178 protein-coding genes and 3 tRNA genes (1 of these 181 cut by a window edge) are annotated in these 230,686 nt (G+C 36.0%); 53 read left to right on the forward strand and 128 right to left on the reverse strand.

Features of this window, described 5'->3' with window-relative positions:
* Positions 1-73: 73 nt before the first annotated feature.
* The 11 genes from QMO11_RS06070 to QMO11_RS06120 form a co-directional block, all read right to left on the reverse strand.
* Positions 74-487: a hypothetical protein gene (locus QMO11_RS06070; protein WP_282036493.1), complete on the reverse strand. Its 414-nt coding sequence runs from the start codon at positions 485-487 to the stop codon at positions 74-76.
* Positions 488-726: 239 nt separating this feature from the next.
* Positions 727-1,131, reverse strand: coding sequence for a hypothetical protein (locus QMO11_RS06075; protein ID WP_282036494.1), 405 nt, complete (start codon positions 1,129-1,131; stop codon positions 727-729).
* Between the two features lie 560 nt (positions 1,132-1,691).
* Positions 1,692-4,889, reverse strand: a complete 3,198-nt coding sequence (locus QMO11_RS06080) for a glycoside hydrolase family 2 TIM barrel-domain containing protein (protein WP_282036495.1) — start codon at positions 4,887-4,889, stop codon at positions 1,692-1,694.
* 35 nt (positions 4,890-4,924) lie between these two features.
* Positions 4,925-6,895 (reverse strand): hypothetical protein, encoded by a 1,971-nt coding sequence (locus QMO11_RS06085; RefSeq protein WP_282036496.1) that lies wholly within the window; start codon positions 6,893-6,895, stop codon positions 4,925-4,927.
* A 60-nt stretch (positions 6,896-6,955) separates the two neighbouring features.
* Complete coding sequence (locus QMO11_RS06090) at positions 6,956-8,524, reverse strand: sialate O-acetylesterase (RefSeq protein ID WP_282036497.1); 1,569 nt, start codon at positions 8,522-8,524, stop codon at positions 6,956-6,958.
* A complete protein-coding gene (locus QMO11_RS06095; protein WP_282036498.1) occupies positions 8,517-10,106 on the reverse strand; it encodes a sulfatase family protein in 1,590 nt (529 codons plus the stop codon). The genes QMO11_RS06090 and QMO11_RS06095 overlap by 8 nt, the downstream gene beginning before the upstream one ends.
* 28 nt (positions 10,107-10,134) lie before the next feature.
* Positions 10,135-11,976 (reverse strand): sulfatase-like hydrolase/transferase, encoded by a 1,842-nt coding sequence (locus QMO11_RS06100; protein WP_282036499.1) that lies wholly within the window; start codon positions 11,974-11,976, stop codon positions 10,135-10,137.
* Entirely contained in the window at positions 11,976-13,922 is a 1,947-nt protein-coding gene (locus QMO11_RS06105; protein ID WP_282036500.1) for a hypothetical protein, read from the reverse strand. Before QMO11_RS06105 ends, QMO11_RS06100 begins: the two co-directional genes overlap by 1 nt.
* 96 nt (positions 13,923-14,018) lie before the next feature.
* The gene (locus QMO11_RS06110) at positions 14,019-16,532 is read right to left on the reverse strand and encodes a glycoside hydrolase family 2 TIM barrel-domain containing protein (RefSeq protein ID WP_282036501.1); all 2,514 of its coding nucleotides are present in this window, start codon (positions 16,530-16,532) and stop codon (positions 14,019-14,021) included.
* Between the two features lie 28 nt (positions 16,533-16,560).
* On the reverse strand, positions 16,561-18,258 hold the full coding sequence (locus QMO11_RS06115; protein ID WP_282036502.1) for a hypothetical protein: 1,698 nt from the start codon (positions 18,256-18,258) through the stop codon (positions 16,561-16,563).
* A gap of 106 nt (positions 18,259-18,364) precedes the next feature.
* Entirely contained in the window at positions 18,365-21,250 is a 2,886-nt protein-coding gene (locus QMO11_RS06120; protein ID WP_282036503.1) for a glycoside hydrolase family 2 protein, read from the reverse strand.
* Between the two features lie 225 nt (positions 21,251-21,475).
* Between QMO11_RS06120 and QMO11_RS06125 the strand changes: the two genes are divergently transcribed.
* Positions 21,476-22,657 (forward strand): hypothetical protein, encoded by a 1,182-nt coding sequence (locus QMO11_RS06125; protein WP_282036504.1) that lies wholly within the window; start codon positions 21,476-21,478, stop codon positions 22,655-22,657.
* A 9-nt stretch (positions 22,658-22,666) separates the two neighbouring features.
* Here the strand turns inward: QMO11_RS06125 and QMO11_RS06130 are convergent, their stop codons facing one another.
* From QMO11_RS06130 to QMO11_RS06155, 6 genes are all read right to left on the reverse strand, one after another.
* Positions 22,667-22,813, reverse strand: a complete 147-nt coding sequence (locus QMO11_RS06130) for a LuxR C-terminal-related transcriptional regulator (protein ID WP_282036684.1) — start codon at positions 22,811-22,813, stop codon at positions 22,667-22,669.
* A 260-nt stretch (positions 22,814-23,073) separates the two neighbouring features.
* A complete protein-coding gene (locus QMO11_RS06135) occupies positions 23,074-23,922 on the reverse strand; it encodes a hypothetical protein (RefSeq protein ID WP_282036505.1) in 849 nt (282 codons plus the stop codon).
* Between the two features lie 75 nt (positions 23,923-23,997).
* Positions 23,998-25,389, reverse strand: a complete 1,392-nt coding sequence (locus QMO11_RS06140; RefSeq protein WP_282036506.1) for a glycoside hydrolase family 30 protein — start codon at positions 25,387-25,389, stop codon at positions 23,998-24,000.
* Positions 25,390-25,508: 119 nt separating this feature from the next.
* Positions 25,509-27,326, reverse strand: a complete 1,818-nt coding sequence (locus QMO11_RS06145; RefSeq protein ID WP_282036507.1) for a sulfatase-like hydrolase/transferase — start codon at positions 27,324-27,326, stop codon at positions 25,509-25,511.
* A 757-nt stretch (positions 27,327-28,083) separates the two neighbouring features.
* Positions 28,084-29,895 carry a methyl-accepting chemotaxis protein gene (locus tag QMO11_RS06150; RefSeq protein WP_282036508.1) on the reverse strand — a complete coding sequence of 604 codons (1,812 nt, stop codon included), beginning with the start codon at positions 29,893-29,895 and terminating at the stop codon, positions 28,084-28,086.
* 178 nt (positions 29,896-30,073) lie between these two features.
* Complete coding sequence (locus tag QMO11_RS06155; RefSeq protein ID WP_282036509.1) at positions 30,074-32,275, reverse strand: bifunctional alpha,alpha-trehalose-phosphate synthase (UDP-forming)/trehalose-phosphatase; 2,202 nt, start codon at positions 32,273-32,275, stop codon at positions 30,074-30,076.
* Between the two features lie 84 nt (positions 32,276-32,359).
* On the opposite strand from QMO11_RS06155, the gene QMO11_RS06160 reads away from it, so the two are divergent.
* Positions 32,360-34,174, forward strand: a complete 1,815-nt coding sequence (locus QMO11_RS06160; RefSeq protein WP_282036510.1) for a glycoside hydrolase family 15 protein — start codon at positions 32,360-32,362, stop codon at positions 34,172-34,174.
* A 117-nt stretch (positions 34,175-34,291) separates the two neighbouring features.
* Here the strand turns inward: QMO11_RS06160 and QMO11_RS06165 are convergent, their stop codons facing one another.
* Positions 34,292-34,930 carry a hypothetical protein gene (locus tag QMO11_RS06165; RefSeq protein WP_068473558.1) on the reverse strand — a complete coding sequence of 213 codons (639 nt, stop codon included), beginning with the start codon at positions 34,928-34,930 and terminating at the stop codon, positions 34,292-34,294.
* A gap of 376 nt (positions 34,931-35,306) precedes the next feature.
* On the opposite strand from QMO11_RS06165, the gene QMO11_RS06170 reads away from it, so the two are divergent.
* Both QMO11_RS06170 and QMO11_RS06175 read left to right on the forward strand, forming a co-directional pair.
* Complete coding sequence (locus QMO11_RS06170; RefSeq protein WP_068473555.1) at positions 35,307-35,936, forward strand: DEAD/DEAH box helicase; 630 nt, start codon at positions 35,307-35,309, stop codon at positions 35,934-35,936.
* A gap of 149 nt (positions 35,937-36,085) precedes the next feature.
* Positions 36,086-36,730 carry a GIN domain-containing protein gene (locus QMO11_RS06175; protein WP_282036511.1) on the forward strand — a complete coding sequence of 215 codons (645 nt, stop codon included), beginning with the start codon at positions 36,086-36,088 and terminating at the stop codon, positions 36,728-36,730.
* Positions 36,731-36,766: 36 nt separating this feature from the next.
* Here the strand turns inward: QMO11_RS06175 and QMO11_RS06180 are convergent, their stop codons facing one another.
* Positions 36,767-38,236, reverse strand: a complete 1,470-nt coding sequence (locus tag QMO11_RS06180) for an FN3 associated domain-containing protein (RefSeq protein WP_282036512.1) — start codon at positions 38,234-38,236, stop codon at positions 36,767-36,769.
* 338 nt (positions 38,237-38,574) lie between these two features.
* Between QMO11_RS06180 and QMO11_RS06185 the strand changes: the two genes are divergently transcribed.
* Genes QMO11_RS06185 through QMO11_RS06195 form a run of 3 tightly spaced genes read left to right on the forward strand, consistent with a single transcriptional unit; the run spans position 38,575 to position 40,434 of the window.
* Positions 38,575-39,153 (forward strand): LemA family protein, encoded by a 579-nt coding sequence (locus QMO11_RS06185; RefSeq protein ID WP_075602877.1) that lies wholly within the window; start codon positions 38,575-38,577, stop codon positions 39,151-39,153.
* Position 39,154: 1 nt separating this feature from the next.
* Entirely contained in the window at positions 39,155-39,589 is a 435-nt protein-coding gene (locus tag QMO11_RS06190; RefSeq protein ID WP_282036513.1) for a TPM domain-containing protein, read from the forward strand.
* Positions 39,590-39,600: 11 nt separating this feature from the next.
* Complete coding sequence (locus tag QMO11_RS06195) at positions 39,601-40,434, forward strand: TPM domain-containing protein (RefSeq protein WP_282036514.1); 834 nt, start codon at positions 39,601-39,603, stop codon at positions 40,432-40,434.
* Positions 40,435-40,447: 13 nt separating this feature from the next.
* Here the strand turns inward: QMO11_RS06195 and QMO11_RS06200 are convergent, their stop codons facing one another.
* The 7 genes from QMO11_RS06200 to QMO11_RS06230 form a co-directional block, all read right to left on the reverse strand.
* On the reverse strand, positions 40,448-41,881 hold the full coding sequence (locus QMO11_RS06200) for a tetratricopeptide repeat protein (protein ID WP_282036515.1): 1,434 nt from the start codon (positions 41,879-41,881) through the stop codon (positions 40,448-40,450).
* A 64-nt stretch (positions 41,882-41,945) separates the two neighbouring features.
* Positions 41,946-42,710, reverse strand: coding sequence for a zinc ribbon domain-containing protein (locus QMO11_RS06205; protein WP_075602880.1), 765 nt, complete (start codon positions 42,708-42,710; stop codon positions 41,946-41,948).
* A 3-nt stretch (positions 42,711-42,713) separates the two neighbouring features.
* On the reverse strand, positions 42,714-43,808 hold the full coding sequence (locus QMO11_RS06210) for a Nif3-like dinuclear metal center hexameric protein (protein WP_282036516.1): 1,095 nt from the start codon (positions 43,806-43,808) through the stop codon (positions 42,714-42,716).
* A gap of 113 nt (positions 43,809-43,921) precedes the next feature.
* Positions 43,922-44,266: a MerR family transcriptional regulator gene (locus QMO11_RS06215; RefSeq protein ID WP_075602882.1), complete on the reverse strand. Its 345-nt coding sequence runs from the start codon at positions 44,264-44,266 to the stop codon at positions 43,922-43,924.
* A 324-nt stretch (positions 44,267-44,590) separates the two neighbouring features.
* Positions 44,591-45,337 (reverse strand): LytR/AlgR family response regulator transcription factor, encoded by a 747-nt coding sequence (locus QMO11_RS06220; protein WP_282036517.1) that lies wholly within the window; start codon positions 45,335-45,337, stop codon positions 44,591-44,593.
* A gap of 74 nt (positions 45,338-45,411) precedes the next feature.
* Positions 45,412-46,473 (reverse strand): sensor histidine kinase, encoded by a 1,062-nt coding sequence (locus QMO11_RS06225; protein ID WP_282036518.1) that lies wholly within the window; start codon positions 46,471-46,473, stop codon positions 45,412-45,414.
* A 54-nt stretch (positions 46,474-46,527) separates the two neighbouring features.
* A complete protein-coding gene (locus QMO11_RS06230; RefSeq protein ID WP_282036519.1) occupies positions 46,528-47,226 on the reverse strand; it encodes a LiaI-LiaF-like domain-containing protein in 699 nt (232 codons plus the stop codon).
* Positions 47,227-47,600: 374 nt separating this feature from the next.
* Between QMO11_RS06230 and QMO11_RS06235 the strand changes: the two genes are divergently transcribed.
* Positions 47,601-48,161: a hypothetical protein gene (locus QMO11_RS06235; protein ID WP_068473537.1), complete on the forward strand. Its 561-nt coding sequence runs from the start codon at positions 47,601-47,603 to the stop codon at positions 48,159-48,161.
* A 147-nt stretch (positions 48,162-48,308) separates the two neighbouring features.
* Here the strand turns inward: QMO11_RS06235 and QMO11_RS06240 are convergent, their stop codons facing one another.
* The gene (locus tag QMO11_RS06240) at positions 48,309-49,418 is read right to left on the reverse strand and encodes a T9SS type A sorting domain-containing protein (RefSeq protein WP_282036520.1); all 1,110 of its coding nucleotides are present in this window, start codon (positions 49,416-49,418) and stop codon (positions 48,309-48,311) included.
* Between the two features lie 238 nt (positions 49,419-49,656).
* Between QMO11_RS06240 and QMO11_RS06245 the strand changes: the two genes are divergently transcribed.
* A complete protein-coding gene (locus QMO11_RS06245) occupies positions 49,657-51,516 on the forward strand; it encodes a sulfatase-like hydrolase/transferase (protein WP_282036521.1) in 1,860 nt (619 codons plus the stop codon).
* 741 nt (positions 51,517-52,257) lie between these two features.
* On the opposite strand, the gene QMO11_RS06250 is transcribed toward QMO11_RS06245, so the two are convergent.
* The 4 genes from QMO11_RS06250 to QMO11_RS06265 all read right to left on the reverse strand — a co-directional run bounded on the left by QMO11_RS06250 (position 52,258) and on the right by QMO11_RS06265 (position 56,286).
* A complete protein-coding gene (locus QMO11_RS06250) occupies positions 52,258-52,878 on the reverse strand; it encodes a tetratricopeptide repeat protein (RefSeq protein ID WP_282036522.1) in 621 nt (206 codons plus the stop codon).
* A 56-nt stretch (positions 52,879-52,934) separates the two neighbouring features.
* Positions 52,935-54,140, reverse strand: a complete 1,206-nt coding sequence (locus QMO11_RS06255) for an HYR domain-containing protein (RefSeq protein ID WP_282036523.1) — start codon at positions 54,138-54,140, stop codon at positions 52,935-52,937.
* Between the two features lie 284 nt (positions 54,141-54,424).
* Entirely contained in the window at positions 54,425-55,372 is a 948-nt protein-coding gene (locus QMO11_RS06260) for a phosphoribosylaminoimidazolesuccinocarboxamide synthase (RefSeq protein WP_282036524.1), read from the reverse strand.
* A 41-nt stretch (positions 55,373-55,413) separates the two neighbouring features.
* Positions 55,414-56,286, reverse strand: a complete 873-nt coding sequence (locus QMO11_RS06265) for a hypothetical protein (RefSeq protein WP_282036525.1) — start codon at positions 56,284-56,286, stop codon at positions 55,414-55,416.
* A 479-nt stretch (positions 56,287-56,765) separates the two neighbouring features.
* Between QMO11_RS06265 and QMO11_RS06270 the strand changes: the two genes are divergently transcribed.
* The 4 genes from QMO11_RS06270 (at position 56,766) to QMO11_RS06285 (ending at position 58,543) form a co-directional block, all read left to right on the forward strand.
* Positions 56,766-56,838, forward strand: a tRNA-Trp gene (locus QMO11_RS06270).
* Between the two features lie 18 nt (positions 56,839-56,856).
* Positions 56,857-56,941 (forward strand) — tRNA-Ser (locus tag QMO11_RS06275).
* 55 nt (positions 56,942-56,996) lie between these two features.
* Positions 56,997-57,081 (forward strand) — tRNA-Ser (locus QMO11_RS06280).
* Positions 57,082-57,328: 247 nt separating this feature from the next.
* Positions 57,329-58,543 (forward strand): site-specific integrase, encoded by a 1,215-nt coding sequence (locus tag QMO11_RS06285; protein ID WP_068473145.1) that lies wholly within the window; start codon positions 57,329-57,331, stop codon positions 58,541-58,543.
* A 40-nt stretch (positions 58,544-58,583) separates the two neighbouring features.
* On the opposite strand, the gene QMO11_RS06290 is transcribed toward QMO11_RS06285, so the two are convergent.
* A complete protein-coding gene (locus tag QMO11_RS06290; RefSeq protein WP_068473142.1) occupies positions 58,584-59,819 on the reverse strand; it encodes a type II toxin-antitoxin system HipA family toxin in 1,236 nt (411 codons plus the stop codon).
* A gap of 7 nt (positions 59,820-59,826) precedes the next feature.
* The gene (locus QMO11_RS06295) at positions 59,827-60,105 is read right to left on the reverse strand and encodes a helix-turn-helix domain-containing protein (protein WP_068473139.1); all 279 of its coding nucleotides are present in this window, start codon (positions 60,103-60,105) and stop codon (positions 59,827-59,829) included.
* Between the two features lie 335 nt (positions 60,106-60,440).
* On the opposite strand from QMO11_RS06295, the gene QMO11_RS06300 reads away from it, so the two are divergent.
* On the forward strand, positions 60,441-60,647 hold the full coding sequence (locus QMO11_RS06300) for a hypothetical protein (RefSeq protein WP_068473137.1): 207 nt from the start codon (positions 60,441-60,443) through the stop codon (positions 60,645-60,647).
* A gap of 395 nt (positions 60,648-61,042) precedes the next feature.
* On the opposite strand, the gene QMO11_RS06305 is transcribed toward QMO11_RS06300, so the two are convergent.
* The 13 genes from QMO11_RS06305 to QMO11_RS06365 form a co-directional block, all read right to left on the reverse strand.
* Positions 61,043-64,480, reverse strand: a complete 3,438-nt coding sequence (locus QMO11_RS06305) for a DEAD/DEAH box helicase family protein (protein WP_068473133.1) — start codon at positions 64,478-64,480, stop codon at positions 61,043-61,045.
* Positions 64,481-65,203: 723 nt separating this feature from the next.
* Positions 65,204-65,758, reverse strand: a complete 555-nt coding sequence (locus QMO11_RS06310; protein ID WP_282036526.1) for an REP-associated tyrosine transposase — start codon at positions 65,756-65,758, stop codon at positions 65,204-65,206.
* A 915-nt stretch (positions 65,759-66,673) separates the two neighbouring features.
* Positions 66,674-67,321, reverse strand: a complete 648-nt coding sequence (locus QMO11_RS06315; protein ID WP_282036527.1) for a PQLLE family protein — start codon at positions 67,319-67,321, stop codon at positions 66,674-66,676.
* A 687-nt stretch (positions 67,322-68,008) separates the two neighbouring features.
* Positions 68,009-69,592 (reverse strand): DUF1186 domain-containing protein, encoded by a 1,584-nt coding sequence (locus QMO11_RS06320; protein ID WP_282036528.1) that lies wholly within the window; start codon positions 69,590-69,592, stop codon positions 68,009-68,011.
* A gap of 200 nt (positions 69,593-69,792) precedes the next feature.
* Complete coding sequence (locus QMO11_RS06325; protein ID WP_282036529.1) at positions 69,793-70,980, reverse strand: restriction endonuclease subunit S; 1,188 nt, start codon at positions 70,978-70,980, stop codon at positions 69,793-69,795.
* The gene (locus QMO11_RS06330) at positions 70,973-72,475 is read right to left on the reverse strand and encodes a type I restriction-modification system subunit M (RefSeq protein WP_282036530.1); all 1,503 of its coding nucleotides are present in this window, start codon (positions 72,473-72,475) and stop codon (positions 70,973-70,975) included. Before QMO11_RS06330 ends, QMO11_RS06325 begins: the two co-directional genes overlap by 8 nt.
* 225 nt (positions 72,476-72,700) lie before the next feature.
* Entirely contained in the window at positions 72,701-73,906 is a 1,206-nt protein-coding gene (locus tag QMO11_RS06335; protein ID WP_282036531.1) for a PDDEXK-like family protein, read from the reverse strand.
* 359 nt (positions 73,907-74,265) lie between these two features.
* Positions 74,266-74,580 carry a hypothetical protein gene (locus tag QMO11_RS06340; RefSeq protein WP_068473108.1) on the reverse strand — a complete coding sequence of 105 codons (315 nt, stop codon included), beginning with the start codon at positions 74,578-74,580 and terminating at the stop codon, positions 74,266-74,268.
* 38 nt (positions 74,581-74,618) lie between these two features.
* Positions 74,619-76,154 carry a DNA recombination protein RmuC gene (locus tag QMO11_RS06345; protein WP_068473106.1) on the reverse strand — a complete coding sequence of 512 codons (1,536 nt, stop codon included), beginning with the start codon at positions 76,152-76,154 and terminating at the stop codon, positions 74,619-74,621.
* A 66-nt stretch (positions 76,155-76,220) separates the two neighbouring features.
* Entirely contained in the window at positions 76,221-77,228 is a 1,008-nt protein-coding gene (locus tag QMO11_RS06350) for a helix-turn-helix transcriptional regulator (RefSeq protein WP_282036532.1), read from the reverse strand.
* A 127-nt stretch (positions 77,229-77,355) separates the two neighbouring features.
* Positions 77,356-78,327, reverse strand: a complete 972-nt coding sequence (locus QMO11_RS06355) for a DUF6371 domain-containing protein (protein WP_282036533.1) — start codon at positions 78,325-78,327, stop codon at positions 77,356-77,358.
* Between the two features lie 281 nt (positions 78,328-78,608).
* Complete coding sequence (locus tag QMO11_RS06360; RefSeq protein ID WP_068473096.1) at positions 78,609-79,964, reverse strand: DUF3987 domain-containing protein; 1,356 nt, start codon at positions 79,962-79,964, stop codon at positions 78,609-78,611.
* Between the two features lie 35 nt (positions 79,965-79,999).
* On the reverse strand, positions 80,000-80,281 hold the full coding sequence (locus QMO11_RS06365; RefSeq protein WP_068473093.1) for a helix-turn-helix domain-containing protein: 282 nt from the start codon (positions 80,279-80,281) through the stop codon (positions 80,000-80,002).
* Positions 80,282-80,622: 341 nt separating this feature from the next.
* On the opposite strand from QMO11_RS06365, the gene QMO11_RS06370 reads away from it, so the two are divergent.
* The 9 genes from QMO11_RS06370 (at position 80,623) to QMO11_RS06410 (ending at position 90,392) form a co-directional block, all read left to right on the forward strand.
* Positions 80,623-80,859, forward strand: a complete 237-nt coding sequence (locus QMO11_RS06370) for a DUF4248 domain-containing protein (protein WP_282036534.1) — start codon at positions 80,623-80,625, stop codon at positions 80,857-80,859.
* A gap of 1,507 nt (positions 80,860-82,366) precedes the next feature.
* On the forward strand, positions 82,367-82,924 hold the full coding sequence (locus QMO11_RS06375) for a helix-turn-helix domain-containing protein (protein ID WP_282036535.1): 558 nt from the start codon (positions 82,367-82,369) through the stop codon (positions 82,922-82,924).
* Between the two features lie 90 nt (positions 82,925-83,014).
* Positions 83,015-84,490 (forward strand): B12-binding domain-containing radical SAM protein, encoded by a 1,476-nt coding sequence (locus QMO11_RS06380; protein ID WP_075603142.1) that lies wholly within the window; start codon positions 83,015-83,017, stop codon positions 84,488-84,490.
* 107 nt (positions 84,491-84,597) lie between these two features.
* Entirely contained in the window at positions 84,598-84,942 is a 345-nt protein-coding gene (locus QMO11_RS06385; RefSeq protein ID WP_075603141.1) for a cupin domain-containing protein, read from the forward strand.
* A gap of 46 nt (positions 84,943-84,988) precedes the next feature.
* On the forward strand, positions 84,989-85,765 hold the full coding sequence (locus QMO11_RS06390; protein WP_075603140.1) for a sensor histidine kinase: 777 nt from the start codon (positions 84,989-84,991) through the stop codon (positions 85,763-85,765).
* A gap of 30 nt (positions 85,766-85,795) precedes the next feature.
* Positions 85,796-85,918, forward strand: coding sequence for a hypothetical protein (locus tag QMO11_RS06395; protein WP_262506914.1), 123 nt, complete (start codon positions 85,796-85,798; stop codon positions 85,916-85,918).
* An 83-nt stretch (positions 85,919-86,001) separates the two neighbouring features.
* Positions 86,002-88,284, forward strand: a complete 2,283-nt coding sequence (locus tag QMO11_RS06400) for a glycosyltransferase family 4 protein (protein ID WP_075603139.1) — start codon at positions 86,002-86,004, stop codon at positions 88,282-88,284.
* 12 nt (positions 88,285-88,296) lie between these two features.
* On the forward strand, positions 88,297-89,223 hold the full coding sequence (locus tag QMO11_RS06405; RefSeq protein ID WP_075603138.1) for a glycoside hydrolase family 130 protein: 927 nt from the start codon (positions 88,297-88,299) through the stop codon (positions 89,221-89,223).
* A 152-nt stretch (positions 89,224-89,375) separates the two neighbouring features.
* Entirely contained in the window at positions 89,376-90,392 is a 1,017-nt protein-coding gene (locus tag QMO11_RS06410; protein WP_075603137.1) for a glycosyltransferase family 4 protein, read from the forward strand.
* A gap of 29 nt (positions 90,393-90,421) precedes the next feature.
* Here the strand turns inward: QMO11_RS06410 and QMO11_RS06415 are convergent, their stop codons facing one another.
* The 4 genes from QMO11_RS06415 to QMO11_RS06430 form a co-directional block, all read right to left on the reverse strand.
* A complete protein-coding gene (locus QMO11_RS06415) occupies positions 90,422-91,408 on the reverse strand; it encodes a GTP pyrophosphokinase (RefSeq protein WP_282036536.1) in 987 nt (328 codons plus the stop codon).
* Positions 91,409-91,530: 122 nt separating this feature from the next.
* Positions 91,531-91,959: an Hsp20/alpha crystallin family protein gene (locus tag QMO11_RS06420; protein WP_075603135.1), complete on the reverse strand. Its 429-nt coding sequence runs from the start codon at positions 91,957-91,959 to the stop codon at positions 91,531-91,533.
* 433 nt (positions 91,960-92,392) lie between these two features.
* Complete coding sequence (locus QMO11_RS06425; RefSeq protein WP_282036537.1) at positions 92,393-93,610, reverse strand: cation:proton antiporter; 1,218 nt, start codon at positions 93,608-93,610, stop codon at positions 92,393-92,395.
* 450 nt (positions 93,611-94,060) lie between these two features.
* Positions 94,061-95,533 carry a glycoside hydrolase family 130 protein gene (locus QMO11_RS06430; protein WP_282036538.1) on the reverse strand — a complete coding sequence of 491 codons (1,473 nt, stop codon included), beginning with the start codon at positions 95,531-95,533 and terminating at the stop codon, positions 94,061-94,063.
* Positions 95,534-96,476: 943 nt separating this feature from the next.
* On the opposite strand from QMO11_RS06430, the gene QMO11_RS06435 reads away from it, so the two are divergent.
* A complete protein-coding gene (locus QMO11_RS06435) occupies positions 96,477-97,976 on the forward strand; it encodes a DUF1254 domain-containing protein (RefSeq protein WP_282036539.1) in 1,500 nt (499 codons plus the stop codon).
* 113 nt (positions 97,977-98,089) lie between these two features.
* Here QMO11_RS06435 and QMO11_RS06440 read toward each other — a convergent pair whose 3' ends face one another.
* From QMO11_RS06440 to QMO11_RS06470, 7 genes are all read right to left on the reverse strand, one after another.
* On the reverse strand, positions 98,090-98,668 hold the full coding sequence (locus tag QMO11_RS06440; protein ID WP_282036540.1) for a hypothetical protein: 579 nt from the start codon (positions 98,666-98,668) through the stop codon (positions 98,090-98,092).
* A 25-nt stretch (positions 98,669-98,693) separates the two neighbouring features.
* Positions 98,694-99,404 carry a hypothetical protein gene (locus QMO11_RS06445; protein WP_282036541.1) on the reverse strand — a complete coding sequence of 237 codons (711 nt, stop codon included), beginning with the start codon at positions 99,402-99,404 and terminating at the stop codon, positions 98,694-98,696.
* A 3-nt stretch (positions 99,405-99,407) separates the two neighbouring features.
* The gene (locus QMO11_RS06450) at positions 99,408-99,872 is read right to left on the reverse strand and encodes a hypothetical protein (RefSeq protein WP_282036542.1); all 465 of its coding nucleotides are present in this window, start codon (positions 99,870-99,872) and stop codon (positions 99,408-99,410) included.
* A 76-nt stretch (positions 99,873-99,948) separates the two neighbouring features.
* Positions 99,949-100,452: a hypothetical protein gene (locus QMO11_RS06455; RefSeq protein ID WP_282036543.1), complete on the reverse strand. Its 504-nt coding sequence runs from the start codon at positions 100,450-100,452 to the stop codon at positions 99,949-99,951.
* 461 nt (positions 100,453-100,913) lie between these two features.
* Complete coding sequence (locus tag QMO11_RS06460; RefSeq protein ID WP_282036544.1) at positions 100,914-103,595, reverse strand: AMP-binding protein; 2,682 nt, start codon at positions 103,593-103,595, stop codon at positions 100,914-100,916.
* A gap of 15 nt (positions 103,596-103,610) precedes the next feature.
* Entirely contained in the window at positions 103,611-104,849 is a 1,239-nt protein-coding gene (locus QMO11_RS06465; protein WP_282036545.1) for an MFS transporter, read from the reverse strand.
* A 98-nt stretch (positions 104,850-104,947) separates the two neighbouring features.
* On the reverse strand, positions 104,948-106,540 hold the full coding sequence (locus tag QMO11_RS06470) for a DUF2339 domain-containing protein (RefSeq protein WP_282036546.1): 1,593 nt from the start codon (positions 106,538-106,540) through the stop codon (positions 104,948-104,950).
* 179 nt (positions 106,541-106,719) lie between these two features.
* Here QMO11_RS06470 and QMO11_RS06475 point away from each other — a divergent pair, with 179 nt between their 5' ends.
* Complete coding sequence (locus tag QMO11_RS06475) at positions 106,720-108,228, forward strand: hypothetical protein (RefSeq protein ID WP_282036547.1); 1,509 nt, start codon at positions 106,720-106,722, stop codon at positions 108,226-108,228.
* A gap of 145 nt (positions 108,229-108,373) precedes the next feature.
* Positions 108,374-109,846, forward strand: a complete 1,473-nt coding sequence (locus tag QMO11_RS06480; protein WP_282036548.1) for an amidohydrolase family protein — start codon at positions 108,374-108,376, stop codon at positions 109,844-109,846.
* Between the two features lie 122 nt (positions 109,847-109,968).
* On the opposite strand, the gene QMO11_RS06485 is transcribed toward QMO11_RS06480, so the two are convergent.
* The 6 genes from QMO11_RS06485 to QMO11_RS06510 form a co-directional block, all read right to left on the reverse strand.
* Positions 109,969-110,739 (reverse strand): hypothetical protein, encoded by a 771-nt coding sequence (locus tag QMO11_RS06485; protein ID WP_282036549.1) that lies wholly within the window; start codon positions 110,737-110,739, stop codon positions 109,969-109,971.
* Between the two features lie 52 nt (positions 110,740-110,791).
* Complete coding sequence (locus tag QMO11_RS06490) at positions 110,792-111,736, reverse strand: alpha/beta hydrolase (protein WP_282036550.1); 945 nt, start codon at positions 111,734-111,736, stop codon at positions 110,792-110,794.
* Between the two features lie 343 nt (positions 111,737-112,079).
* Positions 112,080-112,730 (reverse strand): endonuclease III, encoded by a 651-nt coding sequence (gene nth / locus QMO11_RS06495; RefSeq protein ID WP_068473444.1) that lies wholly within the window; start codon positions 112,728-112,730, stop codon positions 112,080-112,082.
* An 83-nt stretch (positions 112,731-112,813) separates the two neighbouring features.
* Positions 112,814-115,144: a TonB-dependent receptor gene (locus QMO11_RS06500; protein ID WP_282036551.1), complete on the reverse strand. Its 2,331-nt coding sequence runs from the start codon at positions 115,142-115,144 to the stop codon at positions 112,814-112,816.
* 20 nt (positions 115,145-115,164) lie between these two features.
* Entirely contained in the window at positions 115,165-115,989 is an 825-nt protein-coding gene (gene zupT / locus QMO11_RS06505; protein ID WP_068473438.1) for a zinc transporter ZupT, read from the reverse strand.
* A gap of 14 nt (positions 115,990-116,003) precedes the next feature.
* Positions 116,004-116,663: a metal-dependent transcriptional regulator gene (locus tag QMO11_RS06510; protein ID WP_282036552.1), complete on the reverse strand. Its 660-nt coding sequence runs from the start codon at positions 116,661-116,663 to the stop codon at positions 116,004-116,006.
* A 135-nt stretch (positions 116,664-116,798) separates the two neighbouring features.
* Here QMO11_RS06510 and QMO11_RS06515 point away from each other — a divergent pair, with 135 nt between their 5' ends.
* The 4 genes from QMO11_RS06515 to QMO11_RS06530 all read left to right on the forward strand — a co-directional run bounded on the left by QMO11_RS06515 (position 116,799) and on the right by QMO11_RS06530 (position 120,702).
* On the forward strand, positions 116,799-117,791 hold the full coding sequence (locus QMO11_RS06515) for an N-acetylmuramoyl-L-alanine amidase family protein (RefSeq protein ID WP_282036553.1): 993 nt from the start codon (positions 116,799-116,801) through the stop codon (positions 117,789-117,791).
* A gap of 11 nt (positions 117,792-117,802) precedes the next feature.
* Positions 117,803-118,702: a nucleotidyltransferase family protein gene (locus tag QMO11_RS06520; RefSeq protein WP_282036554.1), complete on the forward strand. Its 900-nt coding sequence runs from the start codon at positions 117,803-117,805 to the stop codon at positions 118,700-118,702.
* Between the two features lie 70 nt (positions 118,703-118,772).
* Positions 118,773-119,300, forward strand: coding sequence for an NUDIX hydrolase (locus QMO11_RS06525; RefSeq protein WP_282036555.1), 528 nt, complete (start codon positions 118,773-118,775; stop codon positions 119,298-119,300).
* A gap of 109 nt (positions 119,301-119,409) precedes the next feature.
* Positions 119,410-120,702, forward strand: coding sequence for an aminotransferase class I/II-fold pyridoxal phosphate-dependent enzyme (locus tag QMO11_RS06530; protein ID WP_282036556.1), 1,293 nt, complete (start codon positions 119,410-119,412; stop codon positions 120,700-120,702).
* A 68-nt stretch (positions 120,703-120,770) separates the two neighbouring features.
* Here the strand turns inward: QMO11_RS06530 and QMO11_RS06535 are convergent, their stop codons facing one another.
* The gene (locus QMO11_RS06535; RefSeq protein WP_282036557.1) at positions 120,771-121,184 is read right to left on the reverse strand and encodes a threonyl-tRNA synthetase editing domain-containing protein; all 414 of its coding nucleotides are present in this window, start codon (positions 121,182-121,184) and stop codon (positions 120,771-120,773) included.
* Positions 121,185-121,518: 334 nt separating this feature from the next.
* Positions 121,519-122,619: a redox-regulated ATPase YchF gene (gene ychF / locus QMO11_RS06540; RefSeq protein ID WP_068473422.1), complete on the reverse strand. Its 1,101-nt coding sequence runs from the start codon at positions 122,617-122,619 to the stop codon at positions 121,519-121,521.
* A 305-nt stretch (positions 122,620-122,924) separates the two neighbouring features.
* On the opposite strand from ychF, the gene QMO11_RS06545 reads away from it, so the two are divergent.
* Positions 122,925-124,157, forward strand: coding sequence for a hypothetical protein (locus QMO11_RS06545; RefSeq protein ID WP_282036558.1), 1,233 nt, complete (start codon positions 122,925-122,927; stop codon positions 124,155-124,157).
* A 13-nt stretch (positions 124,158-124,170) separates the two neighbouring features.
* On the opposite strand, the gene QMO11_RS06550 is transcribed toward QMO11_RS06545, so the two are convergent.
* The 10 genes from QMO11_RS06550 to QMO11_RS06595 form a co-directional block, all read right to left on the reverse strand.
* Positions 124,171-124,557, reverse strand: coding sequence for a VOC family protein (locus QMO11_RS06550; RefSeq protein WP_282036559.1), 387 nt, complete (start codon positions 124,555-124,557; stop codon positions 124,171-124,173).
* 48 nt (positions 124,558-124,605) lie between these two features.
* Positions 124,606-125,577: a Gfo/Idh/MocA family protein gene (locus QMO11_RS06555; RefSeq protein ID WP_282036560.1), complete on the reverse strand. Its 972-nt coding sequence runs from the start codon at positions 125,575-125,577 to the stop codon at positions 124,606-124,608.
* A 6-nt stretch (positions 125,578-125,583) separates the two neighbouring features.
* Positions 125,584-126,162 (reverse strand): NAD(P)H-dependent oxidoreductase, encoded by a 579-nt coding sequence (locus QMO11_RS06560; RefSeq protein ID WP_282036561.1) that lies wholly within the window; start codon positions 126,160-126,162, stop codon positions 125,584-125,586.
* 231 nt (positions 126,163-126,393) lie between these two features.
* A complete protein-coding gene (locus tag QMO11_RS06565; RefSeq protein WP_282036562.1) occupies positions 126,394-127,014 on the reverse strand; it encodes a hypothetical protein in 621 nt (206 codons plus the stop codon).
* A gap of 68 nt (positions 127,015-127,082) precedes the next feature.
* A complete protein-coding gene (locus QMO11_RS06570) occupies positions 127,083-127,733 on the reverse strand; it encodes a hypothetical protein (RefSeq protein ID WP_282036563.1) in 651 nt (216 codons plus the stop codon).
* A 197-nt stretch (positions 127,734-127,930) separates the two neighbouring features.
* Entirely contained in the window at positions 127,931-128,329 is a 399-nt protein-coding gene (locus QMO11_RS06575; protein WP_282036564.1) for a DUF423 domain-containing protein, read from the reverse strand.
* A 285-nt stretch (positions 128,330-128,614) separates the two neighbouring features.
* Positions 128,615-129,196: a TlpA family protein disulfide reductase gene (locus QMO11_RS06580; protein ID WP_282036565.1), complete on the reverse strand. Its 582-nt coding sequence runs from the start codon at positions 129,194-129,196 to the stop codon at positions 128,615-128,617.
* Between the two features lie 10 nt (positions 129,197-129,206).
* Positions 129,207-130,301, reverse strand: a complete 1,095-nt coding sequence (locus tag QMO11_RS06585; protein WP_282036566.1) for an isochorismate synthase — start codon at positions 130,299-130,301, stop codon at positions 129,207-129,209.
* Positions 130,302-130,331: 30 nt separating this feature from the next.
* A complete protein-coding gene (locus QMO11_RS06590) occupies positions 130,332-131,381 on the reverse strand; it encodes a nucleoid-associated protein (RefSeq protein WP_068473400.1) in 1,050 nt (349 codons plus the stop codon).
* A gap of 244 nt (positions 131,382-131,625) precedes the next feature.
* Positions 131,626-134,598: a TolB family protein gene (locus QMO11_RS06595; RefSeq protein WP_282036567.1), complete on the reverse strand. Its 2,973-nt coding sequence runs from the start codon at positions 134,596-134,598 to the stop codon at positions 131,626-131,628.
* 186 nt (positions 134,599-134,784) lie between these two features.
* On the opposite strand from QMO11_RS06595, the gene QMO11_RS06600 reads away from it, so the two are divergent.
* Complete coding sequence (locus QMO11_RS06600; protein ID WP_282036568.1) at positions 134,785-136,476, forward strand: alpha-amylase family glycosyl hydrolase; 1,692 nt, start codon at positions 134,785-134,787, stop codon at positions 136,474-136,476.
* A 65-nt stretch (positions 136,477-136,541) separates the two neighbouring features.
* Here QMO11_RS06600 and QMO11_RS06605 read toward each other — a convergent pair whose 3' ends face one another.
* From QMO11_RS06605 to QMO11_RS06620, 4 genes are all read right to left on the reverse strand, one after another.
* Positions 136,542-137,591 carry a UDP-glucose--hexose-1-phosphate uridylyltransferase gene (locus QMO11_RS06605; RefSeq protein ID WP_068473392.1) on the reverse strand — a complete coding sequence of 350 codons (1,050 nt, stop codon included), beginning with the start codon at positions 137,589-137,591 and terminating at the stop codon, positions 136,542-136,544.
* Positions 137,592-137,839: 248 nt separating this feature from the next.
* Positions 137,840-138,844: a GntR family transcriptional regulator gene (locus QMO11_RS06610; protein WP_282036569.1), complete on the reverse strand. Its 1,005-nt coding sequence runs from the start codon at positions 138,842-138,844 to the stop codon at positions 137,840-137,842.
* Positions 138,845-139,041: 197 nt separating this feature from the next.
* Complete coding sequence (locus QMO11_RS06615; protein ID WP_282036570.1) at positions 139,042-141,324, reverse strand: hypothetical protein; 2,283 nt, start codon at positions 141,322-141,324, stop codon at positions 139,042-139,044.
* Complete coding sequence (locus QMO11_RS06620; protein ID WP_282036571.1) at positions 141,321-142,355, reverse strand: hypothetical protein; 1,035 nt, start codon at positions 142,353-142,355, stop codon at positions 141,321-141,323. Before QMO11_RS06620 ends, QMO11_RS06615 begins: the two co-directional genes overlap by 4 nt.
* Positions 142,356-144,047: 1,692 nt before the next feature.
* Between QMO11_RS06620 and QMO11_RS06625 the strand changes: the two genes are divergently transcribed.
* The gene (locus QMO11_RS06625) at positions 144,048-151,274 is read left to right on the forward strand and encodes a type I polyketide synthase (RefSeq protein ID WP_282036572.1); all 7,227 of its coding nucleotides are present in this window, start codon (positions 144,048-144,050) and stop codon (positions 151,272-151,274) included.
* 68 nt (positions 151,275-151,342) lie between these two features.
* Complete coding sequence (locus QMO11_RS06630) at positions 151,343-152,041, forward strand: 4'-phosphopantetheinyl transferase family protein (RefSeq protein ID WP_282036573.1); 699 nt, start codon at positions 151,343-151,345, stop codon at positions 152,039-152,041.
* Positions 152,042-152,425: 384 nt separating this feature from the next.
* Here the strand turns inward: QMO11_RS06630 and QMO11_RS06635 are convergent, their stop codons facing one another.
* The 7 genes from QMO11_RS06635 to QMO11_RS06665 all read right to left on the reverse strand — a co-directional run bounded on the left by QMO11_RS06635 (position 152,426) and on the right by QMO11_RS06665 (position 158,948).
* Positions 152,426-153,460: a T9SS type A sorting domain-containing protein gene (locus tag QMO11_RS06635; protein WP_282036574.1), complete on the reverse strand. Its 1,035-nt coding sequence runs from the start codon at positions 153,458-153,460 to the stop codon at positions 152,426-152,428.
* Between the two features lie 274 nt (positions 153,461-153,734).
* Positions 153,735-154,169, reverse strand: a complete 435-nt coding sequence (locus tag QMO11_RS06640) for an SH3 domain-containing protein (RefSeq protein WP_282036575.1) — start codon at positions 154,167-154,169, stop codon at positions 153,735-153,737.
* Positions 154,170-154,180: 11 nt separating this feature from the next.
* On the reverse strand, positions 154,181-154,648 hold the full coding sequence (locus tag QMO11_RS06645) for a hypothetical protein (protein ID WP_282036576.1): 468 nt from the start codon (positions 154,646-154,648) through the stop codon (positions 154,181-154,183).
* Positions 154,649-154,741: 93 nt separating this feature from the next.
* Positions 154,742-155,293: a hypothetical protein gene (locus tag QMO11_RS06650; RefSeq protein WP_282036577.1), complete on the reverse strand. Its 552-nt coding sequence runs from the start codon at positions 155,291-155,293 to the stop codon at positions 154,742-154,744.
* Positions 155,294-155,688: 395 nt separating this feature from the next.
* Positions 155,689-156,456 (reverse strand): hypothetical protein, encoded by a 768-nt coding sequence (locus tag QMO11_RS06655; RefSeq protein ID WP_282036578.1) that lies wholly within the window; start codon positions 156,454-156,456, stop codon positions 155,689-155,691.
* Between the two features lie 285 nt (positions 156,457-156,741).
* Complete coding sequence (locus tag QMO11_RS06660) at positions 156,742-157,542, reverse strand: hypothetical protein (protein ID WP_282036579.1); 801 nt, start codon at positions 157,540-157,542, stop codon at positions 156,742-156,744.
* A 218-nt stretch (positions 157,543-157,760) separates the two neighbouring features.
* Positions 157,761-158,948 (reverse strand): BamA/TamA family outer membrane protein, encoded by a 1,188-nt coding sequence (locus tag QMO11_RS06665; protein ID WP_282036580.1) that lies wholly within the window; start codon positions 158,946-158,948, stop codon positions 157,761-157,763.
* A 263-nt stretch (positions 158,949-159,211) separates the two neighbouring features.
* Between QMO11_RS06665 and QMO11_RS06670 the strand changes: the two genes are divergently transcribed.
* From QMO11_RS06670 to QMO11_RS06680, 3 genes are all read left to right on the forward strand, one after another.
* Positions 159,212-160,183, forward strand: a complete 972-nt coding sequence (locus tag QMO11_RS06670; RefSeq protein ID WP_282036581.1) for a helix-turn-helix transcriptional regulator — start codon at positions 159,212-159,214, stop codon at positions 160,181-160,183.
* Between the two features lie 438 nt (positions 160,184-160,621).
* On the forward strand, positions 160,622-161,884 hold the full coding sequence (locus QMO11_RS06675) for an Ig-like domain-containing protein (RefSeq protein ID WP_282036582.1): 1,263 nt from the start codon (positions 160,622-160,624) through the stop codon (positions 161,882-161,884).
* 101 nt (positions 161,885-161,985) lie between these two features.
* A complete protein-coding gene (locus QMO11_RS06680; protein WP_282036583.1) occupies positions 161,986-162,207 on the forward strand; it encodes a hypothetical protein in 222 nt (73 codons plus the stop codon).
* Here the strand turns inward: QMO11_RS06680 and QMO11_RS06685 are convergent.
* The gene (locus QMO11_RS06685; RefSeq protein ID WP_282036584.1) at positions 162,204-162,770 is read right to left on the reverse strand and encodes a porin family protein; all 567 of its coding nucleotides are present in this window, start codon (positions 162,768-162,770) and stop codon (positions 162,204-162,206) included. The two genes, QMO11_RS06680 and QMO11_RS06685, sit on opposite strands and share 4 nt — an antisense overlap.
* 153 nt (positions 162,771-162,923) lie before the next feature.
* Between QMO11_RS06685 and panB the strand changes: the two genes are divergently transcribed.
* Complete coding sequence (gene panB / locus QMO11_RS06690) at positions 162,924-163,742, forward strand: 3-methyl-2-oxobutanoate hydroxymethyltransferase (RefSeq protein WP_075603078.1); 819 nt, start codon at positions 162,924-162,926, stop codon at positions 163,740-163,742.
* A 69-nt stretch (positions 163,743-163,811) separates the two neighbouring features.
* Positions 163,812-164,504 (forward strand): RluA family pseudouridine synthase, encoded by a 693-nt coding sequence (locus QMO11_RS06695; RefSeq protein ID WP_282036585.1) that lies wholly within the window; start codon positions 163,812-163,814, stop codon positions 164,502-164,504.
* 150 nt (positions 164,505-164,654) lie between these two features.
* Here the strand turns inward: QMO11_RS06695 and QMO11_RS06700 are convergent, their stop codons facing one another.
* Entirely contained in the window at positions 164,655-165,689 is a 1,035-nt protein-coding gene (locus QMO11_RS06700) for a bestrophin family protein (protein ID WP_282036586.1), read from the reverse strand.
* Between the two features lie 150 nt (positions 165,690-165,839).
* On the opposite strand from QMO11_RS06700, the gene QMO11_RS06705 reads away from it, so the two are divergent.
* The 3 genes from QMO11_RS06705 to QMO11_RS06715 all read left to right on the forward strand — a co-directional run bounded on the left by QMO11_RS06705 (position 165,840) and on the right by QMO11_RS06715 (position 171,595).
* Complete coding sequence (locus tag QMO11_RS06705; RefSeq protein WP_282036587.1) at positions 165,840-166,847, forward strand: elongator complex protein 3; 1,008 nt, start codon at positions 165,840-165,842, stop codon at positions 166,845-166,847.
* Between the two features lie 30 nt (positions 166,848-166,877).
* Positions 166,878-167,588 carry a DUF6873 family GME fold protein gene (locus QMO11_RS06710; RefSeq protein ID WP_282036588.1) on the forward strand — a complete coding sequence of 237 codons (711 nt, stop codon included), beginning with the start codon at positions 166,878-166,880 and terminating at the stop codon, positions 167,586-167,588.
* A gap of 98 nt (positions 167,589-167,686) precedes the next feature.
* Complete coding sequence (locus QMO11_RS06715) at positions 167,687-171,595, forward strand: VPS10 domain-containing protein (protein WP_282036589.1); 3,909 nt, start codon at positions 167,687-167,689, stop codon at positions 171,593-171,595.
* A gap of 75 nt (positions 171,596-171,670) precedes the next feature.
* Here QMO11_RS06715 and QMO11_RS06720 read toward each other — a convergent pair whose 3' ends face one another.
* Both QMO11_RS06720 and QMO11_RS06725 read right to left on the reverse strand, forming a co-directional pair.
* Positions 171,671-172,165 carry a GNAT family N-acetyltransferase gene (locus tag QMO11_RS06720; protein ID WP_282036590.1) on the reverse strand — a complete coding sequence of 165 codons (495 nt, stop codon included), beginning with the start codon at positions 172,163-172,165 and terminating at the stop codon, positions 171,671-171,673.
* 35 nt (positions 172,166-172,200) lie between these two features.
* Positions 172,201-173,376, reverse strand: coding sequence for a helix-turn-helix domain-containing protein (locus tag QMO11_RS06725; protein WP_282036591.1), 1,176 nt, complete (start codon positions 173,374-173,376; stop codon positions 172,201-172,203).
* A gap of 196 nt (positions 173,377-173,572) precedes the next feature.
* On the opposite strand from QMO11_RS06725, the gene QMO11_RS06730 reads away from it, so the two are divergent.
* The 4 genes from QMO11_RS06730 to QMO11_RS06745 all read left to right on the forward strand — a co-directional run bounded on the left by QMO11_RS06730 (position 173,573) and on the right by QMO11_RS06745 (position 180,708).
* Entirely contained in the window at positions 173,573-176,029 is a 2,457-nt protein-coding gene (locus QMO11_RS06730; RefSeq protein WP_282036592.1) for a glycoside hydrolase family 2 TIM barrel-domain containing protein, read from the forward strand.
* Positions 176,030-176,162: 133 nt separating this feature from the next.
* Positions 176,163-177,983 carry a hypothetical protein gene (locus QMO11_RS06735; RefSeq protein ID WP_282036593.1) on the forward strand — a complete coding sequence of 607 codons (1,821 nt, stop codon included), beginning with the start codon at positions 176,163-176,165 and terminating at the stop codon, positions 177,981-177,983.
* A 256-nt stretch (positions 177,984-178,239) separates the two neighbouring features.
* Entirely contained in the window at positions 178,240-179,145 is a 906-nt protein-coding gene (locus tag QMO11_RS06740) for a family 16 glycosylhydrolase (RefSeq protein WP_282036594.1), read from the forward strand.
* A gap of 813 nt (positions 179,146-179,958) precedes the next feature.
* Entirely contained in the window at positions 179,959-180,708 is a 750-nt protein-coding gene (locus QMO11_RS06745; protein WP_282036595.1) for a DUF6261 family protein, read from the forward strand.
* Between the two features lie 157 nt (positions 180,709-180,865).
* Here the strand turns inward: QMO11_RS06745 and QMO11_RS06750 are convergent, their stop codons facing one another.
* The 3 genes from QMO11_RS06750 to QMO11_RS06760 all read right to left on the reverse strand — a co-directional run bounded on the left by QMO11_RS06750 (position 180,866) and on the right by QMO11_RS06760 (position 183,766).
* Positions 180,866-181,555, reverse strand: a complete 690-nt coding sequence (locus QMO11_RS06750; RefSeq protein ID WP_282036596.1) for a T9SS type A sorting domain-containing protein — start codon at positions 181,553-181,555, stop codon at positions 180,866-180,868.
* Between the two features lie 470 nt (positions 181,556-182,025).
* Positions 182,026-183,201 (reverse strand): carboxypeptidase-like regulatory domain-containing protein, encoded by a 1,176-nt coding sequence (locus QMO11_RS06755; RefSeq protein WP_282036597.1) that lies wholly within the window; start codon positions 183,199-183,201, stop codon positions 182,026-182,028.
* Positions 183,194-183,766, reverse strand: a complete 573-nt coding sequence (locus tag QMO11_RS06760) for an RNA polymerase sigma factor (RefSeq protein WP_075603064.1) — start codon at positions 183,764-183,766, stop codon at positions 183,194-183,196. The genes QMO11_RS06755 and QMO11_RS06760 overlap by 8 nt, the downstream gene beginning before the upstream one ends.
* Positions 183,767-183,912: 146 nt before the next feature.
* Here QMO11_RS06760 and QMO11_RS06765 point away from each other — a divergent pair, with 146 nt between their 5' ends.
* Positions 183,913-185,754, forward strand: a complete 1,842-nt coding sequence (locus QMO11_RS06765; protein ID WP_282036598.1) for a vWA domain-containing protein — start codon at positions 183,913-183,915, stop codon at positions 185,752-185,754.
* A 145-nt stretch (positions 185,755-185,899) separates the two neighbouring features.
* Complete coding sequence (rbr, locus tag QMO11_RS06770) at positions 185,900-186,475, forward strand: rubrerythrin (RefSeq protein ID WP_075603062.1); 576 nt, start codon at positions 185,900-185,902, stop codon at positions 186,473-186,475.
* Between the two features lie 77 nt (positions 186,476-186,552).
* Here the strand turns inward: rbr and cysN are convergent, their stop codons facing one another.
* The 7 genes from cysN to QMO11_RS06805 form a co-directional block, all read right to left on the reverse strand.
* Positions 186,553-187,824, reverse strand: coding sequence for a sulfate adenylyltransferase subunit CysN (cysN, locus tag QMO11_RS06775; protein WP_282036599.1), 1,272 nt, complete (start codon positions 187,822-187,824; stop codon positions 186,553-186,555).
* Positions 187,825-187,846: 22 nt separating this feature from the next.
* Entirely contained in the window at positions 187,847-188,752 is a 906-nt protein-coding gene (gene cysD, locus QMO11_RS06780) for a sulfate adenylyltransferase subunit CysD (protein ID WP_075603061.1), read from the reverse strand.
* A gap of 169 nt (positions 188,753-188,921) precedes the next feature.
* Entirely contained in the window at positions 188,922-190,580 is a 1,659-nt protein-coding gene (gene recN / locus QMO11_RS06785) for a DNA repair protein RecN (RefSeq protein ID WP_282036600.1), read from the reverse strand.
* 33 nt (positions 190,581-190,613) lie between these two features.
* On the reverse strand, positions 190,614-191,510 hold the full coding sequence (gene porD / locus QMO11_RS06790) for a type IX secretion system protein PorD (RefSeq protein ID WP_282036601.1): 897 nt from the start codon (positions 191,508-191,510) through the stop codon (positions 190,614-190,616).
* A 21-nt stretch (positions 191,511-191,531) separates the two neighbouring features.
* A complete protein-coding gene (gene coaBC / locus QMO11_RS06795; protein WP_282036602.1) occupies positions 191,532-192,743 on the reverse strand; it encodes a bifunctional phosphopantothenoylcysteine decarboxylase/phosphopantothenate--cysteine ligase CoaBC in 1,212 nt (403 codons plus the stop codon).
* A 154-nt stretch (positions 192,744-192,897) separates the two neighbouring features.
* On the reverse strand, positions 192,898-193,227 hold the full coding sequence (locus tag QMO11_RS06800; RefSeq protein WP_282036603.1) for a DNA-directed RNA polymerase subunit omega: 330 nt from the start codon (positions 193,225-193,227) through the stop codon (positions 192,898-192,900).
* Positions 193,228-193,244: 17 nt separating this feature from the next.
* Positions 193,245-194,054 carry an outer membrane protein assembly factor BamD gene (locus QMO11_RS06805; protein ID WP_075603057.1) on the reverse strand — a complete coding sequence of 270 codons (810 nt, stop codon included), beginning with the start codon at positions 194,052-194,054 and terminating at the stop codon, positions 193,245-193,247.
* A 354-nt stretch (positions 194,055-194,408) separates the two neighbouring features.
* On the opposite strand from QMO11_RS06805, the gene QMO11_RS06810 reads away from it, so the two are divergent.
* The 4 genes from QMO11_RS06810 (at position 194,409) to uvrB (ending at position 200,976) form a co-directional block, all read left to right on the forward strand.
* Positions 194,409-195,668 (forward strand): aminotransferase class I/II-fold pyridoxal phosphate-dependent enzyme, encoded by a 1,260-nt coding sequence (locus QMO11_RS06810; protein WP_075603056.1) that lies wholly within the window; start codon positions 194,409-194,411, stop codon positions 195,666-195,668.
* A 167-nt stretch (positions 195,669-195,835) separates the two neighbouring features.
* On the forward strand, positions 195,836-197,716 hold the full coding sequence (locus tag QMO11_RS06815) for an AMP-dependent synthetase/ligase (RefSeq protein WP_282036604.1): 1,881 nt from the start codon (positions 195,836-195,838) through the stop codon (positions 197,714-197,716).
* Between the two features lie 273 nt (positions 197,717-197,989).
* The gene (locus QMO11_RS06820) at positions 197,990-198,874 is read left to right on the forward strand and encodes a hypothetical protein (RefSeq protein WP_282036605.1); all 885 of its coding nucleotides are present in this window, start codon (positions 197,990-197,992) and stop codon (positions 198,872-198,874) included.
* 101 nt (positions 198,875-198,975) lie between these two features.
* Positions 198,976-200,976: an excinuclease ABC subunit UvrB gene (gene uvrB / locus QMO11_RS06825; protein ID WP_282036606.1), complete on the forward strand. Its 2,001-nt coding sequence runs from the start codon at positions 198,976-198,978 to the stop codon at positions 200,974-200,976.
* A 47-nt stretch (positions 200,977-201,023) separates the two neighbouring features.
* Here the strand turns inward: uvrB and QMO11_RS06830 are convergent, their stop codons facing one another.
* From QMO11_RS06830 to QMO11_RS06845, 4 genes are all read right to left on the reverse strand, one after another.
* On the reverse strand, positions 201,024-202,001 hold the full coding sequence (locus QMO11_RS06830; protein ID WP_282036607.1) for an ROK family protein: 978 nt from the start codon (positions 201,999-202,001) through the stop codon (positions 201,024-201,026).
* Positions 202,002-202,209: 208 nt separating this feature from the next.
* Entirely contained in the window at positions 202,210-203,625 is a 1,416-nt protein-coding gene (xylE, locus tag QMO11_RS06835; protein WP_282036608.1) for a D-xylose transporter XylE, read from the reverse strand.
* 89 nt (positions 203,626-203,714) lie between these two features.
* Positions 203,715-205,040, reverse strand: coding sequence for a xylose isomerase (xylA, locus tag QMO11_RS06840; RefSeq protein ID WP_075603050.1), 1,326 nt, complete (start codon positions 205,038-205,040; stop codon positions 203,715-203,717).
* Between the two features lie 33 nt (positions 205,041-205,073).
* On the reverse strand, positions 205,074-206,555 hold the full coding sequence (locus QMO11_RS06845) for a xylulokinase (RefSeq protein ID WP_282036609.1): 1,482 nt from the start codon (positions 206,553-206,555) through the stop codon (positions 205,074-205,076).
* Positions 206,556-206,739: 184 nt separating this feature from the next.
* On the opposite strand from QMO11_RS06845, the gene QMO11_RS06850 reads away from it, so the two are divergent.
* Entirely contained in the window at positions 206,740-207,192 is a 453-nt protein-coding gene (locus QMO11_RS06850) for a hypothetical protein (RefSeq protein ID WP_282036610.1), read from the forward strand.
* Positions 207,193-207,206: 14 nt separating this feature from the next.
* On the opposite strand, the gene QMO11_RS06855 is transcribed toward QMO11_RS06850, so the two are convergent.
* The 24 genes from QMO11_RS06855 to QMO11_RS06970 form a co-directional block, all read right to left on the reverse strand.
* Positions 207,207-208,451 (reverse strand): DEAD/DEAH box helicase, encoded by a 1,245-nt coding sequence (locus tag QMO11_RS06855; RefSeq protein ID WP_282036611.1) that lies wholly within the window; start codon positions 208,449-208,451, stop codon positions 207,207-207,209.
* A 217-nt stretch (positions 208,452-208,668) separates the two neighbouring features.
* Complete coding sequence (locus tag QMO11_RS06860; protein ID WP_282036612.1) at positions 208,669-209,553, reverse strand: hypothetical protein; 885 nt, start codon at positions 209,551-209,553, stop codon at positions 208,669-208,671.
* A 456-nt stretch (positions 209,554-210,009) separates the two neighbouring features.
* Positions 210,010-210,180: a DUF4469 domain-containing protein gene (locus tag QMO11_RS06865; protein WP_282036685.1), complete on the reverse strand. Its 171-nt coding sequence runs from the start codon at positions 210,178-210,180 to the stop codon at positions 210,010-210,012.
* Positions 210,181-210,812: 632 nt separating this feature from the next.
* Positions 210,813-211,082 carry a hypothetical protein gene (locus tag QMO11_RS06870; RefSeq protein ID WP_282036613.1) on the reverse strand — a complete coding sequence of 90 codons (270 nt, stop codon included), beginning with the start codon at positions 211,080-211,082 and terminating at the stop codon, positions 210,813-210,815.
* 140 nt (positions 211,083-211,222) lie between these two features.
* A complete protein-coding gene (locus QMO11_RS06875; RefSeq protein WP_282036614.1) occupies positions 211,223-211,912 on the reverse strand; it encodes a hypothetical protein in 690 nt (229 codons plus the stop codon).
* A complete protein-coding gene (locus QMO11_RS06880; RefSeq protein WP_282036615.1) occupies positions 211,912-212,034 on the reverse strand; it encodes a hypothetical protein in 123 nt (40 codons plus the stop codon). Before QMO11_RS06880 ends, QMO11_RS06875 begins: the two co-directional genes overlap by 1 nt.
* Before the next feature lie 14 nt (positions 212,035-212,048).
* On the reverse strand, positions 212,049-212,441 hold the full coding sequence (locus QMO11_RS06885) for a hypothetical protein (protein WP_282036616.1): 393 nt from the start codon (positions 212,439-212,441) through the stop codon (positions 212,049-212,051).
* Positions 212,442-212,468: 27 nt separating this feature from the next.
* Complete coding sequence (locus QMO11_RS06890) at positions 212,469-213,455, reverse strand: hypothetical protein (protein ID WP_282036617.1); 987 nt, start codon at positions 213,453-213,455, stop codon at positions 212,469-212,471.
* A gap of 7 nt (positions 213,456-213,462) precedes the next feature.
* Positions 213,463-214,185, reverse strand: a complete 723-nt coding sequence (locus tag QMO11_RS06895) for a hypothetical protein (protein ID WP_282036618.1) — start codon at positions 214,183-214,185, stop codon at positions 213,463-213,465.
* 31 nt (positions 214,186-214,216) lie between these two features.
* Positions 214,217-215,227, reverse strand: coding sequence for a DUF2931 family protein (locus QMO11_RS06900; protein WP_282036619.1), 1,011 nt, complete (start codon positions 215,225-215,227; stop codon positions 214,217-214,219).
* Between the two features lie 31 nt (positions 215,228-215,258).
* The gene (locus tag QMO11_RS06905; RefSeq protein ID WP_282036620.1) at positions 215,259-216,293 is read right to left on the reverse strand and encodes a DUF2931 family protein; all 1,035 of its coding nucleotides are present in this window, start codon (positions 216,291-216,293) and stop codon (positions 215,259-215,261) included.
* 5 nt (positions 216,294-216,298) lie between these two features.
* Positions 216,299-217,315 (reverse strand): DUF2931 family protein, encoded by a 1,017-nt coding sequence (locus QMO11_RS06910; protein ID WP_282036621.1) that lies wholly within the window; start codon positions 217,313-217,315, stop codon positions 216,299-216,301.
* A gap of 39 nt (positions 217,316-217,354) precedes the next feature.
* Positions 217,355-219,010 carry a T6SS phospholipase effector Tle1-like catalytic domain-containing protein gene (locus tag QMO11_RS06915; RefSeq protein WP_282036622.1) on the reverse strand — a complete coding sequence of 552 codons (1,656 nt, stop codon included), beginning with the start codon at positions 219,008-219,010 and terminating at the stop codon, positions 217,355-217,357.
* A gap of 10 nt (positions 219,011-219,020) precedes the next feature.
* Positions 219,021-219,758, reverse strand: a complete 738-nt coding sequence (locus tag QMO11_RS06920) for a PAAR domain-containing protein (protein ID WP_282036623.1) — start codon at positions 219,756-219,758, stop codon at positions 219,021-219,023.
* 41 nt (positions 219,759-219,799) lie between these two features.
* Positions 219,800-220,498 carry an IS1 family transposase gene (locus tag QMO11_RS06925; protein WP_282036624.1) on the reverse strand — a complete coding sequence of 233 codons (699 nt, stop codon included), beginning with the start codon at positions 220,496-220,498 and terminating at the stop codon, positions 219,800-219,802.
* A gap of 220 nt (positions 220,499-220,718) precedes the next feature.
* Positions 220,719-221,534: a hypothetical protein gene (locus tag QMO11_RS06930; protein ID WP_282036625.1), complete on the reverse strand. Its 816-nt coding sequence runs from the start codon at positions 221,532-221,534 to the stop codon at positions 220,719-220,721.
* Positions 221,535-221,704: 170 nt separating this feature from the next.
* Positions 221,705-222,352, reverse strand: coding sequence for a hypothetical protein (locus QMO11_RS06935; RefSeq protein WP_282036626.1), 648 nt, complete (start codon positions 222,350-222,352; stop codon positions 221,705-221,707).
* A 222-nt stretch (positions 222,353-222,574) separates the two neighbouring features.
* Positions 222,575-223,468, reverse strand: coding sequence for an RDD family protein (locus QMO11_RS06940; protein WP_282036627.1), 894 nt, complete (start codon positions 223,466-223,468; stop codon positions 222,575-222,577).
* Positions 223,468-224,514 (reverse strand): hypothetical protein, encoded by a 1,047-nt coding sequence (locus tag QMO11_RS06945; RefSeq protein ID WP_282036628.1) that lies wholly within the window; start codon positions 224,512-224,514, stop codon positions 223,468-223,470. The genes QMO11_RS06940 and QMO11_RS06945 overlap by 1 nt, the downstream gene beginning before the upstream one ends.
* Positions 224,515-224,537: 23 nt before the next feature.
* Positions 224,538-227,696, reverse strand: a complete 3,159-nt coding sequence (locus QMO11_RS06950) for a toxin VasX (RefSeq protein ID WP_282036629.1) — start codon at positions 227,694-227,696, stop codon at positions 224,538-224,540.
* A 2-nt stretch (positions 227,697-227,698) separates the two neighbouring features.
* Positions 227,699-228,409, reverse strand: coding sequence for a PAAR domain-containing protein (locus QMO11_RS06955; RefSeq protein ID WP_282036630.1), 711 nt, complete (start codon positions 228,407-228,409; stop codon positions 227,699-227,701).
* 81 nt (positions 228,410-228,490) lie between these two features.
* The gene (locus QMO11_RS06960; protein ID WP_282036631.1) at positions 228,491-228,721 is read right to left on the reverse strand and encodes a hypothetical protein; all 231 of its coding nucleotides are present in this window, start codon (positions 228,719-228,721) and stop codon (positions 228,491-228,493) included.
* Between the two features lie 215 nt (positions 228,722-228,936).
* A complete protein-coding gene (locus QMO11_RS06965) occupies positions 228,937-229,641 on the reverse strand; it encodes a DNA-binding domain-containing protein (protein WP_282036632.1) in 705 nt (234 codons plus the stop codon).
* A gap of 41 nt (positions 229,642-229,682) precedes the next feature.
* On the reverse strand, positions 229,683-230,686 hold the 3' portion of the coding sequence (locus tag QMO11_RS06970) for a type VI secretion system Vgr family protein (protein WP_282036633.1). 841 nt of this gene lie beyond the right edge of the window; the window shows 1,004 of its 1,845 coding nt (coding positions 842-1,845); its start codon lies beyond the right edge, outside the window — the gene reads right to left on this strand; its stop codon occupies positions 229,683-229,685.

Raw genomic sequence — 230,686 nt, forward strand, 5'->3', positions numbered from 1 at the left:
TTAGATACTTAAATATAACAAATGCTTTGTTTCTTTTCTCTTAAAATAGAACTTTTCTTACGTCGAATTCACGTTATTTATGGTAATTCGTAAGTAATTTATTTAATCTATCCACTACTGATTTGCATCCTTCTTTGTCATAAATGGATTCTACTCTTTGAAGTATTAATTCATATTCTTCCTTAGAATCTATAATTCCTTTACTCACTATTTTATCAATCTGATTTAGATAACCTTCATCACTAGTTTCGTTGAGTTCTTTTTTTAATATGGTTAGCAACTCCTCTTTTTCAGAAGGCATAAGCATTTCTCGTAACCAAACATCTAATTCTTTATCAAGCTTACGCAACGTTTTTTCATTCTTCTTTTGATACGAAGCTTCAAACACATCTTTGGTCTGTTCTAAAATAAAAGCTGCTCCTTGCTTTTTAATTAAATAATCATAAAAAATGTAATACCTCTTTTTAAAATATTCTATATCTTTCATCTTATTCTAAATTAGTGTCCACTATATGGCATCAATGGCCCAAAGTAAAAAATTGAAGCTCCCCCACTAGCGGGAGCTTTTAGCTCGTGACTAGAGTTTTTTTTAACCTTAACAACCAAAATTCCCAACCGCTCCTGTGTGAATCTTTCGTGTTCGATAAACTATAAGTTAAATAGTCCATAGGCCTAAAAACAGCGTTGCAAAGTGCTTTGCTCATAACAGAACGATATAAACAAATCCTATGTTAGTCTACCAACATACTCAATGGTAAAGCAATCTAAATCGTGTAAATATTCCTCAGTTTTAAAATCTGTCACTCTTTTAGGGAGAAGTAATGGAACTTCCTTAAACTTCTCTATAAGTAAAAGAATTATCTCTTTCTCAGAACAGCTTTTGATCATAGTCATATCAAAATCACTTTCAAACTGAAATGTATTGTCTTTCTTACTTAATCTATGACGCTTTGGTTTAAAAAAGAATTTTGATTCTTCCACAACACATATAAATCCAAAATAAATTTCCTCAACATCTTTTGAGTATTGATAACCTTTAAAGAATATTTTTAAACTATGTGACAACTCGTTAACTACTTCTTTCTCTTCTTCGATACCTTGAGAAGTATATTGTGCGATACCTATTTTCATATTTCTTGCTAAAAATTGAATTTCATAAGGTCTGTATCTAATATTTGATAATAAGCCTAAATATAGTATTTCTCCCTAATTTCTATTCGTATTTGATTAGCACTATCTAATTCATAGATGACCAAACTATTTATTACCACCATGATTAAAAAAATATCAACTATGATTCACAAACAGTCATGCGTGACTATCAGAGAGTCACGTTAGATATAAAAAGAATCAACCTTGATTAAAACTCTATTAGCGGTGACTTACAAACAGTCATACTTGACTATCAAGAAGTCATGATAGATTTAAAAAGAATCGAACATGATTAAAACTATATCAATGGTGACTATCAAACAGTCATGCGTGACTATCGGAGAGTCACGTTAGATATAAAAAGAGTCAGCTATAAACCACAAAGCCGCACTTATAAAATGCGGCTTTGTTTATTTATGTATTCCTAGTTAATCTATGAGCTAAAGGTTTACATCTCGCCTTGAGATTGCTTCCTGTTTAGCAATAACGCATTTATTTACTCCCTAATAGCTAACAACAATTACCTAACACCTACCTCACTAAAACTTAAAAGTAAAACTGAACTCGTAAGGTTTAACCGGCAATAAATATTGCTTAAACGGAGGTGGTCCGCAACTGGCATTACCAAGGCCCATCATATGTGCATCGATGCATAAAATGGTTTCCTTTCTGCTTTTCAAATATTCGGGTCGGATGGCGCTATCTAAATCACTGGCATCATAATGTAATGCAGAAAATATAAATGCTGAATCAGATTCGATAGTTACTATTGGCTTTTTACTGTTCTTAAATTTTAGTCCGAGCCAACGCGTATCTGAACGTGCCCCATTTTCTTGCGGCATCAAATAAGGCGTATACAAATCTGTTGCATTTGAATGATACAAACCAATGAAAGCAGATTCATTCCTATCGGGATAATTCTCGTGAGGGCCCCTTCCGTACCAACTTACATCTGCTAATCCTTTAGCCATGCCTAATTTTAAACCAATACGTGGTAAGCTTTTAATATCATCAAAACCTTTAGGCGTAACTTTATTGTTAAGCTTTACCGTTCCGTTAGCTCCCACTTTGTAGGTACACTCATGTAAAAAACTACCAGCAGCAGAACTAAATTCTTGAAGCACTTTAATGTTAATTACAGATGCATTTACAATTTCTGATTCAACAGAAATGGTTTTTACATTTAAATGATTTAGCTCAGCATCTTTCCAACTTGCAGTATAAAACTTTTTATCGTTTTCAATTGGCGAGCGATATACATTCAGCCTTGGCCCAGTAATACCGTTTGTTTGCGCTATTACTTCCTGTTTATTTACCAATAGAGAGCTTATGGTACCACTTGCCTTATCAAGCTTAAGCTTGAATTTATTATTGGATACAATAATAGTATTATCGGTATCGGATAAGTTCAGCTTGCCTTTTTCTGCTACACTGCTAGCTTGCCATTTTTGCAATACTATTTGTTCTTTAGCTACCTCAAAACCCGCATTGGCCCATAAAGTTGTTTGCTTTAATTTATAACTAAAGTTGATGACATACTCTGAAGATGCATCCATTTTTGGGAGCTCCAAAACAAGCTCTCGACTTTCGTTTGGTTTCAGGTTTAAACCTGTGATTTTGCCTTCTTTTACTTCTTTACCATTCTTTAGTAAGTGCCAAGTTCCGTTAAAATCACCTAGGTTTGTGAAGTTGTATTTATTGGTGATATGAAATACATTATTACGATTTTCATCTGGACTTATTGAAATGTATTGCTGTGCCTTTTTAACCTCTAACAACGATGGTTTTGGAGTTCTATCGGCAAAAATAACACCCTTAGCACAAGCGGCTCTTGGTCGCTCCATATCCGAAAAATCAGTATCTATTGAAACACTATCAATAGGATGATAATCTATTCGATGGCTTTCGCGCTTTTTGCCATTGGGCATTTCTTCATAATAAGTCTGGTTTACCCAATCCCAAATATAACCGCCTACAAAGGATGGATTTTCATCAACCACGCGCCAATAATCGGCAAAGTTACCCAACGAATTACCCTGTGCGTGTGCATATTCAATCATTATGTAAGGTTTATTGTACCTTGGGGTGGCCCAAAAGCTCAATAGTTTCCAATGCTTTTGCTCCGCATCATCTTCAATAAAGGGATACATCGAACTGTTTAAATCAAAATAATCTTTCACATCCCAACAGTCTGTTTCTCTTCCATCATATGAAATTAAACGACTTGGATCGAACCTACGAATGTAATCGCTCATAAGCGCAAAGTTTTGCCCCCATCCTGATTCATTACCCAACGACCAAAAAATGATGGATGGATGATTCTTAGCGCGCTCAACCATGGCTACACCTCTATCTAAACTCGTGGCCAACCATGCAATATCGCTTCCTGGCAATACGTTACCGCGTATAATAAAATCAGGAGATTCTAATGCTTCATCCATCACATAAAGTCCATATTTATCGCATAGGCCATACCATCGTGGATCGTTGGGGTGATGACTAGAGCGCACTGAATTGATGTTGTGCTGTTTCATTAACAAGATATCTTGAATCATGGATTCTTCTGTTAATGTTTTTCCGTATTCGGGATGTGACTCTCCTCTGTTTACCCCCTTAAATTTAATGGCTTTTCCGTTCACGTGCACTTGTAAGTCCTTCATCTCAATTTCTCTAAAACCAAAAGGAAATTGAGTTACCTCTACCGTTTCTCCCTCCGGATCAACTAGGGTCATCACGATAGTATGCAAGTTAGGGAACTCAGCCGACCAGAGCTTCGGGTTTTCAATGGTAGTTGAGGATTCTAATACGCTTTCGGTACCCGGGCTTCCCATACGCCAACCTACCTTAGGACTGCTATATCCGGGTTTAGAAATAATATTGCCCAATTCATCATACACATCAATATTTACTTTATATCCCTGTACAATTTCGTTGGTGTGGTTATAAACCTTGATCTTCGACTTTAACTCAGCATTTTTATAATTCTCATCTAAATCAGATGTAAAAAAGAAATCTCTGATTTGAACATTAGGACGACTTTGCAGATAAACCTGACGGAATATTCCGCTAAAAGTCCATGTGTCGCCCGACTCTAAATAACTACCCGTTGACCAACGGTATACTTGGACTGCTAATGTGTTCTGCCCCTCTTTTAAATAAGGCGTAATATTAAACACAGAACTAGTCATAGCATCCTCATCGTAACCCACTCTAACACCATTTACCCATACGTAAAATGCACTAGAAACACCCTCGAAATGAAGCATTGTTTGGCGTTCTTTCCAATCGGATGGCAGCTCAAAAGTAGTTCTGTAACTACCTACGTGGTTGTTGTAATTGGGTACATCGGGCACTTTTATCTTACCTTCTTTAACTAAAGAACCAATGGTACGATGCGAAGGAACTCCATATCCTTGTCGCTCCCAACAAGAAGGAACTGGAATAGTTTTCCAGTGTTCATCATCATAATTTAGTGCCTCAAATCCCTTTGGCTTATCATCAGGTGTTTCTGCCCAGTTAAATTTCCAATCACCCATTAAGCTTTTATAATAAGGCGATGCCTCATAATTCCCTTTTAGGGCCGAAGCTTTATCAGGGTAGCTAAAATGATTACATGCATGGGGCTCAGTACCCACGGTGTATACTTGTTTATCTTTCCAAAACTCCTGTGCATTTATAAAAAATGCAGGACTCATAAAAAAAGCAAACAACAGTAATTTCATTATCTTTTTGTTCATCCTTCTGCTTAATTATATAGTTAAAACAATAATTTTTAATGGTCGGTATCTTTAAAATCCTTTGGATAAAGCCTAATCTTCTTTGGCTCTTTGGCAGGAATTAAATGTTTGTAATCATCTTGAATACCGGCAGCCTTCATTATCGCTTTAGCCTCATCAGAAAAGTCTCTTCTTACAAAAGACTCCGTATTCTCAATTGGACAGTTGGTACCGTTGTTCTTGATATTATTATCCTTTACAAAGTTATCCGTTGCTATGATATCATGACACTTATCGGTCCAGGTATGTAGCCAGAAAATACCTTTTTTATGCGGAATACGATTATCTACTACATTCCGTTTTATGGTCCAATAGGCAGAACCATCATCAGGATAGATACATCGCTGTCCTCTATACAAATAATTCCCTTCGATAACACTCCCTGGCTGCTCACCCAAACTGTAAATGATACCGCCATCTTTTAGTGCTTGATGTGTGTCTCCGGCCTTGTTGAAACTCATGGAATTATTTTTTGCGACTGTTGATGCTGGCAAACCTGAATTACCCCACCACCAACCTATGGTAATGGCTCCGTATGGCATTCTGGCAATATCATTATGATCTACCTTTACATTGGCTACAAAAAAGGCTGTTATGCCTTCTAATTGACGGAAATCGAGACAAACATTACGAATGTAATTATTGGTAATGTTGATGTTCTCACAAATGGCTTCTTCCTCTGGAGCGTATAAATGACCATCGCCTATTTTATAATGTTGCGGATGACCGACATTAACAGTATTTCCCAATAAATCGTGAAAATAGTTTCCATTAACCTTACCGTTTTTTACATCATTCACCATATTAATGGCAATGGCAGAACTTAATCCTTCAAAGCGATTATTCTCAAACGAAATATTTTCGGCATTACTAATTTCAATACTTCCACGTGGGATACCGGTACAATTGTATTCTGTACGATGCCAATTACCATCTGAAATAAATTGAGTGGCCATAGCGGAACTTTGAACTCCAGCAAAAGCATGCGAACCTTCTATTTCCATTAAGTTCCAATGGTCGTATGAAAAAGTGATTCCCTCAAAATGGATGTTTTTTACTCGAGACTTTGTTGATGTGCCTTCTACACGAATTAAACCATCTGAAGTAGGAACAATTACCTCGGCCTTAGCCATATCTTCACCATTGCTATAATAGTAAAGTGTCTGTGTTTTTCGATTGAAATAAAACTCGCCAGGCGTATCTAATAATTCATAAGCATTACGTACCACAAAAGGCATTCTGTGATTTATTTTTGCATTCCAACCCATGGTTGTTGCAATGGCTCCATAGGGTTGTTGAAGTTTTAGAATAGTGGTATCTGCAATTTGCTCTGATTCTCTAATGCAGTAAATTTTCTCGGTCCAAACATTACATTGTACCAACTCAACATCTTCGGCATTCCTGTATGCTGCAACCTCTGCCGTTTTAAACTTAATTCCATCCAGAGCTGAACCTGCATCGAAAGCCCAGCTCTCTGTTCCTTCGACTTCAAAATTCCCCCATGGCCCTAGTCCTTTCACTGGGACTTCTGTACCGGCCATGCGCATTCTCTTACCGTTTACAAACAGAGTGCGCAACTTACTATCTCGGTTTAAGTTGGCCTTATAGATATTGCCCGCAACTTTTTCCCATCCTGTAACTTGAACCCCTCCGTTTATTGTAGGGACTTCTTTGTTATAGGCCCTGTATGTAATGGTATGTTGGTTTGTACCAGAATCTTTTTCTTTAAAAATAATTGGGCTTGTTAAGTTATAAGTTCCGCCATGCAGATAAACCACAATATCCTCTTTCATATTTTTATTGATTGAGGTTACTTTTCTCTTTGCCACCTCTAAAGAATTAAATGGAGATTCAAGCGTTCCTTTCCCGTTTTTTGTTGCCGTTGGCGAAACGTGGTATTCTTTCTGGGCACTAGTTATCATGGCTGATAAAAAGGCGATTAGTAATAAGTATAATCTATAATTCATTGCTCTTGTCTTTAATTTAGTTGGCAGTCCCTATTAAACTTTTCTAAACTTCTATTGTAGTTATTTTCCCCAGTAAGTCTTATTCCTGCCAACTGTTATTCCTGGCCAATCGTCAGTTCTAAATGGAGTTAAAGGCAACCCCTTTCTGTCATATAGGTTAACCACCGGGTTATCTGCCCATCCATATCTAACAGCAACAGGTTTTATTATTTTTCTTGAGTACACCTCAACCTGATTTTTGCTAATAATTTTAGCATGTGCCCGCTCAAATTTCTGATCTTCGCCAGCTATTGTAAATCCATATACAGTGTCAACATCGAAAGAATATAACTTGCTTGCCACATTGTTGAAGGTAATAATAGCTTTGTTTCCATCTACCTCCATTTTGGAATAACGTGGACTTTCAGTTATAAAATCATACCCGTAATCTTTAGTCAATGCATGGCAAACCAACCTATTGGCAGAAGTTTGCTTATCACGAGGGTGAATATCTCTGCTTTCACCAGTATCAAATACTACAGCTTCTCCTGTATTGGGTAAAGAAAGCGTCATAGTTTGGGCCTCACGTAATTCGGCCCAACTACTACAAGTAGGCTCCTTAAGTTCTTTATTAAAATCGGCAAGTTGAACCCAATAAAACGGGAAATCACCCTGTTCCCAATGCTTCCTTAAGGTATTTATCATTAAAGGAAACATTGATCGATACTGATAAGCTCTGCCAACATTACTTTCTCCCTGACACCAGATAGTACCTTTAATTCCATATCCAATAAGAGGATAAACCATGGCATTATAAATATTCCCTGGACGTTTTCTGCCAATCCTAATATCTTCCGGTTTCCATCTTTTTTTACCTGGCTTTCCATCCTTTAACCACTGGTCGTATTCCGCTAGCCTTAGTGCATGCTTTTCATCTGAATATTCACTAACATGTTGTTCCCAATCAATTACAAATTCATCGTATTCGCCGGTTTTTTTCATAACATCTGTCGGAATCCATGCCTCTATTGCAGATCCACCCCAGGCATTATTAATTAAACCGATTGGTACCCCAAGGGTATGATGTAATCGTCTTCCAAAAAAATAGCCAATAGCAGAGAAATCACGAACGGATTTAGGAGAGCATTCCACCCATTTTGATTCAAAATTATCCTGAGGTGTATCGGCTCCAATCCGAGGAACAGTCATTAACCGAATGTCAGGATAATTCGCAGAGGCTATCTCTATGTCGGAGTGATTGGATTGAGCAACACTCATACCCATGTTAGATTGACCAGAACATACCCATACTTCTCCAATCAAAACATTTTTAAACTCTAGTTTATTTTCTCCCTTTACGGATAATACATAAGGACCACCGGCCTTCATGGAATCCAGTTTCACTTTCCAATTGCCATCATTATCCGCAACCGTTTTATGCTTTTGCCTTTCAATGCTTACCTGAATTTTCTCTCCCGGATTTGCCTTACCCCAAATCAGATTTTCGTGATTTCGTTGCAATACCATGTGGTCGCTAAAAATATTTGGCAAACTTACCTTTGCATTTAAAACTGATGATGCAAAAACCAGCAATACAAAAATTGACATTACCTCCAGACTTAATATTTTGATAATTCTAAATCTAATCATTCCAATGCTTTTTTATAATTTCCTGAATCTCCGGATAGTCCTTGTCCGTTTCGTTAAGTTCTTCGCGTTGCTTTAACATCTCAACTTTTAACTCTGCAATAATTTCTGAATATGCAGTATCGTTATAGCGATTGTTTAGTTCCTGAGGGTCATTTGATAAATCATAGAATTCCCAAGTGTGCGGGGTTTCTCGCTCTTCGCCATCATATCGCTTTTTCCAGTAATGACCTTCGTGTTCTTCTTCGGGTAAGTAATGCTTACCATAAAAGAACATCAGCTTATAGTTTTTAGAACGTATACCAATATGCGCTGGAACGTAATGGTGTATGATATGCATCCAATAACGATAGTAAGTTGCCGTTCGCCATCCTAACTCATCCTTTCCCTGTAAAGTATTAATGAAACTTTTACCTTGCATATATTTAGGGGCGCTACCTCCGGCTAACTCAATAAGGGTTGGTGCAAAGTCGGTATTATTAACTAACAAATCGTTTACTTTACCAGGCTCAATCATTTTAGGATAATGCATAATAAAAGGCATACGCATTGATTCTTCGTACATCCAACGTTTATCTTGAAAATCGTGTTCGCCAAGCATCATACCTTGATCGCTAGTATAAACAATAACCGTATTATCGTACAAACCTTCTTGCTTTAAATAAGCAATCAATTTTCCAATATTATCATCCACACCTTTTACCAAACGTAAATAGGCTTTCAGGTAATGCTGATAAGCCTCATGAGCAGACTGCTGTTGATCATCTGTTTTTTGAAAGTAGTTGCTGTGGTAATTGATATCAAAATGCCTGTTAGAAGTGGATGATCCGATATAATTTCGTAATGAATCGTTTTTACCACGAGAACCTTCAGAACCCCAATTGGTCTGATAATACATACTGGCAGGTTCTGGAATTTCTGTATCCGCTAAGTAACTCTCGTAACGCGGTGCATAATGAAAAAATCCATGTGGTGCTTTAAAATGATGCATTACAAAAAAAGGTTTTGATTGATCCCTGTTTTTAATATGCTCAATAACCGAGCTGGTAATTACATCGCTTGAATGCCCTTCTGTTTCAACTTTATTGCTGGGCCACTCTCCTTTTCCTTTTTCGAGGAAAACAGGATTATTGTACTTGCCCTGACTTGGTAAAACTTTGTAGTAATCAAAGTTTATTGGTTCGTTTTTTAAGTGCCATTTACCAAATACAGCAGTACTATACCCTAGTTTCTTAAGTTCGATAGGAAGGTACTGTTTGTCTGTATCTAGCTTATGATCTAAATCTAAAACACCATTGGTTTGCGGATACTGACCTGTAATGATGGATGCCCTACTTGGGGTACAAATGGAATTATTGCAGAACACATTCTGAAAAAGCATTCCGTCCGATGCCATTTCATCCAAGTTAGGTGTCATGCCTAACTTGGATAACCTCCCACCGTAAGCTCCGATAGCATGAGCCGCATGATCATCAGACATGATGAAAATGATATTGGGCTGTTGTTTATGTTGCTTTGTGCATGAAGTTGTGAACACTAAAATAAGTGAAAGCAGCATCTGTAATTTTATCCTAATTTTATTCATCGTATTCTTTTTATAGCTCATCAAGACTTTACCTCACTGAAGGAATAATCCCTGCAGGAATATCCATTTTCTTGTTATCAGCACCTTTGGCAAAATCACTAACTTTCCAAATATTTTCTTTATTCCAGGCCACTTCAATACGACCGTCGCCCAGTACAATATCTCCAAGCTTTTTCCTAAACCAATCGGCCAGCTTAATATACTCCGGATCATTGGCCACATTATTTTGCTCCAGTGCATCGATACGTAAATCAAACAAAGCCATTTCTGCATCATCCCTAGCACATATTAATGGCCAGTTGGCATTTGCCAGCACATCTTTTTCCGTTGGTTTTCCAGGTTGCTTTCTGGCACGCATTGAAAAAGCAAAATCTTTACATCGGATATAAGCACGGTCTCCGGCTATTTGATTTTGCTCTCCTAAAACATATTCTCTAACTGGCTTTTTACCGTTTACTACCTCTGCCAAATCATAGCCATCTAAATAATTATACTGAGGGGTATTCACATCATCTCCGGCAGCAGAAATAAAAGTTGGCGCAAAATCCACATGCTCTATGTAATCTGTAATTACCATTTTGGGAGGAAACTTAATTTTATCAGAGGATGCAACAATTACCGCGGTGTGGTTAGAATGCTTGTAAGGTGCAAACTTTGCACTAATACCCTGTTCCCCCAAGTGCCAGCCATGATCGCCACATGCCATCAATATCAAATAATCCTGATTGTTTTTCTTACAATATTTTTTGAATGCTGCAATGGCATCTCCTATTAAGGCATCACCGTATGCGCAAAAAGCATAATAATCTCGGATCATTTGTTGCTTTTCGTCATCACTTAAGTCATCCACTTTCATCCTATTATAAAGCGTTTGAAGCTGCTTAGGTAATTTTTTTACCTCTTCTTTTGAGAATGAAGGAACCTTATAAACTTTATCCTTAAACTTATCGCGATAGGATTTTGGAGGGATTACTGGTGTGTGCGGAAAGTGGTATCCTAAATGAATAAATTGTGGTTTTGAAGTATCAGGCCCTTTATTTGCGTTACCATCCAAACTTGTATATTCCTTATCGGGATGATTTAAATAGTTTTTAAAAGACTCTGTAATATAAGCATCTAGTGTTTTATTAGCCGTTTGCGGACTAACACCACCAATAATTAATTCTTTATTGGCACTTGTATAGGCCTTTAAAAGGTCAAGTTCCTCCTCAATTTCAGCCTTTGTTTTATTATCCTCTTCTGTACACGATGTTCCTTTTCTACTCCTGTAATAGGTTTTCATAGTTTCATCGGCAAAATGCCATTCTTCCTTTGAACCAATTATTTTGCCTTTTTGCCAATCGCTGTAACCATAATAATCAGTTTTACCGGCTTTTTGAAGATCCGACTTATCAACAATGGTTTGATAAAAATCTGTTTCTCCCTTTCGTTTTCCTTCTCCTTGCCATTTGTAAATACGAACGCCAAGCTTACCAAATCTTGAGGTATGGTATCCTTTTGAAATCATAACCTGAGGTAGAGTGGGATTGATAAAATCAGGCCCATTGTGAGAATACTCAAATCCATAAATACCCGAATGGTGTGGATATTTACCTGTATGCATAGATGCCCTTGAAGGTGCACAACCCGGAGATTGACAATATGAGTTTGTAAACAAAACACCCTCTTTGGCCAAGGCATCCAAATTAGGTGAAGAAACGTAACCCAGTGGACTTTCATTATGCCCGAATACTGCTTTATTATGGCACGCCAATGCATCAGCGCGCTGATCGTCAGTAATAATCCAGAGGATATTGGGTTGCTGCTTATTGTTTTGAGCCAAAAGTACAGTTGCAAATAGCAACTGTATCGTTAGAATTAGATATCGCATTATTTGCCTCCTCTGTTTAAATCTTTACTGAAATCGAATTTTTGAAGCACTGCACTACTGATAAAACCACCAGTATTAGAAAACTTAACTTCTACTTTTTGACTTGATAAAGTATCGTCAAGAAGATGGTAAGGAACCGGAATTTCTAGTACGCCAAAGAAACGGGCTCTTGTGCTCTGATCATCGCCTCTCCAATCTGTTGGAACATTAATTTTAGTGCCATTAAAATATACTTCAGGATAAACAAAAGAAGCATTCTCACCTGGGTGCTCCCTACCCATACCGAGGCGAAGAACTAGTTCACCATTTGCTGCTTTTATTAGTTTATCTGATTTAAACTCAAATGAATTCTTTTTTCCTGCTTCTATCTTTTTCAGATATGAATCAGCATATACTTTTGTCTCGTGATTGGTTTCACTGATATTGATATTTTTCTTAAATGTGTACTCTAAAATCATCGTGGCACTTTGCGAAAGTGTTACCTCTTTAGTATTTATATCCAATTGTTTTTCATCCAATATCGGAAGTTCGTTCACCTCATAAAGATGTTTTAGTTTGATGCTTTGTACTTTATTCTTTTTGGTATCTACTAGGTTCAAATTGAGAGTTTGCGGGTTAGTTTCCATATTATTTAAAATCAAATACATCTTTTTACCATCCACATAGGCGTCGGTCTGAATATCTATATCAGCCGATTTTGTATCAATACGAGTGCCCTTTACATCGCTCCATAACTGATAGAATTTCACCAACTCTGTAAACTCGTATTCATCGCCTGTTTGTCCTTCCACATCTTTCTTTTGTCGGAATAAACGATAAGGGTATTTTGCTGTTGGAGAGTCATTTTTTGGTTTCCACCAATTACCTTGTAATAACATAAATGGCATGGTACACTCCATTACATCAGGCTTTGCCATCAACTGCATCATTATGGTTGAGAATGATCTTAGATTTTGCCAGTCGAACTCTTTGGTATACTTTTCAATGGTTTCTCTTTGCCAATAATACCCATATTCAGAAATTACAAAAGGCTTTACTTCTCCTAATTTTATCATGCTGTATGCTTCTATAATATCAAGCATAGCTTCCATGTTACTACCACATCTGTAATAGTTTTCTACACCCTCGCGCGCCATTCCATCGTAAATATGCAATGAGAAAAAATCCATGTCCTTTCCGGCAACATCAATAAAGCGTTTCCAATTGTTGTTCCAGTGCCCAAAAGTTGAATTACCAGCTGAATACTCAGGATATGCTGCTGTGTATCCTCCAACTAAAACATCCGGATTAAGCTCTTTTACTCTTTTTGCCACAGCCACATGGTATTCTGAAATGGCTTGTCGGGTTGTACCATAACTACCTGCCTTTACAAATGGCTCATTGATTACCTCTAAATATTTAGGTCGTGCTTCACCATCATCGCCAAAAGCTTCTTTAATAAAGTTTGCATAATATTCTGCTGCTGCTTCATTATTGGCAATAGTCCAAGGCTCGTAACCTTTGTACATTGGTATTGGTTTTCCCGTTGGATAATTGTTAAACTGTCCGCCAATCATCATAACTTTGGATCTTTCCTCAATACTTTTTTCAAGAGATTTTGAAGCATATTTCTTTTTGAGAATCTTCCCTAATTTCCCAATATCTTTTACATTTGGCCATCCCGGCTTATTTGGGTCTTCTCCCACTCTTCTAATATTACCCGGTAATGTTCCGTTTTCGCGACCCAAATAAACATCATAATTTGTTAAGAAAGTATCTCGCATGGTTTCGTTGGGCCATTCGCCATGATGCAAACCAGCATGCAAAGAGATGTACTTTTCTCGCTCAAATTTGGACTTACCACCAACAATATGTTTTACATTTAAATTCACATCTACTGCTACTTGTGCATTTGTAAATTCAGTAATAAATAAAATTGCAATAATTAGAGTTATAATACTTTTCATACAGTTATAATTATGTTTTTTAAGGCAATATATGTAACGCACCAAATGTGAAAACGTCTCTGTGTGTGCGTGTGTAACTTCAAGCTAGAAAGCTCATTAATTTGTATTATTTACAACATTTACAAAAGTGGTTTTTAAGCCATCTCCCTTAATTGTGATTTTTGCCTCATCAGCTAAACCTTCTGCTTTTACAATTAATAAGGCTCTACCTTTGTGTGTTACAATAGTATTTGATTGGTAAGACTGAACGCTACGGTAATAGCCATTATCAATACCTAAATTACTTATGCCTTTTGGCAATTGTATTTCGATTTCTTTATTGATGTACTTTACCTCTTTGCCATCTTCATCCACCAAATTTAGAGTTATATGCGCCACTTCGCCTTGCTTTAATTCGTTTTTATCGATAGTGGCTTTAACTGCATATGGCTTTTGAGCTGTGGCAATTTGCTGTTTTACTTTTTTTCCATCTTTTATACCTACTGCTGAAATAACACCTGCTTTATATGGTATGAACCATTTGTAAGTACGATCAGCGAAATCTTTCAGGTATTTAATACCCTGTGATTGACCATCGAGGAATACCTCAACTTGTGGGCAATTTGACATGATTTCTACCAATATTTCTTGCGTATCCTTATAATTCCAATGCTCGTTTCGTACATTCGAATACCAATATCTATTCTCCCATTTATCAGGGTTTTTATCGAGCACTGCACCAATTTGTTTCTCAAGATAGTTCATACTATCTTTTGTCTGGGTTAGTATATTTAAATAGGGCTCATCAGTCCATAAGCTTCTGTACATGTGGTAACCAGGTTTAGGAAAACCAGCCTGATCAATAATACCCACTGGACTCGATTTTGATGGCCATCTGCCATTTACTTCCCCCATGTGATCAAAACCAGTCCATAAAAACACACCTGATACAAAGTCTCTTTCCATCACAGCTTTCCACTCGTGCCATTGCGGAAGGTTCTCGGTTCCCATCACTACTTTATCAGGATAAAGCTCATGCGAATAATCGTACATCACACGTCGGTAGCTAAAACCAACCACATCCAAATAATCGGCATAGCCATTAATTAAACTTACCGATGGCAAAATACAATTGGCTGTAATTGGGCGAGTGGTATCAATTTCTTTAGTCCATGTGGAAAGGTTTTTAGCAAACTCAACCACCTTTCTTTCGTTTACTGAATGCTTTTCGTATTCTGCTTTGATTCTGTCAGGACTAAAAGGCGTTGGCGACCAAAAGTAACCACCGGTCCAATCAATATTATTAAAAAATCCACTCGCCGGTCTGTTACTTGGGAAGGTCCACTCTATTTCGTTACCTATACTCCATTGAAACACTGAAGGGTGATTACGATGTGCTAATACCGTGCATTTTAAATCCTCTTCGGCATACTCATCAAAGTAATCTCCATAACCACGCGATTTATAATCATCGTGCTGATCCCATCGGTTTTTGCGCTTATCTTTAGGGTAGCTCCACTCATCGAAAAACTCATCCTGCACCAAAAACCCCATTTCGTCGCACAAATCAAGTAACTCATCTGACGAAGGATTATGCGCCATACGTATGGCATTACAGCCCATACCTTTAAGCGTATTTAAGCGACGCTCCCAAACGGCTTTGGGTACTGCAGCACCAACTGCTCCACCATCGTGATGAATACAAACACCTTTAATTTTCATATTCACATCATTTAAGAAGAAACCCTTATCAACATCAAAACGAATGGAGCGAATACCAAAAGGGATTGTTTCTACGTGCTTAATTTTACCTTTCTCTTTTAAGATAATTTGTGCAGTGTACATATTGGGTTCATCGGTACTCCAGAGTTTTGGAGCAGATAGCTTTGTACTTAAGTTAAACTCGTTTATACCCTTATTGACAACTAAAGATTGCTTTGTCTCGTTTTTAACAACACTCTTTTTATCATCCAAAATATTAAGCTCAACCTCTAACTTTGTGCTGTTTTTTTGATGATTTACAACTTTATAAGCTATGTTCACAATAGCCTTTTGCTTTGAAACCTGCGGTGTACTAACAAAAGCTCCCCATATTGGAATATTAATATCGCTCTTCCTTATTAATTGCACATTTCGATAGATACCCGAACCTGTGTACCAACGCGAATCGGCAATACGAGTTCGATCTACTTTTACCAACAATACATTTTTCTTTTGCAGGTATGGCGTAAGGTCAAAATAGTGCGGCGAATAACCATAGATGTGCTTGCCTATTTTTTTTCCATTCAGCCAATATTCTGAATGATTATATACACCATCGAAATAGATATACGTTTTTTCGTTCTTCCCTTTTTTATAACTAAACTCCTTGCTATACCAACCTATTCCACCTGGTAAATAGCCTGTACAGCCTTCTGCATTTGCCGAGTCGAAGGGTAAAGCTACACTCCAATCGTGCGGAAGATCAAGTTTTTGCCAATTCTTATTATTAAGATCAACATCCTCAATTGTTTGAAATTCATCTAAGATAAAGCTCCAGTCATTATTAAAGTTTGATACCTCATTTTGAGCAATAGCACATTGCATAAATAAGGTACTTGCCAGTAAAATTTGTAATATACTGTTACGCATCATTCTTATTTTCATTATTATTCGTTAGTTATTTTACGCTTGCCACAAGCAATTCTAGTTTTTTAATAGAAGTATTAAAAGGCTCATTGCCCATACAATGATCTGCTGCATAATCGACATACAAAGTTGGGCAGCATGGGTTTTCCTTCTTCAGAGTCAACCATTCATCCCATTTATCCTTATAGGTTTTCAGAATCAGTTGGCCCTCTTCTTTATCAAAAGCTTTACCGCCTATTTCCATTTGTGCAAACATAATTTGCGTACGGAAAATCAATTCTATCAACTCATATTTGATACGTCCATAAGTGGTAGAAACTTTTATGAATTCTTGGTCTTCTTTATTTGGCAAAGAGATACTATTGGCTATTTCTTCCATTTTGTACCAGGTTTTAAGATTCTCTTTTTTCTCAGCCAATACTGCATCAGCAATACCTTTTTTCACATAAATGGACATGTCCATTGCAGAGAAAAAGTGATCACGAATCCACCATGGTTGCATATACTGCATATGTGTTGCCTGCCCCTTAAATACAGCATCCACAGACAATAGGCATAAGTCTCGAAGCTTAGTGATATTATCAGTTGACATTTTTAAATGAGAACTTGCATATTCCTTAAAAATCGCTTCTTCTGATTTTAAGGGCTTTTTGGTGAACTCGCGAATCATAAACTCATTTAAGTCCATCCAAAACTCATTGCCAAAGTATGGCCCAAACCAGCCATCTCCCCAAGTCCATGTCCAAATACCTTTTACTTGTTCATTATCATATAAATCACGTAGCCCTTTCTTCTCTTGCATTTCTGGCCAACCTTCAATTACTCCCTTACCTATGTAGTAAGGGTGTGCATTACGTCCGTACATACCTGCCTGATTGATAGAAACCTCAACAATTTGCTGATGCTTACCAATTCCGATGGTTTTATTAAAAGGAAGGTCGCGAAGGAAATCGCCATTTACATGTTTTATTGAAAAATATAAGTTTGGATGTGTTTCAACAGCATTGGTTATTTTTAAATAAACATCAGGTCTTAAATGAAATTTTTCCTTCACTTTTCCCCAATCCCAAGTTCTGTATATCAACTTTTTGTTACGCTTTACACAAACCTCTTCTCTTAACAAATTAAGAATCTTTATATGATCGTCAGGCCCGTAAACAGGTCTGTTACCTTCATGATAGGGAGTATCGTGCAAATACGTTTCTCCAAAACGAATAGTTAAGCCTCCCAACTCAGGAAACTTAGTAAATATTTCATCAATTTGAGCTTTTAAAATTTCCTGCGTTCGTGGTTGATGTATAGATAATCTGCCATCAAGTTTCATTTCATCACCATACTTTGCCATTACTGATTTAGGCACTACAAAAACATCCGTAAACGGATAAATTGGCATTTCTGCACGCTTGGCATTCTCAAGCATAATACGAACATCTGCAGCCTTTCGGTGAATCCACATTTTTTCGGGTGTATTATCTGGCACTAAGTTATCTTCATAAGCATCGTAAGTAACGGCACACTGAATTTCGAACTTCGGCACTTGACCATTATAGCCCAACTCCTTTATATAAGAAGGTTCGGTATACTTGGTATTAAAACGTGGTTCGCCTGGGTTATGATGAACCATATTGTAAAGAATTGGATAACGAGCGGCGACTTCTTCTTGTTTGTTTTCTTTTTTACATCCCGCTAAGGGTAGTACCAAAAGAGCTATAAATATGAATTGTTTCATTGTATTAAAATTTTAGTATTAAGACTCTAGTTCATCATATTGTCTGCATTTATGCTTAAAAGAAAAACACATAAACACAAAGGCACTGAGTTATTTTTGAGCAATTTTATAATCCTCTGCGACTCTGTGTCTCTGTATTTAATTTTCTATTATTAACTACTCTTCTCAACTCAAAACCATTTAACCAAGTGTAGCTCCCCGATTTATCGCTTTGAAATTCTAGGTTTATTTCTTCTCCTCTTTTCACTTCAAAAAACTGCGTGTAATGTATGGAAGCACGTTCGCCGGAATCTGAATTACTAAAATATCCAACCATATGCTGCTCTGGTGTTTTCCATCGTTCGTCAAGATGTTTACTATTATTGATATTGTATGGAAACTGGCCTTTATGTGAATGTGCATTATGATAGCTTACCATTTTGTACTCACCTGGCTCCAAACCTTTAATTGACAATACCAAAGAAGTATCTTTAACAAAAACGCCATCGGCTCCAACAAAGGCCAAATCGCCAAGCATAGAAGGTTGTCCTTTTGACCATTGAATTTCATTAACTGATGAAACCGAAAATTGAAGGCCCGACTTATCTGTAAACTTTAAATCATTTAAGCTTGATACATCCCAGGCTGTCCAATCAAATTGAGCCAGTTGCCCTTTATGTCCTAAATCGATTTGATAAATTGGAAAATCGTAAATAGGTTCTGCTTTTGCCAAAATTTGGTTGGACTCAAACGCCACTGTCTCCATAGACATATTTGAAGATTTGAGCTTTTTTGAAGTCGCCTTCACTGTTATTTCCCCTGTTTGAGATTTCCCACGGACATAGACTGTAGCAATTCCATTTAAAGGTTTCATCTGATCAATATAATCTTTCTCAGCATCTACCAACTCGCCATAGCCTTCTACCTCAAAATGAATAAGGTTCTCTGCATCTGTAACAATGGTTCCATTTCTATCGAGGATCAAAGCTCTTATCATCTTTATATCAGATCCGCTTGCTTTTAACTTTAATTCAGGATAATCTTCAATCAGTTTTAAAGCATATGGTTGCCCTGGCATTTTACGCTCGTGCTCTGCCACAAGCTTTCCTTTTTTGTATGCCAAAGCTTTTAAATCCTCTCCTTTCCATTGATGATAAAAAGTAAAAGATGGATGGTTATTATTTGACTTCTCATGCACATTATCCGGCACTTGAGAACCTATTAATTTACCGTTCTCATATAGCTCAACCCTATCGGCATTGCTGTAAACATGAATAATTCCTTCTGTAGAAACACGCTCATCGGCAATATGAACCATATGCTCAGCATTTAACTCCGATTGATACCAATAATAGACAGGACGCTTGTTACGATACATATCTAGCACAGCATAATCTGTGTGCTTATTGGGATGATCAACTTGCTTTTTAAAATGATAATAATCGGCGGCTAACCAAGTTATTGTCCCAATATTATTTTTTCGTTTTTTATATCTGGAAATATGAAACTGATTGGCAATTCCACTCGGATTACAGCCATGTTCCATAACAAGCGTAAAACCTTCCTCGGCCCAATCGGATCTGCGATAATCCATAGTGGCAAAAATATCTGTTGGTCCTGCATGTCGCATACCATTCCAAGGACTCGAAGCACTTGCAGTCAATCGCTCTGAATCTTCTTCTTTACAAGCTTTTGCCAACCGTGGCACATTGCCTCTGTGATTGATTCCTGCTCCCCAAATGGCAATAGAAGGATGATTTCGATGATTTCGAATCATGATACGGGTTTGCTCTTCTAGTTTATCCATCCACTCGCCCTGTTCCCAATTTATCCAGGTAGCAGGTTCTTCGTACAGAAGGATGCCCAGTTCGTCGCAGGCCTCAACAAAAGCATCATCTTGCGGATAATGAGAAAGGCGAATGGTATTAAAACCAGCCTCTTTTAAGCGAAGCGCCTCCTCGTAATGTACTGAGTTTGGAACAGCATCGCCTATATGCGCAAAACTTTGATGCCTGTTAGCTCCAATCATAAAAAACGGTTTGCCATTTAGCAACAAACCCTGTCCATCAACCAATTCAAGTTTTCTAAAACCAAATTTATTCTCTATAAAATCAACTAACTTACCATTAGCATAGATATAAGAAACTGCACGATACAGATAAGGATTATCGGGCGACCATGTATAGTAATCTTCATCTTCGAGAACTGACGATTGTTTAAATGTATAAGATGCACCAGCTTGAATGATATTTGAATCGATGACTGTTTTTAATACAAGTCCGCTGGCATTAACAATTTTGGTAATAATTTCGGCAGATTGCTTTGTATTATAATCATTAACTACAGTTGTGTTAATAGCAGCGATGCCATAACGGCGTTTTACCATTGGTGTGGTAATTCGAACACCAGCTGCTTTATCTTCCCAATTAAAGTTTACACGAAGTTTATTGGTAGTAACCAGATAGACATCGCGATAAATACCTCCCCATTTTAAAAAGTCCGTCTTATGCGGATCGGGCGGTACCAAAGCATTAAACCTATTATCCGCTTTAACTATAATTTCATTTGGCGAGTTTGGTTTTAAAAATTTAGTAATATCAAAATGAAAAGGCGTATATCCGCTGATGTCACTTTTTCCAACATATTGTTTATTTACCCAAAGTTCTGTTACAGAATGTACACCTTCAAACGTCAAAAACACCAGTTGATTCTCGTTAAACGAAATTTCCATTTCTTTTCTATACCAACTTATATCGCGCATACTTTCGGATTGTGGCCAGGTATCGTTAATTTCCTTTAGCCCTAATGAAACAGGATCAGGATTATGTGGCAAAGAAACTCGTTTCCATTCATTGGCATTTAATTTTTCAGGTGTTTCTGATTTATCCTTCATCCAATGCCAATCAACATTGATATTTTCTTTTGTCCTTGGTAAGTTTTCGTAGCCTATAACTTGTGCCGAAATAGCACTACATATAAGTACAATAATTAGAGTTGTAATTGCGAGCTTCATTGTGGTTTTTTTTCTGATCTAGAAACTGGTTTATGGTATTTTTTATCAGTACTCTCAAAATTAAATATCAGCTTGCTCAAAACCTTTCAATTTGGAGTAATTACGGTATATAAAATACGAAATAACGGTTACGTTACCGTAACTCATCAATCACAAACACCTCGTTTATTGAACATTACAAAAACACTTTAATATGACACAAAACATTTGTAAGTTTGTTGGCTTATGGAGCAAAATTTTGACACACATACAATAAAGGAACAGCTCAAGACCATCACCGAAAATCGTCTTTTTAATAAATCTCCAAGGCTTATTAATCTTATTACATTTCTGGTTGAAGAATCTTTAAAGGGAACTCACTTAAAAGAAGATATTATTGGTATTGAGGTATTCGATGCTGATTACTCATCATCAAAAAACGATGGACTTGTGCGTGTGTATATGCACAAGCTGCGTAAAAAATTAGACACTTATTATGCTGAGGATGGTAAGAATGCTCCTATCTTATTTGTTCTGGAAAAAGGAAGTTATAAGGTAAAGTTCACCAAGCCATCTGATGTGAGAATCAAAACTCCAAAAGATAACAGAACAAGTTCTGTAAAGAACCCCTATAGTTTAAAAAAGCTCCTATTATTCATCATACCATTAATTCTTATTACTGGAATTATCGCTCATTCACTCAATGGTAAAAATAAATTATACCTGTGGGATTCGTTTATGAGTAAGAATGCCTCTAACTTTTGCGTTTTAGCCGATCAGGTTGTTGTGCAACGAAAATGTGGCAACATTGGCGAATTACATACTATAGCAGGCGTAAATAGTACTGAAGATTTTGTGGCTCATATTGAAAAAAACAATATTGACAGCCTGCAGAAACCAGGCTATACCTTTTATACAAAAGCAATTCCTCACTCTATTTATAAATTAGCTAATTGGTTTTTTAAGCACGATTCTGAGTTTGCGACATTAGCAGAAAGCGAATTTAAATATGCGCAAAGTAAGAGGAATAACATTATTTATGTTGGCCAGCAAAAAACCATGAGTATCTCGAAAGAGATTTTTTTGCGAAACAGCAAGATTTTTGAAACTGAACGTGATTATTTTATTGCGACTAAGGATGGTAATAAAAAAGAGTATCGTCCCAAATACAAAAACGATATTCAATCAGAATATGCGATGGTTTCTTTTATGCCTCTAAATAATGGAAACAATGCCTTGTATTTTGTTTCGGATAACGATATAGGCACTATGGCTTTGGTGAATAACTTTACCAATGTAGATTACCTTAATAACTTCTACAAAAAGCTTCCATCGGAGGCTAGTTACTTCAATGCACTATTTAAAGTAGAAGGCATTGAAAGAACTGATGCTACATGCGAATTAGTAGAATTAGAAATTATTGAATAGTAACTCAACTTAGTTGATTGAGCCTAAATACTCTACTAAATTCACATCGCTTGTTAAATTCATCTTTTTTCGAATTCTGCTACGAGATGCACTCACGCCATCTGCGCCAATAACCACAATATCAGCCATTTCTTTGCTTGGTAATCCTAGCTTGATTCAAGCACACTTTTTTAAATCTGTTGTAGATAGACTTGGATATTTATCCTTAACAATCGTATAGAAGTCTTCATTAACCTTAGTGTCCTGTATGATTAAAAGATGCTCCGGGTATCGATCCTTCGCTTTTTGGGATGATGATGGACGTTGCTACTACACTGACGCTGCTGTAATTGATGAAACAAATAAAGAGTGACTTGGTAAAAATTGCCCAAAGAAGCAGTTGTTTTTTTTATTGTAAAAGGATTCATACTGTGGAATTAGTTTTCGTTAACTACGTAAGTGTTCCAAAATGCTTCAATAGTATTGGCTTTGTTCTCTAACTGAAATATCCACCAAAGCTCTACCATATCTGAAAAATCGACTCCTCCCCCTGTAATCACTTCGTTATCCCAAGAAGCATTCCATTCGTCACAAATCTGCGCTGCTTCAATCCATGCTGCTTTGGCAAAGGTGTTTGTAGAATTTTTTGCTTGCTTAAGCCAGGTAGTATTCGCATCCTTATAATTTGGCGTTCTATTGGTTTTATTACCATCCTCAATTTTATAGTAATTGGTATTTTCTTTTAACCACTCCAACTTAGTTTGGGTAGTCATTTTCTCATTCCAATTACTGTGCTGAACCAGTATCATTTTCGATTTGATGGTTGATAATGGTACTCCTTTCTTTAAAAGAGATTGGCAAACATCAAAGGTAAAGTCTGATTGACCTGCTTCGGCAATAAAAATGCTACCTCCTTGCTTTATTATCTTATGCACCTTGTTTGTTGCTCTTTTTACCGATGCTTTCCAATTTTGATGCGCATTAGTCCAATTGCTTTTGTGAGACCCAAACAATTGATTGTAAAAGCCAGGAACTGCTATTTCGATAAAATCGTGTTCCTGAAAACCATATGCCCCGGCAACCACATAGTAATTTACTCCAGCAAAATCGGCATGATGCAATTGACAAGCAAACGCTGCTGCTGCCATAACATCGTCTTCATCGGGCTTTAGGTCAAAATTTACAAGAAGTAAGTCTTTTGATTTATCGAAACTTGGCCTGGCAAACGTTTGCGATAGAGAGGAAGAAATAAATAAAAACGAAATAAGAAAGGTGACAATCTTCATGATATTTAAATAGATTAAAGAAAGCCTATGTAAGGCGAGCTTTGGCAAGCCATACATAGACCTTAATGAAATAAATTAGTTAAGAACCACTGCAGTAATCGATTTTGCCAAAGCCTTAACCTTTATCGTTTCTTTGCCTAAAGCTATCTCAAAACTTTTATCATTGGCATTGGTATTCTGAATTAAAACCTTAATTGTTCCATCAGGTGATACAACAGAAATAATAGGCTCTTTACCACGTTGAACAGCAGCAAACCTAACATCTCCTGGCTTGATAAACTTGCTAATGATATACATTGCGTTGTAATCAGGGTTGTAAGTAATCTCTCCGGTTTTACGATCAATATTGATTAATGAATTTTGAGGCCATTCCCATCCACTCTCAGTGGTTTCGTTCAATATCATATTCCAGTAGGTAAAACTAGTGCTACCCGCATTAATGTATCCTGCAACTTCTTCTAAACGATCTGCAGCTTGTTCTACCGTGTTTTTACCGTTGTAACAATGTCCTTCGGTATGAAAAATCTTTAAATCGGGTTTAATGGCACGCACATCACCTAAAAATCGGGTATCGGTATATTGAATACCAACTCCTTCTAAATTTTCATGCCCATCCGCTGTAATGAAGTCCATCAAATCCAATTTCTGCGCAGCACGCAGTGTACCTGCATATACACCTGCTTCAACCTTATTTTCTTTAAAAGCTGGTATCAAATAATCATTGGCAAAAGCTACCATTTGCTTAGCAGGAAATGTGCAACTTGGATATTTCGTATTGGCATCGTTTTCATTCTGAATACAGATACGATCTATTGGTACTCCTGCCTTTTGGTATTCCTGAACGTATTTTACAAAGTAATTGGCATAAGCCTTAAAAACCTTTGGGTCGTTTTTAATATTGTTATTTGGCTCTTTTAAACCAATCATATAACCACTCTCTTTCATCCATCCCGGAGGACTCCAAGGAGAACCAAAAACAGTTAAATCCGGATTCTCTTTTAAAGCACTTTTTATGTAAGGAAGCACATACTTTTTATCGCGATCAATAGAAAAGTGCTCCATACTATAATCATCTGCAACCATAGAATAGCTGTAGGCATCAATACCAAAATCACTAGCTCCAATGGCTGTTCTACAAAAAGTAAGACCTGCTCCTTCATCAGAAAACAATTGCTTCATTAATGCTTTTTGGTCTTTTTTTGAACTTGCCAACAAAGCCTCTCCGCCAATTTCGTTAAAGGCGCCACCAATACCTTCAATGGTTTGGAAGGTTATCTCTGGCTGAAGATAAATAAAGTTTTTCCAGCCAATCTTTTCTTCTACATTTTCTTGTTTTACTTCTACTAAAGGATTTGCTTCTCCTTTTTCGAGTTGCACAGCGTAAACTTTTACTACTGGTTGTTGCGCTATGGCAATACCACAAAAAAGTAATGCACTAACAATAATACTTTGTACTTTCATTTTCATGATGTCTTAAATATAAATCACTTTCTTAATCCATTCCCCCTTCAACAATCTGATTTGAAAAGGGAATGGCAAAGAATATTATTGGTTGTTAACTTAAATTCAACTAATCTATAAGCTAATTAAAGCTTTAGCTTATAATCGTGCGCCCCAGGAGCAAAGTTACTTTTGTAGACTTCGGTTCCAGTGCCCCACTTTTCCCAGTTTATTTCTACTCTATTATCTCCCAATACAATATTAATCAGCTTCTCTTTCATTGCCTTGGCAATAGCTTTATACTCTGCGTTAAAGGCCACATTATTGGTTTCGTTTGGATCTTTGCGCATATCATACAGTGCTGGATCTAAATCGCTGTAATTTGCATTTACAGCCCACTCTATGTTTTCGCCACGTTTTTTACTTGGGCGTGTTTTCATAGAGAAGACATAATCTTTAGTTCTGATAAAAGCACGAGGTCCGGTAACGGCATGACTTTCGCCAATTACATAATCTCTAACAGGAGCACTTCCATTAGCCACCTTGGCTAAATCTAAACCATCTAAATAGTTGTATTCCGCATTATTCAACTTGGCGCCTGCGGCAGATAATGCTGTTGGTGCAACATCAACAAACTCAGCAAACTCACGAACAACTTTTCCGGCCGGATATTTCTTTTTATCTGAAGATACCACTACAATTGGGTTATGGCTATCAATTCTCCATGGAGTAAACTTTGAAATAGCACCATGCTCGTTCAATTTCCAACCATGATCGCCATGTACATAAATAATCATCCACTCTTGCTTTTGCGCTTCGCTATACTCTATAAAAGTATTTACAGCATCGCCAATAAGTTTATCGCCATAGGCACAAAAGGCAAAATAATCCTGAATCATTATTTGTTTGTCTTTATCACTAAACTTATCGGTAAAATTCTTATCAACCTGAACTTTCATCTGTTTAGCCATAGTTTCGTACTCATCATTCGTTAATTCAGGAACCTTATAAGTATGCTTCTTGAATCGCTTACGGTAATCGGCCGGAGGAAGAACAGGTGTATGTGGAAAATCGTATCCAATATGGCAGAATACGGGCTTAGAAGTATTAATCCCATCGTAAGTTAATTCTCCTACACTAAATGGTTTATCTCCATTTGTAATGTAATCTTGAAATACAGAAGTATAATAACCATCGCGGGTTTTACCTGCTTCTCGAGGGCTCACCCCACCAACGATCATTCCATTTTCATAATAGGCTTTTTGCTTTCCCTTTTTAAAACGCAAAAGGTCGTATTTTTTCATGGTAGCCTCAGCTGTTCCCTTCTTTTGCAAACCCATACTTTCCATTTCTGAAGAAAGGTATTCTCTTTTCCCATCAGGAGTTATAAAGAACGAAACATTCTGCATAGGTGTTTTAAGCTTTTGCCCGTTAACTTCCCTAATCCAATCACTTCCCCATTCGCTTAAGCCCTGACGTGCTAAAGTTCTAAAATCAATATCGGTTTGATAGATTGGATACGGCTTAGATTTGCCATCTTTTAAGGTTTTAATTCGAACACCAAGTTTACCTACATGAAATGTTTGATAACCCAATTTTGCCATTTGCTCAGGTAGTGTTGGTTGTGTGTGTTCTGCAATATTGTTGTGATATTCAAACTCGTAAATACCCGATCTAAAAGGGTAACGCCCATAATGCATTGATGCCCTAGATGGTGCACAACCTTGCGCCTGACAATAGGTATTAATAAACGTTGTTCCCATTTGGGTTAGCTTATCTACCTGAGGAGACTCAACATAACCCAACTCACTCATTTCATTACCCGTAAGCATTTTGTTAAATGATCGGACTGCATCATAACGGTGATCATCCGTTAAAATATATAACACATTAGGTTGTTGCGCATAAGTCTTCCCGATAAAAAGGAAACCTAGAATAATTAATATGGTTTTCAATGATTTCATCTTATTATAGTTTAAATTTTATAATACTCTTTGAAGAAACCCACAGATAGTAGTCTTAGGCAAAATATCTCTCACCTAATCGATTCATGAGTTTTAATATTATACCAAACATACAGGTTTCGGTATTGTGTGAGGGGATAGTAATTTGAGAATTAACGGGGGCAGTTTATTTATTACCGAATGAAACTTAACTGGCTCTTTCCATTTAATCAACTATCGTGATTCCCTCCTAATATGGATTTTCAGAAGTGAATTAGAAACATTGAAAAACTCTATTTTTTTTTAATTTTCTATGTAACTGAACGTTTAAAAAGATATAATTCATTATGCATTTGTAAGTATTTTTTTATTCCCAATTTAGTACATCAATAAAGTAACCAAGAACTGTATATGTCGATTAAAAACCTAAACACCAACACTTAATAAAAACTACAACAATTTATAGTTAAGTTGTTTTATTGCGAAATATAGCTTCAGTAAAGTAATTGTTAAGCATTGGGAGTGCGAAATAATTGCTATTTCATGTTGCATAAGTTACTATGAAGCTGAATTAATACAACTGCACAAAAAACGATATAATCCGGTTTTATGAGGGATAAAACAAAGGCAATCCATACATAAACATGATGGAAATTATATTACTCTTTTTGGGGGAAAAATGGAAAGGTTTTTTAACCAGATTTATTGTATGAGGAATTATTCCAAACCTAATTTTGATCAAGGTTCAGAATTAATCATTACAAAATTAACTAAAGACCTATTCTTCTTCCTCAATCACTTCCTCATCAAGAGAGAAAAAGTGAATTAACTCCTGTAATATTTTGGCTTGTTTACTCAGGTTATCGGCACTTGCTGATACTTCTTCACTACTAGAGGCATTTGCTTGGGTTGAGTTATTCATTTGCTGTATGGAGTTATTAATCTGATTAACCCCTTCTCTTTGCTCTCTGGTTGCAGCAGCAATCTCTTTAGAGAGTTGGTTAGATTCCTCAATAAACGGAATGGCTTCGTTTAACTTCACGTTAGAGCTTAAGGATAACTCACCTCCCTCTTTCGCTAACTTTATAATTTCAACAGCAGCACTCTGACTTCTTTCAGCTAATTTACGCACTTCGGCTGCTACCACAGCAAAACCCTTGCCATGCTCACCCGCTCGTGCTGCCTCAACAGCCGCATTTAAGGCCAATATATTTGTACTCCTAGCAATCTCGTTAATGATGGCAATTTTCTTACTAATTTCAACATTTGCAGTTGCTGCACTGTCCGACTCTTTTGTGGTGGCCAGAACTTTAGAATGCACTTCTGTTGCCTTTAATTCACTACTATTTGCATTTGAATAGTTTTGCTCAATATTCGACATTATTTCTTCCATGGTAGAAGAAACCTCTTCAATTGCTGAAGCTTGAATATTAGCCCCTGAAGTTAAATCAACAGTTGTTTTTGATAATTGCGTGCTTGAGTTGGCCAATGATTCTGCATTATCGGTAATCTCAGTAACCACTTCTCTTAATTTCATTTTCATCTCTGATAAAGAAATCATCAAGTCATTTATTTCATCTTTACCTTCTAATTCTATTTCATGATATAACTGCCCATTTGCTAATCCTTTTGCAAAATCAAGACCTTTACGTAGTGGTTTTAATATATTTATTATTGTAGTTCTGCTTATAAGTACTCCAAAAATAAGAGATAGCACTAAAAACACGATTATGTTGCTGTTAACTGATCGCATTATTAAATACTCTTCATGTCCGGCTGCTTGCGCTATCTCCCAACTAATGGTACCTACCAACCAAGCTGCTCCATTCATTTTTTTCTGAGAATAACTTTGATTCTCATTTAGGGTAAGATATTTACTAAATAGATTCTGATATTTTAAGTATTCATCTATAACCTTATTTACTTCTTTTGCGTAGGCTTTATTATTTGTGGCAACTTTATTTAAACTTGTAAATGCTTTCTCATATCTACCTTTGACTCTATTAGCAAGTTTTTCGTTTATTGAGCCATCAACATCGATAGGTGAAGAGTAGAAACCTGAACAGATTACTTTTAATTGGCTGGTTAGCGTAGTTACATAATTTAATGTCTTCCTTTCCCTTATCTTTTCAGAGGATAAACCAATTTGATTACTAACAACATCCCCCTGATTAGTCCATTCTTTTATTAATTCTATTTTCTCAATTTCAATATTAGCATAGGATGTAAAACCATCTCTAAAATTAACTACTTGCAATAATAATGAATCAATATTTGCATCAGTAAAATAAGGATTGTGTTTAGCAGTTTCTAGTCTTTCAATGTTATAGTTTAACTGATTAGTTATATCCGTTATTCGAGATGTATCTTTATAATTACTAAAATACATTACTTGTAATCGAGCACTCAGCAATTCCTTCTCAATGTTCACAAGCTCATTCTTTGCATCAACCAGACCTCTTGATTTTTTCAATCCTGATATACCAATAAACCCAATAATTACTGACAAAAATACCATTAAAGAGAAACTGACTATCAATCGATTTCTAACAGAATATTCGCGTGTGATTAAAAACGTGTACTTCTTCATTAAGATGAAATTTAAATGAATATGAGGCTGATATGATGCAGTGCGTATTAACACTACCTATACTGCGAGTATTCATATTTAGTTACAATTTTTCACAATCAATTAACAAATAATTAACGAATAAAAAAAGGTCGCCCTAATAATAGAACGACCTTTGAATAATATATGATCTTACTTTTTACATCTTACTCAATAAAGCGCGAACAGCAGCTACTGACTCAACCTTATAAGAAGCCTTTGTATGCGTTAGGCCCACCTTAATAGTATAGGCTTCTTCAGGTAACTCGCGGAACATAAACTCATCAGTCCAATCATCGCCCAAAGCCATAATATAATCGTAAGGCTCATTATTAAGGAACTGCAATGCTGCGATACCTTTATTAATACCTCCACTTTTCACCTCAATAACCTTATTACCTTCCATTATCTCAAGATTATGATTTGAGAGGTGCGTATTTAATTCATCCTTCAGTTCGTTAGCTCTAAGCTCTCCTTGTTCAGGTTCTGACTTACGGAAATGCCACACAAGCGAGTAATTTTTCTCTTCAATAAAACTACCTGGTGTTCTATCTACAAAGTTCTCCATAGTAGGTCGTACATTTGGCATCCAATTGTTATTTACAGTACTCAGCATTTCCCAAGTACCATCTACAACCTTCATCCAAACGCCATGTTCACAAATCAAATTAACTCTATGCCCTGTAAACCATTTTTCAAGCGTATATCTATCTCTACCACTGATAATGGTAACTATATTCTTTTCGTTATCGGTTAAGTTTTTAATGATATTGTGCAACTCTTCATTCGGCATCGCATCTTGCGGGTTCTTTTTAAACGAAGTTAAGGTTCCATCGTAATCTAAGAAAATGGCACGCTTCTCCGCCTTATTATATTTATCCAGCATCGTTTTTTCAATGCTTGGTGTAATCATCTTGGCAAGAAAATCTGATTGCTTGGCTTCTGCTTTCTTTAATGATTTTATAAACTCACTGGCCCACTTAAATACATCGTAACGTTGTATACGCTCTTTCATAAATGCAGTACGCGACTTTTGCTCTTCAATTGGCATTGTTAATGCTTGATGGATACTATCAGCCATATTTTCATCATCAACTGGGTTAATGATTAAAGCCTCTCCCATTTCTTTTGCAACACCAGCCATTTCGCTCAAAATAAGAACTCCTGTATTATTTATACGAGAAGCTACATATTCTTTAGCAACCAAATTCATACCATCCCTAACGGGTGTAATTAGAGCCACATCACATGAACTATAAAGCTCTATGAGGTTATCGAATGGCATAGATCGATAGAAATACCAAATAGGTGTGTAGTTTATACTACCATAATCTCCGTTAATTTGTCCTACAAGTTCATCAACCTCTTTCTTTAGCAACTGGTAATGATCTACCTGATCGCGCGAAGGAACGGCAAGCATAATTAAGGTTACTTTTTGTCTGAACTCAGGATACTTCTCAAGGAAACGAGCAAAGGCCTTCAATCGGTTAGGTATACCTTTAGTATAATCTAATCTATCAATAGATAAGATAAGTTTTCGGTCAGGCGATGCTAAAAAATACTTATCAAGCTCTTGGTGTAGCTCTGATTTCTCACTTACACCTTTCATTGCAACGGCCTGCGCCGACTTCACAAATTTATCGTAATCAATTCCCATTGGGAATGAGTCGGCGATAATAATTCTATCATCAATATGAATTTGATTAAATGAAATTTCGTATCCAAATAATCGACGAACACAACTAAAGAAATGTCGTTCATAATCATAGGTATGAAAACCAATTAAATCGGCACCAAGCATACCCTGAATAATTTCCTTACGCCAAGGTAAAATTCGGAATACCTCAAACGAAGGAAATGGAATATGTAAAAAGAAACCAACGGTTACATTGGGTTTCTTTGATTTTATCATCTCTGGTACTAATAGTAACTGATAATCGTGCACCCATACGGCATCGCCATCCTCAACAGTCTCAAGAGCAGCATCAGCGAATTTTTGATTCACTTCTACATACTTATCCCAAGCTTCCTGGTTAAAATCGGCATATTGCGTAAAATAATGAAATAAAGGCCAAATAGTTCTGTTACTAAAACCCTCATAAAATAGCTCAATATCTTCAGCATTTAAATGTACCGAAGCACATTTCTCGCGTTTGAATAAAGCATCAATTTCGCTTTCCTTTTCTGCACTTAAGGAATCGCTGTCAACACCTGGCCATCCAATCCATGTTCCACCGTATTCTTTATAAATAGACTTCATACCTGTGGCTAAACCACCCACACTCGCTTCAAGTGTTGTTTTTTCGTCTTCTTCCTTTATACTAAATGGGAGTCTGTTTGATACAATGTGAATTTTTTGCATATGTTAACGCATTTATTTTTGTTTTTAAGAATATATCCCCTTTTTTTAGGGTGTGATACAAAACTAACCAATAAAATTGAAAATATGGAAAATCTTAATTACGGTATTATCGGAAATTGTAAGTCAGCGGCTCTGGTTTCCGAGAAAGGAAGTATTGATTGGTTATGTTTGCCTAAATTTGACGCCCCATCGGTATTTGGCAAATTGCTTGATACTAAGAAAGGTGGCGCTATTTCTATTGAAGCCAACAAGCTTATTAATATACAACAAGAGTATATTGAACGTACAAATTTATTAAGAACAACTTTTAATTGTGAAGATGGTGTTTTTGAGGTAATTGACTTTATGCCTCGCTATCTCAACGAAAAGGGCGACTATTATTCGCCACCTGATATTGTGCGCTATTTTAAACTTATTAGTGGTAAGCCAAGTTTTACGATTAACTACGATCCTAAACTAGAGTATGCGGCTCATAATACAGAACTTGAGGAGCACAAAAATTATATAAAAGCCTACACCACAGAAGGGCCTTATGACTCCTTGTATTTATATACTGATTTTGAGTTTTCTTCAATCCTTAATAAGAAAACAATTACGCTTGAGAAGAATAAGTTTTTCTTAGTCAGTTACAATCAAAAACTTTTAAACCAAGATATTCACAGAACCCATCTTAAACTGCAACGCACCAAAGTATATTGGTTAAACTGGTCGGAGCGCACCACTACCTTTAAGAGATTTAATGATGAAATAAACCGAAGTGCATTAACACTTAAGCTATTAAGTTACGAAAAGACTGGGGCTGTTTTAGCAGCACTTACTACTTCGTTACCCGAAACTATTGGTGAAGTGCGTAATTGGGATTATCGTTTCTGTTGGATTAGAGATGGTTCGATGGTGGTTAAAATATTAACTCAAATTGGCCATCATACTGTTGCTGAAAATTACCTGCGATTTATATTAGATGTGTTACCTGAAAAGGACGAACAAATGCAGATAATGTATGGAATCAGCGGCGAAAAACGTTTATCTGAATATGAACTTCCACACTTATCTGGCTATGCCGATTCAAAACCAGTACGTGTTGGTAATGCTGCTTATAAGCAAAAACAAAACGACATCTATGGTATTTTAATGGATGCCATTTACCAACACTTTTCAATGTTTTCAGCTTCGCTAGGATATAGTGAAGACCTATGGACTGTTGTAAGGAATGTTGTGAAAATGGTAGAAGCCAATTGGCATAAACCCGATAAGGGTATTTGGGAAATCCGCAACGAAGGCAAGCATTTTACATTTAGTAAAGTATTATGTTGGGTTGCTATTGATAGAGCCATGAAGATTGCTGGCTTGTTAAAGCAAGATACTTATAAGAAAAAGTGGAAGAAACTTGAAGATGAAATCCGAAGAGATATCGAAGAGAATGCATGGTGCGAGGAAAAACAATCGTACACGCAAGCTTATGGCGATGATGCCTTAGATGCCTCTGTTTTATTAATGGAAAGTTATGGCTTTTCAAAACCAACAGACGAAAGGTACAGAACTACTGTTTTAGGAATTCAGAAAGAATTGGAGCACGAAGGTTTAATGTATCGTTATATCAATCAAGACGACTTCGGATTACCAAAATCAAGTTTTACAATTTGTACTTTTTGGTTAGTAAATGCATTATATAAGATTGGTGAAAAGGAAGCTGCCCTGGAGCGATTTGAAAAACTATTGACTTATAATAACCATTTGGGGTTATTTAGTGAAGATTTAGATTTTGAAACGAAACAACAGTTGGGTAATTTCCCACAAGCCTATTCACACTTGGCATTAATTGAAACTGCCATAAACATCTCTGAAGGAGAAACAACAAAAGAAGAAAAAATTATGGATGCTTTAAGGCAACATGATTAAGATATTTCTCACAATTATAAAAAGCATCAAGTGAAATAAACTTCCACTTGATGCTTTTCTTTTAGTAGCAGGCTGTAACCATTACTTGAAGCAATGGTGAATTTCAGTCAAAAAACACTATTTCTTAAGTTCTTTTAAACCATTCATAATTAAGAACTCGTTACCTACTTTATATTTCTCAGCACCTTTTTTCCAATGTACCTCTAAATATTCAACTGGCGTTTCAAATAAATCTTGAGCTTGTTCTGGTGTTAACCATGCGCTCACTGTATAAAATGAAAAGTTATATTTTTCAAGTACCTCAAACTTTATATCATCAGTTAAACTTAACTCTATTTCTTCATCCTTTTTGTTATATAATTTTATAATAGTACCCGACTGAACTCGGCCATAATAACGGTTTGCATCAGGTAAAGTATATTCAAACTGGAAAAATACTTTTACTTTACCATTTTGCGCAATCACTTTACTGCTAGCTTTTACCTTACCTTTTATAGGGCCAAAATACTTCTCTAAACGAGGACTAACCTCATAGAGCAATTCCCCCATGTTTGATTCTTTATTTACATTGGCGTCCAGCTCATATACTCCGCCTGCACCCGCCTGCACTGTTTCTGAAAAACTTGTTGTGTCAGCTAAAATCCATGTACCATTTTCGTAGAGTAACACTTTCTTCCCATCCTCAGTAGTTGCATTTATTTGTGCAAATAATCCTAGTGGTAAAATGCATAATACTGCAATTATAAGTTTCTTCATCCTATCTTGTTTTTATTAAATAATCGATTGCCAATATAATAAGAAACTAACTAAAGCCCTATATATTGTTTCTGCAATTACAAACAGTAAAAACTTTGTTTAATTTAATTACTTTTGCACCACAATTATAGATTAATGAGTAACCAGTCTGAAAAAATATACTGCCCCTCGTGTAAGGCATCCTTTCAAAAAGATGACTTAAAAAGGGCCTGTAGTAATTGTTTTGCTTGTACAGGGTGTGAAATTTACATCTGCTATTATTGTGAAGAACGAATTGAAACAAAACTCCCGCGACCTTTTAAATCAGGTACGGCAAGAGCAAAAACTCAAAACTGACTTTATTTAATTAGTCAGGTTTGAACATAAAACAACATTAATGAAATTAAAGAAATTAATACCTGAATTAGCTTCGGAACTTATAAATCACGAGTACGATAAAGAACCTCGTGAGGTACAGACAGTATGTATCCCTAAAATTAAATCAGGAGCAGATATGTTTGTAATTGCTCCTGAAGGTAGCGGTAAAACAACTGCTATTATTATTTCTATTATTCAACAATTAAAAAAACCTTTTGAGGAGGCTCCAAGAGCCATAATTATGGTTGAATCAAAAGCCAAAGCATTTGCTGTAGAAGAACAGTTTGACTTGCTAAGCAAACAAACCAAATTACGTTCTTTTATTGTTTTTGATGAAGGAATAATGCAATACCAAAAAGATATGATCTACGAAGGTGTTGATGTTGTTATTGGAACTCCAAAACGTATTGGTGAGTTACTATCAGTACAAGGGATACCAATGACTAAAGTGAAGATTTTTGCGGTTGATGATGCTGAAATGCTAAGCCCGCACCTACACCATCCTGTTATTTATCGTATTGCAGATGGTATTGAAAAGTCGCAATTCTTATTTTTTGCAAATAAATGGACCGACAAATTTGAGAAGGTTGAGGAACGAATGATGAAAAATCCTTTGATTATGGAGTTTGACGAACATTCTCCTGAATAATATCAATCACAGTAAAAAATCCACGCCCAAAGGACGTGGATTTTTATGCTATAATAAAGATTATTCTTCTAATAGTTCTTATTCCATTACTTATGTCGTGCGAATACTTCGCCTAGCTTAACAAAGAAACCGAGGTAACTAATTAAAACTTGAAAGTCGGTGAATTCAATAAGCTAATTATCGAATGTCCGTACCTTATTGAGCTAACAAACACTGCTGATTCCTCTATAAAAATAGAAGGTCAGACACACCTAATTGAAGATTTTAAATATAAAATACAAGATAAGGTGCTTACATTAGATCATGATAAAGCGAACTACATACAACACAAAAACAGACCTACTATCTACATTCCTGCCTCGAAACTAAATTTTATAGAAGTAAATAGCATCGTAAGTATATTCTCACGTGATACAATTATAGTTAACGATTTAGACATAACTTTTAACGGAAGAGGGTCTCAATCGAATTCTGATATTTTAATAAATGCCAATAAATTAAAACTCAAGCTATATGGATCTGAACACATTGGTAACCATCAACTAAAGGGTCGTTTAAGTGAGTTGAGCATTGTTTGTGAGGGTGCAACAAATATATTAGCTAACGAGTTAGAGGCAGCAGTGGTTGGTATTATTCATCGATCCTATGGTGATTGCAATGTAAATGCGATGGAACGATTAAACGTTACTATCTACTCTACGGGGAATACTTACTATTATGGGAATCCCGAAATCAATAAAACAAGTGTTAAAACAAGTGCTTTAAAGGCTTCGGGAAAAGTATATTCGCTGTGATTTTTTTTATTTTATAAGCTACAACCTGCTAGCAAGTTACTGCTTGACAACCTTCTTAACAGAGTTACTACCATTGCTATAATTCACTTTCAAAAGGTAAACTCCAATGCTCAATGAGCTAGTATTCATAACAACTTTATCGCCTGTTACAATAACTTTATTTACAATTTGACCTACAGTATTCAATAACTCAACACTTGCAATAGTCCTATTACTTGAAACTGTTAGTTGAGAACTAAATGGGTTTGGATAAACTGAAACTCCATAATCAGAAGGTGATTCAACATTTGTTGATCTATCAAGCTTAAATAATTGAAGAGCTTGTTGTCCTGATGGATAACAAGAAAACCTAGGGCTACTTGGGTTATAACGTAAATATCTTTCAACATCTGCATTCTTAACAATAAACACTCCATCTTCTTCAGTAATAACCCACTCTTCTGAACTATTAGCAGCATCTACTAAATAAGCAGCATTACCATCCCCAGTATAAGAAACATATTTCATCTCTGTTTCATTATAAATTAGCCAATTTTGGCCTGCTTTAATTAAAGACCAAACAACACTTTGGTTTGGGCGTTCAATTGTGGTGGCTTCTACATCATTAGTTTCAATAAATCGATATATATATGCGCTTGCTGCTTCATTGAGCATGAAATTACCATTGTAACCAAGTAAATATTTCCCTTCTTCTAAATCATCAACTGATGATATCCTAGTGAAAGACCCATCCTTAGCAATGTATTTTGTGAATTCTTGAGTTACTACATTACTATTGTCATAACCACTTGCAACAGCAATAGCCTTTACAATTGTACTTTCATCAATAAATATAGGTGAAGCGTATTCCATAGAAGTTTCATCTGGCTCAGATCCGTCAATAGTATAATAGATACTTGCTCCTTCTGTTTTAGAGGTGAGTTCTAGATCAAATGATTCTGAAAAATATTCATCTAAGTGAGAGAACTCAGGTGCTATGGCTGCACTACTTACTGTTTCTTCAACCTCTAAATTATCATAATAAACCACTGCCCCAGAATAGGTCCTCAATTCAAAATTCAAACCATCAACAGTAGCTGGAGCTGTTAATTCAACTTCATACTGCGACCACTCAGCTTTAGACTCAAAAAAACCATTATTAGGCCCTCTTAATTCATCAACATTATCATCAACATTATTAGAACTAGATTTCCAATATGACCAAATGCGTGCGTCACTACCATCGCCTTTTTCTGTATCAACATAATACCACATTGATATTCTATATGTTTTTCCTGCTTCTATTGGAACATTTACAGCTATTTTTTTTGTTCCACCGGTATGTTTCGCACTGAAATTACCCGAGTGCACAATAACACTCTCTTGTTCGACATTTTGAATAGTTGAAAAATCTGAAGGTGTATTTACGTCCTCCCACGATTCAAAATTACCATTAGGCACTAAATTTTGGGCATAATTGAATGTACAGATAAGAAATACTGTAGTAAAAAGTAAAAGTTGTTTCATTTTTTTGATATAAAGTTAAATTATGGTAGTAAATATAATATGAGTTCTGCAACACAACTTTATCACACGGTAATATTTATGTTAATTATAAAATTAAAAATATATTACTATTATACAAATAGTTAATATTAAATTAATCTGAGAAAAACTTCAAAAAAATGGAAATAGCGTACGTTGTTATGTTAGAGTAAAACATTCTCATAAGCATAACTTATTGTCGTATCTGACAAATTGTCAATGGACTGATATTTGATACATCAAGGCTATAAATTGAATATTATATATTTTATCCATTACTTTGGATAAATAGGATCAACTAAAAAATAAGTATAGTAACTATGAAGAATTTAAAGAAGATGATTTGGGCATTATTAATGGTTCCATTTCTAACATCGTGCGGATACAACTCAATGGTAGAGTTAGGTGAAAATGTTGATGCTAAATGGTCACAGGTAGAAAATGTATATCAAAGAAGAGCGGATCTAATTCCTAATTTAGTAAATGTAGTAAAAGGATATGCAGCCCACGAAAAAGAAACCTTGCAAGGCGTTGTTGAGGCTCGATCAAAAGCAACAGGGATTAACGTAAATGCTGATGGCTTAACCGAAGATAAAATTGCACAATTTCAACAAGCACAACAAGGCTTAAGTAGCGCCCTATCACGTTTAATGGTTGTGGTTGAAAAATATCCTGACCTAAAGGCAAACGAGAATTTTAGAGATTTACAAGCTCAATTAGAAGGTACTGAAAATAGAATTGCTGTTGAGCGTCGTAATTTTAATGAGGCTACGCGTGCTTACAATACCTATATTAAGAAATTCCCTCGTGCCATTTATGCTAGCTGGTTTGACTTTGAAAAGAAACCTTATTTTAAGGCAGATGAAGGTAGTAATCAAGCACCAAAAGTAGAATTTTAAGATGGCAAAAGACTTTTTTAACAAGGACGAACGAAAGCTAATAGTTGATGCTATTAAAGAGGCTGAATTAAATACATCGGGCGAAATACGAGTGCATATAGATAGCAAATGTGAAGAAGATGTTATGGATAGGGCTGCCTATTGGTTTGAAAAACTACAAATGCACAAAACTGAACTCCGTAATGGTGTATTGTTTTATTTAGCTTATGAGGATCATAAATTCGCAATATTAGGTGATGCAGGAATAAACCAAAAGGTAGATGCTAATTTTTGGGAGAAAGATAAAGAAACTATGCTTAACTATTTTAAGCAAGGTGAATTTGCCAAGGGACTATCAGAGGGTATTAAGTTAAGCGGCGAACAACTAAAAGCACACTTTCCATACCAATCTGATGATGTAAACGAACTTTCAGATGAGATTTCGTTTGGAAAATAATTATTGAACTTATGAAGAATAATAAAAATAGTACTCCTATGGTTTTTAGGGCCAGTAATGTATTTTCTAAACTAGGTGTAGTTGCTGTTATGCTTTTATTAAGCATTTCTGTAATGGCACAGGATATACCAAGTAAGCCTAATCCTCCACGATTAGTGAATGACTTGGCAGGTATTTTAAACCAACAACAGGTATCGCAATTAGAAAATTACTTGGTACAATTTGCCAAAGAAACATCAACGCAAGTTGTTGTGGTTACTACCCCTGATTTGGGCGGAACCGACAAAGCTGATTTCACCTTTAAACTAGGAGATAAATGGGGAGTTGGTCAAGCTGGTAAAAACAATGGTATTGTAGTTATGGTGAAGCCTAAAACCAGAACTTCTAACGGAGAAGCTTTTATTGCTACAGGTTATGGCCTTGAAGGAGTGGTACCTGATGCGATTGCCAAGCAAATTGTTGAAAATGATATGATCCCTCGTTTTAAACAAAACGATTATTTTGGAGGTATCGCATCAGGGGTACAAGTAATTGCTGATATAACACGCGGCGAATATACTGCTGATGAATATACTGCAAAGCATGAGGGCAGTCCTTTTTCTGGCATTATCGGGATTGTGGTGATTTTTGTATTGGTTTCATTTATCAGTAGAGGATCAAAACACGATAAAAACAATATGGGTGGCCGAGGAAGTAGTCTACCATTTTGGCTTATGATGAGCATGATGGGTGGTTCTTCTCGAAGTCATGGAGGTAGCTTTGGCAATTTCTCATCAGGAAGCGGCGGTTTTGGCGGCTTTGGTGGTGGAAGTTTTGGCGGAGGTGGAGCTGGCGGAAGCTGGTAAAAACCAAGATAAGTTATAATTTACTCAGTGCCATATCTATTTTTGTAGATATGGCATTTTTGTATTCTCCATTATTTAGATCATTACCCAACTTATAATATTGAAGAGCATTCTTTCTATCATTCTTTCTATCATAAATTTGGGCTGAGTAAAACGCAGCATAAGGTCCAAAATAGCGTTTATCATCCGCAGATAAGCCAATTGCTTTTTCGTAATAGATTAATGCTTCATTCGTTCTACCTAAATATTCTAATGCCCGTGCGTACCTATAATAAAACTCTAATAAGTCACTTTTCTTAACACTCAACTTCCCTGAGTCGAAGTTTACAATAGCCTGCTTAAAGTAACCGGCATCAAATAACATCCTCCCTAGCAAAATACATTCATTAGGATATTGATGTAATTCCGCCTCATACTTGGCCTTTTTATCCTCAGATGTGGGATATTCTTCCAATTGCAATAAAGCCTTTTGGCAATGCCAATAAGCAGCTGTATCAGAATTAATAGCATAATACCAACTCAGCAAATTATATCCATCTGCTTTATAATCCTTGAAAGTGTTAGAGGCCAAATAGGCTGTCATCTCTTTTATACCTCTAGCATCATTATGCAACAATTTGTTTTTAGCATTTAAATAGCGTAACATCCAAAACTGAGAATCGGAATTTGAGACATAAGCATTAAACAAATCAGGTTGCCTAATTTTAAAGGCACATTGTAAAGTTATGGCCTGTAAGAATGGGGATGTTAGAGTTTTTCCATGTTCTTCAAAAAATTGAGTAATCTGATCATCCTCAACGTTAAATTTTAATAAGGAATATACATTAAAGAGTAAAGCCTCGCTGTGTAAACCATCTTCTGCTTTAACATCCTGCAAATATTCATTAAGTAACTTGAACCCCAATTCTTGGCTGCCTGACATTCCAAACCACGAAGCTACATTAGAGTGCATTTTTGGCAGATTACTAAACAGCAAATTATAAAGTGCATTTAGTTTTTTATTGGCTCGTAAACCAGGATGCCCCGACTCGCTTTTCTTGTAATACGAATAGGCATTAGAGAATGACGATAGAGCAGAAAATAAATTGTTATTCTGATATTGAATTAAACTTTTTTGAAAATACACCTCTGATATAAATGCCATTTTATTCGGATGGTCATCCGCCTCTTGCAATCCTTTTAAAGTTTGAGATACCTTTTTAGAATAATTGGCATTTGCAACCGCATCCTTATTTACTAAAATGGCAAAAAATGCAGAATAATGATTTAAAAAGAGCCGTTCGGCATTATTATCAATTTTACTGATGGTATATCTTGCTGAATCAAATTGTAGGTTTATGATTTGGTTTAGACCCAGGTTGAAATGCATTATCTTACCCTCCGCCAGGGCATAATTACAGCTCAATGCAATAAACATCAAATAAACAAATGCTATTTTCTTTACCATGCTCTAAAAATAAAAAAGCTGCTTTCAAAAAGAAAGCAGCTTTAATATATAATTCTAATTAGAACTATTCCATTGTGTTTGGACCCTCGATATCATCATCCACTAAGATTCTACCACAGTACTCACAAACAATTACTTTTTTACGAGATTTAATGTCTAACTGACGTTGAGGTGGAATTTTGTTAAAACAACCACCACATGCATCACGCTGAACAGTAACCACCGCTAAACCATTAATTGCATTTGATCTGATACGCTTAAAAGCGATTAGTAAACGCTCATCAATTGTTGATTCGATTTGAGCGATTTTATCAACCATCTTCTCCTCGTCAACTTGAGTTTCGCCAACAATTTCTGTAAGCTCTTTCTTTTTAGCAGCTAAATCTTCTTTACGATCTTCAAAAAGTTGTTTAGAAGCATCTAAAGCATCCTTTTTATTGTTTAACTCACCAGTAAACTCTTTAATACGCTTCTCTGATAACTCAATTTCAAGAGTTTGAAACTCAATTTCTTTAGATAAAGAATCAAACTCACGGTTGTTACGCACATTAGATTGTTGCGCTTCGTATTTTTTAATTAATACGCCTGATTCCTTAATTTCATTCTTTTTAGCAGAAATTGAGTCATTTAAGCTTTTAATGTCTGCATCAAAGTTTGAAATACGAGTCTCTAATCCTTCGAGTTCGTCTTCCAAATCCTGAACTTCAAGTGGTAACTCACCTCTAAGTGTTCTGATTTTATCCATCTCAGTGGCCACTTTCTGTAAGTCATATAATGCCTTTAACTTTTCCTCTACTGACATTTCAGCGTTTTTATTTGTTTTTGCCATTAGCTACAAATATTTTATTGGATTTGTATTTACGTTCGATAAACAGACCGCAAAATTAGGGATTTTTTTTGTAAGTAACTCATAAAAAAGTTCTTTAGTAAACTGTTCGCTCTCAAAATGTCCAATATCTGCTATTACTAGCTGATTTTCAGCATCAAAATATTGATGATATTTAAAGTCGCCACTAATAAACACATCAGCACCCAAAGCCTTGGCTTTATTGACAAGGAAGCTTCCCGCTCCACCACAAAGCGCTACTTTTTTAACTGGTTTATTAAGTAATGAGGTATATTTTATGCATCCTACATTAAATATTTTTTTTATTCTTTTTAAGAAATCTAATTCTGATTCGGCTTCTGGTAATTCACCAATCATACCTGAACCTACCTCATTCCATACATTTTCTAAAGGAAATAAATCGAAAGCAACCTCTTCGTATGGATGCGATTTTAAAAGCGCACTTACAACCTTGTTCTTTAAATAAGCAGGAACTACTGTTTCTATTCTTATCTCCTCTTCTTGGTGAAGTTCGCCAAGATTACCAACATGAGGATTGGCATCGGCATTAGCCTTAAACGTACCTGTTCCTTCTGTATTAAAGCTACATGAGTCGTAATTACCAATATTACCTGCTCCTGCACTAAAAATAGCCTCGCGCACCGCATCGGCATTAGCCTTTGGTGCATAAGTTACCAGTTTAAGCAGACTATTCTTTTTAGGATCGAGTATTTTACAATTTTGCAGACCAATTTTTTTGCTTATCATACCATTAACGCCTGTTTTAACGCTATCAGCATTGGTATGGCAGGCATAAATGGCGATATTATTTTTAATGGCTTTTATTACCGATCGCTCCACATAGTTATTGCCATTTAAGCGTTTTATTCCTCCCATTATAATGGGATGATGCGAGATAATTAGATCGCACTTTCTATCAATCGCTTCCTGAACTACTTCCTCTGTAATATCTAAACTGATTAATGCGGCAGATACAGCATCGTTGCTATTGCCAACAATTAAACCCGCATTATCATAACTCTCCTGAAATGAAGGAGGGGCAAATAGCTCCAACTCCTTTATTATATCTTTAACTTGCATATTTAGTAGTTTGTTTGTGTATAGTTATAAGTCTGTAATGAAGCTATCTTAAGCTAAACAACTCCATCCTTGACTAATAACTTTAAGTACTCGTTTAGATTTGGACTTCTTTATTATCTGTCTTCCAAATCTTCTCTTACCTCTAGTAGCATTGCTTTAATATCTTTAAGCTTAGAAACTACTTCGAAATTATTGATGGTGTCTTCGCGATTGTCTTCCATCTTCTTTTGTGCGCCCTTCAAAGTCATGCCCTTTTCCTTTACCAAGTGAAAGATTAAATGAAAATTTTGAACATCGGCAGGTGTAAAAAGGCGATTGCCCTTTTTGTTTTTATGAGGCTTTATGATATCGAAACTTTTTTCCCAAAAGCGGATTAAAGAAGTTTTTACTTCAAACATTTCGGCAACCTCGCCAATGGTGTAATATAATTTTTCTATTGTAGGTTCTTTATATGGCATAACGCGTGCTTTTTTACAAATATAATATCCAATTTCTTATATTTATCATCATTGATCGATTGTATTTCATTCAAAGGCATAAATAAATTGCAGGATGGCAGATAAAAATGATTTCAGGTTAGTTGGGAAGGGCTCAAAGCTTTTTTCTAAAATAGAAGTTATAAGCCTTTATCACATATTTGCACTTTTAGAGCTGCAAAGGCAAGGTATGATCTTACAAAGTTGAGGTACGGCATCAAAAAGCGACTCTTTGTCATAAAAAGGCAAGGTATGGTGGTGAAAAGTTTAGGTATGATGGTGAAAAGTGACTCTTTGTCAGATAAACTAAAAATTTAGCATCTCGCGCAAGCGTTTATAACCCGTACGACTAACTTTCAGTTTAACATCGGGCGAAATAATGGCCAAATAGGTATCCTTATCGTAGGGCTCTAATCCTTTAATGGCATTGGTATTTACAATATAACTGCGATGAATTCTGATGAAATTATTTGATGGTAAATGCGCCTCAAAGTAAGCCATGGTTTTCGATTTCAGAAAACGCTCCTCTTGGGTATGTATACTCACAAAATCAGTCTGTGCCTCTATATACAATACTTTATCAAGCGACAACACGCTTAGGTTGGTTCCTTTTTTTACCACAATACGATCGAGCAGGGCATCTTCTTTTATATCGGATGGCGATGGCAAATTAGTGGCTGCAATTCCTCCGTGTAACTGAGCCAGCACTTTATTTACTGCCTCATCGAAGCGCTGCACCGAAAAAGGCTTTAATAAATAATCAACCGCATTTAGCTCAAAGGCTTTGAGTGCATACTGATCGTATGCCGTAGTAAAAATAACCTGGGGAGCCTCATTGAGCACTTCGAGTAACTCTAGTCCCGTAACTTTAGGCATCTGAATATCTAAAAATATAAGATCGGGTTTGTGCTCTTTAATGGCTTTTAAGGCTTCAAAACCATTGGCACACTCACCAACAAACTTCAGCTGTGTCCACTTTTCTAAATAACTTTTTATAAGCGCACGTGCAGGTACCTCATCATCAATAATTAAAGTAGTGTATGTATGTTTCATGAGTATCAAGTATCAAGTATCAAGTATCAAGATATAGGAATTAATTAGTCCTTCTGGGTTTTAATAGCTTCTGTTTATAGTGTTTTGTTGATGTGCTGAGGAATTACAAGCGAAACCCTAAAGGTATTCTCTGTACGATGGGTTTCAAAGGACGCCTCATCGCCATACAAAACCCTTATTCGATTACTAATATTTCGCAAGCCTACCCCCTCGCCTTTTTGGGGTGTACCGTCGGGATCAAAATTATTTTGAATAACAATGTGCAATTTCCCATCTTCAACCTCACTGCTAATAGCAATAGTAACGGTTTCAATACTCTCGTAAACGCCATGTTTTATGGCATTTTCAACCAAGGGCTGAAGTAACAAAACGGGTATTTGCATTTTCGTGGTAGCATCGTTAATTGTAAATTCGCATTGCAAGCGATCGCCAAATCTGATTTTCTCAATATCGAGATAACGCTTCATATTATCTAACTCATCGCTGAATAGCAATAGGGTTTGTTCGTTCTTTTTAAGAGCATAACGCATAAAATCGGATAACTTATGAATCATATCTCGTGCTGCTTCGGCATCAGTAACGGTAAGCGCACTAATGCTGTTTAAGCCATTGAATAAGAAATGCGGATTAATTTGTGCCTTGAGTGCTTTTAGTTCTGCCTCGCGCAACTGACGCAACATAGCTTCGTGCTGATGGGCTTTTTCTTGCACATCGCCGTAGTATTTCATGGCCAGAAATACCAGAAAATAAGTGGCTATAAAAAGGCTTCCTACCACAATGCGTTGGATAATATTAGATTGCTGATAAACCATTGCATACATATCGGCAGAGACAACCCACTTCACTATTTGCAGAGCCAACATTAACCAAATAGCCAATAAAAATGCGGCGGCCAATATATGCTGAAATAAGATATTGATTAGTGATTTATTAGCATTTGTATAGTAAATAGGATACCAGATGCTTAAAGCAATAAAAGCCATTAACATATCAAAAACCAAGGCATCGGCCACAGCCACCTTTAGCGGAAGGTTGTAAAAACCATGCCCTACACCTACGTGGATGAGAATGATACCCAAGCATACTGCAATATATATGCTCAGGTTTTTTGAATATGAAAATATAGGATGATGCATGTGATTTGGGGTTTCTGTTATAACAATAATAGAGCGCTGTAATATATAACTATACTAGCTGGTAAATAACTCTCCACCTCCAAATATAGTAACTCCTTTTATGGTAAGCACTTTATCAGGATTAACCCCTTCTGCAGAACCTGAATAACGTTTATCGGAGAAAGCACCAAATATAGATACCACTTCGGTACGCACGGTCCAATCGCGAGGAACTGTAATTTTAGCTCCACCAAAAATAGCTACCAACTCAATATTTGCGCCTTCGGGGGCAATAGTGCTTTCGTTCAGCATTAATTCGCTACCACCAAATACACATACTATTTGTCCGCCTTTAAAGCTATCGGATTGGATGCGCTTATTATTACCGCCAAATACAGATACATCGTTTAGCAAATCTTGATTACTGACCTTTCCGGTGCTAAACATTCCCATTCCTGCACCATCGTTACCAAAGAAAAAGGCAATTCCGGCCACTATTAGTAATACTGGCCAAAACTGAAATACGTTAAAGGCCGGAAACATACGTGAGGTTATGAAAAAACCGCCTACTAGAAATAACATGATGGCTGGTTTTACTGCGCCTTTTGCAAAGTTGAATATTCCCACGAGAATTAAAATGGATGGCCATCCGAAAAAGGTATGACTAATGTGAGGTGGAACCATTCCGCTATTGCGCAATAATAAGGCAACTCCTGCAATTATTAATATTAAACCACCTGCTACTTTTTGTCTGTTTTGATCTTGCTTTTCCATATCGTAAAGTTTTAAATTTTTATTTGATAATGCTAAAGTAGTGCACTAAAAATGATTGCGGAACAGCAAATCTGTGAGTTGCGAAATTTTTGGGGTGAATTGCGAAAACGGACAAAAATACCGGCGAAGGACTGATTTATGCAGATTGGCTTAGGGATAGAAACGGCATCCTTTGTGAGCCCATTATGGCGAAACAAAGATATAGTGGATAGCCCGCCCCGCAGGGAAGCCCCTAAATAAGATGCTTAAAAAATACCTAAAATACGGTTTTGAGTAAACGATAGATTGTTTTCTGCAAATTTACTATTACGCAATGGTTTAGTTTTGTTGTATAACAATAAGGCGATAAAAAGTCTTTACTAAAATTACAGCTTATGCCAGTAGCAATAATAGCAGCGAGTATCGCAAGCTCTATATCGGTGCCAACTTCAGCCGATTTACTAGAGGTGAAAATGCAAGAAGGGGAAGTAATTAGAGTGTTACCTTCTGCGTTGAAAGCTAAAAAATCGTCGGACACTCAAATTGCCATTAAGGTGGATAAGGAAATTAAATATATTGAAGTAGATGCCATTGAAAGCATGACTGTGCACTCGATGGATACTTACGATGCCACGCATCATTTTTTAACTAAAACCGGGGTTGGTATGGATGTGTCGGATTTAGATAATGATGCTTTAAGGTATTACTCGACAAAACGATATAAAAAGGGACAAAACCAAAAGGCTTTATGTACTGCTGCAATTACCATTGGAGCGGTGGCGCAACCTTGGTTTTTCGCCATTGCCCCCTTGCCTTATGTGCAGCATAAAACAACTTTGCGTACCTACGATCAATCGCAATTGATGAGTAAGGCTGAATACAAAACCTATAATAATGAGGTAAAAGCTAGCAAGAAGAAGGATAAAGCCGAAAATAAAGCGAAGAAAAAAGGATAGACTCTGATTAATTGTTTTTAGATACCGTTATGATTTTAATACCTTCCGAAGATTGCTTCATCTCTTTGGGAGGTATTTTAACATGAACTCTACTATAGTCTATTTTAAATAATAACTGAGTTAAATACTAAGCTTCATTATCTCATTTTACTGCACTATGAACTTCTTGGTTAAAAGAATTTGATTACTCGTATCACTAATTCTTAATATATACATACCCCTTTGCAAATGGTCAGTGATAATTTTAGGGTCTTCTGTTTTTATAAGGAGTGAGCCATTCACCCCGTATATACTATTTATGGTAAGCTCGGGGTACGAAATGATAAGGTTTCTTTGAGTTCGTGTTGGATATCGAACCCGAACTTTTTTAGTAACAAAGGCATTATTAGTAGCAAAACCATTGCTTAGTGTATATAAACCCGAAGCTCCAAAGGGGCTTTCTTCTGCTGTTATATAATACCCATTAACATTATTATGGGTAACGCTCTCTATCTGCGGCGACATGCCACTTGGTACATTTAAACCAGACTTAGTTACATAAACACCCTCAAAACTACCATTGGTAATACCCGATATTTCTATCATAAATGGTGAAAGAAATACAAATATCAATTCATAACCAACCAATAAAACAGAATTTGAATGTTGATTGTACACACCTCCTGTAATTAATCCTCCAACTTCCATTTCTTTTATTCTACTAATAGAGTATGTGCCTGGCGACTTTGGTAACTCATAGATATTGGTTCTATAGCTTGTCCAATTTTTAGTGAAGATATAGAGTTTATCCTCTATGGTAACAATAGCCTCGGCATCAAACTCTGTTGTTCTATCTGTACTAGTAAAATCAAACTGATCAGCATACGAAAAATGAATTTCCTCAGTATCTACCGATTCCTTCGAAAGTAAATCCTCTATTCGAATTTTGTATACAAGTAAATCGGTTCTGCTACCAGCATTATTTCCCATATCTGCAATAAACACATGCGTATCATCGCTGCACATATCTTCCCAATCCATATGTTTTGCACCATTTATTGTGATGGTACGAACTACCTCACCTGTAATTTTGCTTATTTCATACAAATGAGGATTGTCTCCAGAATCATTATGCGTAAAAAGCCTATTGCTGATATGTATTAATCCTGAAGATTCAATAGTGGTATTACTTAAAGTACTCGCCAATTCAAATTCTTGAGAATAACTATTAAAGGCCATTAAAAGGGTAAGGGTGGCAGATAGTATTATCTTTATCATATTTAATGTGTGTAAAATTAAACATTTAGGTAAAGCTCTACTTAATTGATGCAATATAAAGCATGCAAGCCATAGAGTCAATAGAAAATCCGCACAATAAATGCTATTTGATAGTTAGCACCTTGAACACTGTAAACAATATAAATGGACAGATATTTATGCATATTGTATGGAGAAATAAACCGGATATTTGGCAAGAGGATAGATTTGTGCACAAGAAATAAAACTTTATAACAATATGAATTCTATAAAACTATTGCTAAGTATACTTACTCTCTGTTTTGTTGGCATGCTGAAAGCTGAAGAGCCTAAACCAAATATATTATTTATACTTGCAGATGATATGGGTTATTCCGATGTGGGCTTTAATGCCCAAATGCATCCTGGCAGACCTATAGATATAGCTTCGCCAAACCTTGATAAATTAGCCAATGCAGGCACAAAATTTACATCGGCCTATGCCATTCATCCGTTTTGCGGACCAAGTAGAGCAGGATTAATGACAGGTAGATACCCTCATGCTTTAGGATCTCAGTTTAACTTAGCATCTTACAGCAAAGAAGGTATCGACTTGAACGAGAAATTTATTAGTCAGGTATTACAAGAAGCAGGCTACACAACTGGTATAGTAGGCAAATGGCACCTTGGCGAAGAAACACCTTACCAACCAAACCAGCGTGGCTTTGATGAGTTTTATGGTTTTCTTGGTGGCGGACACGAGTATTTCACTAATAAATGGATTAGCGTAAATCAATACAATAATAAAGCAACGGCCGAAGCCAGTTGGGAATATCCTGATCCACTAAAGCACAATAATAATTGGGCACCAGAGCCTGTTAATGGTGAAATTGAAGGCTCAAATTACATTACCGATATTTTAACAACAAAAGCGGTTCATTTTATAAACGATGCAAAAAACAATGATTCGCCGTTCTATTTATTTATGTCGTATAACGCCCCACATAGTTTATTAGATGCCAAGGAAGAAGACATGGAAACACTCACTCGACCAAAGAATAATGGAGGCGAATATGCATTCAACTACGATGCCAATAACAATGGTACCATTGATGATGGTGAAGAACAAGACAGACTAACCTTAGCCGGAATGGTTTATGCCCTTGATAGAGGAGTTGGCAAATTGGTTGAAACTTTAGAAAACAATGGCCAGCTAGATAATACTATAATAGTATTTATGAGCGATAACGGTGGCATGAGCGGATATGGAAACCCCAAACGAGTGGCGTGGAATAATTACCCACTTAGAGGGCATAAAGGAGATATTGAAGAAGGTGGGCATAGAGTACCTATGTTTGTAAAATGGCCTAAATCGGTTTCTGATTTTCCCGATGTCTATCGTCACCCCGTCTCTGGTTTAGATTTATATCCAACCTTCGCCAGCGCAGCAGGTGTTGATATCAACTCAATTACCGATAATAGCAATCAAGCAAAAGTAATTGACGGAATCGACATCTATAGTAAAGTAATTCAGAATGAAGATGCCCGCCCCGATCAACCTTTATTTGCCATGGCTATAACATCGCCAAACAATAAAATACATGTTAGAAAAGGCAAATGGAAAGCTAAAACCTACGGCAATGGTACTTGGTTCCTGTACGATATTGAAAACGATTTACATGAAGATAGAAACCTTGCCGGAACCAATTCGGATGTACTCAATCAAATAAAGGACGAAGCTTATGCCTGGACTCGCACCCATACCGAGCCTCAGTTTTTTCACAACCAAAACACAAAAAACAAGTGGTATAGCAATGCCATGCCCAATTGGGAGCGCACCTTCCCCGAGTTGGCCACAAGTAATTCAAGCATTTGGAACGATGAAACCCTTAAATTCAGGGTATACCCTAACCCTAGCAATACCGATTTAAATATCACTTTTGCGTCGATCATTGCTCCCATCGTTAACGTTTCACTCTATAGCATGTCGGGCGAAGCAGTAATGCAGAAAAACATCAAACGGAGCAATAGCAACACCCTATCTGCCAGTTTAAGCAACGCAGTTGTTAGTGGTAATTATATTATTGCAATCGAATCGGGCACACAGCGCTTTGTGAAGCAAATTGCGGTTAAACGATAATATCTCAATTACAAAAAATACAATTTCAAAATAAGGGCAGTTTAACGGGCTATTCACTATAGTTCTTACTCTGCCCACTTTTTTTATATAGTCCTTGCGTGGGCTTCCTGCGGTCGCCTACGCAGTTCTTATAAAAATAAGCGTTCAAAGCAAGCCCTGCCGTTACTATCCCTACTGCACAAAAAAAGGTCAGCTCTTAAAACTGACCTATAATTAAATAGCTTAAACTATTAGTAGCAATTTTATCTGTACAGCAAAATCCTTCTGCTGTGCGATATTCCATCGCCAGTAAATCTTAATATATAAATACCATTACTCACATTGCTATCAACACTCATAATAAAACTGTTATTTGAAGGGTCAATACTTTGCTTGTCGTTCTACATTAATGTCCCATTTAAGCTAAACAAAGACACCTCTACATCACCCGAATAATCACTTTTACTAGTAATATTAAATGCAGTACTATCCTGATTAAGGTAAACCAACCAATCCGTATTAGCCGCAAATTGATCTTGCTTCTATAAAGCTTCTACTGTTTCATAAAATATCAATGTAGCTACGGCTATATCTCTATTTTATTCATTGTAGAATCTTTAAATATTTCAATTTCTTATCAATCATTCAATAATGCATTTGGTATAAGGAACTAAACGAGACTAGATGGCTTAAGTATGAGACAAAAAAAGAGGCTGTCGAAAAAGACAGCCTCTACTAATAAAAATCGTAATGTAAACGTAACTATATACGCTTCATCATATGTTCTATTTCTTTAATTTGTGTTGTTAGCACTTTTTGCTTATCCAATTGCTTAGCATCTTTTAAATAATATGCAGCCAATTTTTTATTACGTTTTGATAAATATATACTTGCTAAATTAAGCTTAGCCATCGCTTGGTCGTTCTTCATTCTTAATCCTACAGAAACGGCCTTTTTAAGACTCTTTTCTGCTTTGGATATTTGATGTTTCTGAGAATAAACCAATCCTGTTAGGAAGTAATGATAAGCCTCTTGACTCTTTACTAAATTTTCAGGATGCTTTACTTTACTCAAAAAAAGCTCAGCTTTATCAAAATTGTTTTTTCTTACAAATAAGAAAGCCATTAAATTCATCTCATTTTTAAAATGTAACAGAATAAAAATACCGGCAGTAAGTACCGCCATGACTCCCCATCCTATTATCCCTTTAATAAACATGGCTATTGCAGCAATCAGGAAAATTCCTCCGAAAATTAAACGTATATTCTTTTTAATCATTGTAATTTGTTTATTTCTTTTGCTGCAAAGCAAAGGATTTTTTGCAATAATGCCAATGTTATTGATAGTAGTTTTTGATTTTTTATCACATTTTTTTTGTGGCATAAGTATAAGCAACACCTACCCTATACTCCAAAACTCCTAATCAATAACACTTTTCACTATTCATCAGTTAATTCCCATGTACGAACCCAATCGTATTTAGTGGTTAAATCATCAAATGAACCTGTTTCAAAAATACTTCCTGCTTCATCAACCGGATTCCAATCGTAGGTTTCAATTGCCATGGTAATGTATCCATCAATATCAAAATCTGTAGTTGGGGTAATTGAATAAACATACTCACCATCTAAATAAAACAAGATTTCAGTAGGTGATTTCCACCAGCAACCATATACAAAGAATCTATCGTGATTTGATTCGTCAAGATTTTTCACACCTGATGCTCTTGTTTCTTGGTCTTCCTCTGTATCACATTCGCGATAATGACGAATGGCATTAGAATGGAATATTTTATCCCAATGCTGAGCCCATGTGTGAGTACCCTCATGAACACGACCTACACATTCTTGAATATCTAATTCTAACTTACGCTTTTCCTCGTTATTACAGTTTTGTTGCATGGCAATCCAAAAGGTAGAAGACATAATAGTTTTATTGGCCTTCATTCTGCACTCATAATATTTACCATGACCTGCTTGTGCTTTTGAACGTACAATAGCACCTCCATGAGTCCATGATTTACCTTCCACCACTTTAGGAACGTCATATTTTAAGGTTGTTACATTCATATTTCCGTCAGACACAGTTACGTTGGCTGACTCAAATAAAGCAGGAGAGCGACCATACCACCCAAATCCATCATTGGCAGGATCTCTGTGCCACTTGTCATCATCAAACTCTGCGCCATTAAATTCATCAGATAACTCCTCTACCTTTACCCATTTTTTACCTTCGGGTGCTTTCACTCCATTTTGAAAAGCATATGGTTGCTCATCTGATGGTTCACTAATAACCGTAGCATTAACTGTTACTGTAAAAGAACACGTTACTGTGTTTCCTTCTCCATCAGTTGCGCTAAAAGTATTTTTCGTAACTCCTATTGGAAATTCACTACCCGACGAAAGGCCAGTTATTTGAGTGGTAGCAATAGGTTCATTATTTAGCAAAGCTGTTGGTGCATCGTATGTAACAGTTATAGTCTCTGCTCCTTCAGCTGCTGAAACTTCAATTGGATCTGTGCATGAGATTGTTGGTTTTATTCCCTCACCAGGTTCTTGATCATTATCCGATTCATCGCTACACGCTATCAACATTCCAAAGAAAAAGAATCCAAGGATACTTAAAATTATTGCTCTATTCTTCATAAATATATTTTTACACAAACACTCAAGTCTTTTAAATGTAATAGTATCAAAAGCAGAATGCTCAATTTATTTTATGCGCACAATTTGCAAATAAGGACTCTGATACTTGGGCGGTGTTTTTTAGAAGATTGGTGGATAAGCCATGCACTCAAACAATGAGGGAGGTATTTCATTTTCTATTTAGGGGGGGGGAAATAGAAGGTATTCGGAAAGACGATATTTAAAACAAAAAAGCCAGCTTATTAAAAAATAAACTGGCTACTATAATTTGTTTGATAATTAGCTTACATAGAAGCTAAATAATCATTAACATTCTTTTCAATACGAGACATTACATCATCAGCATTTGCTTTTTCGAATTTATCGCCTGTAATTTGTTCAAATAACTCAATATAACGATCAGAAACACTTTCGATATATTCTGAAGTCATTTCTGGAATTGCTTGCCCATCTTTACCTTGAAAACCATTTTCAATTAACCATTGACGCACAAACTCTTTTGATAATTGCTTTTGTTGTTCGCCTTTATCAATACGCTCTTGGTATCCTTCTGTATAAAAGTAGCGTGAAGAATCTGGTGTATGAATTTCATCAATAAGATAAATTTTACCTTCTTTTTTACCGAATTCATATTTTGTATCAACTAAGATAAGACCTTTCTCAGCGGCCATTTCAGTACCACGCTGGAATAACTCCAAGGTATACTTTTCTAAAGCAACATAGTCCTCTTCACTTACTAAACCTTGTGCTAAAATCTCTTCACGTGAAATATCTTCATCATGTCCAACATCAGCTTTTGTTGTAGGAGTAAGAATTGGGGTATCAAACTTTTGGTTTTCAACCATTCCATCTGGTAAAGCTACGCCACATAATGATCTCTTACCTGATTTATACTCGCGCCAAGCATGACCTGTTAAATATCCTCTGATTACCATCTCAACTTTAAAAGGCTCACAGAAATGTCCAACTGTAACCATTGGATCTGGAGTTGCGATTTTCCAATTTGGTACAATATCAGAAGTAGCATCTAAAAACTTTTCAGCAATCTGATTTAATACTTGTCCCTTAAATGGTACTCCTTTAGGCAAAACAACATCAAATGCTGAAATTCTATCAGAAACAACCATTACTAAATACTCATCGTTTATATTATAAACGTCTCTTACTTTACCAACGTAATGTCCTTTTTGATTAGGAAACTGAAATTTGTTCTCAACAATAGCTTTACTCATCTTAGCTCAATTATTATTATTTCTATATTACAATTGTTATTCTATTTTAATAACTTATCCATTGCTTCTGCCTGCTTATCAAGCTCAAGGCGCAGGTAAGTGTTTTTTAGGTATTTAATATATTTCGTTTCGCTTGGATAAACCTTATGTAATTCCTCAAACAGATCTTTTGATACTCTATAATTAGCTGATATCTTTTTTAACTCTCTTTTCAGATAAACATAGGCTGTGTAATTCTTATCCTTGTTGTATTTATCCATTTCACTTTTGTACCACTTCTCAGCAAACTTATAATGATAAACGGCCTTCCACTCTTTTACATCATAAAACTTAGGATTCGTTTTTAAGGTCTTATTCGCTAAATTCATAGCTCCCTTATCATTATCAGATTCTTGCATTGCAGTAATAACAGCAAGCGTTTGTGACTCGCTTAATGTATCAATATCTGAATATGTAGCTAATATTTCTTTAGTATCATTCTGAGCTATTGCAACTTCAAACTTTTCAAGTTGTAAATATGCTTCCTCTCCATTTTCTGTTAAAAAATCTTGCTTATCACTAAGCACTTTAACAACATCAGTATAATTTTGTTCTTTCTTTAATGAATTAATATACCCCTTAACTGCTAACACGGATAAAGAATCCTTCATTGCATCCTGAAACAACCCACTTGCATCAGATGTGTTACCTAACTTTGAAGCACATTCAGCAGCTTTAAGGTATATCTCATTAGGAATATCCATTCCTTTACCCTTATAAAGCTGAATTAAAGAAGTGTAGTTATTATAGGCAGTCTCGTAGCTTTGACTACTATAATTACTTTCTGCTGTTTGATAAGTTGTATTAATTTGTTTTAAAGGATTACAGCTAGTAATTAAAATTAATGCTGTAAGAGATAATATTATTCTATTCATTTTTCGTTCGTATTCTTAAATATAAAAGTAACTGATTTATGAAAATACAATATCTGTAGATTAGCATCAGTTGTATAACTGTGCACAAAGATAAAAAAAAGCTAATTTAAAGCTAAAGTATCCACATTATATATGGTAGCTGTTTAAAAATACATGTATTTCTATAATTTTAACTTGAGACAATTTTGCCGGCTTCCTATAGAAATAAAGCATATTATTCAGTAAAAAAGATAGATACTTCTGATATTCAAACAACAACTCTGTAACAGCAATATTTCACTTGAAAACGCTAACGAATAGATGGCAAAATGCATTTCAAAAATAATTTAAAAAAAGTTTATCAGTTAACAATAACCTAATCAGTAAATTATAAAAACACTCAAAAAAAAGGTGCTTTTTTTTACCACATGGGTGTTGCTTATGTAAATATTAGTTCTACTTTTGCATCCGCAATCACGAAATGTTGTGATGATGGAAACACGGAATTAGCTCAGTTGGTAGAGCACTGGTCTCCAAAACCAGGTGTCAGGAGTTCGAGTCTCTTATTCCGTGCAGAGTTAAAATAATATTGGAGAGTTGGCAGAGTGGTCGAATGCGGTAGTCTTGAAAACTATTGTACTGCAAGGTACCGGGGGTTCGAATCCCTCACTCTCCGCAATATTAAAATCAAAACTTGAATAAACGTTTTCAGGTTTCATTACAACAACATTGGAGAGATGGCAGAGTGGTCGAATGCGGTAGTCTTGAAAACTATTGTACTGCAAGGTACCGGGGGTTCGAATCCCTCTCTCTCCGCTGAGTGCGAAAGCAATTTAAAGTAAAACCCTGTAAGTCAACACTTACAGGGTTTTTTTATGCGCAAAAGTGTGCAATAAAAAGCAGAAAAAGGCAGTTTTTGGGTGGACTTTTGGTGGACTTAGAAAGTCGAATTTTAGTCCACCAGAGATAGTTCAAAAAAACGCCGTATTGCGCTGTATTGCTTGGTTTTAGATCGCCGCACAATGAGCTTATAAAAATAATTTTAACAAAAAAAATTATCGTTATGAGTAGACTTGAAACAATCAAAATCAACTTCTTTATCAAGAAGACTAAATTACTTAAAAGTGGAGAGGCTCCGATCTTTGTTCGAATCATTATTAATAAAGAAAGAGCAGAATATGCCTTGAAGAAAAGCATTCTTCCTAAACAATGGAATGAAACAAAACAATTAGCCAAAGGAAATTCGATAAAATCCACAGAAATCAATCAACTTATAGAACTTCATATATCAAAAATCAAATCCTACTTTGATTTTATGACTATGGATAAACAATCTATCTCACCAAGGATTATAAAAGAAAAAATAGTTGGCAAAAAAGAAACACGAAGAACCATCTTAAAAGTATTTCGGGAACATAACAATAATGCCAAGAAGTTAATTGGTATTGACTTTGCCCCTGATACGGTTCAGCGTTACGAAACCTCTTATATGCATACTAAAGAATTCATTAAATGGCAGTATAAACGCGAAGACCTAGCACTGGAAGACCTAAATCATCAGTTTGTGCGTAATTATGAGCTATACTTAAAAACAGAGCGTAAATGTGCACATAACACTACCATTAAATATCTGAAGAATTTTAAGAAGATTGTGCGAATTGCTTTAGCCAATGGTTGGATAAATAAAGATCCTTTTGCAACCATTAAATTTAAGCTTAAACCTGTTGATGCAGTATATCTGACAAAAGAGGAACTTAATACTGTCATCAATAAAGATATTAGTATGGAAAGAATAAGGCAGGTACGCGATGTATTCGTGTTTTGTTGTTTCACAGGATTGGCCTTTTCTGATGTAAAAACATTGAAACGCGAACATATTACAAGCGACTCAAAGGGAGTTACGTGGATTCATAAAAAGAGAACAAAAACAAAGCAGATGAGTACCATATTTGTAATTGATGCTGCTAAAAAACTTATGAGAAAATATCAAAATGACCCTGATTTAATTGATAAAGATGCCGTACTTCCTGTATTAAGTAATCAAAAGATGAATGCTTATTTAAAAGAGATTGGTATTTTATGTAGTATTGATAAACCCATTTCAACACATACGGCACGGCATACTTTTGCCACTACTGTTGCTTTAGAGAATAATATGCCTCTCGAAGTTGTTTCAAAAACTCTTGGTCATTCAAGCACTAAAATGACGCAGCGTTATGCAAGAACGACAGAAGCTTTAATTCAAAAAAATATGGAGAAGATTAAAGATTTGTACTAATGGATGTGGATGAACTGAATTTCCCCTTTTTGGGGGAAATTCAGGCATTTTTATTTACATCGTTCATTACCTTTTCAATATTATTAATTAGGGTTTTAGAAACACCACATTCTTTAGCTATTGTATTCCATTGACAAATGGCTTCTTGGACTTCCTCCAACAGTTGATGTGGTTTTTTTATCCCAAAATGTTTAGCAAGCTCTAATAAATGTTTCTTTCCAGGATTCTTACTTTCTCCTGCAATCATAGTACTATGGAAACCGTACGCAGAATTTGAAAATGTTAAATCATAGACTGGTGCAAAATTCCAACGACCTTTGGCATCCATTAAAAATGAAAAATTCTTACTATGATCGTCTCTATTGTGTGCAAACACATTAAATGCAGCTAAACGCAGAACCTTTTCATAGGCTTCAACATGTTTTTCCATCTGAAATGCACAATCCATTAGATGTCCATAATCCATAGTACTCATCCTAAAGTTATCATGCATTAAACCACTAGCTGTGTGCATATGGATTCTTTTGCCTTTAATGCGATCAAAGCGCTTTGTACCGAAATAAGTTTGCCCTGAGCGACCTGTAAATAATTTACATTCGCTCATATTAAGCCCTGCTTTTAAAGCCATCTTTTGGTAGGCATACTCAACGTTGGCAATCTCTTTGTTATCTGAAGAAGATGGAAATTTTATAATCCAATCTTCAAAACCTTCAGCCAATTGATGGTGCCCATGCACTATTTCGTTGGTATCCTTATTATAACCAACAAATATTTTTGGGCGAGCACCTCCTGAGGAACCTCCGAGTGTAAATAATTCTTCTATAATATCTGAATCAATACCCTTTAAAATATAACCCATCTCCTGTGCTATTGTATCTAACTCTATTTTTGATAAAACATTAAGATCTTCATCAAACTTTGGTCTATAGCACAAGGCACCCATTCCTTTATCTCCAACATAAGACAAACGATCTAAGGGAGTCAAACTTTGTAAATCCACTTTCTTAGATGCAAGCGTTCTATCGAGTAATAACCTACCCCAACCATCGGGCAACGAATCACTAAAAACACCAAATAATCCTTCGAATGGTTCTGGACCTGCAGTTGCTATTTCGCTGCTCAAAGGCAACTTAATAGGTGAAATATTTATGCCTAATTTTAAAAAACTAGTATTATAACGAAAGTAGATAGTCCTATTGTTTAGTACTAATTCTCCAAGGTCATGAGAGAGGCCTTCAATATCTAATGAGACTAAAATATTTTTAACATTACCCATAGCAAATTCATGAATTAGTAGTGAAAAGTCCTTCGATTTTGCTCATATCCTCCTTTGCTTGGAAAACAGAATTAAAATCTTGCAATCTATTAAGAAGGTTTGCTAATTTAAGCAGTGATTCAAGTGATATCTGTCCAGTAGTTTCAAATCTTTTTAAACTACCTAAAGATACACCTGAGCGTTCTGCAAGCTCTGCTTGAGATATCTTTAATTGTTTTCGTAAGGCTTTGTGGCGTTTGGCCAATTCCTTAGAAATATCGTTTGGTGTTGGATTTATTGAGTACATACAGCTAATATCTTAACCAAATATAATCATTACATACATAAATAGCTAATATATTAACCACACTTACTTGAGACACTAATTTATTTAGCCAAAATATTTCAGACGGTGGTCATTGTATTATTTCAATTGTATCAGTTATTTGAACTATGGTGCTGAGAACCATAGTTCAAAAAAGTCTAATATAATCAGTTGGGGTGCTGAGCACCTCAAAAGAAAATTTGTTTAAATAGTATTACTTCAGGTTTCTCTAATTACTGTCTATGCACATCCACTGCACATATCTGTATTAATATTGTATTGTCAAAATAATATTAACATTTTTAAATTTTAAAAAGATGCCGAAGTACTATGTAAACAAAAATGCACAAAACAATGGTGATCACGAAGTACATAAAGAAGGTTGTAGCTATATGCCAGCTTTTGAAAATAGAACTTACTTAGGTGAATTCTATTCTTGTAGCGGAGCTGTCACTGCCGCAAAAAGTTATTATGCAAAAAGTAACGGATGTTATTATTGCAGTAGACCCTGCCATACCAGCTAAATAGTAATGACCCAAAGGGTATATTTTACTAACTAAGTTGAACTATGAAGAGCCGAGCCATAAAAACTCGGCTTTCTATTTTAACACGCAATATGCATTAGAAAACCTATTACACATTGATATTGCTTCAAAACAAATCACTTGGTTGCTTCATCTCAACTCACCAGAACAGTGCTATGCCTCGTCTCGATAAAGCTTTGTTTTATTACACTTTCAATGTTCATAACGATGTCCTAATGCATAATCCGGGTTTAAACGATTTCTTTTGTTCCTTGAATTTCTTCTGGGATATGAAAAATTGTATCTAAAAAAACAAATAAAAGGCGCATAATCTATTTGCAAAAACTGGTTAGTACATACCATACTTAACAGTTAATTACATTAACAACGGTAACTCACCCAACGCTTGCATTCTCATTAATAACATCTATGATAGATATAATTTTAACGGCATCCCCGTCGTCAAATAAGCCAAATAGGCCATCGTCGCTCATATCGGTAAAGGGTGCCTTAAACAGCATTCCCTTATCTATAGTGCCATTTTTATTTAGGTAGCTGATAATGGTTTGTACAAAGGTAATTTGATCGGCTCTTAGGTTGCCTGCTTGCAAAAACTCGGAGAATGCTTCCTCGGCTGCCTGTATATCAAGTCCAATAATACCACGGATAAAAGTACCCAATGGCTGCTCTCCAAAGGTTTTTATAAAGTCGTCCTTGGAGCCTCGTTCATCGCCATCGAACAGTATTTTTTCTAATTGCGATAATTCATCGGTAGTGATGGGTTTATTGCTCGACAATTTAGATATGGTCAGATGGTGTTTATTCTCACGTATAAAGCTTTCTACACGCTGCTTGTATATACTTGGCGAGTGTGTAGGTACGTAAGGTTCTGCAGCACTTAGTACAACATCCGAATCGGCTAGGTTGGTATAAAAAGTTTGCTGTTTATTACGCTCAATAAAAGATACAAGCTCTCTTATTTCTTCCCTAACTTCCTCAAGTCTTTTTTGCGATAGCTTTTGGTAAAAATCAGGATCTTTCATTTGCTCAATCAGTGATTTGGAGCGTAATACTTGCGGAACCGTATACATTTTACCCAACTGAGTGGCTATTTCAATTAGGTTTTCGTGATACTTCTTTTCTGAGCCCAACATAAGTAAATTGGCCAATTGCAATTTAAGCATCATTAAATCGAAACGCCGGGCGGTTTCGTTAATAGATTCAGGTATGGGTAAGCCCGATAGATGTTGCTCTATATGGTGCACATCATCGGCACTTAGGTTATTCCATCGTTTACGCTTTTCAAACTCTTCTACATATCGCAGATTCATTTGCACCTGAAAACGATCCTTATCTAATGTTTGAACCGATTTGTGTAAACCATCTAGTAGCGTATTGGATAAGTCTATATTATCGGCTTCGCCCGTTTCGGCTAACAGACGTGTTAATTGCAAACGAGCCTCAAAAATTTGTTGGGTAACGGGTTTAACTACCGAATTATCTACGCCTTTTTTATTCAACTCGAAGAATTCAAAATTCTGACACACATCGAAGATAAGAAAATGGTCTTTGTCTTGCTCAGGACCAAAAATACCCGGACACAAACGTGTGCCTCTACCTATCATTTGCCAAAACTTAGCATAGGAACGCACTACCTTAAAAAATACTAGGTTCAATACACGAGGCGCATCAACCCCTGTATCCATCATATCAACCGAAATGGCTATTTGTGGATTATTCTCTTTATGATGATCGCAAAAGTCCTCTATTAAACTTTGTGCATGACTAATACCATTGTGAATACTGGTGATAAACCCGGCCGGAAAATGCGGATAACGCTCGGTAAAGCAATCCTCAATAAACTTGGCGTGCTTTTGGTTTACTGCAAAAATAATGGTGCGCCCTATTTTATCGCCGCCTTCAATCTTAATACCATTCTGCATTAAGGCATCCAATACCTTGTTCACAGTGTCTTTATTAAAGAGCCATTTATTCATGGCATTGGCTTGTATCTCTTCAGGAAACAGACCTGTAGCCTTATCCTGAAAGGTTTCTTCGTATTGTTTCTTCTCTTCGTCCGACAGAGCATTGTATTTAATACCCTCGCGTAAAAAGTCGGTTGAAACATCAATGTTTTTATACGCTTTTAAGTAGGTAGGTACCGCCTGATCGAGCTCAAAGGCAAAGGTAGGATCATCGTTACTGCAACCAAACAACTCAAAGGTATTGTGGTCGATACTATCCTTAGGTGTAGCCGTTAAGCCCACCACCAAGGCATCGAAATAATCGAAAATAGCTTTGTAACGGTTGTATACCGAACGGTGTGCTTCATCAACAATAATCATATCGAAATGGCCTACACCATAAAAACGCTCGTTGTTTTCGCGAGCTCTATCGATGCAGTGCATCATACTTGGATAAGTACTAAATACCAAGCGCGTGGTGTCCGACTCTTTTTCTTTACTTAGGTCGATGGACGAGTATTCCTTTAGGTGCTCGCCAAAACTCTTTTTGGCTTGGGATACAAGCGCCGTTCTGTCGGCTAAAAACAGCACGCGTTTTACCCAATTGTGCTTAAAAAACACCTCTACAATAGCTGCGGCTGTTCGGGTTTTACCGCTACCGGTTGCCATTACCAATAATGCCTCGCGCTTATTGCCCATAATGCCTGTTTGGCCATCCACCACAAAGGATTCGGACAGGCGTTGTATGGCCTCAGTCTGATAAGGACGGCCTGCTATATCGAGGTTTACCTTGGCAGAGCGTATATCCTTACGTGTATTGCGCTGTTGTATGAGCCATTGCAACTCCTCTTTGGTATAGAAACCAAATATTTGACGTGGAGTGGCATAAAATGTATCGTTCCAGATTTTTATTTCGTAACCATTGGTGTAAAATATAATAGGTCGTTGCCCATACATCTGCTCCAAACAATTGGCATAAAGCGATGCCTGATGTTTCCCTGCTTCAATATCTTTTGAGGTACGCTTGGCTTCTATTACCGCCAGGGGTTTACCATTATCATCCCACAATACATAGTCGGCGTAACCATTGCCCTTGGGATTATCGTTGGTAATAGGCATGCCCACCACAGGAAATTCGGTATCGCGACCTGCTTTTAAATCGCTCCATCCTGCCTCAAGCAAGTTGGCATCGATAATATGCTGACGTGTTTCGGCCTCGTTGTATTCCGATGGTACTTTTATCTGACGTTCGGCCTTTTGCTTTTGTAGTTTCTGCTTGGCTAGCTCAGCCTCTTCCTTAAACTTTATATAGGCTGCATCACTCTCTTTGGCACGTTGTAGTATGGCTTCTTTCTCGGCCAACAACTTTTCTACTTGTGCTTGCAGTTGTTCTTGTGCCTTTTTATTTTCGGCTTGTAACTCTTTTAGCTTACGCTGATCGGCACCAATTTTAGGCACTAAGCCCTCGTTAAAAGAACCGGGCAAGTCTATTTTCTCAAGACTATAGGTGCCCGCAAACCATTTTAAAAAGCCATAGATGTATTTAATACTTTCGAGCGCTTCTTTACTGCTCACTCTGCGCCCATAATGTGCTGCACTATTCCCAATTTTACGTACCAAATGAATTCCATTTTGATGCACAAATGGAATAATAACTTTCACCTCTTCGTTGGTCATTAAATTTACCAACTCCTTATTGTAGGGATATTCTAATTGCTCATACTCATATATTTTATGGATAACTTCTTCGAGCACCAAACGGCAATAACTAGCTGTGGAAACAGGCTCGGTATTTACACGTTGCTCGGCCTTTTGCATGGTATTGAAAAGGGCATTATACGAAGTATGTAGAAATTGAAAGTTGCTCATTACGCTTGATTTTGAGAATGAGCGAATATAGTAAAAGATAATAATACCTCACAGGTTTTTAAACCTACAAACCTAAATACCTACACACCGGGCTACCGCACGAGTCCTCTCGTGTGGTTTTTCTTTTTTGTTTGCTCCTTCAGCTTGCTTCACTCCCCTAAGCCCTTAAAGGGGGATGATTTGCAGCTTTTAGTAATGATTTATTGCTTAATTATAATTTCACCACACGTGGGGACACGTGCGGCAGCTGAGGCTAGAAGCCTTGCCAAATACGACATAGCGAGACGCTATGCCGAACTTATACTTTGTTACTTTGGTGCTGACGCACGAGTCCTCTCGTGTGGTTTTTCTTTTTTTTGTTTGCTCCTTCAACTTGCTTCCACACCCCTAAGCCCTAAAGGGGGATGATTTGCAGCTTTTATTGCTTAATTATAATTTTACCACACGTGAGGACACGTGCGGTAACAGTGTAGCTTATATTTATCTGACATATTGTTGACTTAACAGGTTGCAAACCCTTACTTTTTTTTCAATGGATAACCCAGGCTGCCGCACGAGTCCCCTCGTGTGATTTTTCTTTTTTTATTTGCTCCTTCAGTTTGCTTCCACACCCCTAACTCCCTAAAGAGGGATGATTTACAGTTTTTAGTAATGATTTATTGCTCAATTATAATTTCACCACACGTGGGGACACGTGCGGTAGCTGAGTCCTCTCGTTTGGTTTTACTTTATTACCACCACATCTTCTAACATCCCCAGTTCTCCACTATAATCTCTTGCACTACTATACACATAATCTTCTGGTTGAAATACCAAGCCCTCTTCTACCGGATTATTATGGATATAGTTTATTTTCTCATCTATTACTTTATTGCTCCATAATTCTATTGGCTTATTATCATGACGCCAAAACTGATAATGCTTTACATTAGACGATTTTTCTCCTGCCTTTTTAAACTGCCCTAACAACAACTCTTTTCTGCTCTCTCGTACATTTTCCTGTATAGCCTTTACTAAAACCCTACTTGTAAAACGCTTAAAATCGCCCAATAGAATCTCTGGTTTTAAACCCTTTGTACTTTTAAATATTAAATGCATATGATTACTGATGATACACCAAGCATAAATTTCCATGCCTTTTTGTTTTTGGCAATAAACTAAGTTTTCTAGCAGAATATGTTTATACTCATTACGTGTAAATACATCTAACCACTCTACTACTGCAAAGCTTACAAAGTATACTCCTACTGGATTATGGAACTTATAATTACGACTCATTTATTTTTTGATTAACTATAATTTACCACACGTGGGGACACGTGCGGCAGCGAGGGACACGTGCGGTAGCGAGGTTATTTCTTTTCATACACCTGGGCTGCCGCACGAGTCCTCTCGTGTGGTTTTTCTGTTTTTGTTTGCTTCTTCAACTTGCTTCACTCCCCTAAACCCCTAAAGGGGGATGATTTGCAGCTTTTAGTAATGATTTATTGCTTAATTATAATTTTACCACACGTGGGGACTCGTGCGGTAGCAGTGGCTAATTATAAAAATATTTAAGCTAAAAGGTATTAACAAAACCTCCCCTGCTTTATCGTCCTTTACTGCAGGGAAGGTGTTTTATAGTGAAGTACTTACGATGGACTGATGATGCCCAACATTTCCCAGGCTGCCGCACGAGTCCTCTCGTGTGGTTTTTCTGTTTTTTGTTTGCTCCTTCAACTTGCTTCACTCCCCTAAGCCCCTAAAGGGGGATGATTTGCAGCTTTTAGTAATGATTTATTGCTCAATTATAATTTTACCACACGTGGGGACACGTGCGGTAGCAGTGGTAGTATTCATTATTGAACTTATTAAGGTTTGAATATTAAATGTAATAAACAACTATACCTCACTTCTAATATTACACCTTACTACTACTAATAATAAATAACCCCTGGGCTGCCGCACGAGTCCTCTCGTGTGGTTTTTCTTTTTTGTTTGCTTCTTCAACTTGCTTCACTCCCCTAAGCCCCTAAAGGGGGATGATTTGCAGCTTTTAGTAATGATTTATTGCTTAATTATAATTTTACCACACGTGGGGACTCGTGCGGTAGCAGTGGCTAATTATAAAAATATTTAAGCTAAAAGGTATTAACAAAACCTCCCCTGCTTTATCGTCCTTTACTGCAGGGAAGGTGTTTTATAGTGAAGTACTTACGATGGACTGATGATGCCCAACATTTCGAGGTACTGCGGATGATCGGCCAAGGCTATGCGGGCAATCTCAATATAATCAGAATACCACTCTTGCAGCTCATCGGCAGCGGCATCGCGCGTTTCGGTGGCATTTTGTGCCTCGCCCATTTCTTTTTTGCGTACTGCCAACTGCGCGTCTACTGCCAATACCAGCTGAAGACCTGCCTCTAGCTTCTCGTTACTTTGCCCATATGCGGCCATTTTTTCTAAGGCATCGGGGTTACTCAATAGGTTATTATAAAATACCTTGGTTTGCTGCAACCAAGCCGATTGTCGTTGCTTACGCTCTCCTCGTAACTCAAGCTGTGTGCTTAGGTTGGTATCATTTTTAAAGGCTATACGGGCAATTTTTAAATGCGGCACATACACTGTATTGGCCTTTTTAATACTCTGCTTTAAAACTGAAGTGGCTTCCTTTTGCTCTCCATCTTCTTTTATTTGCAGTCTGTTTAATTCCTCGGTGGTGTTTAACAATCCCTCGCCTACTGCCAGGCGCTCGGGTGTATAGCCAAACTGCAACAATAAAGCGGCTATGGGTTCTTGTTGTATACCGTTTGTAATGGCTACACTGGCTTTGCTGATTAATGTATCGATTTCTTTACTCATAATTATATATTTATTTTTGATTAGGACGATCTGTTTAAATAATGACCTGAAACCATTTCTGTTTGACCTGGAGCCATTTCTGAGTGACCCGAAATGATTCTGGCACGACCAAAAATCATTTCTGGATGACTTGCAGCCATTCCTGGGTGACCTGAAATGATTTTTGAATGACCTTGAATGATTCTGATATGGCCTTAAGGCATTAACCAATGCCTTTGAATGATTTACGGATAACCTTGAACGAAATTGCTATGGCTTGTTGACATTTATTAGCGCCTTGCTGCGCTCTTTTATAGGAGCCAAAGGTAAATGGGTACTAGCTGATAAATATAGAAGGTGCAGTGCGCGAATTGTACTATAGCTCCTTTGTTGTAGGTAAGTAGATACGTTAGTTGAGGCAATAATAAGTTTACTCATTTAAAAGGGTTATGTGCTGATTAATAAAACCTTAAATTTTGCCTATTAAAATATAATTATAAAATGATGTAGACTAGTAGTTGGTGCAATTTAAAACTATTTTAAATAAGTTGGGCGATGTTTTTTGGTATGTGAATTTATACCTCACAGGTTTTAAAAACCTGTGAGGTGTTGAAGATTTGTGAGGTATTGAAAAAAGAATAGTATGGTATGGAGACCTAACAAGCTTTTGAAACCTGTTAAGTTTGTTGTAAACCTGTTAGTTTGGTATTACTTATTGATACAACACTTTTTGTATTTTTTACCACTACCACAGCTACAAGGGTCGTTTCGGCCAATTTTTGTTTCGTTAGTTACGGGCTTTATCAAAGCCCCAAATGGATTAAAGTTGGCATCGCTTAGTGCCTCTGGTGTAAATTCAGCATCTGATTCCCTTTTTGCAAACCACTTACCAATTTCAGTGTAACGATCCTCTATATTTAGTAAGTCAAGCTCGCGTATGCTGTTGGGTTTGGCTTTCATAATATCGCTATAGCTACCGCATATACCTTGGGCCACCCAATTTTTATCAAATAGTGGCTTTAGCTGCTCGCTGGCTTCAGTACCTGCCATATCGCATACTGAGCAAGCTATATAGGCTATTAGTTCGCTATCAATAATATTATCCTCAATGCTACACTTATTGTACGCTTCTAATAGTTCTTTATAACAATCCACTATCTCTTGCTTGCGCTGTGGCTGATGCACCACAATTTGCTCAAACAATATAATAAGCACATTTTTGGCATAGGTATATTTATTGGGCTCAAGCATAAATGCTTTATACTCCTCAAGGTGGGTATTATTCATTCGGTAAATGGGCTCCCATACATTATCGTGTATCCAATCGCCAAAATATAAATCGTAATAATCCTGGTGTTGCGATAGCATTTTAAATACCACAGCTGTGCTTTCGGCAGCATTTAACTCGCCTAATAAATATAGGGCATGAAGCGGAAAATAAGTATTTGCTTCTACTTTATCCGCACTGTATAAGGCATCAAAATAATTAAAGCGTGCAATACTATCATTTAATACAAGCTCTAAATCAGCAATAAGTGTTTGGCGTGGTAATGTAAGTATCTCTTGTAAAATATCCTTTTCAATACGCATATCGTACTGATACAACATATCTATCTCTTTGTGCACAAAGGTTGGTGCTTTGGTTACTTTACTAGTTTCGGCTTCCGCTTTTACATGCACCTCAATGTTATGTTTGCCTTCTTCTGATAATCGATGCATACCAGCAAGCATTTTGTGCGTGGTTAGCATATTTAAAACCTGCTTGGTGTCTTCGTCATCAGGAGCCAAATCTTTTAAATAATTGTAACAGGCTTCAGCTTCTTCTGCTTGGTTAATTTTAAGATAGTAACGCGCCGCCAAGTGGTAGTATTTGGTAAGCTCATCTATATGAAAGGTATCGCGCTCGGGATATAATGCGGCCAATTCCATCTCGGAACCCAGCACCTCTGGTATCAAATTAAATTTACCTTCGTCGAGTAATTTATTGGCCAAGTTTAACTTACCAAATAAATAAGCGGGATGCTGTAGGGTTATTTGTAAGGTTAAATCGTATGACTTTTCCATTTGCCCAATACCTTTGTATAGCGCCGTTAGGTAGTTTTTAAAGTGCGGTACGTGGGGGTACTTATTAATGAGTTGTTGCATTTTAACCACATCGGCGGCTTTGCCATTTAGTGCCATATCGTAGGCTTTTTGGAGCTGAATACGCACTGGCTCGGTAATGCTGTAAAGTGTATCGAGAATGGTAGAATCGTTGGTGACTTTTATTAGCTTTTGTGATGATGAGCTCATATTGTATGGATTATTGTTTTTTATTTGATATGAATAGCAAATATAGCACAGATTTTAAATAGCATAGCACATACCTCACAGGTTTTTAAAACCTGTGAGGTGTTGAAATAAAGAATAGTATGGTATGGAGACCTAACAGGTTTTTGAAACCTGTTAGGTATTAAAATATTATAGCAATAAAGAGTTAAGGGTGTATAAAACTACCCCACCAACTCGCCTTTAAAGGCACGCTGTAATAGGCTGTTGAATAAATCTTCGCTTTTTTGTAAGGCTTGCTGCGCTTGCGCTTTTTGTGCCTCAATGGCTTGGATGCGATCCGCAAAAAGATTTTGTAGGGCAATTGGGGGTATATATATACTTAATTCCCTTACATTTTTCAAACTTATATTTGCTCTTGCCCCTTCAACTTTATTACCTATAAGTCTATCTTGTAACTGGGGTGTAATTATCTGATTTAATAAAAACACCGGGTTTACTTTTAAAGAATCAAGTTCAATCTTAGCTACCGCCTGATTTATATTAGCTGGAAGAATATGATTAGTAACTAAGGCTCCTCTGCCAATACTTGCACCTACAAGATTTACCAATAAATCATCTTTCTTTAATGATGAACGTTTAAGTTTCTCATGAAACTGGTATGCAACAAATTTGTCTTTATGACAATCTAAGTAACCTAACCTAACATTCTCACTTGTTACAAATCTAACACCTGAACTTATATATTCAAACCCTTGCCATTTCGGTGATGCACCTTTCGTTACTAATGTAGATATATCATCAATAGCAGTTTTCTCCCAACCCATTGGGTTAGTTACCGGATCCCCAAACATATCTAAAAATAAGCTTTGGGTAAGGGCATCGTATTTGGCAATGAGCTGCTTATTTAACTGGCGGAGATTATCGGCCTGGTCTAATATGGCGGCTATCTTTTTTTGCGTAGCGAGCGGCGGTAGGGGGATTTGGATTTTTTTAATTAATCCAGCCGAAATATTTGGTTGCGCACCACCTACACCTTTTCGAATTATTTCATCCTTGATAGATTTAAGATAATAGTATGTGTATACTTCATCACATTCAGAGGTTGGTAATAAAGCTGCGCAAGCTTGATTTGTTGCTGCTTCAAAATCTAGAATTGAACACGCTCCAATTGTTGCTCCATACATTGCTAACAAAACTGTTTTTACGGGAAAGAGTTTTGCACTTGAGTTTAATAAGGCTTCATCAGTAATATACTCTTGCGGTTTATTTGCAAATTTACCTTTAAGTTCTCCTGTTTTTACCCAAGGAACCTTACCTCCTTCAAAAAACTCTGGCTTCTTCCTACTTGGGGTACCACCAGAACTGATCTTAAAAATATCACCAATTAATTTGGACTCCCACTTACTCATTCAACAGTCCCTCCAAAACTTTAAGTGCCTCGGCTCTTTGTTGGTCTAGGTCTTTAATGTCGTTTATAAGGTCTTTTGGGGCATCGTATTGTACCTCTTCGTACACTATTTCTTTGTAGCGGTTAATGGATAAATCCCAGTCGTTGCTTTTAATCTCGTTAAAGGGCACTAAAAAGGCTTGTTGGGTGCGTGCTTTACTCAGCTCTTCGGTTTCGGCTTGGTTTAGTCCTGCACTTACTTTGTGGTATTGGGCAATAATATTGGGTATGTCGTTTTCTTTGCTCTCGGTACGCTTATCGTCGAGGGTGTAACCATCGGCTTTCATATCGTAAAACCATACCTTATCGGTACCACCACTATTGGTTTTGGTAAAAAACAAAACGGCGGTGCTTACCCCTGCATAGGGTTTAAATACACCACTAGGCATACTTATAACGGCATCGAGCTTGTGGTTTTCAATAATTTCTTGTCGTATTTGCTTGTGTGCTTTTGAGGAGCCAAAAAGTACGCCATCGGGTATAATAACGGCACAACGTCCGCCCGTTTTAAGCATGCGTAACATTAAAGCCAAAAACAGGAGTTCGGTTTTTTTGGTTTTTACGGTTTGTAGTAGGCTGCCCTCAACGGCATCGTAATCTAAACTTCCCTTAAATGGCGGATTGGCCAGTATTAGCGAGTAAGCCTCGCGTATGTCGGCATTGCTTTCGCTTAGCGAGTCTTTACCTATAAGCGTGGGTGTTTCTATGCCATGCAGTTGTAGGTTCATGGCGCCAATGCGCAACATGGTAGGGTCAAACTCAATGCCCGAGAACATATGGCTGTTAAAGTGCTCGCGGAAGTCGCGCTCGTGAAACCAGTCGGCATGGTTTTGCTGAAAATACTCGCCTGCTGCCACTAAAAAGCCGGCGCTACCACAACTGGGGTCGCATATGGTCTCTTCCTTGTGGGGTTGTGCCATATCTACCATCATTTTAATAATGTGGCGCGGCGTACGGAATTGTCCGTTGGTACCTGCTGTAGCTATTTTAGAGAGTAGGTATTCGTACAGGTCGCCCTTGGTATCGCGGTCGTCCATTTTAATTTTATCTACCATCTGCACCACCATATCGAGCAAACGTGGTGTAGGAATCATAAAGGTGGCGCCTTTCATGTACTCGGCAAACACACCTCCCGCCTCGCCCACTTGTTTCATGTGGTCGAATACGCTTAACTCGCCCTCTTGTGGCGTGGTAAATAGGGCAAACATACTTTCGGCATCTTTGTGCTTAAAGCTGTTCCATCGTATTTGGCTTTGTGCCTCGGTAAAAATGACATTGCGCAAGGGTATGCCGGCTATGTTGGCTTTTTTTTCGTCGAGGCGCTGCTTTTCGTCGAGCCTGCGTATAAATAATAAAAAGGTAAACTGCTCAATAACGGTAAGTGGGTTCGATACGCCTCCCGTCCAAAAGGCCTCCCATATTTTATCTACTTGCGATTTTAATTCTCCTGTAATCATATTTCTTTTTTAGTATCAAGTACAAAGTATCAAGATGATTCCCTTGATTGTTTTAATTAATAAAAGATCATTAGGTAATGAGACTATTAGACAATAGAATTTAATTGAATAATCTTTTATTATTGGCGCTTTTAAGCGGATGGCGAAGGTAGTTAATTTTGGGGTGATTTACTATGGCTGGGCTTAGCTTATTCGCAGCCCGTTAATCTAGCAAAAACAGCATATTTAAGATAGTAGTTTAGTTAATTCTTCTATTAAATCTTCATTTTCGTTGATGTATTTTTGTACAGTCTGTGCTATTTCTTTTGCTTTATTCATAAGGTATTTATCATCGGCTAATGTCGATAAATGATTGATATTTGCTATGTCGATATCAAGTGATACTCTGCCAAACCACCAGTCGTCTTGAGTTAAACTAAACTTTTTAAAGATATTAAACAGTAGTGCTTTTTTATTTTCTTCGATACAATCTAAATTGACTAAAAAACCTACACATAAACCTGTAATTTCCGACTTTGGATTAAATGATTCAATATAAATTGAAACATGCTTGGCTGGAGTGCTTACTACCAAATTAGCATTGGATTCGTGTATTGAGTTAAAGGTGATAGAAGTACTTGTTAATATGGTTGAAAGTTGGTCGTTTATTGCATTTCTAAAATTAGTTCTGATATCAACAAGTACATTTGCGTAATTATCGTATACACCTTGTGCACCTTTAAGGTTTAGTTTGATGATCTCTTTAATTTCTTGTGACATGGTACCGGACGTTAATTGATTGGTAAGTTTTTTAATGAGTATGTTGTATTGCTTAATGGATTCGCGCACTATGGGGCTGTCTGTAGCTTCTTTTTGGCAGCTGCTTAACCAACTTTTTATATCATCTTTGTAAGATAAAAGGTAGAAGTCGTTACCTACTTTTTTATTGCCACGGCTTTTTTCTCCAGGGGAATCACCATTGAGTGTTAGATAAAAAACTATACTGTGTCGTGTTTGGTAGTTGCAGTAACGCTCTATTTGTATATCCTGATCGGGGGCATAAATTTTATTTTCGATGATGATGTTTCGCCCTGCTGTATCTGTAATAATAATATCTAGTCTTCCACCTGTTTTTGTCTCTTTATCTATTCCGCCAATACTGAGTTCTGCCTTTACTTTTGCTCCTTGCGTAACAAAGTTTTTTAAAATGGGGTGCTCAGTATTTTCTTTTAATAAAGCGTGTATAAACAGCTTTAAAAAAACATCGCCAAAGGCATGGGTTCCTGCTGGATTTAATAGTTCGCATAGAAATGCAGAGTGCGTTTTATTTTCGGCACTTTCCAAGTTTAGTATGCTGAATATGTTAAAGTTTTCGCCTTTTAGCTGAGCTATTCTTTCACTCTCTTCAATTTTTGCTTTTACTTGATTTAATAGGGATTGTATTTCTAGCATTTTGTTTATTTAAGTTTGAATAATAGATCGTTAGGTTTTAGACAAAAGACTTATTAGCCGTGTAGTTCTTGCCTTATTTTTTCGTTTTGGGCAAATATTTCTATCTGATCGCCTTTTGTCATCTCATAGGTTATAAAAGTTTTGAAATGTACATTACCGCTTGTTGTGTGCCAACCCAGTGCTACACCATCTTTGGTTGAACCATACACTTCATTTTTATAGTTGTTGGTATCTTTTATATGTGTACGGTAGGCGTATTTGTACGCGTGATTGTATGTAAAGTATTGTTTTATGAGCTCGCACCCGGTTTTGTTTATATTACATCTTTGGTTGTACCTTTTAAAGAAGTGAGGTGTGTACTATAAGATATGAGGGCTGACACAGTTGTATGCAAATTGAAATGCATTTATCCTCTCGGTTGTTTGTACATAGCTTACAAATACAACTCTACTCTTTTTACCGAATTCTTTTTTAGAGCGAGCCTCAAATAGTATTAACCATTTGTTTTTTAATGGCGAAGTGTAGTTGAAACAGGAGAATGTAGGGTAAGACTTTGCTTTAAGCACTTTTCTTCTGAAATCGTTATCGAAGTATTCTGATTTTTTAATTGCATTCTTAAAATCAGCAACTATTTCCTTCTTTATTTCAGTTTCGTTCATTGTAGGTACAATCATAAGCTTAAGATAAATTGCAGTAATTTTATCATATGATTCTATTCTTTATTATCTGAGATAGCCAAAACTTCATTAGCTTCGTCACCATCCATGGTTTCAATAGATTTTAGTTTACGTTCAATTTGGTTGGAACGTGTGGTTTGCAATTTCTCTAGAGAACCCGATGCTGTATTTAATTGCTTTTGTACAATTGTTAATTGGTTAGAGAATTTACCGAACTCAGTTTTTACCGCACTTAATACCTTCCATACTTCGCTGCTTCGTTTTTGCACGGCCAAGGTTCTGAAACCCATTTGAAGGCTATTAAGCAATGCAGACAGCGTAGTTGGTCCTGTAATAGTAATGCGGTATTTATTCTGTAATGTTTCAAATAATCCAGGGTGACGCAACACCTCAGCGTATAAACTCTCCACAGGCAAAAACATGATTCCAAAATCGGTTGTATGCGGTGGATCGATATATTTGCCACTAATGTCTTTTGCAAAGGATTCGATTGTTTTAATGAGCACCTTTTGTGCTGCAGCTATCTCATTGGGTTCACCTACTTCGTAAGCATCCAATAATAGTTGGTAATTCTCAATGGGAAATTTAGAATCAATAGGCATCCACACTTCCTCATCAGTATCTTTACCTGGGAGTTTTATGGCGTATTCTACATTGGCCTGACTGCCTTTTTTAGTAGCTACATTTTGTGCATATTGATCAGGGGTCAGTATTTGCTCTAGAATATTACCCAGCTGATACTCACCAAGTACACCACGTGTTTTAACGTTAGAAAGTACCTTTTTTAAATCACCAACACCGGTGGCAATAGTTTGCATTTCACCCAGACCTTTGTGCACCAACTCAAGTCGCTCGCTCACCTGCTTAAAGGATTCACCTAATCTTTTTTCTAGTGTAGACTGCAATTTCTCATCAACAGTATTTCGCATTTCATTAAGCTGTTTTTCGTTGTCTTTACGAATATCAACCAATTGTTTTTCTACCGCTGATTTTACTTCTTTAATGCCATCTATGGCAAGTTTGTGAGAAGTATGTTGTTGTTTATTTTGGTCTTCAAAATTCTGACGTAGACTTTCTTTAAAAGTATTAAGTGTAGCCGTTAATTCTTCCTTCGAGGTTTTTAAACCACTGGCTATTTCGGTTCTATTTTCTTTTCCTTCCTGTACTAGTTTTTCACCAAACTCATTCAGCTTTAAACTGGTTTTATCGGTAAACTCAACCTGCTTAGTATTAATACTCTCGTGTGCTTGGTTGGTTGATTGCGCCAATTCTTTTTTGAACTTATCAAGGGATTCAGAAAAGGCTGACAGTTGTTCTTTTTGAAGATCTAGACTTTCCTTAATGCGATCAACAACAGCTGTTTGTAGATTCTGAAACAAGCTATTTATCTCTTGTCTGTTTTCTTGATTTACTTCACGCATCTCTCTTCGAGATTGAATGAATTCTTCTTTCATCTCTTTTTTAAAAGACTCGATATTTACTTCGGCATTTGATTTTTTATCCTTTCTAAATGCTAAAAACAAGGCCAGGCATAATACAATACTGCTGATGATTACTTGGATTATTTCCATAATTAAAATCGTTTTAAAATTTATATGCTGTAAAAGTATTCTACACCTGTGCATTGATTGTGCACACTAAAAATATCTTTCTTGCATCTGAGTAATTCGTGATATTATTTTCTCACGTAATACAGTGGGCTGGAGCACTTCAACCTTTTCTCCAAATGACATTATTAAGGATTCAAACTCATAATTTATTTGTAAAAAAAGCTCCATAGTTGGGTATTGGCTGTCGTTCATTCTAATTATCTGGGAACCGTGTATTGGTTTTGAACTTACATATGGTGCTAATTCGGGATGTATCTTTAAAAGTACCTTTTGGGTATTTTGATCTGGATTAATTGAGACCCCGATTACATCATCAAAATGCTCAGAAAAATCTATAGTTGTATTTTGAATATAGTTTAGTTTACTCTCTTGAATTTCTAGAATTCGGTCGAGGGCTACGGTAGTTAGATTATTGTATTCATTGTTTAATCCGAATAGAAACCACCGGTTGTTGTATTGCTTTAGATGGTAAGGATGTAAATCAAATCGTAGCTCTTGTTTATTTTTGTATGGTTTATAACTAATGATTAACACCTTTTTGTTAACAACAGCATTGTATATCTCTCCAATGTATTCACGCCCGGTGAGAAAAGGATTTTCTTCGAAACTTATAATATTATCTTCTGCTCCTAGTTTAAAGGTTTGTTCTAAACGTGCCTTTAATTCTTCCACCCAATCGAACTGTGGTAAACCTTTGAAACGCGATAAGGTTAAAAGAGATTCCTTTAATTGTTGGGCTTCTTGCTCGTTTAAAGGCTGGCTATTAATAGAGAAGTTTATATCTGAATATCGATAATAGGCTTTTCGCCCTTCCTTATAACTTTCAATGGGTGCCTCAAATCCTCTTGAGTCCTTCATGAATTTGATATCTTCAAATACTTGACGTCTTTTTACCCCAGAAGACTCTGGATCAAGATCTAAAAGCGAATTATTACAAACCGCTATAAGATCTTCCATAAAATATTTGCGTCCAGGATTACGGAAGCACTGATCGAGAGCAACATACCTTACTGTTGCATTTTTGTTGGTTGCCATTTATTATGCTATGATGGTTTTAAGCGAATAAATATAACAAATATGTTGGGCTGCCAAAGTGATACATCTCAATTTGCAACCTTTAAATTTTACATCAACAAAGTGTCAAAATATATCCTACAGGCATTTAACCTGCATTAATCACCAAACCAAATTTATCCATCAACCCTTTTAAATTTTTATTCTTAGCTACAAAAGCGTCTACGATAGCTTCTGGGCTTCTTTTGTACCGATCCTTTTTGATGGCGATAACTAGATCTGCTATATCATCACCTTCGTTTAAATTAGTATCTTCTAAAATGCTATTAACACTTACATCAAAACTTGCCTTATGAGCAATAGTGCTCCACTTTTTAAATGCTTTTCCTTTATCAGGAAATAAAGTGACCTGGTAAGCTTTGAGCGCATTTAGCTTTTGTAGGTTCAGCATTTCAATCGACCCTACTGCGATCCAATTGTATTGCGGATAATATAAGGCTCCGAAGATGGCATTCTTTTCACCCTCGGCTATGGCAACGGGAGTGGATTCATCAGCCAATAAATGAGCCCCAAAGAAAACCTGCTTCAAATTAAAATCTTTTTGCTTCACAATATGATGCACCCAATTTATATAACCCACACGCTTTAAAGTTGCTGCATTATACTGCATCACTTTACCTGTGCGCACTTGCCCTAATCGGTTCACTTGCCAAAAAATAGTTTTATTCCCTTTGGCTGTGCCCACATAATATTTTTGTAACACCTCTATAACCAAAGCTTGTGGAAAATATCGACTCAGACCAACGGCAAAATTGTTTTTATGATATTGACTTAACGAGGCAAATAACAGCTTTCTGTCGATACATGATGGTGGTTTACTAATTGGTTTTACTCTGGGCACAAATAGATCTGAATCATCTACCATATATCCGTTTTGCTCAAAGTACATTTTGGGTGTAAAATGGTAGGCACATTTCTCTACCCGGTTACATCGCCCCACATGATCAGATAAATATTTGTTCAGTTTATGATCCACATAACGGGTAAATACCCTTAGTCGACATCTTGGACAATCATGGCGAGTTGATCGACCTTTATACTTCTCCAATGAATAACGCATAAGTTGATAGATTAAAAAGGTAAGACGTTTTTGTGGAGTTTGTGGAGTTGTGTAGAATGCTTGTTTATCAAACACTTAACACTCCATACAACTCCACTCACTACACAGAAAAAAAATTACTTACTCCACTACTACACACATACTACACACATACTACACTCAAACTACACAGCTAAAGCACTGTGTATCAATAAAACTCCACAACTCCACAAACTCTACAGAGTTGTATGTATATTTTCCTTAAGTAAACTAGCAGATAAGATGTTTTTGTATTGGAGAGACTAATTAAGAATATCAGTTTCGTATAAGCCTTTTTGTATTTTGTGTGCCAACTTTGTATTGCTTAATAACTGATAAGCATATGATTCTTTAGCTATTCCTATTTGATCAGCTATCTGGATAAATTCTTTATTGGTGAATTCCTTTTTTCCAATCTTTTTAATGATACGAAGTACCTTTCCTTCTTTCGAATTATCCTCATAAACATTTAAAACCATATGATTCAACTTTAGGGCATTCGCATAAAAGTAATCCTTAAGCATTATGGCACTTTTCATGGAATCGCGACTTACTTTATCAATGGCTTTATTGGCGAAAAAACAATTCGATACTTCCAAAACCAAAGCAAATCGTAACATATAGCGATCTAACTTTGATAAGATACCCGAGATAGTAGAATCCTTATTGGAAGGTTTCACATGTTTATTTATTTCGGTAATAAAAAGTTCCTCTGCACCCTCTGAAAGCATTAACTCCTTGGTAGTTTCATTTTCGGATACAGTATCTAAGAAAGATTTCATTTGGGCATGAAATTGCTCAATTATATAATCATTTGGATTGGTTCTTTTGATGTATTTCTTTTCCATCTTTAAAGGAATAGCAAATAATATGCGTTCGAAAAAACCATCCTTAATATCCTTTGCCTTAAAGGAAGCAATAACATCATCCTGAATGCTTCCTATAATTGAAACGCATGGCATACTAATGGAAGAACTTTCTGCCTCTTTTCTATCCAAGGATATTGGAGCGCCATCCCAAATAGATAAAAACTGACTTTGCTTTGAGCCTCCGCTGTATCCAATTAAATTAAGAATGAAACTCTTAAATTCATCGGGCATCAAAATCAATCCATTGGGATTTTGTTTGTGCATATTTATCAGTGCCTCAAATGTTGGATCTGTGGAATATAGCTTTCTTTTTGTGGGCTTTTTATGCCCAGCATCCGGATCAAAATTAGCTATCGCTGATTCGTATTCCTTATCAAACTGTTTTTGCTGATTCTTCACAGCTTTAAAAGCTGTTTTTAAAGGAGCACTTTTATTTTGTCCTGATTTACCGACCAATACCACCCACATGGATGGATTCTCGCACCATTCAATATGCTTACGCAGATGAAAAGAATTGCCAATTATACCTGCCAGGGCTGTTAAAACACTTACCGAGGTGTAATCGATGTTATAATTTCCATTATCATACAATTCAAGTATGGTATCCTGAATAAACTTAGAAAATACTCCCAAAGGAAACTCTGATTCCCCTTCTTGTTTTAATCGGATGTTGGCCTGATCTATAGAGAGTTTACCGTAAGTAAGGTGTGCTTTCCCTAGCTCTGTGCTATCTTCTTTATTTAAATTCATAAAATTACTTTTTACATACTAATACAAGAAGAAATTTACGCATCAATACTTTCGAGATAGGTCTCTATATCGGAGGCTTTATAATAAATCTTACGCCCGGTTTTTTTATACGCTATCACTTTATTATCGCGCATATTTTGCAAAGTACGCCTACTTACATTTAACAGTTTACACACCTCCTCTGTTACATACCAACGATCCTTAAAGCCATCATTCTTCGACACACTAATACTTTCTATCTTATCATTCAAGTGATCAATTTTACCCATTAGCTTATTAAAAAGATGCTCATCTACTATTACTACTGTTTTGCTCATTTTCAACTATTTTTAATTTGTTTTTATGTTTTATGATAATTCAAACCTAAGCAACACAACGCAATAGGAATATTGAATTAAAACTTGTCAAATCGTAGAAGAATTTAAAGCATTTTAGCGTATCGTATTTTTGGTTATTTAGATGTGATTATTTGAGCGAAATTGAATAATATTGACTACATCAAAAAAAAGGCTTATTACCTTTTAGTACTATATATTACCATTTGTTACCATCTGATATTCAGAGATATTAATATATGTTAGCATTTGTTTGTATTGCTTTTTTATTACACTTTATTTCTTTATAATTGACATTAGAACCAAGAAATAAGAACCGAAATATGACATTTAAAAGAACAATTTTAAAGCAAGAATTAGCAGAAAAGTTATTTCCTCAAAGCTCAAATAATAATGCTGCCATGCAGCTACTCAGAAAAGAGATAAAACTATCTCCAAATTTGCAAAATAAGCTTAATATGATCAGCAGAAATAGACGTACTCACTATTATACTCACAAAGAATTGGAGGTAATACTAGAACATTTCTGTATTGAAGCAGAGGAATTTGAAAAACTATAAGCCCCTTGGTACAAAAAAAGCCTCAAAAGCCACGAAATTAAGCTCAAAAGCAATATCTGATACAATAATCAGACTGCTTTTGAGTGCTTTTTCATGCTTTTTAGCGTTTGTAGAGTATAATTAGATATTATACAGACTATATCATACTTGCTTTATAGTACTTTGTCTTTTTTGTAGATAATATTTAGAGTACTTAGTAAAAACTGCAGCTAATATTTATCGAACTTTGAGACTGCTTTTTGCTTAACTGAGCGTGCTTTTTGCAAATCCTCCTTGTATCAATAGTAAATTAGCTTATATAAGACATGCTCACCGATAACATTGTTAAGTGCCAAGAGTATATTCAGTCTTTATACAATAAATTTTAAGTAGTAAGTGGAGTAATTAAGTTCTGTGAAAAGAAATAAAAGTATTGCAGAATAATATCTAAAGCCTTTTGATCACCCAAGCTAAAGAATGATCTTTTTATGCCTTCAAAACCAAAAAGTTGAATTTGTCTTCATACCAAAAATAAACGTGCTCATTATTATACACATAAAGAACTGGAGGTTATATTAGAACTCTTTTGCATTAGTCAAGAGGAGTTTGAGCGGCTATAAATTCCTTTGCAATACCCTTTCGGGTATAATTCAGCACAATGCAAGGCTAATTATACCTGCAAGGGTATAGTTTATTGATTTCATCTGCTCCTCATATTAAGAATGCTGTCGTAATATATGAGCACGCCAGACAAATCCTGTTGAATATTTAGTATCTAGGGATGTGGTAAATTATAGTATACAACTATATTTCAAAGGAATACAATATAAATAACACTTATTCTAAGTCTTACTCTTTAAAGGATACCCAACACTTCTGTAATTACTTTTCATAAAAACATTTAATTAATAATTGTTTTTCATGGAAAGTAATTGTTTTTCATGTTAACTAACAGAATAAATTCCTTTATTAATTTACCGGACACAAAAGTTGACCTTCTTATTAAATTATTAAATCAAAGCAAAGGAAAATTATCAAATAAAAAGAGAGAAAATCATTTTGAAGAACTTACAAAAGAAGAAGTTTTTATTATTGAGAATAATTATAAAGAGATCTTTATAAGCTAAATTTTATTTCTTTTAAACATCAGGTTTAACTCTCCTAAAGTGAGTAGTTCTTCCATTTCAAAACATAACGAGAGTAATATTGCGAATATTTACTCTCGTTAAATCTTCTCAATTCCAAACGTCAAGTTTTCTATTCAAAAAACTTGACAAAAAGCCATTTTTAGGTTCCAATCCTTTTTACTAGGTTTGGAGAGAAGTCAGTACTTATAGTTTTTTTCTATGCAGAAAAGTGTGCAGAAAAAATGCAGAAAAAATACTAAACAAATTGCACGATGTTATTATACTTGGACTATATAAACATTTGTTTTTAGGTAAAGTATTGTCTTTTTAGTTGTACCTTTATATGAGTCATTTAAAATATACATCAAAGCTACAACAGGTTGAAGATTTACATTAAAAATATGGTTTGTATACGCTGCCAAATAGTAGTAAAATCGGTGCTTGAGAAATTAGCTCTGCCGTATGTTTATGTAAAAATTGGAGAGGCAAAAATTATTGGCAAATTATCTGCCAATAAAATTAAGGAACTAGATGTAGAATTAAGAAAATCTGGACTCCTTGTGATGGATGATAAAAGAAGCATTCTGATTGAAAGTATAAAAAATGCCATAATAGCATTGGTGCATTATACCGATGATCAGATAAAGGTTAACCTATCTGATTATTTAAGCGAAAAACTTAATCACAACTATACCTATATGGCTAATCTATTCTCAGAAGTAAACGGTATAACCATCGAAAAATTCTATCTCGCCCACAAAATTGAAAGGGTAAAAGAACTCATTGTTTATGATGAGCTTAATTTATCAGAAATAGCTTATAAAATGCATTATAGCAGTGTGGCTCACTTATCTAATCAATTTAAAAAAATTACTGGTCTCACCCCATCGAGCTTTAAAATTATGAAAAACAAAAGGCGCGACACACTTGAAGATGTGAATGATGTAAATATTTCATAGAATATTATAATACTATTTAAGTACTATGTTACGAACTTTTCTATCCAATTTTAACTACATCTAAATGTAGTTAAACAACAGATAGATTGTATGAATATATTATTAATTTACCCCCAATATCCAGATTCCTTCTGGAGCTTTAAGCATGCACTTAAGTTTATTTCAAAAAAAGCAGCAGTTCCACCGCTTGGCTTAATTACCGTTTCGGCATTACTCCCATCCACATGGCAAAAAAAGTTGATTGATATGAATGTAACTTCGTTAAAAGACGAAGACATTTTGTGGGCCGATTATGTTTTTATCAGTGCAATGTACATTCAAAAACAATCGGTTAATTACATAATAGAAAAATGTAAAAAACTAAATAAACCCATGGTAGCAGGGGGTCCTCTCTTTACCCAAGAATATAAAAACTATCCGCATATAGATTATTTTGTGCTGAATGAAGCCGAGATTACCTTACCTATTTTTATGGCCGATTTATCCATTGGGAACCTTAAACCAGTATACCAAACCGATAAACATGCAAACCTTAATTTAACACCAATACCAGATTATCATTTATTAGATATGAAAAAATACGCCTTTATGAATGTGCAAATTTCGAGAGGCTGTCCTTTTTCGTGCGATTTTTGCGAAATAACCTCTCTATTAGGGCATCAGGTTAGAATGAAAAGTCCAATTCAGTTCCTCAAAGAACTTGAAACGCTATATAAGCTTAACTGGCGTGGTTCTGTCTCTATTGTTGATGATAATTTTATTGGTAATAAAAAGGAAATAAAATTGGCGTATCTACCCAAGATAAAACAATGGATGCACAAGCGAAAGTATCCATTTGTTTTTAACATACAAAGCACCATAAACTTGGCCGATGATAAAGAAATGCTCGCTCTTATGGCGGCAAGTGGTTTTACATCTACCTTTATAGGTATAGAAACGCCTGATGAAGTATCGCTGCATCATTGTAATAAAACACAAAATAAAAATAGAGACTTAATACAATCCATACAGGCCATTCAAAAAGCCGGACTACAAGTTTCAGGAGGTTTTATTGTAGGATTCGACAGCGATACCCCTAGTATTTTTGAGCGACAAATAGACTTTATTCAAAAAAGCGGCATTGTTTCGGCAATGGTAGGTTTATTAAATGCCCCTAAAAACACACTATTGTATCATCGTTTATACGCAGAAAACAGATTAACAAATGAGTCAACTGGAAACAATACTGATTCTTCCATTAATTTTATCCCAAATATGGACTATGATGAATTAATATTAGGGTACAAAAAAATTATCCGTTCCATTTATGCATCTAAACCCTATTACAAAAGGGTAAGGCAATTATTTGCAACCTATAAGCATAATAATTACAATCAAAAAAGAATTAATTTTTCGCTATTAGGTGCGTTCTTTAAATCTGTTTATTTAATTGGTATTATCGACAAGGGAAGAATGGAGTATTGGAAACTACTGGCATGGACCTTGTTTAAAAAACCGACGCTACTTATAGATGCAATTACCTTTGCAGTGTATGGTTACCATTTTAGAATTGTTTATGGACTATAAATAAATGCCTCTATTAAAAAATGTGTGAATGATGTAAATAAAACATTCAATTGTATAATACATTGGCTTTTACAATAAGATACCTTTAATTACTTAAATAGGCATCTATGCAAACTCCAGAAATTGAAAAAGCGAAATCTCACATTTTAATTGAAATTATCGAATACATTTCAAATTCGGTGGTGAGCAAAACTATTATTCGTAAAACAACGGGGAATGTAAATGTAGTTGCTATTGATACAGGCGAAGCATTGGCCGAAAAAACTTCTCCCTTCGATACCTTTATTCAAATTATCGAAGGTACTGCAGAAATTATTATTGATAAAAAATCGAACATGCTTAATACGGGTGAGGGAATAATAATTCCGGCCCACACTTCTAATAACATAATAGCCAAGGGGCGATTTAAAATGATTTCTACTGTAATTAAAAGCGGTTACGAATCAATATGACAAAGTAGTAAGAATCTGATCAATTAATACAGCTAATAATAGACAGATGAAAAACCAGAACACCATAAAAACATCTGAAAAATCAATAATTTTTCAGCTTAAAAAACAGCATAAGCAAAAACAGAATGAACTAATAGCTCGAAATAAAAAGCTTTTGGCAATAATTGGGCATGACTTGAAAAATCAGATGAGCACAACTATCAGTTTTTTGAGTCTCTTAAAGGACGAAATACTTGATTTAGATACAATCAAAATTAAACAATACATCACTTTCTCATTACAGGCGGCCGATAATACAGCATCCATGCTCGACAATCTCCTTGAATGGGCTAACTCTAAAAATATAGGCAAATCATACCAACCCGAATATTTTGTTTTTAATGACATTTTAGTTGATGAAATGAAGAACATTAAATTATATGCCTCCCAAAAGCACATAGGTATAAACTCTAAGGTTTCTGAAGAAGTAGAAATTTATGCTGATAAAAACATGGTTAAAAGCATACTGCGTAACCTAATAAATAATGCCATCAAATTCTCTTTTGAATATGGGCATATTGAAATTATGTCGGCAAAGAATGATGATTTTTTAGAGGTTACCATAAAAGATTATGGAGTTGGGATTAATACTGAAATGATGAGCACCTTAACCAGCACTAAAAACAACGAATCGTCGCTGGGTACCAATGGAGAAGCAGGCACTGGCTTTGGACTAAAGCTATGCAAAGAGTTTATAGGACTGCACATGGGAAAAATATGGAACGCTGATAATATGAATCAGGGCAGTGAAATAAAATTCACGCTACCTGTATCGCCTCAATAGTAAACAATTAATAATGTTAATACATAGGTTATGTCAAAAGATAAAGAAAGTAAAAAAAACAACAAAAAGGCTCCTGCAAAAAACTTAAAAGAGAAACGTGCTGCCAAGGAAGCCAAACGAAAAGCAAAAGCAAATAAAACTGAAGTACAATAAGTATAAATAAGCATCAAACTTGGCCACACATACTCCAAAATAAACAACCATTGCATTTGTGTAATGGTACTAATTTTTACGTTATGAAAATTGCATTTATAGGCACCTATCCACCACGCGAATGTGGTATTGGTGCATTTACACACGACCTGTATAATTCAATTGTAAACAATAATAAAAAATCTGAATTTACAAACGAAGGATTTGTAGTGGCAATGAATGATTATACAAACACCTACAAATACCCCAAAGAGGTTAAACAAATTATTAGGCAAGAACGCCAAGAAGATTATTTACAAGCTGCAAAATTCATCAATCATAGTGGTGCCGACGCTTGTGTGCTAGAGCACGAATTTGGTATATTTGGCGGACAAAGTGGTGTTTACATTCTACCCCTACTGCACCGACTTGAGATTCCTCTAGTTGTAACACTACATACTATTTTAGAAACACCTAGTTATAACGAAAGGGCCATTTTAGCAGCCATATGTAAGATGGCACAAAAAATTGTGGTGATGAGTCATAAGGCCATCGATTTCTTAACCAGTATTTATGATGTTACTGCAGAGAAAATTGAATTTATAGATCATGGGGTGCCTGATATTAAATTCAACGCAAAGCAGTCTAAGAAGGAGTTAAAACTCGATAACAAAAGAATGCTGATGACTTTTGGTTTCGTTGGTCGCAATAAAGGTATAGAAACCGTAATTAAGGCTTTGCCAGCTATAATTAAAAAACATGCCAATGTTGTTTACATGGTATTAGGAAAAACTCACCCCAATATATTAAAATATTCTGGCGAAGAATATCGAATATATTTAATGCGCCTTATTAAAAGCCTTCATTTAGAAGAACATGTAGTATTTATAAATGAGTTTTTAGATGTAAATGATCTCTTTAAATACTTAGCAGCTGCCGATATTTATATAACACCTTATACAAACAAGGCTCAGATTACTAGCGGAACCCTTTCTTATGCAGTAGGTGTGGGATCTGCCGTAATTTCAACACCTTATTGGCATGCCGAAGAATTATTAGCCAATGGCAGAGGTAAACTATTTGATTTTAACGACGCTGAAGCTTTGGCTATCCAGGCAAATGATTTGTTTGATCATCCTTCAGAACTCAAGCTACTTAAAAGTAAAGCCTCAGAATATGGGAAAAGTATTACCTGGCCCTTAACGGGCATAAAATATATTAACCTTTTACAGCTAGCTATTAAAAATAATACTGGCAAAGTTGAAAAAAAAGATACCATATTAGATCTGCTTATTATGCCACCCTTTTCACTTGCTCACATTAATCGTTTAACGGATGATACGGGTATAATACAGCATGCAAAATTTGGTATCCCCAACCTAAAAGAAGGGTATTGTTTAGATGATAATGCTCGTGCTTTATTGATGGCATTAATGAGTTATCGCCAAATAAAAGATGAACAGGCTTTGGAATTGTGCCCAATCTACTTAAGCTATATCCATTATATGCAAAACAATGATGGAACTTTTAGGAACTTTTTAAGCTTCAATAGAAATTATTTAGACGAAGTAGGGTCTGAGGATTCTTTTGGACGCACTATTTGGGCTTTGGGTTATTTAATGGCTAATGCGCCCAATGATGCCTATTACCAAACGGGCAGAGAAATATTTTTTAATGCAGCTCCTCATTTCGACAAATTAACAGCAATCCGAAGCATTGCAAATACAATAATTGGGTTGTGCTATTACCTCGAAACAAACCCCGGAGATGATGCACTAATCGAAAGATTAAGAGCTATGACGCAGAAGCTAATGATGCACTACAAACAAAATAAATCGAAAAACTGGGATTGGTTTGAACCTTTGTTAACCTACGACAATGGTATTTTGCCTTTATCCCTTTTTCATGCTTCGAAATATTTAAATGATGATAGTGTATTGGAGGTAGCCATTAGTAGTATGGATTTTCTGACTTCGCATACGCTCACCGAAAGCTACTTATCGGTTATTGGTAACGAAAAATGGTATAAAAAAGATGAGCATCGTTCGGTATATGCCCAACAACCTGTGGATGCTATGGCCATGGTTTTAATGTATCATCAAGCTTACTTAGTTACCAAAAACAAAGAATACCTTAACAAGCTATACACTTCGTTTTTATGGTTCTTAGGGGAGAATGATCTTAGAATGAGTTTGTACGATTTTGAAACCAATGGTTGTTGCGATGGATTTGAAAGCTATGGCGTTAATCGTAACCAAGGTGCCGAAAGTTCCCTAGCTTATCTTATTTCTCATTTAACTGTTTTGCAAGCTTATGAAGAGTTTCATAAACATGACGAATCTATTTCTTATATCAAGAAAACATCATTTGAAACAACAGATGCTTAATAATATATAATCATGTTAGTTAAACGATATAACAACAATCCTATTCTTACTAAAGATGATGTTCCTTATCCAGTAGCAACAGTACATAATGCTGCTGTGGTAAAGCATCAGGGTTTGTATATTATGATATTTAGATCGCACAAGCCTAATGGAAGAAGCATTTTAGGTAAAGCCACAAGCACAGATGGGTATACTTTTAAGGTAGACAATGCTCCTTTTATGACACCTGCAACTCAAGGTGAATTTAAAGAATACGAAGCCTATGGAATTGAAGATCCGCGAATCGCGTTAATTGATGATGAATACTTAATAAGCTACAGCGCATATTCAAAACATGGTGTACGCATAGGCTTAGCCAAAACCAAAGATTTTGAAACAATTGAAAGGTTCTCGCTAATAACTGAGGCCGATTACCGAAATGTGGTACTTTTTCCTGAGAAAATTAATGGCCTTTATGCACGTCTCGATCGTCCTCATTCTGAAATATCACCATGGTCGATCTGGATATCCTATTCTCCAGATTTAAAATTCTGGGGAGAATCGAAACTAATTATGAAACCCTTGCAATATCATTGGGATGAAATGAAAATAGGTCCCGGGGCAACTCCCATAAAAACACCTAGAGGCTGGTTAAATATATATCATGGTGTTTTCCCTACCATGGATGGAAGTGTTTACCGCTTAGGGGTAGCATTACATGACATAAACGATCCGTCTCAGATTATAGCTGTTGGAGATGACTGGATTTTGCAGCCAGAAGAGCAGTACGAGTTGGTAGGTTATGTGCATAATGTAGTGTTCTGTTGCGGTGCAGTTGCTGAAGATGATGGAAGTGTGAAAATATATTGGGGAGGTGCCGATAGCGTAATGTGTGTAGGAACTGCGTACATTGAATCTTTAGTTGATCATTGCTTAACAAGCAGTAGACCTGCAATGTAAACGCTATAAACTTAAATAATACAGCTATCAGGCTGATATATTATCATTATTGGCCTACTACTAATTAATAAAGCAAGAGTCATATTTCTTACACAAGCGATTCTATGTAAAAAGTTGATTCAATTACTATTTAACCTTAAAATTATAATCAGATGAAAATAGCGATACTAGCACCAATAGCATGGCGTACACCACCTTTGAGATATGGACCGTGGGAACAAGTTGCTTCAAATATAGCAGAAGGTTTAATTGAAAAAGGTATGGATGTAAGCTTATTTGCAACGGGAAACTCCCAAACCAAAGGCAAATTGCTATCGGTATGCGAACATGCGTATGCCGAGGATTCTAGTGTAGATCCTAAAGTAGCAGAGTGTTTACACATTAGTAATTTAATGGAACAGGCCGACCAGTTTGATATTATTCATAATAATTTCGACTTTTTACCCTTGAGTTATTCTCGCCTTATTAAAACACCAATTGTTACCACTATCCATGGTTTTTCTTCGCCAAAAATAATTCCGGTGTACAAAAAATATAATAATTCGAGCCATTATATTTCAATAAGCGATTCTGATCGTAATCCTGATCTTAAATACACAGCCACTGTATATAATGGAATAAACATTAACGAATTTATTTTTAAAGGTGAGCCTGATGATTACTTGTTGTTTTTTGGAAGAATCCATCCTGATAAAGGTACTTACGAAGCTATTAAGATTGCAAAAAAAACCAAACGAAAACTTATTATAGCTGGTTTTATACAAGATCAAGAGTACTTTAACCAAAAGGTAAAACCGTATATTAATAATGAAGATATAGTGTACGTAGGGAATTCGGGTCCTACGCAACGCCTAGAATTATTAAGCCAAGCATGTGCCCTCTTACATCCCATAAGCTTTAACGAACCTTTTGGCCTAAGTGTGATAGAAGCCATGGCTTGTGGCACTCCCGTTATTGCCTTTAACAAAGGCTCTATGCCCGAGTTAATACTTCATGAGAAAACCGGATTTCTTGTTACTAATATTGATGAAGCAGTTGATGCCACAGCACAAATTCACGACATCAACAGAGGTGATTGTACTAAATGGGTAGCATCTATGTTTAGCCAACAAAAAATGATAGAAGGCTACTTAAAAGTATATAACCAAATATGCTATGGAGAAAATTGATGTGCTGATCCATTAGGACCATTCTGTCTCTATAATATTAAATGATGCACTATCTGTTTTTGATAAGCAGATAGTATATGATTAAATAGCTTAACGTTGCTCAAGTATAAGCAATACCTAATTTTATTATAAGGATTTAAGCCCCTCTTTTCTTTCTCTGCAATTAAACCTGTTTTAGCTAAATAATTAAGCAATGCCTCGTTGAGTTCGCTCTCAGTTATAAACCTATGCATACTAAGTATTTCCTGAACGAATCCATCTACTTTAAACTCAATAAAATTATACTCAGGAAAATATTTTAAAGCAACAAACAAAAAGCTAAATACATCCAAAGGTTTATTCTGTTCTACATGTGCACCTTTCTGAATACGCTCAGATATTCTATCTTCTTCCAAGGCTATCTCATCTTTTATATGAAGAAATTCATCGTCGGCTATTTCAAACAAGGCCGAAAGTCGGTTAATCCTTCTTTTAAGGCTATGCGGTATGCTCTTTTTGTATTTAATTTTATGATCTAAAACACTCCAAGCATCCTGAATAATTGTTCGTATTTGTAGTTCAAATTGCAACTTATAATACATGTTGCTTTCAGAAACTCTGCTCCCATTCTTCTTTAACTTTAAATCTAGATGAAGACTTTTGTAACCAAATTTATCCTCGGTTTTTTCTAACAGTAAAGTTTTATCAGTAATATCTACCTCGTGAAATGTTTTGTATAACTCTTTTCTTATTTTTTCTACATCTTCTAAATAATAACAGATTACTCTGATACCTATAAAATCAGATAAATAGTCGATTATTTTGTAAGTGGTATTCTCTGAAGTAATATTGGGTAAGTATTTTCTTTCAAATTTGGTAATGCTTTCTTGGAAATCCTTAACTCTTCCTGAAATGGACTCAACACCTTTAATGGAGCCTATTTGATCTATTAGAAATGTTAATGCTGACTGGTAGTATTCATTATTAGCTTCATATTGCTCCTTAAACTCAATAATTTTACCCTCTAAAACATTCATATTTTGGTGTTTTCAATTGCAATAAGAAATTCTAGTTCTCGAGCTTAGAAAAGAAATTTATTCCTAAAAAATCATTACTAAGCTATTCTTGCAGCAAAAAGTTCCTTATTCAGGAACTTTTTTTATGCTATTGCTATTCGTTTTGGCCCTTTATCTTTGGCTTCTTCTTTCTTAGGGATACTAATATCTAGAATACCGTTTACATAGGAAGCTTTAATACCATCATCTTTTACACTGTTTGGCAATGTGAATGAACGAGTAAATGAACTGTAGCAAAATTCTCTTCTGGTTATTTTTTCAGTATCATCCTCTTTTTTATTCATGTTTTCTGAAGAAATAGTCAGTACGTTGTGATTCAGTTCAATCTTAAAATCTTTCTTCTCCATACCAGGAGCGGCAACTTCAATATCAAACTTATTCTCATCTTCTTTAACATTAACAGCTGGTATATAAACACCTACACTATACTTGTCATCTGCCCATAACGAACCTGAAAAATAATCATCAGTCCAGCCTGGGTGTAATGTTGCATTTTTCAATTTTGGAAACATGTCGTCTATATTTAAAGTTAATACTACAATTTTTTATCAAAAATTATTCTTGCAAGTATAACCATACCCGCTACCACCAGTAGAATATTCACATTTTCGGAAGTCTCGAAACCAAAATATAATATTCCCCAGATAACGAAAAGTAACATGGATATGATATATAATAAATTTTTCATCTGCTAATAGTTTTATTTATTTCACAATCCCTAACAAACAGAATAATTATTTGCCTTTAATAGCTGCTAGCCTTACTTGCTGGGAACTTAATAATAATTCATGCATTATAAAGTTAAGCTTAATCAAGATCCATCTCATTACATATAACTGATAATAAGTTATATAATTCACACATTTAATGTATCTAAATCCATTATTAGGAGTATTAAAGCTTACTATAGCATAGATCTATTTTAGCAGTTAAAAATTGAAGTGATTACTCATTTTTTATTTCTCCAGCTTTTTTTAAGGTAAGCTTTGTGATAATAGGTCCAATTAATTCATTAATAATTGTAGCACCTATTATGGTCGTTAAAAGTACTTCAGAAATATCTGAAAAGATTTCGTTCTGACTAATACTAAGTACTAATCCGATTACAACACCTGCCTGAGGCAATAATCCACCGGCAGTGTACTTGCGTATTGAGGTATCGGCCTTAGCAGCACGTGCGCCTATATTTACTCCAATATATTTACCTACAATTCGAAGTCCCACAAAAATACTTATTAAAAATATAGACTGCGGTATAGTTGTAAAATCGAGGTGTAAACCGCTTAATAGGAAAAAAATAAGAAATATCAATTCTTCAGTATATCGCTCAACAACCTTAAATATTTTTGTATGCTGATTACTTCTATTCGCAATCATAAGCCCCAAAGTCATATTCGCAAGTAATTCATCCACCTGCAGAAGCTTAGAAGTTCCCAAACATAGAATAAGCATTGAAGTAATAATAACAATCCATTGCCCTTCAGTTTTAATTTGCAACATTTTTGAAAGCAAATTCATTAACAAGGCTATTCCTGCTCCCAAAAACATAGCCATTGATATACGGTATACGGCATTTAAATGAGCATTTTCAACCATTTTATGGTCACCCAAAAACATGGATAGTATACTGATTACAATACTAAATAAAATAATACCCACCGCATCATCTAAAGCCACTACACCTAGAATTGTATCTGTTACCTTTCCTTTAGCTTTATATTGATGTATTACAGCTAAAGTTGCAGCAGGAGCTGTAGGACTGGCCAACACACCTAATAATAAAGCTAATGATAAATTCCCTATTGAACCAAAAGGTAATAGTGAAGGAAAAATTACACCGAAAATAAATACAGTTAGAGCAATCAATATAAATGGAATTATACTAGCCAATACGGTAATATTAACTATCTCCTTTTCGTGTATCTTTATCTTGGACCACTTTAAAGCTCCACCAACTTCAAATGCGATAAAAGCCAAACAGATATCCATTAAAGGTTTTGTTGTTTCTATTGTATCTTGCCCTATTAAATGTGATGTATTAGGACTTAACGCCACTCCAACCAAAATATAACCTACAATTTTAGGAAGGCCAATTTTATTAAGCATCCACCCTGCTGTATACCCAAGAATAAGTAATACCCCAATATCAAGTAATACATTCATTAAATACGAATTAAATGGTGAATAGAAAATTAGATTATCTATTAATTTTACTTAATGAAGTTTGATTAAAGTTACATCCAAAATATGTGAGTAATACCTTTATTTTATTGTTCTTTTGCAAATTTTCATTCCGTAGCTATGGCTAAGCAATAAGAAATTGAACTTTGCCACTGATAATCAATTTATCACTCTCGCCCCAGTACAACATTAAACAATTTCAATAAGTTACGGCTTTGCAACATAACATAAATGCTTAATTTTTAACTAAAAAACACTAATAAGTATATCGGCCAGAGAACTTTAATATTGCTATCAATACATACAAAAACATTAGGTTTTCTATAGAAATATGTAATATGTGTTAACTCAAAACTAGATGAATGTATATAGGGATAATATATATTAAACCTAATACAGGCCATATCATAATACACTTCCAAGGCAGTACACTTACATAGAACCACTTAACTCATCAAGAAGTTCTTTAAGATTTACTGTTGCATACGTAGACGAATAGTCTGACATGGCGTATGGTATAATTAATTCACCATTGTGCACCATTGAACCACATGAATATACTACGTTCGGTACATAACCTTCTCTTTCTTCTGAATTTGGTATTAAAAGTGGTGTTTTAGATCTTCCTATTTCAATTTCAGGATTATTTAAATCATACAATGCCGCACCTAATACATACTCGCGCATTGGGCCAACACCATGGGTTATTACCAACCATCCTTCTTCCGTTTCAATAGGAGAACCGCAATTCCCAATCTGAATAAGTTCCCATGAGTATTTGGGTTGTTGTAATATTTCTGCTTCTCTCCAAATGGTAATATTATCCGAAAAAGCAATGTAATTATTAACGCCATCTATTCTGCAAAGCATAGCATATTTTCCATTAACTTTTCGAGGAAACAAAGCCATACCTTTATTTTGAGCAATTTCACCGTGCAACGGACTTACCTTAAAATGATAGAAGTCTTCGGTTTCTAGTAGTTTAGGCAAAATGGTAGTTCCGTCAAATGCTGTGTAGGTGGCATAGTAGGTTACTTTATTATCTTCATCTTTAAATTTAACAAATCGTGCATCTTCAATTCCATTTTTTTCGTTGGCTGATACAGGAAATATTACTCTTTCGGATATATTTGTATCTAACGAGAATTGAAGTTCGTAATGCGATGATGCCAACCATATTATTTGATTGTAAAGGTGTTCTTTATCTTTTGCCAAGTGCACAGATGTCCTTGTTTCTCTGATACATTTATGCAATTCCCCGTAAGTAAATTGATTGTTCAGTTTGTCTAAAATTAATTCAGGAGGTATAATGCTATGAAAATCTTGCATTTCTTCAATTTTACGGGCAAAATCTTCCTTGTTATAATTGAACCTCCAAATAGATTCGGCCTCCTCTAGTAAATTACCTGTTGGCTCAAGCGTAATATGGTCGTTTTCACTCAGCACCCCAGTTCTAAATACTATAGACGAGATATGACCTTCTCCTGTAGCTCTAAAGCTAAGAATTACTCTTTTATGACCATGCGCTATTTCTGTTTGGTCGGGATGGTCGACCATAGATGGATTAAAAAAAGCTGCTGATTCTATGGAATACTCCATTGTAAAAAAAGACCCAATTAATATTTTACTAGCGTACTCAATTGTATCAGGATCTATTTGCATGAACGTTAATACGTGTAAAACTCTATTAAAATGTTTCTCAAATATTTTAGAAATATTTCTATGTCGCATCGAGTAATCCCTTAAGGTCTGTTGCAAGGCAAATGAAGCGTCATTTTCATTCATATTTAAAACATAACGTATGATCTTAATAGCTCGCTCTTCACTTGTAAACATAAAACGTGCAATTACCCTACTAGGGTCTGGACTAAAAGTGATGTCTTTTCTATTTACAGATACCTTCATTTGGAGTATTCTTTAGATATAGAAGGTACTGATTATAATTGAACAAAAAGCTTTATTACAGGTAATTAATTGCTTATACCAATACTCCATCAACGGATAAAAACAATCTAGCCAATTTAGATCTATCCATAAGTACTTAGAATTATTTATTCTTCCGCTAAAACAGATTGCTACTAGCCTCCATTTTTTTTATAACTTACTTTTTCATTGAAATAATCAAAGGTTATTGGCAATAACTATCTCCACAAAATTACTCCTAAAACAATTAACTATTGTTGCGAATATTAGCTTTCTAATCAAAACAATATAGTTATTTAATAATAGGTTTTGGTAATAGTATATCGACGTAATCGCTTTCTATCCTTCTTACTCAAAAAAACTTGACAAAAAGCCATTTTTAGGTTCGAATCCTTTTTCGTACTTTTGGAGTGAAATAAGCTCATTAAAAAGCATTTGAAACAGCAATTTCAAGCCATTTTTGGTGGACTTACAGCGGACTTTAAAATTACAAAACACAAAGCGTTGATATACGGGCATTTGAAGCAAATTTTCAGTTCCCTCTCTCTCCGCAGATAAACTCTTTTAAGTAAGAATTAAGCAACCCAATTACATTAAGTGTAATTGGTTTTTTTTGTACCTTAATTTTACTTACTACATCAAAATTATTTTTTGGCTTGCAAAAAACAAACGCAAAAAAAGGAATGCAGATATCTATTAAATTTCACCGAATTACTACAAACATTGATCTGACTGAAATCTACCAACATTTAGATATTTCAGAATAGATGCAATAAAGTTAGGCACAACATTACTATGCAGACTTTTTAGCCCAGGGGAACGCCCTAATCTTAAAAGTGTAAATTCTATACTAAGTTAGTCAGTACAACCTTTTAATACATAGGAGTGTTATGTATAGAGTATTAACCTTCAATTATTAAAATCCATGAGAAATAAAGCAATTGCACTTTTGTTATTGTGTGTTGGCATAGGCTACAATGCTTATGCGCAGAAAATGAAAATGTCCACAACAATACCTGTTGGTATTGAGAATGCGAACACGATTGAATCAGAACATCTTGGTGAATTAAAATTTACGGATGGGGTTCCGCTACCTGAAACTACTGAAAAAGTTTATGATTATATTGATTTAATAAATGCGGTAGATGCCTATACTAAAGGGATTCATATTGCATCGATGGAAGCCATGAAACGTGGGATTCTTTCGATGGGTAAAGCCAATGAAACTGCATTGATATTTGAGGAGCTGATGGATTCAAAAACTCTGTTTCTAACGGCCAACACTACTTCGGTATACATGACATCGTGGTTAGAGCTTGGTGACGAACCAATGGTGATTGAAACTCCGCCTGATGTATTAGGAATTATTGATGATCATTATTTTAAATATGTTGCCGATTTCGGTCGTTTGGGACCGGATAAAGCTAAGGGTGGTAAGTTTTTAATACTACCTCCAAACTACAAAGGTGAGGTGCCGGATGGTTATTTTGTGAAGCAAGCAAATACCTACGGACACTGGATTATTTGGAGAGGCTTTCAGAAGGATGGCGACCCAATGCCAGCTGTTAACGCAACCAAAGAGACTTTTAAGATTTATCCACTATCAAAAAAGAACAATCCTCCGGAGATGAATTTTGTAAATGTATCGGGAAAACAATTCAATACCATTCATCGAATGGATAGCGAGATTTATAACGAAATAAATGCGGTTATTCAGTCGGAACCTAGCTTTGGCGAAAGTTCTGAAATTTTAGGAACGCTTGCTGCTATTGGTATTGTAAAAGGACAAGAGTTTAAGCCTGATGCACGTATGCAAAACATTTTAGACGAAGCGGCTAAAATTGGTAGCGCCATTGTTAGAACACAAATGGCTAAACCACGAAGTGAATACTTATATAAGTTTGAGGGTACGCAATGGCTCAATCCGCTGGCTTATAAAAGTTATTTGTTTGAACATGGTGGAGCCAAATTATTGGATGCCCGAAGTGCTTTTCACTTTTACGCTACGGGAATAACGCCTGCAATGTCGATGAAGATAATTGGAAAGGGCTCGCAATATGCAATTGCCTACTCTGATAAAGAGGGAAATACCTTTGATGGTAGTAAAACTTACAAATTTCATATTCCGGCAAATCCTCCGATGAAAGATTTTTGGTCGTTTACCATATATGATAACCAAACCAGATCGATGTTACAAACAGATCAGCAGTTCCCTGGTATTGATAACAACAAAAAAGGTTTGAAACAAAACAAAGATGGATCGTGGGATATTTTTATTGGCCCAAAGGCTCCGAAAGGAATGAAAAATAATTGGATACAAACAAACCCTAACAAGGGTTGGAATACAATATTCAGACTTTACGGTCCGCTTGAAGCATGGTTTGATGGCGAATGGTATCCGTCGGATGCTGAACTAGTAGAATAATTCAGATTGGATTTTCGCACCTGCTTAATAATGTATTACAAAGCCTCGATAGTTTGCTATCGGGGCTTTGTTGTACAAGAGAGTGTTCTGAAGCTATACCCCATTTAATTAACTTATTCGATGCTAGTATTTGATAAGAATAATTCTCCTTGGGCATTATACTCAAACTTATATTCTATAACCTTTGTAAGGTTCTTATCCACTTCGAATTCTTGACTATTAATGATATACTTTATATTATCGGTATAGTTACCACTATAAAACTCCATATATTTCAGCAATTTCCATTCCTCATCTGTTACATTGTCTTTGTTTTTTAGCAATGCTTTTATAACTGAGCACTTAGGAATTATTGGTAGTTGCTCATTCAAATCCCAATCGTAACTATCAATCAAATAAATCCTTGTTTGATTTTTAACACAAACCAATTCTTTTGTGTTCACATTTTCAAGACCTTCTAATTCAAGAGTATGTATTTCTGGAATAGTTAAATACTCTATCGCTTTATTTAAAAGAAATAAGCGCTTTTTTAAATTAAGGTCTCGCTCCTTACTCGTTTTAAATTTGATGGGAGTTACTATTTCTCTCTGTCCAGAATTAGGCACCTCGGTATTTTGGCCATATATCGACGGACATAGAACAAATGAGAGTATTATCAGTAACAAATATCTATATAATAAAAATTGTTTCATTGCTTCAATCCAAATTCTCCTTTTTCTATTTTGTATTATCCTCAAACCATGCTCCAACATAATTTGTTACTGTATCTAATGTTTCAACCAAACTATCTCTATTCCAATTAATATCATAATAGTCGTAACGTTCGTATAACAAATTGTACGCAGATTCGTGTAATCCATATTTCTTTAAAACATCAAAATCTTCTTTAGCTAAATCATTGGTTAATGTGTCGTATCTAAATTGAATTTGTAATAAATCATATAGAGTATCATTTACAAAATAAGGATCATACATTATGATTTTCTGTTTCTTAATTAAATTTACATCCTTAACTATTTCATAAATAATACTTTCATTTTCCTCTTTGCGTCTTCTATTCCAAAACTCTCTGTAATACTTGCTGTGAATCGTATCAAGGCTATAGGTGATTTCTAAACTGTCAAAAAGATCATAGAAATTCTTATTAATGCAGATATCTCGAATAAAGAAGTCATTGGATTTCATAAATTCACATGGGATCAAATTAAGATAGCCAATACATTTAAATGTCTCATTTACCATTTTTAAATTTGCTGGTATACGAATCCATTTATTCGTAGTCCAATCTCCATGAGCTAAATCAAAAAATGAAACCTGGGTTTCCTTGTAGTTTAGGTTCTTTTCTTGATTTAATTTTAAAGTACAAGAAATCATTAGTGTTAAGAATCCCGTTACATATATTAGTCTTTTCATTTTTTCCATCCGCACTGTCTACTTATCAATCAAATCCTGAATCTCATTGAAATGCAGCTCAATATGTCCTAAGTATCCCTCAATCATTTGACGAAGCGTTACAGTAAAATCCTCAAAGCTTTGCCACGAACTATTCAGTTTTGTTTGATCTACGGATTTTATCACCTGAATAATGTGCAAATTATAATACTTCCACATCTGAATTGTTGTGTTCCAATCTGCATTTTGATAATCTTGTATGGCAATCCATAAGTCATTATCCTGCTGATAATCTGGAAATTCAAGTTTATCGATATACTGTAAACGAACCATGCGCTGATGATTGTTTGAAGCAGAATCAATCAGATGACCAAGAATCTGTTTGATAGTTCTGTTTTGTGTATTTCTCTTATTTGAAATCGTATCAACTGGTAAATCAATTAATTTTTGTTCCCAAGTATCAATATACTGTAGAATGCCATTTGTAACATTTGAAAAATCCATTTCTATAATTGTTTGTTAAGGTTAAAATATCAAGTGCAGCGATAAGTTACTATCTACAATAATGATTGTAATATCATTATTGTAGATCAGCTTCAGCCGTTTTAATTATACGCCTTAATTCACTTTCTTTCTGCGTGCCTATTAAAATCTTTTTCCCGTTTATCAACTCTATGGCTAGTCCTTTATTACCGCTAATATTATAGGTGGTTCCGTATTGTGTCCCAAATCGAATTCCCCAACCACCAACAAATCCATAATTCACTACTTCAGCTTTTCTGATCTCACTGAATTGAATTCTCTTTGTAACAAATGGGGCAAAGCGCATGCTAATTCCGTTTTCATCAATGCTGGTTGTAAGTTTTATGGTTAAAAAAAGTACGATTAATACAAACATCATTATTGAGAATATAATAAGTCCAAAGTCCGACATTGGATTATTCCCAAATTTTTCGCCCAATATTAGTTGTTTATAAACTCCATAAATTGGTATCATCCCAATTATAGTTATAATCAGCCAAAACCACCATTGTCTGAATTTCTGTTCTTCTTTATACTTAATCATTGTGTTCCAAGTATTCATAGATTCTAATTTTATATCATTAAAATATAAAAAATTGCATCCTAATTTTCCCAAAAAACTGATTCATTTCTTCACTATTTGTAAAAGATTCAAACCGGTTTAGAAGCATAAAGCCCTTTTTATAGACTTTAATTTTTCTGATACTTCCCCCAGGTAATCGATACCAAACTACTACAGGTTTAAGCCATCCTCTAAGTGGATGATACCAAGCTACTGGAAGTTTTTAGCGTCCCCTAATATATTCAACTGCTCCCCTAGCGTATTCATATCGTCAGCGAGAGTTATATGCAGTCCCCCAGGCAAATGACAACAAACTACTAAAGGTTTGGGCCGCCCCCGAAACCAATGACGCCAAGCTATTAGAAGATTATTCTGCCACCTAGCAAGTTGAGCTGCTCCCCTAGAGTTTTTTATCGCCCCCTAGGGTTTTGTACTGTCCCCTAGCGGGATGCAGCGGTTTTTTAGTTGACTAAATCCTTCTCCAAGATAGCCTTCAATACTTTATAATCGGTTTTGCCTGTTCCTAACACAGGTATTTCATCAATTGCAATTAGCTCTTTGAGTTTAGCAATGGGCGCTACTCCATTTTGTAGCAGGTAGGCATTGGCTTCGTTTAAATCGATATCATTTTTTGCAAACAAGGCAATGCGAGCGGGCTTAACTTTGTCGCTTCCTTCAACAGCTAAAACTTGTGCATCGTGGCTGCCGTATTTCTGTAATAATATTTTCTCTATAAAAGGCAGACTGATCATCTCCCCTGCTATTTTTATAAAGCGCTTTAACCTTCCGGTGATAAACAAGTAACCCTCCTCATCTATATAACCCAAATCGCCAGTTTTATAATAGCGCTCGCCATTTATTTCTTCAAAGGGCTTTAGTTCGGGCTGATTTAAATAGCCATCAAATACATTGGGGCCTTTGGCATAAATCATTCCTGCCTCGTTTGCTTTTAGTGGTTGATGCGTTTCTACATCAAGCACCAATCCGGTAACATCGGGCAAAAATTTGCCCACACTATTCAGCTTTTGTTTGCTCTGCGGATTAATAGTTAGCACTGGCGCACACTCGGTAATTCCATAACCTTCGAGTATAATACCATTTTGCGTGAGGGCTTCAAACTGAAGTTTTAAACTTTCGGGCATGGCCTCGGCTCCCGACACGGCATATTGCACCGATTTAAATTCGTATGCCGATCCTTCGGATAATAATAGTTTTAAAAAGCTTGGTGTGCCCACCAAAATATTGGCTTTAACATGCTTCATTATTCGCAATACCTCCCTTGAGTCTGTAGGGTTAGGCGTATAAGCCACTTTTGCTCCTGTTAAGAGGGGCAAAATACTCAATACTGAAAATCCGAAACTATGAAATGGCGGTAAAAACGATAGAAAACTTTGATTGTTATCGAGATTTATAATTTTAAACACACTGGCCAAATCACTTACAATATTACGGTGCGTTAACGGAACTGCCTTGGGTAAGGCATCGCTACCCGAAGTGAATAAAATAACCGCTTCATCGGGTATGCGCTTTGCCGATATAAATACTCCAGGAAAGGTAGCTTTTAAGGCTCCTTTTAATTTAGTGATCGTGCTTAATTCGGGTACTTTTTTCTCAAGCAGGATAATCTTATCCTTTAAATCATCAGGCAACTGCTCTTCTATTTTACTAATAAAAGCACCTGCCGATAATATGGTTTTTACGCCTGCCGTATCAATACAATGTTGTAGTATTTTTTTGCCTACTGTCCAGTTAAGCATTACCGGAATTTTACCGGCCAAATAACAAGCTGCAATAAGCATTGTGGTACTTTGCAAAGCAGGTAGCATTATGCCCACATGCTGCTCTTTTACTTCCTTTTTTAATAATTCAGATACCACACAGGCTTTTAAAAAGAAGGTCTTTTTATCTGTTGAACCCAACATGGCATCGTAACAAAACGGATCTTTTTTATGGGTGGTAAACGATTTAATAAACTGTTGTAATATATTCTGATCTTCATTAATCGCCAATCTCTTAACCTCACTTACATTGTGGTACAATTTGGTGGGCTTTAAATCCGTATCGGTTTTAAACTGTCCCATGGCCACCAAGCATAAATCACTTACCGTTTTTACCTCAATAATTTGAGGAGGCGAAAAACTCTCAAACTCATTTTCAATGGCATCAATAATTTCCACAATATTTAAGGAGTCGGCGCCTAAATCTATTTGAAGAAAGTCACTTTTCTTAATCTCAGTAAGCCCTTCTAATATCTGATGCAATATGTACTGTACTTTTTTAAATACTTCGTCGGGGATATCGTGCTTACCGCTTACCATCTCTTGCTTGGCAAACTTTACCGAGCCTACAATGGTATCGGGCAATTGCTTTTTAAGCCTAGGAGCCAAGCAATGATACTTCACGTACTTTACCTGTTCTTCGCCATTTTGGTTATAAACGCTTTCTAGGTATTCATTAAAGGCTTTTTTATCTAATTTACTCTTTGCCTTAGCCTCTTTTGTAACATCAATAATCTCAATACTGACTTTACGCCTTGGTAAAAAGAACAACAAACTAGCCAATAGCAAACCCAAACACTTTAATAACATGCTACCAAAAGAGGGCGATTTACCAGTCCATGCCTTCGACCAACGACTACCCCATAAACCCGATATGCGAACTGCTAATACTTGTGCATCATTGGGCATATTGCCAATTACCTTAAAAGCACTTTGTTTATTTAAAATACGCTCGTACCCTTGTCCGGCTAACTGTCCGGCAGGATAGAGAACCACATTATTATTTAAATCTAAACTCTTATTGATGCCATCGGTAATTTGATCGAGCACCTTTGTATTTCTGCTGCCCGATTCTAAATCGCTCACTCGCACAGCTCCCCAAGTTTTAAATATTGACTTTACCACCGGCATATCGTAATACGACGAGGTAACCACCGGCACTGCCGAGGTATATTTGTATAAATTGGCAAACAAAATAACGGGGTCCATTATAGCCTGATGATTGGGCAATATAACCCTTGCTGTTCTCCCTTTTAGTAAGGATGCATTTTTAACGCTTACTCGGTAACGCGCACTTAGGATAAAACGAACCAATACAGAAAATAACTGAGCAAACTTTATAACTATAGGATGATGTTGTTTCATAACCAATATTAAAATTTACGATTGTTTTGATTTCATGGCGCCTGGTATTCTTATCCAAGCTGCCAGTGTTGCTATTAAGGTTATTATGGCCACTGCCGCAAAAACGCCTATTGAACTTGCTGCGGTTTCTACAACGCCAAAAATACCTGCCGATAACAAAATAAATGTGAATAACATTAGGTTATTATAGGCCAATATTAAACCTAACATTCGTCCTTTTACCCTATCCTGTATAAAGGCATTTAGCGGAATTTTAAAAACTCCGGCAAAAAAAGCCGTGAGTATAATTAGTATGGTAAAAAGTGTGGTAGAAGGGTTCAATACAAATATCAGGGATACGCAAATGAGCATACCCAAACCTCCAATGGGAACCAAGTACATCTTGATGCCTTTGTTCATAATCACGCCAGTGAGATAACACCCTAAACCTATTCCAATTGCTACCGAAGCCATTATAGAACTTGTTGCGGTATCTGATAACTCTAATACATTACGACAATGCACTGTAATATTCATCTGCAACAATGAACCTATGGCCCAAAATGTAGCCAGAGACATAATTACCACATTTAAACCTTTTACTTGCTTGCTCCATTTGTAAGAACGCACCAAAAATATAATCGGATTTAACGAAGTATCGTCTTCCTCTTCGGGTGTGCTCTCTTGAGGATGAATTTTTAAACTCAACAACCATCCTATTACAGCAAAGCCAATTAAAGCACTACAAACTATTGGTAATTGATAAGCGCCCAAACTTTCGCTCTTGCTAATATCTGAAGAAACACCGGCTACATAAGTTCCAATTAAAACACCCATAAAAGTGAGCATTTCCATGGCGCCCGTTCCGTACGATATTCCTTCTTTACCCCCAATATCGCGTATGATACCGTACTTTGCAGGTGAAAATAAGGCACTTTGCAGTCCCATTAAAAATATGGCAAACATGGTTACGATAATGCTTTCAAAAATAAAACCCGCCGAGGCAATTACCATAATAGGAATTTCAGCCAGCTTGGCACGTTGTATTATTTTGGCTTTTGAATAATCGCGCGCCAACTTACCTGCAATGGGCGAAAACAATATATACGGAATTACAAATAGTGCCGAGGCCAACATAATAACAATCGACTCACTATCTTTCATTATCCATGTGGTACTGATGAAAAACACCAAGTACTTGAGATAATTATCGTTTAGAACTCCTAAAAAATTGGTAATAAATAAAGGGAGCCAAAATGTTTTTCTTGTTTTCATAACCTTCTATTTTATACACTCCCCAATAACTTTTTTAATGGGGAGCTTTGCAAATATATGCGATTTATGGGGTTGACATAACGAATCCTACTTTTTGTTTATTCTATTACATCGCTGTCAGCATCCTCACTGTTAACTGCAATATTGCGCGATTGTTTATTGAACCATTGATTATTGATATAGGCAATACCCAAAGTAAGCACTCCTATTAACATTAAAAATAGCATCTTACTAATATTGGCTTCGCCAGATAAGTCCCAGAAAAACACTTTTACTGAGGTTGCTATAATTACAATGGATCCCATTATTCTGTAAGCAATTTCTTTAGTATACGATCCCCAAAGAAAAATAAATAGTGCATAAACAATGTAGGTGCACGATAATACTATGGCTTTACTTAGCGATGCAATATCGTAGGCCAACCATAAATTGTTAATCTGAACCGCAAACAATCCGCCCACAATTACATTAGAAATAATTGCCAAAATTACACTCAAGCTTTTATCCTTCGCTTGCTCCTTTTTGCTGATGTAAAATCCGAAGGCTGCCAACAGCATCCACGTAAGTGCACCTGCATTTAAAAATGGTAGGTATTTAATGCCAAATAATTCTACCCATTGCACATCCCATGCATTGCTAACCCAATACGCAATTAATAAAAACCAAGCTCCGTAACTTACCTTTACTAAGGACTTAGTTTTGGTGTAAATGGCCACAGTATAAGTAGCTACAGTAATTAATAACCAAAGTAGTGTGGCTATTACATATTCTAATCCCTGAAAACCAAAGGGCTTTATGTTTGAGGCAGACATGGCAAATAGTATTAAACTAAAACCCACGTATAAAGCCGATGGAAATATTCGTTTTTCAGTTAAATAAAATATAACAGCAGCAACCAATAAAAATGTGAAACCCACAACCATTAATGGCACCGTGAACGAAATACTAAAACTGTCTAAAATATAGATGGACCAGAATATAAATAACATGGCGTTAATTAGGCTTAGATATAAATTCCAACCACTAAAACAATCCTTTTCGCGGTACGATGCATAAATAGAACCCACCATATAACTCACAAATAAAGTTGCTGCGTAAAAAAATGGGCGCATCCAAAAATCAGGATCAAAACAGATGTAATAACTGGTATAAATGGCTACCGTTAATACAAATGACATGGCGCGTAACTCGGGCCACTTTTTTGAGATACTCATATAAAGCGCACCTACATTTAAAATAAACACATAGGCAAACAACAATAAATCGTTATTGGCTTGAGCCTTCATAAATATTGGCGATAACAAGCCGCCCATCATACTTATAAACATTAAGCCCCTTAAGTTATAGTAGTAGCTTACATATGTGGTTGATACGGTTAATGCCAATATTGAAATAAAGGTAATATTGTAGGGCCAGTGAATGCCATCGGCAAAAGCCACATAGGAGAAGGTGGCATAAATAGCACTCATACCTGTACCCGATAAAATCTGACTTAGGTATAAGTTCTTTTTATGATAAAAGTGATAGCCAAAAAACAAGAGTGTTGTTCCCATTGCAAAGCCTGCTAAAATTCTAATTTCTGGCGGAAACCATCCATTATCGAAGGCCATTTTTAAGAAATAAGCGAATGATGAGAATAAGAACAAAATTCCCAGTGCTGTAATCCAGTGTTTCTTAATTAACTCGTTCATAATATTAAAATTTCGGTTTTGAATGTTTATTATTTCGATACAAACATACACTGTAATCAAGGCTAAGCACAAACCAACTTTACCAAATAACAGACTTTTAAAACAAACCCCAATAACCTAAATTATTATACTATATTTGGGATATACATATATCAAAACAGACTTTTAAAAACACACAAATGGATGCATTAACTTCAATAATTAAAGCTTTTAGCAAATCCGATGTTATTGAATTTAGTTCATTTATCAATAGGCAAAAGCGCAAAGAAAATCGGAAGGATCTGGAGTTATTTCTCCTGCTTCATAAGAATGCAGCACTACAGCAAAACGAAATTGTACCGCTCTTATACGAAACCAAAAATGTTGTAGCCTACCATGCCCTCAGAAAGAAATTGCTCAAACACTTGAGTGATTTCATCCTGTTTAAACAGTTACGCGAAGATGATACTGCAGAAACTCAAGTAACTGCATACATTAGTTTAACACGATATTTAAAAGAACATGGCATCTACAACTTGGCCTGGAAATACCTAAAGAAGGCAGAGCAAATGGCTGTTTCTTCTGAGTTATTCTCCTTAGCCAATCAAATCATGCGCTTGTTTTTAGAAATTCCTTTGCATGAGGTTAAGCAAGACATTGCACCTATTTTAGAGCGTAAAGAGAGATACTTAAACCTGGCCATTGAGGACGACAAAATTGATACTGCTTATAAGATTATTCAATACTACCTCCGTAAATCAAAATCATCGGTGCACACACCCGATATGCAAAGTATTATCGACGATACTTTAAATCAATATAATTTAAATGAGGCCCTGGCTCAACGTCCGTCTGTGGTATACCGCTTGCTTTCTATCACTCGAAGTGCAGCTACCTCAAGCAAGGATTACTACAGTTTTGAACCCATATTGCTAAAATATTATTCTAAAATTATTGTTTCAGATAAACCTACTGAGCGAGATAAGATATACTTGGCGCGCATACAATATATGATTGCACACACCTTGTTTAGAAACAAACAGTTTAAACAAGCCACAGAATATGTGCATATATTAAAGGAGCAAATGCAATTGTTGGTAAAAACGGAATACACAAAGCTTTTACCAAAAGTTACGCAATTGCAATGCGCGCTTTTATTCTTCACAGGTAAAATAGATGATGCAATTGATACTATTAGCCTTACCAGCGATATTAAATTCCAGCCAAATGAAACGCTAAACCTTAAGCTGAACAAAGCCATATACTTATTATTTAAGAAGAACTTTAAAGAAGCCATCAAAGTACTGTCGTCAATAGCACATAGCAATGCCTGGTGTGCCAAAGTTGCCGGTATTGAATGGGTAATTAAGAAGGATATTTTGGATATTTTCATTCAGTTTGAACTGGGTAACTTCGACATAGCTTCCAATAGAATTAGAGCGCTTCTAAGACGTAAAGAGTGGTTTGGTAATCTCCCGCAACTCGATAGAGTGAAAGTGTTTTTACAGCTACTTAGTAAAGTTGTTGAAGAGCCAAATATTGCTGAAACAAGCGCCTTTTATGATACCGTGGAAAACAGTTTTAACTGGATTCCCATTGAGCAAGAAGATTTACATGCATCGGTATACTATGCTTGGCTAAAGGCAAAAATTATGAATGATGATGCTTATGAGGTTTTGCTTCATTTAATATCAATTGAAAATGAGTAAACTTTTGACGCCTCGTCATAATAAAGTATAATCCAATAAACATCATGGTTACCATAAAAGAGTGCTTGCAATGAAACCATGCCTGATATATTTCGTTTGAGATAAAATATCATTTATGATCAACAATTCCTTAATCTAATAAAATATGAAACCCATAGCAGATATACATTGCCACCCTACCCTACACCAATTTACTTTTTATAATGTTGGCAAAAAACGCAAAGAAGATTTATGGTGGGATAATCCTCCGAAGGATAGACAACGCAACAGTGAGTTTCCTGAGTTTTTTCAGTGCAATATGCCCGCTTTGGCCAAGGGCAATGTTAAACTTGTGGTGGCAGCTCTTTATCCAATTGAACAAAATTGGTTCGATCCGGCAGTCATTGGCACAGGTTCATTAACTGATGTATTGGCCAAACAATTTGTGGTGCATTTACCCACCAGATATATTAATAAGGTTCAAGATCCCAAGTTTAATTATTTTGAGTACCTGCAAAAAGAATTCAAGTTTCTTGAGAAAGACCAAGGCATAGAGAAAGAATCATTACCCGGATGGAAGTACGTGTTACCAAACACTGGCAATAAGGTAGAAAAAGCCTTGAGCGATGACAAAACAATTGTAATGATTCCGAGCATTGAAGGGGCACATTCATTAATATCTGGTAACAACCATCAAATATTAAATGGAGCTATTAATATGACTGAGGTTATTGCCAATGTTGAGAAACTAAAAAGCTGGTCGGCACATCCACTGTACATCACATTTGCGCATCACTTCTACAACGGATTTTGTGGCCAATGCAAGAGTATTCCGGGCATTGCGGCTAAAGTATTATCGCAACAAGTGGGTTTAAACGAACCAATAAACGATAATGGCATGCAATTGATTGATGCTTTATTGGGTATCAATAATTATGCACACCACACAAAACGTATCTTAATAGATACCAAGCATATGAGTATTGCCTCGCGTTTGCAATACCATAAGAAAATAAGGCGTTATAACGAAAGTAATGAAGACACCATTCCGATTATTGCAAGCCATATGGGTTATGGTAGTCATAAAACCATGAGTGACTCTATCCTTATTCCGGATAATGTTTCAAATAAATATGACAACTCAAGTAATTTTAACCCTTGGAGTATCAATTTATCTGATCAGGAGATTGTTGAAATTTATCAATCAAAAGGGATTATCGGGCTCAACTTAGATCAAAGAGTATTATCTGGTAACGATAGAATTGAAGAGGAGAAAGAACTATTCAGCAATAAAGATATTAAAAAGAACACCGAGGAAGTAAAGCAATTCTGGACTGAACGTGTAGCCGATAATATTTTAGGAATAATTGGAGCCATTGTTGATTCAGACCTTCTTAGTGAAGATGAAAAAAACAATGCATGGACTGTATTAAGCTTAGGAACCGATTTTGATGGTATGATTAACCCTTTAGATAGTTTTATTACAAGCGATGAGTTCCCTAGTTTAAGAGAATGCCTGATTAAATACATGCCCCAAATGAAGAAGTTTAAAAGGCTTTCTATGGGAAAACCAGTTGAAGAATTGGTGGATCTGATTTTATCGGACAACGCATATAATTTTATAATAAAAAATTATTAAAACGTAATTACACTATATCAGGCTGTTATTATCCAATCAACAGCCTGATTATTTGATATTGTAATTGTTGTTTAATTCTTTAAAAAACAACTCCTCTTTTTTAAGGTGATTTCTTATCACGTTTAAAAACGTTGGCCCAACATAAATGATAAAATTGGACGGCATTTATCATTACAAGCCGGATAAAATTCTTTATGCTTTCTATCCTCCGATTTGGTTGACTTCCCCCACCAAAATTCTGCAATTGCCAAAGATTTCATCTCATGTTCAAATGCATATTGCAACAATTTTGGAGCTGCGCACTCACCCGCACCCGCAGCAGGGTTCCTACCGTCATACTCAGTAAAAATATCACAAAGATTTTTCACTGTCCCTTCCCTATTTTCAAACTTATAGTTATCGAATAACTGTTTCTGTAAACTAACGGAATTCCGCCTACGCACTTCCTTCAAACGTTTTGCTTCAGTTAATGATTCTTTTGATCCTTCCTCTTTTAATGCCTTAATACGCACGCCTATTTCAGTAAGAGCGGTCATCCCTTTATTAATAAAGAAATCATCTGATGACACATCAAATACAGAAGGAACAAATATTTTAGGATGTGGATCATCTTGAATTTTACCTGAAAACGTAGCCAAAAAACCTAGCTCTCCTTGTTTAGATTGAACTACTAAAACACCAAACATTTTACCTTTAACAAGGTTGTTTTTGTGCTCGCTAAAACCAAAGTTATGTTTCCACTTTAATTGATTCTTCAACAAATAATCTTTCAATTGCTCTGCTGCTATCTTGCAAACTTCAGGAGTAATTAATGCAAAGGGGTTATTTAATTCTGATGGTATTAATTCAGAATCGATACTACCAGTAAAAGGAATAAAACACTGCTCACTCATAGAGTGCAAATATAAATGAAAGTTGATTCTGGAAGAAATGTAGTTTATAGAATTACTTATTAATAATATCTATCCAAACAAAAAGTTCTCTAAAAACAGTTTTACGAACCTCTAAGGCCGAAAGAAATAAATCATGCATTCCACCTTTTATTCCAATTAAAGTAACACTGTTCCCTAAACTTGGCCCAATCCGAATCATATCATTAACATTTAGCACCGTATCTGCCTGCTTTACTTTTTCAGTATAACTTTTCGGTTCAAACGACTCATTTGAGTGGAGTAATAATACCGGCACCTGGATGTTCGATTTACGCAAAGCATTTTGAGCATTAACAATGGCTCTATACCATTTTAGGTAAGTACTAAATCCACTAATTGGTTTCCAATCTAAATTAAAATCCCATTCTCCATAAAAATCCTTATGCACGCTTTTGGCATAAATAGGCGATAATACACCTTCAATTTTAGCATTCGGTTTAAACAAGGTTATCACCTTTGATGCTTTATACGATAATTTGGTTTGAAAAGATGGATGCGTCATATCTAAAAATGGAGAATTCAATATGAGTCCTGATATCTTATCTTTTAAGGTACCATTATTCATATAAGAAGCCGTTAACAAACCACCTGTTGAGTGCCCCAAAAGATATACCGAAGCGCTTTGTTTACTGATTAAGTCAATTGCCAAATCCAACTCTTCATAATATTCTTCAATATTCTCGCAATAATTAGGCGTTTGATGTGGTAATAAAGACCTTCCATACTTACGCAAATCTAATGCGTAAAAGTCAAATTCATTCTTATGGAATTCTTCGCAAAGATGGGGATGAAAAAAGTAATCTACATAGCCATGAATATATAGTACTGACTTACGCTTACCTACATTAAATTTTGAACTTAAGAGAACAGCAATAACCTCTCCTTCGTTATCAGCCTTCAATTTAAGTACTTCTTTCGAAAATTTAGCTTCCCATTCCATCCTGTTAGATATTAACATCTCAATATTACTTAAACAATAAATATCCAAATTAGATCACGCATTACTAAATAGCCTAATTGATTATCTTTTTATAAGTAATCAAATATAATAAGAATAATGCCTTTCAATTATAATGAATTTCTCGAAACCTACTATAGTAAAACAAATCACTCTTTGTAATAATTCATCCATCATAAACTACACTAGATTACAGTAGAAAGCTAAAAGGAGAAGGTCATATTTCCGTTTGAAATTCAAAGGTTATTAATATAATATTCCAACGTTTGGAAAATATGAATCTAGGCCCTATACGAAAATAGAAAACTCTGCCTTACAAGAGTATCTGTGATAGAAATAAGCCTTACGCTTTCACTTTATTCTCCTTTTGGTAATACTTACATAAATCTTGCAAGCCACATTTGGCGCACTTAGGTGTACGGGCCAAACACACATATCTGCCATGAAGTATTAACCAATGGTGTGCAATGGCCAATAATTCTTCTGGGAAGAATTTCACCAATTGTTTTTCTGTATCAAGGGGAGTTTTTGAGTTTGTTGTTAAACCAATTCGCGCTGACACCCTAAACACATGCGTATCTACTGCCATAGCTGGTTTATCGAAAATAACACTTGTTACCACATTGGCGGTTTTACGGCCTACCCCAGGCATTTTTTGTAGATCCTTGATATCTTCAGGTACCACGTTTCCAAAATCGTTGTACAGCATTTTTGCCATACCAACCAAGTGCTTGCTTTTATTGTTTGGGTAACTTATCGATCGTATATAATCAAATACCTCAGCAGGCTCGGCCTCAGATAATTCTTTTGCCGAAGGATAACGTTTAAACAAATCTGGAGTAACCATATTTACACGCTTATCTGTGCATTGTGCCGATAGTATTACTGCTACTAACAACTCATATGGATTTGTATAATCAAGCTCAGTTTCTGCAATAGGCATGTTAATTTTAAACCATTCTATTACTTTATCAAAACGCTCCTTTTTAGTCATGTTATTTTTTTTAAGTAATTAGACCGAAGGTTGAAGGCTAAAGTGACTCTTTCTCTTCTGCCTTTAATCTTCTGTCTATATTATTACAAACTGGCTAACTTTAAGCCAATAAAAATTGTTCTTGGTCGAGATGGGCCATAAATATAACCACTATCTCTGTTTTTACCGGTGTCGAAATCGTTTTGGTATTGGTTAAAAATATTCTGAACACCACCAAATACCTCTATACTGATACCTTTTTCGAGCCAATCCCAATCGTACGATACTTTAATATTATTCTCAAAAAAGCTACTCGTTTTTACCAACTCATCCATTTCTGGGGTTCCAACATCACCCGGCACTCCATAATGAGGCACTAACATTGAACCTGTATAAACGCCCGACAAAGCAGCTTTAATTCCATTACGCGGAGTATAAGTTAAAGTATAATAACCGTATTGCTCGGGAGTTCTTAAGTAATCTGTAGTACCTGCGTAATCTTCGCTCCAAAAAACCTCCGAATCGTATTTACTAGTTTGTAATGTTAAACCTCCCTCTAGTTGAACTCTTCTATTGTAATTGGCTCTCAACTCAAATGTTCCTCCTTGAACTGTAGATCCATCACCATTTCTTTTTTCAAGAATGGAATTTCCATTGGAATCCGTACCTGCTTCCTCTAAAATAAAGGCATCATCTAAACGTGTATAAAATCCTTCAAGAGTAAATCCTAATATGAAATGCTCTGTTGGATAATCATAATTAACAGATGCCGATGTACTTTGAGAACGTTCTTCTTTCAGATTATCAGCTAAAACTACGCGCTGTATTCCTCCTCCTGCAAAGGCAATATGAAGGTCTGAGTCAAAAGCTTGTGGTGGTCTGAAACCCGTACTCCAACTGGCTCGCATTTGCCAGTTATTCTTTTTGTACAATCCAGAAACTCTAGGGCTCCAAATTAGGTTGTCAACCAAGTTATGCTGATCGCCACGAACTCCGGTTAGTAATGTAAACGACTTTGTTATTGCCCAATCACTTTGCAAATAAGCACCCGTATTATTAGTAGTTTGATCAACTAAATAATCATATGCATCAATCTCGTCCTTTACATCATCGTAATTATGCTCCATGCCGAAGGTTAAGTTGTTTTTTCCTCCTAAGAAATTAGAGAGCATATGATTCATTTGAATACCTCCAATATAGGTTTGATTAGCCGTTACGCCATAGGGCGGATTTTTAAAATGCTCGTCGTAAGCAGGCTGATCATCCTCATCGGGCATTATACCCGTATAATGATCTCTATCTGTATTCTGTCCTGCAAAAAAAGCAGCGAACGACGATAGATTATTATTAAAGTTAAAGCTATAATCTACTCCACCTATTAATACGTTGTGGGTTCTTTCTTCACTCTGATCGGCTAAAAATGCAGGCCCCTCCTCTTTATTCCCGCCATAGCGGTACTCGTACATTGAAGAAAGGTTGTATTCTATTTTATGATTAGGTGCTGGAAGAATAAATCCATTTAAACCAAACGAATTATTTTTAAGATGAGCCATCTCGCTATAGCCATCATCATTATGATCATATGAATCACGATTACGATGGGTTGCAAAAATGCTTAAACCTGCATTCCTCCTATCTGTTACAACACTAGCATTGGCCGTAATTTGTCTATCGGCAGCAGAACCATTTATTACACCATAATTAGTTGATGCTGAAAAAGTATTTTTATTAGGCACTTTCGTGATAACGTTTACAGTACCTCCAATTGCTCCTGCTCCATAAAGTGCCGAAGCGCCTCCTCGAACAACTTCGATTCGCTCAATCATATTGGCCGGAATTTGCTCTAAACCATACAATCCGGTTAATGGACTAAAAACGGGTCGGCTATTAATTAGTATTTGAGAATAGCCTCCGCCCAAACCGTTCATACGAAGCTGTGTATAATTACAAGTTTGGCAATCGGTTTCTAATCGCAAACCGGGCTGAAAAGATAAACCTTCTGATAAGGTAGAAGCCTGAATTAACTCCAAGGTTTTCCCTTCAAGCACATTTACAATTACTGGAGACTCTGTTTTGCGTTTAAAGGTTTTTGTACCTGTAATTACTACATCGTCAATTGTCATTACCTCCTCAACCAATTCAAAATTTAATTCAATGGCTTTTCCGGCCTCTATATTTACTTTCTTCTCAACAGGTTTAAAGCCCATAATATTGGCCACAATGGTTTGATCGCCTAATGGCAAATCAATTAACATATAGTGACCCGACATATCCGTTGCTGTTCCCTTGGTGGTACCTTTAACATATACACTTACCATGGGAAGATGATCTCCGTTTGACTGAACATCACCAAATATATTGGCATCTGTTTTTTGAGCACTTATACTAAAGCATAGGCTCAAGAAAACAATTGAGAGTTTAAAAACTTTATTCATAATTTTAGGTGTGAGATCTCTTATAAAAACAATAATAAACTTAAGGCCATAACAGCCATTCCGGCAACCAAACCATATATCGATAAATGATGTTCGCCATATTTTTGAGCGGCTGGCAATAACTCATCCAAACTAATAAATACCATTATACCGGCAACACCAGCAAAAATAATCCCGAACATGGCAGGAGTTAAAAACGGCATTAAGATGAGATAACCTACAATGGCACCAATTGGTTCGGCTAAACCCGATAAAAAACTCAATTTAAATGCTTTCTTTTTACTTCCTGTAGCAAAATATATAGGTACCGAAACTGCAATTCCTTCCGGAATATTGTGGATAGCTATGGCAACGGCAATGGCTATACCTAAATTAGGATCAGTTAAGGCTGCCGTAAAAGTTGCTAAACCTTCAGGAAAATTATGGATACCAATAGCCAATGCGGTAAACATACCCATGCGCATTAAATGCCTTTTCTTATTTGGAGAAGCATCATTCATATCCTCAATACTTTCCATTTCATGAGGATTTTCAGCCGATGGAATAAACTTATCTATCAACGCAATTAATAAAATACCTCCAAAAAATGCAGCCACGGTCACCCAAGTTCCCATAACCTCATCGTATTGTTCAATTAAACTATCCTTGGCTTTTTCTAAAATTTCAACAAATGAAACATAAATCATTACCCCTGCCGAAAAACCGAGGGAAATGGATAAAAACTTGGTATTGGTTTGTTTGGCAAAAAAAGCCATGGCACTTCCGATACCGGTGGCTAAACCTGCAAACAAGGTTAAACCAAATGCCATTAATAGGTTTGAAAATTCAATTTCTTCTATATTCATAATTAGGTGTTTCTTTATTTCTTAGTACATATCATTCGCCTTTGTATGGGTAAGGGAATGGCAAATCTTTTTTCATTTTTTTCAACTTCTATAGATTCATCAAGTTTAAAACACTTCGTAATTTTTAGCGTTTGGTGAGGCTCTATATCGTAATGCGTAAAAAAGTCATTTAAATCGCCCGAACCATAAATTAATCTTAGAACAGTGCATTCATCGCCTTCGCTTAACTCATTTAGTCTAAGGGCATTTTCGTGCACTTTTACCGTTCCATCATCTTTTGGTATGGGGTCGCCATGCGGATCAAAATCAGGACATCCAAGGAATTCATCAATACACTTGGTGAGCTTATCGGATGTTTGATGCTCAAGCAACTCTGCTTCCTGGTGAACTTCTTTTAAATCTAAATCCAATACTTTGTGTAAAAACAACTCCCATAAGCGATGCCTTCTAAGCACACGTATGGCCACCTTTTCACCTTCCTTGGTTAATACCATTGCCTTATAAGGAGCATAATCTATATAACCTTTTGCAGCTAGCTTCTTGGCCATATCTGTTACGGCAGGAGTAGAAATTGACAAACGTTCAGACATATTGGTTGCCGATGTTTTTTTCTTCTCATCATACCTTAAGGTATAGAGCGTTTTAAGAAAGTTTTCTACAGATACTGAATTCATAACTTCATTTTACTTCAACACAAAGTTAAGTATACTTATCTTTTACACCAAAGTCTTTATAGATTAATTATAAATAGTTGGCAAAATATTTTATTTTTGCTGTATAAAACATGGGTTTTAAACACTCACCATAAGATGATATCATTAACTATGCGATTTATTAAAATCATTTTCTTCATATACGTATTCTTAATAAGCACCAACTTATTATCTCAATCAAACACCTACAACACTTCTATCCCAAATAAAGGAGAAGGCTTAAATGCCTTTTTAATTCGAAATAATTTAAATCCGACAGAGCATAAAGCTGAATTTATAGAGCTAAATAAAAAGAACTTAGGCAAAAAAAACTCACTCAGAAAAGATGTAGCTTATAATTTACCCAATACAGAAAAGTGGATTGAAGAACCACTATTTGGTAAAGATCGTTCTAAATTTAAATTAGACTCAAACATACTGAAAGGCACTGTATTTCATTTAGTGAGCGGACATGGAGGGCCAGACCCTGGTGCACTTGGAAAGTATGGCGATAAAACATTAGCTGAAGATGAATATGCCTATGATATTACCTTACGTCTGGCTAAGCGCTTGATGGAGAATGGCGCGAAAGTGAATATGATTATTCAAGATGAAAATGATGGCATACGTGATGAATCATTCTTAAAAATGAGCGATGATGAAACCTGTATGGGAGCCACTATTCCTCTTGATCAGATGAAACGATTAAAGCAACGCACTGAAGCGGTAAACAAATTATATGCGCAAAACAAGCCTGCCTATCAAAGATGTGTAGTTATACATGTTGACTCAAGAAGTACTGGAAAATCAATAGATGTATTTTTTTACCATGCACCCAAAAGCAAGTCGGGCAAAAAGGCAGCAGAAGAAATAAGAAGCGTATTTAATACTAAATACAATAAACATCAACCTTCAAGAGGATATTCTGGAGTTGTTAAAGATCGCAACCTTTATGTGTTAAGAAAAACAATTCCGACAGCAGTATTTGTTGAATTAGGAAACATCCGTAACTTCAGCGATCAGCAGAGGTTTATTTTGCAAGATAACAGACAAGCATTGGCCAACTGGATGTACGAAGGCCTTTTAAATGATTTTAAAAAACATAAATAAGCATTAAATATATGAAACCAACTTTATTAGTATTAGCAGCAGGAATGGGAAGTCGCTATGGTGGCTTAAAACAACTTGATACATTAGGACCAAATGGTGAGTCAATTATCGATTATTCAATTTATGATGCTATTGAGGCAGGTTTCTCAAAAGTAGTATTTGTAATCAGAGAATCTTTCGCTGATCAGTTTAAAGATCGTTTTGAGCCACATTTAAAGGGTAAAATAGAAACTGAATATGTGTATCAAGAATTAGATAAATTACCTGAAGGTTACAGCATACCTGAAGGACGCGAAAAACCTTGGGGTACAGGACATGCTATGCTAATGGCTAAAGATGCTATCAAAGGTCCTTTCGCTATTATTAATGCAGATGACTTTTACGGTAGAGAAGCTTATCAAACAGCTGTTGATTTTGCCAACAATAGTGTGGTTGAGAATGAATATGCTATGATTGGATACGCCCTAGACAATACACTTTCTGAACACGGCACCGTTTCAAGAGGGGTTTGTGATACCGATGCGCAGGATAATTTGGTAAACATTGTTGAGCGCACCAAAATTGGCTACTTAAACAATAAAGTAGTTTTTTACGAAGGTGAAGAAACTACTGAACTTACAGGTAAGGAACCAGTATCGATGAATTTCTGGGTTTTTAAGGCTAACTTTTTTGAAGCCTTGGAAAAAGGTTTTGTTGATTTCTTAAAAGAAAAAGGAACCGAATTAAAATCAGAATTCTACTTTAATGCTTTAGTTGATACAATGATTAAAGAAGACAAAGCCACTACAAAAGTTCTTTCAAGTGATGCCAAATGGTTTGGGGTTACGTATCAAGAGGACAAACCTATTGTTCAAGAAAGTCTTCAAAAGCTTATTGATGCAGGCATTTACCCTAGTAACTTGTGGGAGTAAAAATAGTTTGTTAAATTATAAAAGGCTCCTACTACAGGAGCCTTTATTGTTTCACTTTAACTGATAAGATATGACATTGCCTAGCAAAGTATTACAATTTTGCCCCAAATGTGGGTCTAACAAATTCGTTGCACAAGATGAAAAATCGTTCAAATGCGATGATTGCCAGTTTCATTTCTTTGTGAATAGTGCTGCAGCAGTGGCGGCAATTATCGAGAACAGCAAAGGTGAAGTGATGCTAACCGTGAGGGCTTTTGCACCTAACAAAGGTATGCTTGATTTGCCAGGCGGTTTTGTTGATCCTAACGAAGGATTAGAGCATGCATTGAAACGAGAGCTGCATGAAGAACTAAATATGGAAGTAGATTCGCTAAAATATATTGACTCATTTCCTAATCAGTATGTATTCTCTGAATATACTGTATTTACTACCGATGTAGGTTTTCATTGCCAAGTAAGCGGATGGAATAAAATGCACATACAAGATGACATAAGCGATATCAATTTTGTAAGTAAAGAAACAATCAATTGGGATTCAATAGCTTCTACCTCAATTAAAAATATTATTCGAAGTTATTGGGGACTTCCTACTGAATAACTATTTATCACAAACGCCTACATTATCTTTATAAATTGATTAATAAATCCGCTTTTTTTAGCAATTTTGTAATCGAATTATTTTAACACCATAAAACCATTGGAACATAATGAATCCGCAAGCACAAGAATTAAACGAAATTTTATTATCTCAAAACTCAGTTGTATTTGATTTACTGTCAGAAAAAGGAAAAAACATATTCTTCCCAAAAAAAGGAATCCTAGGACAATCTGCTGAAGCTAAAGGAACTCGTATTAATGCTACTATTGGTGCTGCCATTGAAGATGATGGAAGTCCGATGCGTTTAGAGTCTATTGCCGAAAAAATAAACTTGTCTCCAAATGCTGCATTTCCTTATGCACCAAGTTTTGGTCGCCCTGATTTAAGAGCGAAATGGCAAGAAATGATTTATGATAAAAATCCAAAACTTAAAGGTCAGAAATTAAGTTCTCCTGTTGTAACCAGTGCATTGACTCATGGTATTAGCATGGCGGGATACCTATTCTTAAACGAAGGAGAAGAAGTTATTGTACCAAACCTATTTTGGGGTAACTACAACCTTGCCTTAACCAATGCCTACGGAGCACAACTAAAGAAATTTAACATCTTTAAAAATGGTGGTTTTGATGTGGAAGCATTGAAAGCAACATTAATGGAGCCAGGAGAGAAAAAAGTTTTAATCTTAAACTTTCCGAATAATCCAACAGGTTACACGCCTACTTTTGAAGAAATGGAAGCTATTGCAGCTGTTATTAAAGAAGCTGCTGAAGCAGGCAAAAAGATTGTTGCCATAACTGACGATGCTTATTTCGGATTAGTATTTGAAGATGGTATTGCCAAAGAATCGATTTTCGCTTATTTATCAGATCTTCACGAGAATGTATTGGCCCTAAAAATTGACGGTGCTACTAAAGAAGATTATGTTTGGGGATTTCGTGTTGGTTTTATTACCTATGCCATAAAAGGTGGAACTACAGAGCTATACCAGGCTTTAGAGAATAAAACTGGTGGAGCCGTTCGTGGTAATATATCAAACTCATCAAACTTAAGCCAATCCTTGTTATTACAAGCTTTTGAATCGAGTGATTACGCGGAGCAGAAACAAGCTAAGTTTGAAATTATGCAAACCCGATATACGGCCATTAAGGAAGTATTAAAAGATGATAAGTATAGCGATTACTTTACTGCACTTCCGTATAATTCAGGCTACTTTATGTGCGTTCAGTTAAAAGAGGGATTAGATGGCGAAGCCATTAGAGATATCCTAATCAATAAATATAGCATTGGTATTATTAATTTAAATAATGTATTCAGAGTTGCTTTTTCTGCAATGGCAGCAGGCGATGCTAAAGAATTATTTGAAGGTATTTATAATGCTTGTAAAGATTTTGAAAATCAATAATCCTGAGATTATCGATCGCAATATAATAGAGCTGTCTCATTTGAGACGGCTTTTTTTATACGTTTATTTTAGAGGCTGGCCCAAATCCGAGCTAAGGAACTTCCGGGGGCATCAATTTTTAAATCTAAGAAATACCCAAATGGAGTTTGAGCTACAGAATAATCAGCATTCTCTAATCGAGTTTGAGCAGCATCAAATAACTCTTTAGTAAATGATGCACTTGCTTTTGATTCTGACAAATGAGCAAATGAATGCAATACAATATTTTTTGTATTATTCTTTCTAGAAGTCCATTTAATATGATTCACTAGCTTCTTCTCTCTGCTCTTTAAATCTTTTTCCTCATCACTTTCTTCCACCTGAATAAATGCCAATATCGAATCCTCAAAGCTTTCCCCAGAGTTTGGTTCTGGGGCATCTTCTAGGTTCTTTTCTTTTGGCTGATAACTAAAGGAGTTTACATACAATACTAAAACTTTCATAGGCTATCTTAATAGAGTGCGCAATTTAGTATTATACATTTTAAAATAAGAGTAAGCTCAGAGTGTAAGTGTAAATTAATGTTAAAATTGGAAATAATTATCTGTAGGGGTTGACATCGATATATTAAGGTTGTAATTTGCTCGTAGTTAAAAAAAGCTCTCCATAGTCCCCAATATAGGAACATTCAAAATGTGTGTGAGGTTTAGGTTAGTTTTTTAGAATGTTTCTTGTGCCTGTCTACTCTCTCAGACAGGCTTCTTTTTTTAACTTATAAAAAAAGAAGCCAATCGAAATGTCGATTGGCTTTTTTGATTTCTATAGTTTAGGAATCTATTATACATTAAATCTAAAATGCATAATATCTCCATCCTGAACGATATATTCTTTTCCTTCAATATTCATTTTACCAGCTTCTTTACAAGCAAGCTCCGATTTTAACTCAACGTAATCAGAATATTTGATTACCTCAGCTCTAATGAATCCTTTTTCAAAATCAGTATGAATTACACCTGCAGCTTGCGGCGCTGTTGCTCCTTTATTGTAGGTCCAAGCTCTAACTTCTTTAACACCTGCAGTAAAATAAGTTTCTAAGTCAAGTAGGTTGTAAGCTGAACGAATTAATTTAGCTACACCAGATTCTTTTAAACCTAAATCTTCTAAAAACTCCTGACGCTCTTCAAAAGTATCTAATTCAGCAATATCAGCTTCTGTTTGGGCTGCAATTACTAAAACTTCTGCATCCTCATCGGCCACAGCTGCCTTAACTGCCTCAACGTGTGCATTTCCATCAACAACTGAATTCTCGTCAACATTACAAACGTACATTACTGGCTTGTTAGTAAGTAACCAAAGTTCGTTAGCCACTTTCTCCTGTGCCTCTGTTAACTCAACAGTACGTGCTGATTTCCCTTGCTCTAGAGCTTCTTTGTATAATGTTAAAACTTCAACCAATCGCTTTAATTCAGGATCTTTAGATGCAGTAGCAGCTTTTGCATTTTTAGCCAAACGTGCTTCTACAGTCTCTAAATCTTTAATTTGAAGCTCTAGATCAATTACTTCTTTATCTCTTACCGGATTAATAGAGCCATCAACGTGAGTGATATTATCATCATCAAAACAACGTAAAACGTGAATAATAGCATCGGTCTCCCTAATGTTAGAAAGGAATTTATTTCCTAAACCTTCTCCCTTACTCGCTCCTTTAACCAAACCTGCAATATCAACAATCTCAACTGTTGCTGGTAAAACACGCTCTGGTTTCACTAATTCCTCAAGTTTAATTAACCTGTTATCTGGTACGGTAATTACACCTACATTCGGTTCAATTGTACAGAATGGGAAGTTTGCCGACTGCGCTTTTGCGTTTGATAAACAATTAAATAAGGTTGATTTTCCCACATTTGGTAAACCAACAATTCCACATTGTAATGCCATAATAATTTTATATCAGTATCTTATATTCTTTCTAAAATCGCTGCAAAAGTACACTAATAGTTTAGAAAGTTCAAAAGTTATACTGATTTTACTTACTTCTTACTAATGTTTAAAGTGCAAATAGATAAGGAGATCATCATTAACTTGGGTCTAATTGTCAAAATTCTGTTGATTCATCTTTCTGTTTATGGTAAATTACGAACTAATGCAGCAATTAATTGTTTTGTTTTAAGAAAATAAGCCATAAAGCCCTTTTACCCTATAGAGTCGCTAAAAAGTTAAATGATAGTAAAATACCTCTTTATATGAAAAAAGAAATCGCACTCATCATAGCCATAATCATAACAACATCTGTGTATTCACAAGAAAGACTATTTAAGGTTAACTCGTCTGACTCAATACAAGGTGAGCCCCGCATTAGCGCATGGTTTGGAGCTAATATGAAAATGAATGGCTACTACAATATAAAAGGTGGTCTTCAGGAGTATGACACCTTTAACCTTGGAAACATTGATGTTAATGGTAATGATGACCGACAAAACATTGGAGTAGATTTATACCAAACACAGATCCGTTTAGACGCTGCTTATATGCACCCAGAGCTTGGTAAGATTAGAGCACATGTAGAATGGGATTTTTGGGGTGGTAATGGGCAAATGCGACTCAGAAAAGCTTATGTAATGACCAATCATTGGCAAATTGGACAAGATTGGGAAAACTTTGGAGATCAGAATGTGTGGCCCAATGTTCTTGATTTTGATGGGCCTCCATCGGGTGTATGGGCACGTTTGCCATTTCTGAAATATTTTAACGATTTTAAAAATAAAAAATGGAAATATGAATTGGCTTTACAGGCTCCGCTCGTAAACTATAACGAATACCCAAACATTAGCCCATCCATAGAAAGCACCTATCAAAACTTACCTGAAGGTGTTGCTGCCGTTAAGTATGTGGGCAACTGGGGCCACATAAGACTTTCAACAATATTTAGAGGAATTAACTACCTCGAAGACCAAGAGGAGAAAAGAATATTAGGCTACGGGGCTTCCTTGTCATCCATGATTGGAAATTTTGGTGAATCGAACTTTCAGTTTCAATATGCGATAGGTGAAGGAATATCAGCCTACTTGGTTTCTCACGGAGGAAGTGGTTTTGATGCTTATCCTAAAACAAGTGGATTTGAGCCAATACCCTCTCAAGGTGGATGGGCTGCTTATGAATATTACCTTACGCCCAAACTACATTTTAATGGAGTAATAGGGTTTACTAAATTTCAGATTACTGATGTTACTGAATTTGAAGTTTCAGACCCCGAAAATAGCGCCATCAGTGTAACTGATGGTAATGCTACAGCAATGCATAATTATTATTTGATAAATGTATTATGGGATCCATACCCAAATTTCACCATTGGAGTTGAGTTTGACTTTGGTACCAAACGAATACAAACTGATGGGTTTGAAGATGGAGTAGCATTTAGTAATGATGATGCGCGTGATGCCTCAAGAGTAAGTTTTGGGTTTATGTATAACTTTTAATTGCTCTTAGCTTTTATTCTGTTATTTCAATATAGTTACCTTCAGGGTCGAGGATAATGCTTTCGTAATATCCATCGCCAGTTAAACGTGGCTCACCTTGTATAACAAAACCCTCACGACGAAGAACCTCGGTTAAATCATCCACCTTATCAACGCTACCAACTGAAATAGCCAAATGCGCAATACCATTGCTCATGCCTTTAGGTAAAGCATTTTTATACACATCGTTTTGATGCATTATTTCAATACGTGCACCTTCGGGATACGATAAAAAATAAGAACTAAATCCCCTTCTGGTATTCTCATACTTAGCTCCGCATTCCATATTAAAGAATCGTGTATAGAATCGTCTCATTCCTTCAAGATCGTTTACCCAAATTGCTATATGATCAATTTTCATAGACATCTACTATTTGTTATCATGAGATTAAATATAAAACAATCCGTTCTAATCTGCTAAAATTTGATCCATAACCCATGCAGTATGAGCCCCTTCTACCCCATTGCAGGGATGCATTCCCAAATCCGATAACTGATCTCTCATTGCTTCTACATGATATTGCTGAATATGTTTAGGATGTGCAATTTCATTTATTTCAGTATGCGCATCTGTAATTAATTGAAATGGCTTAAGCTGAAATATTGAGAATTCAATTCTACCTTTACTCCCATAAATAGTAACTTCATCCTGTGCTTCCTTACTTCCAAAACACCAAGTGCCAGAACCCACAACACCATTAGGATGCAACCAAGATGCCGCTATATTATCTTTAGCACTATAAAAATTATATTTATTAATCGCAATTCCGTTTGCTGCGGTAATGTTGCCAAGTATGTAATTAAAGAAATCTAATCCATGACTGGCTAGATCATCAAAATAGCCACCAGGAGCTATCTGCGCATCTGTGCGCCAATTATAAGCTCCGCTTAAATCAGTGGCATTGGCAGGCTTACTAAACACCCATGAAATATGATTAGGTTCTCCAATCAAGCCTTTATCAATCCACTCCTTAACTTTTAAAAACCTTGGTAATGTTCTGCGGTAGTAGGCTACAAACAAGGGGAGCTTTTTATCTGCAAAGGCTTTGGTGATTAACACACAATCGTTATATGATGGAGCCATTGGCTTTTCAATGCAGCAAATTTTACCCGCTTCAGCCACTTTTAAGGCATATAGCTTATGCGAATCGGGTGGCGTAGCAATATAAACCGCATCCACCTCAGCGTCATTTATCAAATCATCGGCATTGGTATAATACTTGGGAATCTTATGTCGTTTTGCATAGTCTGCGACTTTTGCCGGATTCCTTCGCATTACCGCCGAAATTGAAAAACCTTTGGTTTGCTGGTAGGCTGGTCCGCTTTTTACTTCAGTAACATCGCCACAGCCAATAATACCCCATCTAATTACTTTGCTCATATCTATTTACTTTAACTGCTTCCCTAGTTTTTCAACTTTTAAAAGGTAGTTTTTAATCTTTTCAGGATTTGAGGTTTTAATTGGCGCAAAAGAAGTAATCTTTACTGGTTTAATTCCGCAAAACTCCAACACCCCTTTTTTCATGGCATTATGGCCAGGACTACGGTATATTAACTTGTAATACCACTTTGGCGTATCCATAGTAACTATTAAACGGGCCGTTTTGCCTTTAAGTAGCTTGTCCCAAAATACAGAATTATCGCGATAAGCAAAGGCGAATTTTGGCAAGAATACTCTATCTATAAATCCCTTAAGCAAAGCTGGCTGAGTTCCCCACCACGTAGGATATACAAATACCAGATGATCCGCTGCTGAAATCTTTTTTTGAATGGCCAATAGGTCTGGCTCAAGCTCAGTTCGTTTTCTGTAGCCATAGCGTAAAATAGGATCGAAATCGAGATTAACCAGGTGAATTAGTTCGCAATTTGCACGCGCATGGTCAGCGCCCGTTTTATAGCTTTTCGCAAATTGATAACACAGGCTTTCTTTATCAGGATGACCATTGATGATTAGGATGTTTTTCATAACAATTAATTACAATAAGTTGAAAATAATATAAAACTATATCTTAGCCATAAAGCCTTGCTTTTATTATCATCTAGAAATTATAGGTTTAGCAAAGACTAATACAATAATATATTCTAAATATTAGCATTAAAAAAAGGTATAGGATACTGATTGACACAGCAATCAATTTAAAATAAAAAGGGTTCGATAAAATATTTCGAACCCTTTATTAAATCACAATTCTTTATTTTAAAACCGATAAGAAATCGAGAGTCTAGCTGACGAATTAGAGAAACCATAACTCCATTGAGTAAGGGTTAAGTTACTTTCGTAGAAACTATCGTATCCGTCAAATTCTTTTGATGATTCTTTTACTGTATTGTAAGAAAGGAAAGGCAATAACTCAGCCCCTAGAACCAAGCTATTATTAATTACATAATTAAAACCAAATACAAGTTGTAAACCAGGACCATAAGTCTTTCTTTGATCGTATTGTAAAGTTTCTTCTTTATTATCTTCGTAATACGATTCCTTTTCATAGTTATCATATCTGTATGTAAGATCTAAACCATAACGCATCTCAAATCTTTCTGCAATAGATTTCCTATACTCACGTCCAAGCGATAAGTTAAATCCTGAAGAATTTAATGTTGATTTGTAATCAGAGAAGTCATCATCCTTAGTATTACTTTTGTTACCATTTAGCAACAAAGAATTAAAACGCCACATAGCTTTTTCATTCCCTAATTTGTACGTTAACCCAAAATTATCAAAATCGCTAAAAAGTAGACCTACCTCTTGTTGTTTGGTTTGCGCTGTAGCATTAACATATAATACACATACTACAAATAATAGAATTATATTTTTCATTTCGTATTTAATATTTATTGGCAATAGTATTTAGCAAGTACTATTTCTCCAAGTTAAAGTCAATTGATTTAAAAACGGTAAGCTAACGTTAGTAAAATAGAAGAGGTAGATAAACCGTAAGATAGGGTTGTATTCACATAAGAAGATTTAGTCTCCTCATAATCAAACTCATTACCTGATTCACTTTTTCCTATACGATATACCAAATACGGGTTAATATTTACACCTAATAATATATTTGATGCAAAAACATAATTAAAACCAAATACAAAATTAACACCCATAATATTATGAATGTTTTTAGATACCCACTTTTCATCCGTATTCAAAGAGTTGTTACGTATATCTTTTGAATTGCCGTATGTATAACGTAGATCTGCACCATACCTCATTTCAAAATCCTCAGTTATTAATACCCGATACTCTCTACCAAATGCAAACCCAATACTATAACTATCACTAGTTTGGTAATTTACCTTATCAATAATTTCATTAGTATTATAATCGTAGTATTCGTAAGGGCCATATTCTGAATCCATATTAAACCCGTTACCATAAATAGTCTTTATACGCCAAAGGGCTTTAGAGGATCCAAATTTATAGCTTAATCCAAAATTCTCAAAACTGGATGTTACGACACCAATTTCTTTTTGTTTTTCTTGAGCGAACACCCCTATAGATAAGGCAAGGCATAAGAAAACAAAATATTTTTTTTTCATTTACAAAAGTTATTAAGTTAACATAGAATTATAAAACTAGTTTTTACAATAGACAAGCTAGAACTATAACTATTGCAGTCGCAAATGTAGAAAAATAGAAATAAATTACAACATAATATTTACTAGGTTTTGAATCAAAGCTTATTCTTTCTGTTAAATAAGATGATATGATAATTATCTACTTGCTTGAAAATATTTCAACTAATTGGCAGGTATTGTCCTTTTATAAATATTATTAATAACAAAACCCACCCAATAATCAAACACAAGCCTCCCAAGGGAGTTACGGGCCCAAGGAACTTAAAATTGACCCCTAATAGATTTGATAAACTAAGCAGGTAAATACTAAAGGAGAAAAGAAAGGTGCCGGCTATAAAAAACCACCCCATGCTCACTTGCAACTTACTTTGAAAGTTTAAAAAGAAACCTAAAACTAATAGTACGATTGCGTGGTACATTTGATATTTTACCCCAACCTCAAAGCTTTCGAGTTGCGCCTGAGTAAGAACTTTTTTGAGTGCATGTGCGCCGAATGCGCCTAAAACAATGGATAATGCTCCGTAAATGGATGCTATACTTAAAACTAATTGCTTCATCTTTTAAAATTATAATTTATGAGATGAAACAATGCTTGGGAGGTATAGTTTAGATAATTGTTAATTATCAGTTGTTAATTGTTAATGAGATTTACGGCTTGCTTATTTTAGGGCTTGCAGTAGGGATAGAAACGGCAGTAAATGCTTTGCATGGCACTTTTATAAGGAGAGTGTAGGCGACCGAAGGAAGCCCACGCACCGACTTTATAAAAGTAGTCATGCAAAGTATTTACTATAGTGAATAGCCCGTTTAACTGCCATTATAATTAGCAGAATAAGCGTGCCTTATTTTAATAATTGAGTGATTAATGTAGTTAACTCAGCAAACTCTTCTTTACTGTAACCAACGGATGTATAAACTACTTTTCCGTTTTGATCTATTAAGAAGTTGCGGGGTATATAGGATGTTGCATATTGGGTGTAGATGCTTTTGTCGAGATCTAAACCTACCGGAAAGCTAATGCCTTGCTTGCTTAAGGTATCCATCTTTTTGCTGACCACTTCTGCAGTCTCGCCGCGCGATATTGGCAAAAGGATGAATTCTTCACCTTTAAAGCGTTCTACAATTTCTGTAGGGATGGCCTGAAACTCTTGCATGCATGGAGGACACCATGTTGCCCAAAAGTTTACCAATACCACTTTACCTTTTAAATTGGATAAGGTATAGCTTGAACCATTGAGCATTTGAACGGTAAAATCTGGTGCCATATCGCCCACGTGAATAAGGGTGGCTTTTTCTTCGGCAGACCCAGATTTAACGCCTGATACTTTGCTAGAATGCGCCTTGCTTTCGGTTTTACTATTTGTATTAGTGCAGGAAACCAGTGCAATTATTAACAATGCGAGGGAGATTGTATGTATTCTCATTTTATATGTTTTATTGCTCGGGTAACTGTTCAATTACGTTGAGCATTGTTTGTGCTTTTAACTCGGTTTCATTCCACTCCATTTCAAGATCCGAGTCTTTTGTTATACCTCCGCCAAGGTACATATTCACGCCGGATTGTGTAAAGCGCAGGCTACGGATATTTACATACAAATTAAGCTTTTTAGCTTGTACGCTGCCCATAAAACCGGCGTAAAATCCGCGCTGATGTTGCTCAATATTGAGGATGGCATCCATGGCTTTATGTTTCGGTAATCCGCACACTGCGGGCGTTGGATGCAAACCAACAATAAACTCCGACAAGTTACTTTGCAGATCACTGGTCTTAAACTGATAGCTTGTTTTCAGATGCACCATTTTACCTGCATTTATGGTATGCGGGCCATCTTTTTGGTAATTACTAACTCCGGATTGTTTGAGTAATTGCCCCACATAATCGCTTACAATTTGCTGCTCAACAATTTCTTTATCGCCCCAATTAGATTGGGCATTATCTAGCTTTCGCGTTCCGGCCAAAGATACTGTACTGGCAATATTGTTAGCAGTATGCAACAACAACTCAGGACTTGCCCCTGCCCACAATCCACTTTGTGGTGTGTAAAACATAAACACATAGGCTTGCTTGTAGCTCGACTCTAAACTATAATAGAACTCGTGCGCTTTAGCTTGTGTTAAACTAGTATTGGGTTTTACACGCGATAAAATGGCCTTATCAAGATGTCCGCCATTTATAACCTCCATTAGCTGATTGAACTGTTTTGCGTAAGAATCAAAACTGGCCACATAAGCTTCTGTGGAAGCGGGTTGCGAAGTGGGCTTAAGCTTTTTAATGGCATCAAACTCAAGTTCGTACATTACACTTTCGCACTCAAAATCGGCATTGATAAAAACCACCTGCTGATTTTGCATATTAAACGGTGCCAACACAAATCCATGCGAATTGATTGCATCATTCAAATGCTTTTCTTCAGCAGATTTGGCAATTACTAGAACTGCCTGATTGGCCTGTGGTAATCGTGTAATGGCAAAGGTAAGTTGATTGGCAATACAATATTGCAACACCTCTTTTTGTTGTACAACTTTCACTAGTGTTATTCTATATTAATTACCGTTCTATTAATCTTCAACTTCGTAATACAGGGTGTAATAATTTAAACCGCGCTTTTGATCATAACCTCCTTCGATATAATCGCGACGGCCATGAATGTATACGTGAAAGTTTTTATCTAATTTTAATATGGATTTAAAAGTACTCTTCTGACCTTTTACTGCACTTTTTGAAATATCAAACTCCTCAACCATTGGCATTGGGTTTTCTTGCAGGTAAGATTCTTTGTAATCTTTAAACGCATCAATCACCTCGGGCTGATTCATCACCTCGTACTCAAAATTCTCTTCGCTAAAGCTATCTTTCTTATCAAAGAAATCCATAGAGCGATTCAGCATATCTATCTGGTCGGCACGCGGCACATCGTTCTCTTTATTGTAAACGTTCTCCACAAAACCTTTGCAGATATCCATATAGTTTTTAGTAAAGTAATAGTTGTCTTCGCGAGGCTGCAGTCCTAAAAAGTCATCGACCCAAAAACGGGCTTCGTTACCCTTATTGATATTATCAACCGAGCAAATTTTAAAGCCTTGCTCCTTTTCGGTATTAAATATCAAACAACCTTTATCGAGCTTTTTAATGTTAATACCCTCTTGCGCTCCTAGCTCAAAGTTATCTTCTTTTAAATATACTTTTAAAAAGGTTTCTTTGTTCTCTGATTTAAATATACCAATGGTATCGAGTAATTCACCATCAACAATTACATTGCTGAACATGGCTACATAAAACTCGCCGCCTCTAATTTTAGGATGATTTGAATTTTCGTATAACAACTCTGCCAATCGCACAGAGGCATCGTAAAACTCTGCTGAATTATCGAATAAATGCTCTGAGGTAGTATAAACAGGGTTTAATTCCAAAGCCTCGGAATGATAGAAATTAAAATAAGCATCCTCTTTAAATGGTTTAAAGAAATAATTTAACAACACATCAGTAACCATCTCCTCATCTTGCAAATGCATTACATCTTTTGAAAAACGTAATGGTTCTGCTTCTGCTCTACATCCTATTTGGTGTACTACTAATTGCTCTATTTTAGCTTGTGAAAAATCTATCATTTAAATATTATTTTTTGGCAATGAAAGTGCAAATATAATATGTTTTTTGTGGCATACTAAGTCAATAGTTCGATTTTAGACTATAAGCTAAGTAAGGCGCAATTTTGCGTATGCCCTATACGCAATTTTGCGCCTTACTTAGATGCAAAGTGTCGCACACCCGTATTACAAAGTGTCGCATACCCGTGATACAAGTTGCGTATGCCTTATGCGCAAATTTGCGCAGCTCAGCCAACAAATAAGCTTACTCCTTACCTGTTGCTATGCCCGATAAGGCAACACCCATTAAAAACTCATGGCTATTTTGGTTTGTAGTAATTAATCGCGCATAGCGATAACCTAAAGTTACCGGAAATAGAAATCTGAAAAAGTGGAATTCTCCCCTCATCTCAAGCCCTGTAGATTGGAAGTTTTGACTATACACGAGGGATTGCTGGTTGTTTTTAAAAACCACATCTTCCTCGGTATTGGAATAATCGTAAAATAAGTTTGTGGTAATTCGCTTTAGGTACATTACGCCCGGAACCGTTAAATCGGGATTGATTAAGGGGAAGATATAATCTCCTTTAAAGGAATACATTCTATCGTTGGTTCCTCGTGTATAGCCTCGCGGATAATTATATAAATCTCCATATTTTACATTTTGGGCAACAATAGATTCATCACTACTAATCTCCTCTCCCACTAATTTATATTGGTAGTTATTGTCAACTCTAATGGCATGGTGTTTCAATATACCTGGGAAATACAAGCGTGTGCGAAGCCCTAATATACTTCCCGCATCGTAATTACCAAATGGAGTATGTGCATATTTTAATTCAATAAGCTGTCCCCACCGTGTAGTCACATCTCTAACTGACCTTCTCCTTAAATGATGGTAGTATAAGCCATACTCTAGGTTGTGATAATTAAGCTCGGGAGTATGTATTGTTGTGGTTTGAGATGGCGCCCATCCCTGTGGCGTTTGGGTATAGGTAATTCGATCAACATCGTAAGCTGATTGATTTATGAAATTATAATGAAATGATGGTTGTAATAAATTACTGAAACGTCCTTTAGTTAGATTAATAGGAATATAAGACCCTAATTTTATTTGAGTTTGATACCGCTTAGTATCTGCCTTAAGTGCGAAGGTATCAACAGCCCCAGCATACAAAGCAGTCTCATCATAAAAAATCTTGTCATCGCCATGATTTATGGTAAAGTCAATTATTGGATACCACCCGCGGTACTGAAAATTGAAATAATACTTTTCTCTGCTCATTTGAGGATCGGCATTATAGCCTATTGACGATACGGCACTACCCAATAGGTTTTGCGACATAGCAGACACCCCCATTGTTAGTTCAGCATCCACAGGATTTAAATTAGCCGGAGCCCAACTATGCACATTAAACAAATTCCACTTAGAGTATTTTTTCACATCGTAGTTCTGCTGATTCATTAAAGAATCTGCAAAGTTTGGTTGCCCCTTTTCTTGCTCGCTTATGGTTTCGTAAAGCGCTACTGAATGGTTTTGCACATCGTCCAAAGGCTTATTCAGTAAATTCCCCTCATCGGCTTTAACCACCTGATAGCCATCGGCAGTATAATTACTATAAACTAAACTATTTTTGAAAACTACAGCACTATTGGCTCCAAACTTCGATTGGGTAAGTTGTTTTACTGCTCCAGTAGGCGTTAAACTATATATTTCTTCTAAGCCTGAGTATGAACCTGTAAATACAATATCGTTACCATTATAACGTGGTAAAGAAACCTCAGTATACCCGGCGTTTAAAACAGCATTCCATTTACCCGTTTTTACATCTAACTCTACAATTGATTTACCTTCTTCGCCCAATACCACGCTAACAATTTTATCGCCCTTATCGTTCCATTGCGGTGTATAGATAAAATCATTATTACCGTAGGAATAGGTATGTAATTCTGCTCCTGTATTGGCATCAATTATGGCAAGAGAATATTCATTGTTATAGCTTGTTTTTACCAAGGCTATTTTTTGTTCATCGCGCGAAAGCGCAGGTGCAAAATAATTGGTTTTATGGGTTACTCTATTGAGTTTTTTGGTAAGTATATTATAGGTTTTAATAACTGAATAATAACGATGCTCCCATCGGGCATCTGGTATAAGCTCGGCCCAACAAATTGTATTTCCACTTACAGAGAAAGGTTCTGTTGATCTACTTCCGGGGATGTAAACCGTTTCATAAGCACCACTGGGTTTGATACCAACAAAACGACGCACTTCGCCCGGACCGCTTAACTCGGCAATTGTTAAACTATCATTTATTACATGGGGGTATCTAAAACTCACAAAGCTTTTATCGATACTTGTAACTGGGTAATATTGTACTTTTAGCGCTATGGAATCTTGATGAGCCCATTGGGATTTCAGATCATTAAATACATCCTTATAAAGAGCTACTTTATTAATACCCGATTCTTTTTTCTGTCCTTGATTAAAAGGTATTACAAACGGATTGCGCCCAGTATTTAAAAGTGCTTTCTCCCAAATATCGGTCCCATACTTAGCTCTAGCACCCGCAACAAACTGATAGCCCATTTCGTAATGATTAGGCACATAGTCTTTATAGGAGCCAAAGCTGGCCTTCTCGTAAGAGTAAAGCTTTTTATCCATTATTTGAGCACGCATACCCTGTTCAAACCAAGGCAAGCGTCCTCGTCCGGACTGCGACAAAGCCGTTTCTGCCACTACAGCATCTCCTTCTAAAAACCATAGGGGAACATATAAGCCGAGCACTCCACCAACAGCCTGCTCACCCAAAACATAGGATAAAAACTTTGTAAAGCTCGTATTCAATTTGTCAATCTGAACTACATGCCTAAACTCGTGCATGGCCAATTGTTGCAACCACTCTTGCGCATGCATACGCTGATTGGGAGCTGTGAACAATTCCATACGCTTAGGCGCCCATGTTACAAAGCCATTTGAATAAGAGGTTTCGTTATGCAGCACAACACTGATCTTCTTTGGCGAATGATTTAGGGATTCTCCTCCATATTTATAGACCTCTTCTAATAAATTGGCGATATACTGAGCCTTAACTTCGTACTTTTCTGAAAATATTAACTTAAAATGTTCCGTTTCAATTTTACTCCACTTTATGCTCGCAGGGTCAGTACCGGCAACATAATATTGCGCTTTAATATTTGTTGCAAGGAGTAGTGCAAAAATTAAAAGGTATTTTTTCATCTTAAAAAAAGGCATATTCAGTAATTTCAATTAATTTAGAATTGAATTTAAGCATTGCTTACTGTTAACAATATCAACAGCGTTCAAATTTATTATTTTCCTTTGAGCATACACTTTATTTAGGGTACTTGTTTTAGCTAAAACGCAAATAATTACCTATTGTATAATGATGTAAATAAAATCTGCATGACAAAAATTATTATTTACCAAGTACTACCTCGTTTGTTTGGAAACACCAATAGAACTAGAAAGTTTAATGGTTCGTATGAAGAAAATGGCTGCGGCAAATTAAACGATTTCACCCCAAAAGCATTAGAAAAAATCAAACAACTTGGTACTACCCATATATGGTACACTGGCGTGATTGAACATGCGCTTCAGACTGATTATAGCCACTTTGGTATTAGTAAGGATTTCCCCGAAGTTGTAAAAGGTAAAGCAGGATCGCCCTACGCCATTAAAGATTATTATGATATAAACCCCGATTTAGCAGAGGATGTACCCAATAGAATGCAGGAATTTGAGGCCTTAATAAATCGCACACAGGAGTCTGGCTTAAAAACAATTATTGATTTTGTACCCAACCATTTAGCACGCCAATATAATTCAGATGCCAAACCCAAAGACACTAAAGAGTTTGGAGAGGCAGACAATACGGACACTAACTTTAATGCCAACAATAACTTCTACTATTTACCAACAGAACCTTTTAGTAGTCCAATTAGTGGGATAAACGAGCATGAACATTATATAGAAAAACCGGCCAAGGTAACTGGCAATGATTGCATGAGCAACAAGCCAACCATTAACGACTGGTACGAAACGATTAAACTGAATTACGGAGTTGATATTTTTAATGGCAATAGCAAACACTTTGAGCCGATCCCAAACACTTGGGAACGCATGCTCGAAATTTTGCTTTTTTGGGCTAATAAAAAAGTGGATGGCTTTAGATGCGATATGGCCGAAATGGTTCCGGTTGAATTCTGGCATTGGGTAATTCCAAAAGTAAAAGATAAATATCCGCATATTATCTTTATTGCAGAAGTATACAATCCCGACCTTTACCGCCAATTTATTACACATGGCGGATTCGACTTTTTGTACGATAAAGTTGGGGTTTATGATAGTTTAAAAGCCGTTATGCAAGGCCATGCTAAACCAAACAGTATTACTAAAGCATGGGATTCGGTAACAGGTATTCAACAACACATGTTGTTCTTTCTTGAGAACCATGATGAACAACGCATTGCTTCTCCGTTTTTTGCAGGCGATGCTAAAAAAGGAATTCCTGCAATGATAGTATCAGGGTGTATGTACACCAACCCATTAATGCTTTATTTTGGTCAGGAGCTTGGAGAAGCTGGCATGGATAAAGAGGGCTTTAGTGGCGAAGATGGAAGAACCACAATTTTCGATTATTGGGGTGTGGAGCAATACCAAAACTGGGTGAATGATAAAAAGTTTGATGGCGGATTATTAAGTGATGCAGCTGCTGATTTACGTGCCTGGCATATTCATTTCATAAATACCATAAAAAACCACGAAGCAATTACTCAGGGTCAGTTATACGATTTGATGTGGTATAACGAAGATAATCCGAGTTTTGATGGGGATAAAATATTTGCCTTTCTGCGCTATTTTAAGGGAAAGATACTTTTAATAGTGGTAAACTTTTCTGATGAAAAATTAAAGTGTAGAGTTAAAATACCGGCACATGCCTTTTTCAGCATGGGTATGGAAAGTAAAAAATATTTTAAAGGCATCGACCTATTAGGTGGCGAAAACATTATTAGTTTCCCGCAGGAAGTAGCCATTACCAATGGAGCTGGGTTACGACTAAAGCCGTACTCAGGAAGGATTTACGAATTGAGTTAACAGAATATAAAGCAAAAAAAAGAGCTTGTCTACCAAAACAAGCTCTTCATTCTAAAACCAAAAAACTACTTTTGCTTATAATGTACCTTTGGAAGGTCTCTAAGCCTTTGGGCGCTAGTTTCAGCAGTAATGTCACGCTGAGGATTACCCAACATTTCATATCCTACCATAAACTTCTTCACTGTAGCTGAACGCAACAATGGTGGATAAAAGTGCATATGCAAATGCCACTCTGGATGCTCTTCGCCATCGGTAGGTGCTTGGTGCAATCCTGCCGAATAAGGGAATGATACCTCAAAAAGGTTATCGTACATCACAGTTAACTCTTTGTAAGCTGCTGCAAATGCCTCTTTTTCTTCTTCTGTTAATTCTGTAAGGTTAGTTACATGACGCTTACTAACAATCATAGCCTCAAATGGCCAAACTGCCCAATAAGGAACAATACCTACAAAATGCTCGTTCTCAAAAAGAACTCTATCTTTTTTATCTAACTCAGCTTTAACGTAATCACCTAACAAGCTTCTACCGTTTTTGTTGTAATACTCCAACATACGCTCTTGCTCTTTAGCAGGCTCGTTTGGAATTGAGCTCGACGACCAAATTTGACCGTGTGGATGTGGATTACTACATCCCATTACGCTTCCTTTATTTTCAAAAATCTGCACAAACTTCACAAAGTCGTTTGAACCAATTTCTTTATACTCATTAGCCCAAAGATCAACTACTTTTTTAATCTCTGAAACTTCCATTTCTGGAATAGTTAAATCGTGACGTGGAGAAAAACAAATTACTTTACAAATACCACTTTCACTTTTCGATTGGAATAAACCATCTTCGCTTTGCTCGCCTCCTTCTGGAGTATCGTTTAATAAAGCAGAAAAATCGTTTACAAATACAAATGGCTCTGTATATTTTGGGTTCATATGGCCACCAATACGTTCGTTACCCGGACATAAGTAACACTTATCATCATACTCTGGTAACTTAGCTACGTTAAGTTTTTCAACTTGTCCTTGCCAAGGTCTTTTAGCACGGTGTGGAGAACATAAAACCCACTCTCCTGTCAATACATTTAATCTTCTATGAGGATGATCCTCCATATTAAACTTTGCCATATCATTAATTCATTTAGTAATTTTCTTTCTTCTTATTTTATCTAAATATTGTAAAATACCTAAATCATACCCTCAATAATTAACTGGTAGGTACTGGTAGGCAAAAGTACATATTTTTTTTAAAGTAGAAAGTTTTCATACAATAAGATACTCTGTTTATAAACATTCTGTTTTAGTACAAACACTAAATTTGGGGATGTATGATTATCAGCCTAAAACTGAATTCGTAATTACTGAAGAAATTATATTTATAAGGATAAACGTTGCATAAATCGTGAAACATTTTTCACTTCGCCAGATTTATTATTCTCAACAAAATCAGCAAGAGTTTTTCCCATTAACTTAAAATCTGTTGAGATGGTTGAAATACCATTTGCCACCACTTCTTTTAGGGCTGATTCATTAATTGAGATGATACCTACATCAGTTCCTATGGCAAGCTTTTGCTCCCAACATCGTTTTACCAGGCGAATCAACATCCTATCGTTAGGTAAAATAAATACATCGCCCTTGTTTATGGGTTTATCTTTTAGCTGATCGTAAACCTCGTGCGGGAAATTATAATCGGCACAGAATCGACCAAAGCCTGTTAAGAATCCTTTAGGCTCTTTACCTCCTGGATATACTAATATTAGTTTCTGGTATTTTTGAAGGATTTCTGATCCGGCCTCTAAGCCACAATACATATCCTCATCAAACGACTGATAAATTACTGGATACCCCTGAAGTTCATCCAATTTTCTATCAATTACATAAACTTTATCTTTTGGTAAAAGCTGAATTACGGGTAGTATATTGGTTAAGTTTGCAGGCATTATTACATAAGCTGAATATTTACCTACGCGCTCTTTTATTAAAGATGTAAATACATTAGAATCGAAGTGATGAAAGTAAATATCTACCTGCGTATCATCGGGCAAATTCTCGATAAAAGCATTATACAACTCTTCTTTAAACGAGTTTAACTCATCGAATAATAGCAATACTTTTTTTTCAATACTGATGTTGGCACTCTCAACAAAGTAGCCTTTGCCCGGCACTGCTCCCAGAATACCACGTGCTTTTAGTTCGTTAAACGCTAGCATAACCGTATCGCGAGATAAATTATACTCGTTGGCTATTTCATTAATGGATGGAACCTTATCTCCCTTTGTTAAAAGCCCTTCGCCAATGGCATTTATTACCGATTGTATTATCTGACGATACTTTGCCTGCGAGTGCTCTGAAGTAATCTTTATTATCTTTTTAACCATATTTTACCTACCAGTACATACTAGTTGCAAATGTAAAACAAATAATAGTAATATGTGAATAGTAAGGCTGACAAGATTTGAAAAGAAAGCTTCTAGAAAAAGACTTCTACAGCTATAAAACAGCAAAACCTAAACATCACAAAGCCCAATCCAACAAAGAATTAGGCTTGTGATGTTTTATTGAGAATGAAAATAATCTATTGTGTAGTATAGTAATTAAAGAAACTACATTCTTTTATAATTCGGCCGTAAAATTGGGTGTCGGCATAATCGTCTTTCAAGCGTTTAAAGCCTTTTTTATAGTCGCTTGTTTCATTGTTGAGTGCGCCATCGTAATAGCCATATCCATAGGAGCGCGATTGGTTGTTATTGTAAAGATGATTGAGTTCGCATTTGGCCATTAAGTAGGAACAACGGGCATTGAGTTCCTTATCAGTGGATAAATCAATCACCTTGTTGTAATAATTATAGGCTGTATCGGCCAAGGCATAGTATATTCGCTTATTGCTACCGAAACTAAAACCATCGAGGTTATAACCGACTTTATTGGGACTTGATAAATCTAAATCCTTACTATTTTTGATGCCATTATTATAATACGCGTTTCTATATTGCTTTTGTAAACCTCGATAATAACCCGTGTTAGAAACATTAAAATAATAATTACCCAACAGATAATAAGCTAGTTTTTGTTTCCAGATAGCCGGATCATGGGTTAAAGAATCCAACTTTATCAGGTTATCGCTTAAATCGTAAAAGGTAAACTCAGGCTCTATAAACGAAAAACACGAGGCTTTATATACCTCATCTTCCATTAAATCATCATCGCAATAAAAGCACTCCTTAATGTTATTACTAAAAACCTTGGCTGAAATAATACCTTGTGTAGATTTTGCATCGAAGTGCGCTTTGGCTTGCACAGGATCGCCATGGTTCAGGTAATACAGGCCTTTAAAGTGGCGTACCTCGGCCAATTGACTCTCTATATCTGGCTTGCTTGAGGCATTTTTAAGCAAGAGCTTTTCGAAAGGCGTTTTATCAGATTTCTGCAAAAAATCATCCATATTGTTTAATAAATCGATGGACGAAATATCTTTTAAATTATCCAAGCGATTGTGAACCAAAAACGATTTGGCAATATCGCCTTGCTTATAATACAAATGACCAATGTATTCCTTAATAAAGGAAAGCAGCTCTCCTCCATGAAGCTTATCGCCAGCTATCCCTTTAAGATAGGTTTCGTGTGTTGCATCCATTTTATCCCAAGCTAAGACGGTATAAATTTGCTTGAGTTCTGATACTTGTTGGGCGTATTCAGAGGCAGCTGACACTTTTGCCAATTGCGCATTGGCCACAGAAATATTGCCATTTATAAATTGAAGATAGGAGGTGCATAGGTTCCAAAAATCCTTGCGATTGTTCGCACTTAATTGAAGCATCTGATCAGAAATGCTCAATAACTTCTCTAAATCAGGTCGACTCTCCTCATCATTACGGTAAAGCAAAGTTTCAGACTTAAGTCCGATCTTACGTTTATACGAGTTACGCTCTAACTGATATATGCTTCGCACAAAAAGCAGCTCTAGTTTTTTATTTTGTGCATCGGCTTTTAGCATTTCATCGAGGTACTCGTAATCGCTCGAATAGGACTGAATGGCTTTTAAGGTGATATAGGCCGCCTCATCGTCGGGGGTTATAAACAAAGACTTACCCTCGCTCCCATTTCGGGTACAAAAACGGTAACTACTATAAGCAGAAGTTCGTCTATCAACACTGTTATTAAATACCTGAATAAAGTAATAGGCCGCTTGCTCAAACTGCTCTAAAGAATAATAACAGCCCGCCACCTGATCGAGTATGTAATAGTATATTTCATTCTTCTTGCTGTTATCGCGCACCTTGTCATTAAAAAAGACAACGGCTTCGTTGTATTGCTTGGCGTAATGAAAATTACGGATCACCTGATAGGCATAGCGCAACTTAAGGGTAGCGTCGGTTTCTTGACTATACAACAACATGGTTCGCTCACTAAGTTCGCTAAAATCAGTTTGTGGTGCTTCATCATCTGCACGATAGCGCCAAGGATTGTAAGAACGACTTTTGTAGGCCTCGGAACACTCACGTGCAAGCGACATGTAAGTGTAAGCCTTTTGCTCGTAAGCCGAATTCTTGTTTTTCCATAAACCCTCGAATACTGCACTGGTATCGGTGGTTAAAGCGGTATGAATATCAGCCACCGACCAGGTATCTAAACTTTGCTGCCATAATTTTACATTGGCCTTTATGGGCGAATTGGCATATTGATAGCCCCAACTGGCATATGAATCCTTCTCTAGAAATGGAAAATAGCTTTCGTCGGCCATTAATTTCTGATCGAATAAATGATAACAATAGTAACTCTCTGACCAGCCGCCACCGCAAGCCAGCAGTTGGTTTATAATGATAACATTAAGGCAAAGTGTGGTAAGTAACTTTCTCATAATTGTTGTAAAATACTTTTAAAGTTAATGTTGCTTAAAGTAGTACTATCTAGGTGATAGAAGATAATTTCGTTAATAGAGAGCTGACTGTTTTTAATAATCTGATAGGATTTTATGATTTCGGCTTCGGTGCTTTCTTCCAACTTAATTTGATTGCTTTTGCGCAGATAAAAGCCGCTGAATAAAGTGTCTTTTTGCACCTCGAATACGTGTTTACTGAGCTGCTTAAACTGATGTATTTGGCTCTCGAACAAGGTGCGATTACAATCTTTTACTAGGTTGATTTTGCCCGAATTACTTTTCAATACAATCTGCGAGAAGAGTGGTAAGGCCAAATCTAATTGAAGCGGATAAGTGCTATTTGTATTAATATAATCGGCCACTATGTTTGATTCTAATATGGAATTCTCGGTAAAATTACGGAGATCGCCCATATTGTATAACATTAAGGCTCCCGACTTTACTGGGGGCACTCCCGTTCTATCGGGATACTTTACTTGGTGCAAACGGATGGTTACACTCACATCAAAATGCTGCTTTAACAATTCTAGTAGGGCAAAATATTGATGGCGTGTTGCTGCCGTCCAATCGCAATCAACTTGCAGGTGCTTAATGGGTGTATTGAAATGATGCGTGCTAATTTCGTTTACAAGCTGAGTAATACGCTCACTCAGTGTTTGAACACCCTCATTTTTCAACTCTCGGATTACTTGGTTTACAATAAATATAACGGGTATAATATTGTAATTTTGGTAGGCAGAATCAACCTTGTTAATTAAATAAACGGGTTCAAATTGATCACCTTCAGTCGGACTTGATTTGGCCACATCAACATCGAAATAATGTAGGTACACCTTATCGCTGGCCGACTGTTTCATGGCCTCATCCACCACAGCAGAATGTTCGGCATTGGCTTTCCAATGGTAAAAGGCAATTTGCGGTTCGGTGTTTTGCTGGCACGAAACCCCAAGCACTATAAATAGTAAACTATAACTTAATAACTTAAAGTGCTGCTTTTTTGTATTCTTCATTTTTATGGCAAATCAGTAATCTGTTTACGGAATACAAAAGTACCGTTTTGATTGCTAATTAAGGTAGTTTCTAGTCCATACAATAGGGTTTAAGTTTTTTACGGAAGCCAATAAATATAGGTCGGGCAAGCCTATCCTATCCCGGAGCAAGTCTTACCAAGCCCAAAGCAAGGCTTACCTATACCCGAATGGCTTTATATAGCGAGCGTGACTCTTAGGGAGCCTTGGTTGATGCGGCTGCTCCGATATTGCGTCATCGCAACGAAGGAAGCGATCTCAAGCTTAGCTGTAATGCCTGTTTTTTTTTTGCTTTTGGTTTTTCTTATTTATTGTTGTCGACTTAAGATTCCTTCGTACCTCGGAATAACGAGATACTATGCCGAACTTACACTTTGTTACTGAGGTGCTACGCTGAGGGGGGGAGAACAGATAATTATTGGTAAATCACTAATCCTCAAGATAAGTATTGTGCTCACTTAAGAAGGTTTGTAAGCTTCGCATATTCTCTATGTGTTGTGTATTGGTAATATCAATAGGATGCTGAAACTCTATTATTTCTAATACTTCATCGGTTAACTCCTTAATACTATAAAAGAGTGCTTACAACAATTGCTCCTTAGTATGCCATTTGCCATATACCGATTTAGGAGTTAAACATCTATAAAAAAAAGACTCTTCTATAAATAGAGCATTGTAAAAGTTTATATCAAGTAGACCATTCTCTCTATAAAATTTATTTTTAGATGCTACGCCTACAAAGCTCTTGTAGTATGTTTTACTATCTAAGGATTGGCAGATATTATAGAAGAATTGTTCGTAGTAGTGAAACTGTTCAAGAGTGAAATTCTGTTCTTCACATACGAATTTTATATAAAGCCCCTCTTTACCACAATAGATGTTATTTTCTGCTTTATCTCAATTTTTCAAAAAATCCTCTACTACCCATTCTATAATTGATGATTTTTAACATCGTTAGTGAAAAAAGAATGAGTCGCCATCATAACCTAATCAATAATTAGCTTGGGAAAAGAATTTATTATCTCAACTAAAATTTTCTTTGCTCGCCTTATTACTTAATCACTTTTTGCTTTCTAAATCTTCTTCCCATCGCGCGAATTTAGGGCAGCGTAGATACCGCTGGTAAGTAATGAGCAAACCCCATAGCCTTATAGGGGGCAATAGCATTAAAGCTATACTGAATGGAAATGTCAATTTTATAGTATTTCCAATAATATAATTATCAAAACATTAGTTATAACACACCAACCATTCCTACATTCTATATTTAATAATCCTATAATTATCATAAAAAAAACATAACTTTACATTTCCATATCATATAGTGTTATAATAAAAATTTTTAACATAATTAAAACCTGTCATCTATTGACAACACAACCTTTTATATACTATGTTTGACTTAACACATCCACAACTATTTAACAGAATCTTCTACATTCAGAGAAGATTGAATCATTCCTACTTTAGAATTCTCATTCAAATTTGCCAATTCATAAAGTAATTTAAAGATATTAGGCTCTAAGTCAACACGACTAGGCTGCATATCATAATATCACTCAAAATTAAAAACATAATACTCTTACTATACAAACGCACCTTTGTTTATATAGTCTTATTCTTGCTATAATATTGAATAAAGAGATTAAAGTAAACCATTAACTAATTAATTAAATGAACCATTTTGATCAAAAAAAAGAACCAATAGCAATTGTTGGTATCGGCTGCCGTTTGCCAGGCGATGTAAATTCACCAAAAGAATTCTGGGAAGCTTTAAAATCGGGATTTAATGGCATTGTAGATGTGCCATCTGATCGCTGGAGTAACGAAGAATTTTACGATCCTAATCCTGATAAAGCAGGTAAGATTAAACAAAAAAAAGGAGGATTTATCAAAGACATAGATAAGTTCGACGCTGAATTCTTCAATATCTTTCCTAAAACTGCAGAGAGAATTGATCCTCAACAAAGATTGCTTTTAGAAGCAACTTATAATGCAATGGAAGATGCAGGAATGAAGTTAGAAAACTTCAAAGGATCAAACACCGCTGTTTACATGGGTGTATTTATGAACGATTATTGGGACATTCAGGCATCTCAGGCCCAACGTAACCATGTAAGCCCACATGTTCCTATGGGAGTTTCCTTAACCTCAATAGCGAACCGTCTATCATGGCAATACGATTTAAAAGGGCCTTCAATGACATTAGATACAGCATGTTCTTCGTCATTAGTAGGTGTACATTTGGCTTGTAATGCAATTTGGAACGGAGAATCAGACTATGCCTTAGCAGGAGGAGTCAATTTAATAATTCGTCCTGAATCATCATTAATGATGTCAAAAGGTAACTTCTTATGTCCCGATGGTTATTGTAAATCATTTGATGCAAGCGGTAACGGCTATGTACGCTCCGAAGGTGTTGGTGTAATCATGTTAAAACCATTATCTAAAGCAATTGCTGATGGCGATGATGTTTATGCAACAATAAAAGGTACCGCTGTTAATTCTGATGGATATACAGAGGACGGCTTTACAGTTCCAAACCCAACTGCTCAGGCTAGTATGTTACACCAAGCATATAAAAATGCAGGTGTAGACCCTTCAACCGTAGGATTTGTTGAAGCACACGGAACAGGAACAAAAGTTGGCGATCCGATTGAAACAAGTGCATTCAGTCAGGTATTTGCTGAGAATCGCGATACAAATAACCCATTAATTATAGGTTCTGTAAAATCTAACATGGGTCACTTAGAAGCTGCCGCAGGTATTGCAGGTATTATTAAGTTGGCCTTATCAATTAAGAACCGTCAAATTCCACAAAACCTACACTTTAACAATCCTAATCCGGCCATTAAGTTTGACGAATGGAAATTAAAAGTGCCAACACAACTTATGGATTGGCCATCGGAGAAAGTAATAGGAGGAATAAACTCTTTTGGTGCTGGAGGAACTAATGCCCATGCAGTACTTGAAGCCTATGAACCCAAAAGTAATAAGGTAGAACGTGATGAATCAGTTTCACATGAGCCTGATATTTCATTATACGCAATCTCTGCACAGAATACTTCAGCATTGCGCAAAATGGCAGAAGCGCATATTGAGTTCTTAAACGCAACAACGGAGAGCCTTCAGAATATTTGCTATAGCTTGGGACAAACGCGTTCTAACTTAACGCATCGTTTAACCATTGCAGTAGCAAGTAAAGAAGACTTAATTGAAGCTTTAGAGGCTTATTTAAATGATGAAAGTCGTCCAGGAATGGTTGTTGCCGAAGATCAAGGTATCAAACCAAAAGTAGGATTCATATTTTCAGGACAAGGACCACAGTGGTTTGCCATGGGGCGTCAGTTAATTAATTCTGAGCCTATTTTTCAAGATGTGATTAATAGAATCGATAAGATTCTTTCAAAACTAGCCGATTGGTCTTTACTTGAGGAAATATCAAAGTCAGAAGAGGATTCTCGTATTTCGGAAACACGTATTGCACAGCCTGCAATTATGGCAATCCAAATAGGGTTAATGGAGCTTTGGAAATCAGTTGGTGTTGTTCCTGAGGGAGTAGTTGGTCACTCAATTGGTGAGGTAGCAGCTGCATACACATCAGGCGCATTAACGCTAGAGCAAGCTGTAGATGTTATTTTTAATCGCTCTCGTGGTCAAGATAAAGCAACAGGTAAAGGAAAAATGTTAGCTGCAGCTTTAACTGTAGAAGAAGCCCGAAAAGAAATTGTTGGTGTAGAGCACTGTGTTTCTATAGCCGCAATAAATGGGCCTACAATGTTAACCTTTTCAGGAGATGTAGCTCCATTGGAAGAAATTGCAGCACGTTTGGATAGTCGTGATATATTTCACCGATTCTTACGTGTGAACGTACCTTTCCACTCGCACTACATGGAACCGCTAAAAGATGAATTAATTTCAGACTTACGCCATATTGTACCATCAAAGGCAAACAAATCGTTATACTCTACTGTAACTGGTAAACAAGAAGATGGAACTCACCTTGTTTCAGAGTATTGGTATTCCAATGTTCGCGAGTCTGTTTACTTTACAGATGCTGTTAGTGCAATGATACAAGATGGATTTAACACATTTGTAGAAATTGCCCCTCACCCGGTATTAGCTTCTGGTGTTGTTGATTTATTAAAGAACGCAAAAGTTGATGGCGCCTTGGTAGCATCAATTCGTCGTAAAGAGGCCGAGAAACAAGTGTTTATGCAAAACTTAGGTTTACTGTATACACTAAATTACCCAATTAATTGGGCTAAAGCTTGTCCTGGTGCAACTCATAAAGTAGAAGTTCCAACTTATACTTGGCAAAAAGAAGTTTTCTGGTTCGAAACAGAAGAACACAAAGCAAAGCGTATTGGCACAAAAATACACCCAATGTTAAACGGTGTAGTAGACTCAAATGTAGACAAAGGGAATTTCATTTGGGATATACAGTTAGATAAAAATGAAGAACCTTATATTTTAGATCACCAAGTAGATGATGTAATTATCTTTCCAGGAACAGGTCACCTAGAAATTGCAACAGCAGCAGGTAAAGCTTCATTTGCTGATAACTTTGGATTTCTAGAAGATATTCGTTTCGAAAATGCCTTATTTCTTCCGGATGATGGTGAGATGCCACATGTTCGTTTAGAGATATCTTCATTAGAAGGTGATTACGTTATTTCAACTAAGCCTAGAAATCAAGAAGATGCTGAGTGGACACAACATTCGCGAGGTAAGATAAATGCCTTAGGGGATCAATTCTACTCTGAAGCAGCAAACTTAGAAGAAGTTATTGCTCGTGTAAATCGTCGTATGCCGATTGTTCCTTTATATAATGAATTAAAAGGGGCAGGCTTATTATACGGTGATGCTTTCCGTGCAATTACCGGACTTTGGACCAGTAAAGATGAAGTTCTTTCAGAGGTTACTTTACACGAATCCATAGAGTATGGCGTAGAGCGATATAATATTCATCCTGCTGTATTGGATGCTTGTTTACATACCATATTTGCAGCAAAAAAGAATGAACAAGATGCCAAACGAGGAATTTACTTACCTGTAGGAATCGATCGTTTTAAAGTGTTTGCCAAACCTGGCAAAAAAGTATTTACACATGTTACTGTAACAGAAGCATCTGATGCATATGTGTGTGGCGATTTCCAAGTTTTTAATACCGATGGAACATTAGTAGCCGAAATTCAAGGCTTTAAAGGTAAGTACATTGAAGGATCTCGTGGCGAAAGTAAACATGAGATTTACAAACCATGTTTCGAATATCAATGGATTAATCCTGAAGAAGCATTTGTAGCACCCGAAAAGGCAACTGGTAAGTACATTATTTTTGCTGATCAATCAGAATTGTACAAATCTATTGCAACTCAACTTGAAGTTGCAGGAGCTGAGATTGTAGAAGTACATGCAGGTACTTCTTTTGAAAAACAGAACAACAATAATTACAGCATTAACCCCTTACTACAAGAAGATTTCTCTGCATTATTTAAACACGTAGGCGATTTCTCTCAAATAGTATATTTATGGGCTAACGATTTATCTACTGATGCCTCTGATAGTTTAGAAGTATTTAGCAAGGCGCAAGAAGACTTCTGCATGCGTACTTTAAATTTATTGCGTACTGCTGGTGGTCTCGATTTAACCAATAACCTTTGGTTAGTAACACGTGGTGCTGAAAAAGTAACAGCAAACGACACAAGTATTGAATTAGCACAAGCTGCTATTTATGGTATGGGAAGAGTATCTAAAAATGAATTCCCTCTTTTACCTGTTCGCATTGCTGATTTAAGTGTAAATGCTACATCTGAAGAAACGAAGCAATTGGTTTCTGCTATATTAACACCGCAAGAGAGCAAAGAAGAAGATACTGAATTTGCATTCCGAGGCGAAGACGTATTATTGCGTCGTTTAGTTGCTGTAGATGGTGAAACTGTAGATTCACGTGCTGCAACAAAACAAAAAGCATCCGGGACACCGTATCGTGCCGAAGTGCAAGAAAACGGAATGTTGGATAGTTTAGCATTACGTGCATTTAATACTGAAGCACCAAAAGAAGGTGAAGTACAAATTGCCGTTCGTGCTGCTGGCCTTAACTTTAAGGATGTAGTAAATGGCATGGGCATTTTATCAGAAGAAGCGGTAGCTGGTGGTGTTGCTGGTTCAGCACTTGGCCTAGAATGTTCGGGTGTTATTACAGCTTTGGGCAAAAATGTTACTGACCTAAAAGTAGGCGACGAGGTTATTGCTTGGGCTGCGAATTGTTTAGCAGGTCTTACAACAGCTCCTGCACATTGCGTTGTAAAGAAACCAACTAATATCTCACACGAATTGGCTTCAAGTTTATCCGTTGTTTTCTTAACTGCACACTACGGATTAAATCACTTAGCGCATATGGAAAAAGGCGATAAAGTCTTAATTCATGCCGCAACTGGTGGCTTAGGAATTGCAGCCATTCAACTAGCACAGTTAGCTGGGGCTGAAATTTATGCCACAGCAGGTAGCGACGAGAAACGTGAATATTTACGCGAACTAGGTATAAAAAATATTTACAACTCACGAACATTAGAATTTGCCGATCAAATAATGGCAGATACCAATGGTAAAGGAGTTGATATCGTCTTAAACTCATTAACGGGTAAAGCCATTACCCAATCGTTTAAATGTTTGGCACCATTTGGAACTTTTGTTGAGGTAGGTAAAGCAGATATTTACGACAATAGCAAATTACCATTAAAACGCTTTGGTGAGAATATCTCATTCCACGTAGTCGATTTAGACCGTTTAATGGCTCAAAAGAAAAAGTTGGCGAAACGTTTATATGCTGAAGTAACTTCTCTTTTTAGTGAGGAAAAAGTAACAGGTCACCCATTACAGTTATTCCCAGTTGCTGAGGCTGGTGCCGCATTAAAATACCTATCAAAAGTAGGTCATATTGGTAAAGTAGTTGTAACCATGGGCGACGAGTTGGTAGATGTTATGCCTCCTCATGAGTTGCAGTTTAAGAACAATGCAGCATACGTAATATCAGGAGGTGCTTCTGGTTTTGGATTACAAGTAGCTAAATGGATGGCCGAAAACGGCGCTGGAGAATTAATCTTATTATCCCGCTCTGGAGCAAAATCAGATTACGACCGTAAAGTAATTGCTTACATGGAATCGCTAAATGTAAAAGTTCAGCTACCAAAAGTAGATATTACCGACGAGACGGCTCTAAAATCAATATTCGATAGCGTTGCGTTTCCTATAAAAGGTTTGGTACATTCTGCTGCTGTGTTAGATGACTGTACAATGCCTAATTTAGATGCAGATAGGTTTATGCGTGTTTATAACCCTAAAGCAATGGGTGCTTGGGCGCTTCATAAAGCATCGTTAGATCATCAGATGGATTTCTTCTTATCGTTCTCTTCAATATCTGCAGTATTTGGTTTACCTGGACAGGCAAACTATTCATCGGCAAATAATTTCTTAGATCGATTAGCAACTTACCGTCAATCATTAGGCATGGCTGGTAACTCAGTAAACTTAGGTGTTTTGGGCGAATATGCAGGAATGTCGAAAGATGGTGGTCAGGTTATTGACGTGTTAGAAGCACAGGGTTGGACAATGTTAACCTTAAAACAAATTAGAGAAACCTTCTCTAAAATTATTCTTCAGAGAAGTACACAACGAATGGTGGCTAATCTTGATTTTAAACGTTTTAAGGATTTCTTCCCACAATTAGCAACAGATAATCGCTTTGCTGAGTTAATGAATTCTGATGCTAGTGATAGCGCTGGTGCAGGTGGTTCGTTAAAAGATCAGGTATTGGCAACAAGTGCTGATACACAAGCTGAATTTTTACAAGAACAATTGCGTAACGCATTGGCAAAAATATTAGGAACTTCTCCTGATAAAATTGATATACCAACACCAATGTCAAAAATGGGATTGGATTCGTTAATGCAAAATCAGGTTAGAAACTGGATTTCGCAAAAATTAGAAGTGAACTACCCGTTAATGAAGATTGCAAAAGGTCCTTCGTTAATAGAATTAGCCAATGATTTACTTTTAGGTTTCGCTAATGAAGCACAAGAGTCAACATCTAATGCACCAGAAGTAGCCACAGACATTTCTGGAATTGAAGAAACAGAAGATTTAGAAATCCTTGGCGATAAATGGTTTGTACACCGTAAACGCGAAGACAATGCCAATATGCGAATATTCTGTTTTCACCCAGTAGGTGCAGGTGCCTCAATGTACAATCACTTCATGTACGAATTAAACCCAGAGATTGATGTATTTGCAGTACAGTTACCTGGACGTGAAAATCGAAAAGATGAAGCAAATATTACAGAATTCTTTGATGTAATAGATGCCTTAGAGCGTCAAATTCTACCTTATCTCGATAAACCATTTGCTTTTTACGGACACAGTTTCGGAGGTATTTTAGCATATGAGTTGCAACATCGCTTAAGAGAGAAACATAACTTGCATCCTGAGCACTTCTTTGTATCTGGAACAATATCTGCGCATTTAACCCCAACATGGCGTAACGATCGTGATACGATTCATGAAACAGCAGATGAAACAAATTCAGAAGCAAAACTAATGGGATTAATGTCGTACATCGACGATGAAAATTTTGTACGTCAAATATTACCTATTATGCGTAAGGATATGGAGCTAATTATGGGTTACGAATACGAAGACAAGAAAAACTTTGAGTGGCCAATTACGGCTTTTGCAGCTAAAGAAGATGAGGTGGTGTTACCTGAAGAAATGAAACCATGGGCACGCCATACCGATAATAACTTTAAGATGCATACACTTAATGGAGACCACTGGTTTTTATCAAGAAATAAGGACTTTATAATGGAAACTCTTGAAAAGAGTTTAATTAAAGAACTTGTGTAAAAATTAAAGTCAAACAATGTCAAAGGGGTCAATTGATTGACCCCTTTGTTTTTAAACCAGTAATAATAATGGATAAAACGATAAAACAATTTTCTCTATACCGTTCTGGTAAACACTACAATAATGCCTTCTCTTTTCAATTCAACATATCTTCTGAAAAACTTAATGTAAAAGAAGTATTACATACCAAGGAAACCTTATTATATCAAGAACTTAAATTAAGTAGTAAAACTAATTTCATCCACGGGCGTTGGGCAGTAAAGTACATTATTCAAAAGGTATTTAATATTTCAATGACTGATGTTTTAATCAACAAAGGCATATTTGGACAACCCATATTATGCCACCCTGATCTAATAAATTGGGAATGCTCAATATCTCATTCAAAGAGTATGGTTTACGCCTTGGTTTTTCCAAAAGCACATCCAATGGCAATTGACATCGAAGATAACAACCATAACTTTCAAGATATTACTAAAAGCCAATTTACATATAACGAGTTAAGCATTGGCAAAACTTACCTATCAGATAATGTGCATTTGCAATTATGGATTGCTAAAGAAGCACTCTCTAAATGCCTCCAAACAGGACTAACAAGTCCTTTAAAAATCATGGAAATCGACAAAATATCAATTTGCAATGATTACAATATATTCACGTTCAAAAATTTTACACAATACAAAGCTCTAATCTTCATTAACAATAACACATTTTGGTGCATCTGTTTACCACTTAATACTAATGTTGTAATAAGTAACTATATCTGATAGTTCAAAATAAAATAGCCAATTAATGGCAACCTTACTTTTAAGTGTAGTTTTAATACTATTGCTATAGCTCTTAAAAGCCAATAAATATAGGTCGGGCAAGCCTACCCATACCCTGAGCAAAGCTCACCAAGCCCAAAGCAAAGCTTACCTATACCCCGAGCAAGCCTTACCCTATCCCGGAGCAAGCCTTACCAAGCATCAAGCAATCACTTACCAAGCATGTAGCAATGCCTACCTATACCCGAAGCATAGCTTAGCAAGCACAAACTATTGGGAAACAAGCGTCGCGCTTAGTTTTCATCAAGCATCTGGCCTCTATTATAAAAACAAGAAACGCCCTATAAATTAAATTATAGAGCGCCTTATAATGATATAATTGTGTTATTTCTTTACAATTTTAATGGCTTTTTTACCATCTTCAATAAACATATATATGCCTTTAGGTAAATCACTAATGTTGGCTTTGGTGGTAACTCCCTGTAAAACTATTGTTTTTACTTTGCTACCAGTCATATTATATACCTCAATAAGTCCTGTATTATTAGTGCTTACAATAATTACATCTCCACTTGTTGGATTAGGCGAGATCGATAATTCTGTATTAACCTGATTTTTATAATTAGTAGACTCACTTAGAGAGACTGACACCTTCCATACACTTGTTGTATTATCAGGAGATGTTAGTGTTAAACTTACAGGTCCGCTCGAAAAGTCATACTCTTGCTGAGTTGGTGTGCACATAGCCCCTTCTGTAAACTGTAGGTTACTTACTGATATTGACGATAAATCGCTACCCGCTTCAACCAACATATGAATTGTTTTTGCATCACTATCAATTTCTGTTGCACCAAGCTGTGAGGCTACACTAAAATGAGTTATGGCTGCCATTGAATTATTTACTGCTTCAAACGAAGCCAAAAACTTAGCATTAGCATAATCCGTTGTGTTAAAATTACCATCTGTAGCTACCCTATAAATAGATCCACCACTGTAACTTCCACCTCCAACTTCACACACAACTACTTGTTGAAACAGAGCATAATATTCTTTATCCTTTGATAGTGTTAAACCTTCGAATTTATATTCAGTATACCAATATGATTCTTGTTTAAAACTATGACTTTGAGCTATTATTTTACCATCAGAGCCATTCATCAAACTCGCTTCATCTTGCGGCATTGTCTCATAAATATAGAGTACTTCGGGAGGTGTATCATCAAGCATAAATTTAAGGTTTACCATAGAAACCTTATCGTCGCTAATTATATCTCCGGACCCATACCCTTGAACAGAAGGATTAAACCCCTGCCCATATATATTTTGAGTCATTCCGGTTGTGGTTTGCCCTATTGTATACTGTGCCTCGGCAACAAGACTTGCAAGAACTAGCATACTTAAAATGTAAAGTTGTTTCATTAGTTTGAGGTTTAAATTTTTTTAATAAAATATTGATTTTTAGTTTAAATAGGTACTCTACTTTTGATATAACGATGGTTAAATATAAAGTAAATCCTGAAATACAAGTTTTTTTCTATACGATTGCTACCGAACAAACCTTGCTTCAATGTTTTCATCAGGCCTCTGGCCAACTAAATAAAAATGCTGAAAATATAAGTTTTGTACAGATACAACAAGCAAGACCTTATACCGAACTTATACTTTATTACTGCGGTGCTATGATTAACAGAAATTACATATTTACTTTTTTAACCCTACTTAAATGAATATACCCACCAGTTTTTTTATTGTCCGTTGATTCTTTATAAGATAGAATTCTACACCAATCTGAGTCTTTTAATTTCTCAACATAAACATATTTGCCATGAATCGCTTTATAAATAATATCCGAATTAATATTAGGATATTCGCGCACATTTGTCCACCCATCAAGGTCGTTCACTTTTGCTAAATATAAAGCCCCTTCTTTTTCAATCTCTTCGAAAAGAATTTGGTTAAAATAACCATCATCATCAATCGCATAAACTTTTTTACACTTATATCTAATATAACCTTCATCGTATTCTAGATCATCTGTTGGAACATCATAAGACTCATAAGAAGTTATTGTCATATCCTTCTCTACAAATGTTTGTGCTATTTCATTAAGATTGATTGCTGATACCATTTGCTCATCTGCTAACCTAAATGTGAATGCTTCAATTGAAGAACCATATCCTCTGGATCATAATAATTGTATTTAAGTATTAATAAGACAATACTGTCAGATAAATATACCTTTCCAATGGTGTACAAATTGTATTTAACAAATCCATCCGACATCTTTATACCGTTATCATATAATCCATGAAATCCATGATGGTACATAGCGTACTGTCCCCCTTTTATTCTAATATGAAGTGCTGATGTAGCATATGATAATCCTTTAGTTTCCCTTCTTATTGTCCGATGCTCATGCCACATATTTTTGTTTGCATACTCGTAATTAATTGTATCCTGAGTAGTAAGATACTCAGAAGGACCTATAAGCTCCTCCCATTTATACTCTTTAAATGATTCTAAAAAATTATTAAAGTTAGACTGCGCAAAAATTACAGTATTAAAAATACATAGTAAAACTATATTTAGTAAGATTCCTCTTTTCATCTCTTTTTCTATATAATTTATAAATTTACTACTAATCCACACTTGTGCACCACTAAACCCACCATGCAGCATGGCAATGTGTTATGTGCAATTTTAGTTTAAATTAATTTCTTTTGTCAATTCCACAGTGTCAACTTTATTATAAATATTTTCCAGTACTGAGTTAATTTCTTCGAAGGTTTTTATATCTGTTTTAATTGTTGTTTTATAAATAAATTCAGAAAGATAAATCTCGGTGTATTTGTAAAAATGAATTGCTCCTAGCTGTTTCTCGTCATAAGAGAATTCATCTTCAAAACTCAGCGAAATACCATATTCTGTTTTTATTGTCTTTATGTTGGTTTGAAAAAAACCATATGATTTTTGAGAATTAAAGGATTTATGATTAATTGTTAATTGTTCTTTGCCAAATATATTCCAGACTGTAGTCCAAGTGAGGGTAAAGAAGATAATTGCTGAGAATCCGAAGATTGGCAATATGAAGGTATTTATTTCATCTTCTGGGATACTAAGCATACCATAAATAATTAAGGAATAAATTGCAATATTAGCTGAGACAAGCACAATTCTAACCCATTTCTTAACTTCGCTTTCTAGTGTTATGTACAAATTTATACCATCAAAGCTTATATTTTTCTTATTCATTTTTATAATCTATTTATGATAGGCGCTAATTTCCCTAAATCGCAATTTATAACCACATAATAGTTAGTCTGGGTATTTTCCTGTGTGAAAGTAGAAAATAAAAAGTTATTTGCTTTTGTAATATGTTACTTAATGCATTGGCATATGGTATTTAAATAGAAACTAAATAGACCTGCTAAGGAAGCACTAGCGGCTGTATGGTTTATGCCTTGCCCGGCTTAGCGATTGCAGCGGCATCCTTTTTTGAGCCCTCAATGGCGATAAAAAGATATAGCGAAAAGCGCGCCCCGCAGGGGAAGCCCCTCATCATAATACTTAGGAAGTATTGCTAGATTTGATTTGGTGTAAAAAAAGAGCCGCACTTTTAAGTTACGGCTCTGGTATTTTAGTAATGGCTAATTGGCCGAAACAACGGTAATTATTTTAAACAGGTAAGTTGCTTTGGGCTTGGGGTTGTTGGCTATATAATCATCCCAAATTCCTTCGGGCATTTCAACATCATCGGTAAACAAATCGCCATAGGCATCTTTAATTGAAGAAAACAAATCGTACGAAACGCTACCGTACTGAAATGTTGGCGTTTCAGGGGCTAGGATAAGGGAATGCCCCCAGCCCTTCATGGTTGCTTTTCCATCGTCCATCGCTTTTTTAAGCATCGGTTTCCAAACTTCGGCTTCAAATGTAAGGTGTTTCCAGGTGTCTGTGGAGTTGAAATAATTAAACTTGGCGTACTTAAAGTCGGTATCCGGATTAACTGAACTTCCTTGTATATGGTTGTCCAAATCTCGTAAATAAATACTCGAAACCCGTGTGCTTAAGGAGTGCACCTGAATGTCTTCCATAGGTACATCGGGGAATAAATCCTTTACCTCCATCCATTTAATTTCGTTATCGATATCTTTAACGGAGGTTATTATTAAAACATTGGGCGAATGCTGAATATCCTCATTCCCGCCAACCTTAACGAGTACAGCAAAAAACAAAAGGTTTCCTTTTTCTATTTCTTTTTCGGCAAATACCTTCCAATAGGTTTCGGCTCTATGTAAAAATTCTTTCATGTTATCGGGAGCCACTTTTCGGTAATGGTGTATGGTGGTGTTCTGAGCTTCTATAAGTGGCAAAAGCAACATAAAAGCAATTAAAATAAACGACATCTTTTTCATGATATTACTATTAAGTGAATACATACCGTATAAGGTAAGCCCATTTGCAAGTTTTGTCAATTAATGCCGAACGAGGGTGTAATAGCTGAGAATTTGTTTTTGCATAGTACTAGTTTTGGATAAAAGAAACCCCCGTTACGATTAAAGTAACGAGGGTTCTATTGCTATAAAGTAATGCTGTTCTTAAAACATTATTACTGGGTAAGCTGGTATATTGTTGTGGCGTAAATATCTGCTGATTTACTTTCGCTCTATAATTAGTTATGAGATATATTGAGTGCTGTTTTATTTAGAGAATACGAATGTTGTTGTAAATCGAAGTTCGCTTTTACCCACGTAATCAGGGCGAACCACATTCTCGTAATATTGTACTCCAAATTGAGTGGGTAGCTTGCCTAAGAAGACCAACTTGCTGGCACCGCCACCAACAGGCACTGTCCATTGTTGCCCTGTAGCAGCATTCCAATTGGCCGTAATGGTAGGGAAAGTGGTAACTACCCATCCTTTACCCAATCCGTAGGATACTAAAGTTTGTCCAACAAAACGGTTTACATCAGCTCTATCGTTATCTCCTGCAAACGACATAGTTTGACGAAGCACCATATCAAGTGTCCATCTTTTATTTTGGTATACAGCTACCACACCTGCACCGGCACTCCATTTTCCGCTTCCTAGCATTGCATCTGTTGCGGTTGGCATATCAATAGACGGACCAACTCCCCAAGCTACTTTACCTAGTTTCTTTTTGGGTGCTAAAAAGAAGGAGTAATTTAAATCGGTCATACCGTATGTTTCACTACTTCCACTTGTTGTTTGTGGTAGGTACGATGCCCCAAATACCCCACGGTGAACAATACTGAAGTTTCCGTAATCTTGAGCCACAATAGGCTGAAAAGATGCTGTAAATGTAGAACCTTCGTAACCTGGAACTCCGTTACCAAAATTGTATTGTACAGGCAAGGCTATAATTTTAGCCAAAGGATTCTGTAATTTTTGCGCAATTTCGTCTTGCTCGCTTTGTGCGTGAAGTAGGTTAATGCTGAAAAAAGCTACTACCGCTACTGCTATTATTCTAAACTTATTCATTGTTGTAATTTTTTGTTATCCCAACTCCACGTTGGTCTATTTATAGGTGTTTGTGCAATGTAATATAATCGGCCTTGGTTGCTTAGCTGCGCTGTTAGCGGCATTCCCAATATTATTAGAAGAAAAAGAACTATTATGTACCCTATTCTACTCATATTAAATGATTGTGTAAATTGAATATTTCAATTAATGATGTGTAGATATGGGTACCTTAAGGCTTAGAAAGCTTCAGTAATTCCGAAATAAAATACGCCTCCAGATTTTCCTCTGGCATAGTCAAATTTCAAGTTGAGTCGTTCGTAAGGAAGCAGGCGGTATCTGATTCCTACATTTGCCATGTGCAACCACTCTGCATTGGTGAAACTTGTTGAAACACCACTCTCATGGTTATCGTTACCAAAAACTTTACCTGTTCCAACGGCTGCTACAAAGCCTAACTTGTGATTTAGCCAAGGGGTTTCTTTTCTGAATTCAATTTCGAAGTTTACCAGGTTCATATCCATATATTGTCCTTGTTCGTAACCTCGTTGTACTGTTTTCCCGGATCTTCCGTACGAGGACCAAAAGTTGCGCGATGCATCTTCCGATACAAATCTACCTGAACCATGAATAGCTAGTACATTACTTACATTATCACCCAAAGTGAAATACTGACGATAATCTGCCATTAAAATATTTTGACTTTCATCGCCCATCATCTGATCCATGGTTATGCTAGCCCATATACCGGTGTATGGATAATTGATATTATCACGCGTATCGTACGATGTGCTATAACGTACCCCATTTGTATGTACAAAATCTTCAGAAAAACCATTGGCATTAAGTAGATCATCAGCCTCATCGGTTTGTCCAAATACTTTTCGGCCATTATACATATATCCAACACCTAAATACCAGTTAGATAATACCTGATGTTCAAGCATAACATTAGCTATAGCAACATTCGCAGTTACATCAGTGATAGAAGGGGCAACTGTAGGATCTGTAGGGTTACCTGACAATAGCATATTTTGATTTATACTGCCATAAAATCCACCTGCACTAATTCGCCACTTATCCTTGGCTAAAAATAGTTTGTTATTTACACCAATCATATAGCTTTTATTGGTAGTCATTTGCATAAATAATGCAGATGATGAAGGTGGTGAAACTAAATCGCCCTCACTAGGATAGTAATTAAGCATGTTAATTAAAGAAATACCCCATTTTGCCGAAGGATCATATGATGGCATAGGAACAAAGTTGTACTTTACACCTTTACGTTCTTTCTCATCGTCAAATACACGACGCCCATTTTCATCTAACTCTACTTTGTTTTCTTCAGTATTATCGTTTTTAACATTTTGAGAAAAGGTGCTCAAACCAATAAGTAGAAATGTTATTGTTGTTATTATTATTTTCATAATTGTGTCTTTTGTACTCCCGGTTGATAAGTAATGTGAACCCTTCACTTACCTATTACTATGCCAAAGGACAGTTATAACAAGCCTAATATTTGTACAAAACAGGCAAGCTGTTGTATAAAACGGTATCGAAGTTTGGAGTTACCCAAAACACCAGTTATGGTAGAACTAAAAAATATTTTCAATCAGTTAACGATATTTTTGGTATAAGTGCACAAAGCATTACATTGCAAGTAATATTAGTTAACTAAAAAGCTACACGTATGAGTGAAGATTCAGCTTTAGAGTTTTATACCATAGAACAGCAACCTAATAATTTTTTCGAAAAACTTAATGAGCTCTATGGCGGAGAATGGGATGGAACACACTTTACTTTAAATAACAATTTGGGTAAGGTTAATGTGAGTTTATTTACATATCCTAACAAATGTATTATATCCATTGGCAATTATAATTTAAATAAACCCATTAAGATAATTAATAGGCCTAAGGAAGATGAACGAATTGTTGCAGTTCGTATAGGGTTTCATGGGGGATTTGAAGGAGAGAGTACTGATATGGGGAACTCAGAAGGTATTTTTATTTACGATGCCAATAAACCCTTTCAGCTTAGGTTTCCAAAAAATAAAACCATCAAGTGGATGTCTATTCGCGTGCCTTTGCAGTTTATAAATAATTGGACTCCCATAGAGAGGCGAGGCTCAAAGCTTATGAACATTTTAAATAACGAGAAAGATTGGTTTTTCTATTACCGCTTACCACCCGAAATAGAATCGCTAGTGCGCAGTGCTGTTATGCACATGCACAATAAAGATTTGGTTAAGCCTATTATGTATGCACGTGCTTACGAAATAATAGCTCGCCTTTTTGTATTAATTGAAGGTGATGACAGTGCTATAGTAGCAAAGAAAATTCATCCGAACGACTTTTCGCAGATGCACGAAGTAAAGGAAGAATTATTGCAAGATTTTTCAAAGTTACCGAACGTTGAGGAGTTGAGTGAAAAGTATGGTATGAGCTATTCTAAGCTTCAACGTTCGTTTAAAGCTGTGTTCGGAATGCCCATTAAAAAGTTTTACAACCAGCACAGACTTGAAGAAGTTAACCGCTTAATTAAATATTCTAGTAAATCTATTTTTGAAATAAGTGACGAGCTTGGTTTTCATAGCACTTCACACTTAAGCCGAACTTTTAAGCAACAATTTGGGTATACACCTAGTGAAATCAGAAGCTAATTACATCAATTACAAAACACTGTTGGTATGTTACAAAACGAAAGAGATCGTGTTTTAAAAAATTAACAGTTACCTTGATAAGGTAATTTAAGTGAGCCACCTTAGGTTCATTTTCTTAAATGAAGAGTTTGAAAAAAGTATCGCCACTTTTTCTTTATGCCTCTCTCCTCATCTATTTCAATCATTTCCTAATCTGATTACTTTACCCACCAATAAAATACAATTCCCCACCCTTATAATACATCTCCTAAAAAGGTATTTATAGCAACAAGCGGTATTTGATAACATGCTATTTCAAACACAAACCTCAGCTTAAAAAAAAGTTTATCTTGACTAGTTTATGTCTAGCTAAGCTTTACCAACACTGCAACTTGCTTTGCTAATTTTATTCCATCAGAATTACACACATTTTTTATTAATGATTTTAATTAGGATAGGATGAGAAAGAGATTTATAAGCAACATTAATTTACTGTTATGCATTATTGCAGCAACGGCAATGCTTGCTTCATGCGGCGATACTAATGAGGTTAATAATTTTGAACCTGAAGCGAACGATAACTCCTTAATGGTTTTAAAAAACAGTACCCAAGGAAGTGCAAATCAAGTAGATGTTAGTACCAACGATGACATTGGTGGTAACGGAAGTTCAGGTGACGATTACAGCTTACTAACCAAAGCAGAAAACGGCACGGCTACGCACCTTAACGATGGTATTTTTGAGTATATTCCAAATACCGATTACATTGGTGAAGATGTATTCAAATACCGACTAACAGATAGTTATGGCAAAGAAGCTTATGCAAGCGTTAAAGTAACTGTAAAAAGGAATGATTTAACTGAGGAAGATTTTGAAAATATCGATCCTAATTTTCCTTCATTTGTATCAATAAACAACACCACGCCAGAAGGTAAAGTATGGGTGAAACAAGATAACATGTCCGACGAATTTGAAAGTGGTTGGGATAACAACAAGTGGTTTCGTTCTGTTTGGAACTATGATCCTCCGGTATTTATGTCAAACGGTACAGCAAACTCTGGTGTAGCTGATGGTAACCTTTGGATTAAAGCTACGCTTAACGAAAGTAATCCTGAGGATCGATGGTTTCAGACAGCACGTATACATTCTAGAACAAAAATTAGCTACCCAATGTATACCGAGGCCAGCATTAAAGCGGCACATATTTCGGCCTATAATACCTATTGGTTAAACAACGGAGATATCAATAACAGAGACGAAATTGATATTATTGAAAATAACTCCAAACCTTCGTGTGACTGTCAGCCCGACTTCCCTATGCAAATGAACTCGCAGTATTTTCATGCTAACTCTGACCTAACACCTGTGGAGATTAGAAACAAAGGCGACTTTAACCAAAGCGGTTTATCGGATGTTAATCCTAAAAAAGGAGTTAAATGGAATGAAGATTATCACACCTTTGGGGTATGGTGGAAGGATTCTAAAAATATACAATTTTATCTTAACGGAGAACCTGCTGGTAGCGTTGTTGTGGGTGAGCATAATGATGGTACCATTTACGAAGCACGTGAATTTACGAGAGAATTAGAAATCATTTTTGATTTATGGACTGGCGATTTTAATTGGCTAGGCGGATTAGCTTTAAAGGAAGATTTACAGAACGATGCCATCAACACTATGAAAGTTGATTGGGTACGAACTTGGAAATTAGAGGATGAGTAATATTGATTTCAGAAAATAACCCTATATCTAAAGCCTTGGGCATTTTGCTCAGGGTTTTTCTTTTAATAAACTATATCAACATTTCTTGAGCTTATAAAAAAATGATACCCGATATTGAATTATCCGCTAAACTAGCACATGAAGTATTGCAAGTAGGTAATAAGCTTAAAACGGCTATTGACCAGGCAAGTGATGCACGTAATAATTTATCGGGCATAGCTCAAGACAATGCTAATTCTGCTGATTTTATGCAAAAAAACAGTACTGAATTAAACCTATTGGCCCTAAATTTAAACGAGTTGGTTAAAAATTTTAAATTCTAAAACTGAATGCTTAAGCCTGTTTTAAAATAGGCAACTCCGTAACCGAACTCCATAAAAACGCCGAGTTTTTCATAGAAGTTATAACGTGCTCCTACAAAAATATCACTAGCAAAATAGGCTTTCTTTACCTTATCCTCATTCTGGTCGTTTTGACCTCTCTTAAGGGTAAAACCCAGTATGGCACCTGCATAAACATCAAACTTATTCCATTTAACGTCATCGGTCATTTCTACCAAATCAAAATGATACACACCCTTTGCAGCAAAAGTTGTAAAATTATTACCCTGAGTATATTTATTGTCATCAGACCAATAGTCTAAATAAGAACTGGCAACAGATATTAAACCACCTGCGCTAATATGCCCTACCCCAATCAATTCACTTACATTTTTTTCATACGACATTGTAAACGATGGCGTTTTTGAAGTATACTGATGCTTAGGCAAAGATGCCACACCTAAACCTAATTTAACCAGATGTTCGCCACCTTGCAGAGGTTGGGCAGTGGCTCCAACAATCGCAACTACTGAAATAAATATTGTAAATAATAATCTTTTAATCATGTACCAAGCTTTGAGTGCGCAAAGATATAGGAAAGCAATAAAAGTCGCCCAATTAGTTAAAAAAACTTTTACTAAAGCACATTTACAATGGATATGATTTAGTATAGATACATTTTTATAACTTTGCGGCTTCAAATATTTAAAGTACAGATTATGTCAGTAGCTATGAGTCGCCAAAAAAAGGTGACTACTCACGTATTAAGTGAGATGAAACATAATAAAGAAAAGATTGCAATGTTAACAGCCTATGATTTTTCATTGGCTAAAATAGTTGATTCAGCAGGTATTGATGTAATACTTGTTGGTGATTCAGCATCCAATGTAATGGCGGGTTACGAAACTACCCTCCCAATTACTTTAGATCATATGATTTATCATGGTGCATCAGTAGTCCGTGCTGTTGAGCGAGCTTTAGTTGTTGTTGATATGCCTTTTGGTACCTACCAAGGTAACTCAAAAGAAGCACTAACTTCTGCCATACGTATTATGAAAGAAACTGCTGCCGATTCGGTTAAACTTGAGGGTGGTAGAGAGGTTGTGGAATCGGTAGAACGAATTATTTCTGCTGGGATACCTGTGATGGGCCACTTAGGTTTAACTCCTCAATCTATTCATAAATTTGGTACTTACACTGTTAGAGCCAAGCAAGAAGAAGAGGCGCAAAAGTTAATTGAAGATGCACATTTATTGCAAGAAGCCGGTTGCTATGCGATTGTTTTAGAAAAGATACCTGCTGAATTGGCTGCTAAAGTAGCAGAACAATTAACCATTCCTATTATTGGTATTGGTGCTGGTAGCGGCGTAGATGGACAAGTACTTGTATTGCACGATATGTTAGGTGTAACTCACGAATTTTCACCACGTTTTTTACGTAGATATCATAACCTGTTTGCCGAAATATCAGGTGCTGTTGGTAATTACATAGAAGACGTTAAAGCTGTTGATTTCCCTAGCGAACGCGAGCAATATTAAACACAGCTATTGATTTGGTAAATAATTGTTGTAACCCAACATTGTTTGCGATTAATTAAATTTCAAAAAATGGATATAGAAGTATTATACGAAGACAACCATATTATTGCCGTCAATAAAAGAAACTCAGAAATAGTTCAGGGAGATAAAACAGGCGATGAAGCCTTAAGTGATAAGGTTAAAGCATATATTAAAAAGAAATACAAAAAACCAGGCGACGTTTATTTGGGTATCGTACACCGAATCGATCGACCTGTGAGTGGTATTGTTCTGTTTGCAAAAACTAGTAAAGCAGCCACGCGTTTGAGCAAAATGTTTTTGGATAAAGAGATAAAGAAAACATATTGGGCAGTGGTGAAACAGCTACCGGAATCAGATTCGGGCAGATTGGTGCATTACATGATTAAAAATGAAGAGAAAAATAGATCTAGCGCCTATGATAAACAAAAAAAGAAGTCGAAAGAAGCGATTTTAAATTATCGTTTGGCATCAAGTTCTGCTAATTACCACTTATTAGAAATTGATTTAGAAACAGGACGTCACCACCAAATACGTTGTCAGCTTGCTAAAATAGGCTGTCCGATACGAGGCGACTTAAAGTATGGTGCTGCTCGCTCTCTTAAAGGTGGCGGAATTAACCTACACGCACGCAAGGTTGAATTTATGCACCCTGTTAAAAAAGAACCTATCGTGATAACAGCAAAAACGCCTAAGGAGGACAACCTTTGGATTGAATTTGCCAATATGCTAGGTAAAAAATAATCTGCATTAGCAGAATAAGTAAAAGCGGTAAACAGAGTTTGTTTATCGCTTTTCTTGTTTAAAAATCATATAGCTTTATCATATGGATCTGAAGCTTTATTTAATAGAGGCATTACAAGCAATACTCAATAACTTCAAACTTTAGGCACCCTACATTAAAACACCTTTCTTCGGTTTTATAGGAGCGGGTAAATCTGTTTCACCTAGCATCTCCAATAAATCTATTTCAATAGTTCTGCAAAGCGATAACATGGGTATATCATTGGCCATTCCTTGAAAAGGATTTTCTGAGTAATCCCCAACTATTTCCATCATTATATAAACCCATCCGATTAAGGCAGTCATCATAACAGAAATTGCAGCTCCCCAAGTTCCTAAATTCATTAATGATGGTATCATCGAAAATGGTACTAAGAAGATAAATATTCCAATAAAAATGCGGCTAAGATTAGCGTATTGTCTAGGCAAAGGAAACTTTTTAATTCTTTCCGCTTTACCCTGATGATCGTAAAAAGCAGAGAGTGTTTTAGATAATTCCATATGCCTAAAATCGTCAACTAACCCATCGCTCCTCAGCGTTCTTATGTCTCTGGATTGCTCATTAATAATTTGAGTTGCCGTATTAGAAGCATTTAACAAACAATCGTGCTCCCCTTTTGGCAAAAACCGTTGTAATTCATCACCCGTAAGCTCATCCTCCACCAAACCAAGCCCATAGTTTTTCTGCATTAACTGTGATGATATGCGATATAAGATATTTTGATTAATATGCTCCCATTCTGTACTAACTAGCAATTGGCTTCTTAGCGCATAAAGCCATGCAATATGCCGATATATCAATCTGCTTTTTACAATTTTTATTTCCATATCTGATAGAGACGCATCTGCAAATTGATTAGTAATAAAACCATCCACATACATTCCCCACGAACGACTACTATTTACAATACCTCCCCATATTTTGCGAGCTTCCCACATTCTATCATAGGCACTATTATTTTTAAAACCCACATAAAATGCAACAGCAGTACCAATTATAGAGATAGGTAACCATGGTAACTTCACCTCTATCAAGTTATATACATATAAAAAAGCCACTGAAGAAGACCAAAGTAATAACCAAATCACATGATGTCCCGACCATTTCATGGCCTGTTTTAAATTCATCCCGCGTTTTACAATCATATCTTATTTATTAATAACCAAACACCATAATATAAACTTGTGATAATTGATATTGTTTATCGTAAAACAATCTTCATTTGCAACATTTTATGCTTCTATTTGTGCGGGAAAAATTATCCATGTAGCTTTGTGCACTATTTAATAAGATAAATGGCTAAAAAGAAGCATTCAAATATTCCTATTTTCATTCCTGAATTGGCTTGTCCCCATCAATGTGTATTCTGCAACCAACGCAAAATATCTGGCCAAATTGATGTACCTGCACCCGAAGATATTGCTGATACCATAAAAATGTATTTAAGCAGTATGAATGATGGCCGAACTATTGAGTTGGCTTTTTTTGGAGGTAGCTTCACTGGTATTCCCATTGACTTGCAAGAAGCCTACTTAAAAGCCGCACAACCGTTTATTAAAGATGGCTCCATACAAGGCATTCGCCTCTCTACCCGACCGGACTATATTGATGTTGAACGCATGGATTTATTGGCCAAATATGGAGTAATAGCCATTGAATTAGGAGCACAATCAACAAATCAGGAAGTTTTACGAAAATCAGGACGAGGTCATAATTTTGATGCCATAAAAAATGCTGCTAAACTCATCAAGAGCTATGGTATGGAATTAGGCTTACAAATGATGATTGGTTTACCTACAGATACCAAAGAACGCAGTATCCAAACTGCAAATGATATTATTAACTTAGGTGCAGATACAACACGTATTTATCCAACAATTATTGTAAAAGATACCGCCTTAGAAACCTTATTTAACGAGGGATCATACAAACCCTTATCCTTAAGTGAAGCCGTTAATTGGAGCAAAGATATTTTACCTCTTTTTGAAATGTCTGGTGTTAAGGTATTGCGGGTAGGCTTGCATCCCTCTGAAGATTTAGTTGAAGGCAAAAATCTAGTGGCTGGTCCAATGCACGCATCGTTCAAAGAAATGGTGCAAACGGCAATATGGCGAGACTTACTTTTGAAGGAGTGCGAAAAAAGTACAACTAAATCTTTCTCTTTTAGTGTAACTCCCTCGCAATTAAACTATGCCATTGGATTTAAAGGCAGTAATCGTAACGAACTACATGAAAATGGTTTTTCAATTCGTTTCCAACAAGATACTTCCTTATCAGGATATGAATATAAGGTAGAATACTAAACCATTGAGCTAATTTTTCATCTCATCAATATGGAAACCATAAAAAAAGCAAGACTTGTTCTGGTCGATAATCGAATAATTAGCACTGTACGTAACAAGCTCATGCCTTTTGCTGAAAGTATTGAAGGATTTAAAAGCAAAGGCATTACCTACAATGCGGTTTCCTGCCATCCGGATGTTTTTATTCATCAAAGCAAAAATAGCAATATAATTGCCCCCAATACACCATCAAAAATAGTTGAGCTTTTTAATAAGAAGCATATCCCCTATCAATTTGGAGAATCAACAGTAGGTACTGATTTAATTGGTAGCACACCTTATAACTGCATTACCACAGAGGCAGCCATTCTTCATAAAAAAGGCTTTACCGATGCAACAATTCTTAATATAAATACTAATGCTACTTTTATAAACCTACCACAAGCCTATACCCGATGTACCACTTTGGTTTTGCGTCACGGCCTAGCTGTAAGTTCCGACCATGGAGTGCTAAAAACACTACGCACACACAATTGGGAAGTTCTGTATTTTGATCCCTCTGACATTCGAATTATTGACCACCGAAACGGCTTTTTTGGCGGGTGCTGTGGCATATTTAACAATACCGTTTTTACCTTGGGTAATCTGCTCCTTCATAAAGATGGGGAGCAGTTTCGTAACTTTCTAACTTTACATGGTTTTAAATTAGAAATGCTCTCAAACGAGAAATTATATGATGGCGGTGGAATCCTGTTTTTCTAATATCAATTATTCATTATCCCCCTTAATTCAGATATCTTATTCGTCTTATTTCCCTTTCCATTTAGGTATTTTTACTTCGAAAAAATAAATCTACATCAATGAAAAGAATATCTACATTTATTGTGCTTATGGCAAGTACACTACTTACATATGCACAAAACTATGGTGGTGGAAAAGGGTCAGCCAACGATCCATTTATCCTAAATACACCTTCGCATCTAAGTTACCTATCCAACACTCCTACAGAATGGAATAAAAATTACTCTTTTGTACTTGAGGATGATATTGACATGGATGGGGTTACATTTACACCCATTGGTAGTACAGAACAAGCATTTACAGGAAATATAAATGGTAAAAAACATACTATCTCTAACTTAAATATTAGTACTCAGGGTATAGATTTAGATAAAGAAAAATCATTAGGCGTAGGTTTGTTTGGTGCGCTGAATGGTAATGTAAGCAACTTGGGTATCATCAATATATCGTTTCAAGGTAATGGGTTTAGTCGTACAGGAGCCATTGCTGGAGTTCTTGATGGTGGATCGATTACCCAATGTTATTCAGAAGGTGGAACATTAAATGTAGGTTCAGGAGGCTGGGCCGGAGGTATAGTTGGTGCCTTATTTACTGGCGGCAATAAAAAGATTGAAGATTGTTACAGCTCTACTTCTATAACCGGAAACTGGGGTGTTGGCGGTATTGTTGGTGTTAATAGAGGCGAACACACCATTAATAAAGTGGCATTTTATGGCAGTGTTTCGAGTGGTAATGCCATTGTTTCTGTTCAGAACGATGCTAACGATAACAACAAAAATGGTATTGCGCCAAGCAATGCATTCTTTGCCGCAAGCACCGGTGCTACTGATGCTAATGCGACTGAACTAAATGCTTCGCAACTTACAGATGAGAGCAGCTATACTACTTTTGATTTTATAGAAACATGGCGTATCAGCGAAAGTAAAAATCACGCTATCCTGAATCCGGTTTACAAAGAACCAGAGATGGACTTTTTTGAAACCATTAGAACTAAAAGAATCGCATCGAGCGATAAGGTTGAGTGGACACAGTTTGGCCCTGGTATGTCGGGCTATAATGAAGAGTTTTGGTGTCATCCAACCGATGTTAACACCATGTTTATGGGACCCGATATGCATGTAACCTATGGAACATGGGATAATGGAGAATCATGGCACACCATAAAAGACCAAGATGGTTTAGGGTTAGATTTAGAGCGAACGCTAGATATTAAATTCTCGCGTCAAAACCCAGACTATGGAGTGGCTTTGGAACGAAGAGGATGGGTTTACACCACTCAGGATAGAGGAAGAAATTGGACGCAAGCTTCTACCCTTCCCAAAACCATTAATAATACCTATAACATGCACACTAAAATCGCCATTCATCCTGAGGATGATCAAATATGGTTTATTGGTGCAGGTGGCTTTTGGGATATAAAAAACAACCACAGAGCTGCTTCAAAACCTCAGGGTACTCGAACAAGTTTAGCAAGCTACGGCTATATACTAAAAACCACAGATGCCGGTGCCAATTGGACTAAAATAGCAACTGATATTTCTGATGATTTAGATGTGGGACGCATAATTATTAGCCCGATTAACCCTGATATAATGATTATAGCAACAGGGCAAGGTATGTATCGCAGTACCGATGGCGGCACAACCTGGGTTTCGAGTGCTTCGGGTTTACCCAATAACCGTCCGCGCGATTTATGCATGTATTATGATGGCGAAAGTGAATTTGTACTCTACTGCATTGAGCAAACCTTTTTTGAAGACAAGGGAAATACAGTAGAATGTAAAGGAGGGGTTTACAAAAGTACCGATAATGGAAGTACTTGGCAAAATATATCAGGCAATATAGCCATTGACATGACACAAGTAACGAGTAGTACTGAACGCGATTTCTTTCACAAAACAGTTGGCTATTGGTTTGGCAGATCAAGTTCTGACTCAAAGGCGAGATTTACTGAATACCCGAGTGTTGCATTCGCTACATACAACCGGATTGTGGTAAATCCTCTTGATAAAAACGAAATTTATATCTGTCATAATAAAAAGCACGATAAGAGTTTTGGGCCAGGAGAACTTTGGAAAACCTCCGATGGCGGTTTAAATTGGATCACCTGTGCCAGAGATGGTAGTTATTGGATTAATGAAACCAACAAAGCCTATTGGGAAAGTAGAAATAACCCTACTGGTGCCAATATAGATTACGCACACCTTCAACGCGAAATGGATCATGGCTCTGCCACATCAGGAAACCGTATGCTTGCTATCAATGCTGATGGAGAGGTTTTTATTGGCATTGATCAGCAAACAATACGATCAAATAATCATGGCGAAAGTTGGGAACAGGTTGATGATTATGAAACTGAAGAAAGCAGTAAAGCATGGGTTGGACGAGGTGCTAGTAACCTTCCGGGCCGATTTATTTTACATGAAACCGGCATACCCGACCGAAAGTTACTCTGCTCAGGCGAGCATGGTTTATGGAAAACGGTTGACAATGGCAATTTCTGGGATAAAGAAGCTGTTGCTGTAACTCAAATTGAAGGACAAGTTCACGAAGGTGGCGCCCATTCTGTATCAACAGTTGCTGTTCATCCTAATGACACAAACACAATTTATATGTTGAGTTGGCGACAATCGCACAGGGGTAAACTGCGTAAAACAACAGATGGTGGAGCAACTTGGGAGAATATTGCGACCATTTTTGAAGGCAGCAACAGTAGTTGGGAAGGTTTGGCTATGCAGTACTCTTTATTAATCGATCCGGTTAATCCGGATAATATGTATTTCTGCTCCATTAAAAAAACCATCTCAGAAGTTGGATCAAGTGTTGATGAGAGCATCTTAACTAAAGGTGGTTATGGTGTATATAGCTCAACTGACGGGGGCTACAATTGGACTCTAAGCACATCAGGCATGCCTAGCAATTGCAGTGTGCGCAGGTTGGTGTTGGATCATAACAACCCTGAAATATTATACGCATCGGTAAATAGTAACGACGGAGGTCTCTATAAATCAATAGATAAAGGAATTAACTGGAGCAAGATGAATACACCTAGTGCTATTAAATCAGTCAACTATTTTCATACGAATAAAGCTAGTGGTGATATGTATATCTGTACAGGAGGACGTAACACCGACATTAGTGAAGGTGGTGTATGGAAAAGCACCGATAACGCCAACACATGGACCCGCATTTTTATAGCTCCGTGTGTTTGGCAAGTTGAAAGCTCGCCTGTCAATTCTAATTTGGTGGTAATTAGTGTTGGTGGCCAAGCAGCTCATTTAGCTGAGAACTTTATGAATCCGGGCGTATACCTTTCGTTTGATGCTGGCAGTACTTGGGAAAAAGTAAATAACAAGCTAGGGCAACCAAATAAAATTGTAGAAGTTATGCCCGACCCTTATAACGAAAGCCTTCTGTGGTGTGCCTCGTGGGGATGCGGATGGTACAAGGGTATTATTAAAACAGAAGAAGTAAAAGCTGTTTGTGATGATGTTACCGTAAATGCAGGAGATGCGCTAACCCTTTATGCACATGGTTCTATCGGAAGGCAACTGAATTACCTTTGGTCTGCTCCCAAAGAGATAGAAAATGCCAAAGCTTACAAACACAAACTCAGCTTTACAGCGCCATTGCTTGCAAATGATACGATAATAAAGATCAACTTAAACGTAAGCAATGCTGAGGGGTTTGATAATATTGATGTTAACGTAAGGGTAAAATCAACGGAAACGAACATTCCCAAAAATGCACACCAAAATGTGATGCTTTTCCCAAATCCTGCTGAAAAGTTTATTACGGTAAAGGGCATTAGTATGGATGCCAATTATACGGTACTGTCTGCTTCTGGAAAAGAAATGTTGCACAGTGAGCAATCCCAAATAAACATCTCCGATCTTGATACAGGATATTATTTACTAAAGATTCAATCAAAACAAGGCACTAGTCACCATCAATTTATTAAAAGGTAAATAACGGGTATAAGGACAAAAAGCGGTTCTTCTTATTAGGAGACCGCTTTTTTTATGAGCAAATGGATTTCAATACTACTCCAAGATCTTCTGATAAGCCAGCACGTCGAGTAAGCGATTAAACTTCTCTCCTACCTTTACAAAATGCCCACACTTATTATAGCCACAACGCTCAAATAGTTTAATGCTATTTAGGTTTTCACCCGTAATTATTCCCAATAAATTATTGATTCCATTCTGCAAGGCAATTTTTTCAATCATCAGTAATACTTGTTTCCCAATACCCTTACCGCCAAAATTCGGCTTTAAGTATAAGGTAACTTCTGCTGTTTTTGCATAAGCTTGGCGCTTCTTATACGGTGCTAAATAACAATATCCGCAAACCTCTCCTTCAAATTCAACTAAGTACGATTTGTATTTAGCATCACCCACATACATAAACTCTTTCAATTCGTTTAAAGAAATATGTTCAGTATGAAATGTGGCAGTAGAGTTAATTATATAATAGTCGTAAATTTCTTTTACTATCTCTAAATCAGATTCGTTAAGTTCATTTAATTGAATATTCATTTTCTTCTTTTGCTATTGTTTATTATAGAAGTTATTTAAAGTGTACCATTTAATATTTCTAACCCAACCAGTGAACAACTTGTATCGGTTCTGCGTAATCCGCTTACTTCAAATAATGCATTAAAATATGGATTTCCATCGGGCATTTTTTCATAAAATTGTTCTAACCAATCCATATTGGTAAAATTTCGAACTGTTGCCAAAGTTCCAATATCATTATTCGATGTTAAAAAAATAGCGGTATTGCCATTCTCCAGTGGTGCGTATGATACCATGGCATACTCTACCCTCGCCTCATCATCAAAGGTGGTAGCATAGGTATCAACCTCATTGGATTTGGTGCTTGTATATCCATCTCTAAATATCTCAAATTGCTTACTATTACGCAGGAATAATGCTTTGGAAGTTTTCATGGTTTTATTCTGTCCCACATAAATAATATTGTGGTTTCTAATTTCCTCAAGCTTAAAATCAGACTCCAAACACACCTCAAAACGACTATCATTATCTGCAAACCAATTGCAAAGGGTATGTATCACAAAAGGAGCCATCTTAGTCATCATAGTATAATCGGTGGCTCTAATTTGTTCCTTCTTATTCTTTCCTAAATATTTGAGTAAATCACTTTCTGAGTTTATGCCCGATATAAAAGTAGGTTGCCAATTGCCATTGACCTGTTTTTGCTGCAACATCATATGATCCGCCACAACACAAATGGTTTTCGCTTTGGGTTTAAAGTAATTATCCCAAACAAAAGTATTTTTTGTAGGATATAAAAACGCCACTAAAACCAGTACAGAAGCTATTATCCCTAACACCCTTAAATGTTGCTTGGTAAGCGACAACTTCAATACGGTGTTTGAAGCTTCGACATCCCCTGTACTTTTAGCGCCATAACTTAAGTTATATTGCCCTTTCTCTACATTAAAAATAATAGCATCACTAGTACCAACCGCATCGTAATACTCCGATAGTTTCTTCCTAAGGTTATACATGTATACCCTAACCTTTCCATCGTTCTTTTCAGGATCGTAGTTTTGCTCAAATAATTCTAAACCTATAATATGCTCTTTTACATCATTTCCTTCCTTAGCTTGATTTACTAGAAATTTTAAGAGCCGAATATTTCGGGGCGATTTTTCAAAAATAGGGTGACTACATATTTTTTGAAGTGCCTCATCTACATCGTGGGTGGTATCGATCTTTTTCATGCTTACAAAAATATAAAACTGATTTAAAATATGGGGTTAATTTAAATCTTTATAAAGGGGTTAAAATCAGCATTGTTAAAAAGGTTAAATAACGGTTAATCCACAGTTGAGCATCACATTAAATAACCAATCGAATGGTATTTTCATACTTTGCAGGCAACAAAATAATTCAATAATTAACACAAAATAATATTTAATGAACTCAATAATTAAATCACTAACTGTATTTATCTGTTGCATTACACTATTCTCTTGCACCAGCGATCAGCAGACAAAAAACGGAAAACACCTTTTTGATTTCGATTGGAAATTTGTAAAAGGAGATATTAAAAATGCCCAACAAGCCATCTTTGATGATTCGCAATGGGATAATGTAAATTTACCTCACGATTGGAGTATCGAAGGACCTTTTAGTAAAGAAAATGCTTCGTTTTCGCGTGGCGCCTGGTTGCCTGCCGGAAAGTGTATGTATCGTAAATCGTTTGAGGTATCTGCCAAAGACCAAGGCAAGCGATTTGTAATTTATTTTGATGGAGCTTACCGCAACTCCGAAGTATATATTAATGGCCACCTCTTGGGCAAAAGGCCTTTGGGTTACATTGCTTTTCATTACGACTTAACAGATCACCTCAACTATGGTGGAGAAAACACTATAGCTGTTAAACTCGACAATTCTGCGCAACCTGGATCAAGATGGTATACAGGAACCGGCATTTACCGTCATGTACATTTAATTGTTAGCGATAAATTATATGTTCCGGTTTGGGGTAACTACATCCATAGCAACGATTATAACGTAAGCGAAGCCAACCTAAATATAGAAACAAGCGTTAAAAACGACTTCGATAAAAAATACGTATTTACCATACGCCATACTGTAATAGATGCTAATGGCAAACAAGTTACACAATACGAAGAGGCCGCTCAATTAGCTTCAAAGGAAGAAAACACCTTTAAATCGATTGTTAAATTAGAGAGTCCAAGGGCTTGGAGCCAAAACAATCCACATCTGTATACCATAAAAACAGAATTATTAAGTGGTAGTCAGGTAATGTATTCTGAAGAAAACAAAACAGGTATTCGCAAATTTGAATACAGCAGCGATAAGGGATTCTTTATTAATGGCGTGCACACAAAACTAAAAGGTGTTTGCTTACACCACGCAGGTGGTCCCTTGGGAGCAGCCATTCACCGCAGAACCATTGAGCGACAGCTTGAAGTTTTAAACGAAATGGGCTGTAATGCAGTAAGAACCGCACACAATCCTTTTTCTGAAGAGTTTTTAGAGGTTTGCGATAGTATGGGATTCATTGTTATGAACGAAGTATTTGATGAGTGGGAGAAAATTAAATCGCCCACTACAGTGCAGGATGGAAAGAAAATTCGCATTCCGGTTGATTTTTATGCCAATGAGTTTAAACAATGGGCTGATACGGATTTAACAGACTGTTTACTTAGAGACCGAAACCATATATCAATAGCCATGTGGAGTATTGGTAACGAAATTGTGCAAATGATGAATCCCGAGGGTGCGCCTATTGGTGAACGCTTGGCAAATATTGTGCATCAGCTCGACTATCGACCTGTAACCAATGGAGTTTATGGTTATGGTTGGAACAAGTGGCCCAATAGTGATGCCGTGGCAACAAGTGATATTTATGGCTATAACTACATTAAGGACGATGGTTTAACAAAGGAACGCAAAGCGCAGCCAAATACTATGGCAGTTATTACCGAGCACGAGTCGGCACAATCGTTTTACCCACGTGGCACTTATTTATATGGCAAAGAAAAACAAGAATGGTGGGATAAACTCAACTACAAACACGATGATGCCTATGAGTGGGTAGAAAAACGCGATATCAGAGGAGAAGTAGGAATGGAAGCCTGGCGCATTGTAAAAACCAGACCGCATATGATGGGTATGTTTATATGGACTGGATGGGATTATTTAGGCGAGGTGATTCCTTTCGGGTGGCCTGCACGTTCCTCATCATTTGCACCTATTGATTTATGCGGTTTTCCTAAGGATGGTTATTTCTTTTACCAATCGCAATGGACCGAAGAACCAATGGTACACATTTACCCACATTGGAATTTAGATGGAATGGAAGGTGAAAAAGTAACGGTTTATGCTTATACCAACGGACAAGAAGTAGAATTATTTCAGGATGGAAAAAGCTTAGGCAAGCAAAAAAACGAAACTGAAGGTGTTGAATACCAGGAGTGGGAAGTGATTTATAAGCCGGGTGTTTTAAAGGCGGTTGCCTATAATAACAACCAAGCAGTAGCAAGTAAAACTGTGGCTACGGCAGGTAAGGCGAATACCATTGAAGTAAAAACACGCAAAAATGAGATGAAGGCCAATGGGCAAGATTTAATTTATGTGGAGTGTACCCTTACTGATAAGGATGGTAATGTTGCCCCTAAAGCAAACAACATGCTAAACTTTAGCGTGGAAGGCCCTGCAAGCATAGCGGGTGTCGGCAATGGTGACAATATGTGTCACGAAGCATTTAAAGCCAATAAGCACAGCGCATTTAACGGTAAGTGTTTGGTTATTCTACAATCAACAAAAGAAGCCGGAACCATCAAGCTCAATATTCAATCAGATGGCATGGTGGGTAAAAGCATTGAATTAACATCGAAATAATAGGATTAGGGCCTTATAAAGTAAAGCCCCCTAATTTGTGATTAGTTTGTTACCCTTTATAAGGTCTGTTTTCTCTAATATTGATGCCTAATATTAGAATAAAACAGACCTTTTTTATTAAAAAGCAATACATATGAAAGTATTAAAAACAGCACTATTACTCTGCATACCTCTAATGGGAACCGCACAGGTTAAGGTAGATATAGATGTGAATACAAAAGAGCAATACGGTGAGATATCGCAACTCCAACGCGAAAAATTCTTTAACATGCACGCTTCTTCTGCTGAGTTTAGCGAAGACGAACTACAGTATATTAAAGACCTTGGTGTTGGCTTTGGTCGCAGCTTTGGTGGGCCACGTTTAGGCGAGGCCGAAGAAAAAATGGCGCTTCCACGCGAGGAGTATTTATCGCAACTTAAAAAAAATAGAAAAAACACCCTAAAGTGGAGAAAAGGGGATACCAGCATGGAAGAAACTATGATTTCTACCAATCACCCTCCTGGTAAAACCGGCACCAAAGGATTTAAGTGGAAGGGTGTAGATGCCGATTATTCAGCCGAGGCTGAGTATGCCGTTTTCAATTTTAAAAACTATTACGGTAAAGATGCCAACGGATATATTCCCCTACCAAAATACTTTGAGCCACTAAACGAACCTTACGTACATGCCAAATCTGTGGCAACAAAAGGAAGTGGCATCACGCAAGAACAAGTTAGAATTGAAATGGCACGCATGCATGCTCAGGTGGCTAAAGCCGTAAGAGCTGCAGTGCCTGAAGTAAAAGTGGGCGGATTTGCTTCGGCATGGCCCTCGTTTGAGCTATGGGAATTCCGCCATTGGCAAGAGCGCATGCAAATGTTTATGGATGTGGCGGGCGATGATCTGGACTTTCTTTCTTTTCATATTTACGATGGCAAAAACGTAACTGGTGGCGATTCGTTCCGCTCAGGCAGTAATGCCGAGGCCATCATGGATATTATAAATGCTTATGGCGCCATTAAATGGGGAAAGCCCAAGCCAATTGTTTTATCAGAACATGGAATAACGCGCCCTGATTGGTTCGGAACGCCATACAGTGCCTTACGCGATTGGAAAAACATCCGTTCTATCAACCATCAAATTATGCAATTTATGGATAGACCTGATGAAATAGAAAAGGTAGTTTCTTTTATTACAGGTAAGGCCAAGTGGTACAAAAACCCCGAAGGGAATCCATACCCATGGGTAAGTTTACGTAAAGTAAATGATGAATATGAGTGGACTCATCTAATGAAAATTTATGAGTTTTGGAAAGGTGTAGAAGGAAATTACAGCTCGGTGAAAACTTCAAATCCTGATATCTTAAGTCATGCCTTTGTTGATGGCAACAAAGCCTACATCGCCTTTAGTAACCTTGAAGGCAAAGAAACCCTAGATCTAAACACTATCAACCTGCCTAGAGTAGAAAACCTAAAGGTTCGCAGACTTTTTTTGAAGGATGATGCACCAGCCTTAACCATGACTGAAACTGATAATAATTTACAATCGCTTAGCATTGGTGCCGATGAAGCCATCATACTAGAGTATACTTTCAGTAAAAAGGTGAAGCAAAAAAAGACCCTTCAAAATAAGATCTTTTATGCTAGCGAGTATCTTAAAAAGATTGAAGCCAATCAAGATATCAACTTTAGTATATCGGCTACTGATAAAGCACAAAGTGCTACTTTAAAACTGGGAATTTCTCGCCCATTGGAACAGGCTCTAAATGCCAAAATTCTATTTAATGATGCTGAAATCAGCTTCCCAACCAATTGGAAAGGTTACGATCAGAAAGACAGAACTAAAAATGGATTTTTTGGAGTAATTGACATTGAGATACCAAGCGAATTACTTAAAAATGAGAATAAATTAAGCATCAGATTTGACGATGGTACAGGCTTTATTAGCTCTGTTAAACTGAATGTACTAGAATAAGGTAAAAAGTATAAGGTATAAATGATAAACATTTTACAGCTTGCCTTGAGACTCCTTCGTGCCTTGCAGTAAAGAGGCACGAAGGAGTAAGGGGTAAACCGAGCATTACAGTTTCAAGTAAAGAGGTGGCTAAACCTGTTGCGGTACGCTATGCCTGGAGCAACTGCCCCAATGCTTCATTATACAATACATACGGATTGCCCGCTTCATCATTCAGAACCGATAACTGGAATAAATAATTTAAACAACATACAAAATGACTATCAAACAGCTTTTAACTACTCTGGTATTACTACTGACAATTGGCGCCATAAACGCTCAAGAAAATACGCCTACTAAAAAGAAAACAACGGCACAAGGCCTTACCAAACCTAAAAAGTTTTATAAGGATAGCGTTGATTTTAGCAATGCGCCTAGCCGAAAAAACAACAAATATCCTTTATCTGATCAAAAAAATAAGGGTAAATGGAAAATGCTACCTGAGTATAGCGATGAGTTTAATGCCAACACCTTAGATACGAAAAAATGGCACCCAAACAATCCGGGTTGGAAAGGGCGCCAGCCAACTTATTTCCATGGTTCAAATGTTTCTTTAAACGATGGTAACTTAATTATTAAGGTAAACCAGCATGGCGATGAGCAGCTACTAGAAGGCTTTACCCATTCTACGGGTTTTATAAAAAGTAAAAAGAAATTACTGTACGGATATGTTGAGGCGCGCTTAAAGCCAATGGATGCCCCTTGGGTAACGGGTTTTTGGATGACCAACGTAAGTAAAGATTGGTGGACTGAAATAGATATTTGTGAAAACTGTCCGGGTAATCACGACAATGAAAATGACCTGAATTCGAACATTCATGTGTTTAGAGCACCAAAGGATAAGGGTGATGTAAAAGAGCATTTTTCGCGTAACAGCAAATATTATATCCCATTTAAATTGCAAGAAGATTACCATACTTGGGGTTTAGAGTGGGACGAAGATTACATCCGTTTTTACATTGATGGGGTACTGTTTCGCACTGCCGAAAATACACATTGGCACCAGCCTTTAGAAATCAACTTTAACTGCGAAAGTAACAAGTGGTTTGGGGCCCTACCCGACGATAACAGACTTAACGAAGTGTATAAAGTGGATTACTTTAGAGCTTGGCAAAAGAAGTAAATACGGACTTATAATGTATTTTGAGCCGCATTTTTTTATCTTCATATACGAAAAGCATAGCCTTTTCATTGTACTACAATAAACGTATTAGTTTGTTGCTATTGTTATAGCAAATTGTTTATAGATGCCGAAACGCCTTTGGAAAATGTTCCAAAGGCGTTTTTTTATTTCACCACTTCTCGCGAATAAATTCATCAGCTCCTTATGGGCTGAACAATTCATTCATCCCAACAAATCAACCATTAACACTTCATTATCTAACACTTATCAATTCCGGTGGCCAACAATTATGATGATAGAAAGGCTTCATTTATCTTAGATATAGAATTTTAACCCAACAAATCCGAACCCATAAAATGCTCAATAACGCTCACTTATCAGTAAAACTTTCGTTGCCCTTGTTTTCTATTTTTTATAGAATCCAGTTTACTGCAAGCAAACCACGTAACAGGGCACTGCAGTGCTTTTTTGTTGCAAACAAGTCTCCACCCACTTTATTCTACTCTAATTTAAGTCGATTAAAATAAGATGCTTTTTTTATTCAACATCGTTTTTTTCTGAAATGCGGCCTGCATAAAAAAAGCAAGCGCTCCAGAACTCCGATGGAACAATTATTTTTTTATGCAAGCTATATTCTCATCAGATATTACTTGCATAAAAAATACAAGGCTTATTTTTCTTCGCATATGGCTTGCATAAAAAAAGGTGATGCATATTCTGATAAAAAACAGGCATTAATATTTTATGCAAGCTCCATTTTAACTTTTTAACGCCTTGCATAAAAAAAGCAGGGCATCATTTAAAACATAAATTATGAAACTAAATACAGCAAGTGCCTACATACATCGCAAATCAGTATCCTATGCCAACTTAACAAACGATCGCTTTCTAAACCTAGTAAAAACGGTTACCGGAACTGTTGCCACATCAAACCTAACTAGCGAACATATAGCTTATTTGGGTTTAAGTAAGCTGAGTGAGAACATCGCTATTTTAGATCAGATATTAAGCAACGAAAAAAAACAAGTTCACCGAAGTAGTGTAGATGCGGAGCGCGATACCGATTTTATTTACATACGCAATATGCTTCAGGCCAATAAACTGATTCGCGATGAAACCAAAAACAAGGCTGCTGAGGCTTTGCTTTCAGTATTCAATAGTTTTGATATAAACCTCGATTCCTTGGCATTGGATATTGAAACCGAAGAATTGGATCGAGTATTATTGGTATGGAATAAGGCGGATAACGCCATCCATTTTGAGACTCTTGACTTGAGTAAGGACTTGGCTAAATTAAATACTTCGGTAAAAGCCTATAAGGATTTTGATAGCGCACGCGGAAACAAAAGTAAAAAGCAAACGCCTAAGGTGAGAGAAATACGTAGCACTATACAAAAACAGTTTTGCATGTGGCTCGATATACTTAAAGGGCTTGCCAACCTCAACGACGATGCAGCTTGCTACCAATGCCTGAAAGCAGCCAATACTTATATTACTGCTCAGGATGCATATGTAAAATCAAGAGCCACTCGCAAGAGCGAAGCTGAGATAGAAGCCCAATAAAAACATTCCATTTACATGGAGGAAAAAGAAAAGGATCCAGAGCCACAGGGTGAAGGATCCTTTTTTTGCATAAAACAATGCAAATAACATCCGCTTACAAGCATCAAAAAAGGTTACCCCGAATGAGATAACCTTTACTATTATAGAGTATTCTTAATTATTTGGCAAACTTTAAAACTCCACCATTACATGATAAAATATACATACCTGACGATAATGCACTCACGTTAATTTGCGACTCAACAGTTCCGTTTAAAACCAATTGACCCGATAGGTTGTAAATGGCATAATCTCCCTCTAAGTCCGGATCCATAACAATAGCACTTTTTGATGCTGCATAATAACAAGAAGATAAATCTGCTTTAACAGAACCCATTGCTAATGGTGTTCCATCAACAAAATCAAAAGTTCCAAAATAAGCACTTACATCTCCACCACTAATGTGGTCTTTCGTAAAAGCTTGCAACCTACCACCTGTAGCTTTTGTAACATCAGAATTAGGTACCGATATAACTACAGTTTCAGTTCCTGAAGTAGGATTAGCAGAAACATCTATTACTGCACCGGATTCATTTGCTATAGTTCCATAGCCATCTAAAAATCGAAGCAAAATAATCTCCTTACCATAAGCCGGAAGAACACCTGCATTCGTATATTCCACAACAACCGTAAGCGCTTCGCCCTTTACAAGTTCAACCTCTGCGTAGTCTGTTGCACTTAAAGGCTGATCAGCCTTAAATGTAGCAGGCTCCACTCCATTAATAGTTTTAATTGTTAATGTAGTTTGAGCTGATGTAACCATTGTAATACAAGCAATAGCTAAAATTAAAAAGTAAACTTTTTTCATAAAATTAAAATTTAAAGGTTTAAAGAAACAACACATTAAGAATAACGCATTGTATTTATGAATTATTAATAAACACAATATACTGGCTGTCAATTGTTATAGCAGGGTGCATTTGTTACTTTGTATGGGTGAGGGTAATAACTAAATTGTTTGAATAGCCAATTGAATCACTAGCTTAAGTGTACATATTCGTAGTTAAATGAAAAGAAATGCTTCGCCTTCATTACGGCATTCTCAATAGTTTTAAGGTTAATCTACCCCCTAACAATACTACATTAACAGCTTAATATTTTGATACCTCATGTAGTATTTACATGGAGGAAAGGGAAAAGATCTAAAGTAACAAGGTGGAGAATCCTGTTTTTGCGACATTTATGTTAATTGAATTATATTTGATTTAGAAATTGCAGTAGGCATAAACTATGCTTTATTCAAAATAACTAGAAAACAACAAGAATTAAAGCCTCAATTTATAAACTAAAGCTCACATTACCCCCACTTAACAACTCAACAGGAGCATTCGTTAATAATCTTTTGGCTTCCTTTTTAACGGCATCCGAGTTTGTAGTCAATATTTTAATATCCTTTACTTTGCCGCGCTTATTGATACTAAATTCCGCCTCCACAACAATGGTATTATTGGCATCTATCTTTTTATTATTATCAATATAAGCTTGCAAACTAGTTACTGAAATATTCTCTTCTTTCTTCGTTTTAATTTGAGTTATGGCACCTGTAACTTCTTTCTTGGTACGAACACCATAACCAATGGCTACCACCTCATCCAAAGACACATTCGCCTCCTTAAGCTGAACATCGGCTTTAGCCAATACATTTTGTGTTACCTCTTCTTCCCTTTGCTCATAGCCAATAAAGGCATATACCAAAACATCGCCCTCTTTAGCATCAATTTGGTAGGCTCCATCCATATCGGTAATGGTTCCAGTATCTGTTCCTTTTATATACACCGAAACACCAGGTATTGGCCCGTCATTGGCCTCTACTATACCTTTTACCTGATAGTTATTTGCCATTAACGGAGCCTGCTCATCCATCAAAACATGCGATTGAACAGGGGCTGCAATGGGTTCTTCACCCTTAAGTAGCATCATTTTTTCTTCCGCTACAATTCCTTTGGGCGTTACAAGGGTTTCATTTGTAGTTTTTGCTTGCGCGATAGATGGTGTTGCCGGGGCAGGTATAACTTCCTCTGCCACCTGTGCTGTTTCTAACAAAACATCCTTTTTATCCGCTTCTTTCTTCGCAACAATAGCCTTCGAATTTACTGTTTCGGGCGCAGGTTTTACCCTTACCTCTTGTGCTACTTGAAATTTTTGCACCTCAGTATTGCTAGTAATAAAATACAAAGCACCCACACTAATTAATAGTACCACCGAGGCCGCAACACCCCAATAAACAATTAAACTACGTGGCTTCCTTTTCTCTACACGATTATTTAGTTGCTCCTCAAGCTGTGCCAAATCATCCGATAATTCATCAGCAGATAACCTGGCAAAACCATCCATGGCATCACTCAAAAACGGATCGGCATTCATATCCTTTTCTAAAGAATAACGCTCCTCTTTAGTCAACTTATTTTTTAGATAAGTTAATATATGGTGTATGTTGTATCGCTTATTATTCATAATCACCCTCCCCTTTAGAGTCTTCAATGCAAATTTTCAGATTCCTTTTTCCATTCTGAATATTGCTCTTCACCTTCTTTTCATCTACCTCTAATTGCTCTGCTATATCCTTATAACAGGCCTTTTTAAAATAGAATAACTCAATGGCCTTTTTCTGTTCTTCCTTTAATTTTTTAATACAATTTAAAAGTGCTTCTGATAAATCAGGATTTTCCTCTTCATCTATAGGATGCTGTGTAAAGCCATTTTCCATAATAGTACTCGACATTTTTTCAAATGCCTTGTTCTTACTCTTATCACTGCGCAACTTCATTAAACAAAAGTTTTTACTCACCACATAAAGCCACACCTTAAAATCATTAGGTATGTCTTGCTTCTTGAGTTCAACTAAAAGCTTCTCAAAAATATTCATCACAGCATCTTGTGCATCCTCCTTATTACTGAGGTATTTTAAACACACACCGTAAACCAAGGGCATATAAGGTTTGTATAATTCGCTGACTAAATCAACCGAATTACTCTTTTTATATTTCTGTATTAAGGATTTTTCCGAAGATGCTTCCATCAATAAAGTACTGTTTAACAATGATGTTGACCACTCAAACTAAATAAAATCAAAAAAAATGAAAATAATTTTATGGAATCCTCACTTGCCTTGCATGCTATAGTCAAATTAACAATTGTAAAAGTATTAATTAAAACAATATTGATATGAAAAGCTCTAAATTTTTATTACTCGTTATTATTTGCCTATTTAACTTAAACGCCTTTGCTGCCAAAGTAACTGGTATTGTAAGCGATGGATCTAATCCAATTCCTGGCACTAGTATTTATATTAAAGGCACCAACATTGGTGTTATTAGCGACTTTACGGGTGCTTATAGCATCAATGTAAATACAAACCAGACTTTGGTATTTGCAATTATTGGTTACCAAACACAAGAACATAAAATTAAAGCACAGCAAACCACTTTAAATATTACCCTAATTCCTGATGTGGTAAAACTGGATGAAGTGGTTGCTGTTGGTTATAGCACACGTGTAAAAAGATGCGTAACCGGAGCTATTAGCTACCAAAAGGCAGCTCCTTCATATTGTGCAGCCCCTCCAATACATTATATGAATGAGGTGCAAAATACCGAATCGTATGCCACCACTAATCAAAGTGGATTTAAACAAGTAGTGCTTGATCCACTATCCACATTTTCGATAGATGTAGATGCTGCATCCTATACCAATTTACGCCGCTACATAAATAATGGAACTTTACCGCCAAGCGATGCCGTAAGAATTGAGGAGATGATTAACTATTTTAATTACGATTATCCGAAAGCAAAAAAAGGAGTTCCCTTTAGTATTAATAGCGAATATGCAGCCTGTCCTTGGAACAACGAAAACTACCTGTTACATATCGGATTAAAAGGCTCTGAAATAGATATGGAGGATTTACCAGCGTCCAATATCGTATTTCTTATCGATGTATCCGGATCCATGTCTGCCGCAAATAAACTGCCCCTATTACAAACATCATTTAAACTATTATTAAACCAACTTCGCCCTCAAGATAAAGTAGCAATTGTAGTGTACGCAGGTAACTCGGGCTTGGTATTGCCCTCCACATCGGCCAACGAAAAACAAACCATTATACAGGCACTTGATAAACTGAGTGCAGGTGGTTCAACTGCTGGTGGTGCGGGTTTAAATTTAGCCTATAAAGTTGCCGAAGAAAACTATATTGATGGCGGAAACAATAGAATTATATTGGCTACTGATGGCGATTTTAATGTGGGCCAAAGTAACAACAACCAACTTGAACGTTTAATTGAAAGCAAACGCGACAAAGGTATTTTCATATCTGTTCTAGGATACGGGATGGGTAATTATAAAGATGATCTAATGGAAACCATAGCCGATAAAGGAAACGGCAACTATTCTTACATCGACAATATAAAAGAAGCCAAAAAGGTTTTAGTGACCGAATTTGGAGGCACCCTATTCACCATTGCCAAGGATGTAAAGTTTCAGTTAGAGTTTAATCCCACGTACGTGGAAGAGTATCGCCTTATTGGTTATATGAACCGAAGGTTAAACAATGAAGATTTTGAAGATGACAAAAAAGATGCCGGTGAAATGGGCGCCGGACATACTGTTACAGCGCTCTACGAAATAGTCCCGAATAAAAACACCACAATAAAACGACGACTAAAATATCAAAATTCAAAACGTTCTGATAAGGCATATACGAACGAGCTGCTTACACTAAAATTGAGATATAAAGAACCCAATGGCAACAAAAGCAGATTAATTGAAGAAGTAGTTAATGCCATGCCAAGCGAAATAAACCAAACCAGTGATAACTTTAGATATTCAGCCGCTGTTGCACAATTCGGAATGTTGGTACGTAAGGAGGATAAAATACCAAACACTACTTGGCAATCAGCTATTGAAATGGCTATTTCAGCAAAAGGTGAGGATGAAGAAGGCTACCGTGCTGAAATGATTCAACTTATGAAAACAGCAAGCCTACTTTCTGAAGCTACAAGCCATAAATAACTAGTACTAACGACCAATTAAGAAAGCATCTAAATTATTGAGTGCCATGTTATATTAGGGGTCAATTCTGTACATTTGTTTCTGTTATATAAATCCAACATCTAGGATATTACCCAATATCCTCATTACAAATAAACAAACTATTATGGCAAGTTTAAAAGGAACTAAAACAGAACAAAACTTATTAAAAGCTTTTGCAGGAGAATCTCAAGCACGTAACCGTTATACGTATTTTGCAAAACAAGCAAAGAAAGAAGGCTTAGAGCAAATTGCTGCTATTTTCATGGAAACAGCTGAGCAAGAAAGAGAGCACGCCAAACGTTTCTTCAAGTTTTTAGAAGGTGGTATGGTTGAAATTACAGCTACTTACCCTGCTGGAATTATTGGTGATACAATGGCTAACCTTAAAGCTTCTGCAGAAGGTGAAAACGAAGAGTGGACTGAGCTATACCCTGAGTTTGCAAAAATTGCAGAAGAAGAAGGTTTTAAAGAGATAGCAGTTGCTTTTAAAATGATTGCTAAAGTAGAGGCACATCATGAGGCTAGATACCGTAAATTATATAGCAACCTAGAAGAAGGTAAAGTATTTGAAAAAGACGGAAAAGTAATCTGGAAATGTCGTAACTGTGGATTCATTCACGAGGGAGCTAAAGCGCCTCAAAAATGTCCTGCTTGTTTACATTCTCAAGCTTACTTCGAAGTTAGCGAAGAAAACTATTAGGATCTTAATACCCTATAAAACAAAGAGGGAGTCTGTAACAGACTCCCTCTTTCATTTTATATCATTTGTATATTTTCTTACAAAATCATACCTGCAGCAACAGTTTCGTTAGTAGCTTCATCAACTAAAATAACACTTCCTGTAAATCTGTTTGAGTTGTACGAATCAAAATGTAAAGGCTTAGTAACTCTTAAGCTTACTTTTGCAATATCATTCATTCCAACTTGTAAATCCTCAGTATTCTGCTCCAAAGTATTAATGTTCATTTTATAATGAACCGAAGTAACCATACAACGTGCATCCGAAGAGGTATGCTTAATCACATACTTTCCTCTCGGAATTAGTGGTCGTTCGTTAAACCAACAAACCATTAAATCAACATCCTGTGAAGATTGAGGTACATCGTCAGATTTTACTAACATATCCCCTCTACTGATATCAATTTCATCCTCTAAAGTAATGGTTACCGATTGAGGTGCAAACGCTTTATCTAAAGTCTCCTCAAAGAAATCGATCGTTTTTACTTTAGTAGTAAATCCTGAAGGTAATACAGTAATGTCATCACCAACTTTTACAGCTCCACTTGCCACTCTACCACCATATCCTCTATAATCAGGGAATTCAACAGTTTGAGGGCGCACAACATACTGCACTGGGAAGCGGAAGTTACTATGGTTTATATCACTACTAATGTGAATATTCTCAAGTAAATGTAATAAAGTTGGTCCTTGGTACCATGCTGTTTTATCAGAACGGTCTACAACATTATCTCCGTTCAATGCACTAATAGGTACATAACGAACATCTTTCACATCTAACTTTGATGAAAATGCATCAATATCAGCCTTAATTTCTTCAAATCTCTCCTCTGCATAATCAACTAAATCCATTTTGTTGATACAGAAAATTACGTGAGGAATTTGTAATAAAGATGCGATATATGAGTGACGCATTGTTTGCTCTAACACTCCATGACGAGCATCAACTAAAATAATAGCAACATTGGCTGTACTAGCACCGGTAACCATATTACGTGTATACTGAATATGTCCTGGTGTATCTGCAATAATAAACTTACGTTTAGGAGTCGCAAAATAACGGTAAGCAACGTCGATTGTAATACCTTGCTCACGCTCGGCTCTTAAACCATCGGTTAAAAGAGCTAGGTTTACATCTGCATTACCAATACGCTCACTAGCTTGCTCGATAGCCTCCATTTGATCTTCAAAAATGGCCTTACTATCATATAATAATCTTCCGATAAGAGTACTTTTTCCATCATCAACACTACCTGCAGTGGTGAAGCGTAAAAGCTCCATATCTAAATATCCTGAATTTTTCTCGCTCATAATATATTTTCTCTTGGGTAGTTTAAAAGTAACCTTCTTTTTTACGGTCTTCCATCGCTGATTCTGATCTCTTATCATCAGCACGCCCTCCACGTTCAGTTGTTCTTGTGGCAGCAACCTCTTGAATAATGTCTTCAAGATCGTTTGCTTTAGAAAGCGTTAAACCTGTACATGTGATATCTCCAATTGTTCTACAACGAACATCTTTTTCGACTAACTCCTCACCAGGCTTAAGATCCATAAATGGGGCTTTAAACATCCAAACACCATCTCTATTAAATACTTCGCGCTTATGCGTAAAGTAAAGATTTGGTAGATCAATATTCTCCATATAAATATATTGCCAAACATCCATTTCAGTCCAGTTACTTATAGGAAAAACTCTAAAGTGTTCGCCCATATTTTTGCGACCGTTAAAAATGTTCCACAATTCAGGACGCTGGTTCTTAGGATCCCACTGTCCGAATTCATCACGGTGTGAAAAGAAACGTTCTTTAGCACGTGCTTTTTCTTCGTCACGTCGCCCACCGCCCATTGCGGCATCACATTTTAACTCTTCTAATGCATCTAATAAAGTAACCGTTTGTAACTTATTTCTTGATGCATTAATACCTTTTTCCTCAACAGCTTTTCCTTGGTCGATAGAATCTTGTACGTAACGAACAATACACTTAGCTCCCGTTTTTTCCATTAAGTTATCTCTAAAGTCAATAGTTTCTTGGAAGTTATGACCTGTATCGATATGTAATAAATTGAAAGGTACTTTAGCAGGATAGAATGCTTTACGTGCTAAATGAAACATTACTATTGAATCTTTTCCTCCTGAAAAGAGCATCACCGGTCTTTCGAACTGAGCAGCTACTTCACGTAGCACAAATATTGACTCCGCTTCTAGTTCTCTAAGGTGATTAATTTGGTATTTGTCCATAATAAGAATTAATTTCTTCCGATAAAATATTTAATCTATAGGATTAAAAACGCTGACAAAGTTAATGATTTTAATGATACTTGAAAGCACATTGCGTTTCGTCCTTTTTAAAATATCCCTAATTTTTGTAGGATTAATTATAAGTTAATAAATAGATTAGGAAATAATATTATAAGGATTGGCTCAACAACTCTTCAGCATTAGAGAGTGCGGCTTCACTAAGCGAACTTCCGCTTAGCATTTTTGCTACTTCTTTTACTCTATCTTCGTAAGATAATACTACAATACTTGTATGAGTTGCATCTTTAGTATCCGATTTATAAACTTTATAATGCTGTTGACCTTTTACTGCAATTTGAGGTAAATGTGTGATACTAAGCACCTGAATATTCTTGGAAATCTCTTGCATAATCACTCCCATCTTATCCGCAACTTCACCTGAAACTCCAGTATCTATTTCATCAAAGATAATCGTAGGTAATCCTCTTGATATTGAAAGAAGAGACTTAATACAAAGCATTACCCTCGACATTTCGCCACCTGAAGCTACCTTAGGAATTTCAGCCAACTCTCCTTGCTTGTTTGCAGAAAACAAGAAACAAATATCATCCAAGCCTGAATCACTAAATTCCTCTAGCACTGCATAATTGATAACCAAACGAGCATTTGGCATACCCAGTTCTTTCAATTGAGAACTCAAGGTTTTTTCAATAGATGAGAATACTTTCTTACGCGACTTTGTAAGCTTTTCTGCAAGGCCGCCTAATTTGAGCGCAGCTTCTATAATTTCTTTTTCTTTCTTTTCGAGTTCAACATCAAAGGAAGCCACTTTACCTAATTGCTCTTCAAATGCGTTCTGAATCTCTAATAAATCACTAACCGAACTAACTTTATGCTTTTGTTGTAAATTATAAATTTCAGTTAAACGAGCATTCGTTTCTTCCAATTTCTGAGGGTCATACTCCACACCCTCTTCTTTGGTTTCAATCTCTGAAATTAAATCTTCTAAATCAATGTATGAAGAATTTAATCTTTCCAACCACTGACTCCCTTCGGAAAGATATGACGCCACACGTTCGATGGAACGAATGGCACTTTTTAATTGCTCTAAGGCTGATGTATCACCATTTAATAATTGACTTGTCTCAAATAAGGCACCTTTAATCTCTTCTGCATGAGACAGCTGATCCCTACTCGTTTCTAATTCACTTTGCTCACTGCTTTGCAAATTGAGTTGATGAATCTGATCGTATTGAAATTGTATATAATCCGTATCATCCTTTAATTTAGAATTCTCTAATTCTAATGCTTGCTTCTCCTTTTGTAATTTCTTATAACCTTTAAAGGCTTCTTGATACTTTTTCTGAGTAGAGGTATTCTGAGCTACCGCATCAATAATATTTAACTGAAACTTTGTATCTCCAAGCAATAAATTTTGGTGCTGTGAATGTATGTCGATTAATTGAACCGAAATTGACTTTAGAAAATTGAGGTTTACCGGTGTGTCATTTACAAAGGCACGTGATTTACCCGAAGTTAGAATTTCGCGACGAATAGTTGTTTCCTCCTCATAGTCAACATCAGCCACTTCAAATAAAGATCGAAACTCATGATCTTTTATATCAAAAACAGCTTCAATCACACTCTTCTTCTCTTTATTTTTAAGAACCGACAAATCGCTTCTTTGTCCTAAAACTAAGGAAAGTGCACCTAGCATAATGGATTTTCCTGCTCCCGTTTCTCCTGTAATTACCGAGAATCCTTTTTGAAAATCAATCTCAATTTTATCAATCAATGCATAATTAGAGATCAATAGCGATTTTAACATATCTTCTAAGTATAGTATTCTAAAATGTGTAGGTTAATTTCCGGTAAAAGCCTTTTTATATTTTTCAACGTTAGCTGGGTCACATTCACTTAAAACTTCTAACGCACGCCCTTTCTCCATTGAAAAGGATTCTTTAAATATATTTATAAGCTCATCTGATTTGGCATCAAAAAATACCTGCATTGCAAAAGAACCGGGCTTCTCACGCTGTACTTTTCTGAGTTTTTCAATTGCTTTAAGTATTTCTGCTCTTCCCTCTTCGGCTTTTGAACTCATCTTATCAAGCCCATTTCTGTGATAGTCATACATACATTCACGCAAAGGACGATGAAATTCATTCAGATAGTTCTCGACTAACCAATACCTATTCCTTCTACTTTCAAACGACTTCCATCCCTTTTGTGGTGCATTTTGAGCAATACTAACGATCTGCTCAGCCATTGAAATATACTTACTTCCTCCTTCTTTAGAGAAAGAATCGTAATCAAATCCAATGATGATATAAGCATAATATGCAAGAGTGGCCACTAAGTTACTTTCGAAAGTATTTGGGTTGTATATTAAAGGCTCATACTCGGTATATTTAAATGCAAAGTCTTGATCAATATAATTCAGCAACATTGTGCTATAAGATGAATTATAAACTGGTCGTCGCAGCTGTACCTGAAATGTGCCCGAAAATTCATCTACCGAAATAATCTGCTTTATATTAATAAGGATGCTACACTGTATCCGTTCTTCACCACTAAATACATTATCGGTCCATTTCTGACCATTCATAAATTCTATAATCGCAGCCTGCAAAGTCTCGAAAACTTGTTTATTGGTACCCTGAACACTAGGTGACATTACCGATACTGAACATTGCAACTCCTGTGCTTTCACAAACACAGAAGAAAAAACAAAAAATAGAATTAAAATATATTTCATGGATAAATAATAGGTAGCTAGTTATAAGTGCTTCACTCTATCAACAATATCTGAAGCAACTTCTCTCTTGCTCTTTAACGGATAATCTTCAATTTTATTATCCTTTGTAACAATTGTAATCTTATTTGTATCAACACCAAATCCTGCTCCCTCATTCTCTAAAGAATTCAAAACAATGAAGTCTAAATTCTTTTTAACCAGCTTTTTGTTAGCATGTTCAAGTGCATTATCTGTCTCTAATGCAAATCCTACTAAAAACTGTTTCTCTTCTTTAATATTTCCTAATTCCTTGGCTATATCGCGAGTTGGAGACAAAGTAACATTTAATTCTCCACCATCACTCTTCATCTTTTTGTCAGTGTAGTTAACAGGAGTATAATCAGCAACTGCAGCAGATAATATTGCACCATCACAGCTAGAATAGGCTTTAATACACGCCTCGTACATCTCCTCAGCTGTAGTTACATTTATAATATTAATTCGAGGTTGTTCTGTTTCTATATTCACAGGACCTGAAACTAAAGTAACTTCAGCACCGCGCGCCGATAATTCTTCAGCAATGGCATAGCCCATTTTTCCGCTTGAGAAGTTTCCAATAAAGCGAACAGGATCTATTCTTTCGTAGGTAGGACCAGCGTTAACTAGAATCTTTTTCCCAACCAATTCGCCCTTCCCCACTTTTAATTCGTTGGCAAAGTAAGCTTTTACTTTCTCAACTATTTGCTCAGGCTCTTCCATACGCCCTTTACCATGTAATCCACTAGCAAGAGCACCAACACCTGGTTCAATAATGTGAGCACCGTATTCAATAAGCGTATCAATATTCTTTAAATTGGCTGGGTGCTGAAACATATCCAAGTCCATTGCCGGAGCTATCATCACTGGACACTTAGCCGATAGATAGGTTGTCAATAATAGATTATCACAAATTCCGTTTGCCATCTTCCCCATCGTATTTGCAGATGCCGGAGCAATTAAAAATAAGTCGGCCCACAAGCCTAGGTCAACATGACTGTGCCATGTACCATCTTTATTTTCGAAGAATGCACCTAAAACTGGCTTACCAGATAGAGCTGACATAGTAACTGGTGTTATAAACTCTCTTGCAGCTGGCGTCATAATTACTTGCACATCTGCACCTTCTTTAACTAAATACCTTAATAAGTAGGCTGCTTTATAAGCGGCAATACTCCCGGTTAAACCTAAAATTATCTTTTTATCCTTCAGAATCATTATACTATCCTATCAAATATGTCTTATTCAGAAATACTTTCTGCACTAGCCCAAAAATAAAAAAAGATAAAGGAAATAGTATCATTTCCTTTATCTTTAATTCAATTTAATATGTTTTACCAACACATTATAAATATTTTTAATCAGCTAAGATCTACTCTTCTTTCTTAACATCATTTACTCTGTGGTAAATATTGCCATCAATATATTCTTGAGTAGAAATTGAAGACGACTTTGGCAAACGCTCGTAGAAACGAGAGATTTCAATTTGCTCACGATTTTCAAAAACTTCCTCTAAGTTATCAGTATATGAAGCGAACTCTTGAAGTTTTTTATTCAACTCCTCTTTCATCTCAACACTAATCTGATTAGCTCTTTTAGCAATTACTAAAACAGATTCATAAATATTGTTTGTTCCGCTAGCTAAATCTTGAGTATCCCAAGTAATTGTGCTGTCTGGAGCATTTGATTTTTTATAATCCATACCTATATTAATATTATCTAATTTTGCTCTTCGTATTTTATTTGCTTTGAGGCATCGTCGAACATCTTAACGGCCTTCTTCATATAATCACTTTCTGGAAATTCGTTTACGAATGAATAGTATTCATCAACCGCATCACGCATTCTTTCCTCTTTCTTTTTATCAACACTTTTAACCGCTTGTATATATTTAGCTTCTAATATTAAGAAAGATAACTCCTCTCTGTATTTCGTATCAGGAAATTCTTTTAAACTATTTTGAGCAGCAATTACTGAAGATAAATAATTATTCCCCATATAATTCCCTAAGTCAAAATATAACTTAGCACTCAAATATGACTTATAAACTAACTTATCTCTTAACTCATCCATTAATTTATTTGCCTCAGGAACACGCGTGCTATTAGGGTAAATATTTACAAATAATTGAAATTCATTAATCGCGTTTCTCGTATCAGTTTGATCCAAACGTGGTTTTGGAGAAAGCATATAATAACAATATCCGCTCATGTATTGACACTCCTCTGCATATTCACTCGTAGGAAAAGTTTTAACAAATTGTCTGAAATAATGACCTGCCAACATATAATCTTTCAGACCAATTAAACAATTTGCATAAGTATAATTCAATATTTCAGCCTTATCGGTTCCTCTAAACACTCCTTGAAGTTCCGACATAAGAGTAGCCGCTCGCATAAAATCTTCAGATTCGTAGTATTCCATTGATTTGGTATACTTCAATTCGTAATCAGTACTTTTTAGTAGTTTTTGATACTGACTACAACTAAAAAACAATGGCAACACTAATAAAACTATAAACTTCTTCATGTATATTATAAAGTTTCAATATGCTAAAGATGTTGAACAAACACCCTACTTGATCAAATATTCAATTATTACAAGATGCAAAGATAAATATAATTATCAAATCAACAGACAATATAATGACATATATTTATAAACGATAAAAATGACTTACTTGATTACTTCATTTTTAAGAAGAGTATTCAATTATTGGTAAGTTGTACATTTTGCAAAATAGCCGTTTACAGCCATACAAAATAGAGCAACCCTCACTAACACACCCTATTAATCAATACATTATAATATTAAGTACAATATCATTTTATGGTATTCAAAAAATATTACCTTTGCATCCGTTAATTCTTAAAAGATATACAAGTGGATATTTTTGACAAGATAAAGGAAACCATGGGGCCATTAGGAAAATATGGCAAAGATGGATATGGTTATTTTATGTTCCCTAAGTTAGAGGGAGAAATAAGTCCTCGAATGAAGTTTCGCGGCAAGGAAGTGCTAAATTGGAGTTTAAATAACTATTTAGGGTTGGCAAACCACCCTGAAGTAAGAAAAGCAGATGCTGATGCAGCAGCTGAGTATGGATTAGGTTACCCAATGGGTGCTCGCATGATGTCTGGTCACACCAGTAAACATGAAGAGCTTGAGGCTAATCTAGCTGAGTTTGTTGGAAAACAAGATGCTTATTTACTAAACTTCGGTTACCAAGGTATGGTATCTATTATTGATACTATGGCTTCTAGAAAAGACGTTATTGTTTATGATTCTGAGTCTCACGCTTGTATCATGGATGGTGTTTTCTTACATAAAGCCAAAGGTGGTAAAAGCTTTGTATTCCCTCACAATGATATTGAGAGATGTGAAAAAATGCTTACAATGGCAACTAAGCGTGCTGCAGAAAATGGCGGTGGTGTATTAGTTATCACTGAAGGTGTTTTCGGAATGGCTGGTGATTTAGGGGCTCTAGATAAAATTGTTGCACTTAAAGAAAAGTTTAATTTTAGACTTTTAGTTGATGATGCACATGGTTTTGGAACAATGGGAGCAACTGGTTCTGGTACTGCAGAGCATTTTGGTGTAGTTGACAAAGTAGACATTTTATTCAACACTTTTGCCAAATCAATGGCGAGTATTGGTGCTTTTGTTGCTGCAGACGAAGAAGTTATTAGCTACTTACGTTATAACATGCGTTCGCAAGTTTTTGCAAAATCGTTACCGATGCCATTAGTAGTTGGTGCTTTAAAACGCCTTGAATTACTAAAATCGCAACCAGAATTAAAAGATAACCTTTGGACTATTGTAAAAGCTTTACAAAACGGTTTTAAAGAGCAAGGTTTTGATATTGGTAAAACAGAATCTCCTGTTACTCCAGTATTCTTTAACGGATCTGTACCTGAGGCTACGCAATTAACAATGGACTTAAGAGAGAATTACAACCTTTTCTGTTCTATCGTAGTTTACCCAGTTATTCCTAAAGATCAGTTAATGCTTAGAATTATACCTACAGCAGTTCATACATTAGAAGATGTTGAGTATACATTGAAAGCATTTGCTGAAATGAAAGAAAAACTTGAAGCTGGTGCTTACAATACAGGTAGCGATAAAATTGCATCTACAATTTAATTTATAGTAGATATAAAATAAAGCTGAAGAGGCTATCTCAAATGAGATAGCCTCTTTTTTTTGGTATAAATTATCCTATATTTGTAATACCCTCCCCCGATAAAGTAAACTAATTAACATCCACGTTGTGTTATGTAGCTGTATTTGTAACTTTATATTTTAATCTTATGTCATCACTCATCTCTTTTTTCAAAGAAAAAGTAAAGCAATATCCCAATAACGATTTTCTTTGGGAAAAATCAGACCAGATATATCAATCCACATCTTATACCGAAGGTCTGGAATTAGTGAAGAACATAGCATTAGGCTTACAGAAAATAGGACTTAAAAAGGAAGATAAAGTAGCCCTACAATCTGAAGGACGCAATCTGTGGTTATTAAGCGAACTTGCTGTTCTTAGCAATAGGGCAATCACCGTTCCCTTATCAACAAAACTAGAAGCAGACAACGATTTACTATTTAGAATAGACCATTCTGAGAGTAAATACATGTTGGTCTCAGAAAATCAACTTACTAAAATCCGAACGTTAAAAAGTAAATTACCTTTATTAGAATATATCATCGTCTTTAACCCTACCTTGCAACTTGAGGAAGGTGAAATTGATATTAATGACATTATCAATAAGGGCGAAATTGAGTTAAATAAATCACCTTTGGCATATGAGCATCTATCTAATGAAGTTAAACCTGATGATATAGCTACAATAACCTATACCTCTGGAACAACTGCTCAGCCCAAAGGCATAATGCTTTCTCATAGAAATTACACAGCAAATGTAGAACAAGCCTTTAGCTATATCGACATACCAGAACACTTCCGAACATTAGTTGTACTTCCTTGGGATCATGCTTTTGCACACACTGCATCTTTGTATTCGTTTATGATGAAAGGAGCCAGTATTGCCTCTGTACAAATAGGAAAGACACCGATCGAAACACTCAAAAATTTTAGTAATAATATAAAAGAAATACAACCACACATATTAATGAGTGTTCCAGCGCTTGCTAAAAACTTTAAAAGCAATATTGAAAAAGGTATTGCCGCCAAAGGGAACACTATTAATAGTTTATTTAAATTTGCACTGAAACTATCTTACTGGCACAATGGGAATGGAGAGGATAAAGGAAAAGGTCTATCAATAATTGCAAAACCCTTTTTAGCAATATTTAACCAGATATTATTTAAGAAAATAAAAACAGGATTTGGCGGAAACTTACAATTCTTTATTGGTGGCGGTGCTTTGCTTGATTATGATTTGCAGCAATTCTTTTATGCAATCGGAATACCGATGTATCAAGGATATGGCTTAAGCGAGGCTTCTCCTATTATATCTGCTAATACCCCAAATTTTCACAGACTAGGATCATCTGGTAAAATACTTCATAATCTTGAGGTAAAAATATGTGATGAAAATGGTAATAAATTGCCTAATTTATCTTTAGGAGAAATCGTCGTTAAGGGTGAAAACGTAATGCAAGGGTATTGGAAAAATCAACAAGCTACAAATGAAACAATAAAAGACAATTGGTTATACACTGGTGATCTTGGTTACCTAGATGATACAGATTTTTTATATGTAAGAGGACGATATAAAAGTCTATTAATTAGTGCTGATGGCGAAAAATATAGCCCCGAAGGAATTGAAGAAACCATAATTGACAATTGCAGTTTCATACATCAGATAATGCTCTATAATAATCAGAATGCGTTCACAACCGCAATAATAGTACCTAATGTAGACCTAGTTAAAGCAAAGAATTTAAGTCCTCAAGAAGCCATCCAAAATATAAACAATGAATTATCCTACTTTAAAAAGGGAGGAAAATTCGAGGGCATGTTTCCGCAGCGTTGGCTTCCTTCAAATTTTGCCATTGCACATCAAATTTTTAGCGAAGAGAATAAATTAATCAATAGCACTATGAAATTAGTTCGCGACAAAGTTGTAGAGTTATTCGATAGTGAACTTAAAACTTGCTACACTACTATTGGACGAGACATAAACAACAAGCTTAACGTGGAAAACTTAATGAAGTTATTAAATACATAGCAGTATAATACCCATTTAACACAAGAAACAACACCTTTAACAAAAAGATGTAAAAAAAACACATTATTCAGATCTCAATAATATAATAATTATATTTTTGTCGGTAATTATTTTTGATAAATCAGTTAAAACACCAATGTGGTTAAAAAATAAAAATAGAATAATGTTAATAGAATTACAGGCTTAACATAAAAACCAATTAGCTTTACGTTTTTTTCATAACCTTTTACGAATTCTTTCGTAATAACCATATCTATTAAACTTATTAGTTAAATGCAGCAACACTTAGGAAAAACTATTATAACGTGTCTTATTATACTACTAAGCACTTCTTTAAATGCACAGTATGATAAGAAACATCAGTTTCTTGAAGGATTTAAGATTCAGCCAAAAGTAGGGTTCAATATGTTCTATGGTGATCTTGTATCTACAGAGAGAACCAGATATACTTATGGAATAAATGCAGAAAAAGAATTAAATACGTATTTAAATGCACGTTTTGATCTTTCGATGGGGTCTATGAAAGGATCTCAACTAATGAGTTCTGGTGACGTTTATGCCTATTTTGTTAATGAATTTGCACAATACAATATTGGAGCAACATTCAGACCATTGGATTTGGCATACGGTTTATTCAAACAACGTAGATTTAACCCATATATAATTGGTCAAGTTGGTCTTATTCAATGGAAAGCACGTGAGTTTTTCGGTAATGCTGCCCATAGCAATAATTACTTAGCATGGAGAGGCATTGGATATGACCCCATTGATACTAATGGAGACGGATATGATGATAACTTTGAAAGAAATGGCTCTTGGGGTTTTGCCCCTACTATAACAGGAGGTTTTGGCTGTGCTGTTTTTGTAAGCCCTAGAATTAGTATTAATGCAGAATGGAATGGAACATATGCTTTTACAGACGAGCTAGACGCCCATGATAGCTGGACGGATAATCAAGGAAACGTACACTATACTGCAGGAAATGACTTTTTCTATATAGGAACACTAGGTGTAACCTACTTATTTGATGACAGCCAATGGCGAAACTCACCTAAATATAATAGGAAAGCCTACTTAAGAACAAAAAGCTTGTACAAATCAAGTTCTAAAAAATACAAACGCCCATCAAAACGTAAATCAAAACGATATAAGAGATAACAACATAAATAAAAAGAGCTCCAATTAGGAGCTCTTTTTATTTATACAGTAGACCAATTCAGAAAGTTATGTAACTTTGCTTTCTAGAAAAATAGTCTCTTATGGATTTTAAAATAATATCAGATTTCAAGCCCACTGGCGATCAACCTGAAGCAATAAAACAGCTAGTTGAGGGAATCGAAAAAGATGCTAAACACCAAACACTCCTAGGTGTAACTGGATCTGGTAAAACTTTTACAACTGCGAACGTAATTGAGAAGGTAGAAAAACCGACCCTTATTTTATGCCATAATAAAACATTAGCAGCTCAGCTATATGGAGAATTCAAACACTTCTTCCCCGATAATGCAGTAGAATATTTTGTTTCCTATTATGATTACTATCAGCCTGAAGCTTACCTCCCGGTAACTGACACCTATATTGAAAAAGATTTATCCATAAACGAAGAAATTGAAAAGCTTAGGTTAAGTGCATCATCTACCCTATTATCTGGAAGAAGAGATGTTATTGTTGTATCATCTGTTTCGTGCCTTTACGGCATAGGTAACCCAGAGGACTTCCATGCTAATGTTATTGAAATAAAAGTAGCTGAAGACATCGGTAGAAACAAACTATTGAGATTATTAGTAGATAGTTTATACTCACGCAATGAAGTAGAATTTAATAGAGGGAACTTTAGAGTAAAGGGAGATACTGTTGAGATTTATCCAGCTTATGCAGATGATGCTTATCGCATAAGCTTTTGGGGCGATGAGATAGAAGACATCTCAATATTTGATCCTCTTAATGGAACTACCATCTCTCAACGAGAAAATATTAGTATATATCCTGCTAACCTATTTGTTACAACAAAAGAAAGAACCCAATTAGCCATTCGTGCTATACAGGATGAATTAATGGAGCACATTACTCATATGAAGGACATTGGTAAACAGTCTGAAGCCAAGAGACTTGATGAACGTGTTAACTATGATTTAGAAATGATTCGAGAATTAGGCTATTGTCCTGGAATTGAAAATTACTCACGCTTTTTTGATGGACGAGAACCTGGGACTCGCCCCTTCTGTTTAATGGATTATTTCCCTGATGACTTCCTTCTTGTAGTAGATGAAAGCCATGTAACTATACCACAAATTAGAGCCATGTATGGTGGCGATAAGTCCCGCAAAGAAACCTTAGTTGAACATGGTTTCAGACTTCCTGCTGCAATGGATAACCGACCTCTAAAATTTGAAGAGTTTGAAGAAATTGTTAATTCTGCTATTTATGTAAGTGCCACACCTGCCGATTACGAAATAGAAAAAAGTGAAGGTGTAATTGTTGAACAGGTAATTAGACCAACAGGGCTCCTGGATCCTGTAATTGATGTACGACCAAGCATTAATCAAATTGATAACTTATTAGAAGAAATCAGAAAACGTATTGAATTAAACGAACGCATATTAGTTACCACCTTAACAAAAAGAATGGCTGAAGAACTATCTTCTTACCTCGATAAACTAGATATTAAATGTGCCTATATACATTCTGATGTGGATACTTTAGATAGGGTTGAAATTATGGAAAACCTCAGAAAAGGAATATTTGATGTTCTTGTTGGGGTTAACCTACTTAGAGAGGGGTTAGATTTACCTGAGGTCTCTTTAGTGGCTATACTTGATGCTGATAAAGAAGGATTCTTAAGATCTGAACGCAGTTTAACCCAGACCATTGGACGAGCGGCTCGTAACGTTAATGGTTTAGCCATTATGTACGCTGATGTAGTTACTAAATCGATGCAAAAGACCATTGATGCAACCAACCATCGCCGTGAAAAACAATTGAAATATAACGAGAAACACGGCATTACTCCTACTCAAATAAGAAAAAAAGAAACTAATGTATTGGGTAAAGGAACCAATGCTAAGGCATATGTTGAACCTGAAGGTATAGATATAGCTGCAGATCCTGTTGTTGAATACATGTCGAAAGAAGCATTAGAAAAAGCCATTAAGAAATCTAAGACCTCAATGCAAAAGGCTTCAAAAGAACTTGATTTTATAAGTGCAGCACAATTTAGAGACGAAATGCTTAAGCTACAGGAGTTATTAAAAACCAAATAAAAAAAAGGGCATAAAGCCCTTTTCTTAAGATATATAAATAGTATTTTTTATTTATTTAATTCTCCGTAAACCAAAGCGCTTGCTCCAACAATAGCAGCATCACCACTATCTAAACTCGATTTAAGCACTTTTACTTTTCCTTTAAATATCGGAAGTAAATGCTTTTCAAGGTTTTCTATAATTGGATTAAAAATTAAATCTCCTGCTGCTGTTGGACCTCCAAATAAGAATACAGCTTCAGGACTTGTATGGTGAACTGTATCTGCAATAGCTTGTCCTAAATAAGCACCTGTTTGTTCAAAAACTTCAGAGGCAACTTTATCTCCAGCTTTAGCTGCATCATAAATCATCTTTGAATTTAACTCTTTAAAACTTTTATCAGCCAATAAACTATCTGTTGCATTATAATGTGCTAGTAATTCGAAAGCAGTTCGTTTCATACCTGGAGCTGAAGTATAGGCCTCTAAATGCCCCTTTGCTCCACATCCGCAAACTCGTCCATTAGGAATTAATGTAGCATGACCACACTCACCTGCAAAACCATCTGCACCATAAACCAACTCACCGTTTACAACTAATCCACTTCCAACACCTGTACCTAAGGTATACATCACAAAGTTTTTCATTCCCTTTGCACCGCCGTATACCATTTCACCAATAGTAGCTGCATTAGCATCATTAGTCAATACGATATTTTCTAATTCAGGAAACTCCTCTTTTAGTAGATCTACAAATGGAATTATACCTTTAAAAACAAGGTTTGGTGCGTGCTCTATGGTTCCTCGGTAGTAATTTGCATTGGGTGCTCCAACTCCAATACCTAAAATCTCAATCTGATCATTAACCCCTTTAACATGGTTAATTTGTATGTGAATCGCCTTAGCAAGCTTGGCAACATATTCTTTTGCGCTTCCTTTATCCGGAGTAGGGATTGAATCCTTAGCTAAAACTTTTCCGCTTTCATCAACTATACCGATGGCAGTATTTGTTCCGCCAATATCAACTCCAACTGATACTTTTTTCATGTTTTTACTTTTAAAATAGTTTTTTGGTATTGGCCTATATACTTAAATTATATAGAACCATTTTCAAATGTAAAAAAAATATGGTGATATTGTAAGAATTCCTTAATCAGATTTAAACATAAAAAAAAGGTAACCCAATGTGCATTCACATTGAATTACCTTTTAGGGGTAAAAAGCAACTTTTCTTTTTATAGAACTATTGTTCTAACTATTTTGTCCAGAGACCTTCCATCTCTTCTAATGTTTTACCTTTGGTTTCAGGCACCCATTTCCAAACAAATACGGCAGCTAAAACTCCCATTACTCCATAAATCCAGAATGCGAAACCATTATTGAACTTATCAGTTAACCAGGTACTATCATTCATCATTGGGAATGTCCATGAAACTAACCAGTTAGACACCCACTGACACGCTACTGCAAGCGCTAAAGCTTTACTTCTAATTTTATTAGGGAAAATTTCTGCCAATAAAACCCAACAGACAGGACCCCAACTTACAGCAAATGAAGCTGTATATGCCAACATGCAAATTAGTGCAGGCATACCTACATTCTGCGAATAAAATAAGGTTCCTAAAATACCCATTGAAAGTGCCATACCTACAGCACCAATAATCATCAAAGGCTTACGCCCGAATCTATCAACAGTAAGTATAGCAACTACTGTAAAAGTAAGATTGATAATACCTACAATGATGGTTTGCATTAATGCTGCATCGGTGCCAGATCCCATTTTCTTGAAAATCTCAGGTGCGTAATACAGTACCACATTAATACCTACAAATTGTTGGAATGCAGATAATAATATTCCGATTACAATGATGCCAACTCCGTATGATAATATATTTCCTGAGTGACTTTCAACCGTATTTTTAATATCTGCTAAAATAGCTTTTGCCTTTTCTGCTCCATTAATTTTGCCTAATACCTTAAGTGCGCTTTCATCTTGTCCACGCAGTGCCATAAAGCGAGGCGTTTCTGGAACAAAAAATAAACAAACTAAAAATAAGGTTGCAGGAATCATCTCTGAGGCAAACATATACCTCCATCCAATTTCATTTAACCAATTATCATCACCAGAGCTTGCAATACCATAGTTAACAAAGTAAACCACAAGCATACCGAAAATAATAGCAAACTGGTTGAATGAAACTAAAGTTCCTCGTTTGTCAGCCGGAGCAATTTCAGAAATATACATTGGAGAGATCATTGAGGCTAAACCCACTCCTACTCCACCAATAATTCTGTAAACTATAAAATGCCATACAAAGGTATGGTCAGCTTCGCCAAATGAACGTATTCCAATTTCGGGAAATGCAGATCCTAAGGCTGAAATAAAAAATAAAATCGCTGCTACAATTAGTGTATTTTTTCGACCGTATTTAGAACTTAATAATCCTCCTAAAATACCCCCAATAATACATCCAATTAAAGCACTAGAAATAATAAATCCCTTAAGGGAGTTTGCTGCCGTTTCTTCCAAACCAAGGGGCTCAACAAAGAAATCTCCCAATGAAGATGTTGTTCCTGAAATAACAGCTGTATCGTACCCAAAAAGTAACCCTCCTAGTGTTGCCACGATGGTTATCAAGATGATGTACATTGAATTTTTTCCTTTTTCCATATGTAGATTGAAATAAAAAGTGATTTGGTGTAGATAAAAAATAAGCCGAAACGGTGATCAAATCGTTTCGGCTTCATTTAGTATAAAATCTACATATACCAATTTAACATTTGCTCGTAAAGTTCTTGCTTGCCGCTTAACATTTTCGGTTCACCAACTTCTTTACCTATTTTGTATAAATCTTCTAAAGTTAATTTACCATCAGCAAAAGCTGCTCCGTTACCAGCATCGAATGAAGAGTAACGTGCTGTTCTCATTTTTAAGTAATCAGACTCAGAAAGTATTTTATCCGCAATTACTAACGCTCTTGCAAATACATCCATACCACCAATGTGTGCGATAAATGCATCTTCTTGATCTGTAGAGTTACGACGAACTTTAGCATCAAAGTTGATACCTCCATCAACTAAACCACCACCTTGTAATACCTCAAGCATTGCAGCTGTAGACTCAGTAATGTTTGTTGGGAATTCATCTGTATCCCATCCGTTTTGGTAATCTCCTTTATTAGCATCAATTGACCCTAACATGTTGTTATCAGCAGCTACTCTTAGTTCGTGCTCCATTGTGTGCTGGGCTAAAGTAGCGTGGTTTACTTCAATATTTAGTTTAAAGTCTTTATCTAAACCATAGTTTCTTAAGAAACCGATAACCGTATGAGCATCTTGATCGTACTGATGTTTAGTTGGCTCCATTGGCTTTGGCTCAATAAAGAAAGTACCTTTAAAACCTTGCTTACGAGCATAATCGCGTGCCATACCTAACATTTGCCCAAGGTTGTCTAACTCTTGTTTCATGTTTGTATTATGAAGACTCATGTAACCTTCACGTCCTCCCCAGAATACATATCCAGTACCACCTAACTCGATAGTTGCATCGATAGCATTCTTAATTTGAACACCAGCATTAGCTACAACATTAAAATCAGGATTAGTTGCTGCACCGTTCATATAACGAGGATCAGAAAATACATTGGCAGTACCCCAAAGTAATTTAACACCTGAAGCTGCTTGTTTTTCTTTAGCTACATCAACAATTTGAGATAATCTTTTTTCAATCTCTAAAACAGATCCGCCACCAACAAGGTCAGTATCGTGGAAACAATAATGAGGTACACCCATTTTTGTGATAAACTCAAAAGCTGCATCCATTTTTTGCTTTGCAGCATCCATTGGATTTGAAGCTTTATCCCATTCGAAGACTTGAGTTCCTGGTCCAAAAGGATCGCCACCATCACCACAGAATGTATGCCAATAAGCAATCGCAAAACGTAGGTGCTCTTTCATTGTTTTACCAGCAACTATGCGATTCTCATCATACCACTTAAATGCTAAAGGATTCTTTGATTCTGGTCCTTCGAATTTAATTTTATCAATTCCTTTGAAATACTCTTTGTTTCCAATTAATACGTCCATGACTTTATTGATTTTAGATAGTATATTATTTTGTTATAATTTATTTAATGCTTGTTTCCACTTTTCGTAAGCGTCTTTGGTAGATTCCACTACTGATTCATCGGGCTTAATTTCTTCTAATTTCTTTAATCCACTAAAGGCTTCCTCAAAAGATTTATATATTCCAATTCCAACACCCGCGCCTCTTGCAGCACCAGCAGCACCATCGGTATTATAAAGCTCAATAGTAGCGCCTGAAACATTTGCTAGGGTTGACTGAAAAATAGGACTTAAGAACATGTTAGCCTTACCTGCACGAATTAAATCGGTTTTAATACCCATTTCATTCATAATATCCATTCCGTACTTGAACGAAAATGCAATACCCTCTTGAGCCGCTCTGTACATATGAGCCGGAGTATGAATATTAAAATTAAGATGATTTACTTGTGCACCGTAATCTACATTTTTAAGAATACGCTCAGCACCATTACCAAAGGGAAGAATAGTAAGACCTTCAGCACCAACAGGAACTTTAGCTGCCAAATCATTCATCTCGGGATAACTAATTTCACCTTTACCGACATTTTTATTCATCCAAGAATTTAAAATGCCCGTTCCATTAATGCAAAGTAAAACACCTAAACTATTTGATGGCATTTGATGATTAACATGCGCAAATGCGTTTACTCGCGAATCATCATCGTATACATTTTGATCTGTTACCCCATACACAACACCTGAGGTACCGCCAGTTGCAGCAACTTCACCAGGATTTAGTACATTAAGTGAGAAAGCATTGTTTGGCTGATCACCAGCTCTATAACTAACTTTTACACCTTTTGGTAAACCAAACTCTTCAGCCATATTATCCAACAGTGTTCCTTGGTCTGAGAAGGATGTCATTGTTTTAGGAATAAATGATTCATCAAAACCATAATAGTCCATCAACTTATCTGAAATGGCATTTTTAGGAAATTCCCAAAACACTCCTTCTGATAAACCGGAAGCTGTAGTAACCGCATCACCAGTTAAGCGAAGTGCTATATAATCTCCAGGTAACATAATTTTATCAATCTGAGCGTATAACCCAGGTTCATTATCTTTAACCCACTTTAATTTAGAAGCCGTAAAATTACCTGGTGAATTTAACAGATTTTGCAAACACCAACTTGGTCCTAAATCTTTAAAAGCTTTATTTCCAATTTCAGCAGCTCTACTATCGCACCAAATAATTGATGGTCGGATAACAGCTTTATTTTTATCAACTAAAACCAAACCGTGCATTTGATACGAGATACCAATTGCTTTAATGGTTTCTTTTTTAACATCAGGATGCGAAACAGCCTTTTTGCATGCTTCTTTTAAGTTGTTAAACCACAACTCAGGCTCTTGCTCTGCCCAGCCAGGTTTCACAGCCTTAATTTCCATTTCCTGCTCAGGGTATTGAGCTGATGAAACCGTGTTTCCACTTGCTACATCTAACACCGATACCTTGACCGATGAACTTCCAATATCAAATCCTAATAGTTGCATATTTTATCAATCTGTTCTGTACTGTTCTGCTTGCAAATTTATAGTAAATTTTCATATCTCCAAATTTTTTAACATTCAATTTTTTCAATTAGATTTTTGATTGCGATTTAACGCAGAATTGATGGTGGTTTAATACCAAGTACACCTTGCTTTAATAAATTAAATAGAACAATAAACCACTATTATGAAAACTATTAGAATACTTTTTACAGCCTTACTTACTATTTATATATCAATATCTTGTAGTAAACAAGAAGGCATTATAGACGAACCCATTATAAGAACTGGAGTAGTACTATTTGGAACAAAGCCGTATTATGAGAATGACACGCTGTATTTCGCAGTTAAAGTTCTATTAAAGTCGGAGGAAGATGTAATTAACGTTGGGTACGAATTAAAAGAAGACGACCAAGTAATTGAAAATAGCAATACGCAAGTAGTAAGACAAGGTAATACTCCTGATGATGTTTTAGAAAGTATGGTAATAAAAACTCACCTACCAAAAGCAAAATATGAAGGCAGTAAAATTACCGTTATTTTAGACCCAATTAACTTTATAAAGATGGAAGATAATTTAGCTATTCAAAAAGAAGAATCTTGGAAAACTTATATAATAGAAATAAAAAAGGCCGATTAACTCGGCCTTAACTATTAATATTTCTTCTTTTTCTTTTTCAGTTTTTGCTGCTTTTCATTTTCGTCATGTTCAATCATTAACGATTTCCAATCGGCATGAGCTTCGGCTGAAAAATCAATGGTATGATCATATTCTTCGTTATCAATGGCAATACGCTTAATATCTTTACCCAAGAAGCTTTCTATCTCTGCTAAAATCTCCTTTTCCTGCTCACTGCAAAAACTTACAGCTCTACCTTTAGCTTTACCCCTACCGGTTCTACCTACTCGGTGTACGTAGTTTTCTGATAAATCAGGTAAATCATAATTCACAACATACTCAACACCAGGAATATCAATTCCCCTAGCACTAACGTCAGTTGCAATTAACACTTTAACTTCACCTTTACTAAATAAATCAAGCACCTTTTTACGTTGGCTTTGCTCCTTATCGCCATGTATTGAATCTGCTACAATACCTACTCTTTCCATGGCTTTTACAACACGCTCTGCCCTTACCTTTGTTCGCACAAATACAAGTACTTTGCTTTCTTCGTTTTCCTTAATTAAACGCTCTAAGAAAAACCTTTTATCATCCATATTAATATGGATAACTGAATGGTCAATATTCTTTGCAACGGGATCTTTAGGTGATATTTGAATACGTATCGCATTTTTCACTAAAGAATAGGCTATCTTTTTTATTACCTCGTTTATAGTTGCCGAATAGAAAAGTGTTTGTCTTTTGTTAGGAAGTTTAGTAACCAAACCTCTAATATCGTTGATAAAGCCCATATCAAGCATTCTATCTGCCTCATCTAATATTAGAGTCTCAACACGATCGAGATTAATAAAACCTCTACTGGCCAAATCGAACATACGACCTGGTGTGGCTATTAAAACATCAATTCCTTTCTCTAACTTTGCGATCTGAGGTTCCTCTTCCACTCCGCCAAACACAGCGTAAGACTTCACATTTGTATGCTTACCTAACTCTTCAAATACTTTATTAATTTGAACTGCAAGCTCACGGGTGGGCACCATTATTAAACACTTAATACCCTCAGCACGACCTTTGATTTTGCGAACTTGTATATTATGAATTACAGGAATGGCAAATGCAGCGGTTTTCCCGGTTCCAGTTTGTGCAATAGCCAAAACATCTTCACCCTTCAATACTGGAGGAATCGATTTATATTGGATATCTGTGGGTCTTTTAAAACCCATTTTAGATAAACTAATTTTTATTTCTTCTGCTATATGATAATCTTCAAACTTCATAATTACTCTTGTATTAAGCTACAAAGATAGGGTAAGTTTTAGGTATACAAAACCTTTTAAATTTAATGCATATGAATAGCCTAAAAAAGCAATAGGATGAAAGTGATATACGTTGAAATCTGATGGGAATGAACTAGTGGGTTCTCCTTCAATAGGAGTGCCTATATTCCCATTTTTATATTGTGCCAGAAACAAACCTGAGATTGATAAATGAGTTTTAATGTTTTAATTTATCGATGTAATTATTATAATTCTCTATTGGCTTATTTGCCTCACTGCACGAACTTCCTAATGTGATTAGATCCACCTCTCTTTCGCGTTTGCACGATTTGATTAAACCAGGGCCAAACCATTGAAACAAAGCGAACAGTATTAAAAAGGCATAAATTCCTATGCTCAGAGAATTAAGCCCTTCACTTTTGTTCTCATCTTCTTTCTCCTTTGGTATACTTTTATTAATGTTATTGTTGCTTATAATCAATGCACCCTCTTCTGTATTTTGTACACTAGCTTCCTCTTCCTCCTTTGAGGTAAAATATTCTTTAACGTCATCTATTTTCTTCTGCAATGCCTCATCATCCATTTCTTTAATGGAATAATCAGGCTCAAACTCAGGAATAAATTCGGTCATTTTATAACCAGGATCCATTAAAATAAAGAAGCCATTGAAGCTTGAAGACAAGTGTTTGAATGTAAAACGAATTTTATTACCTCCAGTATTTCTATAGTGTTGAGTACTATCAACAATTTCGCACCAATCTTCCTCGTCTTGCCATAATGCGTTTAATTGTAGAGAATCGGGTATGATACCACGATTTTTTAGAGTTATTTCAACTTCATATTTATTGCTTAGTTCTAACGTCTCAGCTTGCTGTATGCAAATTTTCTTTTCTTGCATATTATTTCCAGCTAAAAGATAGGGTGTGGGCTTAGCTGCAGTATTTTGTACCTGTAGCAACATAATGCTATTGCCTACAGTGCTAGGTTCCTTATTAGCACTCTGGAAAAGATCATAATACATATAATCTATCTCATCAAAATCGTAGATATCGGGGTTGTCATAACACCATTCTTTCATAAAATTAAATTTAGTATCTGCCATAGCAGAAGTTTAGTTAAGCCTATTTATATAATTCATAAATAGTATTTGTATTCAATAATTATAATAAGTAGTTACCATTCATACTCTTGCTCGCGCCCAATGGTTTCAATATTCAACTTTCTTCCTTGGTACAAAGTTATGGTTAATTCACTGTATACTCCTCTTTTATGGCTAGGATGCAAGGGCTCTGAACCCCCCTGCTCGTAATCGGCTTGGCGGTATGGATCAAAGGCTTTGCCACGGGGCAAAGGTGCATACTGGAAGGCGTGTCAATAGGTTTCTCTGACATATGCGTTGTCTAATTTTTGTTATAAGTATAAAATTTTAGGATATCGTACATACCCATGTTACTTTATCAAGAGGTACGATGGCCTACCATCGGAGTGCCCGATGAATAGCTATCGAGATGTCCGATGAGTAGCTATCGGGGTGCCCGATGGTAGGCTATCGGGTATATTATACTACAGTTAGTATATGGTCAAGTACAATGGTGCGTGCTTGTTTTAAAAACGAACCACCTCCGGTGCTTTGTGTAAGTATCTCAAGTTCATAATCACCGGACTCAAGTGTTGGTAATAAAACCATCAGTTCGCTAGGATTATTGGCAACTATACGCGATAATTTAATGCGTGTTTTATTGTATTATTTGCACTTATAACGAGCTTTGCCTGATAATGTGTAGCCATACTTTATCAATATTGCTGTACAATAAACTACATATTTTTGTACCACCAACACTTTTGATACATTCCTTATACCTTGGTTATTATAATTTATGTTATAAAAGTTATTTAAGTTTGTATCGAAAAACTGCGAGTAACACTTTGACTTCATTGGCTTCAGCTAATTCTTATTACGTAGCTATGGCTATGCAACAGAAAAATGATCTTTACCACTGATAATCAAATTGTCACTCTCACAATTCCCCTACAAACTTAAACAACTTCATAAAATTGTATGTACATATTAGTTAAGTGCTACAAGAATTGTGATTGAAGGAAGTATTATAGGTATAAAAACCAATAGCTTGAGCCATGCAATAGTGACTTTATTTACTAAAATAACATTCAATATTGTTGCTATTAAGCCCAAAATAAGTAGAACTAATAATCCATAACCATAGGCTAGGCCGCCACTAACACCTGAAAAATTGACTCCCCGTGAATATAAAATTGCACTTGTAAATATTATAATATACCCTAGGGTAATTATACTTAGTTTTTTGTTAGCTGTCATTTCGTTTTTGTAATTAGATTTGCTCAATCATAAAATGCTTTCTTTCGTTCTTCTTCTAATATTTTGCGAGCGCCAAGTGCGCCAATTAAACCTATGGGTACAAGTATAAGCGACGATATAAAAAATATGCGTGCACCAATAACTGTATTTCCTATTGCAATGCTTAGTATCCCGAGGATATTGAATAATGCTACAACACCCACAACATAGGCTAAAACCAAATAATCGGGGTTATAAATAAATGATATTCCAACTGCAATATGTATTATTAAGGCAAGGATTAGTTGTTTCATGTTTTTAGTTCTTTTACATCAAGGTTTTTTATATCAATTGTTACACTATGGCTATTTGTATGGCTTAGGCTTTCATTTACTATAGCAGCCCATTCCTTTTTATTTATAATTTTTAAAGTCTAGTACATTATCATTTGTTGTTACCATCTACCTATTCTTTTTCTTTCTGCTTTTTGCTCTGGAGTTGCTTCTGGTGTATCAAAAGTACTTGTAAAAAGGGGGAGCGGGAAACCTTCTGCTTTGCGGCGTTCATAATCTTGTTCACGATAAGCATCAAATGCATCACCGGGTGGTAAAGGACGGTTTCTATCCATATACCAAACCATAAATGCCCATGAATCATCAACTTTAACCATAGAAATAATCCCTCCTTTTCTTTTCTTCTCCTTGCTAACTGAAAATGAAAGGTGCTGATCAACACCTCCTGTGTCACTATGTGTAAGAGCCCTGATACCAACACCTGTTTCAAACGGGATATCAAATTCTTTTTGAAATCGGGGAGCTACAGTAATTATTCCTTTTAAACGATTAAAAACTAACGTTTTTTTCGGTGCAACAAAGCCATAGACTATGGCAATAATACTAGGAAGCCAAGCTGTCACTGTAATAACAATAAAAGTACCTTTATTATAATCATTGAATATTAGCATTAAAACTAGTCCAATAAAAATTAATGACAAGCCAATAGACCAAGATATCCATCCTTTTAAACTTTTATTTTCTCTATAAAACTTATCATTGGCCTCAAGTACATCATTATATTTACTTGTTATAAACGAACGTTCTATTAGTCTTGGTTTTTGATAAATAACCTTCGATAAATATTCCATTATTTTTTCCAGATTTCTTCGCTATATACCTCCCCTTCTGCACCAATCCTAATATTTATTCCCAATACTTCATCAAGAATATCGTTTGCTTTAATTCTGATTTCAAAAATAAATTGAAGCATATCTCCCCAAGTAATTATTGCATCATATTTAGCTTTTTAAGTTTCAATCTAACAACTAAAAAGTATTTAATGCTTACTAGTGCAGTAATTAACGCGAGTGATAAGATTTCTGCAATTTTAAAGCGACCATCTACAATTTCAGCAACAATAATAATAGATACATAACAAAATGCGGAGACCCAATATGATATTTTTAAAACATTTTTTTGATCAATACCAAAAAGTAAAGCAGCATCAAAGAATATCGCTGCAATGGCCAAAGCGAGTGCGGCATCACTATCCCTTGCATCCCATAATGGAACAAACTGCGTCAACATTGCGAGATATACCAATATCATTAGCAGTAAAATAAATTTATTTTTTATTGAAACCTCTGTTCTTTCTTTTGCCAATTCATCACCATTCATGTTAGTATATTTTATAATCATTAATAGTTAAAATATGGATTCAAAAAGATCCATCATTCTTGTAGTATATTTTTCTGTTTCTGGTGGTTCATGACCGCTCCCATTTCCATCGGTCTTCATGTAAATGATATCACCATTCTCAAATTCGTAACGCCAAAAAATATTGGCAAAGGGCTCCTTATTTTGCTTTACATATCTAATCTCTGTCCAGTTTTTATGTATTTCAGGGTCATACATTACGGACTCTGGCTCTCGTGTAAATTCCTCCAATTGATCTTTCCAGTGCCTATCTCTTTCTGCTTGCTGTTCGGGAGTAGCCTCGTGGGTTGGAATATGACTGCGATATAAGGGCTTTGGAAAACCTTCTGCTTTGCGGCGTTCATAATCCGCTTCTCGGTATGGATCAAAAGCACTACCTGGAGGTAAAGGTCGATTCTTATCCATATACCATACATAAAAGGACCATAACTTACGGTAGTTCCTATCTAATCCTTCTAAGAATGTACCTCCTTTTTTATCGGGATGGTTAGCCACCAATTTCATATCTAAATTACCTGTAGCCCCACCGGTTCCATACCAATGTATTTTAATTTTATTAAAAGGACTAGTATACACTTTATTCTGCCGCAAGCCAACAGGGAATGTGATTAAACCATTCTCTCTATCTAAAATTATAACCTCATGCCTATTAATATATATTTCATGTATATAATACAATATAATAAGAAAGGTAAGGGGTATCAATACAAGAGGGACAGGATGAATAAAACCTTCATCTGTTACAAAACCAAGAGTTATCATACAGACAAAAAAAACTATTGCCATTATTAAAGCTATTTTTGCATTATTTTTTATTTTTAAATCATAGACAACCTTATTATTATTAACAGTAGGAAATAAAGTCCCTTTTTCTTCCAAATATTTTTGCTCAAAAAGGCTAAATTCTTCTAATATTTCAAAAGGAAGTTTTGCATCAAAAATACCTTTTATCTGTGCCCTCAGTCTTTTAAACATAATCATTTTAATTTTTCCAACCTTCGCCGGATAATAACTTATTTAATGGCTCTATTGCCATTTTACTTTGGGGTAATGACACTTCAGTAGATCGTCCCCATCGCCTTACCTTCTCAGTTTCTGTATGCAATACGCTAACATAACTCCCCAATAGTCTAGTTTCATCACTATAACTTGTAGGATAGAACTCTCCCTCTCCTATTGATAGCGCACTAACAATCATCAATATACTATTATTGGTATATTGATCGGTATACTCTTTAGGAATTTCAACGTTTATATTAATTTTAGGTGGTGTTTTTTCAGTTCCATTTTCGATACCAAGTACAGGGGAAATATCATCAGTAATTTCTTCCCCCTCGCCCTTAAGGCCATCTTTAAAGAAATAAAATTTGTAAGCTAATTGTTCTTTTGTTTTTAAGAACTGCCTAAAACTGATACCTACCTCCATTTTTTTAATATAACCAGTTGTAATAAAATCAGGTTTTGAATACCATCCTTCTTTCCATGTTTTTTTATTAATTAATTTAGTAGGGGTAATACTTACTCCACTTTGCCCCCAACCATCTCTAACATTAGCCCGAGTTGTAAGGGGAGTGGATTTGCGCCCATTTGACAAACTTCCGCTTGCAACCCTCATTGGGTAGTATTTGGGGGCATTTATTCCTAAACGCCATTTTATTTCGGCTTTATTTTGCCCTGATAGGCACGATAGTAAGTTAAGTGCCATAAGTAAATAAATTAAGCCTTTAGCTATCATACTAAAATAACTCAGCCTCCTTTTGGCTACTAGATTTACCTATTTTTCCGGTACGTTGTATTTCAATTTCTTGGGTACTACTGCTTAAAGTAACTGTTAACTTACGGGTATCGTAATTAGGCTTTAAGTGCATTACATAAGGCTCGTCGGGGCATTCTGTGCTCATTTTATCAAATAAATCGTACATTTCTTTGGCATCGAAATATATTTGTCCATAGTAGACTACTTTATCTTTTACCCATCGAAAAGAAATATATTTTGTTACTGCTTTGTTTTTAAAGAAGTTATGCTCTAACTCATCACCAAGCATTGTATCCATCTCACCATTAAAGAACTCCGTCATTATATGTATTGTTTTATTATGCGGAACACTGTCTAAAGAAATAGTATAGTTATAACGCTGCCTAAAAATAGTTTTAAAGGGTTCTTGTGTGATGCCATGCTGCGCTATATATTCTAGTGAGCCTTTGGCTCTTTCCATAATAACCTGATTGTATTCCTCCCTAGAGTATTTTGTCATATAAGGGTACATTGACTTCCAATTGTACTCCATTTCTTCGCCTTGAAAATGGGCTATTTCAACTATTCTATCGCCTCCTACTTGCATCCATAAGGCTACCCCCCCCTTAGGATAAGCATTTACAATGAAGTAGTTGTATCGAAAGTGAGTTCCTTCTCTCCCTATAAAACCTTGCTTAAATAGGGCTTCCAAGGTATCGGCAGGCAAATTAAACTCGCCTTTATAAAACTTATCTTCGGCATGTGAAAACCAACCAAGAGTTAGTTTATTGGGTACAAAACGCCCGGTAGTCATCTCTTTACCACCCAAGCCCCAGCCTCCATTTTGACAAATGCCTGTAGTTATCCCACAAGTTCTTTCGCCATTAGAAAATGAACCAAAAACCGTTCTAATAGGATAGTGTTTGGGGGCATTAACTCCTGGTTGCCAATCAAGTTTAATTGCTTGTTCTTTTTTTTGAGAAGCATTGCATGCGAATATATTGAGTGCCATAAGTAGGTAAATTAAGCCTTTAGTTATCATACTAAAATAACTCAGCCTCCTTTTGGCTACTAGATTTACCTATTTTTCCGGTACGTTGTATTTCAATTTCTTGGGTACTACTGCTTAAAGTAACTGTTAACTTACGGGTGCTATAGTCAGGTTTTAAGTGCATTACATAAGGCTCGTCGGGGCATTCGGTACTCATTTTATCAAATAAATCGTACATTTCTTTGGCATCGAAATATATTTTACCATAGTAGACTACTTTATCTTTTACCCATCGAAAAGAAATATATTTTGTTACTGCTTTGTTTTTAAAGAAGTTATGCTCTAGTTCATCACCAAGCATTGTATCCATCTCACCATTAAAGAACTCCGTCATTATATGTATTGTTTTATTATGCGGAACACTGTCTAAAGAAATAGTATAGTTATAACGCTGCCTAAAAATAGTTTTAAAGGGCTCTTGCGTAATGCCATGCTGCGCTATATATTCTAGAGAGCCTTTGGCTTGCTTCATTACAAAATCATTAAGCTCTTCTCTGGTATCTGTTGCATATGGGTACATTGATTTCCAATTGTACTCCATTTCTTCGCCTTGAAAATGGGCAACCTCAACTATTCTATTGCCTCCTACTTTCATCCATAAGGCCACCCCCCCCTTAGGATACGCATTGACAATTAGTCGATTATAGCGAGAGTGAGTTCCTCCTCGCTTTATAAAACCTTGCTTAAATAGAGCTTCCATAGTATCGGCAGGAAGGTCAAATTCGCCTTTATAAAACTTATCTTCGGCATACGAAAACCACCCAAGGGTTAATTTATTGGGTACAAAACGCCCGGTAGTCATCTCTTTACCACCCAAGCCCCAACCGCCATTTCGTCTTACGCCTGTAGTTATCCCACAAGTTCTTTCGCCATTAGAAAATGAACCAAAAACCGTTCTAATAGGATAGTGTTTGGGGGCATTAACTCCTGGTTGCCAATCAAGTTTAATTGTTTGTTCTTTATTCTGTGGAGCCTTGCATGCGAATATATTGAGTGCCATAAGTAGGTAAAACACGAATCGTATCATTACAATTACTCGTTTAAATATGGTTGCATTGATGATTTGCCTATACGGCCTGCTTTTTCTATTTGTACTTCTACAGGGTCGCCCGTTTCTTCGTTGTATCCTCGCAAACAAACACCTAGCTTGCCAGTTGAAAAATCAGGCTTTAAATACAATACAAAAGGCTCTTTTCCACACTCACTGCTTATAGTGGTAAAGGCTTTAAATATTTCTTCTTCATTAAAAATTATATCACCAAAATAAACTACCATATCTTCTCGCCATCTAAAGAAGATCTTTTTTGGCACCGCCTTGGTTTTAAAAAAGTTGCTTTCCAACTCTTCATCCTCCATGCTATCCATTTCGCCATTAAATGATTCAAATTGTATAAATTCTGTTTGGCTAAATGGTATACTTTCAATGGCTATGGTATAATTGTAACGTTGCCTATATACCGTTTTAAAAGGCTCTTGACTAAAACCATGCTTTGCAATATATGCTTCTGCCCCTGGGGTATCTGCCATAACCATGGCCTTGTATTCTGCCCTTGTTGTTTGCATTGAAGAAGGGTACATGCTTTTCCAATCGTAATCTATTTCTTCGGCTTGGAAGTGAGCAATTTCGACAGCTCTTCTTCCCGGTGCTTTTGCCCATAGGGCAACTCCCCCTTGGGGATACATATTTACATATAAATAAGCGTATCCTAGCAAAATACGCTTATCTTTTAAATAACCCTGCTTCATCAAAGTACGCAAGGTATCTTCGGGCAATTTAAACGAGCCACCAAAAAACTTATCTTCGGCGTAAGAAAACCACTTTACCGTCAATTTATTGGGTATAAAATAAGAGGTGCTCATTTCTAAACCACCTTGCCCCCAACCATCGTTAACCCTAGCCTGCGTAGTAAGCGGAGCGGATTTACGCCCATTTGACAAACTTCCGCTTGCAATTGTTATAGGGTAGTATTTGGGGGCATTTATTCCTAAACGCCATTTTATTTCGGCTTTGTTTTGCCCTGATAGGCACGACAGTAAGTTTAACGACATAGCTATTATTATTAGGTATCTGATTATTTTTTCCATTGCTTATTTTCTGTATTCGTAATCGTTTATAATCTCTCGAGATGGAGCATCGCGTACACTTGTTTTATAAGGGTTAAAATAATCATATACTTCGTCGGTTGGTTTACATAGGTGCGAAGTATGGAAGTAATTTAAACGCAAGTTTTTTAACTGGTTGCGATCCTTAATTTTTTGTTGCAAATCAGGATGTTGTTCAAAATCATCTTCATGCAAATTTTCATTCATAAATTGGTTAAATGCACGCTCAATTATAGTACTCCATTTTTGGGGCACCATTCCCCTAATATAATTTTTGTAACCCGAATCTGGGGTACCTGATCGTGAATGCATTTTATCAAGTAGTGTATCTATTTCGTTACTAGAAAACTTGCTTTTTATTTCGCTTATCAACTCTTGTACTGGATGATACCTCATGGGCTGAATTCCTTTTTTAAACACATAATCCTCTAAGCGCTTATGAGTTACTTCTAAATCTTCAGGAGGAGCATACTTTGTTTTTAAATCCACCATAAACTTAATCTCATTGGGCTCCTCCACAGCCTTTTTCCTCATTATTTGCAACGGAATAAAACTATAATGGTAGTTAACCAACTTTTTTCCTATTAAATACGTTCCCATGCTAGATTTATCTATCCTTAAGCACGATCTGTCTTTATACCAGCTGTCTTCTAACAAATATTCTATTTCTTTTTCGGCAGAACGTAATCGTGTTTGATAAAACACCTTTTTATCTTCTTCTTCTTCGGGTAAATATCCGCCACCTACATCAGAGTGAACCCCCGGCAACTCCTTTTCGTATTGCAAACCTTTGCTTGCTATATTAACTAGCGAAAAGTTGGCTCTTCGTTCGTCCAAAGCTGTTAGGTGCAATACATCTTGGGCTTTGGTAACCTCATCCATAACAATTTTTGACATTCCCTTATACGAAGGAACTGTATCGAACAAACCAGCAAATTGTACCTTAATTTCGCCATTGTAAACAATTCCCTTTTCCTCAAATGCCTTACCCAAGTCACCACGGGCTGGCGTTGCCACTTCGTGAAATGAACGAGGCCCTGTTTGTACCATTTTTGTAATTGCAGGTTTATTTATTTCGTAAATAAACTGCCGTGCAGCAGCGGCACCACGGCTAAAACCAAATACATCAAATGTAAGTGATTTAATAATAGAAAATCCTATTAAATTATTAATCTTATCCGCTACTTGATTACATCCGTCGGTAACTTTATCGGTTATCCCCCTTGTATATGAACCTATACCTTGTGAAACATAACGATCAGGTAAATGTTTTTTAGTTCCAATACCCTCAACGTATTCTGCTGTTACTATTTGGGCTGAACTTTCTTTCTTTTCGTAATTGGTAAACAACCTGGCTACGTTTGAGTATTCACTTTTAAAACTGTCGTTAAATATTACATTTAACCTTCCGGCCCATGCTTTTGATGAATCGTATTCGTCACCTTTTATTCTTTTATCATTCTCTTTATGGGCATCTATATTATACATATTATTACCCGTGCCATCAAAAAACATACTTACACGAACTTCTACTTCGTCGCTATTATCTAATATTCTTACTTTATTACTATTAATACCATCAGCACTACTATTATATTCTGCGCGTGCCTCAATATAACCATGGTTTGAATCAGATTTCATACTACAAATTTTATTCGCTAAGGTTATTATAATTCGGAATTTCGTATTCCACTATAGCCTCATCATTATTAACCGTACCTGTTAAGCTAACTACTTCCTCATCTTCCTGTTTATTTCCTTCGTTGTCTTTTATTTTAATCCGTTTTAAATTAAAAGAAATAGAATCGCCATTAGGTATACCTTGTGTTACTGCTTTTACTGTTATGGTTTCTACCATATCATTTTCTTTTAGCTGCTCTTCAGTCTCATCATCAATAATCTCAACACTTAGTATTCTTGGCTCGGGCACATACTCCTCTGCTTGTTGGCGTAAAGTAGCCTGATTGGTTTCGGCTTCTTTAAGCTGACTACCTCGGCCAGTAACTGCTGCCACCGTGCGCAAAAGCGGAGTAATTTCAGGAAATGGTATTTTGCTTAATGCTTGTACTGCCGTGGCACCACTGCCACCTGTGCCTATTAAAACGGTGGGTTCGCCAACGGTTATTGATCCGCCATGTGCTGTAGTACTACCCATGGTTGCGGCAGGTTTGCCACCAATAAGTACTGTGGCTTCGCCCATTGCAATGGTGTCGGGTGGTCCTGCACAGGTGCACATATCGCCCATTACTGCGGCGGGCTTTCCGCCAATTAATACGGTTGGTACTCCCGGTCCTGATACCGGCCCGCCCACATGCGGTGGTGGAGGTGTTCCGGGGTTAAGCATGGGGCAAACGTGCATGCTTCCTAGAGTTGCTGCTGGTCCTGGCATAATTTAGTTTATTAGTTAAATAATTTTTGTTACAGTATCTATTACACCCAAAAGTAAATTTTTAATACACTACTCAACATTACTCTTTGCTTTGAATAACAAATGCTCCTTCGGCACAAACGTTTTAGGTGAGTTCGTAATGTGAGGTTTAAACGCTCAATATGGTTAGTGCTTCTTAATTTTGTGCTATGAACAGACTTATCAATAAGGGTTTTGTATTGCTTTAGCCCATCAGTGAAAATTGTTGTTGCTTTTGATATAAGCAGACTATCAGTTACTCTGCTTAATGTTGCTTTGGTGCGTTTGCCTACCGAAAAACGGACTACTTGCCGTGTATCGCACCTTATTGCAATGGTAACCCACATACGATTTTCTTTGTTTTGCACAAAGGTACACAACTCATCTACCTCATACTTCTTACCTATTGCCAACATGGGTTCATGCGCTTGCTTTGCTATACTCTTTATCCTGTTTATTACCGTGTTGGTTGATATTTGAAGTAAACGTGACAAACCTCGAATGCCAACACCTTCCTTCAATAGTTTTACAAGATTGTTGTTGATTGACTCACTGCAAGCATTATTGCTATAACTCTCAACTTGTGTTTTGTTGCATTTAGTGCACTTGTAGCGGGATTTACGATTAGTTGAGTGACCATGTTTTATCAAAGTACCACTACAATAATTGCATATTTTTATTCCACCAACACTTTTGATACATGAGGGGCTAGATAATACCATATTAGGCGTTTTTAGAGCATAAAAGTACTTATTTTACTATGGCTTAGCTTTTATTAATATTCAACTACCACAAACCAACTCTGATTTTCAACACATTAAACGACCCCAAAAGGAAAAACAACACTTTTGATACATTACCCTTTTCCTTTATTTTTATTGATCGACTATAATTCATAATCAGAATTATTTCACTACCTCTCTGCAACTACTTCTCCATTCTTTACTCATAATATTCGATTACCCTCTCAGTTAACAAAGCAGCTTTCCCATTCACAAATGACATTCTTATAATCCAATTACCATGTTCGTCATACTCGTATTTAAAAGTCTCCCTAGCATATTCGTTGTTTGAATTATCTTTATAAACTACGAGTACTGGATTGTTTATTGTGTCATTTTCGGCCAAACCTATACTAATAACTTCCTTAGCTGATGAATAGTATGTTGTGGTTAGCTTATGCTTGGACACATTGTGCTCAAGCTTTTCCATACTTACCATAGCTCCTGCTGCACCATAGTAACAATCTTCTATAAGCAAACCCTTTTTATATTTTCGTCTACGTTCACTTTGCACCTTCCCGTCAAATACAAACTTGCTGTTAGTTAAATTACCCTCCGAATTATATTTTGAGATACTAACGGAGCCATCCTTCAAGATAGTTTCTTCAACATTGCCGTATTTGTTACACTTTATTTGAGTTGTATCATATGAAAAAAGATATTCGAGAAAACCTTTATCATTGTATTTATAAATGACAGTATCAATACGTATCGAGTCATAATGGTTAATCAACAAATTATAAAATCCTGACTTATTGAAATTAGCCTGATAACTTAGTTTTTGTATTTCATTAACACCCCAATCATATTTTTTCTCTTTCGAAATTACCTTTCCATCATAAACAAACTTATAATGTAGTTCGTTTATAGAAGATACATTTCCTTTCAAATCTAGAATCGCTAAATCTGTTTTTCTTACCTGAGAACAACTACTACAAGTAAAAGCAACAAGAACTATTAAAATAAAATATTTCATATTTTTATATTTACTTTCATTTTCCATATGGAACTACCAAGAAAATTTAATCATCCCCCTGTGTGTGAAATTGGATAATTAAATTTTACATGCTCGTTTCATTATACTAATATTATTTTGGCAAATATTTACGGTTTACAAAGATTTAAGAAACTTAAATACTTTAACTATTATTTGATAAGCCCAATGTTTTTTTGACAATTCCTCTTCTTCCTTTCTTCATAAGCTTTTACTTTCTCTTCATAATTATCATTCAAACAATGTTTGTAACGCCCTGGTATAGTTCTATTTTTTTCGTTCATTAACTTATACTCATCGGTAAAATGCTCTGGCGTTTCAATATACGAAGGGTGCAAAGGCTCAAGAAAGCCTTCTGCTTTGCGACGTTCGTAATCTTTTTGACGGTATGGGTCTAATGCCTCGCCAGGTGGTAAAGGACGGTTTCTATCCATATACCAAACCATAAATGCCCATGAATCATCAACTTTAACCATAGAAATAATCCCTCCTTTTCTTTTCTTCTCCTTGCTAACTGAAAATGAAAGGTGCTGATCAACACCTCCTGTGTCACGATGTGTAAAAGCCCTGATACCAACACCTGTTTCAAACGGGATATCAAATTCTTTTTGAAATCGGGGAGCTACGGTAATTATTCCTTTTAAACGATTAAAAACTAACGTTTTTTTCGGTGCAACAAAGCCATAGACTATGGCAATAATACCAGGAAGCCAAGCTGTCACTGTAATAACAATAAAAGTACCTTTATTATAATCATTGAATATTAGTATTAAAACTAGTCCAATAAAAATTAATGACAAGCCAATAGATCAAGATATCCATCCTTTTAAACTTTTATTTTCCCTATAAAACTTATCATTGGCCTCAAGTACGTCATTATATTTACTTGCTATAAACGAACGTTCTATTTAGTCTTGGTTTTTGATATATTACTTTTGATAAATATTCCATTATTCTTCCCAGATTTCCGCATTAAACACTTCTTCTGTACTAATCGACTGATACTTATCTCTATTTGCACTTTATTTTCCATTTTCAAACTTATACTTTAGATCCACTACACTAGTGCCTGAAATATTATCATGCCATGGTGCAGTTTGAAACAAAGCAAATAAAAGTTCAAATGGGATATACCTTGAAATTGTACGAATAAGAATATTTACAGATTTCAAAGGTGATTGATCATTGAGTATAACTTTTGACCCTGTCAAATATTTACCAGGAGTACTACCTAAAACAAGTTCGAACACAAAATAGTACATCATCCCTAAACCAATTAATACGAATAAATTAAACACCGAACCATCAATATTTTCCCTAAATGAAAGACCTAATTGGCTAGAAGCAAACAGTGTGTAGATGATAGAATCCACCACGAAATGGATAAAACGTTTGTACTTATCAACCCTTCTTGGTTTTATAAGCAAGACTTTAATACCAACATTAAGTTTCTTGATCAAGAAAAATGAAATAATGGCCCACAAAATCATATGAGTTAGCTGTATTGTTACCATAACACTAAATTCCTCATTATTTGATATAAATGATGGGAGGCTAAAAATCGAATTAGCAATTAGTAGGACCTTTTCGAATAATACTATAGAAAGTACAAAGAGAAGTATACTTTTCTTCTGATAATCAGATTTCACGTATTGTATACCACCTGAGAGCAATACCACACATAAAAAGATGCCTATTACATCAAACACATACCCATTTTCTGATAGAAACCATAAAAAGGAAAGATCTTTAGAAAAAGCTGTAGGCATTATATTCGGCGCAAAAAAATCGAATCCTCGCCATAGATACAAAATAATTTTATTATCTACAATACTGAATAAAAAGCCAAGAAGACTACTTATTATACCTACCACACCAGCTATTATTAATACATATGCAATTTTTCTCTTATTCATTAGTTTTCAATATTTTCTTTTTCTGAAATCTCAATCTTCGAATAGCTTCCTTTAGGAGGATGGTAAATATATCCTTCAAAGTCACTTTTTACCAAAATAGTAAGCCCTGTATTCATATGAAATCTAAAAAAAGTATTCGTCATAATTGTTTTATTATCCTCATCAATGCAACGAATTCGCTCCCAATCAGTGTGTATATCGATATCAAAAAGCTCAACATTAGGCTCTAGGTGTTTCACATTTTTTTTAACCTCATCACTATATGGTTTATGAGGATGGTGTTTTTTAATGATCTCTAATGTTCTTTTCCCACTATCATACCTACTTTTCTCCTCCCAATATTGATTTCGTTCTAACTGCTGTCTTTTTGTAGCTTCGGGTGTTTCAATAATGGAAATATATTTAGGCATCGGAAAACCTTCTGCTCTGCGGCGCTCAAAGTCAGCATCTCTATAAGGATCAAAAGCATCACCGGGTGGTAAAGGGCGATTTTTATCCATATACCAAACAAAATATGACCATTGAGACACCAAGTTAGAAGTAGCTGTAATAATTGAACGGTAGGTAAACAAACTTGGGTGATAAAGCTTTAAAACTGAAACCTTACCTGAATTTGATATATTGGCAGCCACATCATCAAATCTAATATATATTGGTTTCGACCATAAAAAACCTGGATATGTAATTGTTCCCTCATCTCTATTAAAAATAATACGCTGTTCTGGTTTAAAAATAGCCCAAACCAATAATAATATTGTTAAGATAGCACTTGGTAAAACTAATCCTAACAATCCCATTTTATCACCCCAACAGAAGTATAAAAAGAATAGTGTAAAAACGAACAACATCCAAGATGAAAACCACCGATCTAGATCTTCTATCTTGACAAGTTGTTTCTCATCTGCATGGTAATAAATTGTTTTATTAGAGGATGTAACATCAGCTTGATTAATCTCAACTTTCGTATCGTTTATTTCCAGCCTTAAAAACCTAATTCCTAATCTTTTATGCTTTTCAATTTTAACCAAGCATTTATTACCCATCATTGCATCTTATTAGATTATAACCATCATCCTTTAACGAGTTCTGATTTTGTATCAATTTTAATCGAAGATTGAAATTCACTCGATTTAGAATTCAACAAGGATGCAAAACCTCTTTTCACTTCAGTTTCTTGTTCAAATGTAGTAAATTTTGCGCCTATATATCGTTCTGTATCCTTAACCGAAAATGGATAAAAGTTACCACCTCCGATATCTAATCTACATATAAAAAGTAACTGCGAATTTATATTGTTTTTATTTAACAACAGAGGGTCTATTTTAAAATCAAGTATAACTCTAGGAACAAAATCGCTCTTTTTAGATTTAATTACCTCACACTTTATTTCCTGAGGAACGATATCAATACACTCACCAAGACCCACTCCATTTGGATAATAAAATATTTCATATTTCAACTGATCCTTATTCGTTAAAAACTGTCTAAAGCATATTTCTGCTCTGTATGACAATATATTAGATGTTCTAATTGTCACACTATTTGTAGTTGTCCAAGGATGAATTGTATTGGCTTTGCTTTTTTCAAGGACTGAAAACTTAACCTGTGGACAAATTAATATATCAATAAAATCCTGATATGCGACACTTAAATCTTGCCATTTTCCATATGCATCAGCCCCCCAAAAATTAGCTTTCGTTTTCTTTATAAGAGTACTTCTATCGTTGTATAGCCTTATATTATACTCCCAACTTTTCTCATTACTCCTTAATTCAAAAGAATAAGCATCACTTAAAACATTATTTTTAAAGAATGCTTCTAAAGGTGTATCCTTTAAATAATAGGCCAAAGCTGTTAAGCCCATTGCTACTCCTCCAACAATCAATCCTGGTGGTGTAAATCCTAAACCAGTTCCTCCCCAAAACATAAAAACTGCCCAAGCACCACTAGCTCCAGCCCAGGCTAGCATTGAATCATTATCATTAACACTACTGCTATTTATCGCATCCCAAGCACATACAAGTACTGTAGCAACACCACCTGCCCTACCAAAACGTAATGCTTTTTTTGATAAATTATTAATTGTCGTCTCTGCAGCCCCATTTATCATAGCTCTTGATTTCATAAAGTACATACTAGCTTCTGCTAACTCAGCGCTAATTCCGACAGCATTTAATACTGTTTTATACTGTCCCTTCTCAATACTAGCATATGCATTTATAACATTAAATACCTGCAATACAGCCAAGCTTCCTGTAAAAACCTTACTATCAAATAAATTCTGTGCTAAATCCGCATTTGAATAGCGAGATCGAACTTCAACATCATTATATTTGAAGCTTTCTTGGATTTCTGCCAAATACTTCTCTGTTTTCTGGTAAGTATTCACTACTTCTTTTTGTGTAGGTATCTGGACTATATTTTTTCCTCTAAGCTTTTGTTTTAATACAACCTCATCAGAAATAACAAATCGATTAATAGGCTTCTTACCTCTATATTTACCAGATTCAATTCTACTATAATCGATAACTTCATTTTCAAATTCAGATGCAATCTTTTGAACTTCTCTACTCTGTAAATCTAAAACCTGCTGCCCATACACCTTATGCTTCATCAATCTCCTAAAACACATATCCTTTGATGACGAAACAAGCTTTGTTTCTTGAACCGTAACAAGTTTTGTTTTCTCGATTGTTCTCGTAACAGTTTTCGTCTTTTCTACTAATTCGCTAATAGTTTGTTCTGCATAAGAACCAACTAAGTTTCTGGTTATACCTCCAAGCTTATTGGCAACATCTACAACTGGACTGTACAATTGTGTTATTTCAATTTCGGCATCTAACAATCTATTTAATGGTTTACTATCATCAACTTCAGAAGTATCTTTAAAAAAACCACTCCATGGATTTATATAATTACTGTATGTAGATGGTAATTCTAAATGCTTATCATTTGTATGAGGTACCATTGCCAATAAAGACATATGTTCCGTCAAGTTACATTTACCATCCAATACACATTGTGATACCGTAATATCAATATCGCGATAGATATTTTTATAATAATCTGATAATAATAATTTCCCAAAAGCCTCACGGGATTCTTTAATTAATTCCCTTTGCTTTTTTCGTTCCTCAAACCCTAATACATTTAATACCTTTTCTTTGTTAATACCATTACCTTTAGTTTCAAAATTCCAAAACCCAATATCCCCACCATCATAATCACTAGTCATTTTTTTGTCATCATATACTAGCTGATATATAGTAAGAGCAGTGTTATAAAGAGCATTAACTTGCAGATGAACAGTGTCGCTTAAATTAAATATTTCATATAACTCTTTATTCGCAAGTTTAACCTTATATACATCTTCTACATTAATTCCATACTGTAATGACTCAACAATTGATTCCAAGTAAATATGATGATGCTCTAAATCCTCTCCTATATCATTTGCACATCCAATAGGATCATGCAAACAGAAAAACACCTCAGCTCGTTCATCGGGGACTTCCTCATTAACTTCCACATTGTCAAAATAAGTTTTCCACCATTGTATTTGACCAGATTTAATATTATCCTCTATCGATCCAGAGCTCCACCGTTCTTCGTCAAGTTTCCTAGGGGCCTCATCATAGTCTTCTAATGGGAAATAACCATCAATATTATCAACCGAATAAGCATCTGTAGCTGTATTATTTTCTATCCATTCGCTAGCGTCAAACTTTTGCATACGCTTTTCACGAACATCTTGTTTGCTTCTAATTTCCTGGATATATTTTGCGCTCCATTGAAATTCAGAATAGGCCACCCAAACAATATCGGTATTTTTTATGCTATAATATTTAACAGACCTTGACTCAACATTGGTTCGAACATCCTCAGATAAATCGGATAAGATATTACTTATTTCACCGTTTAGGCTTACTTTAAACTCTTTAAATAAATCAGGTTTATTCTCAAAATGAATATAAATATAACCTTCTCTGACCTGAGTAGCTTTATAAGTATACCCATCTATGCTAGGAGCTCCTTGTGGTTCATAATTAGTTGCCTCTTCTCTTATAGGCCAACTGAAGAAGTTTTTTCTAGTATTTTTTGCTATTATATAGCGGTTAAAGTTAAGACTTATAGTTGTTGGCTTTATAATCAGTTTATCGCCTTTTGCTTCTGCCTCTGCATAATTGGCTGTTACAACACATTCTGCTAAATCGTTAATTTCGTCCATAATTATTCTTGGTTTGGTTCATTTTCTTCAATATCCCAAATAGCTTCTACTTCACCATCAGCAACCGTTCCGCTTAGCTCAATCACTTGCTCCTCTTCATCTTCAATTCGTTTACGGTTTATTTTAAAGTTAACCGTTTCTCCGTCTTTAATTCCACTTACACTTGCTTTTACTTTAACTTGTTTAAGCTCTTTAGAATCGCTTATTTTTTTGTCTTCCTTAATCCATCTAACGTTGTAGATCCTAGGTTCACCATTACTTTCCTCGGCCACAGCATCCTGACGTATTTGCTCCTGATTAGCCTCAGCTTCTTTTAAACTAGATGATTGCCCACGCATGGCAGCACCAATGCGATCAACCATTCTAATTTCGGGAAAGGGTATTTTACTAATGGGCATAACAGAAGTTGCAGGGGAGCCACCTGTGCCAATAAGCACGGTGGGTTCGCCCACGGTAATACTACCACCATGGGCAGTCATGCTACCCATGGTGGCCGCTGGTTTACCGCCAATGAGCACGGTTGCTTCGCCTTGTACTATGGTATCGGGAGGCCCAACGCATACGCACATATCGCCCATTACGGCTGCGGGTTTACTGCCTATTAATACTGTGGGTACTCCTGGGCCACTTACGGGGCCACCTACGTGAGGTATATATCCTGTAACCATAGGGCATACGTGCATACTGGTTACTGTTGCTGCTGGTCCTGGCATAATTTAGTTTATTAGTCAATGGCTATTGTCCATTGGTTATTTGTTGTTGTTGATTAATAGAATCGATGATTTATTGTTTTATCAGTTATCTCTTTTCGCAGTTTTATCTCGCCAAAAGCCCAAACAAACACCGCCCCAAACCACTAGTATAACAATCATACCAATTACAAATAGTGGCTTTCCGTCTTCCATGGAGTAATCCATAGGTACTAATAATATATATGCCCATAAAGCAAATAATAATATTTGACCCACAAAATAAGCTACCTTTCCCTGCTTACTTAAATATTTTAAAAATAATCTATCTAACATTTCAACTTTCTTTAATTAAGTATAATTTCAACCAATTTACAGCTCATATTACTGCATCTAATTTACTTAAGTGAAACCCAGTAAGGTTACACTTTTTACTCAATAAGGCCACACTTTATCCTAAGTAAGGGTTTAAACTACAGCCTTATTGAGTTTACATTAAAATGCAGTAGAGTTAAACTATGTTATCCTACTGCATTTTATTTTGTATAGCTCTAAATAGAGGTTACTGTTAAATCAATGGCAAATTTTCCTATACGGTTTGCTTTGGTACTTCCGCCCAATTTATTTCGTACTTCAATGTTTATTTCATCGTTAGCACTTAGGGTATTGGGTATGTAAAACATGAGTTTTGATGCGGTATTGTGCAGGTAATTTGTACATCGAAGCGCTGTATTATCGGGTAGTATAATAAATACGCCCTGTGTTTCGTCGGCCGTATCGCATTTTAGATAACCCCCTTTTAGCTCACCCACCATACCAGGAGTAATAATTTCGTTTTCGCGTTGGGTAGCTGTATCTATAAATTTCATAATTATAGGGCTACGCTCTATCACACTCACTTTTTCTACCTTAATACTGTTGGCAATGTTTTTTAACACTTTGCGCGACGATGAGCTTATTGCCACTGTATGCTTTCCGTTTGTGAAACTTTCTTCATCGCTATTAAAAACACCTTTAATACCGGGTTTAAGCTCCGAATAATCAGTTTGTACCGCATAACCTTGTTCTAAAAATTTAGAAATTGCTTCGCGCCGCGCCGTAAAAACTGCCTGTGCTTGCGTGGTAGTAACACCGCCGGGTACTACCATTTCTTTCAAAATATCTTCTTCAGTTTTACTTTCTACATCCTGAGGAATAGCTACATAATCATCAGGGTCGATTGTTAAGTGATTTTTAAATAGACCGTACTTTAACATAGAATTTTGATTTTAAAGATTAATAAATATTTGAATACAAATTAATTTACTTTCACGATTCCGCCTGACACTTCTGTCATGGCACTTCCGGTTACTTTTGTTTGTGTGGCATTTAATTCGGCACTTACCGATCCTTCAATAATGGCATTCATACCAGCCATTGTTGCATCAGAGGTGGCTTCTAATGCTAATGCCCCGCCACTACCTACCGTAGTATCGCCACTCGATTGTATGGCCACATTACCCTGAGCTTGGTTGTTTAAATCGCCTTCGGCAGCAATATCCACATTGCCACTTGCTGCTATGGTGATGTTTTCTTCGGCGTTAATAGAAATATTTTTGGCAGTAATTTCAATGTTCTCGGTACTCTGAATAAATAAGGATTGAGCAGCTGTATCAAAGGTGATGATGCTACCTTCGGTATCGTAAATGTTTATTTTTTCTTCGCCCTCGGTATCATCTAATTCAATGGTATGTCCGCTTGCACTCACAATTTTGCTTTTTACATTATCTGGTAAAGCACCCGCAGCATTATCGCGATGAAACAAGCTACCCGTTACATAGGGTTTTGATGGGTCGCCATGTTCAAAGGCAACCATAACTTGGTCGTCGATAGCAGGTATAAAATGAAAGCCATGCATGCTTTCGTTATTCTCGGCAGCCCCAAGGTTAGGCGTTTGTACGCGTATCCAATTACTCGTTTGGTCGTCGCTCATCCATAAAAAACGCACTTTCACACGCCCCAATGTATTCGGATCTTCGTTTTCAACTATGGTTGCCACCTCGGGGTAAGCAGTAGGTTGGGCTATTGTATCATTCAAAATAGACTCAGTCATACCTGCTACTCCCTCAAAAAGATTGCTATATAAACCTTTATCATCAATAACATGTGTAATTTTTGTTACTCTGTAACGACCTAAATCCGGACCAACATCCTGTTGTAAACTTTCGGGTAAACGTGTGGTAACTAACTCGCCAATACGAATGGCACAGGTATTACTTTTAGCCGATATGGTTGACATTTGTGAGTATTTACGACTATATA

This window comes from Saccharicrinis aurantiacus, assembly GCF_947489045.1.
GTDB lineage: Bacteria > Bacteroidota > Bacteroidia > Bacteroidales > Marinilabiliaceae > Saccharicrinis > Saccharicrinis aurantiacus.

Coding starts and splice junctions, on each gene's coding strand:
- QMO11_RS06070 (WP_282036493.1), bottom strand. CDS start 487: ATGAAAGATATAGAATATTTTAAAAAGAGGTATTACATTTTTTATGAT.
- QMO11_RS06075 (WP_282036494.1), bottom strand. CDS start 1,131: ATGAAAATAGGTATCGCACAATATACTTCTCAAGGTATCGAAGAAGAG.
- QMO11_RS06080 (WP_282036495.1), bottom strand. CDS start 4,889: ATGAACAAAAAGATAATGAAATTACTGTTGTTTGCTTTTTTTATGAGT.
- QMO11_RS06085 (WP_282036496.1), bottom strand. CDS start 6,895: ATGAATTATAGATTATACTTATTACTAATCGCCTTTTTATCAGCCATG.
- QMO11_RS06090 (WP_282036497.1), bottom strand. CDS start 8,524: ATGATTAGATTTAGAATTATCAAAATATTAAGTCTGGAGGTAATGTCA.
- QMO11_RS06095 (WP_282036498.1), bottom strand. CDS start 10,106: ATGAATAAAATTAGGATAAAATTACAGATGCTGCTTTCACTTATTTTA.
- QMO11_RS06100 (WP_282036499.1), bottom strand. CDS start 11,976: ATGCGATATCTAATTCTAACGATACAGTTGCTATTTGCAACTGTACTT.
- QMO11_RS06105 (WP_282036500.1), bottom strand. CDS start 13,922: ATGAAAAGTATTATAACTCTAATTATTGCAATTTTATTTATTACTGAA.
- QMO11_RS06110 (WP_282036501.1), bottom strand. CDS start 16,532: ATGCGTAACAGTATATTACAAATTTTACTGGCAAGTACCTTATTTATG.
- QMO11_RS06115 (WP_282036502.1), bottom strand. CDS start 18,258: ATGAAACAATTCATATTTATAGCTCTTTTGGTACTACCCTTAGCGGGA.
- QMO11_RS06120 (WP_282036503.1), bottom strand. CDS start 21,250: ATGAAGCTCGCAATTACAACTCTAATTATTGTACTTATATGTAGTGCT.
- QMO11_RS06125 (WP_282036504.1), top strand. CDS start 21,476: ATGGAGCAAAATTTTGACACACATACAATAAAGGAACAGCTCAAGACC.
- QMO11_RS06135 (WP_282036505.1), bottom strand. CDS start 23,922: ATGAAGATTGTCACCTTTCTTATTTCGTTTTTATTTATTTCTTCCTCT.
- QMO11_RS06140 (WP_282036506.1), bottom strand. CDS start 25,389: ATGAAAATGAAAGTACAAAGTATTATTGTTAGTGCATTACTTTTTTGT.
- QMO11_RS06145 (WP_282036507.1), bottom strand. CDS start 27,326: ATGAAATCATTGAAAACCATATTAATTATTCTAGGTTTCCTTTTTATC.
- QMO11_RS06150 (WP_282036508.1), bottom strand. CDS start 29,895: ATGAAGAAGTACACGTTTTTAATCACACGCGAATATTCTGTTAGAAAT.
- QMO11_RS06155 (WP_282036509.1), bottom strand. CDS start 32,275: ATGCAAAAAATTCACATTGTATCAAACAGACTCCCATTTAGTATAAAG.
- QMO11_RS06160 (WP_282036510.1), top strand. CDS start 32,360: ATGGAAAATCTTAATTACGGTATTATCGGAAATTGTAAGTCAGCGGCT.
- QMO11_RS06165 (WP_068473558.1), bottom strand. CDS start 34,930: ATGAAGAAACTTATAATTGCAGTATTATGCATTTTACCACTAGGATTA.
- QMO11_RS06170 (WP_068473555.1), top strand. CDS start 35,307: ATGAAATTAAAGAAATTAATACCTGAATTAGCTTCGGAACTTATAAAT.
- QMO11_RS06180 (WP_282036512.1), bottom strand. CDS start 38,236: ATGAAACAACTTTTACTTTTTACTACAGTATTTCTTATCTGTACATTC.
- QMO11_RS06185 (WP_075602877.1), top strand. CDS start 38,575: ATGAAGAATTTAAAGAAGATGATTTGGGCATTATTAATGGTTCCATTT.
- QMO11_RS06190 (WP_282036513.1), top strand. CDS start 39,155: ATGGCAAAAGACTTTTTTAACAAGGACGAACGAAAGCTAATAGTTGAT.
- QMO11_RS06195 (WP_282036514.1), top strand. CDS start 39,601: ATGAAGAATAATAAAAATAGTACTCCTATGGTTTTTAGGGCCAGTAAT.
- QMO11_RS06200 (WP_282036515.1), bottom strand. CDS start 41,881: ATGGTAAAGAAAATAGCATTTGTTTATTTGATGTTTATTGCATTGAGC.
- QMO11_RS06205 (WP_075602880.1), bottom strand. CDS start 42,710: ATGGCAAAAACAAATAAAAACGCTGAAATGTCAGTAGAGGAAAAGTTA.
- QMO11_RS06210 (WP_282036516.1), bottom strand. CDS start 43,808: ATGCAAGTTAAAGATATAATAAAGGAGTTGGAGCTATTTGCCCCTCCT.
- QMO11_RS06215 (WP_075602882.1), bottom strand. CDS start 44,266: ATGCCATATAAAGAACCTACAATAGAAAAATTATATTACACCATTGGC.
- QMO11_RS06220 (WP_282036517.1), bottom strand. CDS start 45,337: ATGAAACATACATACACTACTTTAATTATTGATGATGAGGTACCTGCA.
- QMO11_RS06225 (WP_282036518.1), bottom strand. CDS start 46,473: ATGCATCATCCTATATTTTCATATTCAAAAAACCTGAGCATATATATT.
- QMO11_RS06230 (WP_282036519.1), bottom strand. CDS start 47,226: ATGGAAAAGCAAGATCAAAACAGACAAAAAGTAGCAGGTGGTTTAATA.
- QMO11_RS06235 (WP_068473537.1), top strand. CDS start 47,601: ATGCCAGTAGCAATAATAGCAGCGAGTATCGCAAGCTCTATATCGGTG.
- QMO11_RS06240 (WP_282036520.1), bottom strand. CDS start 49,418: ATGATAAAGATAATACTATCTGCCACCCTTACCCTTTTAATGGCCTTT.
- QMO11_RS06245 (WP_282036521.1), top strand. CDS start 49,657: ATGAATTCTATAAAACTATTGCTAAGTATACTTACTCTCTGTTTTGTT.
- QMO11_RS06250 (WP_282036522.1), bottom strand. CDS start 52,878: ATGCCACAAAAAAAATGTGATAAAAAATCAAAAACTACTATCAATAAC.
- QMO11_RS06255 (WP_282036523.1), bottom strand. CDS start 54,140: ATGAAGAATAGAGCAATAATTTTAAGTATCCTTGGATTCTTTTTCTTT.
- QMO11_RS06260 (WP_282036524.1), bottom strand. CDS start 55,372: ATGAGTAAAGCTATTGTTGAGAACAAATTTCAGTTTCCTAATCAAAAA.
- QMO11_RS06265 (WP_282036525.1), bottom strand. CDS start 56,286: ATGAATAGAATAATATTATCTCTTACAGCATTAATTTTAATTACTAGC.
- QMO11_RS06285 (WP_068473145.1), top strand. CDS start 57,329: ATGAGTAGACTTGAAACAATCAAAATCAACTTCTTTATCAAGAAGACT.
- QMO11_RS06290 (WP_068473142.1), bottom strand. CDS start 59,819: ATGGGTAATGTTAAAAATATTTTAGTCTCATTAGATATTGAAGGCCTC.
- QMO11_RS06295 (WP_068473139.1), bottom strand. CDS start 60,105: ATGTACTCAATAAATCCAACACCAAACGATATTTCTAAGGAATTGGCC.
- QMO11_RS06300 (WP_068473137.1), top strand. CDS start 60,441: ATGCCGAAGTACTATGTAAACAAAAATGCACAAAACAATGGTGATCAC.
- QMO11_RS06305 (WP_068473133.1), bottom strand. CDS start 64,480: ATGAGCAACTTTCAATTTCTACATACTTCGTATAATGCCCTTTTCAAT.
- QMO11_RS06310 (WP_282036526.1), bottom strand. CDS start 65,758: ATGAGTCGTAATTATAAGTTCCATAATCCAGTAGGAGTATACTTTGTA.
- QMO11_RS06315 (WP_282036527.1), bottom strand. CDS start 67,321: ATGAGTAAAGAAATCGATACATTAATCAGCAAAGCCAGTGTAGCCATT.
- QMO11_RS06320 (WP_282036528.1), bottom strand. CDS start 69,592: ATGAGCTCATCATCACAAAAGCTAATAAAAGTCACCAACGATTCTACC.
- QMO11_RS06325 (WP_282036529.1), bottom strand. CDS start 70,980: ATGAGTAAGTGGGAGTCCAAATTAATTGGTGATATTTTTAAGATCAGT.
- QMO11_RS06330 (WP_282036530.1), bottom strand. CDS start 72,475: ATGATTACAGGAGAATTAAAATCGCAAGTAGATAAAATATGGGAGGCC.
- QMO11_RS06335 (WP_282036531.1), bottom strand. CDS start 73,906: ATGCTAGAAATACAATCCCTATTAAATCAAGTAAAAGCAAAAATTGAA.
- QMO11_RS06340 (WP_068473108.1), bottom strand. CDS start 74,580: ATGATTGTACCTACAATGAACGAAACTGAAATAAAGAAGGAAATAGTT.
- QMO11_RS06345 (WP_068473106.1), bottom strand. CDS start 76,154: ATGGAAATAATCCAAGTAATCATCAGCAGTATTGTATTATGCCTGGCC.
- QMO11_RS06350 (WP_282036532.1), bottom strand. CDS start 77,228: ATGGCAACCAACAAAAATGCAACAGTAAGGTATGTTGCTCTCGATCAG.
- QMO11_RS06355 (WP_282036533.1), bottom strand. CDS start 78,327: ATGCGTTATTCATTGGAGAAGTATAAAGGTCGATCAACTCGCCATGAT.
- QMO11_RS06360 (WP_068473096.1), bottom strand. CDS start 79,964: ATGAATTTAAATAAAGAAGATAGCACAGAGCTAGGGAAAGCACACCTT.
- QMO11_RS06365 (WP_068473093.1), bottom strand. CDS start 80,281: ATGAGCAAAACAGTAGTAATAGTAGATGAGCATCTTTTTAATAAGCTA.
- QMO11_RS06370 (WP_282036534.1), top strand. CDS start 80,623: ATGACATTTAAAAGAACAATTTTAAAGCAAGAATTAGCAGAAAAGTTA.
- QMO11_RS06375 (WP_282036535.1), top strand. CDS start 82,367: ATGGTTTGTATACGCTGCCAAATAGTAGTAAAATCGGTGCTTGAGAAA.
- QMO11_RS06380 (WP_075603142.1), top strand. CDS start 83,015: ATGAATATATTATTAATTTACCCCCAATATCCAGATTCCTTCTGGAGC.
- QMO11_RS06385 (WP_075603141.1), top strand. CDS start 84,598: ATGCAAACTCCAGAAATTGAAAAAGCGAAATCTCACATTTTAATTGAA.
- QMO11_RS06390 (WP_075603140.1), top strand. CDS start 84,989: ATGAAAAACCAGAACACCATAAAAACATCTGAAAAATCAATAATTTTT.
- QMO11_RS06395 (WP_262506914.1), top strand. CDS start 85,796: ATGTCAAAAGATAAAGAAAGTAAAAAAAACAACAAAAAGGCTCCTGCA.
- QMO11_RS06400 (WP_075603139.1), top strand. CDS start 86,002: ATGAAAATTGCATTTATAGGCACCTATCCACCACGCGAATGTGGTATT.
- QMO11_RS06405 (WP_075603138.1), top strand. CDS start 88,297: ATGTTAGTTAAACGATATAACAACAATCCTATTCTTACTAAAGATGAT.
- QMO11_RS06410 (WP_075603137.1), top strand. CDS start 89,376: ATGAAAATAGCGATACTAGCACCAATAGCATGGCGTACACCACCTTTG.
- QMO11_RS06415 (WP_282036536.1), bottom strand. CDS start 91,408: ATGAATGTTTTAGAGGGTAAAATTATTGAGTTTAAGGAGCAATATGAA.
- QMO11_RS06420 (WP_075603135.1), bottom strand. CDS start 91,959: ATGTTTCCAAAATTGAAAAATGCAACATTACACCCAGGCTGGACTGAT.
- QMO11_RS06425 (WP_282036537.1), bottom strand. CDS start 93,610: ATGAATGTATTACTTGATATTGGGGTATTACTTATTCTTGGGTATACA.
- QMO11_RS06430 (WP_282036538.1), bottom strand. CDS start 95,533: ATGAAGGTATCTGTAAATAGAAAAGACATCACTTTTAGTCCAGACCCT.
- QMO11_RS06435 (WP_282036539.1), top strand. CDS start 96,477: ATGAGAAATAAAGCAATTGCACTTTTGTTATTGTGTGTTGGCATAGGC.
- QMO11_RS06440 (WP_282036540.1), bottom strand. CDS start 98,668: ATGAAACAATTTTTATTATATAGATATTTGTTACTGATAATACTCTCA.
- QMO11_RS06450 (WP_282036542.1), bottom strand. CDS start 99,872: ATGGATTTTTCAAATGTTACAAATGGCATTCTACAGTATATTGATACT.
- QMO11_RS06455 (WP_282036543.1), bottom strand. CDS start 100,452: ATGAATACTTGGAACACAATGATTAAGTATAAAGAAGAACAGAAATTC.
- QMO11_RS06460 (WP_282036544.1), bottom strand. CDS start 103,595: ATGAAACAACATCATCCTATAGTTATAAAGTTTGCTCAGTTATTTTCT.
- QMO11_RS06465 (WP_282036545.1), bottom strand. CDS start 104,849: ATGAAAACAAGAAAAACATTTTGGCTCCCTTTATTTATTACCAATTTT.
- QMO11_RS06470 (WP_282036546.1), bottom strand. CDS start 106,540: ATGAACGAGTTAATTAAGAAACACTGGATTACAGCACTGGGAATTTTG.
- QMO11_RS06475 (WP_282036547.1), top strand. CDS start 106,720: ATGGATGCATTAACTTCAATAATTAAAGCTTTTAGCAAATCCGATGTT.
- QMO11_RS06480 (WP_282036548.1), top strand. CDS start 108,374: ATGAAACCCATAGCAGATATACATTGCCACCCTACCCTACACCAATTT.
- QMO11_RS06485 (WP_282036549.1), bottom strand. CDS start 110,739: ATGAGTGAGCAGTGTTTTATTCCTTTTACTGGTAGTATCGATTCTGAA.
- QMO11_RS06490 (WP_282036550.1), bottom strand. CDS start 111,736: ATGTTAATATCTAACAGGATGGAATGGGAAGCTAAATTTTCGAAAGAA.
- nth (WP_068473444.1), bottom strand. CDS start 112,730: ATGACTAAAAAGGAGCGTTTTGATAAAGTAATAGAATGGTTTAAAATT.
- QMO11_RS06500 (WP_282036551.1), bottom strand. CDS start 115,144: ATGAATAAAGTTTTTAAACTCTCAATTGTTTTCTTGAGCCTATGCTTT.
- zupT (WP_068473438.1), bottom strand. CDS start 115,989: ATGAATATAGAAGAAATTGAATTTTCAAACCTATTAATGGCATTTGGT.
- QMO11_RS06510 (WP_282036552.1), bottom strand. CDS start 116,663: ATGAATTCAGTATCTGTAGAAAACTTTCTTAAAACGCTCTATACCTTA.
- QMO11_RS06515 (WP_282036553.1), top strand. CDS start 116,799: ATGATATCATTAACTATGCGATTTATTAAAATCATTTTCTTCATATAC.
- QMO11_RS06520 (WP_282036554.1), top strand. CDS start 117,803: ATGAAACCAACTTTATTAGTATTAGCAGCAGGAATGGGAAGTCGCTAT.
- QMO11_RS06525 (WP_282036555.1), top strand. CDS start 118,773: ATGACATTGCCTAGCAAAGTATTACAATTTTGCCCCAAATGTGGGTCT.
- QMO11_RS06530 (WP_282036556.1), top strand. CDS start 119,410: ATGAATCCGCAAGCACAAGAATTAAACGAAATTTTATTATCTCAAAAC.
- QMO11_RS06535 (WP_282036557.1), bottom strand. CDS start 121,184: ATGAAAGTTTTAGTATTGTATGTAAACTCCTTTAGTTATCAGCCAAAA.
- ychF (WP_068473422.1), bottom strand. CDS start 122,619: ATGGCATTACAATGTGGAATTGTTGGTTTACCAAATGTGGGAAAATCA.
- QMO11_RS06545 (WP_282036558.1), top strand. CDS start 122,925: ATGAAAAAAGAAATCGCACTCATCATAGCCATAATCATAACAACATCT.
- QMO11_RS06550 (WP_282036559.1), bottom strand. CDS start 124,557: ATGAAAATTGATCATATAGCAATTTGGGTAAACGATCTTGAAGGAATG.
- QMO11_RS06555 (WP_282036560.1), bottom strand. CDS start 125,577: ATGAGCAAAGTAATTAGATGGGGTATTATTGGCTGTGGCGATGTTACT.
- QMO11_RS06560 (WP_282036561.1), bottom strand. CDS start 126,162: ATGAAAAACATCCTAATCATCAATGGTCATCCTGATAAAGAAAGCCTG.
- QMO11_RS06565 (WP_282036562.1), bottom strand. CDS start 127,014: ATGAAAAATATAATTCTATTATTTGTAGTATGTGTATTATATGTTAAT.
- QMO11_RS06570 (WP_282036563.1), bottom strand. CDS start 127,733: ATGAAAAAAAAATATTTTGTTTTCTTATGCCTTGCCTTATCTATAGGG.
- QMO11_RS06575 (WP_282036564.1), bottom strand. CDS start 128,329: ATGAAGCAATTAGTTTTAAGTATAGCATCCATTTACGGAGCATTATCC.
- QMO11_RS06580 (WP_282036565.1), bottom strand. CDS start 129,196: ATGAGAATACATACAATCTCCCTCGCATTGTTAATAATTGCACTGGTT.
- QMO11_RS06590 (WP_068473400.1), bottom strand. CDS start 131,381: ATGATAGATTTTTCACAAGCTAAAATAGAGCAATTAGTAGTACACCAA.
- QMO11_RS06595 (WP_282036567.1), bottom strand. CDS start 134,598: ATGAAAAAATACCTTTTAATTTTTGCACTACTCCTTGCAACAAATATT.
- QMO11_RS06600 (WP_282036568.1), top strand. CDS start 134,785: ATGACAAAAATTATTATTTACCAAGTACTACCTCGTTTGTTTGGAAAC.
- QMO11_RS06605 (WP_068473392.1), bottom strand. CDS start 137,591: ATGGCAAAGTTTAATATGGAGGATCATCCTCATAGAAGATTAAATGTA.
- QMO11_RS06610 (WP_282036569.1), bottom strand. CDS start 138,844: ATGGTTAAAAAGATAATAAAGATTACTTCAGAGCACTCGCAGGCAAAG.
- QMO11_RS06615 (WP_282036570.1), bottom strand. CDS start 141,324: ATGAGAAAGTTACTTACCACACTTTGCCTTAATGTTATCATTATAAAC.
- QMO11_RS06620 (WP_282036571.1), bottom strand. CDS start 142,355: ATGAAGAATACAAAAAAGCAGCACTTTAAGTTATTAAGTTATAGTTTA.
- QMO11_RS06625 (WP_282036572.1), top strand. CDS start 144,048: ATGAACCATTTTGATCAAAAAAAAGAACCAATAGCAATTGTTGGTATC.
- QMO11_RS06630 (WP_282036573.1), top strand. CDS start 151,343: ATGGATAAAACGATAAAACAATTTTCTCTATACCGTTCTGGTAAACAC.
- QMO11_RS06635 (WP_282036574.1), bottom strand. CDS start 153,460: ATGAAACAACTTTACATTTTAAGTATGCTAGTTCTTGCAAGTCTTGTT.
- QMO11_RS06640 (WP_282036575.1), bottom strand. CDS start 154,169: ATGGTATCAGCAATCAATCTTAATGAAATAGCACAAACATTTGTAGAG.
- QMO11_RS06645 (WP_282036576.1), bottom strand. CDS start 154,648: ATGAAAAGAGGAATCTTACTAAATATAGTTTTACTATGTATTTTTAAT.
- QMO11_RS06650 (WP_282036577.1), bottom strand. CDS start 155,293: ATGAATAAGAAAAATATAAGCTTTGATGGTATAAATTTGTACATAACA.
- QMO11_RS06655 (WP_282036578.1), bottom strand. CDS start 156,456: ATGAAAAAGATGTCGTTTATTTTAATTGCTTTTATGTTGCTTTTGCCA.
- QMO11_RS06660 (WP_282036579.1), bottom strand. CDS start 157,542: ATGAATAAGTTTAGAATAATAGCAGTAGCGGTAGTAGCTTTTTTCAGC.
- QMO11_RS06665 (WP_282036580.1), bottom strand. CDS start 158,948: ATGAAAATAATAATAACAACAATAACATTTCTACTTATTGGTTTGAGC.
- QMO11_RS06670 (WP_282036581.1), top strand. CDS start 159,212: ATGAGTGAAGATTCAGCTTTAGAGTTTTATACCATAGAACAGCAACCT.
- QMO11_RS06675 (WP_282036582.1), top strand. CDS start 160,622: ATGAGAAAGAGATTTATAAGCAACATTAATTTACTGTTATGCATTATT.
- QMO11_RS06680 (WP_282036583.1), top strand. CDS start 161,986: ATGATACCCGATATTGAATTATCCGCTAAACTAGCACATGAAGTATTG.
- QMO11_RS06685 (WP_282036584.1), bottom strand. CDS start 162,770: ATGATTAAAAGATTATTATTTACAATATTTATTTCAGTAGTTGCGATT.
- panB (WP_075603078.1), top strand. CDS start 162,924: ATGTCAGTAGCTATGAGTCGCCAAAAAAAGGTGACTACTCACGTATTA.
- QMO11_RS06695 (WP_282036585.1), top strand. CDS start 163,812: ATGGATATAGAAGTATTATACGAAGACAACCATATTATTGCCGTCAAT.
- QMO11_RS06700 (WP_282036586.1), bottom strand. CDS start 165,689: ATGATTGTAAAACGCGGGATGAATTTAAAACAGGCCATGAAATGGTCG.
- QMO11_RS06705 (WP_282036587.1), top strand. CDS start 165,840: ATGGCTAAAAAGAAGCATTCAAATATTCCTATTTTCATTCCTGAATTG.
- QMO11_RS06710 (WP_282036588.1), top strand. CDS start 166,878: ATGGAAACCATAAAAAAAGCAAGACTTGTTCTGGTCGATAATCGAATA.
- QMO11_RS06715 (WP_282036589.1), top strand. CDS start 167,687: ATGAAAAGAATATCTACATTTATTGTGCTTATGGCAAGTACACTACTT.
- QMO11_RS06720 (WP_282036590.1), bottom strand. CDS start 172,165: ATGAATATTCAATTAAATGAACTTAACGAATCTGATTTAGAGATAGTA.
- QMO11_RS06725 (WP_282036591.1), bottom strand. CDS start 173,376: ATGAAAAAGATCGATACCACCCACGATGTAGATGAGGCACTTCAAAAA.
- QMO11_RS06730 (WP_282036592.1), top strand. CDS start 173,573: ATGAACTCAATAATTAAATCACTAACTGTATTTATCTGTTGCATTACA.
- QMO11_RS06735 (WP_282036593.1), top strand. CDS start 176,163: ATGAAAGTATTAAAAACAGCACTATTACTCTGCATACCTCTAATGGGA.
- QMO11_RS06740 (WP_282036594.1), top strand. CDS start 178,240: ATGACTATCAAACAGCTTTTAACTACTCTGGTATTACTACTGACAATT.
- QMO11_RS06745 (WP_282036595.1), top strand. CDS start 179,959: ATGAAACTAAATACAGCAAGTGCCTACATACATCGCAAATCAGTATCC.
- QMO11_RS06750 (WP_282036596.1), bottom strand. CDS start 181,555: ATGAAAAAAGTTTACTTTTTAATTTTAGCTATTGCTTGTATTACAATG.
- QMO11_RS06755 (WP_282036597.1), bottom strand. CDS start 183,201: ATGAATAATAAGCGATACAACATACACCATATATTAACTTATCTAAAA.
- QMO11_RS06760 (WP_075603064.1), bottom strand. CDS start 183,766: ATGGAAGCATCTTCGGAAAAATCCTTAATACAGAAATATAAAAAGAGT.
- QMO11_RS06765 (WP_282036598.1), top strand. CDS start 183,913: ATGAAAAGCTCTAAATTTTTATTACTCGTTATTATTTGCCTATTTAAC.
- rbr (WP_075603062.1), top strand. CDS start 185,900: ATGGCAAGTTTAAAAGGAACTAAAACAGAACAAAACTTATTAAAAGCT.
- cysN (WP_282036599.1), bottom strand. CDS start 187,824: ATGAGCGAGAAAAATTCAGGATATTTAGATATGGAGCTTTTACGCTTC.
- cysD (WP_075603061.1), bottom strand. CDS start 188,752: ATGGACAAATACCAAATTAATCACCTTAGAGAACTAGAAGCGGAGTCA.
- recN (WP_282036600.1), bottom strand. CDS start 190,580: ATGTTAAAATCGCTATTGATCTCTAATTATGCATTGATTGATAAAATT.
- porD (WP_282036601.1), bottom strand. CDS start 191,510: ATGAAATATATTTTAATTCTATTTTTTGTTTTTTCTTCTGTGTTTGTG.
- coaBC (WP_282036602.1), bottom strand. CDS start 192,743: ATGATTCTGAAGGATAAAAAGATAATTTTAGGTTTAACCGGGAGTATT.
- QMO11_RS06800 (WP_282036603.1), bottom strand. CDS start 193,227: ATGGATTATAAAAAATCAAATGCTCCAGACAGCACAATTACTTGGGAT.
- QMO11_RS06805 (WP_075603057.1), bottom strand. CDS start 194,054: ATGAAGAAGTTTATAGTTTTATTAGTGTTGCCATTGTTTTTTAGTTGT.
- QMO11_RS06815 (WP_282036604.1), top strand. CDS start 195,836: ATGTCATCACTCATCTCTTTTTTCAAAGAAAAAGTAAAGCAATATCCC.
- QMO11_RS06820 (WP_282036605.1), top strand. CDS start 197,990: ATGCAGCAACACTTAGGAAAAACTATTATAACGTGTCTTATTATACTA.
- uvrB (WP_282036606.1), top strand. CDS start 198,976: ATGGATTTTAAAATAATATCAGATTTCAAGCCCACTGGCGATCAACCT.
- QMO11_RS06830 (WP_282036607.1), bottom strand. CDS start 202,001: ATGAAAAAAGTATCAGTTGGAGTTGATATTGGCGGAACAAATACTGCC.
- xylE (WP_282036608.1), bottom strand. CDS start 203,625: ATGGAAAAAGGAAAAAATTCAATGTACATCATCTTGATAACCATCGTG.
- xylA (WP_075603050.1), bottom strand. CDS start 205,040: ATGGACGTATTAATTGGAAACAAAGAGTATTTCAAAGGAATTGATAAA.
- QMO11_RS06845 (WP_282036609.1), bottom strand. CDS start 206,555: ATGCAACTATTAGGATTTGATATTGGAAGTTCATCGGTCAAGGTATCG.
- QMO11_RS06850 (WP_282036610.1), top strand. CDS start 206,740: ATGAAAACTATTAGAATACTTTTTACAGCCTTACTTACTATTTATATA.
- QMO11_RS06855 (WP_282036611.1), bottom strand. CDS start 208,451: ATGAAGTTTGAAGATTATCATATAGCAGAAGAAATAAAAATTAGTTTA.
- QMO11_RS06860 (WP_282036612.1), bottom strand. CDS start 209,553: ATGGCAGATACTAAATTTAATTTTATGAAAGAATGGTGTTATGACAAC.
- QMO11_RS06870 (WP_282036613.1), bottom strand. CDS start 211,082: ATGAAACAACTAATCCTTGCCTTAATAATACATATTGCAGTTGGAATA.
- QMO11_RS06875 (WP_282036614.1), bottom strand. CDS start 211,912: ATGGAATATTTATCGAAGGTTATTTATCAAAAACCAAGACTAATAGAA.
- QMO11_RS06880 (WP_282036615.1), bottom strand. CDS start 212,034: ATGCTTCAATTTATTTTTGAAATCAGAATTAAAGCAAACGATATTCTT.
- QMO11_RS06885 (WP_282036616.1), bottom strand. CDS start 212,441: ATGAATGGTGATGAATTGGCAAAAGAAAGAACAGAGGTTTCAATAAAA.
- QMO11_RS06890 (WP_282036617.1), bottom strand. CDS start 213,455: ATGTTTAAAAGACTGAGGGCACAGATAAAAGGTATTTTTGATGCAAAA.
- QMO11_RS06895 (WP_282036618.1), bottom strand. CDS start 214,185: ATGGCACTTAACTTACTATCGTGCCTATCAGGGCAAAATAAAGCCGAA.
- QMO11_RS06900 (WP_282036619.1), bottom strand. CDS start 215,227: ATGGCACTCAATATATTCGCATGCAATGCTTCTCAAAAAAAAGAACAA.
- QMO11_RS06905 (WP_282036620.1), bottom strand. CDS start 216,293: ATGATACGATTCGTGTTTTACCTACTTATGGCACTCAATATATTCGCA.
- QMO11_RS06910 (WP_282036621.1), bottom strand. CDS start 217,315: ATGTCGTTAAACTTACTGTCGTGCCTATCAGGGCAAAACAAAGCCGAA.
- QMO11_RS06915 (WP_282036622.1), bottom strand. CDS start 219,010: ATGAAATCTGATTCAAACCATGGTTATATTGAGGCACGCGCAGAATAT.
- QMO11_RS06920 (WP_282036623.1), bottom strand. CDS start 219,758: ATGCCAGGACCAGCAGCAACTCTAGGAAGCATGCACGTTTGCCCCATG.
- QMO11_RS06925 (WP_282036624.1), bottom strand. CDS start 220,498: ATGGTATTATCTAGCCCCTCATGTATCAAAAGTGTTGGTGGAATAAAA.
- QMO11_RS06930 (WP_282036625.1), bottom strand. CDS start 221,534: ATGAAATATTTTATTTTAATAGTTCTTGTTGCTTTTACTTGTAGTAGT.
- QMO11_RS06940 (WP_282036627.1), bottom strand. CDS start 223,468: ATGAATAAGAGAAAAATTGCATATGTATTAATAATAGCTGGTGTGGTA.
- QMO11_RS06945 (WP_282036628.1), bottom strand. CDS start 224,514: ATGATGGGTAATAAATGCTTGGTTAAAATTGAAAAGCATAAAAGATTA.
- QMO11_RS06950 (WP_282036629.1), bottom strand. CDS start 227,696: ATGGACGAAATTAACGATTTAGCAGAATGTGTTGTAACAGCCAATTAT.
- QMO11_RS06955 (WP_282036630.1), bottom strand. CDS start 228,409: ATGCCAGGACCAGCAGCAACAGTAACCAGTATGCACGTATGCCCTATG.
- QMO11_RS06960 (WP_282036631.1), bottom strand. CDS start 228,721: ATGTTAGATAGATTATTTTTAAAATATTTAAGTAAGCAGGGAAAGGTA.
- QMO11_RS06965 (WP_282036632.1), bottom strand. CDS start 229,641: ATGTTAAAGTACGGTCTATTTAAAAATCACTTAACAATCGACCCTGAT.